Source organism: Serratia sp. CY40230 (assembly GCF_052168835.1).
Taxonomy (GTDB): Bacteria; Pseudomonadota; Gammaproteobacteria; order Enterobacterales; family Enterobacteriaceae; genus Serratia; species Serratia nematodiphila.
Genome location: NZ_JBJNLX010000001.1, coordinates 454,408 through 679,852 on the forward strand (window position 1 = coordinate 454,408; position 225,445 = coordinate 679,852).

The 225,445-nt window shown below is 59.6% G+C and carries 220 protein-coding genes and 5 pseudogenes (2 of these 225 running past the window's edge); 104 read left to right on the forward strand and 121 right to left on the reverse strand.

From position 1 onward, the window contains the following. Positions 1-2, reverse strand: partial view of a phage protein NinX family protein gene (locus tag ACJ8IJ_RS02125; protein ID WP_004927682.1) — a 2-nt sliver only. The gene continues 301 nt to the left of window position 1, outside the view; just 2 of its 303 coding nucleotides fall inside the window; only part of the start codon is in view: it crosses the left edge, with 2 bases visible at positions 1-2; its stop codon lies beyond the left edge, outside the window. Positions 3-172: 170 nt separating this feature from the next. On the opposite strand from ACJ8IJ_RS02125, the gene fos reads away from it, so the two are divergent. After that, positions 173-580 carry a fosfomycin resistance glutathione transferase gene (gene fos, locus ACJ8IJ_RS02130; RefSeq protein WP_049186231.1) on the forward strand — a complete coding sequence of 136 codons (408 nt, stop codon included), beginning with the start codon at positions 173-175 and terminating at the stop codon, positions 578-580. Positions 581-619: 39 nt separating this feature from the next. Here fos and ACJ8IJ_RS02135 read toward each other — a convergent pair whose 3' ends face one another. Next, positions 620-895 (reverse strand): YebO family protein, encoded by a 276-nt coding sequence (locus tag ACJ8IJ_RS02135; RefSeq protein ID WP_033640075.1) that lies wholly within the window; start codon positions 893-895, stop codon positions 620-622. An 81-nt stretch (positions 896-976) separates the two neighbouring features. Continuing rightward, complete coding sequence (locus ACJ8IJ_RS02140; protein ID WP_004927688.1) at positions 977-1,135, reverse strand: PhoP/PhoQ regulator MgrB; 159 nt, start codon at positions 1,133-1,135, stop codon at positions 977-979. Positions 1,136-1,296: 161 nt separating this feature from the next. On the opposite strand from ACJ8IJ_RS02140, the gene ACJ8IJ_RS02145 reads away from it, so the two are divergent. Then, positions 1,297-1,530, forward strand: coding sequence for a YobH family protein (locus ACJ8IJ_RS02145; RefSeq protein ID WP_004927690.1), 234 nt, complete (start codon positions 1,297-1,299; stop codon positions 1,528-1,530). Between the two features lie 40 nt (positions 1,531-1,570). On the opposite strand, the gene ACJ8IJ_RS02150 is transcribed toward ACJ8IJ_RS02145, so the two are convergent. After that, positions 1,571-1,810: a DUF2766 family protein gene (locus tag ACJ8IJ_RS02150; RefSeq protein WP_004927692.1), complete on the reverse strand. Its 240-nt coding sequence runs from the start codon at positions 1,808-1,810 to the stop codon at positions 1,571-1,573. A 184-nt stretch (positions 1,811-1,994) separates the two neighbouring features. Between ACJ8IJ_RS02150 and ACJ8IJ_RS02155 the strand changes: the two genes are divergently transcribed. Continuing rightward, complete coding sequence (locus ACJ8IJ_RS02155) at positions 1,995-2,207, forward strand: YccJ family protein (RefSeq protein WP_004927694.1); 213 nt, start codon at positions 1,995-1,997, stop codon at positions 2,205-2,207. 445 nt (positions 2,208-2,652) lie between these two features. Continuing rightward, a complete protein-coding gene (locus tag ACJ8IJ_RS02160) occupies positions 2,653-3,039 on the forward strand; it encodes a helix-turn-helix domain-containing protein (protein WP_004927697.1) in 387 nt (128 codons plus the stop codon). A 21-nt stretch (positions 3,040-3,060) separates the two neighbouring features. Here ACJ8IJ_RS02160 and ACJ8IJ_RS02165 read toward each other — a convergent pair whose 3' ends face one another. The 5 genes from ACJ8IJ_RS02165 to lysM form a co-directional block, all read right to left on the reverse strand. Next, the gene (locus tag ACJ8IJ_RS02165) at positions 3,061-3,414 is read right to left on the reverse strand and encodes a DUF1304 domain-containing protein (RefSeq protein ID WP_044031053.1); all 354 of its coding nucleotides are present in this window, start codon (positions 3,412-3,414) and stop codon (positions 3,061-3,063) included. Between the two features lie 427 nt (positions 3,415-3,841). Continuing rightward, positions 3,842-4,783 (reverse strand): pirin family protein, encoded by a 942-nt coding sequence (locus ACJ8IJ_RS02170; RefSeq protein WP_286093370.1) that lies wholly within the window; start codon positions 4,781-4,783, stop codon positions 3,842-3,844. Positions 4,784-4,887: 104 nt separating this feature from the next. Continuing rightward, positions 4,888-5,052: a hypothetical protein gene (locus ACJ8IJ_RS02175; RefSeq protein WP_004934557.1), complete on the reverse strand. Its 165-nt coding sequence runs from the start codon at positions 5,050-5,052 to the stop codon at positions 4,888-4,890. 23 nt (positions 5,053-5,075) lie between these two features. Beyond that, positions 5,076-5,231 (reverse strand): hypothetical protein, encoded by a 156-nt coding sequence (locus ACJ8IJ_RS02180; RefSeq protein WP_004934560.1) that lies wholly within the window; start codon positions 5,229-5,231, stop codon positions 5,076-5,078. Between the two features lie 265 nt (positions 5,232-5,496). Continuing rightward, positions 5,497-5,943, reverse strand: coding sequence for a peptidoglycan-binding protein LysM (lysM, locus tag ACJ8IJ_RS02185; RefSeq protein WP_015378169.1), 447 nt, complete (start codon positions 5,941-5,943; stop codon positions 5,497-5,499). Positions 5,944-6,171: 228 nt separating this feature from the next. Here lysM and ACJ8IJ_RS02190 point away from each other — a divergent pair, with 228 nt between their 5' ends. Then, entirely contained in the window at positions 6,172-6,363 is a 192-nt protein-coding gene (locus tag ACJ8IJ_RS02190) for a YebW family protein (protein WP_004934567.1), read from the forward strand. A gap of 123 nt (positions 6,364-6,486) precedes the next feature. Continuing rightward, on the forward strand, positions 6,487-6,711 hold the full coding sequence (locus ACJ8IJ_RS02195) for a biofilm development regulator YmgB/AriR family protein (protein WP_004934572.1): 225 nt from the start codon (positions 6,487-6,489) through the stop codon (positions 6,709-6,711). 81 nt (positions 6,712-6,792) lie between these two features. Here the strand turns inward: ACJ8IJ_RS02195 and ACJ8IJ_RS02200 are convergent, their stop codons facing one another. The 6 genes from ACJ8IJ_RS02200 to ACJ8IJ_RS02225 form a co-directional block, all read right to left on the reverse strand. Further along, on the reverse strand, positions 6,793-7,875 hold the full coding sequence (locus ACJ8IJ_RS02200) for a porin OmpC (protein WP_015378171.1): 1,083 nt from the start codon (positions 7,873-7,875) through the stop codon (positions 6,793-6,795). A 568-nt stretch (positions 7,876-8,443) separates the two neighbouring features. Further along, positions 8,444-9,427, reverse strand: a complete 984-nt coding sequence (gene astE, locus ACJ8IJ_RS02205) for a succinylglutamate desuccinylase (protein WP_160125567.1) — start codon at positions 9,425-9,427, stop codon at positions 8,444-8,446. A 10-nt stretch (positions 9,428-9,437) separates the two neighbouring features. After that, positions 9,438-10,778, reverse strand: a complete 1,341-nt coding sequence (gene astB, locus ACJ8IJ_RS02210; RefSeq protein WP_442518222.1) for an N-succinylarginine dihydrolase — start codon at positions 10,776-10,778, stop codon at positions 9,438-9,440. Between the two features lie 52 nt (positions 10,779-10,830). Continuing rightward, on the reverse strand, positions 10,831-12,303 hold the full coding sequence (astD, locus tag ACJ8IJ_RS02215) for a succinylglutamate-semialdehyde dehydrogenase (RefSeq protein WP_275095984.1): 1,473 nt from the start codon (positions 12,301-12,303) through the stop codon (positions 10,831-10,833). Continuing rightward, positions 12,303-13,337, reverse strand: coding sequence for an arginine N-succinyltransferase (gene astA, locus ACJ8IJ_RS02220; RefSeq protein WP_004934585.1), 1,035 nt, complete (start codon positions 13,335-13,337; stop codon positions 12,303-12,305). The genes astD and astA overlap by 1 nt, the downstream gene beginning before the upstream one ends. Before the next feature lie 52 nt (positions 13,338-13,389). After that, positions 13,390-14,604, reverse strand: a complete 1,215-nt coding sequence (locus ACJ8IJ_RS02225; protein ID WP_015378175.1) for an aspartate aminotransferase family protein — start codon at positions 14,602-14,604, stop codon at positions 13,390-13,392. Between the two features lie 666 nt (positions 14,605-15,270). Between ACJ8IJ_RS02225 and ACJ8IJ_RS02230 the strand changes: the two genes are divergently transcribed. Beyond that, positions 15,271-16,245, forward strand: a complete 975-nt coding sequence (locus tag ACJ8IJ_RS02230; protein WP_442518223.1) for an alpha/beta hydrolase — start codon at positions 15,271-15,273, stop codon at positions 16,243-16,245. A 2-nt stretch (positions 16,246-16,247) separates the two neighbouring features. Here the strand turns inward: ACJ8IJ_RS02230 and ACJ8IJ_RS02235 are convergent, their stop codons facing one another. The 6 genes from ACJ8IJ_RS02235 to ACJ8IJ_RS02260 all read right to left on the reverse strand — a co-directional run bounded on the left by ACJ8IJ_RS02235 (position 16,248) and on the right by ACJ8IJ_RS02260 (position 23,410). Continuing rightward, entirely contained in the window at positions 16,248-17,216 is a 969-nt protein-coding gene (locus tag ACJ8IJ_RS02235) for an ABC transporter ATP-binding protein (RefSeq protein WP_015378177.1), read from the reverse strand. Next, positions 17,206-18,192, reverse strand: coding sequence for an ABC transporter ATP-binding protein (locus tag ACJ8IJ_RS02240; protein WP_197753217.1), 987 nt, complete (start codon positions 18,190-18,192; stop codon positions 17,206-17,208). Before ACJ8IJ_RS02240 ends, ACJ8IJ_RS02235 begins: the two co-directional genes overlap by 11 nt. Continuing rightward, the gene (opp4C, locus tag ACJ8IJ_RS02245) at positions 18,189-19,139 is read right to left on the reverse strand and encodes an oligopeptide ABC transporter permease (protein ID WP_004934600.1); all 951 of its coding nucleotides are present in this window, start codon (positions 19,137-19,139) and stop codon (positions 18,189-18,191) included. Before opp4C ends, ACJ8IJ_RS02240 begins: the two co-directional genes overlap by 4 nt. Before the next feature lie 4 nt (positions 19,140-19,143). Beyond that, the gene (locus ACJ8IJ_RS02250; protein WP_004934604.1) at positions 19,144-20,100 is read right to left on the reverse strand and encodes an ABC transporter permease; all 957 of its coding nucleotides are present in this window, start codon (positions 20,098-20,100) and stop codon (positions 19,144-19,146) included. Positions 20,101-20,148: 48 nt separating this feature from the next. Then, complete coding sequence (locus ACJ8IJ_RS02255; protein ID WP_442518393.1) at positions 20,149-21,804, reverse strand: ABC transporter substrate-binding protein; 1,656 nt, start codon at positions 21,802-21,804, stop codon at positions 20,149-20,151. 187 nt (positions 21,805-21,991) lie between these two features. Continuing rightward, on the reverse strand, positions 21,992-23,410 hold the full coding sequence (locus ACJ8IJ_RS02260) for an aminotransferase-like domain-containing protein (RefSeq protein ID WP_004934613.1): 1,419 nt from the start codon (positions 23,408-23,410) through the stop codon (positions 21,992-21,994). Between the two features lie 144 nt (positions 23,411-23,554). Between ACJ8IJ_RS02260 and ACJ8IJ_RS02265 the strand changes: the two genes are divergently transcribed. Genes ACJ8IJ_RS02265 through ACJ8IJ_RS02275 form a run of 3 tightly spaced genes read left to right on the forward strand, consistent with a single transcriptional unit; the run spans position 23,555 to position 26,132 of the window. Continuing rightward, entirely contained in the window at positions 23,555-24,955 is a 1,401-nt protein-coding gene (locus ACJ8IJ_RS02265) for a cytochrome ubiquinol oxidase subunit I (RefSeq protein WP_004934615.1), read from the forward strand. Positions 24,956-24,957: 2 nt separating this feature from the next. Continuing rightward, positions 24,958-25,965, forward strand: a complete 1,008-nt coding sequence (gene cydB, locus ACJ8IJ_RS02270) for a cytochrome d ubiquinol oxidase subunit II (RefSeq protein ID WP_004934617.1) — start codon at positions 24,958-24,960, stop codon at positions 25,963-25,965. A 14-nt stretch (positions 25,966-25,979) separates the two neighbouring features. Then, the gene (locus ACJ8IJ_RS02275; protein ID WP_004934619.1) at positions 25,980-26,132 is read left to right on the forward strand and encodes a DUF2474 domain-containing protein; all 153 of its coding nucleotides are present in this window, start codon (positions 25,980-25,982) and stop codon (positions 26,130-26,132) included. Between the two features lie 9 nt (positions 26,133-26,141). Here ACJ8IJ_RS02275 and ACJ8IJ_RS02280 read toward each other — a convergent pair whose 3' ends face one another. The 27 genes from ACJ8IJ_RS02280 to ACJ8IJ_RS02410 all read right to left on the reverse strand — a co-directional run bounded on the left by ACJ8IJ_RS02280 (position 26,142) and on the right by ACJ8IJ_RS02410 (position 58,705). Then, on the reverse strand, positions 26,142-26,408 hold the full coding sequence (locus ACJ8IJ_RS02280; protein WP_049186247.1) for a hypothetical protein: 267 nt from the start codon (positions 26,406-26,408) through the stop codon (positions 26,142-26,144). Continuing rightward, positions 26,405-26,629 (reverse strand): hypothetical protein, encoded by a 225-nt coding sequence (locus tag ACJ8IJ_RS02285; protein ID WP_004934623.1) that lies wholly within the window; start codon positions 26,627-26,629, stop codon positions 26,405-26,407. The genes ACJ8IJ_RS02280 and ACJ8IJ_RS02285 overlap by 4 nt, the downstream gene beginning before the upstream one ends. 106 nt (positions 26,630-26,735) lie before the next feature. After that, positions 26,736-27,821: an acyl-CoA desaturase gene (locus ACJ8IJ_RS02290; protein WP_049186248.1), complete on the reverse strand. Its 1,086-nt coding sequence runs from the start codon at positions 27,819-27,821 to the stop codon at positions 26,736-26,738. Beyond that, positions 27,818-28,900 carry a fatty acid desaturase family protein gene (locus ACJ8IJ_RS02295; protein WP_442518224.1) on the reverse strand — a complete coding sequence of 361 codons (1,083 nt, stop codon included), beginning with the start codon at positions 28,898-28,900 and terminating at the stop codon, positions 27,818-27,820. The genes ACJ8IJ_RS02290 and ACJ8IJ_RS02295 overlap by 4 nt, the downstream gene beginning before the upstream one ends. Beyond that, positions 28,893-30,026 (reverse strand): sterol desaturase family protein, encoded by a 1,134-nt coding sequence (locus tag ACJ8IJ_RS02300; RefSeq protein WP_442518225.1) that lies wholly within the window; start codon positions 30,024-30,026, stop codon positions 28,893-28,895. Before ACJ8IJ_RS02300 ends, ACJ8IJ_RS02295 begins: the two co-directional genes overlap by 8 nt. Further along, positions 30,023-30,640, reverse strand: coding sequence for a phosphatase PAP2 family protein (locus tag ACJ8IJ_RS02305; RefSeq protein ID WP_049186252.1), 618 nt, complete (start codon positions 30,638-30,640; stop codon positions 30,023-30,025). Before ACJ8IJ_RS02305 ends, ACJ8IJ_RS02300 begins: the two co-directional genes overlap by 4 nt. After that, a complete protein-coding gene (locus tag ACJ8IJ_RS02310; RefSeq protein ID WP_442518226.1) occupies positions 30,637-31,923 on the reverse strand; it encodes a F390 synthetase-related protein in 1,287 nt (428 codons plus the stop codon). The genes ACJ8IJ_RS02305 and ACJ8IJ_RS02310 overlap by 4 nt, the downstream gene beginning before the upstream one ends. Further along, positions 31,920-32,726 carry an MBL fold metallo-hydrolase gene (locus ACJ8IJ_RS02315; protein ID WP_342577034.1) on the reverse strand — a complete coding sequence of 269 codons (807 nt, stop codon included), beginning with the start codon at positions 32,724-32,726 and terminating at the stop codon, positions 31,920-31,922. The genes ACJ8IJ_RS02310 and ACJ8IJ_RS02315 overlap by 4 nt, the downstream gene beginning before the upstream one ends. Beyond that, the gene (locus ACJ8IJ_RS02320) at positions 32,719-33,735 is read right to left on the reverse strand and encodes an NAD-dependent epimerase/dehydratase family protein (RefSeq protein WP_442518227.1); all 1,017 of its coding nucleotides are present in this window, start codon (positions 33,733-33,735) and stop codon (positions 32,719-32,721) included. The genes ACJ8IJ_RS02315 and ACJ8IJ_RS02320 overlap by 8 nt, the downstream gene beginning before the upstream one ends. Then, the gene (locus tag ACJ8IJ_RS02325) at positions 33,732-34,739 is read right to left on the reverse strand and encodes a 3-oxoacyl-[acyl-carrier-protein] synthase III C-terminal domain-containing protein (protein WP_049186257.1); all 1,008 of its coding nucleotides are present in this window, start codon (positions 34,737-34,739) and stop codon (positions 33,732-33,734) included. Before ACJ8IJ_RS02325 ends, ACJ8IJ_RS02320 begins: the two co-directional genes overlap by 4 nt. A 273-nt stretch (positions 34,740-35,012) precedes the next feature. Then, positions 35,013-35,690, reverse strand: coding sequence for a respiratory nitrate reductase subunit gamma (narI, locus tag ACJ8IJ_RS02330; RefSeq protein WP_442518228.1), 678 nt, complete (start codon positions 35,688-35,690; stop codon positions 35,013-35,015). Between the two features lie 2 nt (positions 35,691-35,692). Then, positions 35,693-36,415 (reverse strand): nitrate reductase molybdenum cofactor assembly chaperone, encoded by a 723-nt coding sequence (narJ, locus tag ACJ8IJ_RS02335; RefSeq protein ID WP_442518229.1) that lies wholly within the window; start codon positions 36,413-36,415, stop codon positions 35,693-35,695. After that, complete coding sequence (gene narH / locus ACJ8IJ_RS02340; protein WP_275094865.1) at positions 36,412-37,956, reverse strand: nitrate reductase subunit beta; 1,545 nt, start codon at positions 37,954-37,956, stop codon at positions 36,412-36,414. The genes narJ and narH overlap by 4 nt, the downstream gene beginning before the upstream one ends. Continuing rightward, complete coding sequence (locus ACJ8IJ_RS02345) at positions 37,953-41,714, reverse strand: nitrate reductase subunit alpha (protein WP_275094866.1); 3,762 nt, start codon at positions 41,712-41,714, stop codon at positions 37,953-37,955. Before ACJ8IJ_RS02345 ends, narH begins: the two co-directional genes overlap by 4 nt. 292 nt (positions 41,715-42,006) lie before the next feature. Next, complete coding sequence (locus ACJ8IJ_RS02350; protein ID WP_442518394.1) at positions 42,007-43,866, reverse strand: carbohydrate binding domain-containing protein; 1,860 nt, start codon at positions 43,864-43,866, stop codon at positions 42,007-42,009. A gap of 11 nt (positions 43,867-43,877) precedes the next feature. Further along, entirely contained in the window at positions 43,878-44,621 is a 744-nt protein-coding gene (locus ACJ8IJ_RS02355; RefSeq protein WP_015378195.1) for a glycosyltransferase family 2 protein, read from the reverse strand. A gap of 7 nt (positions 44,622-44,628) precedes the next feature. Next, entirely contained in the window at positions 44,629-45,684 is a 1,056-nt protein-coding gene (locus ACJ8IJ_RS02360) for a glycosyltransferase family 4 protein (protein ID WP_442518230.1), read from the reverse strand. A 1-nt stretch (position 45,685) separates the two neighbouring features. Then, positions 45,686-46,591: a glycosyltransferase family 2 protein gene (locus ACJ8IJ_RS02365; protein WP_004934661.1), complete on the reverse strand. Its 906-nt coding sequence runs from the start codon at positions 46,589-46,591 to the stop codon at positions 45,686-45,688. A 3-nt stretch (positions 46,592-46,594) separates the two neighbouring features. After that, complete coding sequence (locus ACJ8IJ_RS02370) at positions 46,595-47,749, reverse strand: hypothetical protein (protein WP_033645719.1); 1,155 nt, start codon at positions 47,747-47,749, stop codon at positions 46,595-46,597. Positions 47,750-47,755: 6 nt separating this feature from the next. Then, on the reverse strand, positions 47,756-48,604 hold the full coding sequence (locus ACJ8IJ_RS02375) for an ATP-grasp fold amidoligase family protein (RefSeq protein ID WP_004934663.1): 849 nt from the start codon (positions 48,602-48,604) through the stop codon (positions 47,756-47,758). Further along, a complete protein-coding gene (locus tag ACJ8IJ_RS02380) occupies positions 48,585-49,883 on the reverse strand; it encodes a flippase (RefSeq protein WP_442518231.1) in 1,299 nt (432 codons plus the stop codon). Before ACJ8IJ_RS02380 ends, ACJ8IJ_RS02375 begins: the two co-directional genes overlap by 20 nt. 4 nt (positions 49,884-49,887) lie before the next feature. Continuing rightward, complete coding sequence (locus ACJ8IJ_RS02385) at positions 49,888-52,068, reverse strand: polysaccharide biosynthesis tyrosine autokinase (protein WP_442518232.1); 2,181 nt, start codon at positions 52,066-52,068, stop codon at positions 49,888-49,890. Positions 52,069-52,095: 27 nt separating this feature from the next. Beyond that, complete coding sequence (locus tag ACJ8IJ_RS02390) at positions 52,096-53,229, reverse strand: polysaccharide export protein (protein ID WP_442518233.1); 1,134 nt, start codon at positions 53,227-53,229, stop codon at positions 52,096-52,098. Between the two features lie 45 nt (positions 53,230-53,274). Continuing rightward, the gene (gene wecA, locus ACJ8IJ_RS02395) at positions 53,275-54,324 is read right to left on the reverse strand and encodes a UDP-N-acetylglucosamine--undecaprenyl-phosphate N-acetylglucosaminephosphotransferase (protein ID WP_131164805.1); all 1,050 of its coding nucleotides are present in this window, start codon (positions 54,322-54,324) and stop codon (positions 53,275-53,277) included. 173 nt (positions 54,325-54,497) lie between these two features. Beyond that, on the reverse strand, positions 54,498-55,460 hold the full coding sequence (locus tag ACJ8IJ_RS02400) for an NAD-dependent epimerase/dehydratase family protein (protein ID WP_442518234.1): 963 nt from the start codon (positions 55,458-55,460) through the stop codon (positions 54,498-54,500). A 179-nt stretch (positions 55,461-55,639) separates the two neighbouring features. Beyond that, the gene (locus ACJ8IJ_RS02405; protein WP_342577058.1) at positions 55,640-56,539 is read right to left on the reverse strand and encodes a winged helix-turn-helix domain-containing protein; all 900 of its coding nucleotides are present in this window, start codon (positions 56,537-56,539) and stop codon (positions 55,640-55,642) included. A gap of 771 nt (positions 56,540-57,310) precedes the next feature. Further along, on the reverse strand, positions 57,311-58,705 hold the full coding sequence (locus ACJ8IJ_RS02410) for a NarK family nitrate/nitrite MFS transporter (protein WP_004934679.1): 1,395 nt from the start codon (positions 58,703-58,705) through the stop codon (positions 57,311-57,313). 349 nt (positions 58,706-59,054) lie between these two features. Between ACJ8IJ_RS02410 and narX the strand changes: the two genes are divergently transcribed. Then, positions 59,055-60,839, forward strand: a complete 1,785-nt coding sequence (narX, locus tag ACJ8IJ_RS02415; protein ID WP_004934682.1) for a nitrate/nitrite two-component system sensor histidine kinase NarX — start codon at positions 59,055-59,057, stop codon at positions 60,837-60,839. 10 nt (positions 60,840-60,849) lie between these two features. Further along, positions 60,850-61,500, forward strand: coding sequence for a two-component system response regulator NarL (gene narL / locus ACJ8IJ_RS02420; RefSeq protein ID WP_004934684.1), 651 nt, complete (start codon positions 60,850-60,852; stop codon positions 61,498-61,500). Here narL and ACJ8IJ_RS02425 read toward each other — a convergent pair. Next, a complete protein-coding gene (locus ACJ8IJ_RS02425) occupies positions 61,497-63,008 on the reverse strand; it encodes a YchO/YchP family invasin (protein ID WP_442518235.1) in 1,512 nt (503 codons plus the stop codon). The two genes, narL and ACJ8IJ_RS02425, sit on opposite strands and share 4 nt — an antisense overlap. 429 nt (positions 63,009-63,437) lie before the next feature. Here ACJ8IJ_RS02425 and ACJ8IJ_RS02430 point away from each other — a divergent pair, with 429 nt between their 5' ends. Beyond that, complete coding sequence (locus ACJ8IJ_RS02430) at positions 63,438-64,106, forward strand: prepilin peptidase (RefSeq protein WP_164052454.1); 669 nt, start codon at positions 63,438-63,440, stop codon at positions 64,104-64,106. Here ACJ8IJ_RS02430 and ACJ8IJ_RS02435 read toward each other — a convergent pair. The 7 genes from ACJ8IJ_RS02435 to ACJ8IJ_RS02465 all read right to left on the reverse strand — a co-directional run bounded on the left by ACJ8IJ_RS02435 (position 64,103) and on the right by ACJ8IJ_RS02465 (position 72,641). Continuing rightward, complete coding sequence (locus tag ACJ8IJ_RS02435; protein WP_280598352.1) at positions 64,103-65,713, reverse strand: hypothetical protein; 1,611 nt, start codon at positions 65,711-65,713, stop codon at positions 64,103-64,105. The two genes, ACJ8IJ_RS02430 and ACJ8IJ_RS02435, sit on opposite strands and share 4 nt — an antisense overlap. Positions 65,714-65,944: 231 nt before the next feature. Next, positions 65,945-67,519 carry an ABC transporter substrate-binding protein gene (locus ACJ8IJ_RS02440; RefSeq protein ID WP_442518236.1) on the reverse strand — a complete coding sequence of 525 codons (1,575 nt, stop codon included), beginning with the start codon at positions 67,517-67,519 and terminating at the stop codon, positions 65,945-65,947. A 132-nt stretch (positions 67,520-67,651) separates the two neighbouring features. Then, positions 67,652-68,323, reverse strand: coding sequence for an ABC transporter ATP-binding protein (locus tag ACJ8IJ_RS02445; protein WP_004934700.1), 672 nt, complete (start codon positions 68,321-68,323; stop codon positions 67,652-67,654). Beyond that, positions 68,320-69,162 (reverse strand): ABC transporter ATP-binding protein, encoded by an 843-nt coding sequence (locus ACJ8IJ_RS02450; RefSeq protein ID WP_004934707.1) that lies wholly within the window; start codon positions 69,160-69,162, stop codon positions 68,320-68,322. The genes ACJ8IJ_RS02445 and ACJ8IJ_RS02450 overlap by 4 nt, the downstream gene beginning before the upstream one ends. Further along, entirely contained in the window at positions 69,152-70,021 is an 870-nt protein-coding gene (locus ACJ8IJ_RS02455; RefSeq protein ID WP_004934710.1) for an ABC transporter permease, read from the reverse strand. Before ACJ8IJ_RS02455 ends, ACJ8IJ_RS02450 begins: the two co-directional genes overlap by 11 nt. Beyond that, positions 70,018-71,073, reverse strand: coding sequence for an ABC transporter permease (locus ACJ8IJ_RS02460; protein ID WP_004934713.1), 1,056 nt, complete (start codon positions 71,071-71,073; stop codon positions 70,018-70,020). Before ACJ8IJ_RS02460 ends, ACJ8IJ_RS02455 begins: the two co-directional genes overlap by 4 nt. Continuing rightward, positions 71,073-72,641 carry an ABC transporter substrate-binding protein gene (locus ACJ8IJ_RS02465; protein WP_004934714.1) on the reverse strand — a complete coding sequence of 523 codons (1,569 nt, stop codon included), beginning with the start codon at positions 72,639-72,641 and terminating at the stop codon, positions 71,073-71,075. The genes ACJ8IJ_RS02460 and ACJ8IJ_RS02465 overlap by 1 nt, the downstream gene beginning before the upstream one ends. A 279-nt stretch (positions 72,642-72,920) precedes the next feature. Between ACJ8IJ_RS02465 and ACJ8IJ_RS02470 the strand changes: the two genes are divergently transcribed. Then, entirely contained in the window at positions 72,921-73,568 is a 648-nt protein-coding gene (locus ACJ8IJ_RS02470) for a hypothetical protein (protein WP_049240589.1), read from the forward strand. After that, positions 73,558-73,749, forward strand: coding sequence for a hypothetical protein (locus tag ACJ8IJ_RS02475; protein WP_015378216.1), 192 nt, complete (start codon positions 73,558-73,560; stop codon positions 73,747-73,749). The genes ACJ8IJ_RS02470 and ACJ8IJ_RS02475 overlap by 11 nt, the downstream gene beginning before the upstream one ends. 45 nt (positions 73,750-73,794) lie before the next feature. Here the strand turns inward: ACJ8IJ_RS02475 and cbl are convergent, their stop codons facing one another. The 3 genes from cbl to chaB all read right to left on the reverse strand — a co-directional run bounded on the left by cbl (position 73,795) and on the right by chaB (position 76,225). Next, complete coding sequence (gene cbl, locus ACJ8IJ_RS02480; RefSeq protein ID WP_442518237.1) at positions 73,795-74,748, reverse strand: HTH-type transcriptional regulator Cbl; 954 nt, start codon at positions 74,746-74,748, stop codon at positions 73,795-73,797. 301 nt (positions 74,749-75,049) lie between these two features. Then, positions 75,050-75,745, reverse strand: a complete 696-nt coding sequence (locus ACJ8IJ_RS02485; protein ID WP_021504033.1) for a gamma-glutamylcyclotransferase — start codon at positions 75,743-75,745, stop codon at positions 75,050-75,052. A gap of 252 nt (positions 75,746-75,997) precedes the next feature. Beyond that, positions 75,998-76,225 carry a putative cation transport regulator ChaB gene (gene chaB, locus ACJ8IJ_RS02490; RefSeq protein WP_004934720.1) on the reverse strand — a complete coding sequence of 76 codons (228 nt, stop codon included), beginning with the start codon at positions 76,223-76,225 and terminating at the stop codon, positions 75,998-76,000. Positions 76,226-76,355: 130 nt separating this feature from the next. Between chaB and ACJ8IJ_RS02495 the strand changes: the two genes are divergently transcribed. Both ACJ8IJ_RS02495 and chaA read left to right on the forward strand, forming a co-directional pair. Next, on the forward strand, positions 76,356-77,174 hold the full coding sequence (locus ACJ8IJ_RS02495; protein WP_442518238.1) for a siderophore-interacting protein: 819 nt from the start codon (positions 76,356-76,358) through the stop codon (positions 77,172-77,174). 294 nt (positions 77,175-77,468) lie between these two features. Further along, on the forward strand, positions 77,469-78,572 hold the full coding sequence (gene chaA / locus ACJ8IJ_RS02500) for a sodium-potassium/proton antiporter ChaA (protein WP_004934723.1): 1,104 nt from the start codon (positions 77,469-77,471) through the stop codon (positions 78,570-78,572). Between the two features lie 37 nt (positions 78,573-78,609). Here the strand turns inward: chaA and lpxO are convergent, their stop codons facing one another. The 6 genes from lpxO to putP form a co-directional block, all read right to left on the reverse strand. Further along, positions 78,610-79,512 (reverse strand): lipid A hydroxylase LpxO, encoded by a 903-nt coding sequence (gene lpxO, locus ACJ8IJ_RS02505; RefSeq protein WP_021504035.1) that lies wholly within the window; start codon positions 79,510-79,512, stop codon positions 78,610-78,612. Between the two features lie 235 nt (positions 79,513-79,747). After that, the gene (gene phoH, locus ACJ8IJ_RS02510; protein WP_004934726.1) at positions 79,748-80,536 is read right to left on the reverse strand and encodes a phosphate starvation-inducible protein PhoH; all 789 of its coding nucleotides are present in this window, start codon (positions 80,534-80,536) and stop codon (positions 79,748-79,750) included. A 718-nt stretch (positions 80,537-81,254) separates the two neighbouring features. Next, positions 81,255-82,553, reverse strand: a complete 1,299-nt coding sequence (efeB, locus tag ACJ8IJ_RS02515) for an iron uptake transporter deferrochelatase/peroxidase subunit (RefSeq protein WP_442518239.1) — start codon at positions 82,551-82,553, stop codon at positions 81,255-81,257. Positions 82,554-82,564: 11 nt separating this feature from the next. Further along, positions 82,565-83,701 (reverse strand): iron uptake system protein EfeO, encoded by a 1,137-nt coding sequence (gene efeO, locus ACJ8IJ_RS02520; RefSeq protein ID WP_004934728.1) that lies wholly within the window; start codon positions 83,699-83,701, stop codon positions 82,565-82,567. A 20-nt stretch (positions 83,702-83,721) separates the two neighbouring features. Then, entirely contained in the window at positions 83,722-84,567 is an 846-nt protein-coding gene (gene efeU / locus ACJ8IJ_RS02525) for an iron uptake transporter permease EfeU (protein ID WP_004934730.1), read from the reverse strand. 243 nt (positions 84,568-84,810) lie between these two features. Then, complete coding sequence (gene putP / locus ACJ8IJ_RS02530; protein ID WP_015378228.1) at positions 84,811-86,295, reverse strand: sodium/proline symporter PutP; 1,485 nt, start codon at positions 86,293-86,295, stop codon at positions 84,811-84,813. 570 nt (positions 86,296-86,865) lie between these two features. On the opposite strand from putP, the gene putA reads away from it, so the two are divergent. The 3 genes from putA (at position 86,866) to ACJ8IJ_RS02545 (ending at position 91,629) form a co-directional block, all read left to right on the forward strand. Then, a complete protein-coding gene (gene putA / locus ACJ8IJ_RS02535) occupies positions 86,866-90,837 on the forward strand; it encodes a trifunctional transcriptional regulator/proline dehydrogenase/L-glutamate gamma-semialdehyde dehydrogenase (protein ID WP_234722540.1) in 3,972 nt (1,323 codons plus the stop codon). Between the two features lie 163 nt (positions 90,838-91,000). Beyond that, complete coding sequence (locus ACJ8IJ_RS02540) at positions 91,001-91,204, forward strand: type II toxin-antitoxin system HicA family toxin (protein WP_048323972.1); 204 nt, start codon at positions 91,001-91,003, stop codon at positions 91,202-91,204. A gap of 11 nt (positions 91,205-91,215) precedes the next feature. Next, positions 91,216-91,629 carry a type II toxin-antitoxin system HicB family antitoxin gene (locus tag ACJ8IJ_RS02545; RefSeq protein ID WP_265260819.1) on the forward strand — a complete coding sequence of 138 codons (414 nt, stop codon included), beginning with the start codon at positions 91,216-91,218 and terminating at the stop codon, positions 91,627-91,629. Between the two features lie 29 nt (positions 91,630-91,658). Here ACJ8IJ_RS02545 and tcyN read toward each other — a convergent pair whose 3' ends face one another. The 7 genes from tcyN to ACJ8IJ_RS02580 all read right to left on the reverse strand — a co-directional run bounded on the left by tcyN (position 91,659) and on the right by ACJ8IJ_RS02580 (position 97,631). Further along, a complete protein-coding gene (gene tcyN / locus ACJ8IJ_RS02550; RefSeq protein ID WP_015378232.1) occupies positions 91,659-92,411 on the reverse strand; it encodes an L-cystine ABC transporter ATP-binding protein TcyN in 753 nt (250 codons plus the stop codon). Between the two features lie 3 nt (positions 92,412-92,414). After that, positions 92,415-93,077: a cystine ABC transporter permease gene (tcyL, locus tag ACJ8IJ_RS02555; RefSeq protein ID WP_015378233.1), complete on the reverse strand. Its 663-nt coding sequence runs from the start codon at positions 93,075-93,077 to the stop codon at positions 92,415-92,417. Beyond that, complete coding sequence (gene tcyJ / locus ACJ8IJ_RS02560; RefSeq protein ID WP_004934749.1) at positions 93,077-93,877, reverse strand: cystine ABC transporter substrate-binding protein; 801 nt, start codon at positions 93,875-93,877, stop codon at positions 93,077-93,079. Before tcyJ ends, tcyL begins: the two co-directional genes overlap by 1 nt. Positions 93,878-93,992: 115 nt before the next feature. Beyond that, the gene (locus tag ACJ8IJ_RS02565) at positions 93,993-94,985 is read right to left on the reverse strand and encodes a D-cysteine desulfhydrase (protein WP_004934750.1); all 993 of its coding nucleotides are present in this window, start codon (positions 94,983-94,985) and stop codon (positions 93,993-93,995) included. A gap of 124 nt (positions 94,986-95,109) precedes the next feature. Next, positions 95,110-95,619 (reverse strand): flagella biosynthesis regulatory protein FliZ, encoded by a 510-nt coding sequence (fliZ, locus tag ACJ8IJ_RS02570; RefSeq protein ID WP_004934751.1) that lies wholly within the window; start codon positions 95,617-95,619, stop codon positions 95,110-95,112. A gap of 54 nt (positions 95,620-95,673) precedes the next feature. After that, on the reverse strand, positions 95,674-96,396 hold the full coding sequence (locus ACJ8IJ_RS02575; RefSeq protein WP_004934752.1) for an RNA polymerase sigma factor FliA: 723 nt from the start codon (positions 96,394-96,396) through the stop codon (positions 95,674-95,676). A 182-nt stretch (positions 96,397-96,578) separates the two neighbouring features. After that, positions 96,579-97,631, reverse strand: coding sequence for a flagellin FliC (locus ACJ8IJ_RS02580; RefSeq protein ID WP_004934753.1), 1,053 nt, complete (start codon positions 97,629-97,631; stop codon positions 96,579-96,581). Between the two features lie 281 nt (positions 97,632-97,912). On the opposite strand from ACJ8IJ_RS02580, the gene fliD reads away from it, so the two are divergent. The 4 genes from fliD (at position 97,913) to ACJ8IJ_RS02600 (ending at position 101,287) form a co-directional block, all read left to right on the forward strand. Then, positions 97,913-99,313 carry a flagellar filament capping protein FliD gene (gene fliD, locus ACJ8IJ_RS02585; RefSeq protein WP_033645722.1) on the forward strand — a complete coding sequence of 467 codons (1,401 nt, stop codon included), beginning with the start codon at positions 97,913-97,915 and terminating at the stop codon, positions 99,311-99,313. Between the two features lie 26 nt (positions 99,314-99,339). Continuing rightward, positions 99,340-99,750, forward strand: a complete 411-nt coding sequence (gene fliS, locus ACJ8IJ_RS02590) for a flagellar export chaperone FliS (protein ID WP_004934758.1) — start codon at positions 99,340-99,342, stop codon at positions 99,748-99,750. Further along, positions 99,750-100,118, forward strand: coding sequence for a flagella biosynthesis regulatory protein FliT (gene fliT / locus ACJ8IJ_RS02595; RefSeq protein ID WP_004934765.1), 369 nt, complete (start codon positions 99,750-99,752; stop codon positions 100,116-100,118). The genes fliS and fliT overlap by 1 nt, the downstream gene beginning before the upstream one ends. 308 nt (positions 100,119-100,426) lie before the next feature. Further along, the gene (locus ACJ8IJ_RS02600; protein ID WP_015378238.1) at positions 100,427-101,287 is read left to right on the forward strand and encodes a helix-turn-helix transcriptional regulator; all 861 of its coding nucleotides are present in this window, start codon (positions 100,427-100,429) and stop codon (positions 101,285-101,287) included. A 465-nt stretch (positions 101,288-101,752) separates the two neighbouring features. Here the strand turns inward: ACJ8IJ_RS02600 and ACJ8IJ_RS02605 are convergent, their stop codons facing one another. Next, a complete protein-coding gene (locus ACJ8IJ_RS02605; RefSeq protein ID WP_440484286.1) occupies positions 101,753-102,682 on the reverse strand; it encodes a LysR substrate-binding domain-containing protein in 930 nt (309 codons plus the stop codon). A gap of 128 nt (positions 102,683-102,810) precedes the next feature. On the opposite strand from ACJ8IJ_RS02605, the gene ACJ8IJ_RS02610 reads away from it, so the two are divergent. The 5 genes and pseudogenes from ACJ8IJ_RS02610 to ACJ8IJ_RS02630 all read left to right on the forward strand — a co-directional run. Beyond that, positions 102,811-103,410 carry an FMN-dependent NADH-azoreductase gene (locus ACJ8IJ_RS02610; RefSeq protein ID WP_021504082.1) on the forward strand — a complete coding sequence of 200 codons (600 nt, stop codon included), beginning with the start codon at positions 102,811-102,813 and terminating at the stop codon, positions 103,408-103,410. A gap of 408 nt (positions 103,411-103,818) precedes the next feature. Next, positions 103,819-103,902: pseudogene (locus ACJ8IJ_RS02615) on the forward strand (Arc family DNA-binding protein); the annotation flags it as partial. Continuing rightward, entirely contained in the window at positions 103,902-104,642 is a 741-nt protein-coding gene (locus ACJ8IJ_RS02620) for a HipA family kinase (protein WP_442518240.1), read from the forward strand. The pseudogene ACJ8IJ_RS02615 and the gene ACJ8IJ_RS02620, both read left to right, overlap by 1 nt. Next, complete coding sequence (locus ACJ8IJ_RS02625; protein WP_274864340.1) at positions 104,639-105,475, forward strand: DUF3037 domain-containing protein; 837 nt, start codon at positions 104,639-104,641, stop codon at positions 105,473-105,475. The genes ACJ8IJ_RS02620 and ACJ8IJ_RS02625 overlap by 4 nt, the downstream gene beginning before the upstream one ends. Positions 105,476-105,617: 142 nt before the next feature. Continuing rightward, positions 105,618-105,823, forward strand: a pseudogene (locus ACJ8IJ_RS02630) (integrase); the annotation flags it as partial. A 35-nt stretch (positions 105,824-105,858) separates the two neighbouring features. On the opposite strand, the gene fliE reads toward ACJ8IJ_RS02630, so the two are convergent. Then, complete coding sequence (fliE, locus tag ACJ8IJ_RS02635) at positions 105,859-106,173, reverse strand: flagellar hook-basal body complex protein FliE (protein ID WP_004934773.1); 315 nt, start codon at positions 106,171-106,173, stop codon at positions 105,859-105,861. A 315-nt stretch (positions 106,174-106,488) separates the two neighbouring features. Here fliE and fliF point away from each other — a divergent pair, with 315 nt between their 5' ends. The 15 genes from fliF (at position 106,489) to ACJ8IJ_RS02710 (ending at position 118,353) form a co-directional block, all read left to right on the forward strand. Further along, entirely contained in the window at positions 106,489-108,189 is a 1,701-nt protein-coding gene (gene fliF, locus ACJ8IJ_RS02640) for a flagellar basal-body MS-ring/collar protein FliF (protein WP_049188406.1), read from the forward strand. Further along, entirely contained in the window at positions 108,186-109,178 is a 993-nt protein-coding gene (gene fliG, locus ACJ8IJ_RS02645) for a flagellar motor switch protein FliG (RefSeq protein ID WP_004934775.1), read from the forward strand. The genes fliF and fliG overlap by 4 nt, the downstream gene beginning before the upstream one ends. Further along, positions 109,171-109,875, forward strand: a complete 705-nt coding sequence (gene fliH / locus ACJ8IJ_RS02650; protein WP_044031017.1) for a flagellar assembly protein FliH — start codon at positions 109,171-109,173, stop codon at positions 109,873-109,875. The genes fliG and fliH overlap by 8 nt, the downstream gene beginning before the upstream one ends. Further along, entirely contained in the window at positions 109,875-111,236 is a 1,362-nt protein-coding gene (fliI, locus tag ACJ8IJ_RS02655; RefSeq protein WP_004934781.1) for a flagellar protein export ATPase FliI, read from the forward strand. Before fliH ends, fliI begins: the two co-directional genes overlap by 1 nt. A gap of 20 nt (positions 111,237-111,256) precedes the next feature. Beyond that, positions 111,257-111,703 carry a flagellar export protein FliJ gene (fliJ, locus tag ACJ8IJ_RS02660; RefSeq protein WP_004934783.1) on the forward strand — a complete coding sequence of 149 codons (447 nt, stop codon included), beginning with the start codon at positions 111,257-111,259 and terminating at the stop codon, positions 111,701-111,703. Beyond that, positions 111,700-112,932, forward strand: a complete 1,233-nt coding sequence (locus tag ACJ8IJ_RS02665) for a flagellar hook-length control protein FliK (protein WP_049188404.1) — start codon at positions 111,700-111,702, stop codon at positions 112,930-112,932. Before fliJ ends, ACJ8IJ_RS02665 begins: the two co-directional genes overlap by 4 nt. Before the next feature lie 165 nt (positions 112,933-113,097). Then, positions 113,098-113,583: a flagellar basal body-associated protein FliL gene (gene fliL, locus ACJ8IJ_RS02670; protein WP_004934797.1), complete on the forward strand. Its 486-nt coding sequence runs from the start codon at positions 113,098-113,100 to the stop codon at positions 113,581-113,583. A gap of 5 nt (positions 113,584-113,588) precedes the next feature. After that, positions 113,589-114,593, forward strand: coding sequence for a flagellar motor switch protein FliM (gene fliM / locus ACJ8IJ_RS02675; RefSeq protein WP_004934798.1), 1,005 nt, complete (start codon positions 113,589-113,591; stop codon positions 114,591-114,593). Then, entirely contained in the window at positions 114,586-115,002 is a 417-nt protein-coding gene (fliN, locus tag ACJ8IJ_RS02680) for a flagellar motor switch protein FliN (RefSeq protein ID WP_004934799.1), read from the forward strand. Before fliM ends, fliN begins: the two co-directional genes overlap by 8 nt. Then, the gene (gene fliO, locus ACJ8IJ_RS02685; RefSeq protein WP_004934800.1) at positions 115,002-115,406 is read left to right on the forward strand and encodes a flagellar biosynthetic protein FliO; all 405 of its coding nucleotides are present in this window, start codon (positions 115,002-115,004) and stop codon (positions 115,404-115,406) included. Before fliN ends, fliO begins: the two co-directional genes overlap by 1 nt. Beyond that, positions 115,403-116,164 carry a flagellar type III secretion system pore protein FliP gene (gene fliP / locus ACJ8IJ_RS02690; protein ID WP_004934802.1) on the forward strand — a complete coding sequence of 254 codons (762 nt, stop codon included), beginning with the start codon at positions 115,403-115,405 and terminating at the stop codon, positions 116,162-116,164. The genes fliO and fliP overlap by 4 nt, the downstream gene beginning before the upstream one ends. A gap of 20 nt (positions 116,165-116,184) precedes the next feature. Continuing rightward, positions 116,185-116,454 (forward strand): flagellar biosynthesis protein FliQ, encoded by a 270-nt coding sequence (gene fliQ, locus ACJ8IJ_RS02695; RefSeq protein ID WP_004934803.1) that lies wholly within the window; start codon positions 116,185-116,187, stop codon positions 116,452-116,454. Positions 116,455-116,456: 2 nt separating this feature from the next. Continuing rightward, entirely contained in the window at positions 116,457-117,239 is a 783-nt protein-coding gene (gene fliR, locus ACJ8IJ_RS02700; RefSeq protein ID WP_004934804.1) for a flagellar biosynthetic protein FliR, read from the forward strand. 355 nt (positions 117,240-117,594) lie between these two features. Beyond that, positions 117,595-117,729 carry a stationary-phase-induced ribosome-associated protein gene (gene sra, locus ACJ8IJ_RS02705; RefSeq protein WP_442518241.1) on the forward strand — a complete coding sequence of 45 codons (135 nt, stop codon included), beginning with the start codon at positions 117,595-117,597 and terminating at the stop codon, positions 117,727-117,729. A 357-nt stretch (positions 117,730-118,086) separates the two neighbouring features. After that, positions 118,087-118,353 carry a hypothetical protein gene (locus ACJ8IJ_RS02710; protein ID WP_275094890.1) on the forward strand — a complete coding sequence of 89 codons (267 nt, stop codon included), beginning with the start codon at positions 118,087-118,089 and terminating at the stop codon, positions 118,351-118,353. A 300-nt stretch (positions 118,354-118,653) separates the two neighbouring features. Here ACJ8IJ_RS02710 and flgL read toward each other — a convergent pair whose 3' ends face one another. From flgL to flgB, 11 genes are all read right to left on the reverse strand, one after another. Continuing rightward, the gene (gene flgL, locus ACJ8IJ_RS02715) at positions 118,654-119,613 is read right to left on the reverse strand and encodes a flagellar hook-associated protein FlgL (protein WP_015378250.1); all 960 of its coding nucleotides are present in this window, start codon (positions 119,611-119,613) and stop codon (positions 118,654-118,656) included. Between the two features lie 59 nt (positions 119,614-119,672). After that, complete coding sequence (flgK, locus tag ACJ8IJ_RS02720) at positions 119,673-121,322, reverse strand: flagellar hook-associated protein FlgK (RefSeq protein WP_004934814.1); 1,650 nt, start codon at positions 121,320-121,322, stop codon at positions 119,673-119,675. 206 nt (positions 121,323-121,528) lie between these two features. After that, on the reverse strand, positions 121,529-122,473 hold the full coding sequence (flgJ, locus tag ACJ8IJ_RS02725) for a flagellar assembly peptidoglycan hydrolase FlgJ (RefSeq protein WP_442518242.1): 945 nt from the start codon (positions 122,471-122,473) through the stop codon (positions 121,529-121,531). Next, positions 122,473-123,573, reverse strand: coding sequence for a flagellar basal body P-ring protein FlgI (locus ACJ8IJ_RS02730; RefSeq protein ID WP_004934816.1), 1,101 nt, complete (start codon positions 123,571-123,573; stop codon positions 122,473-122,475). The genes flgJ and ACJ8IJ_RS02730 overlap by 1 nt, the downstream gene beginning before the upstream one ends. Before the next feature lie 10 nt (positions 123,574-123,583). Next, positions 123,584-124,285: a flagellar basal body L-ring protein FlgH gene (gene flgH / locus ACJ8IJ_RS02735; RefSeq protein ID WP_442518395.1), complete on the reverse strand. Its 702-nt coding sequence runs from the start codon at positions 124,283-124,285 to the stop codon at positions 123,584-123,586. Between the two features lie 83 nt (positions 124,286-124,368). Continuing rightward, positions 124,369-125,151, reverse strand: coding sequence for a flagellar basal-body rod protein FlgG (gene flgG, locus ACJ8IJ_RS02740; RefSeq protein WP_004934819.1), 783 nt, complete (start codon positions 125,149-125,151; stop codon positions 124,369-124,371). 18 nt (positions 125,152-125,169) lie between these two features. Beyond that, entirely contained in the window at positions 125,170-125,925 is a 756-nt protein-coding gene (locus tag ACJ8IJ_RS02745) for a flagellar basal body rod protein FlgF (RefSeq protein ID WP_033632747.1), read from the reverse strand. A gap of 12 nt (positions 125,926-125,937) precedes the next feature. Then, the gene (gene flgE / locus ACJ8IJ_RS02750; protein ID WP_004934822.1) at positions 125,938-127,161 is read right to left on the reverse strand and encodes a flagellar hook protein FlgE; all 1,224 of its coding nucleotides are present in this window, start codon (positions 127,159-127,161) and stop codon (positions 125,938-125,940) included. A gap of 54 nt (positions 127,162-127,215) precedes the next feature. Then, complete coding sequence (gene flgD, locus ACJ8IJ_RS02755) at positions 127,216-127,893, reverse strand: flagellar hook assembly protein FlgD (protein ID WP_004934824.1); 678 nt, start codon at positions 127,891-127,893, stop codon at positions 127,216-127,218. 12 nt (positions 127,894-127,905) lie between these two features. After that, positions 127,906-128,310, reverse strand: a complete 405-nt coding sequence (gene flgC / locus ACJ8IJ_RS02760) for a flagellar basal body rod protein FlgC (protein ID WP_004934826.1) — start codon at positions 128,308-128,310, stop codon at positions 127,906-127,908. Positions 128,311-128,315: 5 nt separating this feature from the next. After that, positions 128,316-128,729 carry a flagellar basal body rod protein FlgB gene (gene flgB, locus ACJ8IJ_RS02765; RefSeq protein WP_015378256.1) on the reverse strand — a complete coding sequence of 138 codons (414 nt, stop codon included), beginning with the start codon at positions 128,727-128,729 and terminating at the stop codon, positions 128,316-128,318. Positions 128,730-128,889: 160 nt separating this feature from the next. Here flgB and flgA point away from each other — a divergent pair, with 160 nt between their 5' ends. The 5 genes from flgA to ACJ8IJ_RS02790 all read left to right on the forward strand — a co-directional run bounded on the left by flgA (position 128,890) and on the right by ACJ8IJ_RS02790 (position 131,357). Next, entirely contained in the window at positions 128,890-129,543 is a 654-nt protein-coding gene (flgA, locus tag ACJ8IJ_RS02770) for a flagellar basal body P-ring formation chaperone FlgA (RefSeq protein ID WP_004934829.1), read from the forward strand. A 129-nt stretch (positions 129,544-129,672) separates the two neighbouring features. Beyond that, the gene (gene flgM, locus ACJ8IJ_RS02775) at positions 129,673-129,984 is read left to right on the forward strand and encodes a flagellar biosynthesis anti-sigma factor FlgM (protein ID WP_004934832.1); all 312 of its coding nucleotides are present in this window, start codon (positions 129,673-129,675) and stop codon (positions 129,982-129,984) included. A 39-nt stretch (positions 129,985-130,023) separates the two neighbouring features. Then, positions 130,024-130,458 carry a flagella synthesis protein FlgN gene (locus ACJ8IJ_RS02780; RefSeq protein WP_004934835.1) on the forward strand — a complete coding sequence of 145 codons (435 nt, stop codon included), beginning with the start codon at positions 130,024-130,026 and terminating at the stop codon, positions 130,456-130,458. 229 nt (positions 130,459-130,687) lie between these two features. Then, positions 130,688-131,062 carry a type II toxin-antitoxin system RelE/ParE family toxin gene (locus ACJ8IJ_RS02785; protein ID WP_004934837.1) on the forward strand — a complete coding sequence of 125 codons (375 nt, stop codon included), beginning with the start codon at positions 130,688-130,690 and terminating at the stop codon, positions 131,060-131,062. Next, positions 131,055-131,357: a helix-turn-helix domain-containing protein gene (locus ACJ8IJ_RS02790; RefSeq protein WP_015378258.1), complete on the forward strand. Its 303-nt coding sequence runs from the start codon at positions 131,055-131,057 to the stop codon at positions 131,355-131,357. Before ACJ8IJ_RS02785 ends, ACJ8IJ_RS02790 begins: the two co-directional genes overlap by 8 nt. A 2-nt stretch (positions 131,358-131,359) precedes the next feature. On the opposite strand, the gene ACJ8IJ_RS02795 is transcribed toward ACJ8IJ_RS02790, so the two are convergent. The 15 genes from ACJ8IJ_RS02795 to flhD all read right to left on the reverse strand — a co-directional run bounded on the left by ACJ8IJ_RS02795 (position 131,360) and on the right by flhD (position 147,380). Continuing rightward, positions 131,360-131,764, reverse strand: a complete 405-nt coding sequence (locus ACJ8IJ_RS02795) for a flagellar protein FlhE (RefSeq protein ID WP_015378259.1) — start codon at positions 131,762-131,764, stop codon at positions 131,360-131,362. Next, positions 131,764-133,842: a flagellar biosynthesis protein FlhA gene (flhA, locus tag ACJ8IJ_RS02800; RefSeq protein ID WP_021504090.1), complete on the reverse strand. Its 2,079-nt coding sequence runs from the start codon at positions 133,840-133,842 to the stop codon at positions 131,764-131,766. The genes ACJ8IJ_RS02795 and flhA overlap by 1 nt, the downstream gene beginning before the upstream one ends. Further along, positions 133,835-134,986 (reverse strand): flagellar biosynthesis protein FlhB, encoded by a 1,152-nt coding sequence (flhB, locus tag ACJ8IJ_RS02805; RefSeq protein WP_047730459.1) that lies wholly within the window; start codon positions 134,984-134,986, stop codon positions 133,835-133,837. Before flhB ends, flhA begins: the two co-directional genes overlap by 8 nt. 165 nt (positions 134,987-135,151) lie before the next feature. Beyond that, entirely contained in the window at positions 135,152-135,796 is a 645-nt protein-coding gene (gene cheZ / locus ACJ8IJ_RS02810; protein ID WP_004934858.1) for a protein phosphatase CheZ, read from the reverse strand. Between the two features lie 10 nt (positions 135,797-135,806). Beyond that, positions 135,807-136,196 (reverse strand): chemotaxis response regulator CheY, encoded by a 390-nt coding sequence (cheY, locus tag ACJ8IJ_RS02815; protein ID WP_004934862.1) that lies wholly within the window; start codon positions 136,194-136,196, stop codon positions 135,807-135,809. Between the two features lie 102 nt (positions 136,197-136,298). Next, on the reverse strand, positions 136,299-137,348 hold the full coding sequence (locus ACJ8IJ_RS02820) for a protein-glutamate methylesterase/protein-glutamine glutaminase (RefSeq protein WP_004934865.1): 1,050 nt from the start codon (positions 137,346-137,348) through the stop codon (positions 136,299-136,301). Continuing rightward, the gene (gene cheR, locus ACJ8IJ_RS02825; RefSeq protein ID WP_025159837.1) at positions 137,348-138,220 is read right to left on the reverse strand and encodes a protein-glutamate O-methyltransferase CheR; all 873 of its coding nucleotides are present in this window, start codon (positions 138,218-138,220) and stop codon (positions 137,348-137,350) included. Before cheR ends, ACJ8IJ_RS02820 begins: the two co-directional genes overlap by 1 nt. Positions 138,221-138,248: 28 nt before the next feature. Beyond that, positions 138,249-139,874 carry a methyl-accepting chemotaxis protein gene (locus ACJ8IJ_RS02830; protein ID WP_004934871.1) on the reverse strand — a complete coding sequence of 542 codons (1,626 nt, stop codon included), beginning with the start codon at positions 139,872-139,874 and terminating at the stop codon, positions 138,249-138,251. A 76-nt stretch (positions 139,875-139,950) separates the two neighbouring features. Continuing rightward, positions 139,951-141,621, reverse strand: coding sequence for a methyl-accepting chemotaxis protein (locus tag ACJ8IJ_RS02835; RefSeq protein ID WP_442518243.1), 1,671 nt, complete (start codon positions 141,619-141,621; stop codon positions 139,951-139,953). A 194-nt stretch (positions 141,622-141,815) separates the two neighbouring features. Continuing rightward, complete coding sequence (gene cheW / locus ACJ8IJ_RS02840; protein ID WP_004934876.1) at positions 141,816-142,316, reverse strand: chemotaxis protein CheW; 501 nt, start codon at positions 142,314-142,316, stop codon at positions 141,816-141,818. 32 nt (positions 142,317-142,348) lie between these two features. Further along, the gene (cheA, locus tag ACJ8IJ_RS02845; protein WP_325961732.1) at positions 142,349-144,352 is read right to left on the reverse strand and encodes a chemotaxis protein CheA; all 2,004 of its coding nucleotides are present in this window, start codon (positions 144,350-144,352) and stop codon (positions 142,349-142,351) included. Further along, positions 144,349-145,413 carry a flagellar motor protein MotB gene (gene motB / locus ACJ8IJ_RS02850; protein ID WP_325961731.1) on the reverse strand — a complete coding sequence of 355 codons (1,065 nt, stop codon included), beginning with the start codon at positions 145,411-145,413 and terminating at the stop codon, positions 144,349-144,351. Before motB ends, cheA begins: the two co-directional genes overlap by 4 nt. Next, positions 145,410-146,300, reverse strand: a complete 891-nt coding sequence (gene motA / locus ACJ8IJ_RS02855; protein WP_015378266.1) for a flagellar motor stator protein MotA — start codon at positions 146,298-146,300, stop codon at positions 145,410-145,412. The genes motB and motA overlap by 4 nt, the downstream gene beginning before the upstream one ends. Positions 146,301-146,445: 145 nt before the next feature. After that, a complete protein-coding gene (flhC, locus tag ACJ8IJ_RS02860; RefSeq protein WP_016927281.1) occupies positions 146,446-147,030 on the reverse strand; it encodes a flagellar transcriptional regulator FlhC in 585 nt (194 codons plus the stop codon). Next, a complete protein-coding gene (gene flhD / locus ACJ8IJ_RS02865) occupies positions 147,030-147,380 on the reverse strand; it encodes a flagellar transcriptional regulator FlhD (protein WP_004934891.1) in 351 nt (116 codons plus the stop codon). Before flhD ends, flhC begins: the two co-directional genes overlap by 1 nt. A gap of 1,345 nt (positions 147,381-148,725) precedes the next feature. On the opposite strand from flhD, the gene ydgT reads away from it, so the two are divergent. From ydgT to ACJ8IJ_RS02880, 3 genes are all read left to right on the forward strand, one after another. Continuing rightward, positions 148,726-148,941: a transcription modulator YdgT gene (gene ydgT, locus ACJ8IJ_RS02870; RefSeq protein ID WP_004934895.1), complete on the forward strand. Its 216-nt coding sequence runs from the start codon at positions 148,726-148,728 to the stop codon at positions 148,939-148,941. A 197-nt stretch (positions 148,942-149,138) separates the two neighbouring features. Further along, on the forward strand, positions 149,139-149,558 hold the full coding sequence (gene uspC / locus ACJ8IJ_RS02875) for a universal stress protein UspC (protein ID WP_016927278.1): 420 nt from the start codon (positions 149,139-149,141) through the stop codon (positions 149,556-149,558). Between the two features lie 84 nt (positions 149,559-149,642). Beyond that, complete coding sequence (locus tag ACJ8IJ_RS02880) at positions 149,643-150,674, forward strand: NADP-dependent oxidoreductase (RefSeq protein ID WP_015378268.1); 1,032 nt, start codon at positions 149,643-149,645, stop codon at positions 150,672-150,674. Positions 150,675-150,708: 34 nt separating this feature from the next. On the opposite strand, the gene pcp is transcribed toward ACJ8IJ_RS02880, so the two are convergent. Next, positions 150,709-151,356: a pyroglutamyl-peptidase I gene (gene pcp, locus ACJ8IJ_RS02885; RefSeq protein WP_280598360.1), complete on the reverse strand. Its 648-nt coding sequence runs from the start codon at positions 151,354-151,356 to the stop codon at positions 150,709-150,711. 97 nt (positions 151,357-151,453) lie between these two features. Between pcp and ACJ8IJ_RS02890 the strand changes: the two genes are divergently transcribed. The 32 genes from ACJ8IJ_RS02890 to ACJ8IJ_RS03045 all read left to right on the forward strand — a co-directional run bounded on the left by ACJ8IJ_RS02890 (position 151,454) and on the right by ACJ8IJ_RS03045 (position 189,583). Further along, complete coding sequence (locus ACJ8IJ_RS02890; protein ID WP_004934907.1) at positions 151,454-152,386, forward strand: LysR family transcriptional regulator; 933 nt, start codon at positions 151,454-151,456, stop codon at positions 152,384-152,386. 513 nt (positions 152,387-152,899) lie between these two features. After that, positions 152,900-155,239 (forward strand): type VI secretion system Vgr family protein, encoded by a 2,340-nt coding sequence (locus ACJ8IJ_RS02895; protein WP_442518244.1) that lies wholly within the window; start codon positions 152,900-152,902, stop codon positions 155,237-155,239. Between the two features lie 10 nt (positions 155,240-155,249). Then, the gene (locus ACJ8IJ_RS02900) at positions 155,250-155,639 is read left to right on the forward strand and encodes a DUF3592 domain-containing protein (protein WP_004934914.1); all 390 of its coding nucleotides are present in this window, start codon (positions 155,250-155,252) and stop codon (positions 155,637-155,639) included. 101 nt (positions 155,640-155,740) lie between these two features. Next, positions 155,741-156,241 (forward strand): hypothetical protein, encoded by a 501-nt coding sequence (locus ACJ8IJ_RS02905; protein ID WP_442518245.1) that lies wholly within the window; start codon positions 155,741-155,743, stop codon positions 156,239-156,241. Between the two features lie 171 nt (positions 156,242-156,412). Continuing rightward, the gene (locus tag ACJ8IJ_RS02910) at positions 156,413-158,965 is read left to right on the forward strand and encodes a DUF2169 domain-containing protein (protein ID WP_442518246.1); all 2,553 of its coding nucleotides are present in this window, start codon (positions 156,413-156,415) and stop codon (positions 158,963-158,965) included. Beyond that, positions 158,962-160,029 carry a pentapeptide repeat-containing protein gene (locus ACJ8IJ_RS02915; RefSeq protein ID WP_049188385.1) on the forward strand — a complete coding sequence of 356 codons (1,068 nt, stop codon included), beginning with the start codon at positions 158,962-158,964 and terminating at the stop codon, positions 160,027-160,029. Before ACJ8IJ_RS02910 ends, ACJ8IJ_RS02915 begins: the two co-directional genes overlap by 4 nt. Positions 160,030-160,059: 30 nt before the next feature. Continuing rightward, entirely contained in the window at positions 160,060-160,695 is a 636-nt protein-coding gene (locus ACJ8IJ_RS02920) for a DUF3540 domain-containing protein (protein ID WP_015378275.1), read from the forward strand. A gap of 15 nt (positions 160,696-160,710) precedes the next feature. Then, positions 160,711-161,103, forward strand: coding sequence for a DUF4150 domain-containing protein (locus tag ACJ8IJ_RS02925; protein WP_004934933.1), 393 nt, complete (start codon positions 160,711-160,713; stop codon positions 161,101-161,103). Positions 161,104-161,151: 48 nt separating this feature from the next. Continuing rightward, complete coding sequence (gene tagV / locus ACJ8IJ_RS02930) at positions 161,152-161,652, forward strand: type VI secretion system accessory protein TagV (RefSeq protein ID WP_033632731.1); 501 nt, start codon at positions 161,152-161,154, stop codon at positions 161,650-161,652. A 29-nt stretch (positions 161,653-161,681) separates the two neighbouring features. Then, positions 161,682-162,212, forward strand: a complete 531-nt coding sequence (gene tssJ, locus ACJ8IJ_RS02935; protein WP_015378277.1) for a type VI secretion system lipoprotein TssJ — start codon at positions 161,682-161,684, stop codon at positions 162,210-162,212. 40 nt (positions 162,213-162,252) lie between these two features. Continuing rightward, complete coding sequence (gene tssK, locus ACJ8IJ_RS02940) at positions 162,253-163,599, forward strand: type VI secretion system baseplate subunit TssK (protein WP_094142923.1); 1,347 nt, start codon at positions 162,253-162,255, stop codon at positions 163,597-163,599. A gap of 21 nt (positions 163,600-163,620) precedes the next feature. After that, positions 163,621-164,823, forward strand: a complete 1,203-nt coding sequence (locus tag ACJ8IJ_RS02945) for a DotU family type VI secretion system protein (RefSeq protein WP_004934945.1) — start codon at positions 163,621-163,623, stop codon at positions 164,821-164,823. Then, positions 164,823-168,458 carry a type VI secretion system membrane subunit TssM gene (gene tssM / locus ACJ8IJ_RS02950; protein WP_033632730.1) on the forward strand — a complete coding sequence of 1,212 codons (3,636 nt, stop codon included), beginning with the start codon at positions 164,823-164,825 and terminating at the stop codon, positions 168,456-168,458. Before ACJ8IJ_RS02945 ends, tssM begins: the two co-directional genes overlap by 1 nt. 18 nt (positions 168,459-168,476) lie before the next feature. Next, positions 168,477-169,196, forward strand: coding sequence for a type VI secretion system-associated protein TagF (tagF, locus tag ACJ8IJ_RS02955; RefSeq protein WP_004934950.1), 720 nt, complete (start codon positions 168,477-168,479; stop codon positions 169,194-169,196). A 23-nt stretch (positions 169,197-169,219) separates the two neighbouring features. Next, positions 169,220-170,251 carry a type VI secretion system protein TssA gene (gene tssA, locus ACJ8IJ_RS02960; RefSeq protein ID WP_154871144.1) on the forward strand — a complete coding sequence of 344 codons (1,032 nt, stop codon included), beginning with the start codon at positions 169,220-169,222 and terminating at the stop codon, positions 170,249-170,251. Between the two features lie 122 nt (positions 170,252-170,373). Continuing rightward, entirely contained in the window at positions 170,374-170,910 is a 537-nt protein-coding gene (gene tssB, locus ACJ8IJ_RS02965) for a type VI secretion system contractile sheath small subunit (protein WP_046896570.1), read from the forward strand. A gap of 3 nt (positions 170,911-170,913) precedes the next feature. Continuing rightward, positions 170,914-172,419 (forward strand): type VI secretion system contractile sheath large subunit, encoded by a 1,506-nt coding sequence (gene tssC, locus ACJ8IJ_RS02970; RefSeq protein ID WP_004934958.1) that lies wholly within the window; start codon positions 170,914-170,916, stop codon positions 172,417-172,419. A gap of 304 nt (positions 172,420-172,723) precedes the next feature. After that, the gene (locus ACJ8IJ_RS02975; RefSeq protein WP_004934962.1) at positions 172,724-173,206 is read left to right on the forward strand and encodes an Hcp family type VI secretion system effector; all 483 of its coding nucleotides are present in this window, start codon (positions 172,724-172,726) and stop codon (positions 173,204-173,206) included. 53 nt (positions 173,207-173,259) lie between these two features. Then, positions 173,260-173,763: a type VI secretion system amidase effector protein Tae4 gene (locus ACJ8IJ_RS02980; RefSeq protein ID WP_342577174.1), complete on the forward strand. Its 504-nt coding sequence runs from the start codon at positions 173,260-173,262 to the stop codon at positions 173,761-173,763. Further along, positions 173,760-174,218: a T6SS amidase immunity protein Tai4 family protein gene (locus ACJ8IJ_RS02985; protein WP_004934966.1), complete on the forward strand. Its 459-nt coding sequence runs from the start codon at positions 173,760-173,762 to the stop codon at positions 174,216-174,218. Before ACJ8IJ_RS02980 ends, ACJ8IJ_RS02985 begins: the two co-directional genes overlap by 4 nt. A 12-nt stretch (positions 174,219-174,230) precedes the next feature. Next, positions 174,231-174,584 (forward strand): type VI secretion system amidase immunity protein Tai4, encoded by a 354-nt coding sequence (locus tag ACJ8IJ_RS02990; protein ID WP_257214292.1) that lies wholly within the window; start codon positions 174,231-174,233, stop codon positions 174,582-174,584. Between the two features lie 69 nt (positions 174,585-174,653). Continuing rightward, positions 174,654-174,989 carry a type VI secretion system amidase immunity protein Tai4 gene (locus ACJ8IJ_RS02995; protein WP_257214270.1) on the forward strand — a complete coding sequence of 112 codons (336 nt, stop codon included), beginning with the start codon at positions 174,654-174,656 and terminating at the stop codon, positions 174,987-174,989. 474 nt (positions 174,990-175,463) lie between these two features. Further along, positions 175,464-177,203: a type VI secretion system-associated FHA domain protein TagH gene (gene tagH, locus ACJ8IJ_RS03000; protein ID WP_131164827.1), complete on the forward strand. Its 1,740-nt coding sequence runs from the start codon at positions 175,464-175,466 to the stop codon at positions 177,201-177,203. Further along, positions 177,203-177,976, forward strand: a complete 774-nt coding sequence (locus ACJ8IJ_RS03005; protein WP_004934976.1) for a PP2C family protein-serine/threonine phosphatase — start codon at positions 177,203-177,205, stop codon at positions 177,974-177,976. The genes tagH and ACJ8IJ_RS03005 overlap by 1 nt, the downstream gene beginning before the upstream one ends. 28 nt (positions 177,977-178,004) lie before the next feature. Then, positions 178,005-178,991: a hypothetical protein gene (locus tag ACJ8IJ_RS03010; RefSeq protein ID WP_033645724.1), complete on the forward strand. Its 987-nt coding sequence runs from the start codon at positions 178,005-178,007 to the stop codon at positions 178,989-178,991. A gap of 15 nt (positions 178,992-179,006) precedes the next feature. Next, complete coding sequence (locus tag ACJ8IJ_RS03015; RefSeq protein WP_265261278.1) at positions 179,007-179,828, forward strand: type VI secretion system accessory protein TagJ; 822 nt, start codon at positions 179,007-179,009, stop codon at positions 179,826-179,828. A gap of 2 nt (positions 179,829-179,830) precedes the next feature. Then, positions 179,831-180,406 (forward strand): type VI secretion system baseplate subunit TssE, encoded by a 576-nt coding sequence (locus tag ACJ8IJ_RS03020; protein ID WP_004934985.1) that lies wholly within the window; start codon positions 179,831-179,833, stop codon positions 180,404-180,406. A 4-nt stretch (positions 180,407-180,410) separates the two neighbouring features. Then, entirely contained in the window at positions 180,411-182,297 is a 1,887-nt protein-coding gene (tssF, locus tag ACJ8IJ_RS03025) for a type VI secretion system baseplate subunit TssF (RefSeq protein ID WP_004934987.1), read from the forward strand. Further along, entirely contained in the window at positions 182,294-183,364 is a 1,071-nt protein-coding gene (gene tssG / locus ACJ8IJ_RS03030; RefSeq protein WP_442518247.1) for a type VI secretion system baseplate subunit TssG, read from the forward strand. The genes tssF and tssG overlap by 4 nt, the downstream gene beginning before the upstream one ends. 56 nt (positions 183,365-183,420) lie before the next feature. Then, entirely contained in the window at positions 183,421-186,078 is a 2,658-nt protein-coding gene (gene tssH, locus ACJ8IJ_RS03035; RefSeq protein WP_342577190.1) for a type VI secretion system ATPase TssH, read from the forward strand. Between the two features lie 49 nt (positions 186,079-186,127). After that, a complete protein-coding gene (locus ACJ8IJ_RS03040) occupies positions 186,128-187,573 on the forward strand; it encodes a serine/threonine protein kinase (RefSeq protein ID WP_004934996.1) in 1,446 nt (481 codons plus the stop codon). An 81-nt stretch (positions 187,574-187,654) separates the two neighbouring features. Beyond that, positions 187,655-189,583, forward strand: a complete 1,929-nt coding sequence (locus ACJ8IJ_RS03045; protein ID WP_131164830.1) for a type VI secretion system Vgr family protein — start codon at positions 187,655-187,657, stop codon at positions 189,581-189,583. 188 nt (positions 189,584-189,771) lie between these two features. Here ACJ8IJ_RS03045 and sbmC read toward each other — a convergent pair whose 3' ends face one another. Both sbmC and kynA read right to left on the reverse strand, forming a co-directional pair. Continuing rightward, positions 189,772-190,239 (reverse strand): DNA gyrase inhibitor SbmC, encoded by a 468-nt coding sequence (sbmC, locus tag ACJ8IJ_RS03050; protein ID WP_015378297.1) that lies wholly within the window; start codon positions 190,237-190,239, stop codon positions 189,772-189,774. 22 nt (positions 190,240-190,261) lie between these two features. Continuing rightward, entirely contained in the window at positions 190,262-191,104 is an 843-nt protein-coding gene (gene kynA / locus ACJ8IJ_RS03055) for a tryptophan 2,3-dioxygenase (protein ID WP_004935005.1), read from the reverse strand. A 296-nt stretch (positions 191,105-191,400) separates the two neighbouring features. Here kynA and ACJ8IJ_RS03060 point away from each other — a divergent pair, with 296 nt between their 5' ends. From ACJ8IJ_RS03060 to ACJ8IJ_RS03075, 4 genes are all read left to right on the forward strand, one after another. Next, entirely contained in the window at positions 191,401-192,438 is a 1,038-nt protein-coding gene (locus tag ACJ8IJ_RS03060) for a LacI family DNA-binding transcriptional regulator (RefSeq protein ID WP_154871137.1), read from the forward strand. Between the two features lie 210 nt (positions 192,439-192,648). Next, the gene (locus ACJ8IJ_RS03065) at positions 192,649-193,944 is read left to right on the forward strand and encodes an MFS transporter (RefSeq protein WP_171454276.1); all 1,296 of its coding nucleotides are present in this window, start codon (positions 192,649-192,651) and stop codon (positions 193,942-193,944) included. Between the two features lie 21 nt (positions 193,945-193,965). Continuing rightward, complete coding sequence (locus tag ACJ8IJ_RS03070) at positions 193,966-194,730, forward strand: SDR family NAD(P)-dependent oxidoreductase (protein WP_021505753.1); 765 nt, start codon at positions 193,966-193,968, stop codon at positions 194,728-194,730. A gap of 49 nt (positions 194,731-194,779) precedes the next feature. Continuing rightward, a complete protein-coding gene (locus ACJ8IJ_RS03075; protein ID WP_019453017.1) occupies positions 194,780-195,196 on the forward strand; it encodes an RbsD/FucU domain-containing protein in 417 nt (138 codons plus the stop codon). A 52-nt stretch (positions 195,197-195,248) separates the two neighbouring features. Here the strand turns inward: ACJ8IJ_RS03075 and ACJ8IJ_RS03080 are convergent, their stop codons facing one another. From ACJ8IJ_RS03080 to ACJ8IJ_RS03105, 6 genes and pseudogenes are all read right to left on the reverse strand, one after another. Next, positions 195,249-196,598, reverse strand: coding sequence for a colicin-like pore-forming protein (locus ACJ8IJ_RS03080; RefSeq protein WP_004935030.1), 1,350 nt, complete (start codon positions 196,596-196,598; stop codon positions 195,249-195,251). Positions 196,599-196,979: 381 nt separating this feature from the next. Further along, a complete protein-coding gene (gene umuC, locus ACJ8IJ_RS03085; RefSeq protein ID WP_442518248.1) occupies positions 196,980-198,332 on the reverse strand; it encodes a translesion error-prone DNA polymerase V subunit UmuC in 1,353 nt (450 codons plus the stop codon). A gap of 2 nt (positions 198,333-198,334) precedes the next feature. Beyond that, complete coding sequence (gene umuD / locus ACJ8IJ_RS03090; protein WP_442518249.1) at positions 198,335-198,769, reverse strand: translesion error-prone DNA polymerase V autoproteolytic subunit; 435 nt, start codon at positions 198,767-198,769, stop codon at positions 198,335-198,337. Positions 198,770-198,957: 188 nt separating this feature from the next. Beyond that, a pseudogene (locus ACJ8IJ_RS03095) lies at positions 198,958-199,038 on the reverse strand (SOS response-associated peptidase family protein); the annotation flags it as partial. Between the two features lie 325 nt (positions 199,039-199,363). Then, positions 199,364-199,735, reverse strand: coding sequence for a hypothetical protein (locus ACJ8IJ_RS03100; RefSeq protein WP_157798850.1), 372 nt, complete (start codon positions 199,733-199,735; stop codon positions 199,364-199,366). 75 nt (positions 199,736-199,810) lie between these two features. Continuing rightward, positions 199,811-200,191, reverse strand: a pseudogene (locus tag ACJ8IJ_RS03105) (resolvase); the annotation flags it as partial. Positions 200,192-200,305: 114 nt separating this feature from the next. On the opposite strand from ACJ8IJ_RS03105, the gene ACJ8IJ_RS03110 reads away from it, so the two are divergent. Further along, a complete protein-coding gene (locus tag ACJ8IJ_RS03110; RefSeq protein WP_276324914.1) occupies positions 200,306-200,428 on the forward strand; it encodes a hypothetical protein in 123 nt (40 codons plus the stop codon). Here ACJ8IJ_RS03110 and ACJ8IJ_RS03115 read toward each other — a convergent pair. Together ACJ8IJ_RS03115 and ACJ8IJ_RS03120 are read right to left on the reverse strand one after the other, a co-directional pair. Further along, positions 200,410-200,589: pseudogene (locus ACJ8IJ_RS03115) on the reverse strand (DNA polymerase V); the annotation flags it as partial. The gene ACJ8IJ_RS03110 and the pseudogene ACJ8IJ_RS03115 overlap by 19 nt on opposite strands. Positions 200,590-200,836: 247 nt before the next feature. After that, positions 200,837-201,796 carry a LysR substrate-binding domain-containing protein gene (locus tag ACJ8IJ_RS03120; RefSeq protein WP_100245524.1) on the reverse strand — a complete coding sequence of 320 codons (960 nt, stop codon included), beginning with the start codon at positions 201,794-201,796 and terminating at the stop codon, positions 200,837-200,839. Between the two features lie 88 nt (positions 201,797-201,884). Here ACJ8IJ_RS03120 and ACJ8IJ_RS03125 point away from each other — a divergent pair, with 88 nt between their 5' ends. From ACJ8IJ_RS03125 to ACJ8IJ_RS03140, 4 genes are all read left to right on the forward strand, one after another. Then, positions 201,885-202,850, forward strand: a complete 966-nt coding sequence (locus ACJ8IJ_RS03125) for an MBL fold metallo-hydrolase (protein WP_265261271.1) — start codon at positions 201,885-201,887, stop codon at positions 202,848-202,850. A 402-nt stretch (positions 202,851-203,252) separates the two neighbouring features. Then, entirely contained in the window at positions 203,253-204,095 is an 843-nt protein-coding gene (gene fdhD, locus ACJ8IJ_RS03130; RefSeq protein WP_265261270.1) for a formate dehydrogenase accessory sulfurtransferase FdhD, read from the forward strand. Positions 204,096-204,153: 58 nt separating this feature from the next. Further along, the gene (locus tag ACJ8IJ_RS03135) at positions 204,154-205,071 is read left to right on the forward strand and encodes a bestrophin family protein (RefSeq protein WP_004935069.1); all 918 of its coding nucleotides are present in this window, start codon (positions 204,154-204,156) and stop codon (positions 205,069-205,071) included. A 34-nt stretch (positions 205,072-205,105) separates the two neighbouring features. Then, positions 205,106-206,068 carry a Dyp-type peroxidase gene (locus ACJ8IJ_RS03140; RefSeq protein WP_015378313.1) on the forward strand — a complete coding sequence of 321 codons (963 nt, stop codon included), beginning with the start codon at positions 205,106-205,108 and terminating at the stop codon, positions 206,066-206,068. A 26-nt stretch (positions 206,069-206,094) separates the two neighbouring features. Here ACJ8IJ_RS03140 and arsC read toward each other — a convergent pair whose 3' ends face one another. The 3 genes from arsC to ACJ8IJ_RS03155 form a co-directional block, all read right to left on the reverse strand. Next, entirely contained in the window at positions 206,095-206,526 is a 432-nt protein-coding gene (gene arsC, locus ACJ8IJ_RS03145) for a glutaredoxin-dependent arsenate reductase (RefSeq protein WP_004935075.1), read from the reverse strand. Positions 206,527-206,540: 14 nt separating this feature from the next. Further along, complete coding sequence (locus tag ACJ8IJ_RS03150; protein WP_004935077.1) at positions 206,541-207,830, reverse strand: arsenic transporter; 1,290 nt, start codon at positions 207,828-207,830, stop codon at positions 206,541-206,543. Between the two features lie 69 nt (positions 207,831-207,899). Continuing rightward, complete coding sequence (locus tag ACJ8IJ_RS03155; protein WP_131164840.1) at positions 207,900-208,226, reverse strand: metalloregulator ArsR/SmtB family transcription factor; 327 nt, start codon at positions 208,224-208,226, stop codon at positions 207,900-207,902. A 151-nt stretch (positions 208,227-208,377) separates the two neighbouring features. Here ACJ8IJ_RS03155 and ACJ8IJ_RS03160 point away from each other — a divergent pair, with 151 nt between their 5' ends. The 4 genes from ACJ8IJ_RS03160 (at position 208,378) to ACJ8IJ_RS03175 (ending at position 211,348) form a co-directional block, all read left to right on the forward strand. After that, positions 208,378-209,487 carry a YbdK family carboxylate-amine ligase gene (locus ACJ8IJ_RS03160; RefSeq protein WP_049188347.1) on the forward strand — a complete coding sequence of 370 codons (1,110 nt, stop codon included), beginning with the start codon at positions 208,378-208,380 and terminating at the stop codon, positions 209,485-209,487. 95 nt (positions 209,488-209,582) lie between these two features. Further along, positions 209,583-209,762, forward strand: coding sequence for a hypothetical protein (locus ACJ8IJ_RS03165; RefSeq protein WP_004935085.1), 180 nt, complete (start codon positions 209,583-209,585; stop codon positions 209,760-209,762). A gap of 213 nt (positions 209,763-209,975) precedes the next feature. Further along, positions 209,976-210,572: a hypothetical protein gene (locus ACJ8IJ_RS03170; protein WP_131164841.1), complete on the forward strand. Its 597-nt coding sequence runs from the start codon at positions 209,976-209,978 to the stop codon at positions 210,570-210,572. 2 nt (positions 210,573-210,574) lie between these two features. Further along, entirely contained in the window at positions 210,575-211,348 is a 774-nt protein-coding gene (locus tag ACJ8IJ_RS03175) for a DUF3307 domain-containing protein (protein ID WP_049300282.1), read from the forward strand. A 48-nt stretch (positions 211,349-211,396) separates the two neighbouring features. On the opposite strand, the gene mgtA is transcribed toward ACJ8IJ_RS03175, so the two are convergent. Both mgtA and ACJ8IJ_RS03185 read right to left on the reverse strand, forming a co-directional pair. Further along, on the reverse strand, positions 211,397-214,096 hold the full coding sequence (gene mgtA, locus ACJ8IJ_RS03180; RefSeq protein WP_033632698.1) for a magnesium-translocating P-type ATPase: 2,700 nt from the start codon (positions 214,094-214,096) through the stop codon (positions 211,397-211,399). 244 nt (positions 214,097-214,340) lie between these two features. Beyond that, a complete protein-coding gene (locus ACJ8IJ_RS03185; protein ID WP_004935097.1) occupies positions 214,341-215,039 on the reverse strand; it encodes an MgtC family protein in 699 nt (232 codons plus the stop codon). A gap of 434 nt (positions 215,040-215,473) precedes the next feature. Between ACJ8IJ_RS03185 and ACJ8IJ_RS03190 the strand changes: the two genes are divergently transcribed. Continuing rightward, entirely contained in the window at positions 215,474-215,635 is a 162-nt protein-coding gene (locus ACJ8IJ_RS03190; protein WP_442518250.1) for a hypothetical protein, read from the forward strand. 61 nt (positions 215,636-215,696) lie between these two features. Then, positions 215,697-217,082, forward strand: coding sequence for a CoA transferase (locus tag ACJ8IJ_RS03195; protein ID WP_049188338.1), 1,386 nt, complete (start codon positions 215,697-215,699; stop codon positions 217,080-217,082). Here the strand turns inward: ACJ8IJ_RS03195 and ACJ8IJ_RS03200 are convergent. Then, positions 217,079-217,954: a LysR substrate-binding domain-containing protein gene (locus tag ACJ8IJ_RS03200; RefSeq protein ID WP_049188336.1), complete on the reverse strand. Its 876-nt coding sequence runs from the start codon at positions 217,952-217,954 to the stop codon at positions 217,079-217,081. The genes ACJ8IJ_RS03195 and ACJ8IJ_RS03200 overlap by 4 nt on opposite strands. A 101-nt stretch (positions 217,955-218,055) precedes the next feature. Here ACJ8IJ_RS03200 and ACJ8IJ_RS03205 point away from each other — a divergent pair, with 101 nt between their 5' ends. Further along, positions 218,056-219,471, forward strand: a complete 1,416-nt coding sequence (locus tag ACJ8IJ_RS03205; protein WP_442518251.1) for a pyridoxal phosphate-dependent decarboxylase family protein — start codon at positions 218,056-218,058, stop codon at positions 219,469-219,471. A gap of 13 nt (positions 219,472-219,484) precedes the next feature. Here ACJ8IJ_RS03205 and ACJ8IJ_RS03210 read toward each other — a convergent pair whose 3' ends face one another. Further along, complete coding sequence (locus ACJ8IJ_RS03210) at positions 219,485-220,126, reverse strand: GNAT family N-acetyltransferase (RefSeq protein ID WP_004935112.1); 642 nt, start codon at positions 220,124-220,126, stop codon at positions 219,485-219,487. A 796-nt stretch (positions 220,127-220,922) separates the two neighbouring features. Here ACJ8IJ_RS03210 and rcsA point away from each other — a divergent pair. Continuing rightward, the gene (gene rcsA, locus ACJ8IJ_RS03215; RefSeq protein ID WP_004935115.1) at positions 220,923-221,552 is read left to right on the forward strand and encodes a transcriptional regulator RcsA; all 630 of its coding nucleotides are present in this window, start codon (positions 220,923-220,925) and stop codon (positions 221,550-221,552) included. Positions 221,553-221,769: 217 nt separating this feature from the next. Here rcsA and dsrB read toward each other — a convergent pair whose 3' ends face one another. Next, positions 221,770-221,970, reverse strand: coding sequence for a protein DsrB (gene dsrB / locus ACJ8IJ_RS03220; protein ID WP_004935117.1), 201 nt, complete (start codon positions 221,968-221,970; stop codon positions 221,770-221,772). Positions 221,971-222,290: 320 nt separating this feature from the next. Next, positions 222,291-222,503, reverse strand: a complete 213-nt coding sequence (gene cspE / locus ACJ8IJ_RS03225) for a transcription antiterminator/RNA stability regulator CspE (protein WP_004935122.1) — start codon at positions 222,501-222,503, stop codon at positions 222,291-222,293. Between the two features lie 376 nt (positions 222,504-222,879). On the opposite strand from cspE, the gene ACJ8IJ_RS03230 reads away from it, so the two are divergent. The 3 genes from ACJ8IJ_RS03230 (at position 222,880) to ACJ8IJ_RS03240 (ending at position 225,143) form a co-directional block, all read left to right on the forward strand. Beyond that, positions 222,880-223,257: a hypothetical protein gene (locus tag ACJ8IJ_RS03230; RefSeq protein ID WP_442518252.1), complete on the forward strand. Its 378-nt coding sequence runs from the start codon at positions 222,880-222,882 to the stop codon at positions 223,255-223,257. Positions 223,258-223,769: 512 nt separating this feature from the next. After that, on the forward strand, positions 223,770-223,979 hold the full coding sequence (locus ACJ8IJ_RS03235) for a hypothetical protein (protein WP_004935132.1): 210 nt from the start codon (positions 223,770-223,772) through the stop codon (positions 223,977-223,979). 156 nt (positions 223,980-224,135) lie between these two features. Continuing rightward, a complete protein-coding gene (locus ACJ8IJ_RS03240; protein WP_275094921.1) occupies positions 224,136-225,143 on the forward strand; it encodes an NAD(P)H-quinone oxidoreductase in 1,008 nt (335 codons plus the stop codon). A 44-nt stretch (positions 225,144-225,187) separates the two neighbouring features. Here ACJ8IJ_RS03240 and ACJ8IJ_RS03245 read toward each other — a convergent pair whose 3' ends face one another. After that, on the reverse strand, positions 225,188-225,445 hold the final stretch of the coding sequence (locus ACJ8IJ_RS03245) for an SDR family oxidoreductase (RefSeq protein ID WP_442518253.1). Its footprint extends 795 nt past the window's final position; 258 of the gene's 1,053 nt are visible here — the last part of the coding sequence; its start codon lies off the right edge, out of view — the gene reads right to left on this strand; it ends in the stop codon at positions 225,188-225,190.

Below are 225,445 nucleotides of genomic sequence, written 5' to 3' on the forward strand. Positions count from 1 at the left end.
ATCGGCTTCATCCATCGTTCGTAAGATTCGCGCTACATTACGATGTCTGTACGACAGTTTTATGACAGCGCCGCCGGTTTTCACATTATCTCTACTAATGCTTTGTGCCCTTTATCTTTCCTTAGCGTCTGCGTAAACTTTTCTCCCTGTTCAGCGCCCGGAGTACGCATGCATGTTGACCGGCCTTAACCATCTGACGCTCGCCGTCAGCAATCTCGATCGCAGCTTCGATTTTTATCGGCATCTGTTGGGATTTATCCCGCACGCCCGCTGGCAAGGCGGCGCCTATCTGTCGTTAGGGCCGTTGTGGCTATGCCTGTCGTTGGATGAAGCGCGCATGCAACAACGCGAGCGCGATTACACCCATTACGCCTTCAGCGTCGCGCCGGAACACATTGAGCAGGTCAGCGAGCGGTTGCGCCAGGCCGGCGTCGAAGAGTGGAAAAGCAATCGCAGCGAAGGCGAATCACTCTATTTTCTCGATCCCGATGGGCATCAATTGGAGATCCATGCCGGCGATTTGGCCAGCCGCCTGGCGGCATGCCGGGAAAAGCCGTATCAGGGCATGGTGTTTTACTGAGGCGCCCCGGCGACGCTGCCGTCGGCCGGGGCATCATGCTCAACGTTCGGGGATGAAACCTTTGAAATCCAGCGCGGGGTTGAGATCGTCGTCAGCAGCAGCGGCGCCGTCTGCGCCGGCGCGGTGCGCCATACGCTTCAACAGCGCCGTTTGCTGGCGTTGTTGCTCGGCAATCTCCTGCAGCAGGCGAATCTGCTCATTGGCGCGCACGCTGGCGCGATTCACCAGGAACCAGACCCACAGCCCGGCCAGCAACGCCACGGCGGCGAGGGCCAGCGACAACAGGCCGTTCTGGCCAAAACCTAAATCGTACATGGACAACCCTATCTACTGCGAAATTCAGGCCGCCATCTTAACACTCGCGGCGGCCGTGCGAACATCCCTGCCAAAAATTGCTTACCAGGGCACGAAGCGGGTCACCGAACAGATGCCCAACGCAAAATTTCCACCATCGTCGCAATAGCTGTCCAGCGCCAGCAGGTAGAAAAACAGGCAGGCAGCGACGGCCGTCATTATCACGAGGATTTTTTTTCGCAACAAATTTAGCAGCCTCATTGTTATCTTGGTAATCTATCGCGCATGTTATCACAGCGAAGTTAAACGAAGTTTAACTTTCCGTTTAGATTTCTGGCTATCGCCCGGTTTTCAGACTGTTACCCTTGCCCTCGCATAGGCGCCGTGGCTAGATGAACCCTCAGGGATAACGAGGAAATACGATGAGCAAATTGATTAAGTGGGTATTGGTGTTGGCGGTCATTTACGGCGGCTTTTTGATCTCGGGCTACGGCGTGCTGATCGGCAGCAACAAAAACGTTGGCGGGTTGGGGTTGCAGTGCAAATACCTGACGGCGCGCAACGTGGCGATCGCCCAGTACGTGAATGGCGACAACGGTTTCATCGGCGTAGCCGACTGCCCGCTGTTCAAGAAAATCGAAACGGTGGTGGATTAACCGCCACCGCCCGACGCCGCCGCTTTGCGGCGGCCCCGCCTCAGTTGCGGGTAAACTTCATCTCGATCAGCGCAATCGCCTTGTCAATCGCTCGGCGGGTCACCGGATCGGCGCCGGCAGGATGCGTGGAGAAATCGATGCTTTTGAGCTGACCCGCCATCTTGTCGCGCACTTCGGTCGGCGCAATCACGTCGATAACGTCCAGAATCTGTTTGATGACCAGTTGGCAAGCGACCAGATCAGAAGCCAGTTCCTGCTCGTTGCTCAGCATGTCAGACATAATAAATTTCCTTCTTGATTCAAACGCCGCACAGAATAGCATGGCGTCCGCGCCATTGCCCGCACTCCCCGTCTTTTTCCCCATTCTGCGCACCGGCGGGCAAAAGCCTGCGGCGGATTGGCCTATACTTGCTGCATGGCGGTGGTAAAAACCACCCGCAAGCCACAACCAACAGGAGAAAGTTATGGCGAATCACAATGTGAAATCCTGGGCGACAGTGCGTGAAACTTCGGTGGAAATCGCCGAAGCCATTTTTGAGCTGGCAGGGAACGATGAAGTGTTGGCGCAGAAAATCTGGGAAGAAGGCAGTGATGAGGCGTTGGAAAAGGCCTTTGCCAAAACCACCGCCGACCAGCTTTATTGGGGAGAGGAAACCGTCGAGCGGAAAAACGTTTGAGCGGTTACGCAACAAAAAGCCCGGGTTTCTGACCCAGGCTTTCCCGATTAGCGCTCGCCCCGCTCAGCGGCGTGCATGTCTTCTTGCTCTCACGGTTCTTCACCTCCCACACCTTCCGCATTCTTCATGCTCATCACCGGCGTCGCCATAAAAGCGCCGACGCCCACGATTACAACCAGAGTAATAATCACTGTCATTAACATGCGATCACCCCATCAACGTTGAGTTGTTACGGCTGACTCTGTTTTGGCGGTTCTTGCTGCGGCTTTCTTTGCGTCCCCCACCGCGGCGGCGACAGTCTCAGATTAGCCGTTTTTCCTTTCGGCTGACAAGCGGCGGTCAAACGGTTTTTCCGAATAATTGCCCCCGTCACCGGCGGCATTTTTGTCGACGGCGGCAAGTTGTGTATACTTCACCGCTATGTAGGTCTCACACTGACGCACTGATGATACAAGAACACCACCTCTCGTTGGTCTGCGCCCTCAGCAAATGGGTCGAAACTCACCTCGGACGAGTGATCCATCTCGAAGAGCTGGCCGAGTACTCCGGCTACTCGCTGTGGCACATGCAGAAGCTGTTCAAAGAAGCGACAGGGATTTCGCTCGGTAAATACATTCGCGAACGCCGTCTGGCCGGCGCGGTCTATCAACTGCGCAGCAGTGAAGCGTCGATCTTCGACATCGCCCTGGACTTTGGCTTCGGTTCACAGTCCCACTTCACCTACATGTTCAGAAAGCGTTTTAATATCACACCCTATGATTTCCGCCAGGATTTGAGCGTTGATCTGCACATCGATCCGCCGTTGCACGTCATTCACCAAAAATCCGCCTGAAGCCCGCCGCAAATCGGCGGGTTAACGCGCCCCCCAGACCGCCAGCATCGCGATCGCGGCCGGCAGCGCCTGCACCCACAGAATTTTGCGGCTGGCGCTCAACCCGCCGAACACCCCGGCCGCCAGCACACACCCGAGAAAGAACAGCTGCAGTGCCATATCCCCACGCCAGTAGCTCCATACCAACCCCAACGCCAGAAAGCCGTTGTACAACCCCTGATTGGCGGCCAACACTCGCGTGGCTGCGGCGAACTCCGCCGTTGTGCCGAATGCGCGCCTGCCGAGGGGCGTACGCCACAGGAACATTTCCAGCACCAGGATATAAAGATGGAGCGCTGCGATGAGCAGCAGCAAAATATCGGCAAAGAACTTCATGATGGTTCCAGTCGTTTATTGAAGATGCCATCAATTATAAACGCCTTCGCTCACCTCCCCATCGGCGGAGATAAAAAAACCCGCCGAAGCGGGTTTATGCAGGAGTCATTTTTTGAGGTTAGTTTAATACGGCGACCAACAATGCCGCGACAGAGACCCAAAACAGCGCCGTGGCAACCACGACATGGGACAATCTTGCACGATAAAGTACCTGGCTCATAATGACCTCACTGACATCTGACTAACGGGAGACAACCTGACTTCCTGAGGATTATCCTAAACTTCTTCTCACTGTCGTTATATGCGCCAGATCACTTTTCCGCCGAGAAACCTTATATTGTCGTAAAGCTGGAGCCGCGATCACATTAATTACGCCTTATTAGAGCGAAATAAGCCAAATAATCGCGGCGATTATATCCTAACGCTATCAAACATCGTTCCAGGGCAGGCGCGGTGCGGTCATGCGATCACCAGAATAACCGCTAACCGGCGGGAAACGCGGCGCGCCTTGTTCCCAATCATGCTGAGCCCGAGTAATTTCAGCCTTGGTATGGCCAACGAAATTCCACCAGATAAGGATCTCTTCGTTTAATGGTGCCCCACCGATGAGTAATCCCCGGCTCCCCTTCCGTGCATTTAACCCAATAGAGTTATTCTTTATGCCCAAATAGGCGAATTCATCAGGTGAAAAGGTTTCACCATTAAGTTCAAATGCACCAATAAGGGGCAAAAAGCCGATTTCATAATCATCGCGCAACGGCAATTCGATTCTTGCCGCTTCTTCCCATTCCAGATCAATGGCGATTAATGGCGAAAGAGTGAACACCGGTGAACAATAAGCGCCAAATTCCCCAACCAACAAACGATGATTCACGCCATTATTCTGCCACTGCGGCAAGTCAGGATAATGATCGAAGCGTGGTGCCATGTCGGCATGTTCGGCCGGCAGCGCGATCCATAATTGCGCAGCATGCAATCGCCGTTGCTCACCCACCGACTGTTCCGTATGCGCAATGCCGTGCCCTGCGGTCATCAGGTTAACCTGACCCGGGCGAATCACCTGCTCACTGCCGAGGCTGTCTCGGTGCAGCACCTCACCTTCTATCATCCAGGTGAACGTTTGCAGCCCGGTGTGCGGATGCGGCCCCACATCCATGCCGGGCGAAGTGCCGTTGAATACCGTCGGCCCGGCGTGATCGAGAAAACACCAGGCGCCGACGGTGCGCCGCTCCCGGGTTGGCAACGCGCGGTTGATCGGAATACCCCCCACTTCGGCGTTACGCACGGCAATACGTTGTATCTGGCGCACGCCGTCAACGACGGGGCACTCGCGTGAAGGTGAAGAGAGCGTAGGACGTGGCTGACTCATCGCAAAGACCTCCTGAATGGCGCCGATTCGCCAAGGGTAACCGCCCAAGCTTAACACAGGAAGCTCCCCCGCAGAGCGGCGACGTGCAGGCACGTTCGCGCGGTTCAGGGGGCTTTGATATAGCAGCTCTTGATGTCTATATCGTCATGCGCGTGCCTGAGATCGGAGAAATAGGTCACGCCAAAGAGAATTGATACCACCAGCAGCACGGACACCAACAGGCCGATGATCGCCAGCAGTTTGGTTTCATCATGGAGATTAGGCTCCATTTTATCTCCCCTAGTTAATCGCGTCAGGTCACCCACAGCGTGACCGCCAGCGTAAAGATAATCAGTGAGCAGGACGCCACCGCCAACACGACGATCGCAAATTGCGCATCACCCAAGGTTTCTCGATAATTTTTATCCGTTGAGGCGTTACGCTCTTGTTTCACTAAATCGGTTTTCACTCGTTCAACTGCTGCATTGCTGTTTGACGGGGCAAAACGTCCCCTCAGAATAAGGCGCCAACGTCGCTGACTTGGTCGCTCCGGCCTCAACCGGGGCATGACGCTATCAATTTTCCCCATCAGGGTCAACACCGCGCCTGCCGGCGAGCGAGCAAGTACACAGGGGAGATGTAACTGGCATGGAGAGCGCAAGGAAATAAGAGACGCCGATTGCAGAGGGCAAAAAAAAGCCCGGTACGTGACCGGGCCAGGGTAGACCGACGCGTTATTGCGGGATACGCAACACCTGCCCCGGATAAATCTTGTCCGGGCTCGACAGCATCGGCTTGTTGGCTTCGAAAATCTTGTTGTACAGATTGGCGTTGCCGTACATCTCTTTCGAGATCGCGCTCAGCGTATCGCCCTTCTTCACGGTATAGAAGCGGCTCTCGGCGTCGGATTGCGCTACCGCCACCTTGTCTTCCACACCGCTGATACCCGCCACGTTGCCGATAGCCACCAGGATCTTCTCTTTTAACTCCTGGCTGACGGCGTCGCCGGTCACTACGGCTTTACCATCGACCACCTGCACATTCACTTTGTCGGTGCCCGGCAGGCCGCTCTTATCGAGATGCTCCTTGAGTTTGGCGCTTTGATCTTCGGCGGAGGCATTGCCGGTGACTGTATCCCACAGTTTTTCGCCCGCTTCTTTGACGAAGTTAAACAAGCCCATATTCACTCCTTTTGATGGTTGCAGTAATGCGTTTAAGTAAGGCTTGTTAAGCTTAGCATCGACAAAAGGATATGCCATCCGCTCACGGCGTCAGAAACGGGTAGAGTATTCCGAAAGTGTCGTCAGCGGCGTTTCCATGGCGATTAATCGTGCAATGATGCTGAAAAATCGCGCTTTTCTACCTACACTGTTGCAGACAAGGCAACTCGACGAAGGAGGCGTGCGACGATGTACGCATTGGTGATGTTTGTCTGTTATCTGGATGGCGGCTGCAGTGAAATGGTGGTCGATATATTGCGCGACGAGCCGCAATGCCTGGTCGCGATGAAGGAACAGAACTTGCGACACGCCGGCTGTTATCCCATGGAAGAGTTTATCGACGGCTTCTGGTTGCCAGCCAGCGAATATTCGGATTTTTAACCTGCTCCCCGCGCAATGCTGAGGAATTTCTGATTTCATCGGAAACTTCGTCTTCCTCTGAGGCATAAGGCCGCTGTTTTGCTAAATTGCGGCTCCCGAAGAAGAGAGAGACAGAGAAAGGTCATGCCAGCATCGGCTCATTCCAACGAGCAATATGAAACTCTGCTGCGCGACGTCAGCCTGGCGTTAGGCGACGCAGTGTTGCAGTTAATCCAAAAACATAAAAAGGTATCCGGCGGCAATATTCTTTCACAGCTGGTGGACGAAATAGAGCGTGAGCAGGATCAGCAACGTTTCGTCGCACTGCGTTCCGCCATTGAACTGGTCGGGCTGGCGCCCAAAGGCTGAGATCCCGATAAAACAAAGGCAGGGCTTGCGCCCTGCCTGATTACCAATCCCGACACAGGATGAAGGTAATGAAATTGCAGATTAGAAACGATACGTCAGGCTGACGGCAACGATATCATCGTTGGCCAGTTTCAGTTTGTTATCGTCGCTCAGCTGGTTGATTTGATAATCGACGTAGGTGTACATATTTTTGTTGAAGTAGTAAGTCGCCCCCACTTCCACGTATTTCACCAGGTCGGCATCACCGATCCCTTCGATATCCTTGCCTTTGGACTGCACGTAGGCCACGGAAGGACGCAGGCCGTTCTCGAATTGATACTGAGCCACCACTTCGAAGTTTTGTGTTTTATTGGCGAAGCCGGAAGTGCCGTTGACGCTGATCGGCGTCATGTTACGGGTTTCGGCATACATCGCAGCCAGGTAAACCTGGTTGGCGTCGTATTTCACCGCGGTGGTCCAGGCGGTAGCGCTGTCACCCTTGCCATACTGCAGCGCTTTCTGAGCGCTGGTGCGGTTGGAATCGGAGAACGCCGCCGCTACGCCGATGCCGGAACCGCCGATATCCTGGTAGTCCAGAGACAGGCCGTAACCGTCGCCGTTTTGCTTGGTCACGCTGCGGCCGTCACCGTCGTTTTTACCCTGATACTGCACAGCCAGGTTCAGGCCTTCCACCAAACCGAAGAAATCACGGTTGCGGTAGGTGGCCAAACCGTTGGAACGGGCGGTCATAAAGTTATCGGTATAGCTGTAGGAGTCGCCGCCGAATTCCGGCAGCATGTCGGTGTAAGCCTCGGCGTCATACACCACGCCGTAGTTACGGCCGTAGTCGAAAGAACCGTAGTTGCCGAATTTCAGCCCCGCGAAGCCCAGACGCGTTTTGGTGCCGGCGGTGCCCTGCGCTTCGTCGTGATTGGCCTGGACGTTGTATTCCCACTGGCCGTAGCCGGTCAACTGGTCATTGATTTGCGTTTCGCCTTTGAAGCCCAGGCGAACATAGGTCATATCACCGTCGTTGGACTTACTGTCGCTGAAATAATGCTTGGCGTTAACGCGGCCGTACAGGTCGAGTTTATTGCCATCCTTATTGTAGATTTCAGCCGCGTTGGCAAAGGAGGTGATCGCCCCGAGGGCGACAGCTAAGGCTAATACACTGCGTTTCATCATTTATTTTCCTAGATATTATAATTAGAACCCTGCCCGTCACGCCCAATTTATAATTTGGGCTGTGATTTTATCTTTTGGTATTTTATGAGCTCCCCTAATGCCGGGGTGATGTGACATTAGCATCATGAATCAAAACTTAAAATCAAAAAGTTCATGAAACAACGAGGAGAAAGCATGTTTATGTGTAACTAAATATTACAAAAAAGAAATCACTCAACCCATTGAATATAAGAATTTTTTATCACATAAGTTATAACCAAAACGGTGCAACGCACCATTATAGTGCAATTCAGTTTCGTTTTGCGTGCTTTCTGCGCGATTCAAAAGTAACAACAAGATTAGCATGGTTATTAAAAACGTTACTTATTTCACATTTTTATCTTAACAAACTCACCAGGCAATTAAGGCTTTCAGATAACGACCTGACACTGCCTTCTATTCATTCGCATAAAGACGCGGATTAGTAACGAATAAAATTCGCCTTACGGGAATAAAAATAGCGGGAAATAGCAGATTAAAATAATGAAAGGAATAACGGCGGCGCGCTGACGGCGCCACCGTGGATAAATCAATACAGCGTAGAGCGGGAAACTTCGCTCAACAACATGCCGGCACGCAGGCCCAACGCCACGCTGGGGTTAGGGAACAATATCCACGCCCCCTCCTGGCCCACGCGATAGTCCTCCTGCGGCTGCTCGCACAGCAACATACCCGGTTGCAGTTCGGTGAAGTTGGCCGTGTCATCGTCCAGATGCAGTTTGAAATCTTCGCTGTGCTTGATCAACGAGTGCATCACACGAAAAACCCGAATCTCGGCGCCCGCACGCGCCGGCAGCGCCCCTTCGCTGACCGCCGCCCGCAGAGCGCGATCGATGGCGGCAAACTGCTGCAGATCATTGCTGCCGAACGGCCGCGCCTTACCCAGCTCGAGCGTACAGCTCGCCGCATTGAGATGTTCGCTGGAGTAATGGCTAAAAGTCCCGCCCGGCGCACTGTGTACCACCAACGCATCCAGATCGGCGGCATCCAGCAACTTCAACATCGGCTCACTGTACGGGCGTTTCTGAAAGGGCAAAATGCCGAAACGTGGCAAACGCGATTCACGGATGGCGGTGTGCAAATCGTAATGGAAACGCGCCGCCTGCTCTCCATCGAAAAAGGCGGCGAGCGCACGCTCCAACTGCTGCGCGCGCACGGTTTCGCCACTGGCGGCGAAGTTGCGGTAGCGGCCGCCGAACATGCGGTTCATGTCGCTGTGCAGATAACGCTTGCCGGCCCGCATCGCCGCCGGGTTGCCCAGCACCACCAACAGTCGCACCGTCAGCGGCAACCGGCCGGCAAGGAGATCGCCGACCAGCTGATTGAGCAGTTCAATCGGCGCGGTTTCATTGCCGTGCACGCCCGCCGACATCACCATCGCCTGGCGGTACGGCTGTCGTGGCGTAAGCTCCAGCACCCCTTCCCCCTGCCAGCGCCACCGCAGCTGCGGTGTTTCACCTTGCCATTCGACGGGTTCGGTCCCTTCCAGCGTCAGGGGCAGTAGATCGATCATGCTGCCTCCCTTAGCGTTGGAACGGATAAATGGCGCCGAGACCGAGGATCGACGTCAGCGCATCCAGCGCCTCGCGCCCTTCGCGCAGCAGCAGCGGATCGGCCAGGTCATCCTGCGTCAGGCGGTCGCGGTAATGACGATCGACCCACTCGTTCAACGTTGCGAACAGCCGATCGTTCATCATCACGCGCGGATTGACCGCTCTCAACTCTTGTTCGTTGAGCGCCACCCGCAACCGCAGGCAGGCAGGGCCGCCGCCGTTGCGCATGCTTTCACGCAGGTCGAACACGCGGATTTCATCGATAGGGCCGCCGCTGCCGACCATGTCGTTGAGGTAACGCCACACGCCGGCGTGCTGACGCGACTCCTCCGGCACCACGATCATCATCTTGCCGTTCGGTTTGGTAAGAATTTGGCTGTTGAACAGATAGGTCGCCACCGCGTCCGCTACCGAGACGCGCTCTGTCGGCACTTCGATCGCCACCAGCTCGCTGTCCAGCGTCGCCATCTTGCGGCGCACTTCATCCAGCGCCTGTTGCTGGCGGTAAAACGCCTGCTGATGATGGAACAGCACGTTCTGGTTGCTGACCGCAATCACGTCGTTATGGAACACGCCCTGATCGATCACCGCCGGGTTTTGCTGCACGAAGACCGTATGCTGTTCATCCAACTGGTGCAGGCGAGCGATCGCCTCGCCGGCTTCGCGCGTCTGGCGCGCCGGATAACGCGCCGGCGCCGTTTCGCCGCCGAACTCCTGACGCCCATAGACGAACACCTGCACGCTGCGCCTGGCGTAGTCGCCGCCCAAACGGTTATGGTTGGCCGCCCCTTCGTCGCCGAACAACGCCACCTGCGGCAGCGCCTCGTGGTGGGCGAAATGCCGATCGTCGCTGAACATCGCCCGCAAAACGTCGGTGGTGGTTTCCGCTTCGATGGCGCGGTGGAATTTGTTGTTCAGGTTGGCGGCGGTGAAGTGCACCTTGCCGTCGGCGCTGTCCGCCGAAGGCGAGACGGTGGCCGCATTGGCGGTCCACATGCACGACGCCGAGCTGAGCGCCGACAGCAAGCGCGGCGACTGACGCATCGCCTGCGCCAGCACCGCCTCATCGCTGCCGCTGAAACCCAGGCGACGCAGCATCGGCAAATGCGGCCGATCCTGCGGCGGCAAGACCCCTTGCTGGAAACCGAGATCGGCCAGCGCCTTCATTTTCAGCAGACCCTGCTTCGCCGCCAGCTTCGGGTTCGATACGCTGTTTTGATGCTGCGTCGACGCCTCGTTGCCGAACGACAGCCCGGCATAGTGGTGCGTCGGCCCCACCAAACCGTCGAAATTGACTTCATATCCTGACATGTTCATCCCCTGGGGATAGCGTGCGGCAGCGCCATTGCGCCGCCGCAGACGATTAACGGAACGACAAGCCCGGCGAGAGCGTGGCCGGCAGCGACAGGCTTTCGCTTTCCAGCGAAGCCATCGGCCAGGCACAATAGTCCGCCGCATAGAAGGCGCTTGGGCGATGGTTGCCGGAGGCCCCCACGCCACCGAACGGCGCCGCGCTGGACGCCCCGGTCAGCGGCTTATTCCAGTTGACGATGCCGGCGCGCGCTTCCAGCAACAGCCGCTCGAACAGCTCGCGCTGCGGCGAGACCAGCCCCACCGACAGGCCGTAGCGCGTCTGGTTGGCGAGCCGCAGAGCCTCGTCGAAATCGCGGTAACGCACGATGGTGGTCAACGGCCCGAAGTACTCTTCGTCCGGCACGCCGGCCACGCCGGTCAGCTCGATGATGCCCGGGCTGAGCAGCGAACTGCCCGGCTCCAGCAGACGCATGGCCAGCAGCGATTTGCCGCCCAGCGCCAGCAAGCGCTGCTGCGCTTTCAGCATGTTTTCCGCCGCGGCAGCCGACACCACCCCGCCCATGAACGGCTGCGGTTCGGCATCCCAACGGCCGACGCGCAGTTCGCCCGCCACCTGAACCAAACGCGCGATAAAGGCATCGCCTTCCGCCCCTTGCTTCACCAGAATGCGACGCGAACAGGTACAGCGTTGACCGGCGGAGATAAACGCCGACTGGATAGCCAGGTTGACCGCCGCGTCGCGATCCTCGAAACCGTCGACGATCAGCGCATTGTTGCCGCCCATCTCCAGCGCCAGGATCTTCTCCGGCTGCCCCGCCAATTGGCGATGCAGGTGATAGCCGGTGCCGGCGCTGCCGGTAAACAGCAGACCGTCGATATCCGCACTGGCCGCCAAGGCTTCGCCGGTTTCGCGGCCGCCTTGCACCAGATTGATCACCCCGTCCGGCAGACCGGCCTGCAGCCACAGTTTCAGGGTCTCCTCGGCGGTCAGCGGCGTCAGCTCGCTCGGCTTGAATACCACGCAGTTACCGGCCAACAGCGCCGGCACGATATGGCCGTTCGGCAGATGGCCGGGGAAGTTGTAAGGCCCGAATACCGCCAGCACGCCGTGCGGACGATGGCGCAACACCGAAGCGCCGTCGGCCATCGCCGTCTGGCTAAATCCGGTGCGCGTCTGATAGGCCTGCAGCGAAATGCCCACCTTGCCGATCATCGCCTGAATTTCGGTCAGCGTTTCCCAGCGCGGCTTGCCGGTCTCGCGGCTGATGGTTTCCGCCAGCGACTGTTTGTGTTCTTCCAGCAAGGTGGCGAAGCGTTTCACCAGCTGTTCACGCTGCTCGAACGGCGTGCGCGCCCAGGCGGGGAACGCGGCGCGCGCAGCTTCGCAGGCGGCGGCGACGTCATCGGCGTCAGCGGCGTTGGCGCGCCACAGCGGCTGATTGCTGACCGGGTCGGTCTTGCCAAACTCGGCGCCGCGGCCCTGCCGCCAGACGCCATTAACCAACAGAGCAGGATGGGACATCATGCTTTCTCCTGTGCAATAAGGGGGAGCACCCGCACCGGGCTGCCCTGCTCGACGCCCAGCGCCGCGGCGGTGGCGGCGTTGATATGCAGGCGGTCGTCATACAGATCGGCATTGACCAACAGTGCGCGGTAATTCTGATAGTTGTCGTTGGCCACCAGATGCACCGGCGCATCGGCGCGCATCGGCGTGTCATCCAGCACCACTTTCACCAGGCGGCTCTGCTTCACCGCGCGGATATGGTCGATCTCCGCTTCCAGCGTCGGGCCGCCGTCGAAGATATCGACGTAGCCCTGATAACTCAGGCCTTCCGCCTCCAGTAGGCGGCGCGCCGGCAGGGTTTGCGGGTGCACTTCGCCAATCACTTTCTGCGCATCTTCGGCCAGGAAATCGACATACAACGGGTGTTTCGGCATCAGCTCGGCGATAAACGCCTTTTGCCCGGTGCCGCTCAGGTAGTCCGCCTTGGCGAACTCGATGGAGAAGAAACGGTGACCGACGCTCTCCCAGAACGGCGAACGGCCGTTTTCATCGGAGAAACCGCGCATCTCGGCGATCAGACGCCGGGAGAAGCGTTCACGGAACGCGGCGATAAACAGGAAACGCACCTTCGACAGCAGCTTGCCGTTCTCGCCGTGGCGATAATCCGGATCGAGGAACAACGTACACAGCTCCGAATGGCCGGTATGGTCGTTGCTGAGGAACAGCGTCGGCACCGATTTATAGACGTTCAGCTGTTTGGAGGCGTGCACCTGCGTGCCAACGCGGAAGCTGTACCAGGGTTCCGCCAGGCCGACGGCCACTTCAATTGCGCAGACCCCCACCGCCTGCCGGCGCTCGCTGTCTTCCAACACGAACAAATAACACTGGTCACTTTGCGGAAGTTCGCCTTGCCAGGTTTTTAACGCCCGCTCAATGCGCGCCGACAAGGTATCTTCATTCTGCGGCAGTGAAGTGAGACCGATGCCGGATTTACCGGCAAGCGTCAGTAAATCCGCCAGATCGCGACGCTCTATAGGGCGAATAATCATCATAATGCGAACCTCTTCTGAATCAGGCTGCGCCGGTGAAGGCGCAGCCCGCTGATTAGCTGCAAATGCGCGCCACGGCGCGCGCGAATCGCGCCAGCCCCTCTTTCACATCCTGCTCAGGGATGATCAGCGACGGCGTGAAACGCACCACGTCCGGACCGGCGATCAGCGCGATAACGCCTTCTTCGTTGGCCAGTTGGGTGATCTGCTTCGCTTTGCCGGCATAATCTTTCTTCAATTGGCAGCCGATCAGCAAACCGCCGCCGCGGATCTCGGCGAAGATCGGGTACTGACGGTTGATATCGTTCAACCCGTCGATGAACCACTGGTGACGTTGTTTGACGCCTTCCAGCACTTCCGGCGTGTTGATGATGGAGAACACTTCCCCCGCCACCGCCGTCGCCAGCGGGTTGCCGCCGTAGGTGGTGCCGTGGGTGCCGACGCCCAGCGTTTTCGCCAGCGCATCGGTGGTCAGCATCGCGCCGATCGGGAAGCCGCCGCCCAGCGCTTTGGCGGTGGTCAGCACGTCCGGCACCACGCCGTACTGCATGTAGGCATACAGATGGCCGGTGCGGCCGACGCCGGTCTGCACTTCGTCGAAGATCAGCAGCGCGTTATGACGATCGCACAGTTCACGCAGCCCCTGCAGGAAACTGGCCTCCGCCGGCAGCACGCCGCCCTCGCCCTGAATAGGCTCGACGATCACCGCGCAGGTGCGATCGTTGATAAGCTCGGCCGCTGCGGCCAGATCGTTATACGGCGTATGGGTGATGCCGCCCGGCAGCGGCGCAAAATCCTGCGAATATTTCGGCTGGCCGCCGGCGGAGACGGTGAACAGCGTGCGGCCGTGGAACGCGTTGTTGAACGCCACAATCTGATCTTTACCGGCGCCGTGCTGGTCGTGCGCGTGTTTACGCGCCAGTTTCAGCGCCGCCTCGTTGGCTTCTGCACCCGAGTTACAGAAAAACACCTTGTCGGCGAAGGTGGCGTCGATCAGTTTTTTGGCCAGACGCAGCACCGGTTCGTTGGTATAGCCATTGCCCAGATGCCACAGTTTGCCCGCTTGCTCCACCAGCGCCGCCTTGACCGCCGGGTGCGCATGGCCCAACGCGTTAACCGCGATGCCGCCGGCGAAATCGATATAAGACTTACCCTGTTGATCCCACACCTGCGAGCCTTCGCCACGCACCAGAATAAAATCGGCAGGGGCATAAACCGGGACCATCCAGTCATCGAAAGACTGGCGGGTAACTGCGATTGGCTGTTCCATAGTGACCTCATAATCTCAGCAAAGGCTGAATTTTGACTGTAAGGGCCGCTCAAGCTCGGTTAGACCGCCACAATGCAAAAAAACCGTTGTTCAAAGCCGACTTTCGCGGCGGAGAAAATGCTGTCCCTTACCGCTGATTTAGAAACAAATCTGTTACATAAAATCGGTTTTTCACTATTTATGGCGTATATCCGGTCCCTGAGCGGGGAGTAAATGTTAACGAGCAGTTAAAATACATGTCGTTTGATAAAGAGTGTAGAGCAGCTATCGTGCCAAAACGGGATTTTTGCCGGATTTGGCTATTTTTTACGTTAAAACAACGGCTTATAATGAATATTTATTCATTTTCTATGCATTGGTAATGCATAAATTAAAAAATAAGGCCTAAAATCATCATTGCGTGCGAAATCCTATTCAATTACGAAAAACTTCAGGATTTCTGATCGGGCTCGCAAAAATAATTTCCCCCAATTTGCTCGCTATCACACTTTTTGCCCCCATCGGGTGCAGCGGCGCGCCAGCATGGTGCAACGCGGCAGCGACGCAGAGGCGCCACCCGCCATACTCGCGAAAAAGGAGCCGCGCTGACCGCGGTTCCTGCTTTGTACGCCAGCGACTACACTGTGATCCTGACCGCCCCTTCTCTTCTGCGCACAAGGAGCCACCATGCCCAAGAAAACCGTCGATCTCAGCCAGCCGCACGCCCAACACGACATCCGCGCGTTTCTCGACGCGCTGAATGCCGGTGGCGGTAAACCCATGGAGCAGATGAAGCCCAAAGAGGCGCGCAGGGTTTTGGAGGACGTGCAACGCAGCGTCGAGGTGCCGCTGCGCGAGGTGGAAATCAGCGAGAAAACCATCCACGTTGAGGGCCAGGATATTCTGCTGCAGTTGGTGCGGCCGGCCAGGGTCAAGGAGGCGTTGCCGGTATTCATGTTCTTTCACGGCGGCGGCTGGGTGCTGGGCGATTTCCCCACTCATGAGCGGCTGGTGCGCGATCTGGTTTACAGCTCCGGCGCGGCGGCGGTATTCGTCAACTACCCCCGCTCCCCGGAAGCGCATTACCCTCAGGCGATTAATCTGGCCTACGCCGCCACGGAATGGGTGGCCGAGTACGGCGAAAAAATCAACGTCGACGGTTCACGGCTGGCGGTGGTCGGCAACAGCGTCGGCGGCAATATGGCAGCGGTGGTCAGCCTGATGGCCAAAGAGAAAGGCATACCGGCGCTGCGTTGCCAGATCCTGCTCTGGCCCGTCACGCACGCCCACTTTGATACCGATTCCTATCATCAGTTCGCCGAAGGCCATTTCCTGACCCGCAACATGATGAAGTGGTTTTGGGACAGCTATGCGCCCGATAAGGCGCAGCGCAAAGAGATCTACGCCTCGCCGCTCAACGCCACGCCGGAACAGCTGCGGGGCTTGCCGCCGGCGCTGGTGCAGACCGCCGAGCTGGACGTGTTGCGCGATGAGGGGGAAGCTTACGCGCGTCTGCTTGACGCCGCCGGCGTCGAGGTCACCGCCACCCGCTACAACGGCCTGATCCACGATTACGGCCTGTTGAATCCGCTCGCCCACGTCCCGGCGGTGCATTCGGCGATCCACCAGGCCGGGCGCGCGTTGAAGCACTACCTGTCCTGACGCTAGCCAACCACGTGGCAAGCCACCTGATGGCCGGGCGCCACGCTGCGCAGATGCGGCGCCTGTTCACGGCATTGCGCCGTGGCCAGCGGACAGCGGGGATGGAAACGGCAGCCGCGCGGCGGGTTGGCGGGATTGGGCGCTTCGCCCCCGGCCACCCACGCCGGCGAACGGTGCGCATCCAGCGTCGGCACCGCCGCCAACAAGGCCTGCGTGTAGGGATGCAGCGGTTGGCGAAACAGCGAATCGCGGTCGGCGCTCTCGACGATCTGCCCCAGATACATCACCGCCACGTCCTGGCACAGATGCTCCACCACGCCGAGATCGTGCGAAATAAACAGCAGCGTCACCCCCTGCCTTTCCTGCAAATCGGAAAACAGATTGATGATCTGCGCCTGAATCGACACGTCGAGCGCCGATATCGGTTCATCGGCGACGATAAATTCCGGTTGCAGGATCAGCGCGCGTGCGATGCCGACGCGCTGCCGCTGGCCGCCGGAAAACTCATGTGGAAACCGCCCGTAATGCTGCGGCGACAGCCCGCAGATCGCCAGGGTATCGAGCACCCGTTCGCGCAGTTCTGCCTTGCTTGCCAGGCCATGCTGCAACAGCGCTTCGCCGATGGCGTCACCCACGCGCAGACGCGGATTCAGCGAGCTGTACGGATCCTGAAACACCAGCTGCATTTTCGGCCGCAGGGCGCGCAGCGCGTCTTTGCTGAGGCTGTCCAGCGCCTGCCCTTTGAACATCACCTCGCCGGCGGTTTTATCGTGCAGGCCGAGCAGCGTGCGGCCGACGGTGGTTTTGCCACTGCCGGACTCGCCCACCAGCCCGAAAACGCGGCCCTTGCGAATGCTGAAGCTGACGTCGTCCACCGCCTTCAGCTGGCCGGTGGTTCGCCCGAACAGCCCGTCGCGCAGCGGGAAATATTTCTTTAATCCTTTCACTTCCACCAGGGGTTCAGTCGACATTCAGGCGCCCTCCCGCGTTGAGGAAGCAGGCGGATTGGCGCTGCGGTGTGCCGTACAACGGCGGGATACCGTCGCGGCAGCGCGCGGTGGCCTGCGCGCAGCGCTCGGCAAACGCACAGTGTTCAGGCAGCCGTGCCAGATCCGGCACCTGGCCGGGAATGGAGTACAAACGGCGACGCCGCTGCCCCGGCACCGGCCGCGAGGCGATCAGCCCCTGAGTATAAGGGTGCCGCGGTTCGGCCAGCACTTCCCGCGTCGTTCCCTGCTCGACGACGCGCCCGGCGTACATCACCGCCAGCCGATCCGCCATTTGTGCGATCACCCCAAGATCGTGGGTGATCAAGATCATCGCCATATTGTGTCGCCGGCTCTGCTCGCGCAGCAACGCCAGGATTTGCGCCTGTACCGTGACGTCGAGCGCCGTGGTCGGTTCATCGGCGATCAGCAGCGCCGGACGGCACCCTATCGCCATGGCGATCATCACGCGCTGCAGCATGCCGCCGGAAAGCTGGTGCGGGTAGCAGCGCATCAGCGCCTCCGCGCGCGCCAACCCCACTTCCTCCAGCAGTTGCACCGCCTGACGCCAGGCCGCTTTCGGCGACAGGGCCAGATGACGAATCAGCGGCTCCAGCAGCTGTTCGCCGAGCGTCAGCACCGGATTGAGCGCGCTCATCGGCTCCTGAAAGATCATCGCCAACCGGTTGCCGCGCAAATCAGCCATCTGCGCCGCCCGCAGCGACAGCAGGTTTTGTCCTTCAAAACGAATCTCGCCGCCGTCTACCTGCGCCAGCGGCTGCGGCAACAGCCCCATCAGCGCCATGGCGGTCACGCTTTTGCCGCAGCCCGATTCGCCGACGATCCCCAGCGTTTGCCCGGCCTGCAGTTCCAGGCTGACCTGCTGCACCGCCCGCACCGGCCCCTGCTCGCCCTGAAACGACACCGACAGTCGGTCGAACGCCACCAGCGGTTGACTCATCGTGTTACTCCGTTCATTTTCGGATCGAGCGCGTCCCGCAGGCCGTCGCCCAGGATATTGATCGCCACCACGGTGACGAAGATAGCCAGCCCGGGCGGCATCCACAGCCAGGGCCGGCGCTGAAAGTCGATCAGGCTGTTGGCGGCGTCCATCATGTTGCCCCACGACGGCGTCGGCGGCACCACGCCCAGCCCGAGGTAACTCAGCGCCGATTCGCTGAGGATGGCGTTAGCCACCGCCATGGTGGCCACCACCACCAGAATCGGTACGGTGTTGGGCAACAGATGGCCGAAAAGGCGCCGCCGAGTGGAGAGCCCCAGCACTTCGGTGGCCAGCATGAAATCCCGCTCGCGCAGCGACAGGATCTGGCCGCGCACCAGCCGCGCCAATGACGGCCATCCCAACAGGCTAAGCATGATCATCACCATGTAGATGCGGTAGTCCGGCGACACGTCGAGTTCGGTCAGCATCGCGCCCATGATGATCAACAGCGGCAGGCCGGGAATGGTCATCAGCAGATCGGCGAAGCGCATGATCAGCCGGTCCGCCACGCCGCCCAGATAACCGGAAAGCGCCCCCAGCACGTAGCCTAGCGTCACCGACAGCAACATCGACACCAGGCCGATGGTCAGCGATATCCGCCCCGCCAGCAGCAGCCGGGTGCAGATATCGCGACCGAGAAAGTCGGTGCCCAACCAGTGCGCGCCGCTCGGCGCCTGATTGATATTCAGCACATCGCCGGCATCGTCGCGCCAAGGCGACAACGACGGCCCAATCAGGCACAGCAACGCCAACAGCACCAGCAACGCCAGCGAAATCATCGCCGGCCGGTGGCGGCGCAGCCGTCGCCAGGCCTGCGCCGCGGGCGGTGGCGACAGTTGCGCCAGCGCCGGCAGTTGCGCCTGGCGCCAGCGGCGACGGCGGCCGAAAAACAACGTAGCCAACATCGTGTTACCTCAAGCGAATGCGTGGATCGGCGTAGGCGTACAGAATGTCCGCCAGCAGATTGCCGAGAATGGTCAAGGCGGCCAGAAACAGCGTGAACCCCATCAATACCGGGTAATCACGCGCCGCCAGCGAATCGATATGGATGTGTCCGGCGCCCGGCCAGTTGAAGATTTTTTCGGTGATCAGCGCGCCGGAGAACAATCCCGGCAGCTCGAACCCCAGCAGGGTGATGATCGGCAATAGCGCATTGCGCAGCGCGTGTTTGAGGATCACCGTTTTCTCCCTGAGCCCTTTGGCGCGCGCGGTGCGAATATAGTCCATGCGGATCACCTCCAGCATGCTGGCGCGGAAATAGCGCGTCAGGCTGCCGGCCTGCAGCATCACCAGCGCCAGCACCGGCAACAGCAGGTGCGCCGCCACCTCCAGCGCCCAGGCCAGCCCGCTCGCCTCGCTGCCGGTGCGCAGCATGCCGCCCGCCGGCAGCCAGTGCAGATCGACGGCGAACCATTTGATCAGCAACAGGCACAGGAAGAACGTCGGAAACGACATGGCGGCGAACACCGCCACGGTGATCAGATGATCGAACAGCGAATAGGGTTTCATCGCCGAGATCACTCCCACCGCCAGCGCGATGCCCCAATACAACACCATCGCCACCGCCGCCAGCAGGAACGAGTTCCAGATGTATTGGTTCAGCAGCGTGCTGACCGGGATCTGGTACTGCAGTGAAAAGCCGAGGTCGCCCTGCAGCAGGCGGCCAAGCCAGTGCAGATAGCGGCTGAACAACGGCTGATCCAGCCCGTACAGCGCCCGCAGCTCGGCGGCGCGTTGCGCGGTCAGATTGATGTTGCCGTCGATAAAATCGCCGGGCGCCAGGGCGAAAATGCAAAAAATCAGCAAGGAAGCCAACAGCAGCATCGGGATCGTCTGCAGCAGGCGGCGCAGGATAAAATTTCTCATCGCGGGTTCCATCGCCGCCGCCCGGAATGGCGCGGCGGCGTCAGGGCGTTACGGCGCCGGTTTGACGTTCGGCAGGCTGCCGACCAATCCGTTGTAGATATCCGGTTTAAAGCCGGTGACGCGCGCGCTGCTGGCGCTCAAAATCTCGCGGTTGCCGAGCAGGATCACCGGCGGATCGTCCGCCAGCACCTGATACAGCTGGTGGTACAGCGGCTTGCGCTGCGCGATATCCAGCGTGGCATTGGCTTTGGCGATCAGCGCGTCCACCTGCGGGTTGTGATAGCCGGTCTCGCTCTCGCGGCTGATGAAGTCGCGTACGCCGTCGTGCGGATCGTTCAGCGTGCTGGTGCTGAGAGACGCCAGGTCGTAATTGCCCGCCTTGCGCTGCGCCAGCAGCGCGTTGAAATCCAATACCTGCGGTTTCAGCACCACGCCGAGCCGGCGGTAGTTATCCTTGGCGATCGGCACCAGCGCGTCGTTGATCAGCTTTTTGGTCACCAGCAGCGTCAGCTCCAGCTTTTTACCGTCTTTCTGCCGGATGCCGTCCGCCCCCGCCTGCCAACCGGCCTCGTCCAACAGCTTTTTGGCCTTATCGAGATCGTAAGCGTAAGGATTGATGCCGTTCGCGTCATAGGCCCAGGAGATCGGCGAAATCGGCTGGTTGGCGACTTTGCCGTAACCCTGATACACCACGGCGATCAGCTTTTGCCGATCCAGGCCGTAAATCAGCGCCTGGCGCACCCGCTTGTCCTGCAGCGCCGGGCGCTTGAGGTTGAAGTCAATGCGGCTGTAATCGCTTGAGCTGTAAAGGTTGATATTGGCGAAGCCGAGCAGCTTGAGCTGTTCGATATCGTCCGGCTTGGCGGTAAAGGCGTCGTAGTCGGTCTCACCGGTCTGGAACAGCTGGAAGTTGGTGGCCGGGTTGGTGACGCGGTAGATAAAGCGCGCCATCGGCGGCGTACCGAGGTAGAAGTTCGGGTTGGCGTGGAAGCGGATCTCCTGCCCCGGCACGTACTTGTCGTAAATATAGGGGCCGTTGCCGAGCGGTTTGCCGTTCAAGGCGCGCACGCCGTCGAGCTTGCCCCGCTGATAGTCTTTGCCGTAGTAAGCCCGCGACAGCACCGGGCCGCCGATCAGTTGCAGCGTGGTGGCGCCCGGTTGCGTGGTGACGATCTGAATGGTGCGATCGTCGATCACCTTCAGGCCGCTGATGCCGGCGGCGGTGCCGTTTTTATACTCGGCGCCGCCCTGAATGTGCGCCGGCGTGATGTCAGTGTCGCCGTCATAGGCCGGATCGTGCAACAGCGTCAGGGTAAAGGCGATATCGTCGGCCTTCAGCGGCGAGCCGTCGCTGTAGACCAGATTCGGCCGCAGCTTGATGGTGTAGGTCAGATTATCGGGGCTGACCTGCCAGGACTCCGCCAGGCGTCCTTCCGGCTTGCCCTGGCTGTCCAGGCCGATCAGGCGGCTGAAGATCACGTCGGTGACGTTCTCGTCCCAGCCGTTGGTGAACAGATACGGGTTGAAAATCCCCTGCGGTTCCGAGATGCCCGCCACCACGGTGTCTTTGCGCAGCTTGGCGGCGGCCGGCACCCGGCTGACGTCGCTGGCCGGCGTGATGCCTTCGGCCAGCGTTTCCGCCTGCGCGCCGGCGCTCAATCCCAGCGCGCAGATCAACGCCAGCGGCGTCAACCGATAACGCAACAGTTTGTTTAGCTTGTTTTTTATTCTACTCACCCACTGCCCCTCGTCTACCCGTTGATAAAAATGTGACAAAATTTATCGCAGAGTAATGGGCGGCTGGAGGGCTGTCTAACAACGAAACCGGCATTCCATTGCCGAAAAAAGCATTATGAATTTTTCTGGGGCGAAGCGGCGTGAAAAACGCGGCTCAACCGGCCGCCGCCAGCCCCCGGATAAGTTTGGCTAAGGTTTTGATCGCCTCTTCAAAGCGGTCATTCCATTCAAAAGAGGCGTTGAGACGGAAGCAGTGGTTGAAATGGTCGCCGGTGGTGAACATGCGCCCCGGCGCGATGCTGATACCCCGGGAAAGGGCCCGCCGGTACAGCTCCATCGACGACAGCGCCGGATCCAGCTCCAGCCACAGGAAGTAACCGCCGTCGGGCTGGCTGACCTTTACCGTCGGCGGGAAATGGTGGGCAATCGCCTGACGCATCGCGCTTTGGCGCTGGGCCAGCAGGCGGCGCAACCGCCGCAGGTGGGTGTCGTAGCCGCCGTGCAGCAGATAATCCGCCAGCGCCATCTGGGTCGGCACGCTGGTGGAAACGGTGCTCATCAGCTGCAAACGCTGGATCTGCTGCGCATAACGCCCCGCCGCCACCCAGCCGACGCGAAAGCCCGGCGCCAGGCATTTGGAAAACGACGAGCAGTGCAGGATTTGGCCGCCGCTGTCGAGCGCCTTGGCCGGCAGCGGCCGTTCGGCGCTGAAGTACAGCTCGCCGTAGACATCGTCTTCGATCAGCGAGATCTGCCGCTCGCGCAGCAGCGCCACCAGACGCTGTTTGTTGGCCTCCGGCAGGGTGGCGCCCTGCGGGTTCTGGAAGTGGGTCATCAGCCAGCAGGCTTTGATCGGATACTGCTCCACCGCCTGCTGCAGCGCGTCCAGATCGATGCCGTCCTGCGGATGGGTGGCGATCGCCACCGCCTTCAGCCGCAGCCGTTCCAGCGCCTGCAGCGCACCGTAAAACGCCGGCGACTCGATCGCCACATAGTCGCCCGGTTGGGTCACCGCCTGCAGGCTGAGGCTGAGCGACTCCATCGCCCCGGCGGTGATAACGATTTCGTCCGGCGCGACCTGCATGCCGCTCAGCGCATAGCGTTGGGCAATGTGCCGCCGCAGCGCGTCGTTGCCCGGCGGCAGGTTAGCCAGCGAACTGTGCGGCGTGAATTTGCGCGCTACGCTGCTCAGCGCCCGCGCCAGCTTCGGCTGGGCGAACAGCGTGGCGTCGGGAAAGGCCGAACCGAAAGGCACGATGTCCGGATCCTTGCAGGCCTGCAGCACGTCAAAAATAAAGGCGTTGATGTCCACCTGCTCGCTCAGCAACAGTTTCTCGCCGCGCGAAGGCTGAGGCAGCGGCTGCGGACGCGCCGCCACGTAGTAACCCGACTGCGGCCGGGCGACGATCCACCCCTGGCTCTCCAGCAGTTGGTAAGACTGCACCACCGTCATCAGGCTTAATCCGGCGCGTTTGCCGCTCTCGCGCAGCGAAGGCAGCTTGTCGCCCGCCCGCCACACCCGGTTCTGGATCTGTTCTCTAATCTGCTGCGCAAGCTGCTCGTATCGGGTCATAACCATTAACTGTTATATGAAAAAGTAAAATAACTGTCACTATTATAGTCACTGTACTTCGTGATTAACTTCACGCCAAGCTTTTCACATAAAAATGACAGCTATACTCAAGAGGTTAATTTATGTTCAACCCTAGGAGGCGCCATGCTGGGTCTTGATGCACTGGAACTCGCCAGAATACAGTTCGCCTTCACCGTGTCTTTCCATATCATCTTCCCCGCCATCACCATCGGCTTAGCCAGCTATCTGGCGGTGCTGGAGGGATTATGGTTGAAAACGCACAATGAAGCCTATCGTGAGCTTTACCATTTCTGGTCAAAGATTTTCGCCGTTAACTTCGGCATGGGCGTGGTTTCCGGGTTGGTGATGGCCTACCAGTTCGGCACCAACTGGAGCTTCTTCTCCGAGTTCGCCGGCAGCATTACCGGGCCGCTGCTGACTTATGAAGTGCTGACCGCCTTCTTCCTCGAAGCCGGTTTCCTCGGCGTGATGCTGTTCGGCTGGAACCGCGTCGGCCCAGGGCTGCACTTCTTCGCCACCTGCATGGTGGCGCTCGGCACGCTGATCTCCACCTTCTGGATCCTGGCCTCCAACAGCTGGATGCAGACCCCGCAGGGACACGAAATCATCAACGGTCAGGTGGTGCCGGTCGACTGGCTGAAGGTGATCTTCAACCCGTCCTTCCCGTATCGCCTGCTGCACATGTCCACCGCCGCCTTCCTCTCCTCGGCGTTCTTCGTCGGCGCGTCGGCCGCCTGGCACCTGCTGCGCGGCCGCGATACGCCGGCGATGCGCAAGATGCTGTCGATGGCGATGTGGATGGCGCTGATCGTCGCGCCGGTGCAGGCGCTGATCGGCGATGCGCACGGCCTGAATACGCTGAAACATCAGCCGGCGAAGATCGCCGCCATCGAAGGCCACTGGGAAAACCCACCGGGCGAAGCCACGCCGCTGATCCTGGTCGGTTGGCCGGACATGCAGCGTGAAGAGACCCGCTTCAAGCTGGAGGTGCCCTATCTCGGCAGCCTGATCCTGACGCACAGCCTGACCGAGCAGGTGCCGGCGCTCAAATCCTTCCCGCCGGAAGATCGCCCCAACTCCACCGTGGTGTTCTGGTCGTTCCGCATCATGGTCGGGCTGGGCATGCTGATGATCCTGGCCGGGGTGTGGAGCCTGTGGCTGCGCTGGCGCGGCGGGCTCTATCAGTCGCGCCCGTTCCTGTACTTCATTCTGTGGATGGGCCCATCCGGACTGCTGGCGCTGCTGGCGGGCTGGTTCACCACCGAGATCGGCCGCCAGCCGTGGGTGGTATATGGCCTGCTGCGCACCAAGGATGCGGTCTCCGCGCACGGCGATCTGCACATGAGCATCAGCCTGCTGGCGTTTATCATCGTCTATTGCTCGGTATTCGGCGTGGGCTACTCCTACATGATGCGCCTGATCCGCAAAGGGCCGCAGCCGCATGAGCACCAAGAAGACAATACCGAGGGCCGCCCGGCGCGTCCGCTGTCCGCGGTCAACGACACTCTGGACGACAGGAGCTGAACATGGGTATCGATCTTCCGCTGATTTGGTTTGTGATCATCGTGTTCAGCACCATGATGTATGTGGTGATGGACGGTTTCGATTTGGGCATCGGCATCCTGTTTCCGTGGGTGAAAGAGAGCGGCGATCGCGATCTGATGATGAACACCGTCGCCCCGGTGTGGGACGGCAATGAGACCTGGCTGGTGTTGGGCGGTGCGGCGCTGTTCGGCGCCTTCCCGCTGGCCTACTCGGTGATCCTCGACGCGCTGGCGATCCCGCTGACGCTGATGCTGATCGGGCTGATTTTCCGCGGCGTGGCCTTCGAGTTTCGCTTCAAGGCGACGCCGCAGAAGCGCCATATCTGGGACAAAGCGTTCATCTGGGGCTCTCTCTTCGCCACCTTCAGCCAGGGGGTAGTGGTGGGCGCCGTGATCAACGGTTTCCCGGTCGAAGGCCGCACCTACGCCGGCGGCGCGCTGGACTGGCTGACGCCGTTCGCGCTGTTCTGCGGGCTGGGGCTGGTGGTAACCTACGCCCTGCTCGGTTGCACCTGGTTGGTGATGAAAACCGCCGGCGATCTGCAGGCGCGCATGTATTACCTGGCGACGCCGCTGCTGGCGATCCTGTTGCTGGTGCTGGCCGCAGTCAGTATCTGGACGCCGATCGCGCATCCGGAAATCGCCGCCCGCTGGTTTACGCTGCCGAACCTGTTCTGGCTGCTGCCGGTGCCGCTGCTGGTGCTGCTCAGCGCCTGGGGCATTCAGCGCGGGGTGAAACGCGGCGCGCACTACTCGCCGTTCATGCTGACGCTGTTGCTGGTGTTCCTCGGCCTGAGCGGGCTTGGCATCAGCATCTGGCCGCACCTGATCCCACCGGCCATCAGCCTGTGGGACGCCGCCGCACCGCCGCAAAGCCTCGGCTTTATGCTGGTGGGCGCGCTGTTCATCATCCCGATCATCCTGGTCTACACCTTCTGGAGCTACTACGTGTTCCGCGGCAAGATCAGCCATGAGCACGGCTATCACTGAGGAGGGAGGACGCTATGCAAGATAAAACGGCAGCCGCCGCTCCGGCACCCTGGTGGAAACGCATCGGTTGGCTGGTGATCATCTGGAGCGCCAGCGTGCTGGGGCTGTTCGTGGTCGCCTCGCTGTTCCGCCTGCTGATGACCGCGGCGGGCATGAAGTCGCATTAACGCGGCGCCTTATCTGGCCGCGCTGTTGGGAAAGTAAAAAGAGACCACCAGCGTGACCAGCGGCAAGGCGCCGATCTTCACCAGCTCGAACACTTGACCGAGCGCTTCGTTTTTGTCCCAATACGCGTGGGCGGCGAATACGCCCACGCTGACCGCAAATATCCCGCACAATACCTGGCGCGCCAGGCGCAGCCGCTCCATTTCGTCGAAGACCAGCGAAGGATCCAAATACAACCTTTCAGCATCGAGCTGCAGGCGCTCATGTTGCGGCTTCATGGAAAAATCCCCACCACCACGGCGACTGCCTCCAGCCCCTCGTCGCTTTCACGCACGATACCGAGGCGGGAACCATCCTGTTTCATCCACTCACGGTCGGCAATCGTCATTAAAGCAAACGCCAGGCGTATGACGTCGGTTTTGGCCATCCCGTGACGCCGGGCAATATCGTTCAAACTGTCGTCGATTTCATTGGATAACCGAATCGGTAAACTCCGCATACTCCACCTCCTGTGGCCGTTGATTCACCGGGGGAAAGTCTACTGGAAGGGTAAATATCGTTCAATTAGTGAACTGCGTAACGCCTCGCATAACCCGCATGCAACGCTAGTGCGGCTTGCGCCCCATCGCGCTGAGGAAACGCTGCTGCAGGCGCAACAGCTCCTCCAACTCCAGCAGGCGGTAGTCGATGCCGAAACGCGGCGCCACCTCGCCGATAATGCGGCTCAGCGCCGGGTAATGGCGGTGGCTCCAGTGCGGGAACAGATGATGCGTCAAATGCAGATTCGCCCCGCCGAGCCAGTACCCCAGCCAGCGCGGCCGGGTCAGCCAGTCGAAGGTAGTGGCGAACACATGATGATACCAGCCGTGCGGCATTGCGCCTTGTTCTGGCGCCTGGTAGAAGTTGGCCTTGGCCCAGTGAGTGCCGATGATGAGCATCACGAACAGCAGTGAAGAAAGCATCTGGCTCAGCAAATAGACCAGCAGGATTTGCCCGATGCCGATAGCCGGCGGCAGCAGCCAGCACGGGATCGCCAGCGCCAGCAGCAGGTGCGCCGCCTTCCCCGCCAGAAACCCGATCCAGCCACGCACGCCCTGCTGCGCCATGCGCGCCGCCACGCGGGTGCGGCCCGCCCTGTCCAGCCAGTCGAACAGCCAGATGTAGTACGGAAAAGTCAGCGCCGCCACCAGCGGCCAATAGTAACGCTGCGCGCGCATAAAGGGCCGCCAGCGCTGGAACGGCGTTTGCCGCAGCACGCCGTTGGCGTCGATGTCGGGATCGTAATGTTCGATGTTGTTATGGGCATGGTGGAACAACACATGCCGCACGCGCCAGCAGTCGGGATCCAACCCCAGTGGCACGCTCACCAGGGCGTTCAACCCGCGGTTGGCCCAGGGGCGACGGAAAAATGCGTTGTGCGAGGCATCGTGCACCACGTTCACCGTCAGGAACATGCCGATAAAGATAAAACCGAAATAGCAGGCGAAAAACGCCCAGCCGTTATGCTGCTGCAGGCTCAGCCCGTAACACAGACCGCACAGCGCCAGCAGCAGCGCCACCTTCGCCAGCATGCCGCCGTCGGCGAAACGGTGATCGCCGTTGGCCGCCAGATAATGCTGGGCGGCCTGCATCAGCGCGCGGTGCAACCCGTTGTCGTCGCGCCGATAGGCTAACGGACGCAGCGGTTTCATGGCTGTCCCATAAGGCGCAAGAAGCGCTGTTGCTGCGCCAGCAGTTCGCGATAGCCGATGCAGCGGTACGCCATGCCGTGCCGCTGCGCCACCTCCGCCACCGCAGCAGCCAGAGCCGGGTAGTGGCGATGATTCCAGCCGGGGAACAGGTGATGCGTCAGGTGATAGTTCAGCCCGCCGGTCAGGTGCTCCAGCCAGCGCGGTTCGGGCTGCCAGTCGCAGGCGGTGGCGAAATTGTGCCGATACCAGCCTTGCGGCATGCTGCCGCCCGTCGGCGCCGGGTAAAACTCGGCCTGCGCCCAATGGGTGCCCAGCAGCAAGAACACCACCAGCAGCGAGGCGCACATCTGGCTGAGCGCGTAGGCCAGCAACACCCAGCCCCAGCCGATGCCGTGCAAGTGGCCCACGACCAGCGGCGCCACCAGCACCAGCGCCAGATGCGCGAGCTTGCACAGCACGAACAGCGCCCAACCGCCGCGCCCCGCCAGCACGCGTTTTTCCCGCAGCGGCGTTTTATCGAGCCGATCGGACCAATCGAAAATCCAGGCGATATAGGGCAGCGAGAGCGCAGCGATCAGCGGCCAGTACAGATGCTGATAACGCATATGCGGTCGCCAGCGCTGGAACGGTGTCTGGCGGAAAAAGCCGTTCTCTTCGGTATCCAGATCGTAATGTTCGACGTTGGCGTAAACGTGGTGGTAATCCACATGCCGCGTGCGCCAGTAGTCCGGATCGACGCCCAGCGGCAGCGTCACCAACCGCCCCACCAGCCGATTGGCCCAGGGCGCGCGCAAGAAGGCGTTATGCGAAGCATCATGGTTGACGTTGACATTGAGCAGCATGCCCATGGTCACGAACAGGAAATAGCAGAGGAAAAACGCCCAGGGCTGATGCTGCAGCAGGCTCAGCGCGTAAAACCCGACGCACAACACCAGCAACAGCGCGGCCTTGGCCAACCGCGCGGCATCGGCATAGCGATGGTCGCCCGCCAGGCAGGCATGCGCCGCACGTTTGAGATCGCGGTGGAATGCCTGTTCGCCATCGGCGGGAAAACGCAGCGGCGGCAGTGATTCAGCCATGCGGTTCCTCCACGGCGGCCGGTGCGGCTACTCTTCCCCAGCCCAATGCGACGCACAGGGCATGCAACGCCACGGCGGCCATGGCGATATGCCAATAGCGCTGCGGCCAGCCGAGATAGCCGATAAACAGCAGCGGCATGCCCAACGCGACCAGCAACCAGACGGCGATCGCCCACGGCCGCCCTTCCGTCATGCCGCCCAGCGCCACCGATCCCAACGCCAGCAGCGCCAACAGCGCCATTTGCGGCCAACTGATGTCGCTATAGCCGTAACCGTATTGGTAGACGTAACCGACCACCAGCGAGAACAACAGCATGGCGCCGCTGAAGACGCTGAGCGCCGAACGGCGGTCGCGTGGCCGGCCCGGCGCCGGGCGCCATGCCAGGCGCAAATAGCGCAGGAACGGCAGATTGCTCGCCCAGAACGGGTTGGCGGACGGCGTGTCGCCGCCGACGCCGTAGCTGAACGGCGTGCTCGGCAATGCCGGGCAGAAGGTGCCGAACAGTTTGTCCCAGAAGATAAAGCTGCCGCCGAAGTTCTTATTGGAATAGGCCATGTCCTTGACGTGATGCACCCGGTGATGCGCCGGCGTGACCAGGATTTTTTCCAGCACGCCGAGCTTCGGCGTCAGCGCATTGTGGTTAAACAGCTGAATGCTGTAATGAAAAATAGAGACCGCAACGAACACCGACAGCGGCACCCCCGCCAGCGCCAGCAGCAAAAAGAACGGGATCGACGTCAGCGACGAATACCAGGAGTTGCGCACCCCCAGCGACAGATTAAAGTGCTCGCCCTGATGGTGCACCACGTGCACCGCCCACAGCAGGCGGAAACGATGGTGCAGACGGTGCAGCCAGTAGAAACCGAAGTCCCACGCCAGCAGGGCGAACAGCCACATCAGCAGCGGCGGCCAGGCATCCAGCAGCCCCAGGCTGAAATGCGCGGCCACGTAGCCGTAGCAGGTGATCTCCAACCCGCGGAACAGCCACAGCATGATATGGCCGGAATTCAGGTTGAACACCAGATCGTGCCAGTTGACCGGCTCGCGACGCCCCCACTGCAGCGCCACCGCCTCGGCCACCACGATGAACAGCATGAACACTATCGGCAACGCCAGATCGCTCATCCCATTTCTCCTTTAACCACGCGCCGGCGCAGGGTGTTCATACGCAGGGCCAGCCAGCCGGCGAACAGCGCCAGCAGCGCGCCGCCGGCCAAATCGACAAACAAATGGCGGCGCAGTTGCAGAATCGAGAACGCGATCGCCGCACCCCACAGCATCCACAACGCCGTGCGCACTTTGCGCTCGCCGTCGCTCAGCGCCCACACCGCCAGCACCGTCAGCGCCATATGCAACGAAGGCAGGCAGTTCTGCGGCGAATCCACCTGGGTTAACGCCGCCAGCAGCTGCGCGCTGATCCCGACGCCATCGTTCTGTGGATAGGCCATGGTGGTCGGCCACAGCAGGTAAACCGCCCCGGCGCCCAGCGCGGTGAGCTGCATCGCCCGCGTCAGCCATGTGATCCGCGGCAGCGGCGCCAGCAGATAGCCCGCCGGGACAATGAGGAAGAACGACAGGTAGAGCCAGATGGCCGCCGGGTTGAACGGGATCGCCCGGTCAAGCGCCGACGGCGGCAACAGGGTTCCCGCCCCCTGCAGGCGATCGGTCAGACTATACACCACCCCGACCGTCCCCCAGCCGAGCAACATGTGCCCTAGTCTGAACAGCGTATTTTTCATGCTTCCTCCGCCTGGCGCACGATGCGCCGCCGCTTGCGATCGAACTGCGGCAGCACCGCCTGTGCCGTCAACCGCCATTCGAGGCGCTCGGTGGCGATGCCCTGGCGAGCGAACAGCGCGATCAGCTGCGCCTGACAATGCGCCAACGCCGCCGGGCTGCAATCGGCAATCAATTCCAACCGCCGTTCGCCGCGCTGGATCAGGCGGTAATCGCTGCTCAGCGGCAACGCATTGGCGATCGTTCGGCTGCAGGCATCGGCGAACACCGCCTGCGGTTGCCGCTGCGCATCGGGCAGCATCAGTTGATCGTCGCGCCGCCCCTCGATACGGGCGATCGCCCGCGTCGGCTGCCCGCACGGGCAGGGTTCCTTGCGCAGCACCAATACATCGTCCAGCCGATAACGCACGATCGGCTGCGTGCTGCGGGTAAAGTCGGTGATCAACGGCGTAAAACGCAGTTCGTCGATCCACTGCGGTTCGATATGCAAAAACTCTTCGTTCAGATGCAGCGTACCGTGCGCGCAAGTCGCGGCAAGAAATCCTTCGGTGGCCTGATACACTTCGCCGACCGCCGGAAATACCTGCAGCAGCAGGCGGCGGTCCTGCTCTTCAAGCACCTCGGCCACCGAGATCGCTTTTTTGACCGGCAACTTCACCTGCCCGGCCAGCACCGCCAGCGCCAAGGCGCGCAGCACCTGCGCCGGCGCCACGATGATGCTGGGCGCCTGCCGTTCCAATGCGGGCAAATGCTCGCTGAACGGTGCAAGCAGATCGTAAAACGCCAGGCTCAGCCAACGGTTGTTCACGCTGTGATAGAGATTATTGTCCGCCCGCAGAAACAGCGCAACGCGCTCGCCGGCCAACAGACCGTCCGGCAGCATCTTCGCCAGCATGCCGCCGGCCCACACCTGCTGTTCGCGCGGGCTGACGACAAACACGCCGCGCTGCCCGGAGGTGCCGGACGACAATCCAACGCTGTAGCGCCCAATCTTCGGCGTGAAATCGCGATCCGCCTCGCTGCGCTGCGCGCAGGCCAGCACCGCATCGCGCTGCAGCCCGGCGGTGTTCATCCGGTCGAACTGCGCCATCATCAGCGCCTTGTCCATCTGCGGCCATTCGGCGAACGGCCGGCGACTGAAGCGTTGAAAATAGGGGCTCTTGCTCAGCACCCGACGGGCGAAGCCCGCGAGCTGCCGGGCCTGATGCGCCTCCAGCGCCGCACGATCGCTAAAGCGCAGACGCCGGGCGCGGAAATAGTGCCAAAGGGTCATAAACGGGATCACAGGTCCCCCTCGTGGCACAGCAAAATGTTGACCTGGCCGCCCGCCCACAGCTGGTTGAGCCGCTCCAGCGTGCGGGTGTACGCCACCGAGTCGTCCATCACCAGATTGGCCAGGCGTGAAGGCCCGCGCAGCGTCTGGTAACTCTGCGGCGACCAGGCGGCGTCGCTGGCCAGCAGCGTCCAGCCGGCATCGGTGAGAATAAAGGCGCCGATATGGCCGGCCGCATGCCCCGGCAGCGGCACCAGCACGATCTGCCCTTCGCTGCCCGGCAGCGCATAGCCGCGCTCGAACGGCGCCAGCAGCGCAGGCAACGCCACCGAGGGAAAAGCTTCCATAAACTGCAGGTTGCTCTCGAAATCCGCCGGGATCAGGCCGGGAATAAAGGCGCGCTTCAGCGCCGCGAAACCGCGCAGCCCGCGGGTTTGCTGCCAGCCTTCGCCGGAGCAAATAAAGTCGAGTTGGCTGAAATCCTGCAGCCCGGCGATGTGATCGGCGTGAAAATGCGAGACGATCAGCGTCTGAATATCCCCCTCGGCGTAACCGGCGGCGCGCAGCTGATGCGCCAACGACTCGGCGGGATCGAAATAGACCGGCGTCATGCGGCGATACAGGCTGAACAGCCCCGCCTGCGTGTGCTGCTGAAAATAATGCGCGTAGCCGGTATCCCACAGCCAGCGCCGCTCTCCCACCTCCAGCAGATAGGCACGCGCCGGGAATTTGCACACCCGGAACCCGGCGCCGCGCAGCGCCATGCAGCCGATATGCGTGCAGTAACCCACTTCAAAAACGGTGACCTTAGCCATGCTGTATGCCTCCTTGCCGCCGCAGCCACTCGCCGGTCAGGCGAATGCCCTCTTCCATCGAATAACGCGGCTGATAGCCCAGCTCTTCGATCGCACGGGTCTGGCTCAGCGTCATGTCAAAATGCACCGCCGCCACGCTGTAGCGTGTCAGCAGCGGTTCCTTGCCGCTCAGCGTCGCCCACAGCTCCATGCCGCCGGCCAGCGTATGCAGCAGCGGATAGGGCACGGCCTGCAGCCGGTAGTGCAGCCCCAGTTCCTGACGCAGCAGCGCATCCAGCATCTCCGCCAGCCGCTGCGGCTGGTGATTGGTAATGTTGTAAACGGCGCCGGACGGCAACCCGCGCTGCCGGCTGGCCAGGTCCATCGCGTGCACCACGTTGGGGGCGAAGGTCAGGTCCAGCAGCGCTTGCCCGCCGCCGGGCAGCCGCAGCACGCCGCGATCGCGTTCGAGCTGCTGCAACAGCCGCGGCACGATCACCCGATCGTGCGGGCCAAACAGGCCGCGCGGCCGCAGCATAATGTAGGTGGTTTGCGGGTAGGTCTTCGCCTGCGCCAACAGGCGTTGTTCAGCCGCATACTTGCTGGCGGCATAGTGATTGGCGAAGCGCCGGGCGCGGTAACCTTCGTCAAGATCGTAATGCGGCTGAAAATCGAAGTAGATTGCCGGCGTGGAGATATGCACAAAGCGCCGCACGCCGCAGCGCCCCGCCGCCTCCGCCAGCCTCTCCGTCGCCGCGGCGTTGATGCGGTGAAACTCCGCTTTGCCGCCCCAGGGTGAAGACTTGGCCGCGCAGTGCCAGACCCATTCGCAGCCGGTCACCAGCTCCCGACACTGCTGCGGCGTGGCCTGCGCCAGATCGAGCGCGCAAAACTCGGCGCCCAGCCGACGCAACGCTGCGCCGGCCCGCTCGTCGCGGCCGGTGGCGCGCACCTGATGTCCGGCCTCCAGCAGCCACTGCGCCGCGTTGCGTCCCAGCCCGCTGGTCGCCCCGGTGACCAGCACCCTCATGGCAGCAACACCATGCCGGCCAGCGCCAGCCCGGCGGCGGTGCCGATCAGCATCACCGGCTGGCCGGGATTGAAGCGCCCGGTGGTCACGGCGGCATGCAGCGCCGTCGGAATCGACGCCGCCACCTGATTGCCATGATGGCGGTAGATATCCACCAGCGCCTCGCTGGAGACGTGCAGCCGCTTGCGCATATGTTCGAGCGACAGATGACTGGCCTGATGCGGCACCACGGTGGCGATCTGCGCCAGGGTCAAGCCGCTGGCGCTCAACAGCCGGTCGAGGTAATCCTCAATCAGCGCCGACGCCTGGCGGAACAGCGGCTTGCCCTGCATATGAAACAGGAAGTCTTGCTCGCACATGCCGGCGCGCGGGTTGCGCCGCGTGCCGCCGGCGCGGATTTCGCACAGTTCGCTGCCGGCGGGATAGGTCTCCACCAGGCTGGCGAGGATGCCGCTGGCGCCGTCGCCGCGTTCCACGATGGCGCAGGCCGCGCCGTCGCCGAAGATCAGCGACGACTCTTCGTGCTGCCAGTCGATGCCGCGTGAAGCGAGATCGGCCGAGACGATGGCGATGCGTCGATACGTCCCGGCGTTCAGCAGCCCCGCCGCCACCTGCAGCGCAGAGATAAAGCTGACGCAGCTGCTGTTGATGTCGAAGCCCGGCGTGCCCGGCGCCAGCCCCGCCACCTTGAGAATATGCGCGGCGGTGCACGGCAGCGCCTGCACCGAAATCGCCGAGGCGGAGATCAGCAGGTCAATGGAGGCTGCCGGGAGGGCGCTGCGAGCCAGCGCATCTTGCAGCGCGGCGGCGGCGAGTTCGGCCTGGCTGGCATCGTCGGCGGCGTGATAGCGGTAAACGATGCCCGAGCGTTTTTCAACGTAGCCGGCCGGTTTCCCCAGACGAGCATCGAGCGTAGAAGAAGCCACGCGGTTGGGCGGCAACGCGGCCCCGGTGGCTATGATTTTCAGAGGCAGCGGCTCGGGTGAACGAAATTGAGTGGTCATTATTGTTATTGATTAACCTGACTATCCATAAAGCGATTCTCCCGCACGACGCGAAGGCCACGCGGATCATCCCCGGTTTTTATATCCCAAAATGCCTTTCATCAAGGCGGTATCTCTTGTTATCGGCTACCACGGGCCGACGTCCGTCGGCGCAAGCATAAGCGTAACATGACTGAGATATTCAGTTTACGACAAGGCGGGGAGAATGGGCAGACGGCGGGCAAATTATCGGAATAGCGCCGCCGCTGGCGATCAGCGGCGGCGAGGTCAGGCTCAACGGCGGTTGCGCACCAGCTGGTAACGGCGGGTCAGGTATTCCACCGGCGCACTCCAGATATGCACCAGGCGGCAGAACGGGAACAGCACGAACAGCGTCATGCCCAGCACCATGTGCAGCTTGAAGATAAGCGCCACCCCTTCCAGGTGCGCAGAGGCGCCGGCGTGGAAGGTCACGACCGCCTGCGCCCAGGCCACCAGCTTCATCATTTCGCTGCCGTCCATATGCTGGGCGGAGAACGGAATGGTCAGCAGCCCCAGACACACCTGCACCACCAGCAACGTCAGGATCAGGATGTCGGCGAAGCTGCTGGTGGCGCGCACCCGCGGGTTGGTCAACCGGCGTTTGAGCAACAGCGCGCCGCCGATCAGCGTCATCAGGCCGCAGGCGCCGCCGGCGATCATCGCCAGCTTCTGCTTCACGTCGATCGGCAGAAAGGCCTCATACATCCAGTGCGGCGTCAGCATGCCGAGGAAATGGCCCGCGAGGATGCCGATAATGCCGATGTGGAACAGGTTGGACGCCAGCCGCATGCCTTTTTTATCCAGCATCTGGCTGGAGCCGGCGCGCCAGCTGTATTGCCCGTAGTCGTAGCGCAGCCAGCTGCCGATCAGGAACACCGCACCGGCCAGATAAGGGTAGATGTCGAAGAAGAACTGATTCAAAAATTGCATGATTAGCGTCCTTTGGTTCCGGTTAACGCATCCGTCAGGTCCAGATACTGTGGCGCCACCGCGCCGGCGAAGCGCCGCTGGTGCGCCGTCTGCTGGGCGGAGGCGCAGCCCTGTTCACCAAGAAACTTGACCTGCTCCTCTTCCCACACCGCATCCAGCGCCTGCGGCGTATCGTCGCGCGCCTCTTGCGCCACCTGCGTCTCCAGGGCCTGCGCCTGCGCCTCGCTGCCGGACAACGCCAGCAGCAAATCGAACAGCACCGCATACGGGCTTTCACGCTGCTGCAGGCGCGCGCCCAGCAGCGCCAGGATCGGCGCGATGTCCTGCAGCCCTTCGCGCGCCTGCGCCGCGTTGCGGCTGGCCAAATACTCCAGGTACAGCGGCAGGAAATCCGGCAGCTCGCGGCTGTCGATCTCCAGCCCGGCGGTGCGGTACTGCGCCATCAGGTCAACCATCGCCTGGCCGCGATCGCGCGATTCGCCGTGCACGTGTTCAAACAGCAGCAGCGAGGTGGCGCGGCCGCGATCGAACAGTTCGCAATAATCAGCCTGCGCGTCCAGCAACGGGCGCGCGCACAGGCGGCGGATAAACAGAATCAGCTGCGCGCTGTGGTGCAGATCCAGCTCGCTGGCCGGCTCCAATGCTTCGATCAGCGCCTGCTGATGGTCAAACAGCGCCTGCTCCGGGTAATCCAGCAGGCGGGCGATCACTTTCAGGCTGATCATGAGGCATCCTCCGGCCGCGCGGTTTTCGCGGTCACGTCGATGGCGTCAATGCGGCGGCTGTTGAACAGGTTGAACTTGCCGTCGCTGCCGTGGCAGCCGTCGCCGAAGCTGAAACCGCAGCCTTTGCTTTCCGGGAAGGCTTCACGCGCCAGCTCGCGGTGGCTCGACGGCACCACGAAGCGATCTTCATAGTTGGCGATCGCCAGGTAGCGATACATTTCCTGCGCCTGCGCTTCGCTTAACCCAACCTGCTCCAGCGCGCTGGTGTCGACCACGCCGTCGACGGTTTCCGCCCGTTTGTAATGGCGCATCGCCAGCATGCGCTTCAGCGCCAACAGTACCGGTTCGGTATCGCCGGCGGTCAGCAGGTTCGCCAGATACTGCACCGGGATGCGCAGGCTCTCGACGTCCGGCAATACGCCGCTGTGCGCCAGCTCGCCGGCGTCGGCGGCGGACTGAATCGGCGACAATGGCGGCACGTACCACACCATCGGCAGCGTGCGGTATTCCGGATGCAGCGGCAGCGCCAACTTCCAGTCCATCGCCATTTTGTACACCGGCGACTGCTGAGCGGCTTCAATGACGCCCTGCGGCACGCCGTCCGCCAGCGCCTGAGCGATCACCGCCGGGTCATGCGGATCGAGGAAGATATCGAGCTGGCTCTGGTACAGATCCTTGTCGCTCTCCACCGCCGCCGCCTGCTCGATGCGATCGGCGTCGTACAGCAGCACGCCGAGGTAGCGAATGCGGCCGACGCAGGTTTCCGAACACACCGTCGGCTGCCCGGCTTCGATGCGCGGGTAGCAGAAGATGCACTTCTCGGACTTGCCGCTCTTCCAGTTGAAGTAGATTTTCTTGTACGGGCAGCCGGTCAGACACATGCGCCAACCGCGACACTTGTCCTGATCGATCAGCACGATGCCGTCTTCGCCGCGCTTGTAGATCGCCCCGCTCGGGCAGGTGGCGACGCAGGCCGGGTTGAGGCAGTGCTCGCACAGGCGCGGCAAATACATCATGAAGGTGTTTTCGAACTGGCCGTACATCGCCTTCTGCAGGTTATCGAAGTTCTTGTCCTGCGAGCGCTTTTCAAATTCCCCGCCGAGGATCTCTTCCCAGTTCGGGCCGCTTTCGATCTTGTTCATGCGCTGGCCGGTGATCAGCGAGCGCGGGCGTGCTACCGGCTGGTGCTTGCCCTGTTTGGCGGTGTGCAGATGCTGATAGTCGTAATCGAACGGCTCGTAGTAGTCGTCCAGCGCCGGCACGTCCGGGTTGGCGAAGATTTTCGCCAGCACGCCGACGCGGTTGCCCATGCGCGGCTCCAGCTTGCCGTTGATTTTGCGGATCCAACCGCCCTTCCATTTTTCCTGATCTTCCCAGGCGTGCGGATAGCCGACGCCGGGTTTGCTTTCCACGTTGTTGAACCAGGCGTATTCCATGCCTTCGCGGCTGGTCCAGACGTTCTTGCAGGTGACCGAACAGGTGTGGCAACCGATGCACTTGTCCAGATTCAGCACCATGCCGACTTGCGAACGAATTTTCATTTGTGGTTCTCCTGCTGACTGCCCTGCGCGTAGTCGTTGCCTTCATCGTCCAACCAATCAATGCGGTTCATCTTGCGCACCACCACGAACTCGTCGCGGTTGGAGCCGACGGTGCCGTAGTAGTTGAAGCCGTAGGCCAGCTGCGCATAGCCGCCGATCATGTGGGTCGGCTTCGGACAGGCGCGGGTCACCGAGTTGTGGATGCCGCCGCGTTGGCTGGTGATCTCCGAGCCCGGCAGATTCACGATGCGCTCCTGTGCGTGGTACATCATGGTCATGCCGGCCGGGATACGCTGGCTGACCACCGCGCGCGCCGTCAGCGCGCCGTTGGCGTTGAAGGCCTCGATCCAGTCGTTGTCCGCGATGCCCAGATCTTTGGCGTCGTCTTCGCTCAGCCAGACGATCGGGCCGCCGCGCGACAGCGTCAGCATCAGCAGGTTGTCGCTGTAGGTGGAGTGGATACCCCACTTCTGGTGCGGCGTCAGGAAGTTCAGCGCCTTCTCCTTGTTGCCGTTCGGCTTGCTGTTGAGCAGCGGCTGGGCGGCGCGGGTATCGATCGGTGGCCTGTACGCCAGCAGGCTTTCGCCGAAGGCGCGCATCCACTCGTGATCCTGATACAGCTGCTGGCGGCCGCTGAGCGTGCGCCACGGGATCAGCTCGTGCACGTTGGTGTAGCAAGCGTTATAGGAGACGTGTTCATCCTCCAGGCCAGACCAGGTCGGGCTGGAGATAATTTTGCGCGGCTGCGCCTGAATGTCGCGGAAGCGAATTTTCTCGTCTTCCTTGTTCAGCGCCAGATGCCGGTGATCGCGGCCGGTGACGTTGCTCAGCGCTTCCCAGGCTTTCACCGCCACCTGGCCGTTGGTTTCCGGCGCCAGCGACAGGATCACTTCCGCCGCGTCTATCGCGCTCTCGATCTTCGGCCGCCCCGCCGCCGGGCCGTCGGCCTTGACGTAGTTAAGCTGCTTGAGGAAATCGACCTCGGTCTGGGTGTTCCAGCTGATGCCCTTGCCGCCGTTGCCCAGTTTGTCCAACAGCGGCCCCAGCGAGGTGAAGCGCTCGTAGGTGGCCGGGTAATCGCGTTCCACCGCGATGATGTGCGGCGCGGTTTTGCCCGGGATCAGATCGCATTCGCCTTTCTTCCAGTCCTGCACGCCGTAAGGCTGTGCCAGTTCGGCGGCGGAATCGTGCTGGATAGGCAGCGTCACCACGTCGGTTTCCTGGCCCAGATGGCCGACGCACACCTCGGAGAAGGCCTTGGCGATGCCTTTGTAGATCTCCCAGTCGCTCTTCGAGTCCCAGGCCGGATCGACCGCCGCCGACAGCGGATGAATAAACGGGTGCATGTCGGAGGTGTTCATGTCGTCTTTTTCGTACCAGGTGGCGGTCGGCAGCACCACGTCGGAATACAGGCAGGTGCTCGACATGCGGAAATCGAGCGTCACCACCAGATCCAGCTTGCCTTCGCCGCCCTGCTCGCGCCATTCCACTTCCTGCGGCTTCACGCCGCCCTGCTGGCCGAGATCTTTGCCCTGAATGCCGTTTTCGGTGCCCAACAGGTATTTGAGCATGTACTCATGGCCCTTGCCGGAAGAGCCCAGCAGGTTGGAGCGCCAGACGAACAGGTTGCGCGGGAAGTTCTGCGGATTGTCCGGCTGCTCGGCGGCAAAGCCCAGCGCGCCGTTCTTCAGGCTGTCGACGGTAAATTCGACCGGCGATTGGCCGGCCGCGCGGGCCTGCTCCGCCAGGCGCAGCGGGTTAGTGCCCAGCTGCGGCGCCGACGGCAGCCAGCCCATGCGCTCGGCGCGCACGTTGAAGTCGATCAGGCTGCCGCCGAAGCGCGACTTGTCCGCCAGCGGCGACAGCAGCTCGTCGGTGCCAACGGTTTCATAGCGCCATTGGCTGGAATGGTTGTAGAAGAACGAGGTGCTGTTCATGTGGCGCGGCGGGCGCTGCCAGTCGAGGCCGAACGCCAGCGGCAGCCAGCCGGTTTGCGGCCGCAGTTTTTCCTGGCCGACGTAGTGCGCCCAGCCGCCGCCGCTCTGGCCGACGCAACCGCAGAAGATCAGCATGTTGATCAGGCCGCGGTAGGTCATGTCCATGTGATACCAGTGGTTGACGCCGGCGCCGACGATGATCATCGAACGGCCGTGGGTCTTCTCGGCGTTTTGCGCGAATTCGCGGGCAATGCGGATGATGTTGTGTCGCGACACGCCGGTGATCTGCTCAGCCCAGGCCGGGCTGTAAGCCTTGACCTCGTCATAGTCGGCGGCGCAGTTGGCGTCGCCCAACCCACGCTCCAGGCCGTAGTTAGCCAGCGTCAGATCGTACACGCTGGTCACCAGCGCTTCGCTGCCGTCCGCCAGCTGCAGGCGTTTCACCGGCAGTTTGTGCAGCAGGATCTCGTCCAGCGCCACGCTGTTGAAATGCTCGCTGTCGGCGCCGCCGAAGTACGGGAAACCCACCTCGGCGACGTCGTCATGCCTGCCCAACAGGCTGAGTTGCAGCTCGACTTCCTGTTGCGCCTTGCCTTCGCGCTGTTCCAGGTTCCACTTGCCCTTCTCGCCCCAGCGGAAACCGATGGAGCCCTGCGGCGCCACCAGCTCGCCGCTGCGGCTGTCGATAGCGACAGTTTTCCATTCGGGATTGTTTTCCTGGCCCAATCCGTCCACCAGATCGGCGGCGCGCAGCAGGCGGCCGGCGGCGTAGTGGCCGCCTTCACGCGGCTCGAGCAGCACCAGCATCGGCATATCGGTATAACGACGCACATAGTCGCGGAAGTAACCGACTTCGCGATCGAGATGGAACTCTTTCAGCATCACGTGGCCCATCGCCAGCGCCATCGCGCTGTCGGTGCCCTGCTTCGGATTCAGCCAGTGGTCGCACAGCTTGGCGACTTCAGCATAGTCCGGCGTCACCGCCACGGTTTTGGTGCCCTTGTAACGCACTTCGGTAAAGAAGTGGGCGTCCGGGGTACGCGTTTGCGGCACGTTAGAGCCCCAGGCGATAATGTAAGAAGAGTTATACCAGTCGGCGGACTCCGGCACGTCGGTCTGCTCGCCCCAGGTCATCGGCGAAGCCGGCGGCAGATCGCAATACCAGTCGTAGAAGCTCAGGCAGGCGCCGCCGATCAGCGACAGGTAGCGGGCGCCGGCGGCGTAGGACACCATCGACATCGCCGGGATCGGCGAGAAGCCGATAATGCGGTCCGGGCCGAAGGTTTTGGCGGTGTAGACGTTGGCGGCGGCGATCAGTTCATTGACCTCCTGCCAGCTGGAGCGGACGAAACCGCCGCGGCCGCGCGCCACCTTGTAGCTTTTGGCTTTTTCCGCATCGCCGACGATAGAGCCCCAGGCTTCGACCGGATCGCTGTGCTGCGCTTTCGCTTCGCGCCACAGCTTGAGCAGGCGCTTGCGCATCAGCGGGTATTTCAGCCGGTTGGCGCTGTACAGGTACCAGGAGTAACTGGCGCCGCGCGGGCAGCCGCGCGGTTCATGGTTGGGCAGATCGGGCCGGGTGCGCGGGTAGTCGGTTTGCTGGGTTTCCCAGGTCACCAGGCCATTCTTCACGTAGATCTTCCAACTGCAGGAACCGGTGCAGTTCACGCCGTGGGTGGAACGCACCACTTTGTCGTGCTGCCAACGGCTGCGGTAGCCGTCTTCCCAGTCGCGGTTGGTGTTCAAGGTCTGGCCGTGATCGCCAGAAAAAGGCTCCGCCAACTGCTTGAAATAGCGGAAACGGTCTAAAAATTTGCTCATCCGGAATGCTCCTGAAGGCTCTTGTCGTTATAAGAAGACATGCTCAATCTGCCGCCAGCCTACTGACGGCCAAGCGGCGGCAAATTGATTGCGATCAAGAGAAAGCGGGAGGCGCCGCGCGCGTCGGCTGAGAAATACCACCAAAGTATAGGTGCGAGAGATGATGTTAATCGATTGAATTTAAATGAATAAAACAGGCTGTCATGACAAAGACTGGCGGAAGGGAGGCAAGGCGGGGTATTTGGGGGTAGGACGCGGGAGAGACCTCCCGCGTGACGTTAACTCGACGCATTCAGCGCTGGAGCCACAGCGTCGCGGTGCCCACTGCGGGCAACGCCAGCGTGATCTCCGCACCCGCGCCCTGCTGCCGCCAGCCCGCCGGAAGGCGCAAGCGGGTGCTTCCCTCTCGATAGTAAGGATTGGCTACCAGCAGCAAGGCGCGATCGCCCAGAACAAACATCCGCGCCGGCATTTGCGGGTCGCTTCCCGCCAGCGGCGTTGATTTTCCCGTCAGCAGATAAGGGGTGAAGGCGGCGATTTGCTGCGACACGGCAGCCACACCACGCCAGGCGGCGTCAAACTCCCGTTGGTCGAAGCGGCCGGTTTTACGTTTGTAAAACAGATCGGTATAAGAATAAAACAACAGCCCCTTGGCGCCGCCGATCAGCGCCTGCCAAGCCTGATTGCGGATTTCCGCCTCTGACGGCGGATGTGGCTTGCGGCGGGCGTCATAAGCGGCGTGATCCATGATTTGCATCACCACCCAGGCTCCGCGTGCCTGGCGGGCGGCCTGCACCGTCAGTGCGGTATAACGCATGGTGCGCGTCAGATCGCTATCGTTCCCCACCGGATAAGGGTCGGTCGCCAAAATGTCGCTGCTGTTGAAGTGAGCGTCCAACTCCCCGGTTTTGTTCAGCACCTGGAAAGTCGGATGATCGCCGTCAAGTCGCTTTATTTGCAGGTTTTTTTCCTCGATCTTATCGAGATATTCCGGCCCCAGCTCATCGTTGATGTACCAGGCAAGCAGGTTGGGCTGAGAGCGCAAACGCTGCACGTACCAGGCAGTCAGCGCCGCGTAGTCGCCACCGCGGACGGCCGGCGCGAAGCGGCTGCCGCGGTACTGATCTTTGACGGAGTAAATGACCAACAGCCCGCGCTTGCGTGCGTTGCGGAAAAAGGCGTATGGATCTTTCTTTTCCCCGTAATCATAGTTCAGCACCGTGTTGAATCCCGCCGAGGCGATGCGCGCCAAATGCTCATCGGTAGCCACGTTGGCGTAAATGCCCAACGGGAAAAGCCGTTGACCGTCGCGCAGGGTAAAACCTTCGCTGTCGATCGCCACTTTGGCCGCAGGCTGCCCGACGCGAAAAGACAGCTCGCTGCCCTGAGCCTGGCGGGATTGTTGACCGGTAACCTGCTGACGCAGGCGGTATTCACCCTGGGCCAGGCCGGCCGGCGGTTGGTATTCGATACGGCGTTGTCCTTCAACCTGATAACGGTCGCGGCTACTGTGAACAACCTGCCCCTCGGCATTGAGCAATTCGCTGTCAACCTGCAAATGCTGCGGCTGCGAAGTAACGACCAGCGTGTCAACCTTCCCCTGCGCCGACGCGCCGAGCTGATACAACGCCGGCGTAGGCGCTCGAGCACAGGCATAGGCATCGTCAAACCAGGCGGTACCGGTGCTCCCCTTACGCAGATAAACGCCAAAAGTGATTCGCGCCGCCTGCGGCGGCACGGTATAGCTGGCGTTCACCTGCCGCCAGCCGCTGTCGCCGGTCACCCCAGCCGGATAGCTGCCTTCCAGAAAGCGCCCCTGCGCATCAAAGCTCTGCAGATAAACCCCAGCGCCGCCGTCGCGGCTTTGCCCGCGTACACCGCGAGTCTTGACCCAGACGCCGAAATCTATCGTCTGTCCGGGCACAACCTGCAGCGCCTGGTTGAAGGTACGGTATTGCGCTACATCTGCATTGTCATAACGCAGACTCCCCCTGCCACTGTGCGTATCGCCGTCGGCCTGCGCGCCCTGCGCTCGCCAGCCGCTGAGCCCCTGCTCAAAGCCGGGGTTGGTCAACAGATTGGGTTGGCAGTTCTGCGCCAGAGCCGCTGCGCCCCACAAGGCGCAACAGCCCAGAGCCGCCCGCCGATACATCCCCCTCATGGTCATTTCCTTTTCACCACGGCATTGAACAGATAGGTGGCGAACAAATAGCAGGATTTCTGGTACGACAGCCCCAAATGCTGACGGTAAATCCGCCATTGCCAGTCCGCAGCGCGGATTTTGTTGCCCGACAGCGAATGGGTAGACAATCGGTAACAGGCCAGCGGTTCGGGAATGCAGTAGGCCAGGCCGTTACGCGCCTTCTGCAGCACCGCCAGCCACATCAAATAGTCCTCATGCCCCACTTTTTGCTGATACACCTTACCGATGCGCTTCTGGTTATAGATGCCGGTGAGATTGCCGATCCAGTTGCTTTTCAACATGTCCTGATAGCCGATAAGCTCATCCGCACCACGGGTGTTTTTGATCAACTTCAGATCGTCTTCGAAGGTGTAATAATGGGAACACACCACGTCATAGCGGCGGGTTTGCAAAATGCTCGCCTGGCGCGACAGCTTGTTGGGGAGCCATACGTCATCACTGTCGCAGAAGGCGATATAATCCCCGCTCGCCGCCTCAATGCCGATGTTGCGCGTTTCCGCCACGCCCTGGTTATGCTCATTGCGTATATAGGTGAGGCGATCGTGGATAAACGGCCGCACCACCTCGGCGGTGTTGTCGGTGGACGCATCATCGATCACATACAGGTGATAGTCGGTAAATTGCTGGTTCAGCACACCAAGAATCGATTCTTTGATTGAGTTTGCCGCGTTGTAGGCAGGCATTATCACGGATATCTTTTCCATTCGGTCCTCACTCAATGAGCTGTTGCCACTGGGGATAAATACGTTCGGGAGAAAAACGGCGAGACTTATCAAGCGCGGCGCCAGAAAAGCGATCGCGCAGGGCCGGCTCGCGCATCAGTTCGAGCACGCCTTCGCTGAAGGCGGCGGCATCGTCATCGGGCACCAGATAGCCGTTGACGCCGTTGTCTATCAGCTCGGCCGGGCCGGTCTTGCAGTCGTAGGCCACCAGCGGCAGGCCGAAACTCATGGCTTCGATCAGCACCATCGGCAACCCCTCATAGCGCGACGTCATCACGTACAGGCTGGCCTGGCGATAATAGGCCGCCACGTCGGCGGTGGCCGGCAGCAGGCTCACCTGCTGCTCCAGCCCGGCGCCTTCAATCTGCCGCCGCAGTGCGTCGCGCTCAGGGCCGTCGCCAATAATCAACAGCCGCCAATCCGGCATCTGCGCCGCCACCCCTCGCCACAGCGCGATCAGACGATCGAAGCCTTTCTGATTGCTCAACCGCCCCACCGCCAGCGCCACCTTTTCCTGCAGCGCCGGCGTCGGCGCCTGTACGCCGAACGGCGAAACGTTCTCGATCACCCGGCATTTCCCGGCCCCCACCCAGCGAGCGATGGCGTCGCTATCTTGCCGCGTCAGGAAAATCACGCGATCGCTCAAGCGGTAAACCAACAACTTCAACCATTTAAATACGCGCGGATACTGGTGAAAGCTGACGTGTTCGCTCAATAACAGCCGGCTGCGGGCACAGAACAAACGTAGAAAAGGCGTCATCACCACCGACAGTTTTCCCATGGAAACGGTAATGATCACATCCGCGCGTTCACGCCGCAGTGCCAACGCCAGCCGCCATGGCCAGAACAGCGAATCGCCGCCGCCACAGCGTAGCCGGACGTTGCTCGCCAGCGGAAAGAAGCTCCGTTCGCCACACAGCGAAAACACCGCCACCTCGTAATTCGGCAGACGCGCCAGCGCATTGGCCAAACCGCTGGCAACCCGTTCAGTGCCGCCCTTGCCCGCCATATTTTCAATGACGATGATTACCTTGCGTGCTTGCATATCATCTCCTGAATCCCTGGCGCACATTGCGCAACAGCCGGCCGCCAACCGAGAACAACCCCAGCCGCGTCAGACAATCGCCATACCATTTGATCATCTTGAACTTGCCGCTCAGGCTGTGCCGCACGATGCGCGACGAGTAATAATTGAACGCCTGGGCGTTTTCCGAATACAGCGAGGCCAGCAGGTGCTTGCAGGCGAATCCGCTGATATGGCGATCGCTGGGGCTGAGGAAGGTATTGATAAAGCGGTCGCTGGCCTCCAGATTAAGCTTCGCCGTCATGCGTCCGTAGCGCCCAACGTCGAGAAACACCCCGCCGCCGGCGTCATGCGCCACTTGCGCGCCCAAATTGGTGGCGTTGACCAGAAAGCCCCAATCCTGATGTTTGTTGAGAAACTCGGGAAATAAAAAGCGGCGATCGCTTTTTTTACGCATGCTGATGGTGGATGACCGAATATCGCCCATTTCCAGAAAAAGAAAATCCTCGCCGGAAGAACCGGATTTGTAGTGGAAGTTGAAGTCGCGTACCGAATCGCCGCTTACCTCTGCATAATTACCGAAGATAATATCAATATGGCGATCTTCATGCTTCTTCATGCGGCGAATAATATAGTTGGTAGTGAAGTAATCATCCGAATCGAGAAAAAACACGATCTCCGATTGCGCTAAATTGGCGCCCAGGTTGCGCGATACCGCCGCATTGCTCTTCTGTTTTTTCTCATGCAGCATTACGTTGCTATTAGTCGCCGCTATCTGGCGAATATATTTGATGTCATCCTCGTCAGAGCAATCATCAACCAAAATCACCTGATAGTCGAACCCTTGGCAAGCGTTGAAAATCCGCTTCAGAGTTTTAGGCAGGTAACGCGCACTATTATAAATAGGGATCACGATCGAGAAATCCATTTCTTAACCCTCCAACTTAGAATTTATCATTTCTTTTCCACGGCAAAGCAGCAATAACGACACGTTAAATACCGGGACCAAAAAATAGGTTTCCGTAAAAGTTGTCAGCAGGAAAACCACCACCACCCAGCGCATGAATCGACTCAGCCTGCGCATATTCCCCAACAGGTGAAAATAACAAAAAAGCATGACAACAGAGGCGATCCCACCAGCCGAATAAAACATGGCGATGAAGAAAAAATCGACCGGCTTATAGGGTTCGATATTCATGCCGAACAGCGGATTGGGTAGCCCCACTGCCTGAAACATCTGCCAGGAGAACCAGATGCGCCCGGTCAACGCCTGGTTCAACAGCGCGTCCAATGCCGGATTGTTCCCCCAGCGTATAACGCTGGCGAACTGAAAGCCTATGATGGCCAACGTCAGCGCAATGCAGACTTTTCTATTGGGGGTAAAACGCAGCAGCGGCGCCAGCCAAAACAGCAACAACATCAACAGCGCCAACATAAAACAGGTGCGGGAATAGGAATACATCAGCACCGGGATAATTAACGCCGACACCGCCAGTGAGGCGATATTTTTCATTCCACGCGTTAATTTTGCATGGTCGATCAGGCACAGCAGCATGGCGAATAAGGCAAAAGAATAATACGCCAAGGTGTTCGGGTTATCGAAACCCAGCGTTAATCTGTTGCCATAGCGCTCATCAAGGTAAACAAATCCCTCGGTGTAAAAGGTATAGGGGATAACCATCAATAGCCCGGCAACCACAAAAGCGATAGCGAACATTTCAGCGCCGCGCACCATCTCGATGCGGCGGAATAAAATTATCACCGCCGAGCTGAATACCGCGCCAAAAAGGTAATCACCATGTCCGGTGGCGATATTAACCAGAAACAGCAGAACCAAAAAACCCGCAACCGCTTTTTCCGCCATCGTAGCGATGAAAAATGCATAGCCGACATAGAGCAACATCAGGGCATTAAGCCCCGTCACGGTTTTATTAATCAGCTCGCTGTTGAACGATCCCGAGGTCAGGAAAGTTTTCACGAAAAATAGCAACAGGAAGGTCAATATGATTGATTGATTGACCAAATCCCGCGACTGATTATAACCGACATTGGCATGCATGTGAAAATTGGAGGCGACTCTCTGCATAAGCGTTTACTCAGTAAAATAACTGCCCCATTCCTGCTCGATGTTTTCCGGCTTAAGCTTGCTTAACCCCGCACCAGGCGTAAACGTCAATTCACCGAAATAGACCTTCTCACCGACCTGGTAGAAATCCACGCGGACATAAGAGAACTGCTGCGCAACCTGGCGAGCCAAGCGCGTCATTTCTTCCAGCCGCGTAGGCCGCGGCATCGGTTCGTCGGCATTCGGCAAGCTGATGCGGATTTCGGTGCGGTTCCAGTCGATATCAAAAATGTCGCGCCGATGGGTGCCGAAACGCTGGTAATCCACCTGAATGAACATGCGAATTTCATGGTTGTCGTTGAAACAATGAAACTTGATATCGTTCGGCACCTGCTCACCATCCAGCAACATGCGTTCCACCATGATGCAGGGTTCGATGTCCAGATAATGCTTTTCGCGACTCTGCTCGTAAAAGTTGCTGCGCATCCACGCACTGCTGAGATCGTACAATTCCGCGTAGCTAACCTGTTGCTTGTCGAACACCAACCGGTTATAGCCGCTGCCATGGTTGGCCTTCAGCACGAAGGCGTCGGGCAACTGCCTGAACGTGTCGTAGCTGAGTTCAGTGCCATGCGCATACAGCTCCACCAGATACTCTTCGCCCCACAGGCCGGCAATAAATTCACGGACCTTGTATTTGTCCGACAAGGTGGTGTAGATGCTGCGCGGATAAATTTTGCGGCGCATGATCTTTTCGCTGAAGCCGGTCGGTTTTGACAGGTGCGGCAGTTTTTTGAAATAGAGCGCGTATTTAACCTGATGGTGCCAGGCATCGGGCAGGCGCTTGGAAATGCTTTTAACCAGGGTGTTTAACATGCTCTCTCCTTAATTTGCTGACAAGACGCGGCAGGCAGTAAAAACAGGTCAGCTGCAGTCGGGTAATTTTCCCGCCACGGAATAAACTGTTCAGAACGAAGAATGAAATGAATTCCGCCAGTAGCGTAGACACCGCAGCGCCGGTCAGGCCGTAACGCGGGATCAGCAGCAGATTCATCACCACGTTCATCAGAGCCACCAACGGCATCTTGATGGCGATAAAGCGATAACCGGCGAACAGCACGATGCTGCGGTACGAAACCGTCCCCATCACTGAGAACAGCGAGGTCAGCGTACAAATAGCCAGGATGTCGGCGGCCGGTTGAAAAGCAGCGCCATACAGCAGCGCAATAGCCGGCTGGGCGAACCACCACAGCCCCAGCAGCACCGGCAACGACAGGCCCAATACCACCAGATACAGCACCCGGATGCGGTACTCCTGCTCCAACGGATCGCGACAGTTGGCAATACCCGGCATCAACGAGGTGATCAGCGCCATCGGCACAAAAACCCACCCCTGACTGAGGGTGGTAGCGGCGCTGAACCAGCCCACCGCCTGCTCGCCGACCAGATTGCCCAGCATGATTTGATCGATGCGGGTATAAATCACTATCGCCAGACTGGAGATGGCCAACGGCAGGCCCACTTTCAGCAAATAACGGCCATAGCGCCCGGCCTGGCGCGGCGTAACCCGCGGCGTGGCCGCAGCTTCCCCACGGAATAGCCAGAGGCGCGCCAGATAAGGTACGGCGCTGCTGAGGATGTAGGGTACCGCGAACCACACCAGCGGCAGCGCGGCGCTCACCAGCGCCAGCCGCAGCCCGATCGACAGCAGCAGCGCCAGGTTGTTGATCAGCGTATTGCGTTTCGACTGCAGGCGGGCATCGTAATAAATTTTGTACACGTCCTGAATCGAGAAATAGGCGCTGATAAGCAGCAACAGCGTCATCAGTTGACTGGCTGGCGGCTGGCTGAAATAGCTCCATATCAGCATCGGCAGCGCCACCACCAGGAACAGCCGGCGGCGCAAACGCATCGAAGCCAACATCAGGCGAATGCCGCTCGGCTGGCGGCGGGCGACGCGGTTGAAAATGATGCTGTCGGCGCCCAGCTGCACCAGCGGCACCACGATGGCGATCGTCGCCAATAGATAGTTGAGAGCGCCAAACTGGGCGGGCCCCAGATAGCGCGCAACGTAAATGGAGACGAAGATGCCGGACAGGCTGAGCGAAACGCGTTCCAGCATCAGCCACAGGGCGTTGGTGATAATGGCCTTCACCCGCTTATTCCTCTGCCTGCCGGTGATCTTCCCGATGGCTTGGATAGGCGAAGTTGTAATAGCTCATGTCGGTCGCCGCCCTCTTCACGATGCCGTTGAGGATTACGCCTCTGATCGCCACGCCATTCTGTTCGAAACGGCGCATGCTGGTTTCGATCTGCTTGACGGTGTTCACCTCAAAACGCACCACCAACAGTGACGTACCGGCGTGATTGCCGACGATGGCCGCGTCCGTCACCGCCAGAATCGGCGGCGTATCGATCAGCACCAGATCATAGTTTTGCCCGGCCCAACGCAGGAAATCGGCGAAACGGCGATGCATCAGCAGCTCGGACGGGTTCGGCGGCACCTGGCCACGCGGTACGAAATCCAGATTGGCAATGGAGGTTTTCCGCACCGCCTGTTCCGTCGTCACTTTGCCCACCAGCATGTCGGACAGCCCTTGATGAGCGTCGTCCGATAGCCAACGATGCAAAAATCCTTTACGCATATCCGCGTCGATCAACAGCACCCGCTGCCCGGCCTGCGCCACCACCACCGCCAGGTTGGTGCTGGTAAAACTCTTGCCGCTTTCCGGGCTGGCACCGGAGACCATCAAAATGTTGTTTTTGGCCTCCAGCATGGCGAAATGCAGGCTGGTGCGCAGGCTGCGAATGGCCTCCACCGACAGATCCGCCGGCTCGGCCACCGCCAGGATCGGCAGGCGACGACCGCCGGATTTGGGCAACTGCAGGCGTTGTTCGCGATTGCGTTTCGCCTGCCATGGCGACAGTGGCACGGTGGCGTAGACATTGATGCCTCGCTTCTCCAGCGTATCGATATCATTGATGCCGCGATGGAAGGCCGTGCGCAGCAGCACCACCGCCGCGGTGCCTGCAGCGCCCAATATCAACGCCAACAACACGATTAGCATCTTTTGCGGCTGAATCGGTCGGATAGCGGATTCCGCTTCGTCGACGATGCGAATATTGCCCACCGTGCCGGCCTTGCTGATGCTCAGCTCCTGCTGTTTGTTCATCAGTTGCATGTAAACCTGCTGATCCACCTGCACGTCGCGGGTGAGACGCAGGATCTCCTGCTGCATTTTCGGCAGCGTCTGTACCTGTTTGCCGAGCCGCGCCTTTTCCGCCTCCAGCGTGGCGCGCTTTTCCAGCAGCGCCCGGTAAGCCGGGTGCACGCGGGTATAAAGCTTGGAAATCTCCGCCTCTTTGAAGGTCAGCTCGTTGAGCTGGGCTTCGAGCTGTACCTGCGTGTCCAGCACCGACTTGGCTTCCAGCGACAGATCCACCGAGTCGTTTTGCTGGCGGAACTGGTTGAGCTGGGTTTCGGCGTTGTTGAGCGAGGTTTGCGTTTGCGGCAACTGCTCCTGCAGGAAGGCCAGCATCCGCTGCGCCTCTTCCGTTTTGCGATCCACGTTCTGCTGCAGGTAGTTATCGGTGATGTTCTTCAGCACCGCCTCTGCACGCTGCGGATCTTCGCTCGGCAGCGTAAACGTCATGATGCCGCTGTCTTTGCCGCTCGGCACTACGCCCAGGTATTTACGCAGATCGTCCACCGCTTCTTGACGCGCGACTTTCACCACGGTGAAACTGGTGCCCGGCGCCGCGTCCAGCGCCGAAACGGTCATGCCCCACTCGCCCTGCGCCACCGGTTGCCCAACCACGCCACTGAACAATTTGGCGCCGTCATGGCTCAGCTCATAATGTTGCCCATCGCGCACCGTCAGCGTCAGCGCTTCGCCCTGCATGTCCGCCGGCGTTGTCAGCGTGGCGATGTCCAATACCGGCGCCTTTTCACCGCTCAGTCGGGCAAAGCCTTTACCGAATACCGGGAAATAGTCCGGTTCGACGCGCACCGTCAGGCCGAGGGCATCCACCGTTTTGCCGAGCACGTAGCGCGACTTGACCAGCGTCACCTCATCCTGCGTCGCCGAATTTTGCCCCAGCGAACTGTCCAGCGTTTCACGCAGCAGCGAATCGCCGGACAGCTGATTCTCCACCTGCACCACCGCCGTGGCCTGGTACACCGGGGTAGCCAACAGGGCGTAGGCGACGCCCAGTGCACCCGCCACGCCGGTCACGACGGCGATCCGCCAGCGGTTATCCCACAGCGGCCCTACCAGACGCTCCCACTCCAGCTTTTCATCTTGTTCGGCCACCATCACGGACAGCGCATTGTTTTTCATCTTCTGTTCCTTATTCACCCTGCGGAGTTACCAGTTGCGCACGCGCAAGGTGGCCTCGCTGAGATCGTTAAAACTGCTGATGGTCGGCACCAGCTGGCTGATCAAACGGTTCCAGCGCGCGACAGGCGCCGCGGTGACGTACACGACGTCGTAAGGGTGCAGCTGAAATTCAGCGCCCATCGCCAGCGCGCTGGCGTCGGAGAGATCGAACTGATACAGCGTCGCCAGCCGCTGCGGGGGATTGCCGCCGCTCGGCCGGATCACGAACACCCCGGTCGCATCCGCCACCGTCTGGCTGATCCCTTCGGAAGATCCGAGGGCTTCGGTCAGGGTCATGCCGCTGCGATCCATCTTCAGCGTCGCTTGCTTGCCCACCTCGCCCATCACGAACACTTTCAAGTTGTCATTGCGCGGAATGTAGAGGATGTCGCCCGGCTGCAGCAGCGCGTTCTGGCTGATGTCGCCACGCTGCATCAGCGCCTGCAGCGAGATGGCCCGCTCTCTGCCCTGATGGGTCAGCACCACGTTGCGCCAGTCGGCATTGTCCGTCAGGCCGCCGGCGGCGTTGATCGCATCCAGAATGGTCAGCGGCACGTTGGTGATCGCCTGCTGACCGGAGGTTTTCACCTCACCGGTCACATAAGCCTTCTGCGAGCGGAACGCGGCGATGCTGACATCCACCTGCGGGCTTTCCACATACTGCGCCAGACGGCCGGCGATCAGGCTGCGCACTTCGGTGACGGTTTTACCCACCACCGCCACGCGCCCGATATAGGGGTAAAAGATCGTGCCATCCGCATGCACCCAGTTACCGGTGTCGCTGGCGCTGCGATATTGCCCGGCCGGCGTGGTCAACTCGGGGTGATCCCAGACGGTGACGTTCAACACGTCGCCGACGCCGATACGGTATTGGTAGCTCTGCAACCGCTGATCCAGTGCCGGATTCGGCTGGGCGACCGGTTCAACGCGCCGCATTTTCTGCAGCAGCATCGGTGACATACGGTAGACCTGTACCTGGCTGTTCAAATCGAAATCGTCGTCTTGTTGCACGACGATGGCTTTTCCGCTGGTCGATAAATGTGAGCCGGGAACCACCGTACAACCGCTCAACAACGCGGAGGTGAAGGCCAACGGCATCAAAAGAGGCAAATGAAAATTCATGGAAGTACCGTGATAAACGGGCTGCTGCCGCAGCCCGTGAGAGGATTAACGCCCGACGGTTGGATTATCGCTGAGCATCGTCGCCTGACGCGGTTCGCGCAACAGGGCGAAATAACCGCAAAAACAGAACAGAAACGCCACCAGCATCAGGCTTTCCTGCAGTTGCAACACTTCACTGCAAATGCCGATGCAGGCCAGCGTCACCGCCAGCATGGTGCTCATCGCCAGTGCCTGACGCGCATTGAGCCCGCGACGCATCAGAATATGGTGCAAATGATCGCGGCCCGCTTTGAAGGGGCTTTGGCGGCGCAACAGGCGGCGCACCATCACGGTCACCATGTCCATCAACGGAATGGCGATCAGCCACAGCGCGGTGACCGGGCGCATTACCGCCTGCTGCCCCTGCGTTGCCAGCAACACCAGCCACAGCACGCTGAAGCCGATCACCATGCTGCCGGCGTCCCCCATAAAGATTTTGTTACGCGCGCCGAACAGGCTCAGGTTGAACAGCAGATAAGCCGCCAGCGCGACGATCATGCCCAGGCACCACAGCGCCAGATCTTCCCGGCCACCCAGTCCGAACACGATGGCCAGCGCAACAAAGGTCACGCAGGACAAGGCGCCCAGTTGCCCGTCGATGCCATCCACCATGTTGTAGGCGTTGATCGCCCCCCATACCGCCAGCGGCGTGAGTAGCAACGCGCCATAACCGAGCATCACTTCCTGATGGCCCCAGGCATGGCCCAATGAGGAAAGCTGCATCCCTGCCGCCAGCATCATCGCCAGCGCGATCCCTCCCTGCACCATGACGCGCGGCGCCACGGGCAGATCAAAGCGGTCATCCAGTACGCCCAACACCACCAGCGCCGTGATGCACAGCAGGTAGACGGCGTTGTCGGGCAGCCAGGCGGGTTGCCACAGCGTCATCAGCATCAGCGTCAGGTACACGGCGATGCCGCCGACCAACGGAATATGTCCCAGATGTTGCTTGCGCGCATTAGGCTTATCCACTAATCCCACCGTCAAGGCGACCCGGCGGGCAATAAGGATCCACGCGACCGCCAGCACAAATATCACGCTCAGTTGATATAACATCGTTCCTCCAGCGAATAAGCACGCTACCGCCCTTGAGTTACAGCTCCCAATGCGCTATTAACAAAAACAAAATTGATCCTGCCAGGATATAAGTCAGCATGAATTTATCCTGAAAAATACAGATTTATCCGCTTGTCGGCGGAATAATCAAATAACGTCAGCGTGCGATTAAGTTATCTATCAGAAAACTCATGTTTAATGGTTCTTTCGATTGCCGAATCAAGTTCAACAGGCGCCACAAAATTATTTTGCACATTACTTTTAAACTGCGTTCTGGCGCAGAATTTCTGTACTCTGACGCGACTGATTGGGAATTTCTTGCGACTTATTTTACTCACAACATCCAATGCGGTTGCGCCGCATATGCCTACGGCATAAGGAATGCGAATCGTCTTATTTTCTCTCCCCAATGAAGAGGAAATTACGTCAACCAATTGATTCATCGTAAAGTCCGGTTTATCGACGTAGTTGCTGACCTGATAATTTGACTGTTGATCCAGCGCATATTCCAGCCGCGCGGCAATATTTTCAACGTAGGCCATCGACTTCATATTATTGCCGCTGCCAATCATCACGAAACGTCCGCTGGCGATCTGACGGAACAGGTTATACACGTTGCCACGGTTGCCTTCGCCGAATACCACCGTTGGGCGAATGATAGTCAGCCGATTTGCCTCATCGGCCTTGCGCCAGGCTTCATAAACGTATTCCGCCTCGAGCTTGGACTTGCCGTAATGGTTGAAAGGCTCGAAACGTCCTTCTTCGCCGGTCTCCTGTTTGACGAAGCCGTAAACAGCGACCGAGGAGGTGAAAATGATTTGACGGATATTCAGGGCGGAGGCGGTCATGCAGACATGGCGCGCGCCTTCGACATTGACCTGATAATAGAGCGAAATGGGATCGACATTGTCCTGATGCTCCGCCGCCAGATTAATGATGGCGTCGCAGCCCGCCAGCGGTTCTTGCAACGTCTGGGGTTGCGTCACATCGCCATACTGATAAAGGGATGGAAAATGTGCACTGGGTTGCTTATCGACGATGACCAATGTCAGATCATCGCGCTTACTGAGACGTTTCGCCAGGCGTGTTCCGATAAAACCGGAACCCCCGATAATAGCTACTTTACGCTTATCCATAATTTGTCACTCAGCAGGTTCTCATTATTCCCGTCACCCGATTGGGACAGGACGCTAATACGCGTTAGGTAATGAGTTCCAGACTGGACAAATCGAACCTGGCTTTCAAATAACAAATAATGAAATAAAAGATTTCATCAAATGTAAAATTATCGCTATAGATAAAACCTCATTCAGCGCTAATTTTTAACATCGTAAGCAACTTGATATTGCAAGGTTTTATTCGGCAATATAAGATTAATCTGACCCTTACCGGTGGAAGAAGAGGTCTCATATTTTACCGGCAATTTCAGCTGGCCTTGCTTAGGATCGACACATTCGATGGTCGCCTGCTCCATGCTCTCGCCCTGGTACAGGCAGAACAGCGTTTGCGGGCTGTTGGTATGGGGATTATTCAGCGTCAGCGTCAACACCACACGCGTGTTGTTCTGAATATCATTGATCACCGGGGGGCGGGTTTGGTTGCCAAGCACGTATGAAAAATGTGAAATAACCAGCAAAGAGGCGAATACGGTCAGGTATTTCACTACACGGCTGGCGGGCATGCTGAAAAAGCGACGCGCCGCCGCCGACTTTTTTTCACGCGCCGGTTCTTTGGATGACTCCACCGTTGCAACAGGCGCAGCAACCAGCGTCGATTTATGCGGCTTATCTATTTTTTCATCGTTTGTTTCAGACGACTCACTTTCACTTTCAGAAAGTTCCGCTTGAATATCAACGCCAATATCTTCACCGCCATTTAATATATCATCATCAGCGTAGTCTTCATCCTCGGATATAAAGTGAAAAGCCGCTTGATTTTCCACCTTGTAACCCAAACGAGGAATGGTTCTGATAAGCGTGTGTTCCGTGTCGCTAATCTTTTGGCGAATAGATTTAATTGTTTGATTTATCGTTGAATCTGAGCAATAGGTTCCTTTCCAGATATTTTCTATAATTTCCGTTCGGGTAACCAGCTCTGGCGATCTGGCGACAAGCAGCGAAAGAATTTGATACTCCTTCCAACGCAGACGAAATTTCTCCCCGGCAGGAGTCAGAACATCGAGATTCCTAATCTTTATTCTTTTATCAAGATTCACTTTTAATTTCCTTAGCGTGCCTGTCCTGCACACTTTGTATAGAAATATCAAAAAATGTTCAAGAAATTAAATGTAAACTCAACAGGTTGCATTCATCGGATATTGGCCTTTATAAAAATTTTCTGATTTCATTTTTTACATTAGGCCATATTAAGGATGTTCCGTTTATCCAAATGACTCTTTTTCCCTGTTGGCAACATGGATTTCTTTCATGGTTACCGTAAAATTCAAATGAACACCTCATTGATTTAAAAAGAAAAAACTAACCATGTTGTTCGATTGTTAATCGAATGAAATTGTGAAATTTCATTCTTATCCGTGAATTCATTGTGTTTTCCCACCTAATCTGATTGTCAGATAGACTACAAAAAGCCGAAAAAAACAGAATGAGAGTTATCTGATTTAACCCCGTTGCACATTCCACTCGGTGTGTGCTGCATCTAAGACAAAATCCTATTACTGATTTTATAACAATCGCACTAATTATGCTTTGCCCTCCCGGAAATTTCATTTAATCTGCGAAAAGACATTAACGCCTTAATGTAAGAATACTCTCAATAAAACGAAAAAAACGTGCAAATAATATAATCCGTTTTGGCGAAAACATTCTCACATTGAGAGATAGTGCTATAAAAAAAGAAAAAAACGGCAAGCAAAGATGAGAATTTTACCTAAAGACAGAAAATTTCACTGAGGAGGCGAGGAGAGATGACTCGGAATGAGAGAAATATCCCTCCCCTGGCGGGAGGGATTGAGAAAGCAGTTTGATACTCAGGCCTTTTTCTTGCGGCCATACACCGCCCAGGTGATGACCACACACAAGATATAGAACACCAGGAATACTTTCATTGCCCCCGCCGGTGAGCCGGTCAGCGCCAGCGAGGTACCGAATGCCTGGGGAATAAAGAAGCCGCCTGCGGCGCCGATCGCCGAGATAAAGCCCAATGCGGCGGCGGAGTCCGTCACCGCTTCACGCTGTGCGCTCTCGTCACTGCCGCCGGCCGCTTTCACGCGATCGACAGTGATTTTACGGAAAATGACGGCGATCATTTGGAAAGTCGATCCGCTGCCCAGCCCCGCCGTGAGGAACAGCACCATAAAGATGCCGTAGAAGGCGATGAACGAACCGCCCTCGCCCGCCGTCGGCAAGGTCAGGAACAACAGCGCGGCGAACACGGCCATCACCACAAAGTTGATCAACGTCACCCGCACGCCGCCGAAACGGTCAGACAGCGCGCCGCCGACCGGCCGCGCCAGCGCCCCGAGGAACGGCCCGAAGAAAGCGTAATGCAGGATCACGACCTCCGGAAATTGCGTCTTCGACAGCATGGCGAAACCGGCGGAGAAACCGATGAAAGAACCGAAGGTCGCGAGGTACAGCAAACTCAGCATCCACAAATGCCCACGTTTGAGCACTGGCAGTTGCTGGCGCAGCGATGCCTTGGCCGCCGCCAGATCGTTCATGCCGAACCAGGCCGCCAAGGTGGCAACCAGCAGGAACGGTACCCAGATCCAGGCGGCGTTTTCCAGCCACAGCTGCCCCCCTTCTGCCTGATCTTGCGCCGTGCCGCCAAACAGACCAAACAGGCTGAAAGAGATCGCCAGCGGCGCGACCAGTTGCATGACGCTGACACCCAGATTCCCCAACCCGCCGTTGAGACCCAACGCGCCGCCCTGACGCGCTTTCGGGAAGAAGAAGCTGATATTGGCCATGCTGGAGGCAAAGTTGGCGCCCGCAAAACCGCACAGCAGGGAAATGATGACGAACACGCTGTACGGCGTGCTGCTGTCCTGCACCGCGAATCCCAGCCACAAGCACGGCACCAGCAGGAAGCAGGTGCTGATAGCGGTCCAGCGACGGCCGCCAAACAGCGGGATCACGAAGGAATACGGCACGCGTAAAATAGCGCCCGAGACCGACGGCAGCGCTGTCAACAGGAACAGTTGATCGGTGGAAAAGTTGAAGCCAACCTTGTTCAGGTTGACCGCCACGGCGCTGAACAGCATCCAGACGCAGAAGGCCAGCAGCAGACAGGGAATGGAAATCCACAGGTTGCGGGTGGCGATGCGATGGCCACGCTGCTGCCAAAAGGCGCTGTCTTCAGGATGCCAATCCTGAATCAGCGCACCGGTTTTCTTTGATGAAGGCGTTGCAAGTTGCGACATAAAAACCTCAGACACGGGGGATTATTCCGACACCCTAGGGGGCGGCCCCGGCGGCAAAGTTGATGTATATCAACCCGAATGCAAGTAGTTGGCGGCACAAATAGCGCCTTCATCCCCTTAGGGGTACGTTCCGGATAAAAATTAAATCATTTATAATCAATAAATTACAATAAACCACTTCGTCATCCTCACCGCTTCGCCGCCCCACTGGAAACTAATGGGTACTTCATTCGAGGTATGGGGTTATGCTCAGGGATAATCAAAAATACGGCTGAATCGTTACTTGTTTACCCCGTCGCCGCCTTCGCCCCTGAGCTTCAGCGGCGCCAAATGCCAGGAACCCGCGCTTATGAAACGCCTGTTGGCCCCGCTTTCGATCGTGAATCAGGTCGCCCTGCTGATGTTGCTGTCGGGCATTCTGGGCGTGGCCGGCATGGGGATTTCCGCCTGGATGTCGCAAAGCATTCAGGGCAACGCGCATGCCATCAACAAGGCCGGCTCGCTGCGTATGCAAAGCTATCGTCTGCTGGCGCAGGTGCCGCTGGATGAACGGCATGAAGCGTTGATCCGCGAACTGGAGCGCGACGAAAACAGCCCCGACCTGCAGCGTTCGGTGGAACAGGAAGGGTTGACGCAACCTTTCGACACCTTGCGCGACTACTGGCAACAGACCCTGCAACCTCGCCTGCGTAGCGCGCAGCGCCCGGCCGACGCCGCGCCGCAGGTGGCGCACTTCGTGCAGCTGTTGGATAAACTGGTCTCGGATATCGACAGGCAAACCGAGCGCCGCCTGCTGATGGTGACGCTAGTGCAGGCCGGCTTTATCGCGCTGACCCTGCTGCTGCTGATCGGCACCACCTGCTACCTGCGCCGCCGGTTGCTGCATCCGTGGCGGCAGCTGGTGGAAATGGCGTTGGCGGTGGGCCGCGGCGACTTTAGCCGCCGCTTCGCGCAGCGCGGCCATCAGGATGAAATGGCGTCGCTCGGCGGCGCGTTGAACACCATGTCCGACGAACTGTCGGCCACCTACAGCGGGCTGGAGCAGCGCGTAGCCGAGAAGACCGCGGACCTGCAGCAAAAAAATCAGATGCTGAGCTTCCTCTATCGCGCCAGCCGCCTGCTGCACGCCAGCGAGCCATTGTGCAGCCGCCTGACGCCGCTGCTCAACCAACTGCAAACCCTGACGCCGCTGCGCGCCATTCAGGTGCGGCTGTATGAAAACGACAGCCGGGAGCCGCTGCTGCAGCTGAGCGGCAACCAGCCGTTGCGGCCGGAGCATTGCCATAATCCGGTGTGCAGCGCCTGCCTGCACGACAGCGACCGCCAGCATCCCGACAACCCGTCGCTGAGCTGGAGCCTGAGTGACAAACTTGGCGACTACGGCGTGATCGTGGCGCAACATGCGCCGCAACAGCCGCTGAACGATGAGCACCGCCAGCTGGTCAACACTCTGGTGGAGCAACTGACCAGCGTGCTGGCCATCGAACGTCAGGTAGACCACCAGCAGCAGCTGATGCTGATGGAAGAACGGGCGGCGATCGCCCGCGAGCTGCACGACTCCATCGCCCAATCGCTCTCCTGCCTGAAAATGCAGATCGCCTGCCTGCAGATGCAAGGCGAAACGCTCTCGTCCGCCAGCCAGGCGCTGGTGCAGCAGATGCGCGAAGAGCTGAACGGCGCCTATCGCCAGCTGCGCGAGCTGCTGACCACCTTCCGCCTGCAGCTGACCGAACCGGGCCTGCTGGCGGCGCTGCAATCGACGGTAGCGGAGTTCAATCCCAAACTGGGCCTGAACATCAGCCTCGATTACCAACTGGGGCCGCGCACGGTGCCCGCCTACCAGGCCATTCATCTGCTGCAGATCGCCCGCGAGGCGCTCAGCAACATCCTTAAGCATGCCGCCGCCAGCGAGGTGAGCATTCAGGTCATCAACAAACGGGGCGAAGTGACCCTGAGCGTATGCGACAACGGACGCGGCCTGCCGGCCGAAACATCCCGCCCCGACCATTACGGCCTGATCATCATGCGCGATCGCGCCAAGAGCCTGCACGGCCGTTGCGACATTTTACCGCGCAGCGGCGGCGGCACCGAGGTGCGAGTCAGCTTCACGCCGGATAACCACGCCATCGACTAACGGAGACACCATGACGACAGAAACCGCCGCCACCATCTTACTGATCGACGACCACCCGATGCTGCGCAACGGCGTAAAACAGCTGATTGGCATGGACGCTCGCCTGCAGGTCATCGCCGAAGCCAGCAACGGTGAACAAGGGGTCGCGCTGGCGGAGCAGCACGATCCGGATCTGATCCTGCTCGACCTCAACATGCCCGGCATCAACGGGCTGGAAACGCTGGATCGCCTGCGCCAGACCGACCTGTCGGGGCGCGTCGTGGTGTTCAGCGTGTCCAACCATGAAGACGACGTCGTCAGCGCGCTCAAACGCGGTGCCGACGGTTATTTGTTGAAAGACATGGAGCCGGAGGATCTGCTGAAGGCGCTGCATCAGGCGGCGGCCGGGCAGATGGTGCTCAGCGAAACGCTGACGCCGATCCTCGCCGCCAGCCTGCGGGAAAACCGCCCCAGCGCCGATCGCGATATTCAGCAATTGACGCCGCGCGAACGGGATATTCTGAAGCTGATCGCCCAGGGGCTGCCGAACAAGCTGATCGCCCGCCGCCTGACCATCACCGAAAGCACCGTCAAGGTACACGTCAAACACCTGCTGAAAAAGATGAAGCTAAAATCCCGCGTCGAGGCCGCCGTGTGGGTGCTGCAGGGTAAAAACGGTTAGTCGCCGCCGTACAGCGGCCCGGTTTGCGCCGGGATCGGCGGCGGCGTCAGGGTTTTGATCGGCGGCAGGCCCGCGTCATCACCGGCGGTCGCCGTCAGCGGCGGCGCCACTTTCAGCTCTATCCAGTTGGACGTCACGCGCTGCTGTTTATCGTCCTCCAGCGTGACCGATAGCCGGTAGCTGTTGGCGGCGCCCGGCGCATCGTCCCACGGCGGCACGATCGCCGTCCAGCCCTGCGGATCGTTGGCGTTGTGCGGCGGCGTCAGGCTCAGCGCCTGGGTATCCCCCTGCCAACTGACGTGAGCGATGCCGTTGAGCGCCTTGATTTCCAGCACCAGCGGCACGGTTTCCCCCGCCTGCAGGCTCCACGGCGGCGTGGCCAGGAACACCTGCAGCGTTTTGCGCTGGCGGAACTCCAGCACCGGCACGTTCTTGCGTTCGATAGGATCGTAGCGGCTGCCGCGCAGCGACTTGGCCTGCGCCACATACTCCGGCGAAATCTGCTTCACCAACGGCACCCCGAGCCGATAGCTCAGCGCCAGCTCGATCTGATCCTGGCTCTGCCCGCCCGCGCCAATCTTATGCAGCGCCTTCATCGTCACCAGCGGCACCGGGGTGTAATTGAGCCCCAGCTGCATCGCGCGCGGATCGTTTTGTTTTTTGCCGCTGCCGAACAGATCGACATTATCGCCGAGATACTGCTCATAGCTGAGCGAACCGCCGATCTGGCGATAAAACGGCAGATAGCCTTGCGTCGTAATGTCGTAACCGCGCGCCGGGCGGCTGAAAAACACGCCATCGCCAGGCTGTTGCGCCAGCGCCGACAGCGGGTAGTAATAGTTGGTGGAGAAACGCAGGTAGTCTCCCCAGGCCTCCGCGCCGACGCTGCCGCGATTGCGCTGCCGGGCGAAATCGCTGTCGAGCGCCGTGTTGTACCCCAGCAGCCAGTCACCGGCGATCCAGCGCTGCCCCAGCGCGAAATTACCGAGCGCCCCGGCGCTTTGCTGTAGCCAGCCGATCTGGCTGTAGGTCAGCAATCCGTCGACGTCGTACAGCGGGCTGAATAACTGCCCGTTGCTGCCGGTAAAGTCCCCCTCACCGGTCATCTTCAGCGATAATCGGGCGGTGCCCAGCGGCGACAACAGTTCCTGCGCCTGCTGTTGCAGCGCGCCGGTCGCCTGGCCCAGCAGATAATCCTCGGCGCGGCTGCGCATCTGCTGACGGGAAACGTTATTCAGATCTTTTTCGCCGAACTGCTTGGCCATCTCGGCCCACTGCTTCTCGCGCGCGGCGTCATCGGGCGCGCCGCCCAGTTCGGGCAAATTCGCGGCCGGATCTGCGGCGGCCTGTGCGGAAGAGACAACGCTCTCCGGCGCCGGCGGGGATTCGGCGCAGGCGGGCGCCGCGCCGGCCAGCCACACCAGCGCCCCGGCCAGCCACACCGCCTGGCGGCTGTGCCAGCGTCGTTTTTTGGTTTTGATGAGTCCCGCCTGAATTTCGTCTTTCATGGCACCGTTGGCCCCCCTCCCTCCTGGAGCGGGCCAACCCACTGCTTTGCTGTCGCCTTTCCCGCGGCAGATCTGGAAACCCTACGCCCCGTCCAGGCCGGGGCGCCTCTCCCTTAAAGTCTAACGGCTTGACGAACAGAAACAATAGGATAAACCCCAATCACTCCCCAGTGACGCCGTCACTTACGCCCTTTACCGATCCATTCCGGCCGCCAGGTGAATTCACACCATTTCAGCACCGATTTTGCCGATAAAAAGCGCAACACCCCACTGCTGCGCGCCTCCGCGCATGACATTGCCTCACTCTGCAATACGTGAAGTGGCGATGCGTACAACTGCGCATTCCTCACAGCCCACCGCATTTCACCCCGATGAAATACGCATTTTGCCGTTATTTTAAACATCTATTTCACGACTGACGGAGCCCCGATGTTTCTTTCCTTACTGTGGCCCGCGCTGTTTTTCACCGCGCTGCTGTCGGCAGGTGCGGTCGCCTTCACGCTCATCACCCGATTGGAGCGAACGGCGGCCGTGCGTGCCAGCCCACCGAAATTGCGCCGCCGTAGCCTGCTGCTGACGGCCTTCGGTTTGGCGTTGACGGCGCTGCCCTTCGACCTGCCGGCAGCACACCGGCTGTGGTTGCCGCCGGCCGCGGCGCTGCTGATCGCCCTGGCCTGGCTAGACTGGCGCCACCGGTGGCTGCCGGACCGGTTAACCCAGCCGCTGCTGTGGGGCGGGATGCTGTGCAATCTTGACGCTCGCTGGGCGACGCTGGGCGACGCGGTTATCGGCGCCGCCGCCGGCTACGGGGGGTTGTGGCTGCTCAACGCGCTTTATCGGCAGGTGCGGCGGCGTAACGGCATCGGCCAGGGTGATTTCAAACTGCTGGCGGCGCTGGGCGCCTGGCTCGGTTGGACGATGCTGCCGCTGTTGGTCTGTCTGGCGGCCATGTTCGGATTAGGCATGGCATTGACGCGCGGCCGTCGCAACCGCCGCGCCTGGCGAACGCGACAACCTTTCGGCATCGCCTTGGCGGCCGCCGGCTGGCTGTTGCTCTTGATGGACGCCGGCCAAAACGCGCCGGCGTTATTCGGTTAGTTCTTCAGTGTCTCGATCAGCCGATTGAGCAATCCTGCCACTTCCGCAGTGCTGGCCGTTGTCGGATTAGCCAGTGGCTGGATCACTGCGAGCCTGGTGGTGGATAACACCTCATCGCTGCGGATTTCCAACGCATCGGCGGGTGGCGTGCTCAATGAAACGCCGTCCGGCCGCCAGTAGCTGCCGCGCGTAGTCTGCACCTGATAACTGCCAAAGCCGAAATCTTTCTCGACGCGGTAATATATTTCGCAGCTTAACGGCCCAGTGCGCCGCAACATAAAGGCGCCTTTCGCGCTATAGCTGCCTTTATTGACGACAAAGGCGGTCGCCTGCGAAGACAGATCGAACGTGATATATAAATCGCACGCCAGCACCTTGGTGCTTACGCCCTGTTGAAGAGTAATGCGCGTTGTAGGTTGCCGATCCGGCGCGGTCAGGGTGCCTAAAAAAGTCCACGATTGCTGTTTCGAGATATTGCGCGGCAAATGGTTGCTGGTGGCGGAAGGGGCAATTCCCCGCTCGCCCAGACTGTACATCGCTTCGACCCCGCTTAAAAACGACGTAACGTCGACGGTGCTTTTGCCGGCCACCGGGACGCCGCCGTTGTATACGTTACTGAAGGTTACCTCGGTATTGTTGCTGCAGGCGGCGATCGCCGCCGGGAACGGCGTCTTAGAACCGCTGTAAAGAGTCAACTGACCGATGTCCCAACGAGACTCGTTGATGAATCGGCACAACACGCTCCCGCTCTCCACATTCTGCGCATCCTGGATATTGATATTGCCTATCGTGCCCTGGGCAAAGTTGGTGGACAACACGCTGATATTGGCGGCGCGCTGCGTGTTGCGGTTCTCGCAACCCAACGAATTGATCGTGCCGTTAAAATCTTTGAACGAGTAGATATCGCCGATACAGTCATCCGCAGCCAACGAGCCAATAGTAGAGTAAAACCCTGAAATTCTGAACGCAGTCCCCTTGGCGCGAGCGGCGTAGAGGCCGTCTATAAAATTGGTGGTGCCGGACTTGTCCATCCACAGCACCCCATCGCCCGGCCGATTGGCGTTTGCCTCCATCTGCACATTCACCAGCCAGTTAATGAACATATCGCCCGAGACAAACAGCGAATAACCGCCGACCTTGGTGTAGATATCGCGAATATCAAACTTCGTCATATTGCGATCGCTGAACCACACGCCGTGAGTGTCGTCTACGCCGGTATCATCCCGCAACGTCAAGCCGTGCAGCGTCAGATTGGCGAAGCCTTTCACCACGATCACCGCTTTCTTCGTTTCGCCTTGTTCGTTGGTGTAACTGCTGTCCGCCGTCTTGACAATTTTGGTCGCCCGTCCCAATCCGACCACTCGCAACCCGATGCCGCCGTAGATGTCCGTTGTCGTCTGAATGAGTACGTGTCCGGCGACCGTATACACCCGCTTCCCAAGGGACAGCGTACCGCCGGCTTGCAGCGCCGCCGCCGCCGCTTTGTTGATCGCCGGCCCCCAGTTGCTTCCGTCGCTGTCCTGATAAAACTGTTCCGGCGTAACAACCTCACCGGTGGCGATCAAGGTTGCTGCGCGCGCTCCTGAAGCGTTTTCGTTATTGTCCATAATATCTCCTGACGTGATGTGTCCGCATCATTGCGGACGGCCGCGGTGAAAGGCGTCAACAACGCCGCCTTTCAGTGCCAATCTATCACCGTCATATGAGCGCGTTATGAAATTTCATTTTATTTCACCCTGACACAACATCTCGCGATCCGAGGTAGCAACAGCCAGCGATTTCACTCGCCGTTGGCCTTTGGTGCGACAGAAAGCTCGGACAGGCCCGCGGCATTGCCGCTACTTGTTGACCCGATCCAGATACAGCATGCTGTTGGCGATATCCAGCCGGGCACCTTCGACGTTGTCTCGCAATGCCACCAGCGTTTGCCCCTGCAGCGCCACCACATACGGCGAACTGGCCTGCAGTTCCCGTTGCAACGTGACGTAACGTGCGCTGCGCGCGGCGCTGTTCCCTTCCGCAGCCGCGGCGCGCGTTTCCGCGCTGATGGCGGGAATGTTCCACTGGGTGCGCCAGGCCAGAGTTTTCGGCCCACCGGGCACGTTATAGGCAAAGGCGCTGGCGTTGGTGTTCGGATCCAGGTAGTCGGCGCCCCAGTAGGTGAAGATCGCCTGAAAATCGCGGCCGCGCATCTTGCCCCACAGATCGCTTTCTACCACCGGATGGATATCCAACCGCAGCCCGGCCTGCGCAAAACTGGCCTGCAGCGCCTGCGCGATGTCGGTATACGGCGGTTGGTTGATGACGATAAGATCGATGCGCGTACCTTCAGCGATGCCGGCATCGCGCAAGATCTGTTTGGCTTTGTCCACGTCGAGCTTAAACGGCCGATCGTCGAGTGCCCCGTCCAATCCCTGCGGCAAGAAGGCTTGATGCACGCGATATTGCCCTTTCAGCAGTTGCTCGGCGATGCTCTGATAATCGACCAGCCAGCGCGCCGCCTGCCATAACGCCGGATTGCCCAGCGCCGGATTGTCTTTGCTGCCGGTGTTGAAACCGAGGTAATAGATCCGGGGCGCATCGGCCTGCTCAATGCGCACGCCAGACGCGTTACGCAGTGAGTCGAACTGGTCGGCCCCCAGATCGTAGGCCACGTCGGCATCCCCTTTCAGCAACAGCAAACGGCGGGTACCGGCGTCGCTGACGTTCTTGAACAACACCGTTTTCAACCTTGCCGGCGACGGAGCGTAGTCATTACGGCCAAACAGCAGCGCTTCATGCGGCACATAGTTGTTCACCCGATACGGGCCGCCGCCGGCGGAATGGCTGCGCAGCCAGCCGTTACCGTAGTCCCCCTGCTGCGCGTGCTCGTTCAACAGCTTTTCATCCACGATCGAAGCCACATTCGCCGTCAGCAGCCGCAGCGCCAACTCGCTGCCGATGTTGGCGGGCCAACTGAGTTGCACCTGGTTATCTCCCACCTTCTTCAGCTGTTGCTCAACGTTATCCGGCGTCCAGCCAAACTCGCCGAGAATAAACGACGGCGCCTTGTTCAGCTTCACCGCGCGAACCAGCGAAAAAATCACATCTTCTGGCCGCAGCGGGTTGCCGGAAGCGAAACGCTGCTGCGGTTTCAGGGTAAAGGTCAGGCTGCGGCCATCGGCGCCCGCTTGCCAACTGCCTGCCGCATCCGGCGCCAGCTTTTGCGGCGCGGCGCGATCCGGCGCCACCAGGCGCTGATAGAGGTTGACCAGATTGGCCGAACTGACGGTTTCAAAGCTCTCCGCCGGATCGAGGCTGATAATGCCCTCCAACGAACTGACCACCACCAAGGTATCCTGCGGGGTGGCAGCCTGCGCACCGAAAGCGGCCGCCAGCGCGCCATACAATAAGGTTGGAATTAACCGTTTCATCGATACACTCTCCACAATCACGCGGTTGCGCTGTTTTTCGAGTGTAGGGGGTAAGAATTAACAGAAGAACGACGATAAATTGCTTTATTTATTACCAAGATGGATATGCCCGCCGCGTTGGCGGGCACAGGTTTAAATGCTGATGCGGCCGTGCGCCATTGCCACCGAACGATCGCACATATGGTCAATCACGTCCGCATCGTGGCTGACCAGCACCATGGTCAGCTCGCCCGCCTGCTTCAGCTCGTTGAGCAGATTGAGGATCTCCGCCTGCACCGACATGTCCAACGCCGAAGTCGGTTCATCCAGCAGCAACAACTTAGGCCGCAGCAACAATGCGCGCACGATCGCCACGCGCTGCCGCTGGCCGCCCGACAGCTGATGCGGGTAGCGATCCAGCAGGCGCGGATCCAACCCCACCTGGCGAAAGCCCGCGCTGATCTTGCGTTCGATATCGCTTTCCTGCAGCAGCTTGAGCGGCTCCGACAGCGTACGCAACAGCCGGTGCTTGGGGTGTAGCGAAGCATAGGGATCCTGAAACACCATCTGCACCTCGCGCCTCAGCTCGCCGGTAAATGCCTGCCCCGGTTGCAGCCGCCGCCCAAGCAGCTCAAAACCGCCCTGCCAGCTGCCATTCAGCCCGGCCAGCACCCACAGCAACGAGGACTTGCCGCAGCCGGAAGGCCCCACCAGCCCGAAACACTCACCCGGTTCGATGTGCAGGTTAACCTCATGTACCACGGTGCGCAGCTCGTAGCCCTGGCGGTGACTGACGCTCAGGTTCTCCAGTGCAATTACGCTCATTTCAACGTCTCCAACAGCGCGCGGTCCAGCACCGGCAGCGGTTTGCCGCGCGTCTCGCGGCTCGGCCGGCACGCCCACAGCGTGCGAGTGTAAGGATGCGTGGCCTGCGCCAGCTCTGCTGCCGGCAGTTGATCCAACAGCTCGCCTTTGTACATCACCAGCACCCGCTCGCAGTGGTGCGCCACCTGCTGCAAATCGTGGCTGATCAGGATCAGCCCCATGTTGCGTTGCGCCACCAGATTGTCTATCAGTTGCAGCACCTGATCGCGCATCTGGTGATCCAGCGCCGAAGTCGGTTCATCGGCAATCAACAGCTGCGGATCGTTGATCAACGCAATGGCCAGCATCACCCGCTGCCCCATGCCGCCGGAGAGCTGATGCGGATAACGGCCCCACAGCGCCGCCGGATCGGGCAATCCCACCGCCGCCAGCATCTCCAATACCTTTTCACGCCGCTCGGCGCGGCTCAGTTTGGCATGCAGCACCAGCGGCTCCTCCACCTGACGGCCGATCGGCTGATTGGGATTCAGCGCATGTTTGGGATCTTGCATCACCATCGCCACCCGGTCGCCGCGCAGGCGGCTCCACTGGCGTTCGCTCAGGCGCGTCAAGTCTTCATCGCCCAGCGTCAGGCGCTGCGCCTGCAGCTGCAACGGCGGCGGCAATAGCCCCATCAGCGCACGCGCGGTCAACGACTTGCCGGAACCGGACTCGCCGACCAGCGCCAGCCGCTCCCGCCCCATGCTGAACGAGATATTCTTCACCAGCGCCGCCGGCTGCGGCCCCGGCACGCCGATCGCCAGCCGTTCGACGGTCAATAAAGTGTTATCAGTGCCCATGACGAGGATCCATTTTGTCGCGCAGGCCATCGCCCAGCAGGTTAAACGCCAGGCTGGCGAACAGGATCGCCCCGCCTGGTGCGGCGGCGACCCACCATTGGTCGAAAATCACTTTACTGCCTTCGGCCACCATCGAACCCCATTCGGCGGTCGGCGGCGCGACGCCCATGCCGAGGAACCCCAGACCGGCGGCGGACAGGATGATGCCGCCCAGGCTCAGCGCCGCACGCACCACCGCGCTCGGCAGGCATAAAGGCAAAATGTGGCCGACCATCAGCCGCAACCCGTTGATACCCTGCATGCGCGCCGCCGCCAGGTAGTCACTGCGGCGCAGCGCCAGGGTTTCGGCCCGCGCCTGGCGGGCAAAGGCCGGCCAACTGGTCAATGCCAGCGCCAGCGCGCCGTTCATCAGCCCCGGCCCCATCACCGCCACGAACGCCAGCGCGATCACCAGACTCGGCAGCGACAGGAAAATATCGGTCAGACGCATCAAAATGCGCTCGACCCAGCCGCCGAGGTAACCGGCGCAAATGCCGACCAGCAGGCCGATGGGAATGGTCAACACCAGAATCAGCGACACCAGGATCAGCGTCGGCCGCGCGCCGTAAATCACGCGGGAAAGCAAATCGCGGCCAAAGCCGTCGGTGCCCAGCCAATGTGCAGCCGAAGGCGGCAGTAACCGCAGCTCGATATGCTGCAGATTGGGGTCGAAAGGCGCCAGCCACGGAGCCAGCAGCGCGGTGACGAGCAGGATCGCCACCAGCGCCGCGCCCAGCGTCAGCGTGGTCAGACGCCGACCGCGGCGGTAACCGACGGCTGGCTCGCTTTGCGGTTCGTGTTCAGAGAGATATTGGCTCATCGAGTTCGCGGATCCACTAAATAGGTCAAGGCGTCGGCCAGCGCATTCAACAGCACGAAACAGGTGCCGATCAGCAGCGTGGCGCCGAGGATCGCCGGCGTGTCGGCGGCAAACAGCGCCGAGGTCAGGTAACGCCCGACGCCGGGCCAGGCGAACACCGTTTCGGTCAATACCGCGCCCTCCAGCAGGCTGGCGTAGGAGAGAGACAGTACGGTGATCAGCGTGCCAAGCACATTGGGAAACACATGGCGCAGCAGAATGCGCAGGCGGCCGGCGCCCTTGGAACGCGCCAGCGTCACGTATTCCTTGTTGCACTCTTCCAGCATCGCCGCCCGCAGCAGCCGGGTAATGCCCGCCATCGACAGCAGCGCCAACGCCACCACCGGCAGCCACAGGTGGCCGATGGCGTTGTAGAACATTTCACGATCGCCGGACAGCCAGCTGTCGATCAACACGAAACCGCTGCGCGGCTCCATGCTGTACAAGTAAATGTCGTCCAGCCGCCCCGGCCCCGCCGACCAATGCAGCGTGGCGTAGAACAGCAACAGCCCGAGCAGGCTCAGCCAGAAAATCGGCACCGAATAACCGATCAGCGACAGCAGACGCGCCGCGTTATCCAGCCAACTGCCCGGTTTGAGCACCGCCAGAAACGCCAGCGTAATGCCGCCGAGGGCGCCGAGGATAATGGCGCAGGTGGCCAGCTCCACCGTCGCCGGGAAGGTACGCAACAGATCGCTCAACACCGGCTGCGCGGTAATACGCGAAATGCCCAAATCGCCGTGCGCCAAGTGCACCAGGTAACGCCAAAATTGCACCGGCAGCGGCTGATCCAACCCCAGCTCGTGCCGCACCTGCGCATAGGTGGCTTCGCTGGCGTGATCGCCCGCCACCTGCAGCGCCGGATCGATCGGCGCCAGGTGCGACAGCATGAAGGTGAACAGCAGCAGGCCGAGCAGCGTTAACGCCAGAGACAGCGCGCCGCCGAGCAGCCGCCCGCCCCAGCGCCAATACCGCCGGGCCGCCCCGGCGCCGGCGGACAGGTCAGCGGCCATTACTTGCTGACCTTGCTGTAGAACACCATGTCAGGGTTGATGCCCTGCACATAGCCCTTGAGGTTGTCACGCACCGCAATCAGGCTGCGTGCCTGCAGGCCGATGACAAACGGCGAGCTTTGCTGCACCTGTTTTTGCAGTTGCTGGTAGTCTGCCACCCGTTTGGCGGTGTCGTTTTCCGCAGTGGCGGCCAGCGTCAGCTTGCTCAGCGCCGGGATCTGCCAGTTGGCGCGCCAGGCCAGCGTCTTGCTGCCGTCTTCCGGGTTGTAGGCGAAGGCGGCGGCGTTGGTGTTAGGGTCGAAGTAATCCGGCCCCCAGGAGGTCAGCGTCGCATCGTAGTTAAGCGCTTTCACCTTGGTGGAGACCTGCGAACTGATGCCCGGCACCAGTTCGACCTTCACGCCGCCCTGGGCAAAACTGGCCTGCAGCGCCTGGGCAATATCCAGATACGGCGGCTGATTGTTGACGTCCAGGCGGAAACTGACGTTGCTCAGCCCCGCTTTGGCCAGTATTTCTTTGGCTTTCTGCGGATTGAAGCTGTACGGCTGGTCCTTGAGCGCGCCCAGATAACCGTCCGGCAGGAATGCCTGATGGCTCTGGAACTGCCCTTTCAGCAGATCGTCGGCGATGCCTTGATAATCGAACAGCCAGCGTGCCGCCTCCCAGAACGCCGGATTGCCGAGCGCCGGCGACGCCTTGGCATTGAACTGCAGGAAATAAAGCGAAGCATAAGGAATAGCCAGCGGTTTGACGCCCGGCTTGCCCTTCAGAGCCGCCATCTGGTCTGCCCCCAGGTTGCGTGCGATATCGGCATCGCCCTGCTCGATCAGCAAACGGCGCGCCGCCGGATCGGGCACGTTTTTGATCAGGATGGTTTTCAGCGTCGGCGCCCCTTCCGGTGAGCCGGGATTGGCGTCCAGCACCACCACTTCGTGCGGCACATAGGTGCGGATTTTGTAAGGGCCGCTGCCGGCGGAGTGGCTGTTCAACCATTGATGCCCCAGATCGTCGCCCTGCTGGTGCGCCAGCGCCTCTTTGGCGTCGACGATCGAGGATACCGGCGCCGACAGCAGGCTGAGCACGAAGGCCGGGCTGACGTTCTCACTCCAGCTGATTTTTACCTGGTGCTCGTCCACCTTGCTCAGGTGTTGCTCCACATTCTTCGCGTTCCAGCCCAGCTGCGTCAGGATAAATGACGGCTCCAGATTCAGTTTCACCACCCGTGAAAGCGAGAAGATCACGTCTTCCGGCCGCAGCGGATTGCCGCTGGCGAACCTGGCGTCCGGGCGCAGGCTGAAAGTCAGGCTGCGGCCGTCGGCGCCGGCCTGCCAGCTGCTGGCCAGGGTTGGTTTAAGATCGATGGGATTGTGCGGATCTGACTGGATCAGACGTTGATACAGGCTGTTGAACGACTGCACCGTGGTTAACTCAAATCCCTGGGCCGGGTCAAAGCTGACCACGTCATCGATAGATTGCGCGATCACCAGCGTGTTGGCCGGCGTCGCCGCCTGTACGTTAACGCTGGCCGCCACGGCCAAAAACAGCAAAGAAGGAACGAGCGCTTTCATCTGAAACTCTCCAAGCGGATGGAATTTATAATAATTTTGCGAGTGTATGCGAGCACGATCGGCAGCTGAAGGTACTTAAATCACTATAGATATTCTTTTTATGTATATAGATGGGATTTTGATTATTAGGGCAAGGATTGCGCGGCAGGTCGCACTCTCGCGACACGTCGCGGCAATTGCCTACTGTCTTTGCAGCACGATTCGCAGCGATGAAAGTCGGGGTTTGAGTCTGTTTCATCGGGTGACTAACGTGAGCTCAGTCACCCAAAGGACGGGCAAATGGCAAACCATCCATCAGAAAATGGCTGCTCACTCCTGCATGAGAGAGCGATAGAGCAAACGCTGGCAGACATGAACAGCGTGCTGCTTGAGTCGAATCTGTTTATGACTCGTCTGACGGTACAAGACCGGCGCTGGCAAAAAGGCAGAAAAAACGGCCATACGTTAAATTGGCGCTCTCTGTTTAAATATCATGTCCAAATGCCGATGAGTTTCGCTTTTGTCTACCGGCAAATAGCCAGCCCGCTGAGCCGCGCCGGCTTTTGCCTGTGCCGTTATCTCCAGGCGGAGAACGTTATCGAACTTGTCGCGCTGGAGAATTTCTCCCTGCGCGAAACGCAACATCCCCTGAAAGGCAATATGCTGCGCAACTGCTTGCAGGCGCTATATCTGTATGGGCTGAACCTGCAAGAGCAGGGGCTGACGCCGGCGTATCCGCCGGACATACTTATCAGCCACGCCATTAATCATCGCGTGTTAGCACTGTATACACGTCAGGCCGCCTTTGAAGTAATACCCGGCACCATGACATGTAAAACCAGCTTCAACGCACTGAAAAAGTACATACAATCGCTGGAAAAATACGGTGCCAGATGTGATAAGGTGCGTATAAATAACGAGCAGCAAGGAAGCCAAAATGGAAAATAAGGATCTGACCGACCCCACGCTCTCCATTCAAGAGCAAAAACGCATCGCCATCGAGATTTTACGTCAATACCATCGCTGGGAGATGGCTAACCCACGTCCAGCCGAAGAACTCCCGGAATGGGAAGCCATCGGCCCGTTCAGAAAAAGCAAGCGTCACCTTATCGAACGTACCGATGACTGACCATGCATTAGCCCGCGAGCGATCCTGCAGGGCAATGCCGTGTTGTTAAATCTGGTAGTCAATCACCGCATCCAGCTGCGACGAGAAGACCTTGTCTTTGATTTCGGTCAGCGACAACGTCGGGTTGCACAGCTGAATAAAGCGCCAGGCATAGTTGCGCTGCAGCTGGCTGCGTTTCAGGCCCAGCCAGACCGTATTGGGTTCAAACAAATGCTCGGCGTTGAGGCTGACCAATCCGCGATCGCGCTCTTTTTCATACGACATGTCCGCCAGCACCCCCACGCCCAACCCCAGCTCGACATAGGTTTTAATCACGTCGGAATCTTGCGCGCTGAGCGCGATGTCCGGCGTCAGGCCCGCTGATTTGAACGCCGCATCCAGCTTCGCGCGGCCGGTAATGCCCTGGCGGTAAGTGATCAGCGGCAAGGTGCTGAGCATCTCCAGCGTCACCTGCAGCTGCCGCGTCAACTCGTGCCCTTCCGGCACCAGAATGGTGTGATGCCACCGGTAGTAGGGGAACGCCGCCAGCGACTCGTCGCTCATCAGCCGTTCGCTGGCAATGCCGATATCGGCTTCACCGGCGGCCAGCATAGAAACGATCTCCTCCGGGCTGCCCTGATTGAGCACTACCCGCACCCGTGGATAAAGCGCGCGAAACTCTTTGATCACCCCCGGCAGGCTATAGCGCGCCTGGGTGTGCGTTGTCGCGATATGCAGCTGCCCCGAATCGTTGCTGCTGAAGACGTCCGCCAGGCGACGGATGTTATTGGCATCGTTGAGAATGCGTTCAGCTACCACCAGCAGCTCTTTGCCGGGTTCGGTCATGCCCAACAGCCGCTTGCCGCGGCGAATGAATATTTCAATGCCCAGCTCTTCTTCCAGCTCGCGAATATGCCGACTGACGCCGGACTGCGAAGTAAATAAGGTATTGGCGACCTCGGTCAGGTTGTAGTTGCAGCGCGCCGATTCGCGAATAATTTTTAATTGTTGAAAGTTCATCCCCGTCTCCCTGTTTCTTGCAGTAGCGTCTGCCATATTGATACGGAGTCCTGCGGGGCTGAACAAATAAGAAATAACCTTTACTTATGCAATTTAATACTAAGTGAATTATTTATCGTGGCTCTCGGGGGGTGAGGACGGGGGAAAATGATGAATGGCTTTAAAAATAATGAGATAAATAACCATACAAATAAAGAGCCTTAAGTCATCATGCAGAATAAAGTTATTAAATAGAGGTATTAGATATATGAAAAGGGCTCAGCATGCTGAGCCCTTCAGTGTCTGCTGCCCTGCTAACGCCTCAGGCGGTAGCCTCAGCCCCGAAAGCGCCAGGGCGGTTCTGTTGCAACCACTGCTGTACATAGCGCACCAGATCGCCGATGCAATCATCCTGCATGCCGTGGTGTTTCAGCTCGTTATCCAGCGCAAACAGGTATTGCGCGTTGGTACCCAGCGGGCCGCTGGCGCTGGCGATCAATGGCGCGATCACCTGGTGGCTGGTGTCTGCTTCAAACAGCGGGTGCTGCGCGTTCATCACGAACACCAGCGCCGTGACGGTCTCTCCGCCATCCAACTGCAGTTCACACCAGGTCGGCACGTAGCAGTCGGTCACCATTTCGCGCTTCCAAAGCAGCTCCAGCTCTTCACGCAGCTTACCTTCCGGCAGACGAAACGCCAATCCGGTGGTCTGACCGCCCTCTTTCAGCGCCAGCATGCGCCCCGGCTGATGCAGCGTGCCGCGCCCGGCGGTCAAACGCATGCAGAACGCCCGATGCCAGCCCTGCAGCATGGCGGGCCGCACTTCTTCAGATTCGAAAACCGGATTCCACATCAGCGAACCGTAACCGAATACCCATACCGGGCTGTGATCCGGCCGGCGCGATAACGTGCATTCCAACGAGGCTGCGCGCTGTTCAGGCGTCAGCAGCAGCGACTCCTCAATAGCGCCAAAGGCGGTTTTGCAATCCGCTTTTTGCAGAAAATCTCGCGTTAACACTGTTACAACCTCCCGGGAATACGATTTCTCGTCCTCCCTCGCCACTACTGAACCTTTGCAATTTTATTTTTTGGTGCGGAATTTTATTAATTCAATAACCGCGCCGATTAATAATGACCATATTCTTTTCCCGCCGCGCAATCAAGTTGCAAAGCGGCGTTAACGTGGAAAAGTATTTGTACTGAGCAGCAATAATATTAATTGCCGAGGTCAGCATAACGTCTGCGCGTTTTTTACCGGGGCATAAAGGCGTTACTTTTTATGCCAGCGTTCGTCGTCGCCCTTGCGATAGCTTTGCTTGACCGCCGCCCAGGCCACCTTATGCGCCGTCTCCTCCCGGCTGTCGTCACCGCGCCGATCGTCGGGATCCCGGTATTGTTGCCAGGCGCTGTTGAACGCTTCTTTATAGATCGCCTGCGCATGTTCCGGTAGCACATGCTTTACATTGTCCGGCAAGTCGCTCGTGTCTTGGTATGGCATCACGTCCTCCCGTGCGTATTGCGTGAACCTTAAGCCTAGCTCACACGCGGTTGCGCCTCAATGAGCAAACAATTCTCATTATCAAACGGCATGGTATACTCACCGCCAAACGACCTATAAGGAGATCCTCGTGACTACCGAAGCCCCCCGCTCACGCGCCCCCTACCTGATCGCCGTCAGCGCCGTACAGGACATCACCCCGCATCTGCGCCGCATCACCTTTACCGCTCCCGACCTGCGTTACTACCCGGCCAATGCCGCCGCTGCGCACATCAAAGTCTTTTTGCCGCTCGCCGGCCAGACGCAGCCGGATCTGCCCACGCTGACCGAAAACGGCCCGCGCTGGGCCGCGGACGCCGTGCGCCCGATCGTGCGCACCTATTCCATTCGCGCCGTGCGCCCGGAGCAGGCGGAAGTGGACATCGAGTTCGCCATCCATGACCACCAGGGCCCGGCGGTCGACTTTGCGCGTCAGGCGAAAGCCGGCGATAAAATCGGCATCAGCAATCCAGGCGGCCCCAAACCGATGCTGCCGGCCGCCGACTTCTACTGTCTGGCAGGCGATCCTTCCTCGCTGCCTGCGCTGGCCGCGCTGCTGGAAAACCTGCCGCCGCACGGCGCCGGGCGCGCTTTCATCCGCGTCGACAGCACTGCCGACGTGATTGACCTGAAAAAACCTGCCGGCGTTGAGGTGAATTGGATCGTCGGCGGCACGGAGAAAACCGACGAATTGATCGCTCGGTTCCGCGCGCAGTCCCTCCCGCAAGGCGAGACGCATTTTTGGCTGGCCGGTGAAGATCGTTTGGTGGTAGGGCTGCGCCGTTACCTGCGCCGCGAACGCCAATGCGATCGTAATCGTCTTTATGCCGTACCTTACTGGCGTGAGGGACTAAATGAAGAGGGTTACCACAATAAACGGCATGAAATCATGGACAACATTGACGACTAGCGGTCGTATTTTCCTTGAATAACCACGAACTAAATAAGTAAACACGACTTTTCTCAAATCTAACGTTGTAAATTGACGTTATTGCGTAAAAGTAAGTAAATAAAACCGCACCCCGTGCGGTTTTTTTGTTACTCTGATCACATAAAGCAAGCAATTGCTTTCTCAGATAAAAACAACATCACACCGGCGCCGCGGGTGTATCCTAATATAAAATACCTACTGGAAACGCAGAGTTGCCGCATCACGGCGACCGGCGCTGACGGGCTACGCTGTTTGAGAAGGAGTGCCACCCTCATGAAGTCGCAACACGATCCTGGCCGATCCACCAAATCTCGCCACACCGAATACTCGCTGATCTTCCCCATCGCCGCGCTGGTGGTGTTGAATTTATGGGGCAGCACCGCTAACTTTCCGCTGATCGTCGGCATCAATATTCTCGCGCTGGTGGGGATCCTCAGCAGCGCCTTCAGCGTGGTGCGCCACGCCGACGTGCTCGCCCACCGACTGGGCGAGCCCTATGGCTCGCTGATCCTCAGTCTGTCGGTGGTGATCCTCGAAGTCAGCCTGATCTCGGCGTTGATGGCCACCGGCGACGCCGCGCCGGCGCTGATGCGCGACACGCTGTACTCCATCATCATGATCGTTTCCGCCGGCCTGGTCGGCTTCGCGCTGCTGCTCGGCGGGCGCAAGTTCGCCACCCAGTACGTCAACCTCGGCGGCATAAAGCAGTATCTGATGGCGATTTTCCCGCTGGCGGTGATCGTGCTGGTGTTCCCGAGTGCGCTGCCGGGCGGCAACTTCAGCACCGGGCAAGCGCTGTTGGTGGCGTTGATCTCCGCCGCCATGTATGGCGTGTTCCTGGTGATCCAGACCAAAACCCACCAGAGCCTGTTCGTGTACGAGCATGAAGACGACGATGGCGATCCGCATCACGGCAAGCCTTCTTCGCACAGCAGCGCCTGGCACGCCGCCTGGCTCATCGTGCACCTGATCGCGGTTATCGCCGTCACCAAGTTCAATGCCAATCCGCTCGAAGGCTTGCTGACCAAAATGAACGCGCCGGCGCAGTTCACCGGTTTCCTGGTGGCGCTGCTTATCCTCTCGCCGGAAGGCCTGGGGGCGCTGCGCGCCGTGTTGAACAATCAGGTGCAACGCGCCATGAACCTGTTCTTCGGTTCGGTGCTGGCGACCATCTCCCTGACGGTGCCGGCGGTGACCATCATCGCTACCCTGACCGGGCAGACGCTGATCTTCGGCCTGCAAACGCCGCATATCGTGGTGATGTTGACGGTGTTGCTGCTGTGCCAGCTGTCGTTCTCGACCGGCCGCACCAACGTGCTGAACGGCACCGCCCACCTGGCGCTGTTCGCCGCCTACATGATGACTATCTTCGCCTGATCAAAAAGGGGCGCACTCTGTGCGCCCCTGCCTTCGTTTATACCGAGAAGAATATCGCCGCGGCGATCCCCCCGAACAAAATCCACTTGATGATGTAATAACCGGTGCGGTTCCAGGCCTTCAGCCGTTTCCCCACCCGGCGAATTGCATAGATGTATTTGAACATCTTGTTGACGCCGCCGGTGCGATCGCCCTCTTCATTCGGCGCCGTGGCGGCGCTCATCAGGTTGCGCCCCAGCCAGTGATTTACCGCCTGCGCCCAGCGGTAGCGCATCGGCCGTTCGATGTCGCAGAACAGGATCAGACGATTCTGCCCGCTCTGGTTTTCCGCGTAGTGCAGATAGGTTTCATCGAACATCACCCCTTCACCATCGCGCCAGCTGTAGCGCTCACCGTCCACCTCAATGAAGCAGCGGTCATCATTGGGGGTAATCAGCCCCAGGTGATAACGCAGCGAACCGGCGTAAGGGTCACGGTGGCGCGGCAAACGGCTGCCGTCCGGCAGTTCGGCGAACATCGCCGCCTTGACCGAAGGCAGGCTGCGCAGCAGTTCCGTGGTCTGCGGGCACAGGGTCATGGCGGAGGGATGGCTGTCCTCATACCATTTCAGATAAAAGCGTTTCCAACCGGTCTTGAAGAACGAGTTGAAACCGGCGTCGTTGAATTGATCGGACGCTTTGATCTGCTGGATCTCCATCAGCTTCTGTCCTTCGTCGCGGATGGTTTCCCAGTTCTCCCGCAGTACCGTCAGCTCAGGAAATTGCTCCGGCTTCAGGTACGGCGTAGTCGGCACACGGGAAAACAGATACATGAAGACGTTCAACGGTGCGGTAAAGGTGGAATGGTCAGACAGCTGCCGCCACACGTTGTAGCGCACCCGCCCGCGGTAATGCACATAGACGACGCATAAAATAAGCAAAAGCAGAATGATGTATTTCATGTTTGAATCGCATCAAAGAACCCACACGCTATGCGCCGCGCGGCGCACACCCCAGATAGTGTCCTTTTGGCGCCGCACGCAAATTGCGCGCCAATCTGGAACCCATTAATCATTAACGCTAACTCAACGAAAATCTATACAAATAACCACAATAATTTACACAAAGGTTAAACGAAATGGTAAATAGGCGGCGATAAAAAAGGCCGCCGAAGCGGCCTTTTCAGTAGCGGGTAGGTTAACTGTAAGCGTTGAGCGTGCGCTGGCACAAAGCGGAGCGTACGCAGTCCTGTTTTTCAAAGCGGATAACGCCGATCATCTCGTCCTCTTCGAAGCGCTCCAGGGCATCGCTGAGACCGGATTTCACGCCGCGCGGCAAGTCGCACTGGGTCACGTCGCCGTTAACGATAACCGTCACGTTTTCCCCCAGGCGGGTCAGGAACATTTTCATCTGGCTGGCGGTCACGTTCTGGGCTTCATCCAGGATAACGACCGCATTTTCGAAGGTGCGCCCGCGCATATAAGCGAACGGCGCAATCTCTACCTTGCCGATTTCCGGGCGCAGGCAGTACTGCATAAAGGAAGATCCCAAACGGCGCACCAGAATGTCATACACCGGGCGGAAATAAGGCGCGAATTTCTCGGCGATATCCCCCGGTAAGAAACCGAGGTCCTCATCCGCCTGCAAAACAGGACGGGTAACGATAATCCGGTCCACCTCTTTATGGATCAGCGCCTCCGCCGCCTTGGCGGCGCTGATAAATGTTTTGCCACAGCCGGCTTCGCCGGTGGCGAAGATCAGCTGCTTATTCTCTATGGCTGATAAGTAATGACCCTGAGCTTCGGTTCTAGCCTCGATGGGTGAGCTATCGCGCTTGTCTCGCGCCATGCCGATAGACTCGACTCCCCCCATTTGCACCAGCGAGGTCACAGACTCTTCTTCCAGCTGGCGATGACTACGAGCGTCACGACGAATAACGCGTTTCGCTTCACGACGTGCTTTGATCACTGCTTTCTGTCTACCCATAGTGGCACCTTACAGTTTGTTTCACCTACCGCAACGGCCAGGCCGCGCGATTATGTTTCACACACGTATTAGGTTTTGGCCTCCTCCGAGCCAATAAGAGCCAAGGGACAAAGTGAATCGACGGCAACGCTTAAGCGCCGTGTCTTCACGGGACAACGCGGACTGCATCAATAAACGTGGAGTAAAAAGTGATGAGATTCGGTAGCGATAAGGGTGCGGAGTTGCCGGTAAAAGAGAGTCGGAGAGAGAACCCTCGTTACAACGAGAAATCAGGGGAGATGTGTTATTTTTTCTTTCCAGCCCAACCAAGGACTTTACCATTAGCGATCCCCGCAGTGATATTTACAGCTTCAAGCTGTGCACCGTGTGAAAACTACCGCCAGATGATTACAGTATAATGACATTCAATCCTGTCGCGTTACTAAAATGTAAAAAAATTTTATATGTTTTGTTTTTAGTTATCGCTAAAACACTATATCACGCGCAACACGTCATTCCATAAAAATTTTTAACATATAAATTTCAACTGGTTACAATTAAAAACCGCGAATGACACTTTGGTTTCCCGATTAAATTTTGCGCTATCAAAAGCAGCAGAGATGGGTGTTTTTTTATCTGCTGGCGAAGCATTGAATTGCGTTTCATCGTTAACTGCCCCCCTGCAGCGGGTAAGACAAACGTAAAACGAGGCGGAAGATCCCGCCTCGTTATTCCGGCTTCAGGCCTTGAGCAGGCCGCTGGCCAGATAATCGCTGCCCTCTTTCACGCCCGGCAATACGAAGAAATACCCGCCGCCAATCGGCTTGATGTATTCCTCCAGCGCTTCGCCGTTCAGCCTTTTTTGCACCGTCAGGAAGCCTTTCTCCAGATCGGCCTGATAGCAGACGAACAGCAGCCCCATTTCCAGCTGGCCGGCATTGGAGACGCCAAGGGAATAGCTGTAGCCGCGCCGCAGCATCAAGTTGCTTTGGCTTTCCGGCGTGCGAGGATTAGCCAGCCGGATGTGCGCATCCATCGGGATCACCTTGCCGTCGGGATCGTTCGCGTAGTCCGGCTCGTCATGTTCACGCTTCATGCCCAGCGGCGCCCCGCTGTGCTTCTCGCGGCCGAAGATGGTTTCCTGCTCCTGCAGCGGCGTGCGATCCCAAAACTCGACGCGAAAACGAATAATGCGCGCCGCCTGATAGCTGCCGCCCGCCGTCCACGCCGGCTCACCGACGTTGTCGCCGACCCACACCACCTTATCCATCAGCGGTTTGTCGTCGGTTTTCGGGTTCGCAGTGCCGTCTTTGAAACCCAACAGGTTGATCGGCGTCTCTTTGCCTTTGCTGCGCGCCGCGTGCGCGGAGATGAACCCCTCCCGCTTCCAGCGCACGCTGAGCAGATCCGGCGAATGCTTAATGATGTCGCGCAGCGCGTGAATCACCGTTTCGTTGGTGTTGGCGCAGATCTGCAACAGCAGGTCGCCGTGGCAAAGCGCGGTGTCCAACGCATCGTTGGGGAAGCGGGTCATTTTCTGCAACCGCAGCGGCTTTTGCGCCTGCAGACCAAAGCGTTCATCAAACAGCGATGCGCCGACCGAGACGGTGATGGTCAGGTTGTCCGGGTAAATCTCCGGCCCCATGATGCCGGAATCGAGCGGCGGCAGCTTGGCGTCCACCTCCGGCGCCTTGCCGCCGTGGGTCAGGAAGGCGATGCGATCGGTCAGCAGCCGGAACAGGCGCTCCAGCCCCGCTTTGTCGGTCGCCAGCACATCGAACGCCACCAGCATCATCGCCGCCTGTTGCGGCGTCAGCACCCCGGCCTGATGGCGGCCATAAAACGGCTGTTTCTGCCAGCGCTCATCCTGCGGCGTCGCCAACGGCTCCGCCGCGTTACCCGCCGCCTGCGCCAGGCGGCTGCCGCCCAGCGCCAGCGCGCCCAGCCCCAGCCCTTGCAGCAAACGGCGGCGCGAAGGCGATGCCGCCCCCTGCGATTGCGGATGCGGCCCGTTATTCGGGCCTGCCTTGTTGCTCATAACCGTATGCCTCAGTCCAGACCCAATACGCCGCGCAGCTGGGAAAGATCTTCCGCCAGCGTGGTGATCGGCCCTTTCAACGCATTGCGATCGGCATCGGTCAGCTTCTCATAGGACTCATAACCCTCTTTGGTTTGGTACTTCGCCAAAATGGTGTCCACGGTTTTGAAGTTGGCGTCGATTTTGTCCAGCAGCGGCTTATTGGCCTTAACCAGCAGCGGGCGCAGCAGATTGACTATCTTTTGCGCGCCGTCGACGTTGGCCTGGAAGTCCCACAAATCGGTGCGGCTGTAACGGTCTTCTTCACCGCTGATCTTGCTGGCCGCCACCTCTTCGATCAGCCCGGCTGCGCCGCCCACCACCTTGCTCGGCGGGAAGGTCAGTTCACTCACGCGCTTTTGCAGCTCAACGGTGTCGTGATACAGACGATCGGCATATTGGCCCATGTCTTTGGTGGAGTTGTCGGCAAACAGCGCCTTCTCCAGACGGTGGAAGCCGGTGAAGTTCGGGTCCGCCGCTTTCTTCTCGTAGTCGTCTTCACGGGCGTCGATGCTGCCGTCCAGATCGGAGAACAGCTCGGCGATCGGCTCAATGCGCTCATAGTGCTGGCGGGTCGGCGCATACAGCTTGCGCGCCTGCTCCACGTTGCCGGCCTTTACCGCGTCGGTAAACAGCTTGGTCTGTTTCACCAACCCATCGACTTCTTTGGTGACGTAAACCTTGTATTCAGCGATCGGGCCGACCAGGTCCAGCGCGTTCGGCTTGCCGTCGGTGGCGCCGTTGGCCGCTGCGGTGACAGTCAGTTTGCCTTTCGGATTGCTCAGCAGCCCGCAGGTCATGTCATATTCGCCCGCTTCCAGCGTGGCGGTCATTTTCTGGGTAAAGCCCGGCGCGATGTTCTCGCGCTCTTCCACCACCATCACCCCTTTCAGGATTTCCCATTCGACGTTTTTCTGGCTGGTGTTGTGCACCACAAACTGCGTCTTGCCGGCCGGGACCGTCAGTTGCATCGGTTCGCACTGCTTGTCGTTAACCGTAACCTTGACCTGCGGCACGTCCGCCGCCAAGGCGTCGATGCTCAGCGCAAACGCCGGGATAGCCAGTAATGCTGCGTGCAACGCCTTGCGGCGAAATAACGGAGTAGACATACGAGATTCCCTATTAAACATTAATGATTGATTTTACGTTGCGCCGGGGCCGCTGCCGGCTCCGCGCGCTGCGGCAGGAAAAAGAAAATCAGCGCCGGGATCAGATACAGGAAGTAGACCGCCACTTCGCTGACCGTCGGCGCCTCCTGGTAACCGAGAATGCCTTCCAGCAGGGTGCCGAACAGCGAATGGGTCGACAGGGTGTTGCTGAAATCGAAGGCGATGTCCTGGAAGTGGTTCCACAGACCGGCTTCGTGGAAGGCGCGGATCGCCCCGGCGGCCAGGCCGGCGGCGACGAACAGAATGAACAGGCTGGTCCATTTGAAGAATTTGGCCAGGTGCAGCTTCACCCCGCCCCAGTAAATCATCATGCCCAGCACGATGGCGGCCACCAGGCCGAGCACCGCGCCGATCGGCGCCGCGGCGCCCACGTCTTGCTGGAACGCCGCCAGCAGGAAGAACACCGACTCCAGCCCTTCGCGCGCCACGGCGAAGAACACCATCGCCACCAGCGCCCACCCCTGCCCTTTACCGGCGCTGAGCGCCTGATCGATAGCCCCTTCCAGATGCACCTTGACCGATTTGGACACCTTACGCATCCAGAACACCATATAGGTGAGGATCAGCACCGCCACCGCCGCCACGATGCCTTCGAACAGCTCTTGCTGTTTCTGCGGGAACTCGCCGGTGGTCTCATTGATGAAGATGCCGAGCGCCAGACACAGCGCCGCGGCGACAATCACGCCGATCCACACCGCGCCCAGCCATTGGCTGCGCTGCGTGCGCTTCAGGTAGCTGGCGATCAGGCTGACGATCAGCGCGGCCTCCAGCCCCTCACGGAACATGATAAGAAAGGGAACGAACATAACCAATCACCCCTGAAAAGACCGCGGCGGCAGAGAAAACCGGCTCGAAATGAGCCGCGGCGAGTATGTAAAGAAACGTAAAATACAACGAGAGTGATTATCATTCTGGCAAAAAGAAATACAAGAGGCACAAGCGTGATTTTTTCTAATCAAATGTCGCCAGGTGTTACAGCCGAATGACGGGCAAACAGGCAAAAAGAAGGGGCGCTCTGCGCGCCCCTTGCCGACTGACATCAAACGGCGTTATACCGTTTTGTATTCGGCTTCCGCCTGATCGAAACGTTCGGTCATGGTTGAGGATGGCTGGCGGCCCATCAGGCTCACCACCACAATGGCCAGGCAACCCAGGATGAAGCCAGGGATGATTTCGTACAGGCCCAGCCATTCGTACTGTTTCCAGACGATCACCGTCACCGCACCGACCAGCATGCCGGCCAGCGCACCGTTGCGGGTCATGCGCGACCACATTACCGAGATCAGCACAACCGGGCCGAAGGCGGCACCGAAACCGGCCCAGGCATAACTCACCAGGCCCAGCACGCGGTTCTCCGGGTTGGCCGCCAAGGCGATGGCGATCAACGCCACTACCAGCACCATCACGCGGCCGACCCACACCAGCTCACGCTGGCTGGCGCCCTTGCGCAGGAACGCCTTGTACAGGTCTTCGGTGATCGCGCTGGAGCACACCAGAAGCTGGCAGCTCAGGGTGCTCATGACCGCCGCCAGAATCGCCGACAGCAGCACACCCGCCACCCATGGGTTGAACAGCAACATCGCCAGTTCGATGAACACGCGTTCGCCGTTCTGCGACACGTTACCGGCCTGATCCGGGTTATTGGCGAAGTAAGCGATACCGAAGAAACCGACGGCGATGGTCCCGGCCAGGCACAGGATCATCCAGGTCATGCTGATGCGGCGCGCGCTGCGGATGGTGCGGTGAGAATCCGCTGCCATGAAACGCGCCAGGATGTGCGGCTGGCCGAAGTAGCCCAGGCCCCAACCCAGCAGCGACAGGATGGCGACGAAGTTCAGCCCCTTCAGCATGTCGAGGTTGGCCGGATTCTTCGCCTGGATCACCAGCATCGAGGTATCGATGCCGCCGACGGCGAAGATCACGATCACCGGCGTCAGGATCAGCGCGAAAATCATCAGGCTGGCCTGTACGGTGTCGGTCCAGCTCACCGCCAGGAAACCGCCGATAAAGGTATACAGGATGGTCGCCGCGGCGCCGGCCCACAGGGCGGTTTCGTAGCTCATGCCGAAGGTGCTTTCGAACAGGCGCGCGCCGGCCACGATGCCGGAGGCGCAGTAAATGGTGAAGAACACCAGAATGACGATGGCCGAGATCACCCGCAGCAGCTTGCTGTTGTCTTCAAAACGGCTGGTGAAATAGTCCGGCAGCGTCAGGGCGTTGTTGTTGGCTTCGGTATGCACGCGCAGCCTTCCTGCCACCAGCTTCCAGTTCAGGTAAGCGCCGATGGTCAGACCGATGGCGATCCAGCTTTCGGAGATGCCGGAGAGGAAGATGGCGCCCGGCAGGCCCATCAGCAGCCAGCCGCTCATGTCGGAAGCCCCGGCGGACAGCGCGGTCACCACGCTGCCCAAACTGCGGCCGCCGAGAATATAATCATCAAAGTTGTTGGTTGCCCGGTAGGCAAGCAGGCCGATCAGCACCATCCCGAAAATGTACACCAGGAAGGTCACCAGCATAGGTGTGCTCATTGTCATTTAATTCTCCACTTTCATTATTATTCGCGTTTCGCTCCGGCCAAGCCGGCGCCGGTAAACCCACGCGCAATGCATTTCACTGGCCGCCGCGCCGGAACGTGGCGCAGCCTGCGAGCGAGTGCAGGTAAAATAGTTTCTGCCCGTAATTGTTGACCGTCGGTTATCCTAGATGAGCCTTTCATCAACCAACAAGATATTTAACAACAAAGTTACACAAAGTTTACCCTGCGTCACATTTACCGGGCTCAAAGGTTGCACTCACGACAAGTAAAATGAGTTGCACCTTGCCATTACCCTTATATACCGCAGGGTAAAGCGCCTGCGACGTAATAAACCCCGCCGCATTCGCTCAATAACGCAACATTCATGCCAACTGCCCGTGTTAAAAAATCGATGAAACTCACACTTCGCTCATCAGCCTGATTTAACAAGGTTGCACAAAGTTGCAACATGCAGGATATTGTCTGCATTCTTAACCCACACATCTCACGAACCTATCCCAACAGGCTTTCCGGCCTGCTGTTTGTCTAGCCTGATGGGATAGGTTCTAAACACAGGAGTTGGACAGGCATGGGCACTACCACAATGGGTGTGAAACTCGACGAGGCAACACGCGACCGGATCAAGAGCGCCGCGCAGCGCATCGATCGCACGCCGCACTGGCTCATCAAGCAGGCCATCTTTAATTACCTCGAGCGTCTCGAGAGCGGTACCGATATCCCTGAAATTCCAGCGCTGGCCGCAGCGGGCCAGCCTGAAGCGGACGACATTATGCCGCAAGCGCAGGAAGAGTCACACCAGCCATTCCTCGATTTCGCCGAACAAATTCTGCCGCAGTCGGTGACCCGCGCCGCCATCACCGCCGCCTATCGCCGCCCGGAGACCGAAGCGGTGCCGATGTTGCTCGAACAGGCGCGATTACCCGCCGATCTTGCACAGGCTACTCATAAAATGGCCTATGGCATCGCCGAGAAATTGCGTAACCAAAAAAGTGCAAACGGCCGCGCCGGCATGGTGCAAGGCCTGCTGCAAGAGTTCTCCCTCTCCTCGCAGGAGGGCGTGGCGCTGATGTGCCTGGCGGAAGCGCTGCTGCGCATTCCGGACAAACCGACCCGCGATGCCCTGATCCGCGACAAGATCAGCAACGGCAACTGGCATTCGCACCTGGGGCGCAGCCCGTCGCTGTTCGTCAACGCCGCGACCTGGGGCCTGCTGTTTACCGGCAAGCTGGTGTCCACGCATAACGAAGCCAATCTGTCCCGATCGCTGAACCGCATCATCAGCAAGAGCGGCGAACCGCTGATCCGCAAAGGCGTGGACATGGCGATGCGCCTGATGGGCGAACAGTTCGTGACCGGCGAAACCATCGCCGAAGCGCTGGCCAACGCGCGCAAGCTGGAAGAAAAAGGCTTCCGCTACTCCTACGACATGCTGGGCGAAGCCGCCCTGACCGAAGCCGATGCTCAGGCCTACCTGGTTTCCTACCAGCAGGCGATCCACGCCATCGGCAAAGCCTCCAACGGCCGCGGCATCTATGAAGGCCCCGGCATCTCCATCAAGCTGTCCGCCCTGCACCCGCGCTACAGCCGCGCGCAGTACGAACGCGTCATGGAAGAGCTTTACCCGCGCCTGCTGTCGCTGACCCTGCAGGCACGTCAGTACGATATCGGCATCAATATCGACGCCGAAGAGGCCGATCGCCTGGAGATCTCGCTCGATCTGCTGGAGAAACTGTGCTTCGAGCCGCAGTTGGCCGGCTGGAACGGCATCGGCTTCGTGATCCAGGCCTATCAGAAACGCTGTCCGTTCGCCATCGACGCGGTGATCGACATGGCGCAACGCAGCCGCCGCCGCCTGATGATCCGTCTGGTGAAAGGCGCCTACTGGGACAGCGAAATCAAACGCGCCCAGATGGACGGCCTGGAAGGCTACCCAGTCTACACCCGCAAGGTGTACACCGACGTTTCCTACCTGGCCTGCGCCCGCAAGCTGCTGTCGGTGCCGAACCTGATCTATCCGCAGTTCGCGACCCACAACGCCCATACGTTGAGCGCCATCTATCACCTGGCCGGCAACAACTACTACCCTGGCCAGTATGAATTCCAGTGCCTGCACGGCATGGGTGAGCCGCTGTACGAGCAGGTGGTGGGTAAAGTGGCCGACGGCAAACTGAACCGCCCTTGCCGCATCTACGCGCCGGTCGGCACCCATGAAACGCTGCTGGCTTACCTGGTGCGTCGCCTGCTGGAAAACGGCGCCAACACCTCGTTCGTCAACCGCATCGCCGACGCCACCCTGCCGCTCGACGAGCTGGTGGCCGATCCGGTCAGCGCCGTGGAAGCGCTGGCGGCCAGCGAAGGTCAAATTGGCCTGCCGCATCCGCGCATCCCGCTGCCGCGCGAGCTGTACGGCGAGAAACGCGTTAACTCCAGCGGTCTGGATCTGTCCAACGAACAGCGTCTGGCCTCGCTCTCCAGCGCCCTGCTCACCAGCGCCAGCCATCCGTGGCGCGCGGAACCTATCATCGATGCCGAATTGGATCAGGGCGTGGAGCAGCCGGTGATCAACCCGGCCGAGCCGGGCGATGTGGTCGGCTATGTGCGTGAAGCCACCGAAGGCGAAGTCAGCCGCGCGCTCGACGCCGCCGCGGCCGCCGGCCCAATTTGGTTCGCTACGCCGCCGACGGAACGCGCCGCGATCCTCGAACGCGCCGCCGAACTGATGGAAAGCCAGCTGCAAAGCCTGCTGGGCATTCTGGTGCGCGAAGCGGGTAAAACCTTCAACAACGCCATCGCCGAAGTGCGTGAAGCGGTCGACTTCCTGCACTACTACGCCGGCCAGGTGCGCGACGACTTCGCCAACGACAGCCACCGCCCGCTGGGCCCGGTGGTTTGCATCAGCCCGTGGAACTTCCCGCTGGCGATCTTCACCGGCCAAATCGCCGCCGCGCTGGCTGCGGGCAACAGCGTGCTGGCCAAACCGGCCGAGCAAACGCCGCTGGTGGCCGCGCAGGCGGTGCGCATCCTGCTGGAAGCCGGCATTCCGCAAGGCGTGCTGCAGCTGCTGCCGGGCCAGGGTGAAACCGTCGGCTCGACGCTGGTCAACGACGCCCGCGTCCGCGGCGTGATGTTTACCGGCTCCACTGACGTCGCCGGCATTCTGCAGCGCAGCATCGCCGGTCGTCTGGATCCGCAAGGCCGTCCGACGCCGCTGATCGCCGAAACCGGCGGCCTGAACGCCATGATCGTCGACTCTTCCGCCCTGACCGAGCAGGTGGTGACCGACGTGGTGGCCTCCGCCTTCGACAGCGCCGGCCAGCGTTGCTCCGCACTGCGTATCCTGTGCATTCAGGAAGACGTGGCCGAGCACACGCTGCAAATGCTGCGCGGCGCGATGGCCGAATGCCGCATGGGTAACCCGGAGCGCTTGTCCACCGACGTGGGCCCGGTGATCGACGCCGAAGCCAAAACCGGCATCGAACGCCACATCCAGGCGATGCGCGCCAAAGGCCGCAAGGTGTACCAGGCCGCCAAAGGCAGCGCGCAGGATGAGAAAGAGTGGGCGCGCGGCACCTTCATCAAGCCGACGCTGATCGAGCTCGACAGCTTTGACGAGCTGCAAAAAGAGATCTTCGGCCCGGTGCTGCACGTGGTGCGCTTCCAGCGCAACAATCTGGACGCGCTGGTCGATCAGATCAACGCCGCCGGTTATGGCCTGACGCTGGGCATTCACACCCGTATCGATGAAACCATCGCCCGGGTGACCGAACGCGCCAAGGTCGGCAACCTGTACGTCAACCGCAACATGGTCGGCGCAGTGGTCGGCGTGCAGCCGTTCGGCGGCGAAGGCCTGTCGGGCACCGGCCCGAAAGCCGGCGGCCCGCTGTACCTGTACCGTCTGCTGGCTAACCGTCCGGACGACGCGCTGCAACGCACGCTGCACCGCCAGGACGAAGAGCGCCCGATGGAAGCCACCGCGCGGCCGCAGCTGTTGGGTGCGCTGCAATCGCTGGAGAAATGGGCGGTCACCAGCCAACAAGGCGAACTGGCGGCATTGGCGCAGCGCTATGCGGAACTGGGCCAGGGCGGCACCGTACGTCCGCTGCCGGGCCCGACCGGCGAGCGCAATACCTATGCCCTGCTGCCGCGTGAACGCGTGCTGTGCCTGGCGGATAACGAAGCCGACGCGCTGATCCAGCTGGCCGCCGTGCTGGCGGTTGGCAGCTGTGCGCTGTGGCCGGAAGCGGAACTGCAGCGCAATCTGTTCCGCCGCTTGCCGAACGATGTGCAGGCGCGCATCGCCTTCAGCAAAGACTGGCAGCAGGACAAGGTCGAGTTCGACGCCGCCATCTACCACGGCGATGCCGACCAGCTGCGCACCCTGTGCGAGCAGATCGCCCAGCGCGGCGGCGCCATCGTCTCGGTGCAGGGCTTCGCCCACGGAGAAACCAACATCCTGTTGGAACGCCTGCTGATCGAACGTTCGCTGAGCGTCAACACCGCCGCCGCCGGCGGTAACGCCAGCCTGATGACCATCGGTTAACGCATCCTCAAGGCGGCAATACATTGCCGCCTGATTTGCTAACCGCTACGCAAACCCTGCACTTGTGCAGGGTTTTTTATTGTCCGCAGCCCGGTCAGCCGTTAGCGTATTAATCTTCTTGCCTGAGAGTGTGTATGGTGTGTAGATTAAGGACAATAACATCGTGAAGAGTTCAGAACTGATTGCGCTGCTGGAAAGCCGCGGTTGGGTATTGCGGCGGGTAAAAGGCAGCCACCATCAATTCAAACATCCCGATTTTGCGCTGATCATCACCGTGCCGCATCCAAAGAAAGATCTCAAGCTGGGCACGCTGCGGCAGATACTTAAAGACGCGGAGTTAAGTGCGCTTCACATCGCCACGCGTTAACAGGAGAGACCATGTTTTATCCCGCTTATATCCATACAGAATCAAACGGCAGCGCCAGCGGTTTCTTTCCCGACGTCCCTGGCTGCTACTTCGCCGGCACCAGCCTGGACGACGCTTTTGCCGATGCCCAAAACGCACTGGATGCGCACTTTGAGTTGTTGAGCGAAGACAATCAACCGCTACCGCGCCCACATGCCGTCGCAGCCCATCTTGCCAAAGGTGCGGGATCCTTCGAGGGAGGACAATGGCTATTGGTCGCTATCAATATGGATAAATTTGACGGCCGAGCCGAACGGATTAACATCACGTTGCCCCATCGCCTGTTAAGTCGCATTGACTCTCTGGTTCGGCAACATCCGGGATACGGCAGCCGCAGCGGATTTCTCGCTGCCGCCGCGCGCAATGAATTGTTGAAAGCGGAGTGAATGCAGTCGGGGGAAACGCCCCCGACGCCTTATTGATTCCGGAACTTGTCGAGGAATTGCTGGGTGCGCTGATGCTGCGGATTGGCGAACAGCGCTTTGGCCGGGCCCTGTTCGACGATGCGGCCGTGATCCATAAAGATAACCCGATCGGCCACGTCGCGAGCGAAGCTCATTTCATGGGTGACGATCACCATGGTGCGTTTCTCTTCCGCCAGTGAACGCATGGTATTGAGCACTTCTCCCACCAGCTCGGGATCGAGCGCCGACGTCGGCTCGTCGAACAAAATCACCTCCGGCTGCATCGCCAGCGCGCGCGCGATCGCCACCCGCTGCTGCTGCCCGCCGGACAGCCGACGCGGATAAGCCGCCTCTTTGCCGCTCAGCCCCACCTTGGCCAGCAACGCGCGAGCGCGCTGTTCGGCGCTGGCTTTCGCCTCGCCTTTAACGATAACCGGCCCTTCAATGATGTTTTCGAGCACCGAACGGTGCGGAAACAGGTTGAAGTTCTGGAACACGAAACCGACCTGCTGGCGCAGCGCGCGCACCTGATTTTTCTGTTTGCTCAACGGCTTGCTGCCGTCGATCAGGATATCGCCGACGCGAATGGTGCCGGAATCCGGCTCCTCCAGCAGGTTGATGCAGCGCAACAAGGTGGTTTTCCCTGAGCCGCTCGGGCCGATGATCGCCACCACTTCACCGGCGTCCACCGCCAGATCGATCCCATGCAGCACCGTCTGACCTTTGAACTGCTTGGTCAATTGCTTAACTTCAATGGCACTCATGCGTTACTCCTGATCCTGGCGATTAACGTGGGCTTCCAGACGGTTTTGCAGTGCGGAAAGCAGGGTCGCCATCACCCAGTAAATCAGCGATGCCGCCAGGTACATGGTGAACACTTCCAGCGTGCGCGAGGTGATGAGCTGCGCCTGGCGGAACAGTTCCGGCACCTGAATGGTAGCGGCCAGCGAGGTGTCCTTCACCAGGCCGATAAAACTGTTGCCCAGCGGCGGCAAGGCGGTGCGCGCCGCCTGCGGCAGGATCACCCGGCGCAGGGTTTGCCAACGGGTCATGCCGATGCTGGCGGCGGCTTCCCACTGCCCTTTGTCGATCGACGAAATCGCCGCGCGCAGCGTTTCTGAGGTGTAGGCGGCGGTATTGAGCGACAGGCCAATCAGCGCCGCCGGGAAAGGATCGAATTCGATGCCGAACTGCGGCAGACCGTAGTAGATCATAAACAGCTGGGCGATCAGCGGCGTGCCGCGGAACAGCGATACGTAAATGCGCGACAGCCATGACAGCGGCCAAAGCGGCGATAGGCGCATCAGCGCCAGCAGAAACCCCAGCAACAGGCCGAACGCCATACCGCCCAAGCTAAGCTGCAGCGTCAGTATGGCGCCCTTCAATAAAAATGGCGCTGAATCCAGCGCCAGTTGAATACTTTCGTGCATTATTTAGTTACGTCCGCGCCAAACCATTTCTCGGAGATCTTCGCCAGCGTGCCGTCTTTTTGCATCTCGGCGATCGCCTGGTCAATCGCGGCCAGCAGCTCTGGGTTATTCTTGCGCAGCGCCACGCCGGACTCCTGGCGGGAGAAGGCCGGGCCGGCCACCGCCAGCGTATCGCCGGTTTTCTTCACCAGATCCAGCGCCGCCAGGCGATCCACCAGAATGGCGTTGATGCGGCCGACGCGCAGATCCTGATACTTGGTCGGGTCGTCGTCGTAGGTGCGCACGTCCACGCCCTGCACATTCTCGCGCAGCCATTGCTCATAGTTGGTGCCCAGGCCAACGCCGACCTTTTTGCCCTTCAGGTCATCCGGCTTGGTAATGGTGCCTTCGTTGCCCTTTTTCACCAGCGCCTGAATACCGGAAATGGTGTAAGGGGTGGAGAAATCATATTTCTTCTTGCGCTCATCGGAGAGCGTCACCTGATTGATGACCACGTCGATGCGCTTCGAATCCAGAGAAGCCAGCATGCCGTCCCATTTGGTCGGGTTCAGCTTGGCTTTCACGCCCAGATGTTGCGCCAGCGCGTTGGCGAAATCCACTTCGAAACCGGTCAATTTGCCGTCTTCCCCCTGGAAGCTGAACGGCGGATAGGTGCCTTCCAGCCCAACGATCAGCGTGCCGCGCTGTTTCACCTGCTGCAGCAGGTTATCGGCGGCGTAGGTTTGCGTCGTCACACCGGCGGCCAACGCAATACCCACCACGCCCAACAACCATTGACGACGAACTTTCGCAAACATCATAAACACCCCTGTATGTTGTTTATCTTTTTTGATATCAGCACTTTAACAGTGCAACCGCCCGCATAAAGGAATATAACCTTATAAATATAGTTCAAAATGGAATAACACGCGGTGTTTACACCTGCGGATGGTAGGCGAACAGCGCCGGCGCACCGCCGGTGTGAACGAACAGGATGGGACCTTCGTCGCGGAAACGCCGCTGGGCGATGCCGTCGATCAAACCGGCCATCGCCTTGCCGGTGTATACCGGATCCAGCAACACGCCCTCTTGCTGCGCCAACAGCTGCACCGCCGCCATGCCTTCTTCATTCGGCATGCCGTACTGCGGCGCGAAGTAATCGTCCCACAGCGCGATCGGCGCCAGTTCGTCGATATTCAGCGAACAGGCCAGGGCCTTTTGGATCTGCTCAACCTTCGGCAGCTGATCGATCACGGTGCGCGAAACCGTCACGCCGATCAGCTCGGTTTCCGGCAACAGCTGCTGCAGCCCCACCGCCAGCCCGGCGTGGGTACCGGCGCTGCCGGACGCCACCACCACCGAACTGAACGCCACGTTGCTGCGTTGGCTCTGTTCGGCGATTTCCAATGCGCACTGCACGTATCCCAGCGCGCCCAGCGCATTGGAGCCGCCCACCGGCACCACGTAAGGCCGGAAGCCCTGCGCCTCGAGGCGCGTCGCCAGTTCCGCCAGCTGCTGCTGCGGATCGTGCAGCGCTTCGCACATCACCACTTCGGCGTTGAACAGGCCGAGCAACAGACGGTTGCCGTTGGTCAGGTAGTTTTCCGCGCGGGTATCGATCGGGTTTTCCAGCAACGCGACGCAGTGCAGGCCCAGTTTCGCCGCCACCGCCGCCGTCTGGCGCACGTGGTTGGATTGAATGGCGCCGGCGGTGACCAGCGTATCGGCGCCTTGCCGCAGCGCATCGGCGGCCAAAAACTCAAGCTTTCTCAGCTTGTTGCCGCCCATCGCCATAGGCGTGACATCGTCACGTTTAAGGTAAATTTCACGGCCGAGGTAATCGGAGAGACGGGACAGTTTTTCCAGCGGTGTGGCGACGCCAACCAGATCCAGACGCGGAAATTGCGCCAGTTGTTGTTGCAGGTTCACTACTTCCCCCCAGGGAATCGAATATCAACATCTGATAACCGATAGATTTAGCAGATGTGAACTGAATAATCATCCTTTATCACGGGGGAAACAGCAGACCCCGGCCCAGTGGCCGGGGAAAGTCTCAGTAGCTGCGCTGCCAGGCGAGATACTGATCGTACTTGCGCAGCGCAATGCGGTAGTTGTTGTGTGCCGCGGTAGGCAGATCGTCGATGATGCGCTGATGGCTGGCGCTGTTGGCGAATTTGTCCGCCGGGTAATTCCGCGCCACCAGCATTTCATCCAGCCGGCGCAGCCGCACCACGTACTCGCGAATGGTGCTGTGGCTCATCTCGGTCTGTTCGAACAGATACTGCTTGAACGCCATAATGTCGAAATAACTCGGGTGGCTGTTGCAGGAAATCTCGCTGCAAAAGCGGCACAGCGCGGTCAGCTCGTGCTGCACGTTTTGCCAGACCGCATCGTCGATCGGCTGATCCATGCGCGCGATGGCTTCTTTATTGATTATCTTGCCGCGAAACACCAGCGCCATGCGGTCCAACAGTTTGCCGCACTGGGAGCAATGGGTCTGGCTGTGCTTGTAATCTTTCAGGTAACGGCTAAGCGGCCGTTTCTTCAACAGTATTCCTGGCATAAGGGGCAGTCCGATTGTCGCATGAGTCATCGAGTTGGGGGCGGCGCTCCGCCGTCAGGTATCGTTCGCCAGCCGCGCGCGCAGCCGTTTGATCGCCTGACTGTGCAGTTGGCTGACGCGGGATTCCCCCACGTCCAGCACGGCGCCGATCTCTTTGAGATTCAACTCTTCCTGGTAATACAGCGTCAGCACCATTTTTTCGCGCTCCGGCAACGCCTCGATGGCGTCGATCACCCGCTGGCGCAGGCTGCCTTCCAACAGGTGATGCAGCGGGTTGGCCTCTTCATGCCCTTCCAGCATCGGTTCCGCGTTCTCGCCATGCTCCTCGCGCCATTCGTCGTAGGAGAAAAGCTGGCTGTTATTGGTGTCCAACAGAATTTGACGGTACTCATCCAGCGAGATGTTCAGCGTCTGCGCCACTTCCGTCTCGCTCGCCGGACGGCCGTAACGCTGTTCCAGTTGCCGCATCACCTGCGCGACCTCGCGCGCGTGGCGCCGCACGCTGCGCGGCACCCAGTCGCGGCTGCGCAACTCGTCGAGCATCGCGCCGCGAATGCGCTGCACCGCATAGGTGGTAAAGGCGGTTCCCTGTAGGGCGTCATAACGCTCAACGGCGTTTAATAGCCCGATTCCCCCGGCCTGCAACAGGTCGTCAAGCTCCACGCTGGCGGGCAGCCTGACCTGCAGGCGCAACGCCTCGTGGCGCACTAACGGCACGTAGCGCAACCAGAGAGAATTTTTGTCCATCACGCCTTCGGCGGTATACAGATCGCTCACTATGTCTTAAACCTGCGGATAAGAGAGTCAGCGCTATTATGCGTAGGGGGCAGAATGCCAATCGGCTGAACAGTCGCACAAAACGGGCTTTATTTGCGCCATGTAATAACCGCGCGGTGCGCGAGCATAAAAAAACCCCGCCGAAGCGGGGTTTCTTTGCGACAGTTAATCGGGAGAGACGATTAACGCAGCAGGGACAGGACGTTCTGAGTAGACTGGTTAGCCTGTGCCAGAACAGAGGTGCCAGCCTGTTGCAGGATGTTGGCACGGCTCATGTTGGACACTTCGGTCGCGTAGTCAGCATCCTGGATACGAGACTGAGAAGCAGCCAGGTTGTTCACGGTGCTGTTCAGGTTGTTGATAACAGAATCGAAACGGTTCTGTACCGCACCCAGGGAAGAACGCAGACCGTCAACCTGTGCCAGCGCTTTGTCCAGGGTATCCAGTGGGTTTTTGATGGTAACAGCGGCGCCGGCAGTTACTTTGCCGTCATCAGCAATAGTAGCGGCTTTGTAAGTTTTGGTGCCGTCAGCAGCGGTAGTCTGTACGTAGTTTACTGCTTTACCGTCTTTATCTTTACCGGAGACCAGTACTTCGCCTTTAGAAGCATCCAGACCAGATGCAGCAGCATCATAAGCTACATCTTTAGAGGCACCCTTCACCATGGTACCGTCAGCAACAGCGGCGCCAACAGATGGACCTTTGTCGGTCACGTTGAAGGTGTCCAGGCCCAGTTGCTTAGCGTCGATTTTTTTCAGGTCGATATCGATGGTTTCACCGTCGTTAGCGCCAACCTGGATGGTCAGTTTCTGATCGCTGCTCAGCACTTTCACGCCGTTGAAGTCAGTCTGCTCGGAGATACGGTTGATTTCAGACAGACGCTGAGTGATTTCGTCCTGGATGGATTTCAGGTCGCTGGTGGAGTTAGAACCGTTCTGCGCCTGTACGGTCAGACGACGGATGTTCTGCAGGTTGTCGTTAACTTCGTTCAGTGCGCCTTCAGTGGTCTGCGCCAGAGAGATACCGTCGTTGGCGTTACGGGAAGCCTGAGTCAGGCCTTTGATGTTAGCGGTGAAACGGTTGGAGATCGCCTGACCCGCAGCATCGTCTTTCGCGCTGTTGATACGCAGACCGGAAGACAGACGCTCAATCGCAGTGCCCAGAGAAGACTGAGATTTGTTCAGGTTGTTCTGCGCCATCAGAGACAGGCTGTTAGTGTTGATTACTTGTGCCATTGTTTGCTTTCCTTACGAGTCAGTTGCGTTCTTCGCAACACGGTTAAAAGGTTCGGGCTTGTTTGCCCACGGCGTCAACCACCGTCCCCTCAGGTATCGGCCCTCCCCTAACAACCTTTAGCAATTTTTTAAAATTTTTTGCGCCCGTTGCAATGGCGGAAATAACGCGCTTTTTCCCTCCTCTATTGCGCCATCGTTTTTTTGTTTTTTTCGGTAAACTTTTTCACCACTGGGCCGATAACGCGTAAAGCGAATAAAGTCATAATCAAGGAGAATTACTCATGGCAACGATCAGTTCATTAGGTCTCGGCTCAGGACTCGACCTCAATGGCTTGCTGGATAAGCTGACCAAAGCGGAACAACAGCGTCTGACCCCTTACACCACCAAGCAATCCAGCTACAACGCCCAGCTGACCGGTTACGGCACGTTGAAAGGCGCGCTGGAAAAATTCGACAATCTCAGCAAAGAGATGGCGAAAGAAGATTTCTTCAAGGCCACCACCGCCACCGAACACGACGCCTTCAAGATCACCACCAACGCCAAGGCGGTGCCGGGCAACTACGTGGTGGAAGTGAACAAACTGGCGCAGGCGCAAACCCTGACCACGCAGGCGAAAGTCAGCGACCAGGGCGCTAAGTTGGGCGCTGAAGGCGTGACAGACCGTTCCCTGACCATCACCGCCGGCAACCCGCCGAAAGCCACCAAGATCCCACTGAGCGACGATCAAACCTCGCTGGTTGAGCTGCGCGACGCCATCAACGGCGCCAAAGCCGGCGTCACCGCCAGCATCATGCGCGTCGGCGACAACGACTATCAGTTGGCGGTCAGCTCTTCCACCACCGGCGAAAACAACAAGATTTCTCTGCAGGTCGATAACGACGACCAACTGGGCGATATCCTGAACTACAACGCCACCCGCGGCACCGGCACCGCCATGAAGCAGACGGTCGCGCCGCAGGATGCTGAGCTGACGGTGAACGGCACCGCTATCAAGCGCAGCACCAACTCGATCAGCGATGCCCTGCAAGGCGTCACCATCGATCTGAAAACCAAAACCAAAACCGATGAACCGCAGCACCTGGTGATCAGCACCAACACCGCCGGCACCACCGACAAGATCAAAGAGTGGGTCGACAGCTATAACTCGCTGCTGGACACCTTCAACGCGTTGTCCAAGTTCACCCCGGTGAAAACCGGCGAAGCGCCAAACCCAACCAACGGCCCGCTGCTGGGCGACAACACCCTGCGCGGCATTCAGTCGTCGATCAAAAGCGCGCTGAGCGCAGCCCAGGACAACCCGGAGTTAAAAGGCCTGGGCAACCTCGGCATTTCCACCAACACCAAAACCGGCAAGCTGGAAATCGACAGCGCCAAGCTGAAGAAAGCGATGGATGAGAAGCCGGATCAAGTCAGCAACTTCTTCGTCGGTAACGGCAAAGACACCGGCATGGCCACCGAGATCCACAACGAGATCCAGAACTACATCAAATCCGGCGGCATCATCGAGAACTCGACCAAAAGCATCAACACCAACCTCGATCGCCTGAACAGCCAGATCACGACGGTCACCGCCAGCATTCAGAACACCATCGATCGTTATAAACAACAGTTCGTTCAGCTGGATACCATGATGTCGAAAATGAACGGCACCAGTAACTATTTGGCTCAACAGTTCAAGTAACCCTTTAACAAGGTAAAGAAAACAGCATGTATAACCGTAGCGGCACTCAGGCCTATGCACAGGTCAGTCTGGAAAGCGGCGCCATGAGCGCCAGCCCGCACCAGTTAATCGTGATGTTGTTCGACGGGGCGCTCAGCGCCCTGCTTCGCGCACGCATCCTGATGAACCAGGGCGATATCGCCGGCAAAGGTATGGCGCTGTCCAAAGCCATCAATATCATCGACAACGGCCTGAAAAGTGGCCTCGATCCTCAGCAGGGCGGCGAGATCGCCGAAAATCTGGCGGCATTGTACGACTACATGAAGCGTCGACTGATGCAGGCCAACCTGCACAACGACGAAGCGGCGATCGCCGAAGTGGTTAAACTGCTGGAAAACATCGCCGACGCCTGGCGCCAGATCGGCCCTAACTACCAACCTTCGCAGGACGCCGTGTAATGGAACGTCAACAGCAGCTGTTAGCCGCTTATCAACAAATTTATAGCCTGAGCAGCCAGATGATCGCGCTGGCGCAAACCGGGCGCTGGGAGGAGCTCGTCGAGCTCGAATTCGCTTACGTGACGGCGGTGGAAAAAACCGCCGCCTTTACCGGGCAAGCCGGCCCGTCCATGGCGCTGCAGGAGATGTTGCGCAATAAGTTGCAACAGATCCTCGACAACGAAACCGAGCTCAAGCGTCTGTTACAGCAGCGAATGGATGAGCTGAAGATGCTGATCGAACAGTCCACGCGCCAGAACGTGGTCAACAATACCTACGGCCAGTTTCATGATCGTGCGCTGTTGCTGGGGGAACCACAGGTCCGATAAGATCGACAATACTGACGAAAATGGATTAAATAGCACTATGCGCTATTACCCTCGGGTTACGTTAGGATATTAATCTATGGCATTTGAATTATTCAGTTTATGGGTAATTGGTAAAATGCGCGCTTCGAGCCTGGCTCTCACTTTAATGGATAAACATCATCCCGACACGGACGTTTTCTGTTCAGCAGGAAATTGATTTTTGATAGATAAAACACGCCGCTGTGTTTCACGGCCCATGGAAAAATGTTGCTCCAACGCTGATCAAAGCGTAAAGATATTCTCAGATAATGGCTGCGAAATGAATATCGATGGAACGTACAATTAATCTCTGTCCTGGAATTGGCGCCTCAGCGCACATCATTCAGCATACTGAATTATTATTCCCTTCAGTCTATTTTGAGCAACCACATCTGTATCTGATACAACAAGGCCATAAGCGCGTACGCTGGCAACAACACGAAGTGGTCGCTCATCCCGGCGAGCTGTTGATTATCGACGGCGGGCAAACGGTGGACATTATTAACGGCCCGTCCGAAGACGGCGTATTCAGCTGTCAGTTGCTGACCTGCGATCCCCTGTTGCTCACCGTCCAACCTCCGGCGGAGGAAACGCCGGCGCCGATGCCGTTCGAGGCCGTCCTGGCGCTGCGCAACCTGCCCTGCGCCCTCAAGCACAGTTTTGAAACCACCGGTCTGGCGCTGACGCTGCGGCAACGCTTTCCCACCATCATCGTGCGGCATAAAATGCTGGAAATTCTGCTGTGGCTGGCCCAATTCGGCATTCGCTTTATTCACAACGAAGCCAAGGATCTGACGCAACGCGTGCGCCGCTGCCTGGCGACCGACCCGCACAGCATTTGGACGGCGGCCAAAGTCGCGGAAAGCCTGTCGATGAGTGAAGTGATGTTGCGCCGCAAACTGTCGATGGAAAATACGGCATTGCGCAATCTGATGATCGACGTGCGCATGAGTAGCGCGCTGGCCCTGCTGCAGTCGACCGACTGGCCGATCTCCGCCATCGCGCAACATGTGGGTTATGAAAGCGCATCGCGTTTCGCCGAACGTTTTCGCAAACGCTTCGGTTTCGCGCCTACCGCCATTCGCGGCCATCAAAGGATTATGGAACCCGGTTCTCAGGGCGTTGAGGCGATGGTCGCCGGAGAAACATAAATAGACGCGCAACAAAATGGCTTTATTTAACACAAGTCCCTAACGGTTGTAACACCACGGAGATACGCTAAGCAACGCCCATCCGCCGAACAGCGAATTAAATGATGCGTAATGAAAAGCGATTATTTTCTCTGGCAATAATTTTGTTGGGGTTGTGGCTGTTAGCCTTACTGAATGAAGAAGAGATGATGCGTTTACTGGCCGCACAATAAAACGGCCAGTTTTTTATCGTCTGGTCAGACTTCAGTCCAGTTTAACCAGAACGCCAATTAATACCGCCAGCAGCGCCAACATTAAAATACTGATCAGACGCCATCTGGATTCGCTTTTCGTGCTCATTGACCGGCCTCGAATAATAACCCTACTAATCACGTCATAATAAACGGTCACCTGCGCATTCAATAAACCTGACAGCACCATTTTCTGCCCTCTATTCGGTACATTAGTCGGTTGTGGCACCGGCCATTAGCGATGCGATACCCACGGTGCCGCAAGCGCCAATTTTCCCGGCAGCTCCGCCACCAGCTTGTCTACCGCCAGCCGCACCTTGAGCGGCTGGTAAGGCATATAGGGCCACACGACGTTCACCGGGAAACTGAGGCTGGACTCACCGCGCATGATCTCCACCAACGTCCCCGCCATCAAGCGCTCGCGCACCAGCCACTCCGGCAGCCAGGCAATACCGGCGCCGGCGGACACCGCATCGACGATCCCCTGCATGTCATCCATCATCATCTTGGCCGGTGGCCTGAACGACCGCAGCTCGCCGTTTTCGCCGCGAAGCTGCCAGGGCAGCACGGCGCCGGCGTGCAGATACCCCACCGCCTGATGTCGGCTTAACGCCTCTACCGTTCTCGGTTCACCGCAGCGCTGCAGATAACCGGGCGAGGCGCACAGCAGCATGCCGTGTTCGCCCAAGCGCCGGGCAACCAGGCTGCCGCTGTCCGCCAGTTCGCCAATGCGCACCGCCAGATCGAACCCCTCGTCGACGAGATCGATCCTGCGGTCGCTGAATGAAATCTCCAGCGTCAGTAAGGGATGCTCATTCGCCAGCGCCGTCAACACGGGCGCAATGCACAAATGGCCAAACAGCACCGGCACCGAGACTCTGAGCCGGCCGCTGACCTGCATCTTGCCGCTGTCGAGCTGGTTTTCCGCCGCCTGAATGTTTGCCAACGCCTGCCGGCAGTGCTCATAGTACAGCGCCCCTTCATCCGTCAGGCTCAGGCTGCGCGTGGTGCGCATAAACAACATCACGCCAAGCCGAGCCTCGAGACGCGACACGATTTTGCTGACCGCAGAGCGCGTCAGATGCAGTTTCTCTGCGGCGGCGGCGAAACTGCCGCCTTCCGCCACGGCGACAAACGCCGGCAGCGCACTCAGATCGCTTTTCATCTTAATGTTGCCAATATGGAATCAATTTAGTGAAAACCTATCACCACTGGTGAACCTCAAGCAATGATAACCTGCAGTCATTCCGAATCCCCGGTGAAAACCACAGATGACCGTCAGAGGACAACAGCATGAAAAAAATACTGGTACTCAAATCCAGCATTATGGGAAATGACTCGCAGACCAATAACCTGATTGACCGCTATCTGGCGGCGCGTAAGGCGAAAGGACACGAAGATCGGATCGTCGAACACGATCTGACGGCGTTGGATCTGCCGGTATTGGACGGCGAGCTGTTCGGTGCGTTGCGCGGCGCGGAAAACATCAGCCCACGCGCCAAAGCGGCGGTGGCGCTCTCCAACCAGCTGATTGCCGAACTGAAAGAGAGCGATCTGCTGCTGCTCGGCGCGCCGATGTACAACCTCAACGTCCCGACCCAGTTGAAAAACTGGTTCGATCTGGTGGCTCGCGCCCGGATGACCTTCAACTATACCGCCACCTACCCGGTGGGGTTGGTGGAAGGCGTCAATGCGCTGGTATTCAGTTCACGCGGCGGCATGCACGCCGGGCATCCGACCGATGCCGTAACGCCCTACCTGCGTTCGGTGCTGGGGCTGATGGGGATCGGCGACGTGCAATTTATCTATGCCGAAGGGCTGGACATGAAACCGCACGGCCGCGATCAGGGGCTGGCGAACGCCCACCAGCGGATCGCGGAATTGGCGGGCTGAAGCAAACGTACGGCAGCATTGATTTGTTATAACATAACAAATATGATAATCGCGTTGACGCCACCTCGAGCGGCTGTCGACGCTCCTACATGACATAAATGTTTTATCGCACCTTCAGCCAGCTATTTCGATAGCTGGTTTTTTTTTGTTCCTTATAGCATATTTTTCACACAATGGATTCACAGCGGGCCCATTGTAGCCTCTGGAAACACAATCTATGATAACAACACTTGGTTGAAGATTGCTTTCAATAGCCAGAGACAACGCACACGTCAATTCCCGCATCCCCCCAGAAAGTAAGGGAGAAGCACCTGCAGTAAATGGAATATTAACGAACTCCAAGCTTCTTACTATCGTTCAAGGTAGATTGTCACAACCAGCATCAGTATCTGATGTAGATGCGATGCGGAAAAAATGGCTAATATGCAGGCAGAAAAATTCCGGCGCGTTGTTTTCGATATACTTAACGACCTATATTGCAAGGAAAAGTGATGGTTGATAATGCTGAAGATGACATTCCATGCGTTGTAGAAATAATCCGCAGAATAAATGAAGGATCGACGCAGCCATTCTTGTGCCGGTGTAACGATGATCGGCTCTATGTTGTTAAATCCAGACCATCAATGCCACCAAGGAACCTATTGGCTGAGTTCGTCTCTGGGTGCATTGTTGAAGACATCGGACTCCCTATACCCGACTTCAAGATAGTGAACATTCCCGAGGAAGTCATTGAATACGTTCCGGATCTCGAACAGCAAATATCGCCTGGACCGGCGTTTGCATCACTTTACATAGAAGGAGCTGCATCTCTAACCTTTAGCCAGTCAAGAGATGAATCAGTTATCCCTGTAGATGAGCAAAAATTAATCTATGTAATTGATAAAACTGTATTAAATGCTGACAGAACACTCACTGAAAAAGGTGGCAATGTCAACATTTTGTATGATTTTGGCAATAGTAAATATTATCTAATTGACCATAACCTATCCTTTGATCAGAATGCTTCAGAGGCTGATTTTTCTGTCCATGTTTATGCTCCTAACAGCAGAAACTGGCGTATAGACATGGTCGACAGAGTTGAGTTGCGAGAGAGGGTTCTTGAAACTCTTAGTAGGATGCCACACTTCTTGGATGACATTCCTGATGAGTGGATTGATGACGCATTTTCCCCGGTCATAGACAACACGTTAGACCGGACTGAAACAGATGAGTTTTGGAGCACCTTAGAATGACCACACCGTGTCTTTACAGCATTGTGAGATATGCCCCTTATGCGGAGACTGAAGAGTTTGCCAACGTCGGTGTGGTCTTATGCGCTCCAAAAGCAGGCTTCTTTGACTTCAAAATCACTAAGCGCAATGATGCGAGAGTCAAATGTTTCTTTCATGACGACAAAATCTTCCCCATCGCCAAGACGGCAATCGGTACCGAACTCAAGATTGCTAAATATAAATTAAATCAATTTACGCATTTTGGTGATAAAGATTTCGCTAACTTCTTCAGAAATCTCACCGCAAGAAAGGAGTCAATTTTCCACTTTAGCCAAACTCGCGTAGTCCTTAGTCAAGATCCTGCCACAGAGTTGGTCAGAATCTATGACAAGTATGTCAACCACTCAACTTACACGGAAGAACGCCGAGAAGATGTGTTGGCCAAAGAATTAAAATGCGCTTTTGATCGAGTAAGCGAACTGCGCAATGCTTTCAAACCCACATCTATCAAAGGAAATCTATCGAAGTTTACTATGCCTCTCGTTGCAAAAGTTGAAGGGCAAGTTAAGTGCGCAATCAAACCGTTAGCATTCACACAAGATGAGCCGGGTAAGATGATGGAGCATGGTGATGCGTGGATCATGCGTATAACCAGAGCTTCAGAAGAGGGCTTGCTCTCTGCTGATGATGTCCTATTTACCCTAGACGAGCCAATGTGCGTTACGGCAAGACAGAAGAAGGCTCTCGACAATATCAAGAGAGCTATGGATCTGAAAGGCATCAACCACATTGATGCATCTGATAAAGCAGACACTATAAACTTCGCTAAGCGAATTCTTCACAGCTTTAACTAAGCACTGGCTCACCGTTGTGGGCCAACCTTGCCCTGCACGCACAATGAGTTGGTAATAACGTCAGAAAAGTAACTATTATTCCGAGGGCTCTATGGGGTAGCGCTGGGATGATACCTTACTTCGAGAAGGGTTCTGGCATTGAAAGGCTTACCAATCGCGGCATTCTAGCCCCTGTCTGCCAGCACCGGCTCCCACTTTCTTGCTCAACAGAGGGAACACGTTTCTACCCAGATGGTTTACCAAGTTTATGGATCATGGATGGCAGAAAACAACCATGACCAGATCAACCTGTTGAACCAGAAATTAACGGAGTTTGCCCCATCAGTGCCCCACGCCGCTATTAACTAGTGACATTTCCCTTTTAAATCAAAGAAATTAACCAATCACACCGGCATATTCATGATGTCCTGGTAGGCCGCCACCAGTTTGTTGCGCACCTGCACGCCCAGTTGCAAAGAGACCGACGATTTCTGCAGATCGACCATCACATCGTTCAGGCTGATGCCTGGCGCGCCCAGCTCGAAATCCTGCGCCTGTTTGCGCGCCGTTTGCTGGGTCTCGCTGATCTTGCCGAGCGCCGCGGTCAGTTCGCTGGCGAAGCTGACGCCCTGCGGCGCCGCATTCTGCCCCATCTTGCCGGCCTGAACCGCCATGGTCTGCATCTGCTGCAGTACCCCTTCAATGCCCTGAATCGCCATCTGGTCCTCAATCATCTCGTCTCGCCGGGTGACGTTTTCACCCTGCACTTCTCCAATGATGCACACCCTAGCACAGCGTTTTCGGACCTAAAGCGGTTAATTAACTGCAAAAAACCCGGCTTATCGGGCAATCGGAATTGTCTGATAAGGCGAATAATGGCCTGCCCAGAAATGGGAGCGCCGCTATTTAGAAGATATGTGTATCAGGGAGTCTGTTTTGTCACACAACGCTAACCATACCGTTCATCAGCCTGGCAGGGAGCTGCTCAGCGGCCCGTACGGGATCGTGAGCGCCATTGAAGGACGAGACCTAAAATGAGTGCTTCGATAACCGCCGGCGAAAGCCGCGACAACGGCCTGCAGGCCATCTGGAACCGTCTGCGCGCCAACCCGAAAATTCCGTTGCTGGTCGCCGCTTCCGCCGCGATCGCGATCGTCGTCGCGCTGCTGTTGTGGGTGAAAAGCCCCGACTACCGCGTGCTGTACAGCAATCTGAACGACCGCGACGGCGGCGCCATCGTCACCCAGCTGACGCAGATGAATATCCCTTACCGCTTTGCCGAGAATGGCGCGGCGCTGCTGATCCCGGCGGAAAAGGTGCATGAAACCCGTCTGCGTCTGGCGCAGCAAGGGCTGCCGAAAGGCGGCGCCGTCGGCTTCGAACTGCTGGATCAGGAAAAATTCGGCATCAGCCAGTTCAGCGAGCAGATTAACTATCAGCGCGCCCTCGAGGGCGAGCTGTCGCGCACCATCGAATCGCTGGGGCCGGTGCAAAACGCCCGCGTTCACCTGGCGCTGCCTAAACCCTCGCTGTTCGTGCGCGAACAGAAATCCCCTTCCGCCTCGGTAACGCTCACCCTGCAACCCGGCCGTGCGCTGGACGACGGCCAGATCAACGCCATCGTTTATATGGTGTCGAGCAGCGTCGCCGGCCTGCCGCCGGGCAACGTGACCGTGGTCGATCAGGCCGGCCGCCTGCTGACTCAGTCCGACGGCACCGGGCGCGATCTCAACGCCTCGCAGCTGAAATACGCCAACGAAGTGGAAAACGGCTTCCAGCGCCGCATCGAAGCGATCCTCGCCCCGGTGGTCGGCAGCGCCAACGTGCGTGCGCAGGTCACGGCGCAGATCGATTTCGCCACGCGCGAACAAACCGATGAACAGTACCAGCCGAACCAGCAGCCGGACAAAGCCGCTATCCGCTCCCAGCAAACCAGCCTGAGCGAGCAGATCGGTGGGCCGCAGGTGGGTGGCGTGCCGGGCGCGCTGTCCAACCAACCGAGCGCGCCGGCCACCGCGCCGATTGAAACCGCCAAGCCGGCCACCGCGGCAGGCAACAACGCCAACGCCACCGCGCAAAACGCCGCGGCCACCCGCAGCGCGGCGGCCAGCGGCGTGCCGCAAAATACCCGACGCGACGCGACCACCAACTACGAGCTCGACCGCACCATTCGCCATACCCAGCAAAAAGCCGGCACCGTGCAGCGTCTGTCGGTCGCCGTGGTGGTCAACTACCTCGGCGTAGACAAAGACGGCAAACCGCAGCCGATGAGCAAAGAACAGCTGGCGCAGATCGAAGCGCTGGTGCGCGAAGCGATGGGCTACTCCAGCAGCCGCGGCGATACCCTGAACGTGGTCAACACACCGTTTACCGACAGCCAGGTGACCGGCGGTGAACTGCCGTTCTGGCAAAGCCAGTCGTTTATCGATCGCCTGATCGACGCGGGCCGCTACCTGCTGGTGCTGCTGGTGGCCTGGCTGCTGTGGCGCAAACTGGTGCGGCCGCAGCTGCAACAGCGCCAGGCCGCGCAACAGGCCGCCCTCGCCGCCGCCAACGCCCCTGCCGCCAAAGCGGTCGACAGCAACAAACCGAGCAACGAGGAGCTGGCGCAGCGTCGCAAATCGCAGCAGCGCGTCAGCGCAGAAGTCCAGAGCCAGCGGATCCGCGATCTGGCTGACAAAGACCCGCGCGTGGTCGCTCTGGTAATCCGCCAATGGATGAGTAACGAGATATGAGCCTGACCGGAACCGACAAAAGCGCCATCTTGCTGATGACGCTGGGTGAAGATCGCGCGGCGGAGGTGTTCAAACACCTCTCCTCGCGCGAAGTACAGCTGCTGAGCGGCACCATGGCCGGCATGAGCCAGGTTTCACACAAACAGCTCGGCGAGATACTGACCGAGTTTGAAGACGACGCCGAGCAATACGCGGCGCTGAGCGTCAACGCCAGCGACTACCTGCGCTCGGTGCTGGTCAAGGCGCTGGGCGAAGAGCGCGCCGCCAGCCTGCTGGAAGACATTCTCGAATCGCGCGAGACCACCACCGGCATGGAAACGCTCAACTTTATGGAGCCGCAGAGCGCCGCCGATCTGATCCGCGACGAACACCCGCAGATCATCGCCACCATTCTGGTGCACCTCAAACGCGGCCAGGCGGCGGACATCCTGGCCCTGTTCGACGAACGCCTGCGCAACGACGTGATGCTGCGTATCGCCACCTTCGGCGGCGTGCAGCCGGCGGCGTTGGCGGAGCTGACCGAAGTGCTGAACAACCTGCTCGACGGTCAGAACCTCAAGCGCAGCAAAATGGGCGGGGTGCGCACCGCTGCCGAGATCATCAACCTGATGAAAACCCAGCAGGAAGAAGCGGTCATCGACGCGATGCGCGAATACGACGGCGAGCTGGCGCAGAAGATCATCGACGAGATGTTCCTGTTCGAAAACCTGGTGGAAGTCGACGATCGCAGCATCCAACGCCTGCTGCAGGAAGTGGAAGGCGAGTCGCTGCTGATCGCGTTGAAAGGCGCCGAACAGCCGCTGCGCGAGAAGTTCCTCAAGAACATGTCGCAACGTGCCGCCGACATCCTGCGCGACGACCTGGCCAACCGTGGGCCGGTGCGCATGTCGCAGGTGGAGAACGAGCAGAAAGCCATCCTGCTGGTGGTAAGACGCCTGGCGGAAACCGGCGAAATGATCATCGGCGGCGGCGAGGACACCTATGTCTGATCGCATTAACACCCTGCCCTGGCAGCCCTGGTCGCTCAACGATTTGGGCGAACAGAAACCGGTTCTCGACCTGCCGCCATTGCCGGATCTCGAACTTGACGATCCGTCGCCGGACGCGCAGGCCGAATTGCAGCAGCAGCTGGCGACGCTGCGCCTGCAGGCGGAGCAACAGGGCCAGCAACTGGGCTATGCCGACGGCCAGCAAAAAGGGTACGAGGCCGGTTTTCAGTCCGGTCTGGAGGAAGGCCGCCAGCAGGGGCTGCTGGAAGCGCAGCAGCAGCAACAGCCGCTGACCGCCCACTGGCAGCAGCTGGTCACCGAATTCCAGCACACGCTGGACGCGCTCGACAGCGTGATCGCGTCACGGTTGATGCAGCTGGCGCTGACCGCCGCCAAACAGGTGCTGGGCCAGCCGCCGGTGTGCGACGGCACCGCCCTGCTCGCGCAGATCCAACAGCTGATTCAACAGGAGCCGATGTTCAACGGCAAGCCGCAGCTGCGGGTGCACCCGGACGACTACCCCCGCGTCGAGCAGCAGTTGGGGGTTACCCTCAGCCTGCACGGCTGGCGCCTGCTGGCGGACGGCGAACTGCATCCGGGCGGCTGCAAGGTCAGCGCCGAGGAAGGCGATCTCGACGCCAGCCTGGCGACGCGCTGGCATGAACTGTGCCGCCTGGCGGCACCGGGAGAAGTCTGATGACAGCGCGTCTCGGCCGCTGGCTGAGCTCTCTGGATACGCTGGAAAAGCGCATCGCCCGCGCGCCGACGGTGCGCCGCTACGGTCGCCTGACCCGCGCTACCGGGCTGGTGCTGGAGGCCACCGGCCTGCAGCTGCCGCTCGGCGCGACCTGCCTCATCGAACGGCACGACGCCGGTGAAGTGCAGGAAGTGGAAAGCGAAGTGGTCGGCTTCAACGGCCAGCGGCTGTTCCTGATGCCGCTGGAAGAAGTGGAAGGCATCGTGCCGGGCGCGCGGGTTTACGCCCGCATCGCGCCGGAAGGCCAAAGCGCCGGCAAACAGCTGCCGCTCGGCCCGGCGCTGCTGGGGCGCGTGCTCGACGGCAGCGCCAAACCGCTCGACGGCCTGCCCTCCCCGGAAACCGGTTACCGCGCGCCGCTGATCACCGCGCCGTTCAACCCCTTGCAGCGCACGCCAATTGAGCAGGTGCTGGACGTGGGGGTGCGCACCATCAACGGCCTGCTGACCGTCGGGCGCGGCCAGCGCATGGGCCTGTTCGCCGGCTCCGGCGTCGGTAAGAGCGTGCTGCTCGGCATGATGGCCCGTTATACCCAGGCGGATGTGATCGTCGTTGGTCTGATCGGCGAGCGCGGCCGCGAGGTCAAAGACTTTATCGAGAACATTCTCGGTGCCGAAGGCCGCGCGCGCTCGGTAGTGATCGCCGCGCCGGCGGACGTGTCGCCGCTGCTGCGCATGCAGGGGGCGGCTTACGCCACCCGCATCGCCGAAGATTTCCGCGATCGCGGGCAGCATGTGTTGCTGATCATGGACTCCCTTACCCGCTACGCCATGGCGCAGCGTGAGATCGCCCTGGCCATCGGCGAGCCGCCGGCGACCAAAGGCTATCCGCCTTCGGTCTTCGCCAAGCTGCCTGCGCTGGTGGAACGCGCAGGCAACGGCATCAGCGGCGGCGGTTCCATCACCGCCTTCTACACCGTGTTGACCGAGGGGGACGATCAGCAAGACCCGATAGCTGACTCGGCGCGCGCCATCCTCGATGGCCACGTGGTGCTGTCGCGGCGGCTGGCAGAGGCCGGCCACTACCCGGCTATCGACATCGAAGCGTCAATCAGCCGCGCCATGACGTCGCTGATCGACGAAGAGCATTATCGCCGGGTTCGCACCTTCAAACAGATGCTGGCCAGCTATCAACGCAACCGCGATCTGATCAGCGTCGGCGCCTACGCGGCGGGCAGCGATCCATTGCTGGACAAAGCGATGACGCTGTATCCGCAGATGGAAGCCTACCTGCAGCAGGGTATCTTCGAACGCAGCGGCTATGATGAAGCCTGTCAACAGCTGCAGCAGTTGATTGTTTAACGTCACAGAGGCGCAGAGCGATGAAATCACAGTCACCCCTGATTACCCTGCGCGATCTGGCGCAGGATGCGGTGGAACAAGCCGCGCAACAGCTGGGCCAGGTGCGGCAGGCGCAGCAGGCGGCGGAGCAACAGCTGTCGATGCTGCTCAACTATCAGGACGAATACCGCCAGAAGCTGAATCATACGCTCTGCGACGGCATGGACAGCTCACGCTGGCAAAACTACCAGCAGTTTATCGGCACGCTGGAGCAGGCCATCGACCAGCACCGCCAGCAGCTGCTGCAGTGGGGGCAGAAAGTGGATCACGCGGTGAAGCAATGGCAAGACAAACAACAGCGGCTGAACGCTTTCGAAACCCTGCATACCCGCGCAATGAACGCGGAGCAGCAGCAGGAGAACAAACGGGATCAAAAATTGATGGATGAATTCGCTCAACGCAGCGCACAAAGGAATATCAACCCATGAATCTGAACGCCCTGTCCGGCCTGGCCTTACCCGGCGACGCCGGCGGTCTGACCGAACTGACCTCGGCGCTGGACGAAAGCCAGCTGTCGTCCGCTTTTGCCCAGCTGCTCGGCGCGCGTTTCGCGCCCGCCGCCGATGGCAAACCTCAGCCGGCCACGCTGAGCGCGGACGATGAACGCGCCCCGGCCCTGAGCCGCAACCAGCTCAATCAGCTGCTGGCCACCTTCGGCGAGCGCGGCGGCCTGTTGCCGAACCTGTCAGCCTCAGCCGACGCGCCTTCTTCAGAAGCCGTTGAAGGCGATGCGACCGCCGCCGGCGATAAACCGGCGCAGCCGCCGATCGTCGCCGCCAAAGAGCTGGATGCCGCGACGCTGCAGGCGCTGTACGCCATGCTGCCGGCCGCGATCGTCGCTCAGGCGCAACCGGCCGAAGGCCAACAGTCGCTGCCGATGGAAAACGCTGACGAGACGACTACGCTGCAGCCCGGCAACGGCCTGCTGAACATCGCGGCGGCCGGTGATAACACCGCCGCGCACTCGTCGGCGGCCCCCGCCTCGGCGGTGACGGGCGCGAAAACGCCGGCTACCGATGGCGACAACGCTGCCGCGGCGCTCCCGCAGCCGACCAGCGGTGAACGCGCAAACGCCGCACAGCCGCTGCCGGCGAGCGATGCGCAGCAGCAACCGACGCTCAATCACGCTGTCGCCCTGGCCGCCGCCAGCCCGACGCAAACGGCCGCCCCGGCCAGCGCGCTGGTGACGGCGCCGCCTACGCCGCAGCTCAACGCGCAGCTGGGCAGCCCGGAGTGGCAGCAGGCGTTGAACCAACAGGTGCTGATGTTCCACCGCAACGGCCAGCAGAGCGCCGAGCTGCGCCTGCACCCGCAGGAACTGGGCGCCTTGCAGATCACGCTGAAACTGGACGATCAGCAGGCGCAGCTGCACATCGCCTCTGCGCACGGCCAGGTGCGTGCGGCGGTGGAAGCGGCGATGCCGCAGCTGCGGCACGCGCTGGCGGAGAGCGGTATCAACCTGGGGCAGAGCAGCGTGGGCGGCGAATCCACACCGCAATGGCAGCAGCAGGCGCAACAGCAGGCTTCCAACGGCCAGGGCCGTTCCAGCTATGCTGAACATCATGGCGGCGAGGCTGCGGCAGCCGACAACGTCAGTACGCCGGTTGCGCTGCAGCGCATGGCCAGTGCGGTCAACGGCGTCGATATTTTCGCCTGAGCCGCTGCAAACGCCCAAGCTGGCACCCATTTGCGCGTCTATTCAGGCTATTGCACGCCACAATAGACGCGATAATACCTTTACATGTCATGCGTGCGGCTTTGCCGCGCGCTATGCCCGCCGCCTCGCCGGCCGCGGGTGGAACAACAGGAATTAGATTTCGCTATGTCTCAGAACTCCCTTCCGGCAGCACCGAAACGCCCCCTTCTGGTCATCCTGCTGGTGTTGATCAGCGTCGTCGCCTGTGGCGCCGCGGGCTACAGCTGGTGGCTGCTGCAACAGCATAAAAACGGCGCCGAACCGGCCGCAGCCAAACAGCAACCGCCGGCCGCGCCGGTGTTCATGCCGCTCGACACCTTTACCGTCAACCTGGTGACGCCGGACAACAACCCGGATCGCGTGCTGTACATCGGCCTCACGCTGCGTCTGCCGGACGAAAGTACCCGCCGCCAGCTGAACGATTTTCTGCCGGAAGTGCGCAGCCGTCTGCTGATGCTGCTCTCCCGTCAGGAAGCGAGCCAGCTGGCCAATGAACAAGGGAAGCAACAGTTGGTGGCGCAGATTAAGGACGTGCTCAGCCCGCCGCTGGTTAAGGGACAACCGAAGCAGGTGGTCAGCGACGTGCTGTTCACCGCCTTCATACTGCGGTAATCACTATGGGCGATAGCATTCTTTCACAGGCAGAGATCGACGCCTTGCTCAACGGCGACAGCGCGGGTGATGAACCCGAGGCGGTGGTCGGCAAAGAGAGCGAGGTCAAGCCTTACGATCCGAACACCCAGCGCCGCGTGGTGCGCGAGCGCCTGCACGCGCTGGAAATCATCAACGAACGTTTTGCCCGGCAGTTCCGCATGGGGTTGTTCAACCTGCTGCGCCGCAGCCCGGACATTACCGTCGGCCCGATCAAAATCCAGCCGTATCACGAGTTCGCCCGCAACCTGCCGGTGCCGACCAACCTGAACCTGGTGCATCTGAATCCGCTGCGCGGCACCGCCCTGTTCGTGTTCGCGCCGAGCCTGGTGTTCATCGCCGTCGATAACCTGTTCGGCGGCGACGGCCGCTTCCCGACCAAGGTCGAAGGCCGCGAGTTCACCCCGACCGAACAACGGGTGATCAAGCGCATGCTGCGCCTGGCGCTGGACGCCTACGGCGACGCCTGGAGCGCCATCTACAAGATCGACGTAGAGTACGTGCGCGCCGAAATGCAGGTGAAGTTCACCAACATCACCACCTCGCCAAACGACATCGTGGTCACCACGCCGTTCCAGGTGGAGATCGGCGCGCTGACCGGCGAGTTCAACATCTGCATTCCCTTCGCGATGATTGAGCCGCTGCGCGAGCTGTTGACCAACCCGCCGCTGGAAAATTCGCGGCAGGAAGACAGCCACTGGCGCGAAACGCTGGTGAAGCAGGTGCAGCATTCCGAACTGGAGCTGATCGCCAACTTCGTCGATATCCCGATGCGGCTGTCGAAAGTCCTGAAGCTGCAACCGGGCGATGTATTACCGATAGACAAGCCGGAACGCCTGATCGCCCATGTGGACGGCGTACCGGTTCTGACCAGCCAATACGGCACGTTGAACGGGCAATACGCCCTGCGTGTTGAACATTTGATTAACCCTATTTTGAATGCTCTGAGTGAGGAACAGCCCAATGAGTGATCCTAAGCAACCGTCTGGCGAAGGAAAGGAATCCGTAGACGATCTGTGGGCTGATGCGTTTAACGAGCAGCAGTCTTCAGAGAAATCCGGCGCGAGCACCGAAGGGGTGTTCAAGTCGCTGGAAGCTCAGGATGCGCTCGGCAGCCTGCAGGATATCGACCTGATCCTGGATATTCCGGTCAAGCTGACCGTGGAACTGGGGCGCACCAAGATGACCATCAAAGAGCTGCTGCGCCTGTCGCAAGGCTCGGTGGTGGCGCTGGACGGCCTGGCCGGCGAACCGCTGGATATCCTGATCAACGGTTACCTGATCGCACAAGGTGAAGTGGTGGTGGTGGCCGACAAGTTCGGCGTGCGCATCACCGACATCATCACCCCATCCGAACGCATGCGTCGACTGAGCCGCTGATGACCGCCGCGGCGCCCGTTACCGTGCAAAGCACCCAACACCCCGCCGCGCCGGCCCTGCCGGCCGGTTCGGTGTTGATGCAGGTCAGCAGCGCGCTCGGCGGCATTCTGCTGCTGATCCTGCTGGCCGGTTGGCTGTTCCGTCGGCTGGGGTTCGCCCCGCAGGCGCGCAACAACAAACTGCTCAACCTGCGCGCCAGTTGCCAGGTCGGGCAGCGCGAACGCGTGGTGGTGGTGGAAATCGACGACACCTTGTTGGTATTGGGCGTCACCGCCCAGCAGATCACCCCGCTGCACACCCTGCCCGCCCCGCCGAAAGACGAAGGCGAGTCCAACGCGGCGACACCGGCGGACTTCCGCCAACTGATGCAAAAAGTACTGAAACGCCCGGAAAAATCGGCATGACCTCGACTCTTCATACCCTCGTCCGCCGTCCGGCGGTTTGGCTCCCTGCCGCCCTGCTGCTGATCAGCCCGGCGGCTTTTGCACAACTGCCGGGGCTGATCAGCCAGCCGCTGGCCAACGGCGGCCAAAGCTGGTCGCTGCCGGTGCAGACGCTGGTGCTGTTGACCTCGCTGACCTTCCTGCCCGCCATGCTGCTGATGATGACCAGCTTCACCCGCATCATCATCGTGCTCGGGCTGCTGCGCAATGCGCTGGGCACGCCGTCGGCGCCGCCGAACCAGGTGATGCTGGGGCTGGCGCTGTTCCTGACCTTCTTCATCATGTCGCCGGTGTTCGACAAGGTCTATCAGGACGCCTACCTGCCGTTCAGCCAGGACAAGATCGGACTGGAGGTCGCGCTGGATAAAGGCGCGCAGCCGCTGCGCGAGTTCATGCTGCGCCAAACGCGCGAAACCGATCTCGCGCTGTACGCCAGACTGGCCAATCAGCCGCCGCTGGCCGGCCCGGAAGCGGTGCCGATGCGCATCCTGCTGCCCGCCTACGTCACCAGCGAACTGAAAACCGCCTTCCAGATCGGCTTTACGGTGTTCATTCCGTTCCTGATCATCGACCTGGTGGTCGCCAGCGTGCTGATGGCGCTGGGGATGATGATGGTGCCGCCCGCCACCATCTCGCTGCCGTTCAAGCTGATGCTGTTCGTGCTGGTCGATGGCTGGCAGCTGCTGCTCGGCTCGTTGGCGCAGAGCTTCTATTCGTAACCCCGATCGGAGAACGCGAGATGACACCTGAATCGGTTATGGCGCTCGGCACCGAGGCGATGAAAGTGGCGCTGGCGCTGGCCGCCCCGCTGCTGCTGGCGGCGCTGATCAGCGGCCTGGTGGTCAGCCTGCTGCAGGCCGCCACCCAGATCAACGAAATGACGCTGTCGTTCATCCCCAAAATTCTGGCGGTGGTGGCCACCATCATCATCGCCGGCCCCTGGATGCTGAACCTGTTGCTGGACTACATGCGCACCCTGTTCAGCAACCTGCCTACCCTGATCGGCTGACCGTGCTCACTTTCGACAGCGCCCAGCTCACCGTCTGGCTCAGCCACTATTTTTGGCCGCTGCTGCGCATTCTGGCGCTGATCAGCACCGCGCCGATATTCAGCGAAAAGCAAATCAGCAAAAAGGTCAAAATCGGCCTTGGCGGGCTGATCGTCATCCTGATCGCGCCGACGCTGCCCGCCAGCAATATTCCCATCTTCTCCGCCGCCGGCCTGTGGCTGGCGATTCAGCAAATACTGATCGGCGTGGCGCTGGGGTTGACCATGCAGTTCGCCTTCGCGGCGGTGCGCCTGGCGGGCGAAGTGATCGGCATGCAGATGGGCCTGTCGTTCGCCACCTTCTTCGATCCCAGCGGCGGCCCGAACATGCCGGTGCTGGCGCGCCTGCTTAACCTGCTGGCGATGTTGCTGTTCCTCAGCTTCGACGGCCATCTGTGGCTGATTTCGCTGCTGGCGGACAGCTTCCACACCCTGCCTGTCCAAACGCAGCCGCTGAACGGCAACGGTTTCCTGGTGCTGACTCAGGTCGGCTCGCTGATCTTCATCAATGGCATGATGCTGGCGCTGCCGCTGATCTGCCTGCTGTTAACGCTCAACATGGCGCTCGGCCTGCTCAACCGCATGACGCCGCAGCTGTCGGTGTTCGTGATCGGTTTCCCGGTCACCATGACCTTCGGCATCATGACGCTGGGCATGATGATGCCGATGCTGGCGCCGTTCTGCGAACATCTGTTCGGTGAAATCTTCGATCGACTGGCGGCGGTAATCGGCGGCATGACCTTCTGAGCCCCTGCGGCCCCTTCCTTTCCCCCTCTTCCGCCTGAGACAAAATGGTAATAAAAACGTTTTCTTGGGACAAAAGCCTGAGAAACGTCTTTTATCCGGATTAAGGTTCAAATGTCTCCGGCGGCTTGAATAAATAAAACCCCGACCTAGAATAGACCCGGTAGAAAAAATATCGCCCGCACCCCATCAGTCACCCGCGGCGATAATATAAACTTATTGGTTAGAGAAAAATAAAATAACGCAGCCACGCAGGGTTAAATGCGCGGCAGATAACTTACACCCTGAATAAATGCGTCTGGCAGCCTGCCGGTTGCAGGGCGCAGCATCGACCTTTGCTAACCACAGGAGCGACATCATGATTAAAGCGAAAAGCAACCGCAAAGCACGCCGGTTATTCGGCATGGCCCACTGGAAAAGCAACAAATTTAAAGTTGCCATCAGCGAAACGGCCACTGGTGAAAAATGGAAAGTGGTGAAGAAAAAGAAATAATCCGTACGGCTTTTAGCAAAACATTCCGGGTTGCGCCCGTATCCGGCCTCTGCTGCGCCATTCGACGCTGCACCGGAACGGCAACCCGGCTCCTGCCGTAACCGGCATTGATCACCCGTCGGCAAGCCATGTCGACGTCCTGTGCATTTCATTGTCAGGAATGAAATAATGCAGCACGTCGCCCTCGCTGCCACGCTAAATTTAAAGATAATGCATTAATAATTTGCTTTACTCACATCTCTTATTTATTCACTGACAAGAAAAATCGATTTCCCACCTTATCCCCCCAGCGTTATATTGGAAGCAACCTTGCAGACAGCACGCTGCAAGCCTCACCCAAATATAATCGGTGCAAACATGAAGATAAAATTCCAGCTGAGTGATTTATTCATCAGCGGCATCGCCCTTTTGATCATGAGCACTATTTTAAATACGCTGGGCTTTTCCTGGGGATTATTTGCTCTGCCGCCTGGCGTCGATAGTTTCGTCATCATCCCGTTTACTTTATTTGGCTCATTGAAGTTGGCCGAGTGCCTCTATACGCCAATACGTTGGCTGTTCAATGAGAGCCGCAAGCCTCAAATCGAAAACAGCACCCCTAAAAATAACGCCAAGTCGCGTTAACAGGAGATCGACCTATGTTGAGATAACTGACCAGAGAAGAAATGCAACGGATGGGCGGTGCCGGCGACGGCAATAACGGCGGCGATAGGGATCGCGGCGTGCCTTTCCGCTAAGGCTTAAGGTGAATGGGGAACACGCAGACAAAAAAAGGCGCGTCACTCAGTCAGTAGTGGGAGAACGAGCGACGCGCCAAACGAGTGCGCCCGGTTTCAAGAAGCCGCCCTCCCCGCGGGGCGGAGAGGGCATTTTCTAAGCGCACTAAAGGGAAACCCGTCGCGGTCAGGCAACGGGGTATTGCTCTTAACGATTCATCTGGAACAACGACATGCCCTGCATATCGCTGAAGGTTTTATACGACGCCTGCAGCGCCGCCTGCTGCATGAAATAAGACGAGATAGACTCGGCGAGGTCGGCATCCGTCAGCGCGCTCATCTGGATCTGGTTGGTCATATCGCGCTCTTTGCCGATGCTGTCCAACTGATCCATCTCCTGCAGCTGGCTGCCCAGCTCGGCGCGCACGCTCAGCACGTTGTTGTAGGAGTTGTCCAGGCCGCGGTTGGCTTTCGCCAGCGCATCGTTCACCTGCTGCTTGGTGGCCTCGTCGGCGCCCTGCAGCGGGATTTTCAGCGCGTTCAGCGCGATATCGATGCTCTCGAATACGTTGCTGACCGGCGCGCTGCCGTCCGGCTCGGGCTTCGGGTTGCTGGTCAACGACATGAACACCGCGTTGCCGGTATGGCCGATGGTCATGGTGCGGTTGGCGTCCACTTTCTGCTGAACCGTCTTGTCGCCGCCCTGATAGCTGACGGTGCCGCCGTTGTCGACGAACGGCGCCTTGTCGTTCACATACCCGCCGAACATATAGCGGCCGTTGCCGTCGGTGCTGTTGGCCTGGTTCAGCAGCTGATCTTTCAGCCCCTGCAGCTGAGTGGCCAGCGACTGGCGATCGTTATCGCTTTCCGTACCGCCGGCATTGACAATCAGCGCCTTCATGTCCGCGATGGTGGAGGTCGCGCCGGCCAAGACCGTTTCTTCCATCGACACGTTCTGACGAGCGAAGGTGCGCGCCAGCGTGTACTGGCTGTTTTCCGCCTGCGATTGCGACAACATCACCGCGCGCGACGCCGCCAGCGGATCGTCGGACGGGTTGATCACCCGCTTGCCCGAGGAAAGCTGCTCGGCCGCCTTCATGAACAGCGACTGGTTGCCCGTGATGCCGTTCATGTTCTGTTGGTACATCATGCTGGTGCTCATGCGCATGCTGTGGGTTCCTTACTCTGAGCGACCGGCGCCGTTATCGGCGCCGATTAACAATGAAATCAACGAATATTCAGCAGCGCGTCGAACAGCGAGCTGGCGGTCTGAATCACCTGAGCGTTGGCCATGTAGTACTGCTGGAAACGCAGCAGCTCGCCATACTCTTCGTCAAGGTTGACGCCGGACATCGACTGCTGTTGCGCGCCCAGCTGCGTGACGATCTTGGCCTGCGACGTGGCGATAGCCTTGGCGGCAGCGGTCTGGTTGCCGACGCCGCTGACGATGCCGGCGTAAGCGCCGCTCAGGGTCGCCTTGCCGTCCACCAGGTTTTTGGTTTGCAGATCCAGCAGCTTCTTGGCGTTTTCGTTATCGCCGCGGCCGCTGTCGTCTTTACCGGCGGCGGCGATCTTGGACGAATCGGTGATGGCCACTTTCAGATTGCCCGCTACGTCGCTGACCGGCTTCACGGTGAAGCTGTCTTTGGCCTGCGCATTGCCGTCGATGCTCACTTCCAACCCGTCGAAGTTCAGCGTCGGCTTGCCGTCGGCGCTGGTGCCCGGCGTCGCGTTGACTTTCACGTTGTCCGGCAGGCGGCTGACCTGCCAGTTGCTGCCGTCGAACTCGACGCGATAATCGTTGGCCTTCACCTTGCCGGTATCGGTGTAAGAGACTGACAGCGACGCGTCGCCGGTGTTGCGGGTGTTATCCACTACCCGGCCGCCGCTGAAGCTGAAGAAGTCGCCGCCCGCGTCACCGTTCAGATCGAAGCCGGCGCGATGCTGCTGGTTAAAGCTGTCCGCCATCGCCAGCGCCAACTGGCCCAGCTGATTGCGCACGCCGTCCAGCGTTTCGCTGCGGAATTTCAGCACGCCGCTCAGCGTGCCGCTGGTGATCTGGCCTTCCGGCACTTCGCTGGCGCCGTTGCCGCGGTTATAGCCGATGGTCAGACGGGAAGGATCGCTGCTGGAAGGCACGGCTTCCACCTGATAGGTGTTGCTGCCCTGCACCAGGGTCAAGCCGTTGGCGAAGGAGACGGTATAGGCGTCGCCGTCCTGTTGCGTGACCTGTACGCCCACCAGCTGATTCAATTCGGTGACCAGCTGATCGCGCTGATCCAGCAACGCATTCGGCTCGCCGGCGGCGCTGCCGCGCAAACGGGTGATCTCGTCGTTCAGTTTGGCGATCTGTTGGCCGTAGCTGTTGATCTGCTGCGCCGTATCGCTGATCTGCTGATTAACGCCGTTATCCATGTCGCGCAGGAATTTATCGGTGTTGTTGAACTGGTTCACCAGGCCGTTGGCCTTGCCCAGCACCGTCTGGCGCGCGGCGTCGTCACCGGCGTTGCTCACCAGGTTCTGCAGGTTGGTGAAGAAGTCCTGCATGTTGGTCGACAGCGGGTTGGTCTTGCTCGCCAACAGGTTGTCGATCTGTGAAATCTTCTCGTAATAGGCGTTTTGCGCCCCGAACGCGCTTTGTGCGCCGCGCAGCTGGTTGGTGATGAACTGGTTGTACTCGCGGTTGACGCTGGTGACGGTCACGCCGTTGCCGATAAAGCCGCTCATGGTGGCCATGCCGCCGTTCTGCGCCAGGATCGCGGTCTGGCGGTTGTAGCCCGCCACGTTGTAGTTGGAGATGTTGTTGCTGACGGTACTGAGCGCCACCTGAGCCGCATTCAGCCCGCTCATCGCGGTATTGATTAAGCTATTGGACATCGGAATTCCTTATGCTGCGGCGCCGGTGGCCCACAGGGTTCTTAATTGAGCTGCTGAGCCTGTTCGCTCAGCCTGTTTCGGTTATCGGCAAAAATGAGAAGAACTTGAGGAAAAAAAGCGGCAATGCGGTCAGCATCCAGCCAGCCTCCATTGCCGCCTATCCCCTAAATCATTGGCGCCGCTGCGGCGTCAAGAATGACGGGGATTTAGAACAAATCTTTCAGATCGTGGGTATAGGCTTTCACCGCCTGTTCCCCGGCGTTCTTCATCTGCTGAATCACGCTGACCAGTTTGCTGGCGTACTGCGGGTCGGTGGCATAGCCGGCGCGCTGCAGCGCATGCGCCGCCTGTTCTGGGCTGCGCGCGGCGGCCACGTCGGCGTAGCGCGGGTTGTTGGTCAGCAGTTTGACGTAATCAGCGATCGCTTCGACGTACGAGCCGTAGACGCGGAACTTCGCCTTCACCTTCTTCGCCGCGCCCTGTTCGAACTCGGTGGTGGTGATCTCCGTCACCGGCCCATTCCAGCTGCCGCCGGCCTTGATGCCGAACAGGTTGTAGCTCGGCGTGCCGTCTGAGGTCGGGATCTCGCGCTGCCCCCAGCCGGACTCCAGCGCCGCCTGTGCGACGATCAGCTGATGCGGAATGCCGCTCTGCTGGCTGGCGACCTTCGCCGGTATCGACAGACGAGCGACGAAGTTGCCGTTGTTGAGCGACAGTGGCGCGGCGGCCGGCGGGGCTTTCGGCATCGCGCGGCGCACCATCTGCTCCAGCGCCTGGTTCGGCAGCGTTTGCAGCACCTCGTTGTCCAGCGCCATCGGCGACAGGCCCGCCGTTTCGCTCGGCACCGTGTTGGCGTTGCTCATCTGCTTGACCATCATGTCGGCCAGCCCCAGCCCTTTTTGCGACATCTGCTGGGCGATTTGCTGGTCGTACATCGAGGTATAGAGCCGCGTTTGATCGCTGCTCAATACCCCGTCCTGCGGCAAGGCGGAACGCATGCTTTTCAGCATCATCTGCACGAACATGCCTTCTACCTGCTGGGCCACCTGCTTGAGGTTGCCCTGCGGGTCGGCCACCGCGTCGCGCTTCAGGCCGTTCAGCGCCTGGGCGTCATAGGCCGCGCCCGACATCGCCATCAGATCGCCGGCCATCAGATGATTTCCAGCTTGGCGCGCAGGCAGCCGGCGCTCTGCATCGCCTGCAGGATCGACATCAGATCGATCGGCGTAGCGCCCAGCGCGTTCAGCGCGCGGATCACATTGTTCAGGTTGGCGCTGGCGTTCACCTTCTGCAGCGATCCGCCCTGCTGTTGCACCGAGATCTGGGTGTTTGGCGTCACCACCGTCTGGCCGCCGCCGAACGGGGTCGTTGGCTGGCTGACGGTGTTCTGCCGATCGACCACCACCGACAGGTTGCCCTGGGCGACGGCGCAGGAATCGAGGATCACATCGCGGTTCATCACGACCGACCCGGTGCGCGAGTTGATGATCACCTTGGCGTCCATCGCGCCGACGTTGACGGTGATGTTCTGAATCTCCGCCAGGAAGCGCACCTGAGAGCTGTTGCCCTGCGGCACCAGCACCTGAATGGTGCGGGCGTCGAGCGGCGTCGCGGTGCCGCCGCCGCGTTGGCGGTTGATGGCGTCGCTGATCTGCTGCGCCAGCGTGAAGTCTTCGTCGTTCAGCTGCAGGTTGAGTACGCCGCCGCTGCCGAAGGTGGTCGGCAGCTCGCGCTCGATGGTGGCGCCGTTGCTGATGCGCCCGCCCGCCAGCTGGTTGACCTGCACGCTGCTGCCGCCGGCCGCCGCGCCCGCACCGCCGACCAGCACGTTGCCCTGCGCCAGCGCATAAACCTGGTTATCCACGCCTTTCAGCGGCGTCATCAGCAGGGTGCCGCCACGCAGGCTCTTGGCGTTGCCCATCGAAGAAACCACCACGTCGATATTCTGCCCGGCGCGCGAGAACGGCGGCAGTTTGGCGGTCACCATCACCGCCGCCACGTTTTTCAGCTGCATGTTGGTGCCCGGCGGCACGGTGATGCCCAGCTGCGACAGCATGTTGCTCAGGCTTTGAGTGGTAAACGGCGTCTGCATGGTCTGGTCGCCGGAGCCGTCCAGCCCCACCACCAGGCCGTAGCCGATCAGGGCGTTGTCTCGCACGCCCTGCACCGTCACCAGATCGCGGATGCGCTCCGCCGCCGCCGGCAAGCACACCAGCCCGACGCACAGCGCGATAAACCATTTTTTCAGCATCAGTCAATCCTTAGAACGGTGAAACATTTAAGAAGAAACGCTGCAGCCAGCCCATGGTCTGCGCTTCGTTGATATAGCCATTGCCGACGTATTCGATACGCGCGTCCGCCACCTGCGTCGAGGTCACCGAGTTGTTGCCGCTGATGGTGCGCGGGTTGACGACGCCGGAGAAGCGGATGAATTCGGTGCCCTGGTTGATGGCGATCTGCTTTTCCCCCACCACGTGCAGGTTGCCGTTGGCCAGTACCCGGTTGACCGTCACCGTAATGGTGCCGTTGAAGGTGTTGTTGGCGTTGGCGCCGCCCTTGCCGCCGAAGGTGCTGTCGCCGGAAATGTCCATATCGGCGCGCGCATTGCCCAACAGGCCGTCGAGGTAACGCGGCGAGGTGGCGACGCCGAACTTGCTGGCGCCGTTGCGGCTGGCGTTGGCGGAGGAGCTCTTGCTGGCGCTGACGTTTTCCTGCAGCACGATGGTCAGGGTGTCGCCGACGTTGCGCGGCCGGCGGTCTTCGAACAGCGGCTGATAGCCGTAGTTCATCGGCTGCACCGTCTGGAAGATCGAGCCGTTCGGCATCGGCGCGCTGGCCGGCGCAGGCTGCGCCGTGGTCGCGCCGTCCACCAGCGGTTTGTGCGGGATATAAGCGCAGCCGCTCAGCGTCAGCATCACCATTCCCGCCAGCCAGCGTTGTCCCTGCCGCGGCAGGATTGCCATCGAATATGTGGTTACCACGGGTATCGCCTTTGTTTCACGAAAGAGAATGACGGGCGCGGCATGCCGGGCCCGTCAATGACAGATTACAGTTGCGTCAGCTTTTGCAGCATCTGATCGGAGGTCGATACCGCTTTGCTGTTGATCTCGTAAGCGCGCTGAGTCTGGATCATGTTGACCAGCTCTTCCGCCACGTTAACGTTGGAGGTTTCCACGTAGCCCTGATACAGCAGACCGGCGCCGTTCAGCCCCGGCGTGCTCTCGTTCGGCGCGCCCGAGCTTTCGGTTTCCTGATACAGGTTCTCGCCCACGCTCTCCAGACCGCTGTCGTTGACAAAGGTCGTCAGCGTCAGTTGGCCCACCTGCTGGGCGGCGGTTTGCCCCTGCTGGGTGACGCTGACGATGCCGTCGCGGCCGACGGTGATGGACAGCGCGTTCGCCGGAATGGTGATCGCCGGCTGCACCTGGAAACCGCTGGAGGTGACCAGCTGGCCGTTCTGATCGATCTGGAACGACCCGTCGCGGGTGTAGGCCTGGGTGCCGTCCGGCAGCATCACCTGGAAGAAACCCTGCCCCTTGATGGCGACGTCTTTGCTGTTGTTGGTCTGCGACAGGTTGCCCTGGCTGTGCAGGCGCTCGGTCGCCACCGGACGCACGCCGGTGCCGATCTGCAGACCGGAAGGCAGCGTAGTCTGCTCGGAAGACTGCGCACCCGGCTGACGCATGGTCTGGTACAGCAGATCTTCAAATACCGCACGCTGGCGCTTGAAGCCGTTGGTGCTGACGTTCGCCAGGTTGTTGGCGATCACGTCCATGTTGGTCTGCTGCGCGTCCAGACCGGTTTTGGCAATCCATAAGGATGGAATCATCGGTTATTTCCTTGCTGCTTAGCTCACTGAGAGCAGTGAGTTGGCACGCTGTTCGTTTTCATCCACGCTGTGGATGACCTTCATTTGCATTTCAAAACGGCGGGCGTTGGCGATCATGTCAACCATGGTCTCCATCGGCTTGACGTTGCTGCCCTCCAGCACGCCCGGCATCACCCGCACCTGCGGATCGTTTTGCAACTGATTGCCGCGCTGCTGTTGGGTTTCCGGCGTCAGGCGGAACAGCCCGTCGTCACCACGCATCACTTCGCGCGCATCGGCCTTCACCAGCTTCAGGCGGCCAATCTGCGCGATGGTGTTCGGCGGATCGCCGGCGTTCAGCGCCGAAATGGTGCCGTCGGCCGCGATGGTGATCTCCGCCGACGGCGGCACCTCGATCGGCCCGCCGTCGCCCATCAGCGGCATCCCCTGCACCGTCAACTGCCCGGTGGAGGAAATCTGAATGTTGCCGTTGCGGGTGTAAGCTTCACCGCCGCCCGGCAGGCTCACCGCCAAAAAACCATCCTGCTGCAGCGCCACGTCCAGCGGGCGCGCCGTGTAGTTCAGCGCGCCTTGGCTCATGTCGGCGCCCGGCGTCGACGCGGTCACCAAGGTGCGTGTCGCCAGGCTCGGCCCGTCGACCGGCACCGCGCGCAACGCGGCAAGCTGGGCGCGAAAGCCCGGCGTCGACGCATTGGCCAGGTTGTTGGCGGTAATGGATTGCTGTTCCAGCGTTTGGCGCGCCGCGCCCATCGCGGTATAAATCGCGTGATCCATAACTCGGCCCTATTAGCGCAGGCTAACCAGCGTCTGCAGGATGGAGTCCTGCGTCTTGATGGTCTGGGCGTTGGACTGGTAGTTACGCTGTGCGACGATCATGTTCACCAGCTCCTGGCTCAGATCGACGTTGGAAGATTCCAGCGCACCGCTGGTCAGCTTGCCGAAGCCGCCGCCGCCCGACAGACCAACGCGTGGCTGGCCGGACGCGCCGGTTTCCTGCCAAACGTTATCGCCCTGCGACGCCAGCCCTTCCGGGTTGGAGAAGTTGGCCATGACGATCTGGCCCAGCACCTGGGTCTGCTGGTTGGAGTAGATCCCAACGACGGTGCCGTCGTTGTTAATTTGGAAGTTGGTGTATTCACCGGCGGCATAGCCGTCCTGCGCCACCTTGCTCACCGAGTCGCTGCCTACGTTCTGCTGCATGCTGCCGGCGAAGCTCAGGGTGAAGTTTTGCGCCGGCGCGCCGTCTTTGGCGGTCATCGGGATCACCATGCTGAACTCGCCCGGCGCGCCGTTGGTGCTGGTGGTTTTCACCAGATTACCGCTGGTGCTGAACTCCATGGTGCCGGCGTTCACTGGCGCCGCGCTGCCGTCCTGGGTGTAGACCTGCCATTTGTTGTCTTCGGTCTTCACAAAGTAAGCGTTGATGTTGTGCGCATTACCCAGCGAGTCGTAAGCGGTGATGGTGTTGACGTAGTTGTAGCTGTCCTGCTTGGTCGGATCGAAGGTCTTGTTTTCCGGCACTTTATGGGTGGACTTCAGGTTAGTCACCATCTCGCCGGAGGTGGACGCCTTGGCGTTCATCATGCCTTCAGGAATGCTCAGCGGCACCGGGTTGGCGCCCTGCTGGATGGTCGGCGGGGAACCGGCCGCCGGGTAACCGGTCAGCTGCAGGCCCTGCATGTTGGTCAGGTTGCGGTTCTCGTCCAGTTTGAACTGGCCGTTGCGGGTATAGAAGATGCCGCCGTCTTTATCCTGCATGCGGAAAAAACCGTTGCCGTTGATGGCCACATCCAGCGCGCGGCTGGTGCCGGTGGTGGTGCCGCCCTTGAAGTTCTGGGTGATGCCGGACACTTTGACGCCCAGCCCGACCTGCGAACCGGCGAACATGTCGGCAAAGGAGACGCTGCCGGATTTGAAGCCCGCGGTTGCGGAGTTGGCGATGTTGTTACCGATCACGTCCAGGTTGGTTGCTGCCGCGTTCAAGCCGCTGACTGCCTGAGAAAAGGCCATGTTATTCTCCGAATAGTGGTCAGGCTATCGTCCGATTGAGCCTGATGCTTAGGGTTATAAGATCTGTCGCACGTCTTCCAGGGTGGCGTTGCCCGCCAGGCCGAGATCCAGCTTGGCGCCGTTGCCGTCGCGGATCACGCCGTTCACTAGCCCGAAGTGCAGGCTGCGCGCCACCAGCTGCTCGCCGTTGCCTTTGGCGTTAATCGCCACTTTGTAGGCGCCGTCGGGCGCGGTGGAGCCGTCATCCAGCGAGCCGTCCCAGGTGAAGGCGTGCACGCCGGCGGTCAGGCCGCCAATTTCAATGGTGCGCACCACCTGCCCGCTGGCGTTGGTAATGGTGGCGGTCACCTGATCGGCGGCGCGCTCCAGTTCCACGCCGAACGGCGTGGTGCTGACCTTGCCGTCCTTGCTGCCGACCAGAATATTGTTGCCCGGCACCATCACGCCGTGACCGATCAGCGCGGTGGCCTGCAGCGACTGGTTGCTATTGATCTGGCCGGAGATCGACCCCAGCGTGGTGTTGAGTTTTTCGATGCCCTGAACGGTATTGATCTGCGCCAGCTGCGACGTCAGTTCGTTGTTCTGCATCGGGTTGGTCGGATCCTGGTTTTTCAACTGCGCGACCAGCAGCGTCAGGAAGCTGTTGTGCAGATCCTGGCTGTTGGTGGTCTTGCTGTTGTTACCGATGACGGTGTTGTCCAACGACTCGTTGGTGGTTGCGGCGATAGCCATGGAAATCTCCGGTTACTGACCCAGCGTCAGGGTTTTCATCATCATCGACTTGGTGGTGTTGAGCACCTCGACGTTGGCCTGGTAGCTGCGGGAAGCGGAGATGGTGTTGACCATTTCCCCCACCACGTCGACGTTCGGCATGCGCACATACCCCTTGGCGTCCGCCAGCGGGTTGCCCGGCTGATACACCAGGCGCTCGGGCGCCGGATCGTCCACCACCTGGGCGACGCGCACGCCGCCGGTCGGCTGCCCTGGCGCCGCCGCGACCTGGAACACCACCTGCTTGGCGCGGTAAGGTTCACCGTCCGGGCCGGTCACGCTGTCGGCGTTGGCCATGTTGCTGGCGCTGACGTTCATGCGCTGGGATTGCGCCGATAACGCCGAGCCGGAGATATCAAAAATATTCAGTAAAGACATGCGCCTTATCCTTGTTGCAGCACGGACATCATCCCTTTGATCTGCCCGTTGAGCAGCGTCAGGTCGGTCTGATATTTCAGGCTGTTATCGGCAAAGTTGGTGCGTTCGCGATCCATGTCCACCGTGTTGCCGTCCATCGACGGCTGATCCGGCACTCGGAACAGCAGATCGAGCTGTGGCGGCTGCAGGGTCTGCGCCGGGATGTGGCGCGCCGCCGTCAGGTTCAGCGCCATGCCGTTGCCGCTGACGCGCCCCTGCTCCAGCACCTTGTTCAATTGGCTGGCGAAATCGATATCCCGCGCCTGATAACCCGGCGTGTCTGCGTTGGCGATGTTGGCGGCCAGAATTTCCTGCCGCTGGGCGCGCAAGTTCAGCGCCTCTTGGCCAAAGCGCAGAGCCGCGTCCAGTTTGTCGAGCATGCTCCCTCCGCGAGGTTAGAATTTGGAGTCGACAGCATAAACGCCCCCTGCGCCACCCTATCGCGGGAATAAACGCAAAATGGGGCGCTATTTATCTGCTTAGCCTGCGCGCGCTGCGGGTACACTTACGCGTATCCCGATGAAGCTTGAGAAGATGACGATGAAAGGTAAAATGCTGCTGCTTATCGGCCTGCTGTGCAGTCTGAACGCGCGCGCCGACGATCTGGCGACGCAAATCGAAAGCTTCATCCAAGGCAAGTTCAGCGGCGAACCGGTACAGGTAAAAGTGCGGGTGCGCACGCCGCCGAACCAATGGCCCGCTTGCGAACTGCCGCAGCTGTCGCTGTCGCCCAACGCGCGGATCGGCGGCAACGTCAGCATTTCGGCGCGCTGTGGCCAGGAGCGGCGTTTTATCCAGACGCAGGTGCAGGTGTTCGGCCGCTATCTCGTTTCGGCGCGCGGCATCAGCGCCGGCAGCCGGTTGACGGCGGCGGATCTGACGTTGAAACAGGGCCGGCTCGATACCCTGCCGCCGCGCGCGCTGACCGAAGCGGGCAAAGCGTTAGGTGCCGTCAGCCTGCGCAACATCAGCCCCGGTCAGCCGCTGACCCTCGCCATGCTGCGCCGCGCCTGGATTATCAAGGCTGGGCAACCGGTGCAGGTCAACGCACAGGGCGAAGGATTCAGCATCAGCGGTGCGGGTAAGGCGATGAACAACGCCGCCGCCGAAGACAGCGTGCGGGTACGCATGGCCTCCGGGCAGATCGTCAGCGGCGTGGTCGGGGACGACGGCGCGATCCGCATTACGTTATAAAAAAGTAAAGGTTCCGCCAACCTTGCCGATAAGACAAATCAAGCAGCATTTTATTGGCCACCAGGGCCGCAACACTTTCATTGCAGCGTCGTCGCCCGCGAGCGGTCACGGCGTAAACGGAGATGGACCATGAGTATCGATCGCACCCAGCGGTTACAGCCGGTTTCCACTGTGCAACCGCGTGAAACCCCGGCCGACAACCCGCTCCAACCGCGCAAGGCCGCCGTGGCAGAAACCGCCGTCAGCGGCACGCAGGTCAAACTGAGCGAAGCGCAGGCGCGCCTGATGCAGCCGGGCACCCAGGATATCGATATGGGTCGGGTCGAGGCCATCAAACAGGCGATCCGCAACGGTGAACTGAAGATGGACGCCGGCAAAATCGCCGATGCGCTGCTGCAAGACGCGCAGAGCGATGTTCAATGGATCGCCGGACGCGACTGACAGCGCGCGGCGAATAGCGGTAAAGGATAAGTCATTACTATGGAAAAGCTGGCACAACTGCTGGATAAACTGTTGGAAACGCTGCAGGCGCTCAATGGCGTGCTGGAGGAAGAGCACGACTTGCTGTGCTCCGGCCAGTTGCCGGGCGTGGCCTTGCAGCGCGTCACCGATGCCAAAAGCCAACTGCTGGCGACGGTCGCTTATCTCGAGCAACAGCGCCTGGGGCAGGAAAAAACCTGCGGGCAACGCGCGCCCTATGCCAGCCAAGCGCCCCTGGCCGATCGTTGGCAGCGCGTTCAATTGCTGAGCCAAACGCTGCGCGAAAAGAACCAGCACAACGGTCTTCTGCTCAATCAGCAGATCGACCATAACGCTCAGGCGCTAGCCATCCTCAGCAAAAACAACAAATCGCTGTATGGCCCGGACGGCCAGTCGCACGCCGGCAGCCTGCTCGGCAGAAAAATCGGCGTTTGACCTGACTCATTTGCCCGGTGAGCCTATCACCGGGCATGCGTTTACCGGCTTCTGCGCATCCCGTCGCATTTTCTCCCTATCACTCTTTGAATTCACTTAAGGCTTTGCGTCAGGCTGCGCATGGCGTGAATTTGGCTGTTTCTTTCTCTTTGGCCGCTTGTCACCCTGTGGTTATTTTTAAACCACTTGAAATATACCCTTAGAGGGTATAGATTCGCAGGGAGAGCGAATGGCCGACATTTATCTCACCAAAACCTTTCAGGGTTTTGCCGCACGCGAGCGCATTAGCGACGCCACGATAGTGAAAGCGGCGCGAGAGATGCAACATCAGCTGTACGATGCCAATCTTGGCGGTTGCGTATACAAAAAGCGCATCGCTCGGGCTGGTGCGGGCAAACGTGGCGGCTATCGGGTACTGATCGTTTTTCGTGATGAAGACCGCCTGTTTTTTATGCGCGGCTTTGCCAAAAGTGAGAGAGAAAACATCAGTGCGGATGAGTTACAAGGATTGAAGCATCTGGCTGCGCTGTATCTGGATTATTCGCCATTCAGACTCTACCAGCTGGTCAACAACAAGGAATTACGGAGGCTAAGCGATGAGTAAAATTCTTGCCGAGATCCACCAGGAAGTTCAGGGCCTGCATCGCGCCGGTTTCGTCGATGACGTGACCATGCGCACCTTCGACATGCTGTGCCTGCGGCCGGTGAAACAGTTCGGGCCGGCCGAGATCCGCGCGCTGCGCGAACGGGAAAACGTCAGTCAGCCGGTGTTTGCGCTGTATCTCAACGTCAGCAAAAAAGCGGTGCAGAAATGGGAGCGCGGCGAAGCGCAACCGAACTCCGCCGCGATGAAACTGCTGACTCTGGTGGAACGCAACGGCCTGCAAATTCTGGCCTGATGTTACTGATAATTGACGATCACCTGATTGCCAATCACCCGCAGCGGCGGATTCAGCCCGCCTTGCGACTGCACGTAATAGACAAAGCGCAATTCCGCATTGGCCGGTTCGCCCTGCAGACCATTGCTGCTGCCGCTGCCGCCGCCCAGTGGAATGCAGCGGTTTACCGTGCAGAGCTGGGCCTGCAGCCCCACGGGCTCCGGCCCCAGCAAACGGTAGCGCCAGCTGACGCTGGTGATGCGCGCATGGGCATCCGGCAGCGCGTTCGGCGGCCGCAAAGCGGCGGATTCATCGCGCATCCCGCCCTGTTCCAGCGTGACCCCCGCCCCTTCAGCGACCCAGGAACCGGACACCGCGCCAGCGGCGAGCGGAGCCAGCAAACAAAATACGAACAGACAGCGTTTCATCAGGCCGCTCCGATGGTCGAGGTCATGCGAATCTGGCGATCGTCGTTGATCTCCAGATTGGACAGCACCACGATCTGCGGCAGGCTGCGACGCAGGAAGCGCGCCAGCAAGGCCCGCAGCGCATGGTTGACCAGCAGCACCGGCGGCGCGCTGAGCATTTCTTGCCGCTGCAACGCCTGGCGTGCCTGATCCAACAGACGATCGGCCAGCCCCGGCTCCAGGCCGCCGCCGCCCTGCAACGCCTGCAGCAACAGACGCTCCAACTGGGTATCCAGGCCGATAACCTGAATCTCGCCGTTGCCCGGGAACCACTGCTGCGTGATCGCCCTGCCCAGCGCCACTCGCACCACGGTGGTCAATTCATAAGGATCGCTCTGCGCCGGGGCGTGTTCCGCCAGCGTTTCGACGATGGTGCGCATATCGCGAATGGAAACGCGCTCGGCCAACAGATTTTGCAGCACTTTGTGCAGCGTCGTCAGCGACACCACGCCCGGCACGAAGTCTTCGGTCAGCTTCGGCATCTCCTGCGACACGCGATCCAACAGCTGTTGGGTCTCCTGGCGGCCGAACAGCTCGCTGGCGAACTGGCCGATCAGGTGATTGAGGTGTGTCGCCACCACGGTGCTGGCCTCCACCACGGTAAAGCCCTGGATCTGCGCCTGCTCGCGCAAGGCGCTGTCGATCCATACCGCCTCGAGCCCAAAGGCCGGATCGACGGTTTTGTCTCCCGCCAGCTCGCCTACGGCGTTGCCGGGGTTGATCGCCAGCCAGCGGCCCGGCTGCGCTTCACCGCTGCCGATCTCGACGCCTTTCATCAGGATACGGTAGCTGGCAGGCGGCAGTTCCAGGTTGTCGCGAATGTGCACCACCGGCGGCAGATAGCCCATGTCCTGGGCGAATTTCTTGCGGATGCCGCGGATACGGCCCAGCAGTTCGCCGTTCTGCTGAAAATCGACCATCGGAATCAACCGGTAGCCCACCTCCATCCCCAGCGGATCTTCCAACTGCACGTCGGCCCAGCTGGCTTCGGCGGCCTGCGGATTCTCCGGCATCACCGGATCTTCCACCGTTTTCGGCGCCTGTTGTTCACGGCCGCGCAGCCACCAGGCGAGGCCCAACAGAGCCGCGGTAAACAGCAGGAACACCAGGTTCGGCATGCCCGGCACCAGGCCCAGCAGGCCCAGCACTCCGGCGCTCAGCAACATCACGCGCGGATTGTTGAACAGCTGGCCCACCATCTGCTCGCCGACGTCCTGATCGGTCGCGACGCGGGTGACGATGACGCCGGCGGCAGTGGAGATCACCAATGCCGGGATCTGCGCCACCAGGCCGTCACCGATGGTCAACAGCGTATAGCTTTCCGCCGCCGCCCCCAGCTCCATGCCGTGTTGCACCACGCCGACCAACAGGCCGCCGACTACGTTCAGCACCATGATCATCAGGCCGGCGATGGCGTCGCCGCGCACGAATTTACTGGCGCCGTCCATCGAGCCGTAAAAGTCGGCCTCCTGGGTCACTTCGGCGCGCCGTTTCTTCGCTTCGTCTTCACCGATCAGGCCGGCGTTCAGATCGGCGTCGATCGCCATCTGTTTACCCGGCATACCGTCCAGCACGAAGCGCGCGCCCACTTCGGCGATACGCCCCGCACCTTTGGTGATGACCATAAAGTTAATCAGCACCAGGATGATGAACACCACGATGCCGATGGCGAAGTTGCCCCCCACCAGAAAGTGGCCGAAGGCTTCAACCACGCGGCCGGCGGCGGCGGAGCCGGTGTGCCCCTCCAGCAAGATGATGCGCGTCGACGCGACGTTGAGCGACAAACGCAGCAGCGTGGAGAACAGCAGGATGGTCGGGAAGGCGGCGAATTCGAGCGTGCGCTGGGTGAACATCGCCACCAGCAGCACCATGATCGACAGCGCGATGTTGAAGGTAAACAGCAGGTCGAGGATAAACGCCGGCAACGGCAACACCATCATCGACAGGATCAGCAGGATCAGCACCGGGCCGGCCAGCACCTGCCACTGCGTATCTTTAAAATTGCCCGGCAAACGAAGCAGGGAGGCCAAATTAGCCATCAGAGTCACTCTCTCTTGCAAAATCCAGTGCTTCCGGCACCGGTAAACGTTCAGGTTTTTTCGGGATCAGGCCGCCCTCGCGCCGCCAGCGGCGCAGCTGGTACACCCAGGCCAGCACTTCGGCGACCGCGGCATACAGAGTGGCCGGAATATGCTGGCCGATCTCGCTGTGCCGATACAGCGCGCGCGCCAGCGGCGGCGCCTCCAGCATCGGGATGCGGTGTTCCGCACCGAGTTCGCGAATGCGCAAGGCGATTTCGCCGGCCCCTTTGGCCAGCACTTTCGGCGCACTCATTTTTTTGTCGTTGTACTGCAACGCGACGGCGTAGTGCGTCGGGTTGGTGACGATCACGTCCGCCTTGGGCACGTCGGCCATCATGCGGCGCCGGGCGATCGCCCGCTGCTGCTGACGAATGCGCCCCTTCACGTGCGGGTCCCCTTCCTGGTCTTTGAACTCGTCGCGAATATCCTGCTTGGTCATCTTCAGCTTCTTGAAGTGACTCCACAGCTGATAAAACACGTCGAACGCCACCATCGGCGTCAATCCCAGCACGACCAGAAAGCCACAGAACAGAATCATCTGCAGCGCGTTGCCCAGCGCATCGAGCGGCTGCTGAGTCATCAGATGTAGCATCGCCGCCCAGTTGTGCCACAGATAGAGGCCGGTCACCCAACCGACCAGCGTCGCTTTCAGGATCCCTTTCAGCAGCTCGGCCAGCACCTGGCTGGAAAAGATGCGCTTCAACCCGGATAGCGGGTTCAGCCGCTTCAAATCGAATTTGATCGACTTGCCGCTGAACAAAATGCCCCCCAGCAACATCGGCGCGGCGAGCGCCACCAGCACCAGCCCCGCCATGATCGGCAGCAGCGCCAGCACCGCCTGGCGCAGCAACATGCCCAATTGGCGCAGCATCTGTTTATCGTTGCTGACCATGCCGTGATCGAAGTTCAGACCTTGCGTGAGCATCGCCGCCAGCTGTTGCGCCATGTTGCTGCCGGACATCAGGATAATCGCGAGGCCTGAGAGCAGCATCAGTACCGAGGTCAGCTCGCGCGAGCGCGGGATCTGGCCGTCTTCACGCGCCTTCTCCAGCCTGTGGGGCGTGGGGGCCTCGCTTTTTTCCAGATCGCTGTCTTCAGCCACGAAACGCCGTTCCTGTGTCGGGAGGGTAAAGAATGGCGGTCAGCATGCCAAAAAATTGGCGATGTCATTGGCGGAACAACGGGGAAAAAGGCGGGTTATTTAGGGGATGAGACCAAAACGACGTGGCTTGTTGTCGGGGCGCGCCGTCGCGCGCCCCGAAAGGCCTCAGAAACCGAGGCTGTCGAGCAGATCGTCGACCTGCGCCTGATTGGCGATCACGCCGACGCCGTTCTGGTCGAGCTGCGGGCCGTTCAGCAGGCTGTCGTTCGGCCGTTTTTCCTTCACCGGCTGCTCCGGCATGTTTTCCATCAGCACCATCAGCAGCTGCTTTTCGATCTCCTGCACCACGTCCATCATGCGCTTGATCACCTGACCGGTCAGATCCTGGAAGTCCTGCGCCATCATGATCTCCAGCAGCTGGGCGTTGGTGAAAGCCGTATGGCCCGGCACCTGATCCAGATACTGGCGCGTGTCGTTGACCAGAGAACGCGCGTCGTCCAGTTCGATGGGATTGGCGAACCACTCGTCCCAGCGCCCTTTCAACGCGTTGGCGCCGGATTCCAGCTCCGCCTGGCGCGGTTGCGCCGCCTCCACGCAGTTCAACGCCCGTTCCGCCGCCTGCGCCGTCATGGTTACGACATAGTCAAGACGGTCGCGCGCATCCGGGATCGCCTCTGCCGCCTGGGCGATCGCCTGATCGAGCCCCAGTTCGCGCATGCTGTCGCGCAGCATTCGGGTCAGTTGGCCGATGCGGGAGATGATCTCTCCCGCGGTCGCTGCATCGCTGGCAGGCATTGGAATGTCTCTCATCGCCCTCTCCTTACATGCCCAATTTTTCAAAAATCTTGTTGAGCTTTTCTTCCAGCGTCGCCGCCGTAAATGGTTTTACTACATAACCGCTGGCGCCGGCCTGCGCCGCCGCGATGATATTTTCTTTCTTGGCTTCCGCGGTCACCATCAGTACCGGCATCGCGGCCAGCGCGCTGTCGGCGCGGATGGTTTGCAACAGCTCAAGCCCGTCCATGTTCGGCATGTTCCAGTCGGACACCACGAAGTCGAAACCGCCGGCGCGCAGCTTGTTCAGCGCATCCGCGCCGTCTTCAGCTTCTTCGACGTTGTTGAAGCCCAGCTCTTTGAGCAAATTTCTGACGATGCGGCGCATGGTGGAAAAATCGTCCACAACCAGAAATCTGAGGTTCTTGTCTGCCATTGTTACTCCTGAAATAGTTAACCGTTTAATGATGCAACACCGCAGGCCGCCGCACGGCGAACCTGGGTCATATCGCCGCCGGGAAGACCCTGCGGACTGAAATCAAATGCGCAATGCCTGGCCGCCGGCGATCTGCGCCAGCATGCGCTGGCTCATTCTGTCCAGCTCGACCACTTCGCTGACGCCGCCGCTGGCGATCGCCTCGCGCGGCATGCCGAACACCACGCAGCTCGCCTCGTTCTGCGCCAGGGTATAGGCCCCGGCGCGATGCATCTCCAGCATCCCCGCCGCGCCGTCGTTGCCCATGCCGGTGAGGATCACCCCCACCGCATTGCGGCCGGCGTATTGCGCCACCGAGCGGAACAGCACGTCGACCGAGGGGCGATGGCGGTTGACCGCCGGGCCGTCATGCAGCTTCACCTGATAGTTGGCGCCGCTGCGCGTCAGCTCCAGATGGCGGTCCCCCGGCGCGATATAGGCGTGGCCCGGCAGCACGCGCTCGCCGTCCTCCGCTTCTTTCACCGTGATCTGGCACAGCTTGTTTAGCCGCTCGGCGAACGAACGGGTGAAACCCGGCGGCATGTGCTGGGTGATCAGCAGCGCCGGACTGGTGGCCGGCAGCGGCTGCAGCACCTGGCGGATCGCTTCGGTGCCGCCGGTGGAGGCGCCGATGGCGATCAATTTTTCACTGCTCAGCAGCGGCGCATGGCTGAGGATCGCCGGCGCCGGGCTGCTGGAGCGCTGAGGCAGGCGCGCTCTGGCCGCAGTGCGGATCTTCTCGGCAATCAGCTCGCTGTAGGCCAACATGCCCTCGCGAATGCCGAGTTGCGGTTTGGTGACGAAATCCACCGCGCCCAGTTCCAGCGCGCGCAGCGTGATTTCCGAGCCTTTGCCGGTCAGCGAAGAGACCATCACCACCGGCATCGGCCGCAGGCGCATCAGCTTCTCGAGGAAATCCAGCCCGTCCATGCGCGGCATCTCGACGTCCAGCGTCAGCACCTGAGGATTAAATTTTTTGATCAGATCGCGCGCCACCAGCGGATCCGGCGCGGTCGCCACCATTTCCATGTCGGGATGGCCGTTCACGATTTCCGTCATCAGCTGGCGCATCAGTGCCGAATCGTCTACGCATAACACTCTGATTTTACTCATTACCTCTCCTTGGTCAGCCCATACACGGTCTGCCCACGCAAGTAGAAATCCCGGCTGATCTGGCTGAAATTCTCGGAGTGGCCGGCGAACATCAGCCCCCCCGGCTTAAGCAAGGGAACGAAGCGGCGCAGGATGCGCTCCTGCGTCGCCTTATCGAAATAGATCATGACGTTGCGGCAAAAAATGGCGTCGAATTGCCCCGGCAGCGCCCACTCCGGCGCCAGCAGATTCAGCGGCTGAAAGTTCACTCGCGCCGCCAACTCCGGCCGCACGCGCACCAGCCCCTGATGCGGACCGGTGCCGCGCAGAAAATAGCGCTGCATTTGGGTCGGCGTCAGGGTGCGCAGATCTTCCTGGCGGTAAACGCCCGCCTCCGCTTTTTCCAGCACCTGCGTATCGATGTCGCTGGCCCAGACCTGGCAACTGCCGGCACGCTGCCCCAGGGCATCGCTCAGCGTGATGGCGATCGAATACGGCTCTTCGCCGGTCGAGGCCGCGGTGCTCCAGACGCTGTAGCCGTTCGGCCGCGAGCGCGCATGCTCCGCCAGGATCGGGAAGTGATGCGCCTCGCGGAAAAATGCCGTCAGGTTGGTGGTCAGCGCGTTGATGAACGCCTGCCACTCCGCGCTGTTCGGATCGCTTTCCAGCAGCGCCAGATAATCGCCGAAATCGTGCAATCCCAGCAGCCGCAACCGGCGCACCAGACGGTTGTAAACCATCTCGCGCTTATGCTCCGCCAGCACGATGCCGGCGCGTTGATAAATCAACTGGCTGATACGGCGAAAATGCACGTCCGACAGCGGCAGGCGCTGCACCATTTGCGTCAACATCGACGCAGTATCCCGGTTAGAAGTTGACGGCGCCTGTTTCATGCCGCCTCACCGGAGTAAAACGTGCTGCTTATGCGGTTTGACAATCTTGGGCTTCCTTTACCACGGGTGAAACTGCGTTGTTGCTGTTACCTGGCGCGACGAAGTTATCGTCCGCCAGACGGAATACCGCGACCGCGTCGGCCAGGGTAATAGCCTGCTCTTCCAGCGCGGTGGCGGCAGAGGCGGATTCTTCCACCAGCGCGGCGTTCTGCTGGGTAACCTGATCCATCTGGGTCACCGCCTGCGTCACCTGCTCGATGCCGCGGCTCTGTTCATCCGAAGCCGACGCGATCTCGCCCATGATGTCGGTGACGCGCGTCACCGAACGCACGATGTCCTGCATGGTGGCGCCGGAATTTTCCACCAGCACCGAGCCGTGTTTGACACGGCTGACCGATTCGTCGATCAGCACCTTGATCTCTTTCGCCGCCTGCGCGCTGCGGCTCGCCAGATTGCGCACTTCACCGGCGACCACGGCGAAACCGCGCCCCTGTTCACCGGCGCGCGCCGCTTCCACCGCCGCATTGAGCGCCAGAATGTTGGTCTGGAAGGCGATGCCGTCGATCACGCTGGTGATGGCGCCGATTTTCTGCGAACTGTTGGCGATATCGTGCATGGTGGTGACCACGTCCCCGGCCAGTTCGCCGCCCTTGGCCGCAGTGGCCGAAGCGTCGCGCGCCAGCTGAGAGGCCTGCCGCGCATTGTCGGCGTTCTGTTTCACCGTCGCGGTCAGCTGTTCCATGCTGGCGGCGGTTTCTTCCAGCGAAGCGGCCTGCTGCTCGGTACGGGAAGAGAGATCGTTATTGCCTTCGGCGATCTCCTGCAGGCCGATCAGAATCGACTCCGCACCGTCGCGCACCGCGCCGACGGTACCGATCAGTGACTGCTGCGTGCGTTGCAGGCTGGCGAACAACATGCTGATTTCATTGCGGCCATACACCTGAATCGGCGTCGCCAAATCGCCGGCGGCGATGCGTTCAAAGTGGCTGCGGATTTGGTTCAGCGGCTGTACCAACATGGTGCGCAACCACCACATGGCGCTGCCGGTCACCACGATCAGCATCAAGACCGCCCCCGCCAGCATCAGGCCCGCCAGCGTGAAGGAGAATTGGTTGGCGTCTCGAGCCTCGCTGATGTCACCGTTGACCAACTGCAGGTACTGCACGAAGTCAGCCTCAAACAGGTCCTGGGTTTTCTGCGTCGGCTGATCCATAAACGCCTGCAGCTCGCCCTTTTCCAGGAAACCGATCAGCTCACGCAGCGCGCCGCGCAGCCGCTCGTAGCTGGCCTTGGTGGTAGCCGTCTGCTGGTTCTGCTGTTCACTGCTGCGTTCAACCGCCATAAACTGATTGAAATAGAGATCGGCCTTCTGCAGCGAACTGCGGGCGCTGCTCATCAATTCGTTCACCTGCTCCTGCGGCAGTTTCAGCGCCGCGCGGGTGCCGGCGCGGTTCAGCGTATTGCGCGCCTGCAACAGCGACACCCAGCTCAGGCTGAGCGAATCGCGCTGCTGGCTGCCGAGGGTGATGATGTCGAGGTTGTGGTTATCGGAGCGAAACGCGGAATACGACAGGCCGCTGCTGGCCAACTGCAGAACGCAGAAGGTCATCAACAACAGGAACAAGCTGGTAGAGATACGGATTCGGTTAAACACTGTGAACCTCCTTGCAGCCGGCCGGCGACCGGCCTACGTAGGGAAAAGGGCCTCTGCGAGAGAGGCCCGATACCGGTCAGAACGTTTCCCAGTTATCCTGCAGATCGCTGGCGTTCATTTTCTTATGATTGATTACCGGTGTTACCGGCGCCTTGCTGGTGACAGGCGCTTTAAACTCTTCCTGGCCTTCCGACCTCAGGCGGAATACCGCTACCGACTGGGTCAGCATGCTGGCCTGTTCTTCCAGCGCCGCCGCCGCCGAGGCGGATTCTTCCACCAACGAGGCGTTCTGCTGGGTCACGCGGTCCATTTCCGCCACCGCCTGGCCAACCTGATCGATACCGCGGCTCTGCTCGTCGGAAGCAGAAGCGATTTCGCCCATGATGTCGGTCACGCGGGTGACGGCGTTGACGATGTCGCCCATGGTTTCCCCGGCGCTTTCCACCAGCACGGAGCCCATATCGACGCGGCTGACCGAGTCTTCGATCAGGCCTTTGATCTCTTTCGCCGCCTGCGCGCTGCGCTGCGCCAGGTTGCGCACTTCACCGGCCACCACCGCGAAGCCGCGGCCCTGTTCGCCGGCGCGCGCCGCTTCCACTGCGGCGTTCAACGCCAGGATGTTGGTCTGGAAGGCGATACCGTCGATCACGCCGGTAATATCGGCGATCTTCTGCGAGCTGCCGGCGATGTCGTGCATGGTCTGCACCACGTTGGCCACCACCTTGCCGCCTTTCTGCGCGGTTTCGGAGGCGCTCAGCGCCAGCTGTGAAGCCTGACGGGCGTTTTCGGCGTTCTGTTTCACCGTCGCGGTCAATTGCTCCATGCTGGCGGCGGTCTCTTCCAGCGAAGCGGCCTGCTGCTCGGTGCGGGAGGAGAGATCGTTGTTGCCCGCGGCGATTTCAGACGCGCCGCTGTAGATGGCGTCTGCGCCCTGACGCACGCCGCTGACGGTTTCGATCAGCTCGCTTTGCATGTGTTTCAGGCTGGCTGCCAGCACGCCCATTTCGTTGCGGCTGGTGACGACGATCTGCTGAGTCAGGTCGCCGGCGGCGATCTGTTTGATGTGGTCGATCATGCGATTCAGCGGACGCACCAGGATGTGATGGATACCGGTCCAGGCCAGTACGATCACCGCCAGCACCACCACCAGCACCACGATCAGCGTCCAAATGGCCGAGTTGTAGGAGCTGTTGCTGCCGTCGACCGCGATTTGGTACAGCTTGCCGTTTTGCTCCAGGTAAACGTTGTAGCTCTGCTCAAAGTTGTCCTGGTAACTCTGCGTAGGCTGATCGAAGAAGGCGTTGATCTTGCCTTCGCCCAGCAGTTGGATCAGCTCGGAGAGCGCGCCGTACAGCACATCGTACTGCTGCTTGAGGCGTTCCGCCGACTGAGGATCCTGGCGCGGGTCCTGAGGAATTTTCTCGTACGCGGCGTAGTGTCTTTCCGCTTCACCCAGCTCTTCCTTCGCCTTGGCCAGCAGTTCATCAATGGTGGCGCCGCTGCCGATCTTGTTGGTATCCATCATGTAGCGGATACCGGCGCGGTTCAGGGAGTTGCGCGCCTGCAGCAGGTCAACGCGGCTTTCACTCAGCTGCAGCTGCTGCTGGCGGATCGTTTGCAGGACGGTAAAGTTTTCCTTATCGCTTTTCAGCGAGGAGAAAAAGAGTCCGCCCGAAATCAACTGCAAGGCGCCAAACAGCACCAACACCAGCAACAGGCTGGTGACCACCTTCATACGATTTAACATGATTTCCCTTGTTGAAGCCCGCGCAGACAGGCTCTGATGACGTTGAATGTGAGAGTTATCGGCGCCGTGCGGCAAAACTTTATGCGGGAAAGTAACTATTTTTAGTGGGGGTTCCGAGCGCGGCTGAGGCCATCGCGACAGATCAGGGAAAGTGAAGATTAAAGGAGGCGGCGCCCCGCCCCTTGAGTCTGAAATCAGACGCTTTTCGCCACGCTGTCGACCAGCGACATCTCTTCGCTGCTCAGCAGCTTTTCGATATCCACCAGGATCAGCATGCGTTCGCCCAGCGAACCGAGGCCGGTGAGATATTCGGTCGCCAGGGTCACCGCGAACTCCGGCGCCGGACGGATCTGATCGGCGGTGAGCGACAGCACGTCGGAGACGCCGTCAACCACGATGCCCACCACGCGCTGGCCAAAGTTCAGCACGATCACCACGGTGTTTTCATCGTAGGAAACGCTCTGCTGCGAAAATTTCACCCGCAGATCGATGATAGGAACAATCACGCCGCGCAGGTTGGTGACGCCCTTGATGAACGCCGGGGTGTTGGCGATGCGGGTCACCTGATCGTAGCCGCGAATTTCCTGCACCTTGAGGATGTCGATACCGTACTCCTCGTTGCCCAGGGTAAAAATCAGAAACTCTTGCCCTACCGTTTCGCCAGCCAATTTGCTGACGGCTGCCAATCCTGCCATATCATTCACCTTTTAAATCAATAAACTCATTATTATGCGGCGGCGTCCGTCAGACGCTTTTCACGGTTCAAGGTTTGCAACGCCGAGACATCGACGATCAAGGCCACGCTGCCGTCGCCCAGAATGGTCGCGGCGGAGATGCCCGGCACTTTGCGGTAGTTGCTTTCCAGATTCTTCACCACCACCTGATGCTGGCCAATCAGCTGATCTACCAGCAACGCATAGCGGCGGCCGGCGCTTTGCAGGATAACGACGATGCCCTGCGTGGCGTCGGTTTTGGCGCCGTCCACTTCGAATACCCGATACAGCTCCACCAGCGGCAGGTATTCGCCGCGCACCTGCAGCACGCGTTCGCCGCCGGCCAGCGGATGCAGATCTTCCGCCTGCGGCTGCAGCGATTCCATCACCGCGTTCAGCGGCAGGATAAAGACTTCGTCGTTCACCTTGACCGACATGCCGTCGAGGATCGCCAGCGTCAGCGGCAACAGGATGCGGATGGTGGTGCCTTTACCGGCCTGCGAACGGATCTCGACGTGGCCGCCCATCTCCTGAATATTCCGTTTCACCACGTCCATGCCGACGCCGCGGCCGGAAACGTCGGTCACCTGCTCGGCGGTGGAGAAGCCCGGCGCAAAGATCAGCATGCCGACCTCTTCGTCGCTCATGCTGTCGCTGACCGCCAGCCCTTGCGAAGCCGCCTTGGCGAGAATTTTTTCGCGGTTCAGCCCGGCGCCGTCGTCGATGACTTCAATACAAATGTTGCCGCCCTGGTGTTCGGCCGACAGCACCAGATTGCCCACCGCCGACTTGCCGGCGGCGATACGGGTAGCCGGCTCTTCGATACCGTGATCGAGGCTGTTGCGCACCAGGTGCGTCAACGGATCGATAATGCGTTCGATCAGGCTCTTGTCCAGTTCGGTCGAGCTGCCCTGCAGCGTCAGCTCCACCTGTTTATTCAGCTTGCCGGCCAGATCGCGCACCAGCCGCGGGTAGCGGCTGAAGACGTACTCCATCGGCATCATGCGGATCGACATCACCGATTCCTGCAGATCGCGCGCGTTACGCTCCAGCTGGCTCATGCTGTTCAGCAGATCGCCGTGGTTCACCGGATCGAGCGTGCCGGAGCGTTGCGCCAGCATCGATTGGGTGATCACCAGCTCGCCCACCAGGTTAATCAGCTGATCCACCTTTTCCACCGCCACGCGGATGCTGGTGGATTCGCTCGCCTTGGCGCGCGCTTTTGGCGCTTCGGCCGGTTTCGCGGCAGGCGGCGCGGCGTTCGCGACCGGCGCAGGCTCCGGTAAGGCGGCCACTTCCGGTAAGCTCGCTTCTGCGATGGCCGGTTCGCTCTGGGTCGGCGTCGAGAAGCTGATTTGTTCCGGTTCCAGCACGAAGCACAACACGGCGCTGATGTCGTCTTCACTGGCGGAGGTGAGCAACGTCACGTCCAGACTGTGTTCCGTCTGATGCGGATCTTTAACCTCGCCGAGGTTGCCCAGCTCTTCCAACATCAAGGGGATTTCACTGGCTTTCAGCCCGTTCAGGCTGATGCGCATGCCGCCCTCGCTCGCCGCCGGCGCGGCCGATGGCTTAACGACAGGCTGCTGAACGGCCGGTTGAGCCGCAGGCGCCTCTTGCTGCTGTTGCGCTTCCAACGCCAGCTGGCGCAGCGCCTGACAAATGTATTCAAAGCTTTCAGCGTCAGGCTGTTGCGAGGTTTTATAGGCGTCCAGTTGCTCCTGCATAATGTCTTTGGTTTCCAGAAACAGGTTGATAATTTCGGTGCTCAGGCTCATTTCCTGGCGTCTTGCACCGTCCAGCAGGTTCTCCAGCAGGTGGGTGGTTTCCTGCAGCACCGAAAAACCAAAGGTCGCCGCGCCGCCCTTGATCGAATGCGCCGCACGGAAGATGGCGTTTAACGGCTCGATATCGGGGGCCAGCGGATCCAGCTCCAGCAGGTGTTGCTCCATGTCGGCCAGCAACTCGTCTGCCTCATCAAAGAAGGTCTGATAAAAATCGCTAATGTCCATGCTCACGGGGTCACCTCTGGCTGTGAGTCGCGGTTAGTCGGTGCGGGTGCGGACGCCGGTGGTTCCGGCGCCTGATCGGCCGGTGCTATCGCCGGGGATGCCTGCGGTGGAGCGCCTGGCGTTGTCGCCACCGGTTCCGGGACCGTCGCCGAGGGTTCCGGCGTTTGGCTGGCCGGTGCGGTCGCCGACGGCGCCAGCTGCTTCAGGCTGTCCGGCTGGGCGATATCCATCGCGTTGCTTTCGGCATTTTCGTGCTCGATGCCCTCTTGCGTTTGCTTGTTCAGCACCAACACGGTGATGCGACGGTTAATCGCGTCATCGGCGCCATGCTGTTTCAGGCTCATGGTGGCCGCCATGCCCACCACCCGCAGCACCTTGCCTTCCGCCAGGCCGCCGGCGATCAGCTCGCGCCGGGAGGCGTTGGCGCGATCGGCCGACAGTTCCCAGTTGCTGTAGCCGCGCTCGCCGGTGGCGTAAGGGATGTCATCGGTGTGGCCGGACAGGCTGATTTTGTTCGGCAGGTCGTTAAGGATCGGCGCTATCGCACGCAGAATATCGCGCATGTAGCTCTCGACCTGCGCGCTGCCGGTTTTGAACATCGGCCGGTTTTGGCTATCGATAATCTGGATGCGCAGCCCTTCGTCCATCATGTTGATCAGCAGATGCGGACGCAGCGCCTTCAGGCGCGGATCGGACTCAATCAACTCATCCAGCTTTTCGCGCAGCTTGTTCAGGCGCAGCTCTTCGGCGCGCGAGTCCGGCGAATCGACCTGTTTTTTCACCAGGCCATGCTGCTGCGTGGGATCGTCGCCGCCGCCAGGAATGGGGCTGCTCTCGGAACTGCTCTTGTCGCCGCTGGTCAGGGCAACCTTGAGCGGCGTACGGAAATATTCGGCGATTTGCGTCAGCTCCTGCGGGCTGGCGATCGCCAGCAGCCACATCACCAGGAAAAACGCCATCATCGCCGTCATAAAGTCGGCATAAGCGATCTTCCAGGAGCCGCCGTGATGGGCGGCATGATGCGACTTGCGCTTTCTGACCAGAACGACCGGATGATTCTGTTTCATGCTTCTTCTTCTTCCGTCGCCTGCTGCGCCGGCGCTTTCACGCGGCGCACGTGTTCTTCCAGCTCAACGAAAGAAGGACGTTCGGTGGTATACAGCGTTTTACGGCCGAACTCGACTGCGATCTGCGGCGCGTAACCGTTCAGGCTCGACAACAGCGTGACCTTGATGCACTGCATCATCTTGACGTTTTCGGCGCTCTTCTGGCGCAGCAACGTCGCCAGCGGCGAGATGAAGCCGTAGGCCAGCAAAATGCCGAGGAAAGTACCGACCATGGCGTTAGCGATCAGCGCGCCCAGTTCAGCGGCCGGACGGTCAGCCGAAGCCAGGGCGTGCACCACCCCCATCACCGCCGCGACGATGCCGAACGCCGGCAAGGAGTCGCCCACCATCGCCAGACTGCCGGCGGGCACTTCGCTTTCCTGCTCGTAGGTTTCGATCTCTTCGTCCATCAGCGCTTCGATCTCGAACGCATTCATATTGCCGCTCACCATCAGCCGTAAATAGTCGGTAATGAACTCCACCAGAGTGTTATCGGCAAGGATGCGCGGATAATTAGAGAAAATTTCACTTTCTTGCGGATTATCGATATCGAACTCGAGCGACAGCATGCCCTGCTGGCGCGATTTGGCCAGCAGACGGAACAGCAACGCCATCAGATCCATATACAGATCTTTGTTGTATTTGGAACGGCGCATCAGCCGCGGCAGCGCGCGCAGCGTGGCTTTGATCGCTTTGCCGTTGTTGCCGACGATGAAGGCGCCGACGCCCGCCCCGCCGATAATCAGAAATTCCGCCGGCTGATACAATGCCCCAAGATGACCGCCCACGATCAGGTAGCCGCCAAACACCGCACCCAATACCACGAGATAACCCAAAATAACTAGCACACGCATTCCTTAAATTAACAATGTGGATGGAAGGTGGGGCAAACGCGCCCTGGCTCGACAGACCAGGCTGCATGTCTGGGGGCGGCATGCCGCCCCTGCGTATCACACGTCGGTATTCATTGCCGAGAGCCGGCAACGTGGCGGCTCAGATGGCGCGTTTGACCTGCTCGTCCAGCAGTTGAGGAATAATATCGGCCAGTTGCGGCGAAAGTTTACGTCTTTTTACGGCGCGGGATGGGGGTTGGCATAAACTGCAGATGAAACCATTCAGCGGCTGGTGCGCGTGGGTGATAAATGCGCCGCCGCAGCAGCTGCAGGCGGAAAGCTGCAACATGCCGCTATCGACGAAGCGCACCAGCGTCCAGGCACGGGTCAGCGCCAGCAACGGCGCCTCGCCGGCCTGCTGCGGACACTGCTCGAGATAGAGGCGATAGGCTTTGATCACCGCCTCCACGCCGCTGCACTGCCCGCTTTTCATCAAAAACAGGTAAGCGTTGTAAAACATCGACGAGTGAATATTTTGTTCCCAGGTCATAAACCAGTCGGTTGAGAACGGTAACATTCCTTTTGGCGGCGGGCTGCCGCGTAACTCCTTGTAAAGTTTAATCAAGCGCCCGCGGCTGAGCTGGGTTTCACTCTCCAGCATCTGCAATCGGGCTCCCAGCGAAATCAGCTCCATGGCGAGCTGAATGTCCTTGGCTTCTTGAACGATACTTTTCTCAACCATCATCAGGCTCTTTTCTTCGTCGGGCTAGCGTCTTTACTCGATAGCTCTTGCAGTAAATGGCTTGATAGCAAAATGCCGGTATGGATTTGTTGCAGATCGTCGACGCGCGACTCTTTGGTCAGGCGTTCGATGGTCTGGCTTTCGTTAAAGCGGAAGTGGCAAACCAGCTGGTTGGTCTCGGCCAGTTTAACCATTTGCGGCAAAGTCAGCTGCGCCAGCGCATCGGCCATGGTTTCATCAATACCCAGGCGAAACATTGCGGACGCTTTTTCATCGTTGATCAAACGCTGTGCTAAAAGTAAATATGACAGATTGATGTCATAAATATGCTTAAGTAATTCAGACGTACCCATATTCCCCATCCCGACAGACTATGTTTAAAAACATACGCTGGGTGATAAATTTTATCGCCCGTGACTTGGGTTGTTTCCCAAAGTTGGCAAATTAATCTCTCAAAAACGACTGCTATAATTTTCGACAATCGCTAAATTCGACCACTGTTCAGTATTTGCTACGAGCGTAAACCAACGTGTATGGATGTACAGCATTCTGCTTCGATAGTGTTTAGTCACCATGAAACTATTTTTACAAATTTAATAAGATTATTCCTAAAGCAGCGCAACTCTACCCCCGAACCATTAGCACACACAATGTAAGTGAGAGGCAATTTTAAATACAATGTGATATATATCACAAAAATAAAAAATAATTAAGCCAAATACCCCCAAATACGCTCACTTATTGACCGTCATTTTGCTCATAAAACAGCCATAGGTAAAAAAACGTCTTAAAAACAATGTTTATGCGCCAAAAAATTATCTTTTTTAGATCAATTCGAACAAAAGCATCACCAAACCAAAATAACAGAACAAAAATCTGCATATAGGCAACAAACTCAGTATAAATAACCATTTGAGTTACTAAAAAATATCCAAGCTGAAAAATAACCAATGTAAACTATGAGGTTATTAGCTATCGGATTTGACTTAAGCCTTCAGCCTGAGGCTGTTCTAATTTTCAACATCAGGTGATTATGGCTTATCAATGATTCGCAGGCGTAGTGAACAAGCCAACAGACGTAACGATATGTTTCCGTATTAGCACGATGCAAGAGTGCTTTTTTTGAGTTAAATTCCCCCAAAACGTTATATCGGCAGCAATTCATAAAACTTTAATGCTTTTTATTTCTTTTTCTGACGCCGAGATAATTCCCCCTCCCCCCCAGAGATTATTTACATGGCTTTGGCTTTCATTACTTCATTGTCATAAAATAAAACGCAGTTTTGTTTTACTGTTCATATTTCTTCATCGAAAAAAATGGCTTTTCAACGCAAGCAGCGGCGACAAACATCGCCCAATGCCGCGGCGGCGCCACGGCCGGGTGAAAAAATCACCCAAAAGAGGCCCGGCACGGCACCTTGTGCTTGCCCACAGCACGAACGACGACGCGTCGGCCGTCAACCGCCCTGAGACTTTCCCTATTTCTCCATTAATCAGCAGGCTGAGATTGCTGACGGCGCACTGGCATATTATGATTTACCAAAGCGCCGCTACGGGCGGCGCGACATCATTACCCAGTGCAATTTATCTAATTGAAATGATTTTTGTCAGGTCGTACATCGCTGCCTCGACGGCGTCGCCGTGAGTCGCTATGTGTTATTCACCCGGCTTTAACTATTAACAGGCTATATTTTAATCATGACCGATACGCTCGAATATCTGCTGACATTTCGTAAATGCTCCTCTTTGGACAGCCTGGAGAAGGTGTACGACAAACTGAACTACTCCATTGAAAACGATACGGAAATGAGCAATATGTACCGTGCCGCCGACCACCGTCGCGCCGAGCTGGTTGCCGGTAAATTGTTCGATCTGGGCAAGGTGCCGAAAACGCTGTGGGCACAGGTGCTTTAATTCAGTGAAATTACGTGCGGCAACGGTTTTATCTTTTATTGCTATATAACCGGGGCACATTCAGCTTTTATTGCCGCGCGTGATATGAAACACATTTATTCCCCCCGCCAGGTTCTACCCTTTATCCGACGCAGTACTTCCACCAAGGCCGCCGATGCAGCAGCCTGAAACACGATGGATACAACAAGGAGTCGGATATGGGGTATCAAAACGTTCTGGTCACCGTCGCCGTTGCCCCTGACAGCCACCGCCTGGTGGAAAAGGCCGTCTCCATCGTTCGCCCCTACGGCGGCAGCATCACCCTGTTGAGCACCCTCGCCAATCCGGAAATGTACAATAATTTCGCCGGGCCGATGCTGGGCGATTTGCGCTCGCTGATGGAAGAGGAAACCCGGCTGTTTATGGAAGAACTGCGCCAACGCGCCGGCTACCCTATCGCCGATACGCTGATCGTGCATGGCGAGCTGGGTGACAGCCTGGCATTCGCCAGCCGCCGCCAGCCGTTTGACCTGCTGCTCTGCGGCAATCACCGAGACAGCATGATGAACAAAGTCTCCTGTTCCGCCGCCCGCTTTATCAATATCAGTCATATCGACGTGTTGATCGTTCCGCTCTGAGCTAAGCACATTCGGTCACGTCGCCTCAGCGCTCCTGCACTAGGCTTAACGGACCTTGTTTGCCGCACCACAAAGGAGCTTTCGATGTCCCCTTCTCAACAGAACCGCCGCTTCCTGCTGGCCTCGCGTCCGAACGGCGAACCGACAGCCGCGAACTTCCGTCTCGATACCGTCCCCGCACCGCAACCCGGCGCCGGCCAACTGCTGCTGCGCACCGTATATCTGTCGTTGGATCCTTATATGCGCGGACGCATGAGCGATGCCCCCTCCTATGCGCCGCCGGTGGAGATCGGTCAGGTGATGGTGGGCGGTACGGTATCGCGCGTGGCGGCCTCACAGCATCCCGATTTCAACGTCGGCGATTGGGTATTGGGGTATGACGGCTGGCAGGAATATGCGCTGTCCGACGGCAGCGGCCTGCGCAACCTCGGCCCGCATTTGCCGCACCCTTCCCGCCTGCTGGGCGTGCTCGGCATGCCGGGATTTACCGCATACATGGGGCTGCTCGACATCGGCCAACCGCAGGCGGGTGAAACGTTGGTGGTGGCCGCCGCCAGCGGTGCGGTTGGTTCGGTGGTCGGCCAAATCGGCAAACTGAAAGGCTGCCGCGTCGTCGGCGTCGCCGGCGGTGCGGAAAAATGCCGCTATGTGGTGGAAGAGTTGGGTTTCGACGCCTGTATTGATCACCGCGCCCCAGACTTTGCCGAACGGTTGGCCGCCGCCTGCCCACAGGGTATCGACATCTATTACGAGAATGTCGGCGGGGCGGTGTTCGACGCCGTACTGCCGCTGTTGAACACCAAAGCGCGTATTCCGGTATGCGGCATCATCGCCCATTACAATGCCACCGGGTTACCTGCGGGGCCGGACCGCTTGCCGCTGCTGGAGGGGCTGATCCTGCGCAAACGCATCCGTATGCAGGGCTTTATCATCTTCGACGACTACGGCTCACGCTTTGACGAGTTCTTGCAACAAATGAGCAGTTGGGTCGAACAGGGGAAAATCAAGTTCCGCGAAGACATCGTCGACGGGCTGGAGCAGGCGCCGCAGGCGTTTATCGGCCTGCTGCAGGGTAAAAACTTCGGAAAACTGGTGATCCGCGTCGCCGACGAATAACCCGTAGCAGGGCGTGGTACGCCGCGCTCTGCTTTTAATGTACGGCGCCGTCGCCGAATCGCACATCTTCCTCTACCGTCAGCGTCACCTGAACGACAGTGCGCACCGCTTCCACCATCGTCGCCAGTGCCATGCTCGGCTTGCCCGGGTGCGCTGCCGCCAGTTCATGGCTGTACGGAATATGCACGAACCCGCCCCTGGCCCGCGAATGCTGCGTCTCCAGATAGTGACGCAGACCATAAAAAATGTGGTTGCAGTTGTAGGTGCCCGCCGTATAAGAGACCGCCGCGGGGATCCCCTGCCGGCGCAGTTGCTGCACCGCGGCCTTGACGGGCAGCGTACTGAAATAGCCCACTGGCCCGCCGGCAACCACCGGCACGTCAATCGGCTGTTTACCGGCATTGTCGGGAATGCGGGCATCGATCAGATTGATGGCTACCCGTTCCAGGGATATCTCGGCCCGGCCGCCGGCCAGCCCCAGACAAATCACCGCCAGCGGCTGCAATGCCTCAATCGCCGCGATCAGCTGCTGATTGGCTACGCCCAATACGCAAGGTAGCTCGAGCACCACAATCTCCGCGCCGGCAATATGTTCACCGGCCAACGCCTGCGCAATCTGCCAGGAGGGATTCACCGCATCACCCTCGAACGGCTCAATGCCGGTGATCAAAACTTTGTTCATCATTTCCCCTGATTGAAGGCTAAATTCGTGTACTTCCAGCCTAAAGAACGCAGTATGATTCTGGAAATGGATTATCTGTATATAGAGTATTCATAAAATGAATTTATCCAGCGTCGATCTCAACTTGCTGGTGGTGTTTGAGGCGTTGTATCAGACGCGCAACGTCACCGCCGCAGGCCGGCGTCTTAACCGCGCGCAACCTTCCGTCAGCAATGCATTGGCGCGGCTGCGCATTCTTCTGAACGATCCGCTGTTTGTTCGCAGCGGCGGCGGAATGGCCCCCACGCCGCGCGCCCACCAGTTGATGCCGCAAATACAGCGGGTGCTTGAACAGATCCATCTGGCGTTGGCGCCCCCTGCCCGTTTCGACCCGGCCACCGCCGGGCAGCGGCGTTTTACGCTGGCGGCCGGCGACTATGCCGATATCTTGCTGCTGCCCGCCATCATCAGTCGATTGCGTCAGACCGCACCCGGCATCGATATTCGCGTTTCGCGCCTGGATCGCCACAATATTTACCGGCAACTGGATCGCGGCGAGGTGGATATCGCGCTGGGAGGGCACCTTTCCGGTGCGGAAAGCCACTATGTGCGCACGTTGTTTGAAGAACATCTGGTGTGTATCGCCAGCCGTTCACACCCACAGCTGGCGGATGGCCGCTGGGATCTGGCGCGCTACCTCAGCCTGCCGCATGGGCTGTACGCACCGGCAGACGACGGCTCTGCCAGAGGGTTGGTCGACCGGCGTCTGGCGGAAATTGGCGGTCAACGGCGCGTTGCCGTGACCTTTTCACACATTGCCGCTCTGCCGGCGGTGGTCGCCGACAGCGATCTGATCGCCACGCTGGCCGCCAGCGCGGCCCGGCATTTTTCCGATCCGCAACGCGTACGCATTCTCCCGCTGCCTGACGAGTTGGCCATCGCGCCTTTCCCCATTGAGCTGATCGCCGGCCGGCAGGCGCAACGCGACCCGGCTTTAATCTGGCTCTGCGAGCTTATCGGGCAACTCTCCTTCGCCTTCTCTCCACGCTAACGGCGACATTCGCTGCATTTTCAACCGTTCAAACGCATGTTCCCAGGCCCGTCGGTGGGCCCTGGAATGCCCACCAAATAGGAATCATCCGAATTAACATTCGGTAAATTTATATATTTGATCATCTTTAACTAACGAATGGTAAGGATAAAAAATACTCAGTGACTTTTTTCACGGAAAAAAAGAGTTGTTTTATAAACACGTTGACTTAAGTGTTACAGATTTATTATTTGGTATTACCATTTACCCAATAATTTGGGATAAAAAAAGATCTGCGCGTATCTATATGTTTTAGATAATAAAAAACCAGATCGTGAGCGAGTTAACGAATTGAGCATTGATCCACAAGGCTATTTTGCAAATGCAGAGCTCTATTGTAGACTGCACAAATCGTGCCTTTGTGTAAACTTTGTTAAATCTTTCGTCAGCCCCTGTCTCAATTCGTGACAGATACGCCATCGGGATCGCGCGTCAAATCTCGTGCGGTAGCTATGCCTAAACCGGGGATATAGTATGGATCGCCTTATCATTGCGCACACACCTTTGCCCGCCCATCAGCTGTTGTTCAGAAGCCTTTCCGGTGAGGAAAGACTGGCCGGGCTGTTCGAATTCGACGTCGAGCTGCTCAGCCCTGACAATCGCCTCGATCTGAAATCGCTGCTGGGACAAAAAATCACGCTGGAGCTGCGGGGCAATCCGTTGGCGCCGCGTTATCTCAACGGCAATATCACGCGCATGACCCTCTCCGGACGAGAAGCCGGCGGCAACCGTTACTATATCTACCGCGCCGTGCTGCGCCCCACGCTGTGGTATCTGACGCAAAACCGCGATTTTCGCATCTACCAGGAACAGACCGTTCCCGACATCCTGACTCAGGTGCTGGGGCAGTATCAGGTGAAAATCGATAACCGCCTGAGTTACGACTACCGCATCTGGGGGTACTGCGTGCAGTACCAGGAGAGCGATTTCGATTTCATCAGCCGTCTGATGGAACACGAAGGCATCTATTACTATTTCACGCACCAGCAAGACGGCCATACGCTGGTGCTGGCTGACGCGCCGGCGGCCCATCAGGAACTCGCCGGCTACGCCAGCATTCCCTATCAGCTCGCGGAAGGCGGCCTGGTGGAAAACAAAGACAGCATCAACAGCTGGAGCGTTTCTGACGCCATCACGCCCAGCCTGTATAGCCTGGATGACTACGATTTTCGCAAGCCGCGCGCGCGTTTGCTGGAGGCCCGGCAAAATCCCGCCTCATTCGCGCAGGACAAAGCCGAGGTGTTCGACTGGCCCGGCCGTTATACCGATCACGCCCATGGCCAGTTTTACGTCAAGGTTCGCCAACAGGAGTTCGAAGCGCAGCATGAGCAGATGAGCGGCGAAGGCAATTCGCAGGGCATTGCGCCCGGCTATCGTTTTCAACTGACCCAGGCGCCGCGTATGGAAGACAACCGCACCTACCTGGTGGTCAGCGCACATTACTTCATGCAGGAAAATAGCTACGCCAGCAACGATAACGACGTCGGCGAACAGCGAACCGAATTTCAGGTCGTTCCGGCGGATATCAATTGGCGCCCGGCGCGCACCACGCCCTGGCCGAAAACCCATGGCCCGCAAACTGCCGAAGTGGTGGGCCCGGAAGGCGAAAGCATCTGGACCGATAAATATGGCCGGGTGAAACTCAAATTCCGTTGGGATCGCCACGGCAGCGGCAACGAAACCAGCTCCTGCTGGGTGCGCGTCTCCAGCGCCTGGGCCGGCTGGAAATACGGCGGGATCCAGATCCCGCGCGTCGGTGAGGAAGTGGTGGTCGACTTTATCAACGGCGATCCGGATCGCCCCATCATCACCGGCCGCGTTTACAACGAAGACAGCATGCCTCCGTGGGATCTGCCCGGCGACGCCACCAAAATGGGCTTTATGAGCCGCAGCAAAGGCGGCGGCGTCGACAACGCCAGCTTCCTGTTCCTGGAAGACTCGCCCGGCAACGAATCTTTCGACATGCACGCCGAACGCAACATGAACATGACGGTGGAAAACGACAAGAACGTCAATATTGACGGCAGTCGCACCACCACCATCGGTCGCCAGCAGGACGACACCGTCACCGGCGACGCCACGTTCCTGTACAAAGCGAAACGCACCACAACGGTCAATGGGCTGGAAACCGCCAACCTGAACGCTCACCAAACGGTGAACATCAAAGGCGGCCGCGACCTGACGATTATCGACGGCGGCGATAAAATCGACATCACCGGCAATCAGTCCTTCAAGCTCGACGGCGCGCAGACGCAAAACATTACGCAAACCCAGCATGTCACGGTGAAAGGCAACCAGACCCTCGACATTACCGAGGGGCAACAGACCAGCACCATCAAGCAAGGGCAGACGGTCAACATCACCTCCGGCGGGCAGCACACCACCATCACCGCCGGCGGGCAGGAATTGACGATTGAAGGCGGCGGCCAAACCGCCACCGTAACCGGGGATGTCACCGAGACCTACAAAAACGATCAGAGCACCACGATCACCGGCACGCTGACCATCAAGGCGAAAACGATCAATATCACCAGCGCGGACGGCGTATCGGTGCAGACACCGAGCTGGAAAGATAACTGCCACGGCTTGAAATGGGTGGCGACCGGGGCCAACTTCGCCTTTTACGGTTCAAATCTTGCGTTGACAGGAGCCAGCCTGAAACACACGATGCTGGATATCTCGCACAACCCGCTGTCGATCAGCAAAACCAATTTCAAGCTCAGTAATGATCCCATGACGTTCACGCAGCTTGGCGCGCTGGTGACCAACGGTGCCTTACGATTGAGCACCAAGGCGCTGGCGATCTTCTTGTAAAGGGACTCCCATGTCGAAGGCCAAAAATGTTTTCACCGTTATCGGTTTGATTTTATTGGCTCCCATTCTCAGCCTGGTGGGCTTTTTCAAATTCATCACGGTCGATATCTGGGGTTATTTCAAACATATCGGTTCTTCCCTCAGCGTGATGGAGAACGGTATTTCCGCCTCAGGGCAAATCGTCAGCATTCGCCAGACCAACCTGTGGGACGGGAATCGGCCGGTCTGCGAAGTCGAAGTCAAGTACATCGCCCAAGACGGGAAAAACCATACGGCCGTGGCGAAAGGCCCGATCAGCGTCGTGGATCTGCCGCGTTATCAGCCGGGTCATTTCATCGCGATAAAGTACGATCCGAAGAATCCCAAAAAAGCGGTGATCGAAGAGCTTTCCCGGCTTTGAGCGAAAAGCATCCCTTCAATCACGCGATCCGATTTCAACGTTCCGTAAACGGCTTACCGTTCATCAGTTCGCGAAATCACCTTGCATAAGGAAGTGTCACGATGGGCACGTTCATTGCCTTTTCGACGCAGGACAGCCTCTGGGGACAAGTCCTGTTTACCTTCTTTGGCATCCTGGTTGGCTGCGTATTGCTCGCTGCGATCGGCAAAACCTTTTTGTCGGCCAACCGAGCGGCCACGTTGCCTGTGCGGCTGCCGATCTTTGTCGCGCTGATGCTGGCGCTCCTGAAATACAACCAGCAGGTGATGTCTGCGGTAAATGCCCCCGCAGAACTGATCGGATTGCTGATTTTTCCCGGCTTTTTGATGAGTTACCTGAGTGCGGCGCCCACCGGCAGACTGGCGCTGGCGATAGAGCTGCCCTGTTTTGCGGCGCTCGCCGCGCTGCTGATCCTGGGCACCAATGACATCGGCTTCTTTGCGCCCTATCACCTGGAGAGCGCCGGCCAATTGATCGCCAAGGCGATCGCCGCGGCGTTGTCCGTGGCCGCCGTGCTGCTGGCTCGTGGAATAAGCGGAAAGGACAACGCACTGTCCTCTTGATCATCCATTTCGAAGCGGGGCGCTCCCCGCATTGGCGATCGGCTCTGAACGCCGCATCGTTTTCTTCATCTGTTGTGACATAGCCTGATATCTATTAAACCGAAAAACGGATTGTTTTTGAGCAAGCAGCCTGGCTGCCGGCTGATATCCACAGGAAGCTTTACACACACAATGAAAGTCGTAAAACCTCTGCGCCTCAGCGCGCTTCATCGTCCCTTCTCTTGGCAAGGGCAAAACCATCTGGGCGTTTCCGTTTTGGCCTTGGCCGACATGGGGGCCGCCCCGCGCCTGCGTCCCGAACCGGAGTTGTGGCAGTTGGCCGCCGACGAACTCACGTTGAGCGGCGGCGTGCTCGATTTGGCTATCCCAAAAGCCTGCGCGGAGTTTCTCGCCACCGGCAATGCCTACACCCATCATCAACAAGACAAAACCGCTTGCGCCGTGAAGATCCAGCTTGATTCGCTGGAAAAAACGCTGGTGGTTTTCGGCGATCGCCATTGGATCAACGATCGTCCCTCTACTCCCCTCCCTTTTGCAGAAATGCGTCTGGACTGGCGCCGGGCTTACGGCGGCGCGCAGTTCGCCGATAATCCGCACGGCATCGGCGCCACCCCAGAAACATTTCCGCAAGGCCGCATCCACCGCCTACCCAATGTTGAACCCCTGCAGGGGCGCCTTGCGTCTTCTCGGCAAAGCGCGCAACCGGCAAGCTTTGACGCGTTGGATATCACCTGGCCGCGCCGCTTCTCCCGCATCGGCAAAAACTACGACGCCGACTGGTTGAAAAACGGCTTTCCCGGCTTCGCCAACGATATCGACTGGCGCCTGTTCAACATGGCGGAAAGCGATCAGCAGTTTCCTCAACGCGACAGCTTGCCGCCCCGGGCCGCCTATCGGATTTGGAACATGCACCCTTCAGAACCGGTGCAGCAAGGGCATTTGCCGCCGTGGCGCGCGCGCTGCTTCATCAACCGGCTGCGCGGCGGCGAAACGCATTTCGAAGAGATCGCGATGCGCCACACCACCGTCTGGTTCTTCCCCCATCGGGAACAGATGCTGCTGATTTATCAGGGCAGCGCACGCATCAATGAAGACGATGCCGCCGACGTGATGCAGCTGATGCCGGCCCTGGAAACCGAAGGCGAGCCCCGCTCCACCGCGCATTATCGGCAGGTATTGGCCCAGCGGCTGGATAAAGAACGGGGTGCTCTGCACGCTTTTCGTGAGCAAGAGTTGTTGCCGGAGGCGTGCATCGGCGCCTGGCTGGATACGGAAACGCCGACGCAGCAAAGCCCGATGGCGGAAAATATCGCCGCCTACGAGCATCAGCAACGCGAAGAGCATCGCCAGCGTCTGCTGCGCGAGGGACAAGACATTGATGAACTTTTCCCGCGCCCGTCGCAAGAGGCGCCGCCGAAGCTGGACCAGCTCGCCGAATTCGTCGAGCGTCTGGAAAGCCAGGCCGAGGCGCAGTATCAGGACATGCTCAAGCTGACACAAGCCGAGGGTATCGATCCGCTCAATCCCGGTGGGGACCATGTGCCGCCATCCGGTGCGGAAAGCTACCAGCAGCAACGCGATCTGCTGTTCCAGGAGGCACGCCGGCATCCTGACGCATTTAGCGATAAACAGCGTGGGGAAAGCGAACGCGCGCTGCACCAAATGTATTTAATGTCGGCACAGGCGCAAAGCCCTGCACTGCGCCTGCGTGGCGATCTGGCGCAAATCATTCGCCAACGCGTCGCCGCCGCCATGCTGCGCGATAAGGATCTCAGCGGCCTGGATCTCACCGGCGCCGATCTGTCCGGCATGGATCTCTGCCAGGCTAACTTGCGCGGCGCTTTGCTGGAAAACGCCGATCTGCGCCAAACCCAATTGGTGGGTTGCGATCTTCGCGAGGCGATGTTGGCGCGCGCCGATCTCAGCGGCGCCGTCTTACAGCAGGCCGATTTGAGCCACGCCTCCTTGGCCCTGGCGAAATGTGAAGCGACGGATTTCGGCGGCGCGCAGTTGCACGAAACCAACATCCAGCAAACGTTGTTTCAACGCTGCGATTTCACTATGGCGTCGTTACGCGACTTGCTGGGGTACGAAACCCTGCTCGGGCAGTGTGACTTCAACCGCGCCACGCTGGCCAACATTACGCTGATGGAGCTGCAACTGGAGCAGCTGACATTCAGCCACGCCCGGCTCGACAAAGTCAGCTTCGTCAAATGCCGGCTGCTGGCGGTGAACTTCGATCGGGCGCGGCTAGAGAGCTGCGCCTGGGTTGATACCGAGACGCAAAGCCTCAGCTTCCGCGCCGCACGCCTCACCGCCTGCGCCTTCGCGGCAAAGACGCTGTTGCCGCAGGCGGATTTCGGCGACGCGACGCTGAACCAGTGCAATTTGCGCCAGATGCCGTTGCAGCGGGCTAATTTCAGCCGTGCGCGCCTCGACAACTGCGACCTGTCGGAAGCCCGGCTGAACGAGGCCGATTTCCGTCAGGCCAACGGCAGCGGCAGCCTGTTCATTCGCTGCGATCTGTCCCAGGCCAACCTGCGCGACGCCAATTTCATCGCGGCGATCCTGCAAAAATGCGTGCTGTCAGGCGCTGACCTGCAGGGCACCAATCTGTTCCGGGCCGATTTGTCGCAGTCGCAAGTGGATCAGGCGACCCGGCTCGACGGTGCCTATACCGCCAGGGTGAAAACATTGCCTCGCCACAACGGGAAGGAAGTATGACGTCAAAACCTGAGCAGATACGCCAGCGCGTGAAACGCGGCGAGCTGATTGCCGGTGAGGATTTGCACGGCCTGTCATTCGCCGGTATGGATTTGGCCGGCGGCATGTTCAACGAACTGAACCTGAACGGCGTGAACTTCTCCGATTGCGATCTGCGCGACAGCGTCTTCAGCGATTGCCGGCTCGAACACGCTCAATTTGCGCGGGCGAACCTGAAGCAAACGGCCTTCAATCAGTGCGCCATGGCGGGCGGCCGCTTCAGCGAGAGCCATATCGAACTGACGATGTTCAACGACTGCCGGCTTGAACAGAGCGACTTTAGCCGGCTGCCGCTCAACCAAAGCCACTGGATGTCATGCCAATTGGCCGGCGCGAATTTTTCCGCCACTCAGCACGATCGCACCACCTTTTACGAAAGCCCGCTCGACGGCGCAGATTTAAGTCATACAAGGCTGTCACTTGTCACGTTCTTTCGATTAAATCTCTGTGAAACAAGGTTTGAAGGGGTTGATTTCGACCGCGTCACGTTTTTCGAATGTGACCACCGCGGCAAAAGTTACGCCGGGCAGCGCCTCATCGCCTGCCAGTTTACCGATAACCAACTGGACGACGTCGATTTCAGCCAGGCGACGTTGCGTCAAAGCAACTTCAAGGGCGCTTCGCTGCTGCGCGCCAACCTGACGGGCGTGCAAGCGCAGCAGTCACTGTGGCTGGAGGCCAATCTGACCCACGCGCAGTGCCGCAGCGGGCAGTTCGATCAGGCGATCTTCAGCGAAGCGACGCTGGACGCCGCCAACTTTAGCCAGGCGCGCCTGTATCAATGCGTGTTCCAGCGCAGCCGCGCGGCGCGCTGTGATTTCAGCGACAGCGACCTGACCTACGCCGACTTCTGTTACGCCGACATCGGCGCCGCCGATTTCCGGCGCGCGCGTTTTATGCGCACCCGCATGCACCGCGCCCACCAGCAGCAAACGCGCTGGGGCGATCGCAGCGGTATCCTCGAGCGCGACGAAGAACTGTACGCCGCCGAAACCTGGAGCGCACAGCGCCAGAGCCGAATCTGAATGCATTGACCACTTCACGAGGGGATCACCATGAGCGTTGCCAACACAACTCGCGCCGTCAACATCGCACCGCCCCAGCAGGCCGCCGGCCAGGTCGTCAACCTGTTGCCGGACGGCAGCCTGGTGGTGGAGTGCGAAGGCCGCGGCTGGCATTGCCGCCGGGCGGCGAGCTGCCTGCTGACGCCGGCCCTCGGCGATAACGTGCTGGTCGCCGGCTGCGGCCACCAGCTGTGGGCGATCGCCGTCCTTGAGCGCGCAGAGCCGCAAAGCGCGGCGCGGCTCTGCGTCGCAGGCGATCTGCACATTGAAACGCCGAACGGCTCGCTGTCGTTGCACGGCGCGCAGGCGCTGAACCTGAGCGGCGACGCCATGACGCTACAAGCGAACAGCGGCGACTGCCACGTCGACAAGATGAAATACAGCGGCGAAGAGCTGTCGGCCTTCGTCAGCCTCAGCCGCCTGGTCGGCAAACGCTGCGAGTCGCTGTGGCATTCGGTCAGCCAGATCAGCCATTCGCTGTTCCGCAAAGTGCGCCAGACCGAGCACGTGCGCGCCGGGCAGCTGGATTACCAGGCGGAAGATTACGCCCGCATTCATGCGCGCAACACGCTGATTACCTCGAAAGACATCACCAAGCTGGATTCGGAACAAATCCACGTCGGATAACCTGCGGAGGCCTTTATGTTTGCCAACAGCCAAATGATCGGCGTGGACCTGGCGTTTCCCGACGTCTGTCTGACGCCAAGCCCGGCACCGGTGCCCGTGCCTTACCCGGATATCGCCCTGGCGCCGACCGCCATCCCGAATGCGTTCAACATTCTGTTCGTCGGCACCCCGGCGCACAACATGGCGACGGTGACGCCCCTGACCAATGGCGACAACCCCGGCGTGGCCACCGGCGTCGCTTCCGGCACGGTGATGGGGCCGTCCCGCCACCTGACCGGCGCCTTTACCGTGCTGCTCAAAGGCACCCCGGCCACCCGGTTGACCAGCCTCAGCCTGCAGAATTCCACCAACGCGCTCGGCATGCGCATCGTGCCGAGCCAATTAAAAGTGTTGCTGCTTGCGCCCTGATGACGGCGCCTTATTACACAGCCATTCAATCAAGAAAAAGAGGACATTGTGAAAACACGGATTACCCTGACGCTGCTGACCGCCCTGACGCTTGCCGGTTGCTCCACCCCGCCGCCACCGCCGCCGGCGCTCAATAACGACGCCATCGTCAGCAGTGAAGTCAATGGCGTCACGCTAAAACACCGCGCCGCGGTGAGCGCGCCGAAACAGTTCAAGCCGATCGGTGAGGAATACCGCAGCCTGTACGCCGCCAGCATCATGAGCAGCCCCGATTATACCGGCACCGCCGTCGGCAGCCTGGACAACGCCGCCGCGTTCTACGCGCTGGGCGAAGTGGAAAACAACTGGCTGGCGATCTCGGCCATTCGCGGCGGCGACCTGGTGGGTTATATCCAGGCCAACGCCGGCGTGCCGGAAGCGCGCTACAAATCAACGCTGCGCAAAGATCTGCCGCGCCGCGCGCGCGCCGCCAAACAGGACTGCGTCAAAGTCGGCGGCGACAGCAAGGCGTGTAAAAACGCCGGCTCAGCCACCTGGATCCTCCAGTAGTCAGTACGCCTGCGGGCGACGAGATTCCCATGATGACGACCCCTATCGCTTCCCGCTGGTGCGGGATGCTGTTTCTGCTGCTGGGCGCGTTGGCGCTCGGCGGTTGCATGTCTTCCGCCAAAAGCGTGCCGTCGCGCTACAGCCTGGTGTTCGATGCCGATCGCCAGGTCAACGCCGCCGCCGGCGCGCAACCGGCGCCGATAAAAATTCGCGTGCTGCTGCTGCGTTCGGATGCGGAATTCATGGATGCCGACTTCTTCAGTCTGCAAAACGACGCCAAAAGCGTGCTCGGCAATAGCCTGCTGGACAGCGATCAGTTCTTCCTGACGCCGGGCCAGACCGGCAAGACGCTCGGCGGGCAAAGCGCATTGGACGCACGTTACATCGGCGTGATCGCCGAGTATCAAAACCTGGACGGCAAGGCCTGGCGCATTTCGCTGCCGCTGCCGGAGCCCACCGAAACCAATTTCTACAAGGTATGGCAATTCTCGCCGGATGAGCTGGAAGCGCATATCGTCGCGGGCGTGAATGGCCTGCGCCCCGTAAAAAAGGTCGACTGATCTACCGCTGCGCTGAAGCGAAGTAACTATAGGTGTGATGATGAAAGATGCTCATAAGGTTGTCTGGACTGAGGGGATGTTTTTACGCCCTCACCATTTCCAGCAGGCGGAAAACTATCTCGAAGGCTATATGCGCAACTGGGGCCAGGCCCACAGCGGCTGTTTCTGGGGGTTCCTGACCCTGGATCTGGACCAAACGCTGCTGCGCCAGGGCAAGATTGCGCTCAACGCCGCCAGCGGCATCATGCCGGACGGCACGCCGTTTCGCTTCTCCGGCGCCCAGCAGGCGCCCGCGCCGCTGGCCATCGCCGACAACAAGACCGGTGAAAACGTGGTGCTGGCTCTGCCGACCTATCGCGCGGGGCGTGAAGACGTGATCTTTCAGGAAAGCCCGGAAGCGCTGGCGCGCTATCTGGCCTACGAGAACGAAGTCGACGATCTCAACGCCGTCTCGGTGGGCAGCGCGGCGCTGCAGTTCGGCCGCCTGCGCCTGCGGCTGATGCTGGAGAGCGAGCTGAACGCCGAATGGACGGCGCTCGGCGTCACCCGCGTGCTGGAAAAGCGCGGCGACAACAGCCTGCGTCTCGATACGGCGCAAATCCCGCCGATGCTGAACTGTCAGGGCAACCCGGTACTGAAGACCTTCATCAACGATCTGCAGGGCCTGCTGCAACAGCGCAGCCAGCAGATGAGTCAACGCCTGCTGCAACCGGGCCGCGGCGGCAGTTCCGAAATGGTCGATTTCATGCTGCTGCAGCTGATCAACCGCCATCTCGGTCAGGTGAGCCATGCCTACCACCTCGACCATCTGCACCCGGAGCGCCTGTTCGCCGATTGGCTGCAGTTCGCCACCGAACTCGCCAGCTTCTCGGCGCAGCGCACCCCGGAAGGCCGCCTGCCGGTGTATGACCACGACAACCTGGCGCTGTGCTTCGGCAAGCTGATGCTGTTGCTGCGTCAGGGCCTGTCGGTGGTGCTGGAGGACAATGCCATTCAGCTGACGCTGGTCGAGCGCTCCCACGGCCTGAACGTCGCCACCGTTCAAGACGCCAAAATGATGCGCGACTTCGGTTTCGTCTTGGCAGTGCGCGCCGACGTGGCCGCCGAGGTGTTGCTGACCCACTTCCCGGCGCAGATGAAGATCGCCCCGGTCACGCGCATCCGCGATCTGGTGCAGCTGCAGCTGCCGGGCATCGGTCTGCGCACCATGCCCGTCGCGCCGCGCCAGATCCCTTATCACGCCGGCTATACCTATTTCGAGCTGGAAAAAGGCGGCGACCTGTGGAAACAGATGGAAAAATCCAGCGCCTTCGCCCTGCACCTGGCCGGCGAATTCCCGGGGCTGGACATGGAATTTTGGGCGATTCGCAGCCATACGGACCGGTAACCTATGACTCAGGAAAATAGCATGGCGCCGGCGGCCAATCCGCTGGTGGACGCCGCCAACCCGCTGCTGAACGCCATTTCGCAGATCCGCCAGTCGGCCACGCACGCCAACCCGGCGCAGCTGCGCCAACAGCTGATCGACGAAATGCGCCGCTTCGAGATCCGCGGCCAACGCGCCAATCTGCCGTACGAAGTGATCATCGGCGCGCGTTATTGCCTGTGCACCGCGCTGGATGAAGCGGCGGCGCTGACCCCGTGGGGCAGCAACAGCGTGTGGTCCGGCAGCGGGCTGCTGGTGACCTTCCATAACGAAACCTGGGGCGGCGAAAAGTTTTTCCAGCTGCTGGCCAAGCTGTCGCAGAGTCCGCGTGAGCACATCAACCTGCTGGAACTGATCAATTATTGCCTGCTGCTGGGCTTTGAAGGCCGCTATCGGGTGATGGAAAACGGCCGTTCTCAGCTGGAAACCATGAAGCAGCGCCTGCTGCAGCTGATCCGGACGGTGCGCGGCGGCTATGCCCCGCCGCTGTCGCCTCATGCGCTGGATCTGCCAGTACAGCAGAAACTGTGGCGCCCGCTGGTGCCGCTGTGGGCCTGCGTGGCGCTGACCGGCTTCCTGGCTTCGCTGCTGTTCATCGCCCTCAACTGGCGGCTGGGCGACAACACCAGCCCGGTGCTGGCGGCGATTTACCAAACCAATCTGCCGCAGGTGGCGATCGGTAACCCGGCGCCGGCCGCGCCGCCGACGCTGAGCCTGAAAAGCTTCCTGCGCAAAGAGATCGCCGAAGGGCTGGTGGTGGTGCGCGACGAAGCGCAGCAAAGCGTAGTGATCCTGAAAGGCGACGGGCTGTTCGACTCCGCCGCCACCACGGTGCGCGCCAACTATATCCCGGTCATCGACCGCATCGCCGCCGCCATGAACGGCGTCAGCGGCAAGATCCTGGTCACCGGCTACAGCGACAACCTGCCGATCCGCAGCGCCCGTTTCGCCTCCAACTGGGAGCTGTCGCTGGCGCGCGCCGAAGCGGTCAGTGCCCGCTTGCAAAAACACCTCGCCAACCCGCAGCGGGTCAAGGCCGAGGGCCGCGGCGAGAGCAACCCCGTCGCGCCGAACGATAACAAAGTGAACCGCGCGTTGAACCGCCGGGTAGAAATTACGCTGTTGGTCGCCCCGGAAAACACCCAGGCGGAAATCAACGGCTTGCCGCAAGGAACCGGAAAGTAATGCTCAGTACGTTATTCTCCATCATCACCAGCCGCCTGCTGTGGGGCTTTGTCGGCATTACCGCGCTGGCGTTCATCATCTGGATGATCGGCCCGCTGGTGGCCATCGGCGACTATCGCCCGCTGGAGCCGGAACTCAACCGCCAGATCGCCATCGGCGTCATCTACCTGATCTGGTTCCTGTGCCGCCTGATCCCGCGCCTCTACAGCGCCTGGTTCAACAGCCGCCTGCTGAGCAACCTGCGCGCCGCCGAAACGGTGCCGGCGGAAGACGGCAAGCCCGAGGTTAAACAAGACGATCAGCTGGCGCAGCGCTTCGACGAAGCGGCGCAGCTGCTGAAAAAGGCGCGCTTCGCACCGGGCCAGGGCGACGGCAAACACCGCTGGATGACCCGTTTTAGCCGCCAATACCTGTACCAACTGCCGTGGTATGTGATCATCGGCGCGCCCGGCGCCGGCAAGACCACCGCGCTGGTCAATTCCGGCCTGCACTTCCCGCTGGCGGATCGCTTCGGCAAATCCGCGCTGCGCGGCGTGGGCGGCACCCGCAACTGCGACTGGTGGTTTACCAACGACGCCGTGTTGCTCGACACCGCCGGCCGCTACACCACCCAGGAAAGCCAGCGCGAAGAAGACGCCGGCGAATGGCAAAGCTTCGTCGCGCTGCTGAAAAAATATCGCACCCGCCAGCCAATCAACGGCGTGATGGTCACCATCAGCGTCGCCGATCTGCTGAGCGACAGCGCCGAAGCGCGCGCCGCCCAGGCCAGCGCGCTGCGCAAACGCCTGATCGAACTGCACGAACAGTTGGGCATTCACTTCCCGGTCTATGTGCTGGTGACCAAAACCGACCTGCTCAACGGCTTTATGGCCTATTTCGGCAGCTTCGACAAAGCGCAGCGCGACCAGATCTGGGGATTCACCTTCCCTTACGAACGCTCGCGGCAGCCGGACTTCAACCTGAATGCCGCCTTCGAACAGCAATACGCCCTGCTGCAACAACGGCTGGATGCGGCGCTGCCGGATACGCTGCTGATGGAGCACGACGCGCGCCAACGCGCCGAAAGCTATCTGTTCCCGCAGGAATTCGCCGCGCTGCGCCCGCTGCTCGGCCACTATCTGGAACAGGTGTTCGCCACCTCCAGTTTTGAAACCCGCTTTACCCCGCGCGGCATCTATTTCACCAGCGGCACCCAAGAGGGGCTGCCGTTCGACCGGGTGATGGGCGAACTGAACCGCTACCTGCAGCTGCCGACGGCCAACTCAGGGGCGCAGGCCAACGCGGCCTGGGACAGCGTGGGCCAGGAAACGCCGATCCCGGCGGCCAAGGGCCAGAGCTTCTTCCTGAAAGAGACGCTGGAATCGGTGATCTTCCAGGAGTCCGGGCTGGCAGGCAGCAACCGCTGGTGGGAATACCGCAACCGCGCCCTGCACTGGGCGGGTTACATCGCACTGGCGGTGATCCTAGCGGTGCTGGCGATGCTCTGGTTCACCAGCTACGGCAACAACAAGGCCTACCTGGCGGAAGTGGCCGCCAAGGTGCCCGGCGTCGAGCGCCAGGGGCAAAACCTGACGCAGGTGGGCAACGGCGACATGTTCTCGCTGCTGCCGTTCCTCAACAGCCTGCTGCACCTGCCGGACAGCCAGAACTTTTCGCTGGACGATCCGCCGTTCACTTACCGCATGGGGCTGTTCCGCGGCGATCAGGTCGGTGACGCCGGCAATGCCCTGTACCAAAAAGCGCTGAAAGAGCTGCTGCTGCCGCAGGTGGCGCAACAGATCGCCACCACGCTGCGCAACGATAACCACGGCGACGCGGACTTCAGCTATGAAGCTTTGAAGGCCTACCAGATGCTGTATCTGCCGAAGCAGTACGACGGCAAATTCCTGCGCGCCTGGGTGATGCTCAACCTGCAGCGCAACCTGCCGCAGGGCAGCACCCAAAAACAGCTGCAGCAGATCGAATGGCACCTGAGCCAACTGCTGGATGCGCAGATCCAGGCCTCGCCCTACGCCAAAGATGAACAGCTGGTGGCGCAGGCGCAGGCCGCCATCAATCGGGCGCCGCTGTCGCAGCGCGTCTATGGCCGCCTCAAGCGCTTGCTGCTGAAACAGACCGACATCAAGCCGGTCAGCCTGGTCGATTTGGCCGGCCCGCAGACCGAGCTGGCGTTCAGCCGCAAAAGCGGCAAACCGGTCACCGACGGCGTGCCGGGCCTGTTCACCTCGCAAGGGTACTGGAAAGCGTTCAACGACAACATCGATCCGGTGACCGATACCCTGCGCAAGGAAGACGTCTGGGTGTTGAACAGCCAGACGCCGGAGCAGAAAAGCGCCGATCTGACCAAGACCATCCGCCAGCTGTACATGCAGGACTTTATCAGCGCCTGGGATGAGCTGCTGGGCGATATCCAACTGGCCAACATCGGCAACCTGACCCAGCGCATCAGCAGCGCGCGCCTGCTGTCAGGCAACCCGTCGCCGATGCGCAACCTGCTGGTCAACGTCAGCAAAAACGTCACCCTGCGCGACGAGAAAAGCGACGCCGATTCCCGCTCGCTGCTGGCCAAAACCGAAGACAGGCTGAATCAAAACGCCAACCGCACACTGGAGGCGCTGTTCACCAACCGGCCGGCCAACGCCGACGGCGACGTGTCGGCCCAGCCGGAACAGCTGGTGATGGCGCACTTCGCGCCGCTGCTGGAGCTGGCGCAAAGCCAGGGCGAAGGCAATAAGGCGATCCCTTTCGACAGCGTGCTGAAACAGGTCGATGAGCTGTACAGCTACCTGACGGCGGTGCAAGGCGCGGCCAACAGCGGCATGTCGGCGCCGCCGAGCGACATCATCCCGCGCCTGCAAGCCGAGTCCGGCCGCTTGCCGGTGCCGTTCAAACAGATGCTGCTGTCGCTGGCGATCGGCGCCAGCAGCGACACCCAGCGCAAAGAGATGGAGAACGTGAAAAAACGCATCAGCTTCGAGGTCGGCAGCTTCTGTCGCCAGGCGATTGCCGGGCGTTATCCGCTGGTGGCCCGGGCGCGCCAGGAAGTGACGCCGGACGATTTGGCGCGCATGTTCGCGCCGAACAGCGGGCTGATGGACAGCTTCTTCCGCGACAACCTGCAGGGCAAGGTCGACACTACTCGCGCCAACTGGCGCTTTACCCCCGGCGTGGACGGCAAGACGCTGCCCGGCGGCGAAGGCATCCTGCGTTCGTTCCAGCAGGCGCAGCGCATCCGCGACGCCTTCTTCGCCAACGGTACCGCGACGCCCTCGTACCGCGTGACCGTGCGGCCGGTGCGGATGGATAACGACATCCTCAACCTGACGCTGGATATCGACGGGCAGCTGTTCAAATACAGCCACGGCCCGCAGGTGCCGCTGGTGGTCAGCTGGCCGGGCACCCGTAATACCAACCAGGTGCATCTGCAGCTGGCGCTGGCCAACGGCACCACCGCCAGCCTGGTGACCAGCGGGCCGTGGGCGCTGAACCGCCTGGTGGATATGGCGCAGTCTTCGGGCACCGGCGGCCTCGGCCGTCAGGCGACGTTCAATCTCGACGGCCACCGCGTCACGCTGGAGTTCACGCCCAACAGCATTCGCAATCCGTTCCAACTGCCGGCCTTCTCGTGCCCGTAGCCCCGAAAGGACATGACCATGAGCACTGATTCAAGCGCCCCGACGAGCATCGGCTGGTACGGCAAACTTCCTTCCGCCGGTGACTTCCTGCAACGCCGTTTGCCTGACCCGGTGATCAACAACTGGGCCCACTGGTTCCATAACGGGCTGGTGAATTTGCAGCGCGATGCGCAGGGGCCAAACGATCACCCGTTCAGCAACGCGCCGGTGTGGAACTTCGTGATCCCCGCCACGCTCGGCAGCCAGTACGTGCAGATGGGCTGCCTGTTGCCGGCGCGCGACCGCGTCGGGCGGCGTTACCCCATCTGCGCGCTGCGCCTGTTCAGCCAACAGGATTGGCGCCCGCAACAGCTGAACATGGCGGCGAGCTGGTACCAACAGCTCGGCCATACCCTGCTGAACGGCGTGCGCAACGGCTTCTCCGCCGAACAGATCGACCGCACGCTGCAGGCGATCCCGGCGCTGCCCAGCCCGCCGGCGGAAGCGGACTCCGAGATATTGTCGATTATCGGGTTCCAGCATCCGGACGTACCGGGCCTCGGCTGGCAACAGGCCGCCGACTGTTTCGATCCGGCGCAGTACACCAGCTTCTGGTGGACCAATCAGGCCGACGGACACCCGCTCTACACCCACGTGCACAGCGGCAACCTCACCGTGCAGCTGTTTTCACTGCTGTTCGAGCCCAACGGCTGGGCACGCCCCGGCCGCGGCGGCCAGTACCCGCAAATGTTTGATTAACATCGCTCGTTGAAGGAAATTTTATGGCTATCGACACCGATACCCTGCTGGCCCCGGTTGACGCGGACAATCCCTGCGGCGACAACCTGGAATACGACGCCGACTTTCTGGCCATGGCGCGCGCTGCCACCGGCAAAGCCGAACAGCAATTCGGCAGCACCATCATTCCGGAAGAAGCGCCGGACTGGGTGCAGGTCGAGCGCCTCGCAAGCTCGCTGCTGGCGCGCACCAAAGACCTGCGCGTCATGCTGTATCTCACCCGCGCCTGGACCCAGCTGCGCGGATTGCCTGGCTATGCCGACGGGCTGACGCTGATCCACCAGGCGATACTCCGCTACTGGGATGCCCTGCAGCCGCCGCTGGAGTTCGACGGCGAGGCCGACCCGCTGTTTCGCATCAACGCGCTGGCCGACCTTGGCGACAAGGCCGCGCTGGCCGCCAGCGTGCGCGCCGCGCCGCTGCTGAAAAGCGCCGCCGGTGAAATCTCGCTGCGCGATGCGGGCGCCCTGCTCGACGGCAGCAAGCAAGAGTGCCCCAACTTTCCCGGCGGCCGTGCGCGGCTGCAGGATGAGCTGGCGCAACAGGATCGCCCCGAAGGCGCGCTGGTGATGCACATCGCCAACACCCTGGCCGCCATCCGCAGCGAAGTGACCCGCCATCTGGGTGAAAGCGCGCTGCCGGAAATGAGCGCGCTGACCAAGGTCTTTTCGCTGGTGGCGCTCGCCGGCCAGAGCGAGGCCCCGGCCGCCACCGAAGCGGACGCCACACAGGAAACCGCCGCTGAGCAACCACCGGCCGCCGTGCAGAGCGCCTCTGCCCCACTCAACTGGCGCAGCGCGCAGATCCAGTCGCGCGACGATGCCCAGCTGATGCTGGACAAGGTGAAAAACTATTTTCGTCTTCATGAGCCAAGCCACCCGGCGCCGCTGATGATCGATCGGGTACAGCGACTGATTACGCTGGACTTTATGCAAATCGTCCGCGATTTGGCGCCCGATGGGCTTAACCAACTGGAGACCATTCTCGGTCGCCCCGACCACGAGGAGAACAGCTAGCCGCCGACTTTTGTTCTCTTGACGACACCCGATACCGTCTGCCCCTGCGCAGACCCGAATCAGAACCTGACTCTCCCAGCCGGACGAGGCGCGTTCCCAATCGCCATTAGATGGAGTAAATCATGTCAAACTCGAAATCCCGCAGCGGGCAGAAATTCATCGCCCGAAACCGCGCGCCGCGCGTACAGATTGAATACGATGTCGAAATTTATGGCGCAGAGCGCAAAATCCAGCTGCCGTTCGTGATGGGCGTGATGGCGGATCTGGTGGGGAAAACGGTCGATCCGCAAGCCAGCGTGGAAGAGCGCAAGTTCATGGAAATCGACGTCGACAACTTCGACGAGCGCATGAAATCGCTGAAGCCGCGCGTCGCTTATCAGGTTGACAATACCCTGACCGGCGAAGGCAAGCTGAACATCGATCTGACCTTCGAAAGCATGGAAGACTTCTCCCCCGCCGCTATCGCCCGCAAGGTCGACGCGCTGGACAATCTGCTGGACGCCCGCACCCAGCTTTCCAACCTGCTGTCCTACATGGACGGTAAAAACGGCGCCGAGGAGCTGATCTCCAAGATCCTGCAAAACCCGGCGCTGCTGAAATCCCTGACCGACGCGCCGAAGCCGGCGGTTAACGATGACAACAACGAGCGTGAGGATTAATCGATGAGCAACTCGCCTCAGCAACAGAATGCGTTGCAAACCACCGAGACTTTTTCCAGCGATGAGTTCAGCGCGCTGTTGAACAAAGAGTTCCGGCCGAAGACCGATCAGGCCAAAGAAGCGGTCGAGAACGCGGTGAAAACTCTGGCGCAGCAGGCGCTGGAAAATACCGTCACCGTTTCTTCCGACGCCTACCGCACCATCCAGGCGCTGATCGCGGAAATCGACGAAAAGCTGTCGCAGCAGATCAACCAGATCATTCACCACGACGATTTCCAGAAGCTGGAAGGCGCGTGGCACGGCCTGCACTACCTGGTCAACAACTCTGAAACCGACGAGATGCTGAAGATCCGTTTCATGAGCATTTCCAAGCAGGAGCTGGGCCGCACGCTGAAGCGTTATAAAGGCGTGGGCTGGGATCAGAGCCCGATCTTCAAGAAAATCTACGAAGAAGAGTATGGCCAGTTCGGCGGCGAGCCGTTCGGCTGCCTGGTGGGCGACTACTACTTCGATCACAGCCCGCAGGACGTGGAGCTGCTGGGCGAAATGGCCAAGATCGGCGCCGCCTCGCACTGCCCGTTCATCGCCGGCACCGCGCCAAGCGTGATGCAGATGGAGTCCTGGCAGGAGCTCTCCAACCCGCGCGATCTGACCAAGATTTTCCAGAACACCGAATACGCCGCCTGGCGCAGCCTGCGCGAATCGGAAGATGCGCGCTACCTGGGCCTGGTGATGCCGCGCTTCCTGGCGCGCCTGCCGTATGGCATCCGCACCAATCCGGTGGACGAGTTTGACTTCGAAGAAGATACCGACGGCGCGACCCACGGCAACTACACCTGGACCAACGCCGCCTACGCCATGGCCGCCAACATCAACCGTTCGTTCAAAGAGTTCGGTTGGTGCACCGCCATTCGCGGGGTGGAATCCGGCGGCGCGGTGGAAAACCTGCCGTGCCACACCTTCCCGAGCGACGACGGCGGCGTGGACATGAAGTGCCCGACCGAGATCGCCATCAGCGACCGCCGCGAAGCCGAGCTGGCCAAAAACGGCTTTATGCCGCTGGTGCACCGCAAAAACTCCGACTTCGCCGCCTTTATCGGCGCGCAGTCGCTGCAGAAGCCGGCGGAATACTACGACGCCGACGCCTCCGCCAACGCCCAGCTTTCCGCGCGCCTGCCGTACCTGTTCGCCTGCTGCCGCTTCGCGCACTATCTGAAGTGCATCGTGCGCGACAAAATTGGCTCCTTCCGCGAGCGCGACGACATGGAGCGCTGGCTGAACGACTGGATCATGAACTACGTGGACGGCGATCCGGCCAACTCCTCGCAGGAAACCAAGTCTCGCAAACCGCTGGCCGCAGCGGAAGTGCAGGTGGAAGAGATCGAAGACAACCCGGGCTACTACAGCGCCAAGTTCTTCCTGCGCCCGCACTACCAGCTGGAAGGCCTGACCGTCTCCCTGCGCCTGGTGTCGAAGCTGCCTTCGCTGAAACAAAACGACGCGTCCTGATGGACTGGAGTCAGGCCGCGATCACGTGGCCTGGCTGATGTATCAACCTCATCGTCAGCCTATCGCAGAAAACCCGGATCGCATGTGGAACCAAGATAACGCGAAATAATTAAGCATTGAGCCATTAGCACTTAATAGTGGCTCGGTAACCCGTACCGATAGTTTTCGGTATTTAAGAAGGTGCATGGCACAAGGATATAAATTGGTAATGCATTACCACACTTGCAATTCCTGCTGCTATTACCTGAGTTTTTCAACGTAACGTTAATACTACTGTTAACCCTTAATAAAGAGTGAAGAAACTATGGCTATTGATATGTTCCTGAAAGTTGAAGGTGCCAGCGGCGAATCCAAAGATTCGAATCACAAAGGCTGGACCGACATTACTTCTTTCTCCTGGGGCGCTTCTCAACCGGGCAATATGGGCGTTGGCGGCGGCGGTGGCGCCGGCAAAGTGTGCTTCAACGATCTGCACGTCAACGCGCTGATCGACAAGTCAACCCCGGCCTTGCTGAAACACTGCTCAAGCGGCAAACACCTGACCAAGATTGAGCTGTCGGTTTGCAAGGCGGGCGGCACCCAGGTTGAATACGCAAAAATCACCCTGGAAGACGTGCTGGTCACCGCCGTGCAGTACACCGGTGCAGGCGGCGAAGACACCGTGGGCGTCACCTACTCCTTCCAGGCGGCGAAAGTGAAACAGCAGTACTGGGAGCAGAGCGACAAAGGCGGCAAAGGCGCCGAAAGCAGCGCAGGTTGGAACATCAAGGAAAACCGCGAAGCTTAATCTGCATGCCCCCCCCCGGTTACGGCCGGGGGGATTAATATAGGGAAATAACAATGAATAATAATCGCCCCATTTTTTCAGCAGCATGGGTTGCAAGCACTAAAATATATAACGCGCAATATTCAAGTCAAAATGTTGCCAAGATTATCGGCGGGCGTGTCGCCATGAATATTGCGCCCAATGGAAAGTGGGAAAACACCTGCGCTGTGCGTATGAGCTACATCTTGAATAAATCTGGCTTCCCCATTCCTTATGTAAAAGATCAGACCGTATCAGGCGCCGATCGTCAATGGTATTTTTTTAGAGTTAAAGATCTTATCGCTTATCTGACAAAGATCTGGGGCAAACCCGACCTTCGAGTCAAATTCCCTCCTCCAGGTGGTGGTGAATTAGCCGGGAAGAAAGGGATCATACTGTTTGAAATTGCAGGTTGGAGCGATGCTGGAGGACATGCTACGCTTTGGAATGGGAACGGCGATTGTTATGATCATTGTTATTTCAATGAACCAGAAGCTCGCTATACAACAAATTACGCTAACTTTTGGGTATTGAGATGAAAAAAATCCTTATCTCTTTTCTTTGTCTATATGCTACTTGTGCTATAGCACAGAAAAACCAAGAAGAACCCATTGAAAAGTGGCCACCGCAAGCGGCGTACCGAAACTATTTGCAAAACTACAAGGATATTGCTCTGACCTACTGCATTTCCGTCGCTTATAAGACATCACCAGAGGCTAGCAAAGATGCAATTGCCTCATCGAATGGTATCGATGCTTGGTCATACTATGCAATTCGTGATGAAGAATCCCCTATCATCAAGCTGACAAAGCAGTATTTGCAAAAGAATTACAATGCTAAGGACGGGAAAAGCCGCTTAGACTTAATGAAGTGCATGGATATGTACCATAGTGAAGAACTAGACAAACTTGCGAAAGATTATGTACAGCGCCCTAATGATAATTGGGTGAAAGACAATCCGGACAGAGTAAATGAAAATCCTCCTCGGAAATAACCAGTGAAAAAAATCTCACTGACTGTGGCCATCGCCGCAACGTTGAACGTCAATGCAGCGACAGAAATTGACTATTCCCCTGCCGAGTACCTCAAAAACTACGTGCTTAGCGTTTGCATCGCCGAGGGGTACTCAGCAAAAGAAGTCAAAAACGATGCCGCCGCCGCTGCTCGGGGTTATATGGAGTTCGGCGATTATTCTCTGGAGGCGCATACCGCCGTCAGGGCGCTGGCAAAAGAATTTCTGGCAAAGCCCTATGACAGTATGTCAGGGGAGCCGATGACAATGGCCAAGTGCATCGATCTTGTACATAGCCAAGCGTTGCAAGCCATCATCAAGAAGTACCAAGGGAAAGACGACAACTGATATCAGAGTTGCTCAAACGACGGCTCATATCAAAGGTTATCTCGGATGAGAAGATACACGTACTTTTTAATGTCTCTGCTGCTCGGAAGCCATGTAGCCCTTGCTGAAAACTCACTCAATATTTTATCGCAAGAGACACTATATAAAAATTGGTTAGTCAGCCGCTGCATTGGGAAGTCCACTGACTCAGAAAAAACCAAGCAAGACGCCTTCCGTTCCGCTTCCGCCTATTTAGAATTGAGTAAACTGCCGATGGATGCATTCGAACAAGGCGAAAAGCTGGCTGAACAGTACGCCAATAAAAATAGCCAAGGCTCAGTCAAAGGAAGTTATCATATTTTAGATTGCCTTTCACTGCAGAACGCCAGTGAAGCTGAAGCCATTTTTAAACGTTACTCAAAGTAATAGTCAGGATTATCGAACCCAATTTCATAAAGCTTTCAAATCAAGTAAATTTATTGATTATTAACATGACGCCAGACGTCACGCTATCAACTTACTCATATGGATTCTTACTTTCCTATCTTTCATTGTCACTCATAACTTTAGTGGCATTATATTACTTAAAAAAATTATCGGCTCACAAACACAATTATCCATTTTTTGTTTTCAACTGTCTCACTGTGGTTTTTATGGGTGTCATACAGCTCTCAATTTTTGCATACGGGAATGATTTTCTTAATCTCTTCTACCCACTAGGCAACAATGACTATGACTCTATACATTATGGCAGTTTGATATTTACCTTTATCTACTTAACTCAACTGCCAAAAAAAACCTATTACAAAAAAGAAAAGAATCGAAGTTAGCCATCTGATTAGATGACTAAATCAACATACGCCCAAAGCAGTCTAAAATCCCCATCAGCAGGAATGCCTTATGCGATTTTCCATTGTAAAAAATAAAAGCGGCCAGGTTCCGCCGCAGAGCAGTTGCGATTTTCTGCCGCCGGGCGGCACCATCGGCCGCAGCGTGGACAACAACCTGGTGCTGCCGGACGAAGAGCGCGCCATTTCCCGTCTGCAGGCGATCGTGCACATTTCCTCTGACGGCGAATGCCGCATCACCAATCGCGGCAACGTCACCCGCGTGCTGCTGAACGATATTCCGCTGGAGCGTGGCCGCCAGGTTGAACTGCAGGATGGCGACGTACTCGGCATCGACGATTACCAGATTGAAGTCAGCGCGCTGCAGCAACACGCCGCGCCACAGGCTCAACCGGTGGCCAAGGCTGCTGCCGTTGCCGCTGCTGCGGCCCCAGCAGCCGCCGCCACCGAAAAATCCGCCGCGCCAATTCCCAACGAAATCTGGGACAGCCTGGTGGAAGAATTCACGCCGAACGCGCCGGCCGCCGTCACACCGCCGCCGATCGCCAATCCGGACAATCATCCGCTGCTGGATACCCCCGCTCGCGAGCTGAACCCGGCCGACCCGCTGGCGCAGCTGGCGGGCGATGTCGATCTGCGCCAACTGCAGCAGCAGCAAACCGATCCGGCGGCGCTGTTCAACACCGACACCACCTTTGAGCGCGAACACATCCTGGCCGACACCACCCCCAGCGCGCTGCTGGCGGAGCAGGCTGCGCCACCGCGCCCGGCTCCCCCCGTCCGGAATGCGCAGCAACCGGAACAAGAACTGGATCCGCTGGCGCTGTTCGGCGGCTCATCCGCGCCCGCTTCGCCAGAGACGCTGAACAGCAACGATCCGCTGGGGCTGCTGATGGGCGGCGCCGTGCCGCTGGCTCAGCCGGAGGAAGCGGTACAGCCGCCGTCCCCGCCGCCAGCACCGGCGCCGGTCGCCGCCCAGCCGGTAGCGCCGCGCCCTCAACCGACGCCGCCGCCCGTGCAGAGACCCGAGCCGCAACCCCAACCCGCGCCGCAGTTCAGCCAGCAGGAACCGCCTGCGCAGCCGCCGCGCCCGCGCCAGGGCAACCGCCTGGGCATCGATCCGGTCGCCTACCAGTCCGCCCAGCGGCAGCAGGCCGCCGCGCCGAATGGCGACACCTTGGAAGGACCGTTGCTGGCGGCGCTGCTGCAAGGCGTCGGTCTTGACGATCTGCAGCCGCAGCCGCATTTCGACGAACAACAGATCCGCCTGGCCGGCCGCCTGCTGAGCCTGTTCTCGCAAGGCACCGTCGCCCTGCTCTCATCCCGCTCGATCCTCAAGCGCGGCGTGAAGGCCGAGATGACCATGATCCTCGACGAGGCCAACAATCCGTTCAAGCTGCTGCCTTCGGGCAAAACGGTGCTGATGCAGATGTTCGGCAGCCAGATGCCGGGCTTTATGCCGCCGGAGCAGGCGGTGCGCGACGCGCTGATCGACCTGCAGGCGCACCAGCTGGGGATGATCGCCGGTATTCGCGCCATCATCGCCGCCATGCTGCAGTCGTTTAACCCGGAGCGTCTCGAAGAAGAAGCGCGCAAGGAAGGCGTGGCGCCGCGTCTGTCGCTGCCCGCCAACCGCAAGGCCGCGCTGTGGGACTACTTCGTGAAGAACTATCAGCAAACCTCCGGCGAAATCGAGGACGATTTCCACACCCTGTTCGGCGAAGCCTTCCTGCACGCCTATGACGTTGAAGTGAATCAATACAAAGACTCACAGACCAAACCGGACGCGTAATGAATATCACCATAGCCTCTACCTCCAACCAGGGCGGCCGCGCCTCCAACCAGGATCAGACCGGCGAGGTGCTCGGCAACCGCGCCGCCTGCTTCGTGGTGTGCGACGGCATCGCCGGTTTTCCGGGCGGCGATATCGCCGCCAAACTGGCACGCGACACCATTTTGCAAAACTTCGACGGCGAAAAGCACCTGAACGCCCAGAGCATTCGTCAGCACATCACCAGCGCCAACGCCGCCATCCACCAGCAGCAGCGGCAGTCGGACGAATACAGCAAGATGGGCACCACGCTGGTCAGTCTGTTTATCGATCGCGATTACCAGTTGGCCTACTGGGCGCACGCCGGCGACAGCCGCCTGTACCTGTTCCGCCGCGGCTACCTGCATGCCGTCACCACCGACCACAGCCTGATCCAACAGATGCAGGACGCCGGCTACCAGACCAACGGCATCAACAGCAACCTGCTGTATTTCGCGCTGGGGCTCAACGAAGAGCGCGACGCCACCTACAGTGACGTGCTGCAGCTGGAAGACGGCGACGTTTTCCTGCTGTGCACCGACGGCTTCTGGCACAGCTTCAGCCAGGCCGAACTGGAACAGTCGCTGCACATGGTCAACTCCCCCAGCGAGTGGATCGCCCTGATGCAGCAGGCATGGAAGAAAAACAATAACAGCGATAACTACAGCGCTATCGCCGTCTGGATTGGCTCACCGCAGGAAACCACCCTGCTGCATTCGCTGGCGGATGCGGAGCGGTTTCTGAGCCGCGACTGAGCAGCGCACATTCACAGCAAGGTTCACTATGAAATATTGGATGCCGGGGCTCGTCGCCCTGATGGCGGTGCCGACCGCGCAGGCGATGAACTATCGCCTGGTTTACTCCCCCAGCCAGAAGCTGGAAGTGTTTATCGATGACGTCAAAAACAGCAATCCAGCAAGCTGGTGCGGCAAAAGCATCCCGCTGCGTATCGTCTCGGCGCAAAGCCAGGATCCGGCGGTGCTGAACGACTTTCTGCCGCGCGTCGGCAATCTGTTGGAAAAGCAGTGCCCAAAAGCCGGCCACCTGCCCTGGACGCTGACCGACAAGCGCGGAGAGAAACTGGCCAGCGGCGAAGCCGCCAAAGCGCGCGGTTGGAAACCGGTGGTCAAACAAGAGGCCTCCGAGCCGCCGGAAACCCCGCCGCAACCGGCGATCCCTGCGGCGGTGGCCGTGACTTCTCCGCAGGCGGACAGCGCGCCGGCTCAGCGTTTCAGCCTGCCGCAGGGCTGCCACTTCCGCACCTTCTGGCGTGACGAGGCCAACGGCGGCTCGCTGTTCATTCCCGCCGGCGCCGCGCTGCGCTGCGGCGAGGACGGCTGGCTGCAGGGCAGCGGCGCGGTCACGCTGCAACAGGGCGGCCAAACCCTCTCGCCGACGCTGTGGTTCCTGCAAGGTTACCCGCTGGCGCAGGTTAACGGCGGCGATCGCGCGCTGACCGTCGTCAGCGCCAACGCCCAACGGCTCATTTTGGGCGGCAACCCGCAGGCGCCGGGCAGCTTCCTGCTGCTGAACTTCGAACCGAAGCTGCACGCCTGGGCGTTCAACGGTGAAGCGATCGTTGAAATGCCGCGCGTCGACGCAGCCGACGAAAACAAGATCAAACAGCGCGTGCAGCAGGCGCAAACCGCCTGGCAGCCGCTGCTGAGCGCCCCCGCCCCGCTGACTTTCAAACTGGTGGAAAAGCTGGCCGCAGACCGCGTTGATCCTGCCAGCGGCAGCTACCTGTCGGTTAACGGCGCCACTCACTGATTATAAGGAAAGCCTGTGAAATCATTAGCAAGCATGCTGCAAGGCCAGTCGATCGGCGCGGCCATCACCGCCGTCGAAAACGATATCAAGGCGAAACCGGCGGATGCCGACCTGCGCGCCGCGCTGGTGCAACTGCTGTGTCTGAGCGGCAACTGGACGCGCGCCAACGCGCAGCTGAAATCCTGGCAGGCGCTGAAACCGATCGCCCAACCGACCACGCTGCTGCTGATGCAGTCAGTCAACGCCGAGCTGCAACGCCAGGCGGTGTTTGCCGGCACGGCCGCGCCGGCGCTGCTGCGGCAGGATCAGCCTTGGCTGAAACTGATGGTGCAGGCGCTGCATCAGGATGCGCAAGGGGCGGCCGAACAGGCCCAGGGGCTGCGTGATGAAGCGCTGGAGGCCGCTCCGGCCGGCGCTGGGCGGTTAACGCTGGCCGAAGGCGAACAAGAACGGCAACTGCATTTCGACTGGCTGACCGACGGTGACGGCCGCCTCGGGCCGGTATGCGAACTGGCGCTGAACGGCATTTACTACTGGCTGCCGTTTGCCGACATCGCCGCGATCCAGTTCCAGGCGCCGCAGAGCGCCATCGACCTGGTGTGGAGCCATGCGCTGGTGCGCCTGACCGATGGCCGCGAACAGGTATGCCAACTGCCCGCCCGTTATCCGCTGGCCGAAGGCAGCGACGACGCGCTGCTGCTCGGCAAGCGCACCGAATGGCAACCGCTGGGCGACGGCACCCACTATGCGGGGCAGGGCCTGAAAACCTGGCTCAGCGAAAGCGATGAATTCCCACTGCACAGCCTGCGGCAGCTGAACTTCGACGCGAGCGCCTGACCATGAACGATAAGCGCCCACCCCACTACGACGGCGGCGATCTGCGCCACCAGGGCTATCGCTATCGTCAGGACAGCGAACGCCTGACCTCGCGCGACAAAATGCAGCCGGTGCTGCTCGATATGCTGACCGACGACGAACCGCAGAAAAAGCAGGAGGCGCAGGTGCGCAACCTGGTGTCGCACAGCGAGCTGCGCCGCCGGGTATTGCGCGATCTGCAGTGGCTGTTCAACTGCGTCAACAGCGAATCCAATCTGGATCTCGGCGATTTTCCGCAGGTGCGGCGCTCCACCCTGAATTACGGCATCGCCTCGCTGGCGGGCAAGCGCATGTCGGACATCGAATGGCTCGACATTCAGCGCGCGCTGACCGAATCCATTCTCCATTTCGAGCCGCGCATTTTGCCCGAGGGGCTGCAGGTGCGCTGCATCTCGGATACCGGCTCGCTGGAGCTGCACAACGTGCTGTCGATCGAAATCAAGGGCCGCCTGTGGTGCGTGCCCTATCCGCTGGAGTTTCTGTTCCGTACCGACGTGGATCTGGAAAACGGCCACTTCGATCTGAAAGACATAGGGTAAGGCGATGGACAGTAAACTGTTAGATTATTACAACCGCGAGCTGGCCTATCTGCGTGAGATGGGCGCCGAGTTCGCCGAACAGTACCCGAAGGTCGCGGGCCGCCTCGGCATGCGCGGCATCGACGTGGCGGACCCTTATATCGAGCGCCTGATGGAAGGCTTTGCCTTCCTCACCTCGCGCGTGCAGTTGAAAATGGACGCCGAGTTCCCGCGCTTTTCTCAGCGCTTGCTGGAGATCATCTACCCCAACTACCTGTCGCCGACGCCGTCGATGGCGATCGCCGAGCTGCAGCCGGACAGCAGCAAGGGCGATATCAGCAACGGCTTCGTGGTGCCGCGCGGCACCATGATGGACAGCCAGACGCTGAAGAAAAGCGGCATCACCTGCAGTTACACCACGGCGCATGACGTCACGCTGCAGCCGGTGCGCATCGCCGGCGTCGAGCTGGGCGGCATTCCGGCCGATATCCCGCTGGCCTCGCTGGGGCTGCAGCACAGCGGCTGCGTCAGCGCGCTGCGCATTCGTCTTGAGTGCTACGAAAGCGTGACGCTCAACAACCTGCAGCTGGATCAATTGATGTTTTACCTGGCCGGGCCGGACATGCAGGCGCAGCAGCTGCTGGAGTTGCTGATGCAGCACAGCGTCGGGCTTGTCTGCCAAACGGTGGAGGCTCAGCCGCAGCGGCGGGCGCTGGCGTTGGACGGGCTGCGACAGGAGGGCTTCGCCGCCGATCAGGCGCTGCTGCCCAACGATCTGCGCAACTTCGAAGGCTACCGGCTGCTGCAAGAATATTTCGCCTTCCCGGCGCGCTTCCAGTTCTTCAGCGTCAACGGCCTGCGTCCGCTGCTGCAGAGCGTGCGCGAAGGGAAAAAGGGGCTGCGCCAGTTCGAGATCGTGGTGCTGCTGGATCGGCACGACGCCGCGCTGGAACGGGTGGTTGACGTTGCTCACCTGGCGCTGCACTGCACGCCGGTGATCAACCTGTTTCCGAAAGTGGCCGAACGCATCGCGATCAACGAAAAGAACCACGAATACCATCTGGTGGTCGACAATATCCGGCCGCTGGATTACGAAGTGTTTTCGGTGCAGCGGCTCGGCGGCAGCGCCAGCGAAAAACGCTACGAGCAAGAGTTTCGGCCGTTTTACAGCACCCTGAGCGCGGACGACGGCAACTATGGCGCCTACTTTTCGCTGCGGCGCGAACAGCGCACGCTGTCGGAGCACGCCCGCCGCTACGGCACCCGCACCGGCTACGCCGGTTCGGAAGTGTTCGTGTCGCTGGTGGACGAACGGCAATCGCCGTGGCACAGCGATCTGAAATACCTCACCGCCGACGTGCTGTGCACCAGCCGCGATCTGCCGTTGATGCTGTTGCAACAGGATCAGGGCAATTTCGTGATGCCCGATTCGATCCCGATCAAGCAGGTCTCGCTGCGCAAAGGCCCCACCCCGCCGCGCCCGGCGCTGGCCGAAGGGATGATCACCTGGCGGCTGATCAGCCAGCTGCAGCTGAACTACCTCAGCATGATGGACGGCGATCCGGAACAGGGCGCCGCCAGCCTGCGCCAGCTGCTGGGGCTGTACGGCAACCTGAGCGAACCGGCGATCGCCAAGCAGATCCAGGGCGTGCGCCACTGCAACCTGCGGCCGGTCTATCGGCGTGTACCGGAGCCCGGCCCCATCGTATTCGCGCGCGGCATCGCCATCGATCTGACGGTCGATGAGCAGGCGTTCTCCGGCAACAGCCCTTACCTGCTCGGCAGCGTGCTGGAGCGTCTGTTCTCGCGCCTGGTGGCGATGAACACCTTCACCGAAATGACGCTCTCCAGCCAGCAGCGCGGCGAAATCGCCCACTGGCAGGCGCGCATGGGCAAAAGGACGCTGATATGAGCGCGGAAATGATCGCCACCGAACTGGCGCCGCCGCAGATCAACTCGCTGTATCGCCTGCCGGACGACTTCTGGCCGCGGCTGCGCAGCGCGCCTTACCAGCACGATCTGTTTCAGCTGCTGCGGCGCATCGACGCCCAGGGCGGCCAGCCCTACCTGCTGGGGCGCGCGCCGCTGCCGCGCCACGAGATGCTGCGCCTGGGCCAGGAGCCGTCGCTGTCGTTCGCGCCCTCCACGCTGGCGCAGGTGACGCCGCGCGCCAACGGCCCGCTGCACGACGTTTCGATCTTCAGTTTCGGCCTGTTCGGCCCCAACGGGCCGCTGCCGCTGCACCTGACCGAATACGTGCGCGAACGGGTATACCACCATCAGGACACTACCCTGCTGGCGTTCACCAACCTGTTCCATCACCGCCTGACGCTGCTGTTTTACCGCGCCTGGGCCGACGCGCAGCCGACGGTATCGCTGGATCGCCCGGACAACCGGCGCTTCGACGAGTACCTGTCGAGCCTGATCGGCATCGGCCAGCCGGCGCAGCAGGAACGCGACAGCATCAACGCCCACGCCAAGCATTTTATGGCCGGTCATCTGATTCGCCACAGCCGCGATCCGGAAGGCCTGAGCAAGATTTTACAGCAGTATTTCAAGGTGCCGGTGCGCATCGTCGAAAACGTGCCGCACTGGCTGCGGGTGGAGCCGCGCGAGCAGGCGCGGCTCAAGGCCGGCCGCGGCGCGCCGCGGCTCGGCGAGTCGGCCTTTCTCGGCATCGCGGTGCGCGATATCCAGCACAAGTTCCGCATCGAGCTGGGGCCGATGCCGCAGCAGGACTATGACCGTTTCTTGCCGGGCGCCGATCTGTGCCGGCAACTGCGCGACTGGGTGCGCCAATATCTGGGCATCGAGTTCGTCTGGGAAGTCCGCCTGATCCTGGCGAAGGAACAGGCGCACGGCATCCAGCTCGGCGGCGCGCAGCGATTGGGCCTGAGCAGTTGGCTGGCCGACCATCGGCGACAGCGCGATCTCGACGATCTGATCTTCAGTCCTGAACCGCTGGAAAACCCGTTCTGACCCTATTTCGGCCGGCGCCCTGCGGCGCCAGGCCACCCTGAGACCTGAGGAAAACCATGTCTGAAATCAGCCGCTCGGTATTATTTGGCAAACTGGATAGCCTGTTATTCACCTCTCTGGAAAGTGCGACGGCGTTTTGCAAGCTGCGCGGTAACCCCTACGTCGAACTGGCGCACTGGCTGCATCAGCTGATGCAATCGCCGGACGGCGATCTGCAGCAGATCGTCCGCCACTTCGCGTTGGACGAGGCGCAGCTGGCGCGCGACATCGTCGAGGCGCTCGATCGCCTGCCGCGCGGCGCCAGCGCCATCTCCGATCTGTCCGAGCACATCGACAGCGCGGTAGAACGCGCCTGGGTCTATGGCTCATTGAAATTCGGCGCGGCGCGCATCCGCGGCGGCCACCTGCTGCTCGGCATTCTGAAAACCTACAGCCTGCGCCATCTGCTGAAGGCCATTTCCCCGCAGTTCGAGCGCATCAACGCCGATCTGTTGATGGAGCAGTTCGCCGCCATTACCGCTCACTCGGCGGAAAACGCCCAGGATGCGCCGGCGGAAAGCCGCGCCGAGAACGCATCCGGCGCGGCGCGCAGCGGTGAAAGCGTGCTGGCGCAGTATGCCCAGGATCTGACCGCCCGAGCGCGCGACGGAGAGATCGACCCGGTGGCCGGCCGCGATGAAGAGATCCGGCAAATCATCGATATCCTGATGCGCCGCCGCCAGAACAACCCGCTGCTGACCGGCGAGGCCGGCGTCGGCAAAACCGCGGTGGTGGAGGGCCTGGCGCTGCGCATCGTGGCCGGCGACGTGCCGCCGCAGCTGCGCGACGTGAAACTGTGCCTGCTGGACATCGGCATGCTGCAGGCCGGCGCCGGCGTTAAGGGCGAGTTTGAAAAACGGCTGCAGGCGGTGATCGACGAAGTGCAGTCCAGCCCGACGCCGATCATCCTGTTTATCGACGAAATTCACACCCTGATCGGCGCCGGCGGCGCCCAGGGCACCGGCGACGCCGCCAACCTGCTGAAACCGGCGCTGGCGCGCGGCCAACTGCGCACCATTGGCGCCACCACCTGGTCGGAATACAAGAAATACATCGAGAAAGACCCGGCGCTCACCCGCCGTTTCCAGGTGGTGCAGGTGCACGAACCGAGCGAAGACAAGGCGCTGCTGATGCTGCGCAGCACCGTCAGCCCGCTGGAGCAACACCACCGCGTGCTGCTGCTGGATGAAGCGGTGGACGCCGCGGTGCGGCTGTCCCATCGCTATATTCCGGCCCGCCAGCTGCCGGACAAGGCGGTGGCGCTGCTGGATACCGCCTGCGCGCGCGTGGCGGTCAGCCAACACGCCGAGCCCGCCCAGGTTGAAGACTGCCGCCATCGCATCGATGCGCTGCAGATCGAATTGGATATCGCCCGCCGCGAGGCCAAGGTCGGCATCGGCGATCCCCTGCGCCCGCAGGAGATTGAAGCTCAGCTGACCGCGCTGCGCCTTGAGCTCGAACAGCTGACCGATCGCTGGCAGCAAGAGCTGGCGCTGATCCAAGAGATCATCACGCTGCGCGCCCAGCTGCACCGGCAGGAAGCGGAAGAACCTGCCGGCGAAGAGACGGAGGCGGGCCCTGACGCCGACGCGCTGCGCGCCCAACTGGGCGAGCTGCAGCAGCAGCTGAGCACGCTGCAGGGCGAAGCGCCGCTGATCTTCGCCGCCGTCGACGCCAACATCGTGGCGGCGGTGGTGGCCGACTGGACCGGCATCCCGCTGGGCCGCATGGTGAAAAACGAGATTGAAGCGGTGCTGCAACTCTCCGATACCCTGAACCAGCGCGTGATCGGCCAACGCCATGCGCTGGATCTGATCGCCCGCCGGGTGCGCACCTCACGGGCGCGGCTGGACGATCCGAACAAACCGGTCGGGGTATTCCTGCTGGCCGGGCCCTCCGGCGTCGGCAAAACCGAAACCGCGCTGGCGCTGGCGGAAACCCTGTACGGCGGCGAGCAGAACGTCATCACCATCAACATGAGCGAATTCCAGGAGTCGCACACCGTTTCGACGCTGAAAGGCGCGCCCCCGGGCTATGTCGGCTACGGCGAAGGCGGCGTGCTGACCGAGGCGGTGCGCCGCCGCCCATACAGCGTGGTGCTGTTGGACGAGATCGAAAAGGCGCACCCGGACGTCCATGAAATCTTCTTCCAGGTGTTCGACAAGGGCTGGATGGAGGACGGCGAAGGCCGTCATATCGATTTCCGCAACACCATCATCATCCTGACCTCCAACGTCGGCACCGATCTGATCGCCGGGTTGTGCAGCGATCCGGAGCTGCTGCCGGAGCCGGAGGCGCTGAGCGGCGCGCTGCGCCAACCGCTGCTGTCGGTGTTCCCGGCCGCCTTGCTTGGCCGTCTGCTGGTGGTGCCGTATTACCCGCTGACCGACGCCACGCTGGGCAACATCGTGCGCCTGCAGTTGGGCCGCATTCAGCGCCGCCTGGCGGAGAATCACGACATCGTCTGCACCTTCGACGACGCGGTCATCGAGCAGATCGTCAGCCGCTGTACCGAGGTGGAGTCCGGCGGCCGCATGGTTGACGCCATCCTGACCAACACCCTGCTGCCGCAGATCAGCCACACCCTGCTGACCGGCAGCGCCAACGACCAGCGCTATCGCCAGCTGCATATCGCGCTGCAGAACCACGAATTCATTTGTCAATTTCAGGCATAACGCCGCGGCCGCCGAGACGGCGGCCCTTTGAACACAGAGAGTCATCACTATGTCGGGAACCGGGATAACCAAACCGAATTCGAACAGCCTGCCGAGCGGCTATCGATTCAACGAATTCGAGATCCAGGAAGCGATCGGCGAAGGCGGCTTCGGCATCGTCTACCGCGCCTACGATCACCAACTGGAACGCACCATCGCCATCAAGGAGTACATGCCGACCTCGCTGGCGAAACGCAACGACGATCTCAGTATCGGGCTGCGCGGCGAGCGCTTCGGCAAAACTTTCCAGGCCGGGCTGAACAGCTTTATTCAGGAGGCGCGTCTGCTGGCGCGCTTCTCGCACCCCGGCCTGCTGCACGTGTTGCGCTTCTGGGAAGAGAACGGCACCGCCTATATGGGCACCCAGTTTTACAGCGGCACCACGCTGAAAAACCTGCAGGCACAGCAGCCGGAGAAAATCGACGAGGCGTGGATCCGTCGGCTGCTGCCGCCGCTGTTCAGCGCCATCAACACCATCCATCAGGAAGGCTATCTGCACCGCGACATTTCGCTGGATAACATCCAGATCCAGGAGAGCCAGCTGCCGGTGTTGCTGGACTTTGGATCGGCGCGCAAAGAGATCGGCAACCTGTCGGACGAAACGGAGATCATGCTCAAACCGGGCTTCGCGCCGATCGAGCAGTACACCGAGAACAGCGACGGCGAACAGGGGCCGTGGACCGATATCTACGCGCTGGGCGCCGTGCTGCACACGCTGATCGTCGGTTCGCCGCCGCCGGTCAGCGTGGTGCGCAGCATCGAAGACAGCTACCAGCCGCTGGCCGAGCGCCGCCCCGCCGGCTACTCGCCGGAGCTGTTGCGCACCGTCGATCGCGCGCTGGCGCTGAAGCCGGAAGACCGCCCGCAGACCATCGATGAAATGGCCGAGCTGTTGCATCTGCCGATCGCCGATGAAAACGAAATCATCAGCACCCCGGCCGCCGCGCCGGAGAACTTGCTGGTCGCCGCCAACCCGGCCGCCGCTGCGGCCGCCGCCGGCGCCGTTACCGCGCGCGGCACCCAATTCTCACGCCCGATGATGGCCGGCGCCGGCGTCGCCGCGTTGCTGGTGATCGGCGCCGTCGCCTGGCTGAGCGGCGGCAAGGATGATGCCCAGGCCGTCGCCCAAAACACCGTGGCGTCACCGGCGCAGAAAACCCTGACGGAGCAGCCGAGCGCGCCGCAAACCGCGCAGCCTGCAGCGGCGGAACCTGAAAAAGCGGCGCCACCACCGCAGCCGGTGGCGCTGGTGTACTTCAAACTGCAGCCGGGTGAGCAGGTCAGCCTCGACGGCAAACCGCAGCAGGTGACGCCGGGCGAAAACGGCTTCGCCAGCCTGAACCTGGCGCCGGGCCGTTATCAGTTGGAGATCCGCCACAACGATCGGCTGCGTCGCCAACAGCTCAGCATCGACACCGCCGGCACCTGGCTGGTCAATCCGGCCACCGCCGGCTGATGCCGGATTTGAAGCCCGCCGTGGCGGGTTTCTCCCTATTTCATGAGACTGACGCATGCGTCAATCACAGAGGACGTTCTCATGTTGGATCGCATTATTGCGCACACGCCGCTGGGCCAGGAGCAACTGCTGTTCCGCTCGCTGGACGGTATCGAAGCGCTTTCCACTCCTTTCGACTTCTCTATTGAATTGCTGAGCACCGACGCGCGGCTCGATCGCAAAGCGCTGCTCGGCCAACCGCTGACGCTGGAGATCCCGACCCAGGGCTTTCTCAGCGCCCCGCGCTACCTGAACGGCAAGATCACCGCCATCGCCGTCAGCAGCGAAGAGATCGGCGGCACGCGCTACGCGGTGTATAACCTGCACGTGCAGCCGGATCTGTGGCCGATGACCAAAGACCGCAACTTCCGCATCTTCCAGGAACAGACGGTTCCGCAGATCGTCAAGACCCTGCTGGCGGAGCACAACGTGCAGCTGGAAGATCAGCTGACCGGCGACTATCGCCTGTGGGGCTACTGCGTGCAGTACAACGAAAGCAGCTTCAACTTCATCAGCCGCCTGATGGAGCTGGAGGGCATCTATTACTATTTCAAACACGAGATGGGCAAACACACGCTGGTGCTCGGGGATGCGCCCCACCACCACCAGCCTTATCCCGGCTACGAGATGATCCCCTACCACCTGACGCCGTCCGGCGGCAGCACCAGCGAGGAAGGCATCAGCCAGTGGACATTGTCCGATCGCGTCACGCCGGGCATCTACAGCCTGGACGACTACGATTTTCGCAAACCGAACGCCTGGCTGTTCCAGGCGCGGCAAAACCCGGTCTCCCCCACGCCGGGGCAGATCGACGTTTACGACTGGCCAGGCCGCTACACCGAGCATCAGCAGGGCGAGTTCTACGCCCGCGTGCGCCAGGAAGCCTGGCAGGCCGAGCATCAGCAGATCCGCGGTACCGCCACTGCGTTGGGCATCGCCCCCGGCAGCACCTTTACGTTGTATAACGCCCCGCATGCCGACGACAATCGCGAATATCTGACGCTGCAGGCCAGCTACCATCTGAAAGAGAATCGCTACGCCAGCGGCGACGATCAGAGCAGCGAACACCGCATCGACTTCACCGTGCTGCCGGCGGACGTGCCCTGGCACCCGCCGCAGCAGGCCAGCTGGCCGAAAACCCACGGGCCGCAGACCGCCCGGGTAGTCGGCCCGGCCGGCGAATCGATTTGGACCGACAAATACGGCCGTATCAAGGTGAAGTTCCACTGGGATCGCTTCGGGCCGAAAGACGACGGCAGTTCCTGCTGGGTGCGCGTCTCCAGCGCCTGGGCCGGCCAAGGCTACGGCGGCGTGCAGATCCCGCGCGTCAACGACGAAGTGGTGGTGGACTTTATCAACGGCGATCCGGATCGGCCGATCGTCACCGGGCGCGTCTATAACGAAGCCAGCATGCCGCCGTGGGCGCTGCCGGCCGCCGCAACCCAGATGGGCTTTATGAGCCGCACCAAGGACGGCACCGCCGACAACGCCAACGCCCTGCGTTTCGAAGACAAGGCCGGCGCCGAACAGGTGTGGATCCAGGCGGAGCGCAACATGGACACCCAGGTGAAAAACGATGAAAGCCACACCATCGCTAACGACCACACGCATCTGGTGGGCGGTAACCAGATCAAACGGGTGGTGCTCAATCAGGCGACCGGTGTCAAAGGTGAATCCTCCGCGCTGACCGGCAAAACGCGCAGCGACGCCGTGGTCAATGCCTTTACCCTCGGCTCCGGCGAATCGCTGCGGCTCGAGTGCGGCGAAAGCGTGATCGAACTGCTGGCGGACGGCCAAATCAACATCACCGGCACCAGTTTCAATATCACGGTGAAAGAGGATGGCGCGATCAACACCGGCGGCCAGCTGGATCTCAACCAGCCCGGCGGCGCCGCACGCACCGCCGCACCAGGCGGCGGCCATCAGGCGGCGATCCAGAGCGCCGTCGATCAGCTGTTCCCTAAAGAGTAGGTAATTGGTACGCCGGGAAAGCCGGTTAACGCCGCCCCTCGGGCGGCAGTACCGGCAAAAACGCCGTCCGCTCTAACCCCTTTTGGCAAGGAGATGAATAGGCTGGCGGCAAAATCACCGACGTTAAGCCAACACAACGGGCTGAATCTGTACCGCCCATCGATTCAGCCCTCTTTATCATTTCCCCCTCACCACTTCTTCACCGTCTGGTAAATCTCGAGGTCGAAATAGCCGTCGGCTTCGCAGTCGTTGAGATAGTGTTCATAGCTCACCCCCTCAACCGGCTGATAGCCGCTGGCCGGCAGCAGCTTCTGGTAAAACTCGCCCCATACCCGCTCGAAATCGCCATCGCTGATGCGCACGTGGTAGACCGCATACTGCCCGGCGGGCAGCGTCTGCACGGTGACGCCCTCGCTGCCCGCCGGCAGCGCGAAATCGTCCGCCACGCTCATCACCACGTCGGCGCGCAGCTTTTCCGGCGCCACTTCCGCCGGATCGTCCCAATACAGCACCAGCCATTTGCCGAACGGCACGTCGTGGCGCTGCCGCCATGCCAACAGTTGCTGCGAGCCCTGCGGGATGGTCTGCGGATACGGCCCCACGACTCTTACCCCCACCACCTTCTCCGCCGCCTTATCGATAATCCTCACGCTCATCGCCCTTCCCCCTCACAATGTCTCAGGCACCGATTTCGGTACGCACGTCCAGCAACTCGGGGAAAAAGGTCAGATCCAACGCCTTTTTCAGGAAGCTGACGCCGCTGGAGCCGCCGGTGCCCGACTTAAAGCCGATGATCCGCTCCACCGTTTTCATATGGCGGAAGCGCCACAGATGGAAACTCTCTTCGATATCCACCAGCTTCTCCGCCATTTCATAGGCTTCCCAGTAGGTTTGCGGGTTGTCGTAGATCACTTTAAACGCCGGCAGCAGATCCGGGTTGCGCTGGTAGGGCTGCGTCCAGTCGCGCTCGAGACACTCCTGCGGGATCGGCAAGCCGTGGCGCGCCAGGTACAGCAAGTATTCGTCGTACAGGCTCGGCGCTTCGAGGATCGCCTTCAGCGCGGCGTGCCTTTCCGCGTCGTTGCTGAACACCGCCAGCATGGCGGCGTTCTTGTTGCCGAGCAGGAATTCGATCGACCGGTACTGGTGCGACTGGAAGCCCGACGAACTGCCCAACACATCGCGAAACTCGACGTATTCCGACGGCGTCAGCGTTTCCAGCACCGCCCACTGCTCGAACAGCAGACGCTGGATCTGTTTGACGCGCGCGAGGATTTTAAAACAGTGGCTGAGTTTGTCCTGCTGCACCAGCCGCAGCGCCGCCTGCAGCTCGTGCAACATCAGTTTCATCCACAGTTCGGAGGTTTGGTGCTGTATCACGAACAGCATTTCATCATGATGCGGCGGGTTGGAGAGCGGGTGCTGGCAGTCCAGCAGTTGGTCCAGGCACAGGTAGTCGCCATAGCTCATGCGTTTGGAAAAATCGGTGACAATCGCGCTTTCTAATTCCCGTTTGTTCATCTGTGATCTCCGTTGCGCCCAGCGCCCCATCGGCCTGGAACGTGCCGCAAAGAGAAAACAATAGTACAGAACCCGCCGCCCCGAAGGGCGATAAACGAGAGATGCTTCGCAGATCTCACTCATCTGCGTTAACACAGTGCCCCCGCCCCCGCTGTTGTTTAGTAAACAACACGGCTGCCGCCTGACGACTCTCACAAATGCGCGATCCCATGCACGCGGCGCCCCGGTTGCAGCTTGCCTGCGGCCGGCTTCCCTTATAGATTGCAGGCTAACGGCAGGCAGCAAGGTAGCGGCAAATGGCAAATATTCGTGATGTGGCGCGGTTGGCCGGCGTGTCCATCAGCAGCGTGTCGAACCTGCTGAATAATCGCAGTCACCAGATGAGCGCGCAGACCCGTGAGCGCATCGAACGGGCGATGGCGACCCTGGGCTACCGGCCGGCTCAATCGGCGGCGGCACCCGCGCCGCAGGCGAAAATCATCGGCCTGCTGCTGCCGTCGATCGTTAACCCGAGCTTTTCGGCGCTGGCGCATGCGGTCGACGGCGCGGCGCGGGCTCACCGCTACCGGGTCTTGCTCGGCAACGCCTACCGCCAGGAGCAGGAGGAGGCCGCGTTTATCGACGATATGTTTCTGCATGGCGTGCGCGGCATCATCGTGGCGGCGAGCGACATTCGCCAGACCCATTTTGTTCGGGCCGCCGAGCGAGGCATGAAGATTGTCAGCTACGACAGCCCGTTTGCCGAGCAGATGGCCACCGATAGCCGGCTGTTCGACAGCGTGTCGATGGACAATATCGCCGCCGGGCGCCTGGCCGCACAGCACCTGCTCGAACGCGGCTGCCGACACATCGTGTTCGCCACCGAAGCGACGCTGACCGTCGGGCGCAGCCACAAGATCGACGGTTTTCTGAGCGCCCTGGGGCACAGCCTGAGCGAACGCCAACGGGTGATCGAAGGCAAGGCCACCAGCGCCTACGGCGACACGGAAATGTTCGAATTGGGGCTGACGCTGGCGCTGCGCGTTCTCACGCTGGCGCCGCGCCCGGACGGCATCGTGGCGATTAACGATGCGTTGGGCATCGGGCTGATGGTGGGCCTGCGCGCCGCCGGCGTCCAGGTGCCCGCAGACATCTCGCTGATCGGCATCGACAATATCGCGCTGGCCGGCCTGGCCGAACCGGGGCTGACGTCCGTGCGGCCGCCGCTGGCGGAGATGGCGCAGCTGATGGTCGAACGCCTGATCGGCCGCATCAACAATGATTCGCAACCGCCCGGCGAGTTTCTCTTCCCACCGACGGTCATCAGCCGGCGCTCGGTCAAAACCGCCGGTTAATACGGTAAAAACGACTTTCCCAGACGATGCGCAGTCGGCATCGTCCGGATCGTCACAGCTAAAAGCAGAAAAAATAGAATCGTCGCAATAAATAAACGGCGCGACGCTTTTATGTACGCAACGTCGTTATTCAGCTCTCCGCTCATTGCTTTGGGCCGGACCGCTATTATTCCGATTAACCACATGGGAAAAACCATGATGAAAAAAATAATGCCAAAGGATATTGAACGCAGCGCCATCAGGAAATTGACGCTGCATATCGTCCCCCTCATGATTTTATTGTATTTCCTGGCCTTTCTCGACCGTAACAATATGGCCTACGCCGCCAAAGCGCTGGAAGATAATTTGGGATTGACCGCCTCGGCCTTCGGCTTCGCCTCCGGAATTTTCTTTATCGGCTATTTCCTGTTTGAAATACCCAGCAACGCCGGCACCATAAAATTCGGCCCGCGCATCTGGTTCGCCAGAATATTAATTTCCTGGGGCATCTTCGCGACCCTGCTCGGTTTTGTGCGCACGCCGCTGGAGCTGTATATTTGCCGTTTTATGCTGGGCGTGTGCGAAGCCGGTTTCTTTCCCTCGGTGGTGTATTACTTCACGGTGTTCTTCCCGGAAAAGTACCGCACTAAAATTCTCGGCATGTTCATCATCGTCCAACCGCTGTCCAACGCGGTCGGCTCGCCGATTTCCGGCTTTATTCTCAATATTCAGCATGACTGGTTCGGGTTCGCCCCCTGGCAGCTGCTGTTCATCCTCGAAGGGCTGCCGCCGATCGTCATCGGCCTGTTGATCCCGTTCCTGATCAAGAACTCGCCCAAGGATGTCGGCTATCTGAACGTGGAGGAAAAAGCCTGGCTGATGAGCAACGCCGGCCGCTCCAAATCCGGCTCTAAAATCACGCTGAGCGACTTCCTGAAAGGGATTAAAAACAAGAAATACCTGCTCTACGCGCTGCTCAACTTCGGCATGGTGTGCGGCATTTACGGCTTCGGCACCTGGCTGCCGTCGATCATCAGCGCCATTTCCGGCGGCGATATCTTCCGCGTCAGCCTGCTGGCGCTCATTCCCTACGGCCTGGCCGCGCTGCTGGTCTATCCGTGGAGTCTGTGGGCCAGCAAAACCAAAAAACTCGGCGTGTTCGCCGGCCTCAGCATGGTGATCGCCGCCATCGGCCTGATGGGCGCGGTGACATTTTTTAAATACGACCCGTTCGTCGCACTGTCATTCCTGTGCATCGCCGCCATCGGCATCTATACCGCCGTGCCGCCGTTCCTATCCATGCCCGCCAACATTTCCACCGGCGCGGCCGCAGCAGCCGGGCTGGCGGTGGTGAGCTGCATCGGCAATATCGGCGGTTTCGTCGCTCCCTATGCGGTGGGCGTGCTGAACGATCTGACCGGCAGCAGCGCGCCGGGGCTGTTTTTCCTGGCTTCGTGCCTGCTGGCCACCGGGTTGATCTGCATTTTCTACTGCGCCAAACAGCGTGAAGGCGTCATCAATTCTTAACGAACCAATAAGGAGTCAATCATGGGCGATCTTGCGGGCAAAAAGGTCTTTATCACCGGGGCGGAACAGGGCATCGGCCGCGCCACCGCGGAGCGGCTGATCAAGGCCGGTTGCGACATCTATTTTCACTATCACAGCGACGAAAGCGGCCCCAAAGCGCTGGTGGCGCTGGCCCATTCATTGGGGCAAAAGGCCGCCTACGGCTACGCCGATCTCATCGATACCGACGAAACGCTGCGCTGCGTCTCGGCCGGCGCCGAGTTGCTCGGCGGCATCGATATCCTGATCAATAACGTCGGCGGCATCGTCGGGCGCAAATGGCTGGGCGAGATCGACCGCGCCTTCTGGCAAACCGTGATCGACGTGAACATGACCACCATGCTGAACGTCACCCAGAGCGCGCTGCCGCACCTGAAAGCGGCGCCGGACGGCGCCAGCATCGTTAACCTGGCCTCACAGGCGGGCCGCGCCGGCGGGCACGCCGGCTCGCTGGTCTATTCCGCCACCAAGGGCGCGGTACTCACCTGGACGCGCTCGCTGGCGGCGGAGCTCGGCGAGCACGGCATCCGGGTGAATGCGGTGGCGCCCGGCCTGATCCTCGGCACCCGTTTCCACAATCGCCACACCACCCAGGCATCGGCGGAGGAAACCGTTCGCGCCATCCCGCTGGGCCGCGCAGGCACACCGGACGACGTGGCGCGCGCCATCGCCTTCCTGGCGGCGGAATACGACGGCTTCATCTCCGGCGCGACTCTCGACATCAACGGCGGCATCTACCGCATGTAATTCAGCTGCGGGCGGCGCGCTTGCCGCCCGCCCATTCAGGAATCGCTTTATGATCAAATCCGCCATCACTCACCCGCCGCTGCTCGCCGCACTGGCGCAATGCGGGCATAAAACCCAGGTGTTGATTGCCGACGGCAACTACGCCTGCGTGACCCACGCGCCGAAAGACGCCACCGTGGTCTATCTGAACCTGGCGCCCGGCACGCTCGCCGCCCCGCCGATCCTGGAAAAACTGCTGGCCTGCATCAACGTGGAAAGCGCGGCGCTGATGGCCTGCCCGCCGGACTTCACCAACACCATCGAAGCCGAATACCGGCAGCTGCTGCCGGCACATTGCCCGGTCGAACACCTGCCGCGCGAGGCGTTTTACGCCGCGGTCAAATCGGATCGAACGCTGCTGGTGATCGCCTCCGGCGAACAGCGCCGTTTCGCCAATCTGCTGCTGACGGTGGCGCCGGTGGTGTGAAAGAGGTAGAGGGTGTGAGGGGTAAAATGAGGGGGCCAGCCCCCTCATGCCGTTACAGGTCAGCGACCCACTTCTCCAGCTCCCCCGCACGTTCCGCATCGATATAGCTGGTGGCCCAGCCAAACAGGTAAGCGAAGGCGAAAATGCCCACCGTCGACGACACCAGCGTCGGCGCGAAAAACGCTGCGATAGCGGAGAGCGTATACCCTGCGCCGATCGACAACCCGAGCGCTTCGAGCTGGTTGCGGAACGCTTTCCAGTTGCCGGTTGAGAAACCTTCAATCGCGGCGTTTACCAGATCCGCGCCCTTGATCGCCCAATCCACCCCGGTGAAGACCTTGCCCAATACCCGCGCATTGCGGGCATACTGTTCCGCATCGATCATTTTCAGCCAGGCGACAATCGCCGCTTTGTCCTGCGCCTTGAGTTTTTTGTTCAGGCCCTTCGTCAATTGCTCGTAGGTTTTCTCCGCATCTTGCACGTTGCGGATATATTTCCCTTGAATTCCCGCCTCCAAATCCTTGGCGAGTTTGGCGTATTTCGCGCCGATCTTTTCCGCGATATCTTTATTGATACCTGCGGCCAGGCTGACGCCATCCTTGATGGCTTTTAATTCCGCATTTTGATATTCGACGAATTCCTTAACGATCGTTTTTACCGAGCCGGGCGATTTTACCGGTTTGCCGTTGGCATATTTCACCTCCATGGCATTCAGGTTATCCCCTCTCACCACGGCGATAAACGCGGGCCGGTTCTTATTGGCCTTATAGTAGAGGTTGTAGGTCGCCACTCCGTCTTGCTTTTCCACCTTCAAATGATGAAAACCGTAGTAACTCCCGGTCGTGCGGGTCGTCGAGAATTCGCCGGTTTTGCCGTTGCCATGCCAGCCGCTGACGGGCCGATCGCGATGCGAGTCTGTCACGAAACTGCCTAACGAAGAGGCGCCGATCTGCCCGGCATTCAGGCCATTGTTGCCGCCTTTGCCAGGGGTTGAGGGCTTGCGCGCATGGCCGGTTTCGATATCCCCGATCGCCACTGTCACCCCCTTGGCGTTGACCCCCATCACCAGCCCCCCCAGGCCAATGTGCTTCGCCTGATCGGCCGTCAAACCGGTGGCGGAAAGGCTCAGCGTGCCGGATGGGCTGACGCTTTCAATATGCAATTTCGCATCCGGGTTAATTCTGCGCGCCGCCTTAATCACCGCCTCCAGCTTCATGCGCAGCGCCGGATCGTTTTGGATCGCCGCTATCTGTTGCTGTTCCGGGCTGTTGCCAACGCCGGCGCCGCCGCGATCGCGATCGCCGGAATGGCCTTTATCGCCGCCCCCCGGCTCAGGGCCCGTACCACGTTCAGAACTCCAGTTAGTCCCATCTCCTTTACCACCATAATTAAATCCAGGCATATGCTTTCATCCTTATTTCGTTTTATTTTTAAGATGCCGATATTCTCGTTTAACGCGGATTGACACGCGCATTATCCCTATCGGCAAACCGTTTTTAGCTGCCCGTCATTTATAAAAAACTGCAGAAATAAGGACAACGGATGGCGGCTGTCTGGTCGGTGAAACAATCAACGAGCCAACGCTTGCGTGCCTTTTGCAATACAGGCGTTAGAGACTGAAATATCCAAGGAACCTATGTAATCAGATGGCGCAAAACGGTGAATGGCGAATAATAAAGAGAGGCCATACGCGCCCTGCCGCCAGGCAGCCAGCGACGCATCCGGGTTTTGAACTCGGGGGGTGGACGCGGTGAAGATCGTCGGCGCACAGATCGTGCCATGCTTATCCTGCCTTATTATCGCCTATTCCCTTAGGTCTCGACGGATTGGGCTGCACAGCAGCCCGTGGGGCATCACGCGGCTCCCGCTCCCCCAGCCGCACCAGCGGGATATCCGCCAGCCGGGTGGTGTAAGCCGGCGACAGCATTTCGCGCTTCATTTGCCACGGTTTGACGATCCCCTGCCCGGCGAACCATACGCGCCCGCGCCCTTCCTGATTCAGGCGATCGAGGGTCGCCATCAGCCGCTCGCTGTTGCGGCGCGGCGGGCAGTCGTCGAACAGGTCGATCTGCGCCATGGCGGCGGCGCTGAAATCCCCCAACATCACGCCGCCCTTCAGATAACGCCGCCCCTCCTGCCAGATGCTCTCCAGCGCGCGCACCGCCATGGCGATGATGTCGCGGCTGTCGTTGCTCGGGGTTTGCAGCCGGGCGGTGCCCATATTGCTGTAATAGCCTTCGCCCGCCGAATGCGGGCTGGTTTTGATAAACACCGACACGTTGCGGCAATAGCGCTTTTCCTGCCGCAGCTTTTCGGCGGCGCGTTCGGCGTAGCTGCAGATCGCCTCGCGCATGTGCGGGTAATGCGTCAAACGCTGGCCGAACGAGCGGGAACAGATGATCTGCTCTTTCGCCGCCGCCTCATCTTCCCACCGCAGGCACGATTCGCCGCGCAGTTCACGTATCGTGCGCTCCAGCACTACGCTGAAGGTTTTACGCGCCAGCCGGGTATCGCAATCCGCCAGTTGCAGCGCGGTATGGATCCCCATCGCCTGCAGCTGGCGTGTCAGGCGGCGCCCCACGCCCCACACCTCTTCCACCGGGATCAACGCCAGCAGCTTGCGCTGGCGCACCGGATCGGATAAATCCACCACGCCGCCGGTGCCGCGCCATTTCTTGGCCGCGAAGTTGGCCAGTTTGGCCAGTGTCTTGCTCGGCGCAATGCCGACCCCGACCGTCAAATGCAGCTCGCGCCGGATGCGATCGCGCACCCGCCGGCCGAACGGTTCCAGCGCCTCGCAGCGCGCCACGCCGTCCAGCCGCAGAAAGGCTTCGTCCAGCGAATAAATCTCCACCGCCGGCGCCATCTCCTCCAGCGTGTCCATCACCCGGCGGGACATATCGGCGTACAGCGCGTAGTTGGAGGAAAACACCGCGACGTTGCGGCGGCGCATCTCCTCTTTGATTTTGAAATAAGGCGCGCCCATCGGCACGCCCAACGCTTTCGCCTCGGCGCTGCGGGCGATCACACAGCCGTCGTTGTTGGACAGCACGATCACCGGCCGCCCCCGCAGATCGGGCCGAAAGATGGTTTCGCAGGAGGCATAGAAGCTGTTGACGTCTACCAGGGCAAACATGGTTACAGCGCCGCGTAGACGATAAAGGTCACCACGCCGAAGATCTCCAGCTGCGCCTCGTCGTTGAACACGATTGGCGCATAGGCGGGGTTCATCGGCAACAGCCGCACGTCGGGGTAGCGCTGCAGTTTTTTGACGGTGAATTCACCGTCCACGGCGGCGATCACAATATTGCCGTGTTCCGGCGTCAGGGCACTGTCGACAATCAGCAGATCGCCGTCCTGAATATTGCCGTCGATCATCGACTCGCCGCTGGCGCGCACGAAGTAGGTGGCGTTGGGATGCCGCACCAGCAGCTTGCCGATATCCAGCCGGCTCTCGACATAGTCCTGCGCCGGGGAAGGAAAGCCGCAGGCCACGCGATCGGCAAACAGCGGTAACGTCAGAGACTCACCTGGTGAAAAAGCATACGACCTTGAATTGCTCAGCATAATCATAACCAAACTGTATATTTATACAGTAAAGCATAAACAAAACGCGAACGCGCGCAACCCCAAATTCCCCTGCGGATCGCGCTTTGCCGCGTAATATAATAATTTTCTGAGTGATTTTTCCTGCAGATTTTGGCGTTCTTCACGTGTGTTTGCACACATGATACCCACCAAAACTGTGGATAATTCGGCACTCAGACCGTTGGCGTATCGATGGGCAGGATGAGTGAGGGATTGTCATTGCGAACGGCGCCGACGGCGGGCGATACCGGACGCGCGGCCGTCGGTCTCTGCTGCGTACAGCGCCGCAAAAAACAGCAGCAGGCCTTGCCTCAGCAAGATCCCACGGGAGGAACGGCGGACGGCCTTACAAAATGACGCCAATAAAATTGCGACTGGCAATGGCATCGATGGGACGGCCAGAGACGAAAGTCAGTACGTTATGCCAGGAGCTTGGGATCACCCGACAAACGCTGTACCGCCACATTTCCCCTGATGGTCCACTGCGAGCTGACGGTATAAAGCTGCTCAACCGGGGATAATTTTAGCGGACGGAAAAATCTGGGGTTCCGGCGTAGAACCCCGAATAAGGAATAATCCTTAATTCATTTCAGGATTATTAATTCCATCTAAAACCTCTCGGCAATATTCTTTTTTATAGGCTTCATCATTACTTAATGACTTAACCAAAAAATCAGCATTTTTCCAACCATTATCCCAATGCGTATCGAATCCTGACTGTTCATACTTTAATGTTCTAGTTAATGAGTCTTTTATTTGTTTTTTATACTTATCAATCTTCTCATTGGTTGCCCCACAAACATCATGTGCAACACGAGCATTTGAGCCAGAAAAACCTATTGCTGAAATTGCCATCGCTTCATTTGATTTGTCGAAATCATTCGCATATGCCACAGCATTAGATAAAGTGAATATGACAAGAGCAGGTATGGTTTTTTTGTATGAAATCATCTTTCACCTCTCACTCATTGATTGTTCATGGGGTCAGCTTGGATATCGAAAATTATTGTACATTAAGGCTGCTTTTTAATCAGTCTCAACTTCTTTATAGAAGGCCTGAATGCGACAAACTTGGGAAGTACTGTAGCCTGTCGCGTCTGCTGTTTCTCGGATGCTCAGTTTCTTAATCTGTCGGTAGTACAGGACTTTCTGATGTCGTTCCTGATCTGCCTGCTTTCCCCGGTATCTACCCAACGTATGCGCCCGTTCAATTCCCTGCTTTTGCCGTTGGCGGCGACTCAACCAGTCCTTATGTAACATCGCGGCCATCAGGTCGATTAGCATGTTATTGATGGCGGTTATTACTGCACGGGTGAGCGGGTCCGCCTGTGAAGGATCTTTCTCTGACAACGCCTGCCATGAGGTAGGGACATCCAGACTGACAATCCGTAACTCATGCTGCTCAACCAGCAAAATATCAGTTACCGTTTGGGGGCGGCATACTTCCGCATCAGTCTCCAGCAAAGCGCCGATGAGGACAGGCTCCAACCCCAGCGTCTATTCCTTTGCCCGGATACGGCCGTGATTCATCTGGATCTGCACCGGCAGTCCGGCATCATACGCGGCCTGATACCCGCCGGCGACCTGCAGCGCGTCACCTTCCAGCTTTATGATCGTTCCGTCCGCGCGCCACGCACGAAATAAGTGGCATTAGGATGCCGCACCAACAACTTGCCAATGTCCAGCCGGCTCTCGACATAGTTCTGTGCGGGAGAAGGGAAACCGCAGGCCACGCGATCGGCAAACAGCGGTAACGCCAGAGACTCACCTGGTGAAAAAGCATACAACCTTGAATTGCTCAGCATAATCACAACCAAACTGTATATCCATACAGTAATGCATAAACAAAACGCGAACGCGCGCAACCCCAAATCCCCCTGCGGATCGCGCTTTGCCGCGTAATATAATAATTTTCTGAGCGATTTTTTTTTACGCCTGCTAACGGTTTCACTCTGCCTTGCGCACACGTTATCCACTAAAACTGTGGATAACCTGGTGGGGCCGCAAACGATTCACTCAAACAGCCCGCCGCCGCCCCATTGATGCAGCGTGTTAACGATGGGGGGAACAGGCCCCTTCTTCTGACAAGCAGAGATGCTGCGAGACTTCCCTGACTTGCGCCAACAGCCATTGCAATGTCGATTCCTGACTACAACGCTGGTGCCATAACATTTCCACGTTAACGCTAGGGGGATTAGCCAGGGGCAACTTGCTATATTTCAGGCCGTAATCCCGGCTCCAAACGGCGGCTTGACATGTCGGCACGCTCGCCAATACAGGCGTGCTTTGCAGAATTAACGGTAAAGCCGCAAAGTTGGTCGTAGTATAGAGCGCGGTACGCTTTAGCCCATATTCGCCCAATTGATGATTAATAACGCAAGCGTTAATGCCGCGGTAAGGAATTAGCAGATGCTCTTGTGCAACATAATCCGCCAACGATAATACGTCAGGCAGATCTAATTGATCCGGATGCCACAGGGTGCGAAAACTCATATTGATTAGAGACTCACGCTGGAGCCAGCGCGGGCCATGAGGAGCAACCGTCAAAGCTAAATCAATATGGTCGCTTTCCAGCATCTCTTCCGTCTGAGAAGGCGCAATTCTTATCACATTCAACGCGACTCGCGGCGCTCGTTGCTTTATTAAAGCCAACAGAGAGGGCATTAGCCACATTTCAACCCAATCGGCCATGCCCAAACGGAATATGTGCTTGTCGTGGCTTGGGCTGAAAACAGGCTGCTGGAATAAAGCTTGCTGCATTTCCACCATCAGGGGAGCCAGTGCTTGCACAAGTGCCTCTGCGCGCGGCGTAGGTTCCATTCCTTGCGCGGTTCGGACAAAGAGTTGATCGTTGAACATTTCGCGCAGCCGGGCCAATATCCCGCTCACCGCAGGCTGCCCCAAGTGTAATTTTTCAGCAGCCCGTGAAACACTGCGCTCACGGAATAACACCATTAGCACCTTAATCAGGTTCAAATCGAAGCGGTTAAAATCATTTTCTCTGATAGCCATAATCATTTAATTCAATTTGAATGATGTTCCATCGTTCCAAGATAATACTATTGAGATCTGAATGCGATTTTTTATTCCAGGAGAGTTTATGAAACAGAGTTTAGCGCAGAGAAAAACATGTTGGTTGCTTGCTGCAGCCGGCTTGTTGATTACCTCTGCCGCACTTGCGGAGACGAACAGTCAGGCTCCCGGTTACTATCGAATGCCGCTGGGGAAAATGACGGTGACTGCCGTTTCAGACGGTACCGTTACACTCCCACTAGAGCAGCTGTTGACAAATATTTCCCCAGAAACACTGCAAAAACGCCTGGCTGACGATGGAATATCGTCATTAGCAGAAACCTCAATCAACACCTTTGTTATTGATACTGGTAAACAAAAAATCCTTATTGATGCCGGCGCCGGTTCGCTGATTGGCAAGACAGGAGGTCATCTGTTGGATAACTTGCGGGAAGCGGGTTATCCGCCAGAAAGCATTGATGCAGTACTCATTACCCATATTCACAGCGACCACTCAGGCGGGATCTCATTAAATGGGAAGCCGGCATTCCCAAATGCGCAAGTATACGTTGAGCAAAAAGACGCCGAATTTTGGTTAAACCCTGCCGCCAACCTTAATAAAGTATCGGAAGATAAAAAAGGCATGTTCAATGAATCAGTAAATGCGTTTAACCCTATAAAAACGGCTGGCAAGTTGCGAACATTTAATGCCCCGGCAACGCTGGTGGGAGGCATTCGTGCATTCCCAGCCCCCGGCCATACGCCAGGAAGTGTTATCTATCGCGTGGAAAGCGAAGGCCAGTCATTGATTTTCTGGGGTGATTTGGTTCATGTCAAGGCAGTGCAAATGCCCGATCCTAAAGTTGCCATTCATTTTGATTTTGACCAGCCGCAGGCGATAAAAACGCGCGAGCGTATTTTGGCGCAAATAGCGAAAGAAGGGAGTTGGGTTGGAGCAGCTCATTTTTCATTCCCTGGATTCGGCCACGTAAAAACCGATGGCAATGGCTATCGCTGGATCCCTGCCAATTACACTATTAAGGTAGCGCAGTGACAGCATAACCCCTTCGCTCGGACGCCGGGCGAAGAACCAACTTATCAATCGTATATCTGCATGACTTGCTTTCCATTAGCAGGTCATCGTCGTTACGCACGCCAGGCAACATGCTTTTGCAGGTTCACCTTTGGGGCAATACCAATCGGGTTAAGGATCGATTGAGCGATCCATATTTAAGACGCAATAACCGCGCCACGGCATAGAGCCATTTTCTTATTCCTCCCACCAATACTCCGCTTGGTTTCAGCGAGATCTACAGATTCCCCCCTCTGATCAGCCGCCTGATTAACGTCGCCCCGTTTCGCCCTGTTCAAGCACGCCATCTATGATAAAATCAGCTATCACTCATCAGACTCTATCTGACGCCGGCGCTGTATCCGCCGGCGCCGCGAAACCATCATGAACAAGCATTTGATTCTCGACGAACCCGGCGATGCCGACTCGGCCTGCCTGTCGCGCCACGCGGTCTGGCAGCGCAACGATCTGGCTCAGGCGCAGCAGGATTGGCTGGCGGAAGAAGTGCCGGTTGCCCTGGTGTACAACGGCATTTCCCACGTGGTGATGATGGCGACGCCGAAAGACCTGGCGGCCTTCGCCATCGGTTTTTCGCTGTCCGAAGGCATCATCGCCTCACCCGACGATATCTACGACATCCGCCAGCAACCGGCCTGCAATGGCATTGAAGTGCATGTGGAACTCTCGAGCCGCCGCTTTATGCAGCTGAAAGAGAAGCGCCGCAGCCTGGCCGGCCGCACCGGCTGCGGCGTCTGCGGGGTCGAGCAACTGCAGGAGGTCGCTCAGCCCATCGCGCCGCTGCCTTTCACGCAGCGTTTCGATTTGGCGCTGCTCGATCGGGCGCTGGCGCAGCTGCAGGAAGTGCAAACGGTGGGGAAACTGACCGGCTGCACCCACGCGGCGGCCTGGATCCAGCCGGACGGCGCGCTCAGCGGCGGATGTGAAGACGTCGGCCGCCATGTGGCGCTCGACAAACTGCTGGGTTATCGCAGCCAACAGGCGTGGTCGCAAGGGGCGGCGCTGGTGTCGAGCCGCGCCAGCTATGAAATGGTGCAAAAATCCGCCATGTGCGGCGTCGAGATCCTGTTCGCCGTTTCCGCCGCCACCCGCCTGGCGGTGGAGGTGGCCGAGCGCAGCAACCTCACGCTGGTGGGCTTCAGCAAGCCGGGGCGCGCCACCGTCTATACGCACCCGCAGCGGCTCTGGCAATCGACAACGGCGGCCTAACGCCGCCGGATAAGAATCGACTATTCTCAATAGCAGGACACCAGGAAGCGCCCACGTTATGATAATCCGCCCGCACCAGAACTGGTTTTTTCGCCTGTTCGCCTGGCACGGTTCCGTGCTGTCAAAGATCACCTTTCGCCTGTCGCTGAACGTGCTGATGTCGATAGTGGCGGTGATCAGCTACCAATGGTACGAACAGCTCGGCGTGCATTTGACTATCGCGCCGTTCAGCCTGCTGGGCATCGCCATCGCGATTTTTCTCGGCTTTCGCAATAATGCCGGCTATAGCCGCTTTGTCGAGGCGCGCAACCTGTGGGGCTCGCTGCTGATTACCGAGCGATCCCTGCTGCGCCAGATCAAAAGCCTGCTGCCGGACGAACCGGCGGTGCAGCAAAAGGTCGCCAAGCTGCTGATCGCCTTCAGCTGGAGCCTGAAGCATCAGCTGCGCGCCACCGATCCCACCGCCGATCTGTACCACAATCTCAGCAGCAAAGAGCTGGCCGAAGTGATCGCCAGCCCGATGCCGACCAACCGCATCCTGCTGATGCTGGGCCAGGAGATCGGCAAGCTGCGCCGACGGGGGCTATTGAGCGACATCACTTTCGAGCTGCTCGACAACAAGCTGAGCGAGCTGTCCCACGCCCTCGGCGGCTGCGAACGGCTCGCCAGCACCCCGGTACCGTTCGCCTATACCCTGATCCTGCAGCGCACCGTTTACCTGTTCTGCAGCCTGTTGCCTTTTGCCCTGGTGACCGATCTGCATTACATGACACCGTTTGTTTCGGTGTTCATTTCCTATACCTTCTTATCCTGGGACTCACTGGCCGAAGAGCTGGAGGATCCGTTCGGCGTGTCGGCCAACCATCTGCCGTTAAACGCCATTTGCAACACCATTGAGCGCAACCTGCTGGAAATGAATGACCAAAGCCCGCTGCCACCGCCGATGAAACCCGACGAGCACTTTAATTTGATCTGAGCTATTTCACCCGAACACACTGGAGCCGAATGCAATGAATGCAAATACCCCCCTGCCGCAAGCCGTATTCACGCCGGTGACGCGCCATGCCATCTTTATCGTCGCCACCCTGTCGCCCGTTCCCGCCCATCTGGCGGCGGTTCGCGCCTGGTGCGGCGACATCGCCGCCGTGGTGCGTTCGGTCGGCAAACGCGCGCCGGCGGGCAACCTCACCTGCGTCTGCGGCTTCGGCTCCGAGGCCTGGGATACGCTGTTCGGCGCGCCGCGCCCTCGCCAGCTGCATCCGTTCAGCCCGATCGGCAGCGGGGAACGCGTCGCCGTTGCCACGCCCGGCGATATCCTGCTGCATATCCGCGCCGATGAAATGGATCTGTGTTTTGAACTGGCCTCTCAGCTGATCGGCAAGCTAGGCGACGCCGTGACGGTGATCGAGGAGGTGCACGGCTTCCGTTACTTCGATCAGCGCGCCATGATCGGCTTCGTCGACGGTACGGAGAACCCGGAAGGGCATGAAGCCTTCGATTACACGGTGATCGGCGACGAAGACGCGGCGTTCAGCGGCGGCAGCTATGTGCTGGTGCAGAAATACCTGCACGACATGCAGGGCTGGAATTCGCTCAGCGTGGAAACGCAGGAGAAGATCATCGGCCGCCATAAGCAGTCCAACATCGAGCTGGATGAAGCGGTCAAACCGTCGTCGTCGCACAGTTCGCTGACCACCATCACCGACGAGCAAGGCAACGAGGTGAAAATTCTGCGCGATAACATGCCGTTCGGTCGCCCCGGCCTGCGCGAGTTCGGCACCTACTTTATCGGCTATGCGCGCTCCCCGCAGCCGATCGAGCAGATGCTGGAAAACATGTTTATCGGCCGCCCGGCCGGCAACTACGATCGGCTGCTCGATTTTAGCCACGCGGTGACCGGCACCCTGTTCTTCGTGCCTTCCGCCCCGCTGCTGGAAGCGCTGGCCGATCGCAGCGGCGCCGAACTGCACTGATTGGCCGAAATGCAGGGCCGCAGCGATCAGCCTTTGGTTATCCTGCGGCCCTGCGCGTCGATCACCGGCTCGCCGTCCTCTTTGCTGAAGGCGCCGCGCTGCGGATCCGGCAGAATCTCCAACACCGCCTCCGACGGACGGCACAGGCGCGTGCCAAGCGGCGTCACCACGATGGGGCGATTGATCAGGATCGGCTGTTGCACCATGAAGTCGATCAGTTGATCGTCGCTCCAGCCGGCTTCGTCCAGCCGCAGTTCGGCGTAAGGCTCGACGTTTTTACGCAACAACGCGCGTGGCGTCATGTTCATGTCGGCCAGCAACGCAATCAACCGTTCGCGGCTGGGGGGCGTTTCCAGATACAGAATCACCTCCGGCTCAGCGCCGCTGTTGCGGATCAGCGCCAACGTATTGCGCGACGTGCCGCAGGCGGGGTTGTGATAAATTTTGATGTCGCTCATGTCAGTTGCTCCGGTTATGGCAAAACGGACAGCCGCAGCACCAGCGCGGCCAGGGTGACGAACAGAATTGGCAGCGTCATCACCAGTCCCACGCGGAAATAATAGCCCCAGGTAATGACGATGTTTTTCCTTGCCAACACATGCAGCCACAGCAGCGTAGCCAGGCTGCCGATCGGGGTGATTTTGGGGCCGAGATCGCTGCCGATGACGTTAGCGTAAATCATCGCCTGCCTGATGACGCCTTCCGCGCTGCTGCCGTCGATAGACAACGCCCCTACCAGCACCGTCGGCATGTTATTCATGACGGAAGAGAGAAACGCGCTCAGGAAGCCGGTGCCGAGCGTCGCCGCCCACAGCCCCTGCCGCGCCAGCGCATCCAGCACGCCGGACAGCAGATCGGTCAAGCCGGCATTGCGCAGCCCATAGACCACCAGATACATACCCAGCGAGAAAATCACGATCTGCCAGGGCGCCCCGCGCAGCACTTTGCCGGTATCGATCGCCCGCCCGCGTTTCGCTACCGCCAGCAGCACCAGCGCGCCGCAGGCGGCGACCAAACTCACCGGCACGCCGAGCGGTTCCAGGGCGAAAAAGCCGATCAGCAACAGCGCCAATACCGCCCAACCGGCTCGAAACGTCGCGCGATCGCGGATCGCTTCCCGCGGTACCGGTAAACGCGTCAACGCGTAGCCCGGCGGAATATCCTTGCGGAAGAACAAATGCAACATCACCAGCGTCGCCGCCACGGCGACGAGGTTGACCGGCACCATCACCGCCGCATACTCCGTAAAGCCCAAGTGGAAGAAATCCGCCGAAACGATATTCACCAGGTTGGACACCACCAGCGGCAGGCTGGCGGTATCGGCGATAAAGCCCGCCGCCATGACGAAAGCCAGCACCGCCGCAGGACGAAAACCGAGCGCCGACAGCATGGCGATCACGATCGGCGTGAGGATTAACGCGGCGCCGTCATTGGCGAACAGCGCCGCCACCGCCGCGCCCAACAGGAGCATATAGGTAAACAGCCAGCGGCCCTTGCCGTTGCCCCAGCGCGCGACGTGCAAGGCGGCCCAGGCAAAAAAGCCGCTTTCATCCAGCAACAGGCTGATGATGATGACGGCGATAAAGGTCGCAGTCGCATTCCAGACTATCTGCCATACCACGGGGATGTCGCCGACGTGCACCACGCCGCTCAATAATGCCAATCCCGCCCCGATCGACGCACTCCAGCCAATACCCAACCCCTTCGGTTGCCAGATGACCAAGATCAACGTCAGAATAAAGATCGCCCCTGCCACTATCATCGCTGTCCTTCCGCCCCTTTAAGTTTACATATTCGATTTTTCATATGTGTTTGTGTAAATTTTTTACCGTTACGGGCAACCTTTCGCCACGCGTTGCGCTAACTCCGTCATCCGTTCTGGCCGGCACTGATAAGCCTGCTCAATAATCGCCGCCGCCCAGGCCGGCATATGCGGCGACAGGCGATAATGTATCCATTTACCCTCGCGCCGATCGAGCAGCAGCCCGCTTTCACGCAGCATCGCCAGATGCCTTGAAATCTTGGGTTGCGGCAGCGCCAGTGCGCCCGACAGCTCGCACACGCACAGTTCACCGGCGTGGCGCAACAGCAGCACCAAGGTCAGACGCGTCTCGTCAGACAGGTTTTTAAACAGCTTCAGCGGCGTCAATGACGGCATGTCACACTCCCGTTAACCTTTCTCTTCACCACAACTCGCTCGTGAAGATACCAGCTTCACATGCGAAAAAACAAATATAAAATGCAAAACGTTGCCCCCCTCACCGAGACATATACTTATCTTTATGCCGTTCTTGCAGGAAGGAGGTAGCATGCCGCTCACATTCAAACGTTCGGAAAGGCTCTCCATCGGCACCGAAATAGAGTTACAGCTGGTCGATGCCGAGCACTACGATCTTACGGATCGAGCCGATCGGGTAGTCAGCGCGGTCGGCGACCGCCGGCGCGTCAAGCATGAGCTCACCAAATCGATGGTGGAGCTGAACAGCTCGGTGCACCGCGATCTCGATGAGCTGCACACCGAGCTGCGCGCCCTGACCCATACCGTCCGGCGCAGCGCGCAACACCTGGGCTGTGACGTCTGCGGCGGTGGCCGCCACCTGAGCAACGACTGGCGCAAGCAGGTCATCAGCGACAACGCGCGCTACAGGCAGCTGGCCAGCCGTTTTGGCTATCTCTCCAAGCTGGCCTGCGTGTTCGGCCAACACATTCACCTCGGCGTCAACGACGGGGACGAAGCGATGTACCTGTGCCATGCGCTGACGCCCTACTTTCCGCAGTTGATCGCGCTCAGCGCCTCGTCGCCGCTGTATCAGGGGGTCGACACGTGCTTTGCCAGTTCCCGCTTCAGCGCCCAGAACTCCTTCCCCAACTACGGATGCCTGGAACACATCTACAGCTGGCATGAATTCAACGCCTACTACGAACGGTTGAATGCCGCAGGCGTGATTGAAAGCGTCAAGGATATTTACTGGGATGCGCGGCCAAAACCGGAGCTGGGCACGGTAGAGATCCGCATCTGCGATACGCCGCTGCGCCTCACCCACGCCGTGCTGCTGGTCGGTTACTGCCGCCTGCTGGCCGATTTTCTGTTGCAGCACCGCTCACCGATCGCGCCGGAATACGATGCCTTCACCAATTACAACAAGATCAACGCCTATCGCAGCGGCTTTGCCGCCGAATACGTCGATCCCGCGACGCTGCGCCGCAGCAGCCTGACCGCCCACATCCTGCACACTCTCGAAGCGCTGAGCGGTTTTGCCGAGCGACGGGAGGATCGTGCCCTGCTGCAGGCCGTCGAGCGCCATGTCCGCCAGGGCATCAGCGATTCGGAGCATATCCGCCAGATGTTGCACAACGGCCTGCCGCAAGCTCAGGTGATCAAGCGCCTGTGCGATGAGCTGTTGCAGCCTGCAAGTTAAGTTTCGGCTATCGATTCCATACGCCAAAGCCGCTGTTCATTATGTGCTCTTTCGCTACAATCGTGAGCACTGACATTCACCGTATCGAGGACACCATGTACAACTTCTCCCGCTATCAGGCAAAAGAACTGGCGCTGGCTTACATGAGCGGCAAAAAACACGATCTGTCGCCGCAGGAATTTTTGCAGCAGCTGAAAAGCAGCGAGCGATCGTTTGAGCATCTGCTGAAACACGGCAGCGAAATGCCGCGTGACGTGCTGGTTAAAAGCTTCTGAACAACCGGTTGCCGGCCATTTTCCCTCTACGCCGCCGGTGGCGAGCCTGCCAGGCCCGCGCATTCCCGGCCGTTCATCCCACGTTCCTCATCCTGCCTCGTTTCGCCTTCACAGGCGAAAACCCCATAAATTCGCACCTAGAGGCGAATTATTGACATATTCGTATCCAGGTGCGAATTTATAGTCATCCCTCCGCAAATAATGGAACACGCCATGCCGACGCCAATCAGCGTAATCAGCGGCGATCTGGTCGATTCCCGCCGATCAGACACCGTCAACTACCTCAATGGGCTGCATAACCTGCTCGATCGGCTGCTGCGTGACGGGCGGCTGCATCAGGTGGAAATCTTTCGCGGCGATGCCTTCCAGGCGCAGGCCGCCCCGGAGGACGGGCTGTTTCTGGCGGTGTACATACGCCTCGCGCTGCGGGCGATAGGCGCCGCGCACTGGGATGCGCGCATCGCCGTCGGGCTGGGTAGCCAACGGCCCGACGCCGCCGGTTACGGCAGCGCCTTTATCAACTCCGGCAGCGCGCTGGACGCCATGGCAAAAAATTGCCGGCTGGCTCTGAAAACCGACAACGATCGGACAAACGCCATTGTCAGCGATCTGCTGCCGATGTTAGATCATGTGATTGGCCGCCTGTCACAGGCCGAAGCGCGCATCGTTCAGGCGAGAATGTTCGCCGACAGCGGCGCCGCCGTGGCGGACCAGCTGCAAAAAGCCGCCTCCACGGTCTCCGCCGCGCTGAAACGCGCGGCCTACGAGGAAATCATGCGGTTTATTCACGCCATTAACAGGATCGTCTGACCATGGATCTGACCTATGCGCCTTTGCTGGCCTGGCTGTTGCTCGTCCATCTGCTGGCGGATTTTCCGCTGCAGCCGCTGAGTTGGGTGGAAGATAAAATCCAACATCGCGCGCGTTCGCGTTTTCTGCTGTTGCACGCGTTGCTGCACGGGGTGCTGGCCGCCTGGGTAGTGGCCGGTTTCGGCCTGCTGCACGGCGGACTGTCTTCACTGCAGGTGCTGGCCAGCCTGCTGGCCATCGCCGTCAGCCACTACCTGATCGATTTGCTGAAAGTCACCGCGATGAACCGCCTGAGCCCGGCCCGCAGCTTTCTGCTCGATCAGGGATTGCATCTGGCGGTGATCGCCTTACTGTGGCTGGGGCTGACGCCGAATGCCGGTGAACTGCTCGCCGCGCTGGGGCGGCAGCTGGGGCGTTGGCAAACCGGCCTGGTGCTGGTGGCCTACAGCCTGATTTATCTGCCGATGAGCCTGCTGATAGGGCAACTGCTGGCGCACTGGACGCCGCAAATGCCGCCTTCGGCCAAGGCCGACAACGACTCGCTGCTGCGCGCGGGCAAACAGATTGGCTACCTGGAAAGAACGCTGATCCTGACCTTCGTGCTGCTGGGGCAAATTCCGGCGATCGGTTTTTTACTGGCGGCCAAATCTATCTTCCGTTTCGGCGATCTGCGCCAAAGTGACGATAAGATGCGTACCGAGTATGTGCTGCTCGGCACGCTGTTTTCCTTCACGCTGACCATCATGCTCGGCCTGCTGGTCAACAAACTGCTGTAGCGGTGCGGGGGCGAAAAATTTCGCCCCCGAAGTGAACGCCGAGGCGGCTTACAGCCACTCGCCAAAGCGGCGGATATAGAAACGCTTCATCAACTGCGCGACCACGCAGTAGCTGACCAGCGTTGCGGCCAACCACGGGAAGTATTCCCACGGCAGCGGCTGCAGGCCAACCAGGGCGCCGAGCGGCGAGAACGGAATGTAGATGCCGAGCGCCATCACCAACCCGGTGGTCAGCAACACCGGCAGCGCCGCGGTGCTCTGAATGAACGGGATCTTCTGGGTGCGCAGCATATGCACCACCAGCGTTTGCGACAGCAGCCCCTCAATGAACCAGCCGGACTGGAACAGCGCCTGGTGTTCTACGCTGTTGGCGGCGAACACGTACCACATCAGCGCATAGGTCGTAATATCGAAGATCGACGAGGTCGGCCCAATCCACAGCATAAAGCGCCCGATGTTTTTGGAATCCCACTTGCGCGGCTTGCGCAGGAACTCTTTGTCCATCTTGTCCCACGGCAGCGACAGCTGGGAAATGTCGTACATCAGATTTTGAATCAACAGGTGGATCGCCAACATCGGCAGGAACGGGATGAAGGCGCTGGCCACCAGCACCGAAAACACGTTGCCGAAGTTGGAGCTGGCGGTCATGTTCAGGTACTTGATGATATTGCCGAAGGTCTCGCGCCCTTTGATCACCCCCTCTTCCAGCACCATCAGATTCTTTTCCAACAGGATGATGTCCGCCGACTCCTTGGCGATGTCAGTGCCGGTGTCGACCGAAATGCCGACGTCGGCATCGCGCAGCGCCGGCGCATCGTTGATGCCGTCGCCGAGGAAGCCGACGGTATGGCCGTTGCTCTGCAGCATTTTCAGCACCCGCGATTTTTGCAGCGGCGTCAGCTTGGTGAAGACCGTGCGTTGTTCCACTTCGCGCGCCAACTCTTCGTCATCCATCTGTTCAATCTGCAGCCCGGAGAGCGGCTCACCCGGCTCCAGCCCGACATCGCGGCAAATCTTGCAGGTGATCACCGGGTTGTCGCCGGTCAGCACCTTCACCGTCACGCCGTTTTCCTGCAGTGCGGCGATCGCCTGCTGCGCGCTCTCCTTCGGCGGATCGAGGAAAGTCAGCAGCCCTTGCACCACCATGTCGCGTTCGTCGGCCACGCTCAGCGGTTCGGCTGGGCGCTGCGCATCCAGCTCACGCGTCGCCAGCACCAGCACGCGGAAACCGTCTTCGTTATACTCGCGGGCCAGCGCCTGCAGCGCCGCACGGCGCGCGTCGTCCAGTTCCAGCGTTTTGTCGCCTTCGCGCACGTGGGTGGCGATCTCGAGCATCTCCTCTACCGCGCCCTTACAGATCAGCTGCTGCGTGCCATTTTCGTCCGCCACCACGATCGACAAACGGCGGCGCACGAAATCGAACGGCAGCTCATCCACCTTGCTGAAACGGCCCAGGGCTTCGATCCCCGGTTTGCCGCGCCCGAAACGGATCACCGCCTGGTCCATCAGGTTCTTCATGCCGCTCTGATGGAAGCTGTTCAGCCAGGCCAGGTGCAGCACCTCGTTATCCCTGGCGCCAGTGACGTCGATGTGGTGCTCGAGAATGATGCGATCCTGGGTCAGGGTGCCGGTCTTGTCGGTGCAGAGCACGTCCATGGCGCCGAAGTTCTGAATGGCGTTCAGGCGCTTCACCACCACCTTGCGGCGCGACATGGCGATCGCCCCTTTCGCCAGGTTGGAGCTGACGATCATCGGCAGCATTTCCGGCGTCAGGCCGACCGCCACCGCCAATGCGAACAGCGCCGCCTCGCTCCAGTCGCCTTTGGTGAAGCCGTTGATCAGCAGCACCACCGGCACCATCACCAGCATGAAGCGAATCAGCAGCCAGCTGACGCTGTTCACCCCGCGATCGAACGCGGTTTGCGCCCGCGAACCGACGATCGACTTGGCCAGCGAGCCGAAGTAAGTGCGCCCGCCGGTTGCCACCACCACCGCCGTGGCGGTGCCGCTGGCGACGTTGGTGCCCATCAGGCAGATATTGGACAGCTCAAGCAGCGCGTTCTCGCTGGACACTTCCCCTTCGCTCGACTTCTGCGCCACGTTGCCCATGGCATCGTATTTCTCGATCGGGATCGCTTCGCCGGTCAAAATCGCCTGGCTGATGAACAGATCGCGCGAGGCGATAAGACGCACGTCGGCCGGCACCATGTCACCGGCGGAGAGCTGAATGATATCCCCCGGCACCAGTTCGCGGATCGGCACTTCCAGCGTCAGCGGATGCGCGCTGTAGCTGCTGCGGCGCAGCACAGTAGCGGTGGTGCGCACCATCGACTTCAACGCTTCCGCCGCTTTGTTGGTGCGGTATTCCTGCCAAAAACGCAGCAGCCCGCTCAACGTGACCATGGTCAGGATGATGATGACGCCGGTGAGTTCAGTTTCTTCACCGCTCTGGAGCGGCAGCCAATAATCGGTAAAGAAACTGATCGCAGCCAGCACCATCAGCACGAAGATAAACGGGTTGTTGAAGGCCTTGATCAACTGAATCAAGGCATGCGGCGCCTTGTCGTGGGCGACCTGGTTGGCGCCGAACTGCTCCAGCCGCTCATCGGCATCGTCCTGGGTCAAGCCGTTGCGGTTGCACTTCAGGTTCGCCAGCGTTTGGGCGATGCTGTTGGTCGCCTCTTGCGCAATGGCGTAGGTCACCGCGTCTTTATCACGGCGACGCATTCTTTCATTAATCTGAGTCATAACGCTATTCTCTTATTTTCGTTCTGCGCACAGGGAGATCCCGCCCGATAAACAGGTGACTCTGCGCAGAGTGGAATTTTTTAATTAGCGTGACTGAATAGCGTGATTACCCTGTCAGCCACGCAAGAATCATTTCCCTTCCGGGGTCATCGTCCATAACGCCTCCTTAATGCTCCGCGTTATTCAAGGCACTCATGAATAAAACCGAACATATAATCAAGTTAATCAATATTTATATTATTACTCAGACCGGTAATTCGGACGCGACGCGCCAACGCACGGCACTCACGCTTTTTTCCAGACTGACGCGGCAAACAATACCCTCAATTTCTTTTTGCGCGGCCGGCGTAGCGGTAATTTCCGCGCACACTTCCAATTGCCCAGGGCTGGCAATATCGGCGCTGCGCAAGGATTGCAGCCGCAAGGCGACGCCGTTCAGCGCCTGCAGAATCAGGGTGCGCACCAGAATTTCATCCTGCTCGCCGCAGGTCACCTGAATGCGATAGCACAGTTCCAGATCGGTCGCCTGCTGGTGCGGCTGCAGGTTGATGCGCTGCGCGGCCTCGCGCAGCAGGATATTGGCGCACAGGATCACCAGCGTGGCAACCACCGCATCCCAATGCTGGCCCAGGCCGCACAGGACGCCGATCCCCGCCGAACACCACAGCGTGGCGGCGGTGTTGAGGCCGCGAATGTTCAGCCCTTCACGCATGATTACGCCGGCGCCGAGGAAGCCGATACCCGAGACGATCTGCGCGGCCACCCGGCCGGCGCTGGCCGGATCGGTGGACATGGAGCTGAGAATGAAGACCGCCGCACCGGTCGCCACCAGCGCATTGGTGCGCAGGCCGGCCATGCGTTGGCGCCACTGACGCTCGGCGCCAATCACCGCGCCCAGGCACATCGCCAGCAATAAATTTAAAACGAAAGGAGTCATAGCCATGACTTTCCCCTTAATTAACCACAGGAGATAAAATCATGTGCTGTTTAGCACACGCGAAAACGCGCTGAAAATAAATCAGCGAATCAGCGTGTCATGCCTGGAGGGAAAAGGCTGTGGCTGCAGAATACCATAATAACGTCCAACTCAATTCGCCTGAAGCCACCTGGCATCAGGAAACGTTTTCTTATTCGGGTATGCACAGCTCAGAAATAACTGGAGAGGGGTGCTGCCCGCCGATAACGGCAAGCAACAAATCAGAAGAGAATTGGTCAGCTTGCCTTATTTATTTTATTACAACTACAACTGTCCAATTGGGTTTCTCCACCGAAATTTTGGCTGAGTATAGTGACGTCGGGTAATGAAGTAAAGGCCAATTTATTAAACGAAAAATAAACTGGAATACCGCAATGATATTCCAATGTCACAAATAGAAGATGGCGACATTGGGTGCCGACGCCGCCTTCCGGCCGCTGCATCAGGCCCTGTGGGACAAAGCGCTGACCGCCAACTTCAGCGCGCAGCCATTCGTCGGCGTAGCGGCCCACAGCCTGTGCGCCAAACTGGCCGATGGCCGCACGTTCGACGTTGCGCCTTAGCAAGGTCACCGGCGGTGGGCTACGCTAGGCTATATTTCCGACGACCCGCAAGGAGTGGCCGATGACGCCTCTGATCCACACTCTGCTCGACGAAATTTGGCAAAGCCTGGGGCAGCGCCCCGCTCCCGCCGGCCGGCTAACCGTAAGCGGCACCGGCGCATTGCCTTCGGCTTTTCCCGTAACCGAATTGGCTACCGCCGCCTGGAGCGCCGCCGGTCTGGCCTGCGCCGAGTTGCTTCGCCGCGAGGCAGCCGACGCGCCGCAGGTCTGGGTCGATCAACGCCTGGCCTCGCTCTGGTTCGGCTGGACGCTGCGTCCGCTGGGGTGGACGCTGCCCGCGGCCTGGGACGCGCTGGCCGGCGACTATGCGACGACGGATGGCTGGATACGCCTGCATACCAATGCGCCGCACCATCGGCGAGCGGTGGAGCAGGTGCTGGGTTCGGCATCGGATAAAGGCACGCTGGCGGAACGCGTGCTGGGCTGGAAAAAAAGTGAGCTGGAGGAAGCGGTGATCGAAGCCGGCGGCTGCGCGGCCCAAATGCGCTCGGCGGCCGCGTGGCGACAACATATTCAGGGCAAAAGCGTAGCGCTCGAACCGCTGATCCACGCCTCGCTGCAGCCGGAAGCGCCACCGCCGGGCTGGGCGCTTCCCGTCGCCCGGCCGCTGCACGGCGTACGGGTGCTGGATCTGACGCGCATTCTCGCCGGGCCGATCGCCACGCGTTTTCTTGCCGGTTTGGGTGCCGACGTGCTGCGCATCGATCCCTACGGTTGGGATGAGCCCGGCGTTGAACACGAAGTCATGCTGGGCAAGCGCAGCGCGCGCCTCAACCTGACCAATGCGCACGATCGCCATACGTTTGAACATCTGCTGAGAAACACCGACGTGATCGTGCACGGCTACCGTGCCGGTGCGCTGGAGAAGTTGGGTTATGGCGCGGAGGAAAGGCGCGCGCTGGCGCCGGGCCTGATAGACGTCTGCCTGAATGCCTACGGCTGGAGCGGGCCGTGGCGCACCCGGCGTGGTTTCGACAGCCTGGTACAGATGAGCTGCGGGTTGGCGGAGGCGGGCATGGTTTGGCGCAGCGCCAGTTTGCCGGTGCCGTTGCCGGTACAGGCTCTGGATCACGCCACCGGCTATTTGATGGCTGCGGCGGTGCTGACCGGTATGGCGCAGCGCCTGAGCCGCGGCACCGGCTACCACGCGCGGCTGTCGCTGGCGCGCACGGCGCAGCTGCTGCTGGCGCATCCCTGTTCGGCAGATTATCGGCCGGAACCGCTGGCGCCGGCCGGCCCCGCCGACGAGAACCCGGAAACGGAATTGACTTACTGGGGGGCCGCGCAACGCCTGCGCGCCCCGTTAAGCCTGCAGGGCACGGCGCTGCAATGGGCGCTGCCGGCGACTACGCTCGGCACCTCGCAACCGGAATGGCTACGCCGCTAAATCGCCGCCAACTGTTGCTGCAGCCACTGCAGCAAGCGGGTGACCGCCGGCGTCAACCCGGCGGTCTGCGGCCACACCAGATAAACGTCGTCATCGCTCAGGCGACAGGGCGCGGCCAACGCCACCAGTCTCCCGGCGTCGAGGGCATCCTGCACCAGCAGCTTTTTCGCCAGCGCGATGCCAAACCCTTGCTCCGCCGCGCGAATCAACAATCCGGCATCGTTGAACAACGCCTGTTGCCGCCCGCACAGCGAGCGCCCTTGCGCATTGAACCAATCGCGCCAGGGACTGACGTCGTGCTCGAGCAACGGAATATCGCCACCGTTCTCGAACGCCGCCCCCCATTCTCGCGCCATATCCGGCGAAGCGACAGGCAGCACGTCACCCGACGCGATGCGCTGCGCCTGCAGCCCCGCCCATTGACCGCTGCCGATGCGGATCGCCGCATCGAACCCTCGCTGCGACAGATCCTGCAGCGCCAGCGACGCATCGATATCCAGCGCAATATCGGCGCAGGCCTCATGAAAAGCAGGCAGACGCGGCAACAGCCAATAGTGGGCAAAAGACGGCAACACGCTGATGCGCAGCGTCTGGCTTGTAGCCGCACGCCGGGCGCGGGCGATACCCTGCTGCAGCGCCTGCAGCGCCGGTTCCACCGCCGCCAGCAACTCTCGCCCGGCGGCATTCAGGCGCACACCGCGCCCGCACCGTTCAAACAGCGGATAGCCGACCGCCTGCTCCAGCAGCTGAATTTGCTGGCTGACCGCACCGTGCGTCAAATGCACCTGCTGCGCCGTGGCGCGCAAATTTTCCAACCTGGCGGCGATCGCAAAGGTCGGCAAGACATGCAGGGGAATGCGTTCATTCATCATTGGTTAACCAGGCTATCCAAAAAGGTTATTTTTCATCGATTTTGACCGGCAGGCAAATGTTCTATGTTTACCCCATCATCCCTGACGCTTTCGGAGCCACCATGCACCCACGTTTACAACAGGATCTCGCGCAGTTTCCGCAGATCCTCGACCACACCCGCCAGTTGGCGGAAGATTTTCTGACCGGGCTGCAGCAACGCTCGGTCTGCCCGCCGCTCGAGCATCAGCAGCTGCAACCGGGCGACGATCGACTAGATGAAAACGGCGAAGGCGCCCTGGCGGCGCTGGAGCGCTTTTGGCAACGTTATCAGGCCGGCATTTCCGCCAGCGCCGGCCCGCGTTATTTCGGCTTCGTCACCGGCGGCGGCACCCCGGCGGCGGTCGCAGCGGACTGGCTGGTTAGCGTGACAGACCAAAATAGCTTGCTCAGCCATGATACCATCGCAGCCACGATCGAGCTGGCGGCCGTGACGCAGTTGAAATCCCTGCTGGGCCTGCCGGAAACGTTCAGCGGCAGCCTGGTCAGCGGCGCGACCATGGCCAATTTCACCGGGCTGGCCATTGGCCGGCAGTGGCTGGGACAACAGCACGGCGTGGATATCGCCCAACAAGGCCTGGCGGCGCTGGGTTCCATCCGGGTATTGTCGGCCAATCCACATTCCAGCACCGTGAAGGCGCTCAGCATGCTCGGTATCGGCCGCGAAGCGCTGACGACCGTCGCCAGCCTGCCGGACTCGGAAGCCATGGATATGGAAGCACTGGAACGGCAGCTCGCCGCCGGCGCCGGCCAGCCAACGTTGGTGCTGGCCAGCGCCGGTACGGTCAACACCGTCGCGTTCGACGACCTGCCGCGTCTGCTGACGCTGCGGGAGCGTTATCCATTTTGGCTGCATGTCGATGCTGCATTTGGCGGCGTAGCGGCCTGCTCACCGCTATACGCTCCAAGGCTTGAGGGCTGGCAGCATGCCGATTCCATCACTGTCGACGCACACAAATGGCTGAACGTGCCTTATGACAGCGCGATCCAATTTACCCGCCATTTGGATCTGCAAATGCAGGTATTTCAGAACCATTCGGCCTACCTGGAAGCACCGACATTACGGCCAGACAACTATCTGCATCTGACGCCGGAGAATTCGCGCCGCTTCCGCGCCCTGCCGCTCTGGCTGACGCTGAAAGCCTATGGCCGCAGCGGCATACGGGATATCGTCGAGCGCAACGTCCGATTGGCGCAGGCGCTGGGGGCGGCGCTGGCAGCCGATGACGGTTTCCAGCTGCTGGCGCCGGTGAATTTGAACGTGGTCTGCTTCGCACTCAGCCATCCACAGGGCGACAGCGAGGCGGCGCGCGATCGCTTTCTCGAGCGCCTGAGCCGGCACGGCGTGGTGTGCTGCACCCCTACGCGTTATAACGGTCAGCCGGGGATCCGCGCCGCACTGGTCAACTGGATGACGGAGGAACAGGACATCCGGCTGGCGTTGGACTCGCTGCGCCATTGCCTGGCGGAAACGGCCTAACGCGCGCGGCGTATTACCCGAGTTGGAAGGTCTGCAAACGCCGTTCTTGCCGCCCGTCATCGCCGATATTATCCGGCGACAGCCAGGCGGCAAACGCCGCGCGCCGCGCCGGCCATTCCCCGTCGACGATCGAGAGCCAGTCGGTGTCGCGCGTGCGTCCTTTGACGACGACGGCCTGGCGGAAGGTGCCTTCATAGCGGAAACCCAAGCGCTCGGCGGCCTGGCGTGAAGGAAGATTGAGGCTATCGCATTTCCATTCGCAGCGCCGGTAGCCAAGATCGTCGAACAGATGCCGCAGCATCAGGAAAATCGCCTCGCTGCCCAGCGCGCTGCGCTTCATCAGCGGCGACCAGTTGATGGTGCCCAGTTCGGCCACGCCGTTGGCAGGATCGATGCGCAAAAAAGCGCAGCTTCCCACCGCACGCCCGTTTGACTGATCGATCACTACCATCGTGTTTCTGTCAGCGCTGGACGCCTGAGCCTGAAGGTAACGCTGGAAATCTGCGCGCGACTGCGGCCGTTCCCAAAACAGATAAGTCCAGTCGCGATCGTCCTCGGCGGACTGATAAGCCTGATAAAGCGCCTCCCCCCAGCGCTCGAGGTTAAGCGGTTCGAGGCGGCAAAACCGCCCTTGCAGTGGCGAGTGCCCGGGCATACCTGCCGGCTGCCAATGAGGGAGGGCTTCGCCTATCGGCTGCCCATACTGATTCCGTCTCACCGCGACATCCTGTTTTTGAAAGGTGGAGAGGCAAGTTAAAACCAACGCGGGCCAGAGACAACTCCGACCTGCCATTCCTCCCCTGCGGATCGGGCAGCAGGATGATAGTTTAGAGAAATCACTCAATCACCGTTAAGCATTCACGAAAACTATTTCATGTAAAATAAATATCCAGATAACTCATTGTAAAACGGTGATTTATAGCAACAAATAAGCTACACATTCCGGCCATAATGTTAACTTTCGTTTGCCGTTATGATAAAAAAAGAAGTGCTAACCATTAGCACGGAAAGCAGAAAAACACCATAATTTAATGATTTTTAAATAAAAAAAACAAAAACCTCAGAGAGGGTATTTTTTAATCACTCAAAAAATGCGCTGAAATACTTCAAAAAAACGACACATGAATTTTTTTTAAGACTTTTCCTAGCAAACTAAAATTTTGTTTCGTGACATGATGAACAGATTCGCGGCAAGCAATGCAGACAGGCACGGGCGCCAAGCGCAGATCAGGCTCAACATGCCGAAGCTGGACGAGCAGCAGATCGCTCTGACTTAAGCCAAACTTATAGATTCATGCAATTAATAAGTTTAGTATGAAAATATCATTGAGTGATGCCGTGTTTATTGATAGAACACTCGCTACACTGAATTATTGCTCCATTTTGCCTTTCGGCTTTTTAGGCTTTTTCTCATATTACCGCAGTAAAACGGATTTAAGTGGGGGTGCGATATGCCAACGATTATCATGGATTCATGTAGCTATACCAGATTGGGGTTAACCGACTATCTGACTTCGCATGGCGTGAAGAAGCGCCATATTAATGCCATCGAGGACATTGACAGCCTGCATGAAAAATGCAGCAAGTTGAATCCGAGCCTGGTGTTTATTAACGAGGACTGCTTCATCCACGAAGCAAACGCCACCGAGCGAATAAAACGGGTGATTTCACTGCACCCGGATACGTTATTCTTCATCTTCATGGCCATTACCAACGTACATTTCGACGATTATTTATATGTTCGCAAGAACGTCATCATATCGTCAAAATCCATCAAGCCAGAGACTATGAATCAGCTACTTAGCCACTATCTCGAGAGAACGTCCCTCCGTACGGAGAAATCCTCTCTGGATCAAACGCCGGTAACGCTGAGCCAGACTGAATCAAACATGTTACGCATGTGGATGTCCGGTCAAGGCACCATCCAGATATCAGACCAGATGCAAATAAAGGCCAAAACGGTCTCTTCCCACAAGGGAAACATCAAGCGGAAAATAAAAACGCACAACAAGCAGATCATTTATCACGTTGTTCGTTTGACCGATACATTGACCAGTGGAATATTCGTCAATAGCCGCTGAACCACAGAGAACGCCCCCGCTCTGTTTTACCAGCCGTTAAATACCCGGTGATAATGTCATCTGGATAGCAGCCGCTGGAACCACAAAAAAATACCTGTTGCGTTATCCCCCGCTAGCGCAACGGGTATTTTTTTGCCGTCGATAAAAAAAATCTTACCGCAATGAAATAATCTCAAAATGGACAATTTCATTAGCAAATTAATGAGATTAGCCTAAGTTACTGCCCGTGCTCGCGACAGGGCTCCACAAACGTGCCGTCACGGCTGTCGATCTCATTAAAAAACCATACGCCCGCCGGGTAGTCGTCAAGAGAAACCAGGTACATGGTGCCTTCGTTGAACACCTCTACGGCCAGAATGACGCCTTCACGCCGCGGGCCGCCGTCTGTTTTTACCGTCACTCGATCGTTAACTTGCATACCCTTCTCCCTTATTTGCGATTGCCGTCAGTGTATTACAAAACCGGAGGCGATGGACACCGCTCCAGCCCTGCCGGCCTCTGCTATCAGCGTAGCAGCCGCCTGGATTTTCACTTTCTTAACGGTTTGGCCGCAGAATCTTAAGCCGGTCTCGCGTAGCCTGTCTTCAGGCGTTTCCCCCCCAGAGAAGCGCTCGCAAATGAAGAAGTAACAAGGAACTTTTGCCCGCTGACTTGCGGGCTTTTTTTTGCGCACCGCTGAATTGCAGGCATAAAAAAACCCGCCGCAGCGGGTTTTTTTCAATCAGCGCCAGGCGCCAATTAGATAGCGGTAACGTTAGCCGCAGATGGACCTTTCGCACCGTTCTCGATAGAGAACTGTACGTTCTGGCCTTCAGCCAGGGTCTTGAAGCCTTGATCCTGGATAGCAGAGAAGTGTACGAATACGTCTTTGCTGCCGTCTGCTGGGGTGATGAAACCAAAACCTTTAGCTTCGTTGAACCACTTCACTTGACCTTTGATCATGTTAGACATGTCTAATTTCCTTCAATAATAAATGTAAGCCGCCATGGGCGAGGTAGCCGGTCATCAGTTACTTATGGAGGCACTGGAAAGGAAATTCGTCAGAGAAGGGCTATCCGGGATAACGCTTTAAATTTGAACTACTTTACTCAAAATGTCGTGCATAAATAGGTCTGTACCACAGGCCGACATCATTAACTCATGAGCGAGCGGCAATAGCAACCTTTTTCGCCGCGATGGGACGCTAATCTCGGCTAAACGCACAGGATTTGACCCTGTCTGCCGATAGGGCCGCTGCCTGGCTCGCCCGTAACGCCCAGGCAAATGATAGTAATTCTCGTTCTGCTGTTTTATAGTTGCCTGACGAAATCATTCAGGGAGATTCACCATGCCGAGATGGCTTACATTACCGGCTGTCAGTGCCGCCGCCCTGCTGGCCTTTGCCGCTTACAGTGCTCCGCAGAGTGCACTGGAGCTCAATTATCAAGCCCCCGACCCCAGCATGGATCCCGCGCCCAAGCCGCCTGCCCCTTCAGGGCCGGCCCCCAAAACGGGAAAGCCGCCGATTGCCTGGACAGAGGCGAGAGATAAAAGCGGTTTTCGCGTCGATATTGAGTGCGATCATCCTGGCTGCAGCAAACCGCGCGCCAAACCTTATCCCGCGTACGAAGGCCCGGTGAAGAAAACCGATCGCCGCCGCCAGTCTGATCCCTATTCCACCAATAAGGATCCCGATTACAACATTCAGTTAGGCTATGAGTGGTAATGACGCTTTCGGAGTAATGCCTATATCAGCCTCCTTTGCCGCTGCATAGAATATGCCTCAGTTCACCACTCCTCCTGGTGTTGAACACAACAAGCTGTGTTGCAAATCTTTATGCGCCTCCCTATAGGCGCTTTTTTTTTTTGCCTATCCCTCAAAGCGTCTTCCGATTACAGATTGCTCTCATTGCCCCACAAAGTGATGAATGTCACAAATATGCCTCCTTGCCATTCTTATTCGGAGGTAACGTTCATGGCCACAGGATCCCTTGCCCTCCTGGCCGTCTTGGCCGGCATTGCGGGCTTCGCCCTCTACAAGCATTTAAAATCTCAGAAAAAAAGCACACTCGTCCGCCCGCACGATCGGTAACCGACAACGCGCTTTCACCGCGAAGGCCCGGCACATCGCGCGCCGCGCCTTCGCGGGCTGTCATGCTTTCATCACAAAATTGTCACATTATGGCCATATGATGATTCGCGTTTATCCGCTCTGGCTTAACACCAAGGATTTCGCCCATGACCATAATTAAAGCTGCAAACCATCAGGAAGCAGAAAAACTCATCCGCGCCGGCACCGCCAAGAAAATCGAACTGGCTTACGATATCGGCAGCGACGACTTCTTCCAGCTTGCCAGCCTGTGGTGCGACAAAGGCGCCAAGATCTCCAAAGGAAAAGAACACTTTATCGTTTCATTGAAAGGGTTCCGCATCCCCCCTAACGATTGATGCCCAGCCGCCCATCGCGGCGGCGTCTCCTCCTCTTCCTCGCAAAACCGCTCTATTCGACCACGCGCACCTCATTCGATTTCGCTAAGCTAACAGCAGACTTTATTGTGGACGCGCCACCTGATAACCGCGTCCGCCACGATGAGGAGTGTAACCATGTCAACAAATGCACCGCTGCCCGACACGATGAAAGCGATTGAAATCAGCCAACCCGGCGCCCCCGAGGTTCTGGTCGTCGCCGAACGTCCGGTGCCGGTTCCGCAAGCGGGCCAACTTCTGGTGAAAATCGCCGCCGCCGGCGTTAACCGCCCCGACGTGCTGCAGCGCCAGGGGAACTATGCGCCACCGCCCGGCGCCTCGGATATTCCCGGCCTGGAAATTGCCGGCGAAGTGGTGGCCATCGGTGAAGGCGTGACCCACTTCGCGCTCGGCGATCGGGTTTGCGCCCTTATCGCCGGCGGTGGCTATGCGGAATACTGCACCGTGCATGAAAGCAATGCGTTGCCGGTGCCGGCGGGGCTGAGCCTGACCGAGGCCGCCGCGCTGCCGGAAACCTTCTTTACCGTCTGGGTCAACGTGTTCCAGCGCGGTCATCTCAAAGCCGGCGAAACCGTGTTGATCCATGGCGGCACCTCCGGTATCGGCACGGTCGCCACCATGCTGGCGAAGGCCTTCTGCGCCCAGGTGATCACCACCGTCGGCTCCGAAGAGAAACGTCAGGCCAGCCTGGCGCTGGGCGCCGACGTGGCGATTAATTACCGCAGCGAAGACTTTGTCGCACGCACCAAAGACGCCACCAACGGTAAAGGCGCCGACGTCATCGTCGACCTGATCGCCGGCGATTATGTCGCCAAAAACTATCAGGCCGCAGCGATGGAAGGCCGCATCGTGCAAATCGGCACGCAAAACGGCGTGGTGAAAGAGCTCAATCTGATGCCGCTGCTGTTGAAACGCCTGACCCATACCGGGTCGACGCTACGCTCGCGCAGCGTGGCGGACAAAGCACAGATTGCCGCCGATCTGCGCGAAAAGGTTTGGCCGCTGCTGGAGCGCGGCGTGCTGAAACCGCAAATTTTTAAAACCTTCCCGCTTGAGCAAGCCGCCGCCGCGCATACGCTGATGGAGTCCAGCGAGCACATCGGCAAGATCATGCTGACGTTCTGAGCCCATTCCCCGCGGCCGGTGCTGCGGGGAAACCAATGCCACGTTCAGGGAATGATGCCGCGGCGACGGAACTCATCGAACAGTGAGAAAAACATGGCTTCGGTTTCGACAAACTGGTGGAAACCGAAGCGCCGCGCCTTGCTGCCATCCGCGAACATGTCATAGTCCCAGGAAAAGACGAAATCGACGAAACGCCAGCCGGCCACCGCGCGATAGTCCGGTTCGGCCAATTGGTGCCGCTGCGCCAGCTCCCGCCACAGCGACGCTTTGTCCGTCATCATGATCTCCAGCGACATCGGCAG

Excerpts from the sequence above, each read along its gene's own strand:
- chaA (WP_004934723.1), top strand. The coding sequence starts at position 77,469 with ATGAAGTCGCAACACGATCCTGGCCGATCCACCAAATCTCGCCACACC.
- flhD (WP_004934891.1), bottom strand. The coding sequence starts at position 147,380 with ATGGGTACGTCTGAATTACTTAAGCATATTTATGACATCAATCTGTCA.
- narL (WP_004934684.1), top strand. The coding sequence starts at position 60,850 with ATGACGACAGAAACCGCCGCCACCATCTTACTGATCGACGACCACCCG.
- ACJ8IJ_RS02665 (WP_049188404.1), top strand. The coding sequence starts at position 111,700 with ATGAATCTGAACGCCCTGTCCGGCCTGGCCTTACCCGGCGACGCCGGC.
- ACJ8IJ_RS02390 (WP_442518233.1), bottom strand. The coding sequence starts at position 53,229 with ATGAATTTTCATTTGCCTCTTTTGATGCCGTTGGCCTTCACCTCCGCG.
- ACJ8IJ_RS02285 (WP_004934623.1), bottom strand. The coding sequence starts at position 26,629 with ATGCGGAGTTTACCGATTCGGTTATCCAATGAAATCGACGACAGTTTG.
- ACJ8IJ_RS02165 (WP_044031053.1), bottom strand. The coding sequence starts at position 3,414 with ATGAAGTTCTTTGCCGATATTTTGCTGCTGCTCATCGCAGCGCTCCAT.
- ACJ8IJ_RS02790 (WP_015378258.1), top strand. The coding sequence starts at position 131,055 with ATGAGTAAAATTCTTGCCGAGATCCACCAGGAAGTTCAGGGCCTGCAT.
- fliJ (WP_004934783.1), top strand. The coding sequence starts at position 111,257 with ATGAAATCACAGTCACCCCTGATTACCCTGCGCGATCTGGCGCAGGAT.
- ydgT (WP_004934895.1), top strand. The coding sequence starts at position 148,726 with ATGACCGATACGCTCGAATATCTGCTGACATTTCGTAAATGCTCCTCT.
- fdhD (WP_265261270.1), top strand. The coding sequence starts at position 203,253 with ATGAACAAGCATTTGATTCTCGACGAACCCGGCGATGCCGACTCGGCC.
- ACJ8IJ_RS03230 (WP_442518252.1), top strand. The coding sequence starts at position 222,880 with ATGCCGAGATGGCTTACATTACCGGCTGTCAGTGCCGCCGCCCTGCTG.
- fliP (WP_004934802.1), top strand. The coding sequence starts at position 115,403 with ATGACCTCGACTCTTCATACCCTCGTCCGCCGTCCGGCGGTTTGGCTC.
- flgB (WP_015378256.1), bottom strand. The coding sequence starts at position 128,729 with ATGCTCGACAAACTGGACGCGGCTCTGCGCTTTGGCCAAGAGGCGCTG.
- motB (WP_325961731.1), bottom strand. The coding sequence starts at position 145,413 with ATGAAACAGAATCATCCGGTCGTTCTGGTCAGAAAGCGCAAGTCGCAT.
- flgA (WP_004934829.1), top strand. The coding sequence starts at position 128,890 with ATGAAAGGTAAAATGCTGCTGCTTATCGGCCTGCTGTGCAGTCTGAAC.
- ACJ8IJ_RS02975 (WP_004934962.1), top strand. The coding sequence starts at position 172,724 with ATGGCTATTGATATGTTCCTGAAAGTTGAAGGTGCCAGCGGCGAATCC.
- ACJ8IJ_RS03045 (WP_131164830.1), top strand. The coding sequence starts at position 187,655 with ATGTTGGATCGCATTATTGCGCACACGCCGCTGGGCCAGGAGCAACTG.
- fliZ (WP_004934751.1), bottom strand. The coding sequence starts at position 95,619 with ATGCCAGGAATACTGTTGAAGAAACGGCCGCTTAGCCGTTACCTGAAA.
- tssG (WP_442518247.1), top strand. The coding sequence starts at position 182,294 with ATGAGCGCGGAAATGATCGCCACCGAACTGGCGCCGCCGCAGATCAAC.
- ACJ8IJ_RS03005 (WP_004934976.1), top strand. The coding sequence starts at position 177,203 with ATGAATATCACCATAGCCTCTACCTCCAACCAGGGCGGCCGCGCCTCC.
- tssK (WP_094142923.1), top strand. The coding sequence starts at position 162,253 with ATGAAAGATGCTCATAAGGTTGTCTGGACTGAGGGGATGTTTTTACGC.
- ACJ8IJ_RS02455 (WP_004934710.1), bottom strand. The coding sequence starts at position 70,021 with ATGAGCCAATATCTCTCTGAACACGAACCGCAAAGCGAGCCAGCCGTC.
- ACJ8IJ_RS02900 (WP_004934914.1), top strand. The coding sequence starts at position 155,250 with ATGTCGAAGGCCAAAAATGTTTTCACCGTTATCGGTTTGATTTTATTG.
- ACJ8IJ_RS03170 (WP_131164841.1), top strand. The coding sequence starts at position 209,976 with ATGCCGACGCCAATCAGCGTAATCAGCGGCGATCTGGTCGATTCCCGC.
- ACJ8IJ_RS02265 (WP_004934615.1), top strand. The coding sequence starts at position 23,555 with ATGCTGGGTCTTGATGCACTGGAACTCGCCAGAATACAGTTCGCCTTC.
- ACJ8IJ_RS03020 (WP_004934985.1), top strand. The coding sequence starts at position 179,831 with ATGAACGATAAGCGCCCACCCCACTACGACGGCGGCGATCTGCGCCAC.
- ACJ8IJ_RS03080 (WP_004935030.1), bottom strand. The coding sequence starts at position 196,598 with ATGCCTGGATTTAATTATGGTGGTAAAGGAGATGGGACTAACTGGAGT.
- cheY (WP_004934862.1), bottom strand. The coding sequence starts at position 136,196 with ATGGCAGACAAGAACCTCAGATTTCTGGTTGTGGACGATTTTTCCACC.
- astA (WP_004934585.1), bottom strand. The coding sequence starts at position 13,337 with ATGATGATTATTCGCCCTATAGAGCGTCGCGATCTGGCGGATTTACTG.
- fliM (WP_004934798.1), top strand. The coding sequence starts at position 113,589 with ATGGGCGATAGCATTCTTTCACAGGCAGAGATCGACGCCTTGCTCAAC.
- ACJ8IJ_RS02445 (WP_004934700.1), bottom strand. The coding sequence starts at position 68,323 with ATGAGCGTAATTGCACTGGAGAACCTGAGCGTCAGTCACCGCCAGGGC.
- cspE (WP_004935122.1), bottom strand. The coding sequence starts at position 222,503 with ATGTCTAACATGATCAAAGGTCAAGTGAAGTGGTTCAACGAAGCTAAA.
- putA (WP_234722540.1), top strand. The coding sequence starts at position 86,866 with ATGGGCACTACCACAATGGGTGTGAAACTCGACGAGGCAACACGCGAC.
- ACJ8IJ_RS03155 (WP_131164840.1), bottom strand. The coding sequence starts at position 208,226 with ATGCCGTCATTGACGCCGCTGAAGCTGTTTAAAAACCTGTCTGACGAG.
- ACJ8IJ_RS02470 (WP_049240589.1), top strand. The coding sequence starts at position 72,921 with ATGGCAAACCATCCATCAGAAAATGGCTGCTCACTCCTGCATGAGAGA.
- flgG (WP_004934819.1), bottom strand. The coding sequence starts at position 125,151 with ATGATTCCATCCTTATGGATTGCCAAAACCGGTCTGGACGCGCAGCAG.
- flgM (WP_004934832.1), top strand. The coding sequence starts at position 129,673 with ATGAGTATCGATCGCACCCAGCGGTTACAGCCGGTTTCCACTGTGCAA.
- ACJ8IJ_RS02910 (WP_442518246.1), top strand. The coding sequence starts at position 156,413 with ATGAAAGTCGTAAAACCTCTGCGCCTCAGCGCGCTTCATCGTCCCTTC.
- ACJ8IJ_RS03040 (WP_004934996.1), top strand. The coding sequence starts at position 186,128 with ATGTCGGGAACCGGGATAACCAAACCGAATTCGAACAGCCTGCCGAGC.
- ACJ8IJ_RS02835 (WP_442518243.1), bottom strand. The coding sequence starts at position 141,621 with ATGTTAAATCGTATGAAGGTGGTCACCAGCCTGTTGCTGGTGTTGGTG.
- ACJ8IJ_RS03200 (WP_049188336.1), bottom strand. The coding sequence starts at position 217,954 with ATGATGAATGAACGCATTCCCCTGCATGTCTTGCCGACCTTTGCGATC.
- ACJ8IJ_RS02155 (WP_004927694.1), top strand. The coding sequence starts at position 1,995 with ATGGCGAATCACAATGTGAAATCCTGGGCGACAGTGCGTGAAACTTCG.
- ACJ8IJ_RS02905 (WP_442518245.1), top strand. The coding sequence starts at position 155,741 with ATGGGCACGTTCATTGCCTTTTCGACGCAGGACAGCCTCTGGGGACAA.
- ACJ8IJ_RS02890 (WP_004934907.1), top strand. The coding sequence starts at position 151,454 with ATGAATTTATCCAGCGTCGATCTCAACTTGCTGGTGGTGTTTGAGGCG.
- ACJ8IJ_RS02360 (WP_442518230.1), bottom strand. The coding sequence starts at position 45,684 with ATGCAAGCACGCAAGGTAATCATCGTCATTGAAAATATGGCGGGCAAG.
- cheR (WP_025159837.1), bottom strand. The coding sequence starts at position 138,220 with ATGAAACAGGCGCCGTCAACTTCTAACCGGGATACTGCGTCGATGTTG.
- ACJ8IJ_RS02785 (WP_004934837.1), top strand. The coding sequence starts at position 130,688 with ATGGCCGACATTTATCTCACCAAAACCTTTCAGGGTTTTGCCGCACGC.
- ACJ8IJ_RS02620 (WP_442518240.1), top strand. The coding sequence starts at position 103,902 with ATGGTTGATAATGCTGAAGATGACATTCCATGCGTTGTAGAAATAATC.
- ACJ8IJ_RS02985 (WP_004934966.1), top strand. The coding sequence starts at position 173,760 with ATGAAAAAAATCCTTATCTCTTTTCTTTGTCTATATGCTACTTGTGCT.
- kynA (WP_004935005.1), bottom strand. The coding sequence starts at position 191,104 with ATGAACAAACGGGAATTAGAAAGCGCGATTGTCACCGATTTTTCCAAA.
- tagH (WP_131164827.1), top strand. The coding sequence starts at position 175,464 with ATGCGATTTTCCATTGTAAAAAATAAAAGCGGCCAGGTTCCGCCGCAG.
- mgtA (WP_033632698.1), bottom strand. The coding sequence starts at position 214,096 with ATGACTCAGATTAATGAAAGAATGCGTCGCCGTGATAAAGACGCGGTG.
- ACJ8IJ_RS02240 (WP_197753217.1), bottom strand. The coding sequence starts at position 18,192 with ATGAGTCAACCGCTGGTGGCGTTCGACCGACTGTCGGTGTCGTTTCAG.
- ACJ8IJ_RS02175 (WP_004934557.1), bottom strand. The coding sequence starts at position 5,052 with ATGGAGCCTAATCTCCATGATGAAACCAAACTGCTGGCGATCATCGGC.
- flhA (WP_021504090.1), bottom strand. The coding sequence starts at position 133,842 with ATGGCTAATTTGGCCTCCCTGCTTCGTTTGCCGGGCAATTTTAAAGAT.
- tssC (WP_004934958.1), top strand. The coding sequence starts at position 170,914 with ATGAGCAACTCGCCTCAGCAACAGAATGCGTTGCAAACCACCGAGACT.
- tcyJ (WP_004934749.1), bottom strand. The coding sequence starts at position 93,877 with ATGATGTTTGCGAAAGTTCGTCGTCAATGGTTGTTGGGCGTGGTGGGT.
- ACJ8IJ_RS02920 (WP_015378275.1), top strand. The coding sequence starts at position 160,060 with ATGAGCGTTGCCAACACAACTCGCGCCGTCAACATCGCACCGCCCCAG.
- ACJ8IJ_RS02365 (WP_004934661.1), bottom strand. The coding sequence starts at position 46,591 with ATGGATTTCTCGATCGTGATCCCTATTTATAATAGTGCGCGTTACCTG.
- astE (WP_160125567.1), bottom strand. The coding sequence starts at position 9,427 with ATGATCGATCTACTGCCCCTGACGCTGGAAGGGACCGAACCCGTCGAA.
- ACJ8IJ_RS02450 (WP_004934707.1), bottom strand. The coding sequence starts at position 69,162 with ATGGGCACTGATAACACTTTATTGACCGTCGAACGGCTGGCGATCGGC.
- flgD (WP_004934824.1), bottom strand. The coding sequence starts at position 127,893 with ATGGCTATCGCCGCAACCACCAACGAGTCGTTGGACAACACCGTCATC.
- ACJ8IJ_RS02465 (WP_004934714.1), bottom strand. The coding sequence starts at position 72,641 with ATGAAAGCGCTCGTTCCTTCTTTGCTGTTTTTGGCCGTGGCGGCCAGC.
- tagF (WP_004934950.1), top strand. The coding sequence starts at position 168,477 with ATGAGCACTGATTCAAGCGCCCCGACGAGCATCGGCTGGTACGGCAAA.
- ACJ8IJ_RS03205 (WP_442518251.1), top strand. The coding sequence starts at position 218,056 with ATGCACCCACGTTTACAACAGGATCTCGCGCAGTTTCCGCAGATCCTC.
- ACJ8IJ_RS02275 (WP_004934619.1), top strand. The coding sequence starts at position 25,980 with ATGCAAGATAAAACGGCAGCCGCCGCTCCGGCACCCTGGTGGAAACGC.
- ACJ8IJ_RS02345 (WP_275094866.1), bottom strand. The coding sequence starts at position 41,714 with ATGAGCAAATTTTTAGACCGTTTCCGCTATTTCAAGCAGTTGGCGGAG.
- ACJ8IJ_RS02350 (WP_442518394.1), bottom strand. The coding sequence starts at position 43,866 with ATGTATCGGCGGGCGGCTCTGGGCTGTTGCGCCTTGTGGGGCGCAGCG.
- ACJ8IJ_RS02605 (WP_440484286.1), bottom strand. The coding sequence starts at position 102,682 with ATGAAAAGCGATCTGAGTGCGCTGCCGGCGTTTGTCGCCGTGGCGGAA.
- ACJ8IJ_RS03065 (WP_171454276.1), top strand. The coding sequence starts at position 192,649 with ATGCCAAAGGATATTGAACGCAGCGCCATCAGGAAATTGACGCTGCAT.
- ACJ8IJ_RS02730 (WP_004934816.1), bottom strand. The coding sequence starts at position 123,573 with ATGCTGAAAAAATGGTTTATCGCGCTGTGCGTCGGGCTGGTGTGCTTG.
- ACJ8IJ_RS03165 (WP_004935085.1), top strand. The coding sequence starts at position 209,583 with ATGTACAACTTCTCCCGCTATCAGGCAAAAGAACTGGCGCTGGCTTAC.
- sbmC (WP_015378297.1), bottom strand. The coding sequence starts at position 190,239 with ATGAGCGTGAGGATTATCGATAAGGCGGCGGAGAAGGTGGTGGGGGTA.
- fos (WP_049186231.1), top strand. The coding sequence starts at position 173 with ATGTTGACCGGCCTTAACCATCTGACGCTCGCCGTCAGCAATCTCGAT.
- ACJ8IJ_RS02170 (WP_286093370.1), bottom strand. The coding sequence starts at position 4,783 with ATGAGTCAGCCACGTCCTACGCTCTCTTCACCTTCACGCGAGTGCCCC.
- fliL (WP_004934797.1), top strand. The coding sequence starts at position 113,098 with ATGTCTCAGAACTCCCTTCCGGCAGCACCGAAACGCCCCCTTCTGGTC.
- opp4C (WP_004934600.1), bottom strand. The coding sequence starts at position 19,139 with ATGTTGGCTACGTTGTTTTTCGGCCGCCGTCGCCGCTGGCGCCAGGCG.
- fliD (WP_033645722.1), top strand. The coding sequence starts at position 97,913 with ATGGCAACGATCAGTTCATTAGGTCTCGGCTCAGGACTCGACCTCAAT.
- ACJ8IJ_RS03195 (WP_049188338.1), top strand. The coding sequence starts at position 215,697 with ATGACGCCTCTGATCCACACTCTGCTCGACGAAATTTGGCAAAGCCTG.
- narX (WP_004934682.1), top strand. The coding sequence starts at position 59,055 with ATGAAACGCCTGTTGGCCCCGCTTTCGATCGTGAATCAGGTCGCCCTG.
- astB (WP_442518222.1), bottom strand. The coding sequence starts at position 10,778 with ATGTCAGGATATGAAGTCAATTTCGACGGTTTGGTGGGGCCGACGCAC.
- ACJ8IJ_RS02385 (WP_442518232.1), bottom strand. The coding sequence starts at position 52,068 with ATGAAAAACAATGCGCTGTCCGTGATGGTGGCCGAACAAGATGAAAAG.
- fliT (WP_004934765.1), top strand. The coding sequence starts at position 99,750 with ATGGAACGTCAACAGCAGCTGTTAGCCGCTTATCAACAAATTTATAGC.
- ACJ8IJ_RS02300 (WP_442518225.1), bottom strand. The coding sequence starts at position 30,026 with ATGAGCGATCTGGCGTTGCCGATAGTGTTCATGCTGTTCATCGTGGTG.
- ACJ8IJ_RS02320 (WP_442518227.1), bottom strand. The coding sequence starts at position 33,735 with ATGAGGGTGCTGGTCACCGGGGCGACCAGCGGGCTGGGACGCAACGCG.
- ACJ8IJ_RS02150 (WP_004927692.1), bottom strand. The coding sequence starts at position 1,810 with ATGTCTGACATGCTGAGCAACGAGCAGGAACTGGCTTCTGATCTGGTC.
- wecA (WP_131164805.1), bottom strand. The coding sequence starts at position 54,324 with ATGTTATATCAACTGAGCGTGATATTTGTGCTGGCGGTCGCGTGGATC.
- ACJ8IJ_RS02325 (WP_049186257.1), bottom strand. The coding sequence starts at position 34,739 with ATGACCACTCAATTTCGTTCACCCGAGCCGCTGCCTCTGAAAATCATA.
- efeU (WP_004934730.1), bottom strand. The coding sequence starts at position 84,567 with ATGTTCGTTCCCTTTCTTATCATGTTCCGTGAGGGGCTGGAGGCCGCG.
- ACJ8IJ_RS02160 (WP_004927697.1), top strand. The coding sequence starts at position 2,653 with ATGATACAAGAACACCACCTCTCGTTGGTCTGCGCCCTCAGCAAATGG.
- ACJ8IJ_RS02625 (WP_274864340.1), top strand. The coding sequence starts at position 104,639 with ATGACCACACCGTGTCTTTACAGCATTGTGAGATATGCCCCTTATGCG.
- ACJ8IJ_RS03190 (WP_442518250.1), top strand. The coding sequence starts at position 215,474 with ATGGCGACATTGGGTGCCGACGCCGCCTTCCGGCCGCTGCATCAGGCC.
- astD (WP_275095984.1), bottom strand. The coding sequence starts at position 12,303 with ATGTCCCATCCTGCTCTGTTGGTTAATGGCGTCTGGCGGCAGGGCCGC.
- ACJ8IJ_RS03060 (WP_154871137.1), top strand. The coding sequence starts at position 191,401 with ATGGCAAATATTCGTGATGTGGCGCGGTTGGCCGGCGTGTCCATCAGC.
- ACJ8IJ_RS02925 (WP_004934933.1), top strand. The coding sequence starts at position 160,711 with ATGTTTGCCAACAGCCAAATGATCGGCGTGGACCTGGCGTTTCCCGAC.
- ACJ8IJ_RS02580 (WP_004934753.1), bottom strand. The coding sequence starts at position 97,631 with ATGGCACAAGTAATCAACACTAACAGCCTGTCTCTGATGGCGCAGAAC.
- tssB (WP_046896570.1), top strand. The coding sequence starts at position 170,374 with ATGTCAAACTCGAAATCCCGCAGCGGGCAGAAATTCATCGCCCGAAAC.
- umuC (WP_442518248.1), bottom strand. The coding sequence starts at position 198,332 with ATGTTTGCCCTGGTAGACGTCAACAGCTTCTATGCCTCCTGCGAAACC.
- ACJ8IJ_RS03140 (WP_015378313.1), top strand. The coding sequence starts at position 205,106 with ATGAATGCAAATACCCCCCTGCCGCAAGCCGTATTCACGCCGGTGACG.
- fliQ (WP_004934803.1), top strand. The coding sequence starts at position 116,185 with ATGACACCTGAATCGGTTATGGCGCTCGGCACCGAGGCGATGAAAGTG.
- cheW (WP_004934876.1), bottom strand. The coding sequence starts at position 142,316 with ATGGCAGGATTGGCAGCCGTCAGCAAATTGGCTGGCGAAACGGTAGGG.
- narH (WP_275094865.1), bottom strand. The coding sequence starts at position 37,956 with ATGAAAATTCGTTCGCAAGTCGGCATGGTGCTGAATCTGGACAAGTGC.
- ACJ8IJ_RS02425 (WP_442518235.1), bottom strand. The coding sequence starts at position 63,008 with ATGAAAGACGAAATTCAGGCGGGACTCATCAAAACCAAAAAACGACGC.
- ACJ8IJ_RS03135 (WP_004935069.1), top strand. The coding sequence starts at position 204,154 with ATGATAATCCGCCCGCACCAGAACTGGTTTTTTCGCCTGTTCGCCTGG.
- arsC (WP_004935075.1), bottom strand. The coding sequence starts at position 206,526 with ATGAGCGACATCAAAATTTATCACAACCCCGCCTGCGGCACGTCGCGC.
- fliF (WP_049188406.1), top strand. The coding sequence starts at position 106,489 with ATGAGTGCTTCGATAACCGCCGGCGAAAGCCGCGACAACGGCCTGCAG.
- ACJ8IJ_RS02315 (WP_342577034.1), bottom strand. The coding sequence starts at position 32,726 with ATGGCTAAGGTCACCGTTTTTGAAGTGGGTTACTGCACGCATATCGGC.
- ACJ8IJ_RS02145 (WP_004927690.1), top strand. The coding sequence starts at position 1,297 with ATGAGCAAATTGATTAAGTGGGTATTGGTGTTGGCGGTCATTTACGGC.
- fliN (WP_004934799.1), top strand. The coding sequence starts at position 114,586 with ATGAGTGATCCTAAGCAACCGTCTGGCGAAGGAAAGGAATCCGTAGAC.
- tssH (WP_342577190.1), top strand. The coding sequence starts at position 183,421 with ATGTCTGAAATCAGCCGCTCGGTATTATTTGGCAAACTGGATAGCCTG.
- ACJ8IJ_RS03100 (WP_157798850.1), bottom strand. The coding sequence starts at position 199,735 with ATGATTTCATACAAAAAAACCATACCTGCTCTTGTCATATTCACTTTA.
- ACJ8IJ_RS02460 (WP_004934713.1), bottom strand. The coding sequence starts at position 71,073 with ATGGCCGCTGACCTGTCCGCCGGCGCCGGGGCGGCCCGGCGGTATTGG.
- fliI (WP_004934781.1), top strand. The coding sequence starts at position 109,875 with ATGACAGCGCGTCTCGGCCGCTGGCTGAGCTCTCTGGATACGCTGGAA.
- ACJ8IJ_RS03150 (WP_004935077.1), bottom strand. The coding sequence starts at position 207,830 with ATGATAGTGGCAGGGGCGATCTTTATTCTGACGTTGATCTTGGTCATC.
- ACJ8IJ_RS02370 (WP_033645719.1), bottom strand. The coding sequence starts at position 47,749 with ATGCAGAGAGTCGCCTCCAATTTTCACATGCATGCCAATGTCGGTTAT.
- fliO (WP_004934800.1), top strand. The coding sequence starts at position 115,002 with ATGACCGCCGCGGCGCCCGTTACCGTGCAAAGCACCCAACACCCCGCC.
- flhC (WP_016927281.1), bottom strand. The coding sequence starts at position 147,030 with ATGATGGTTGAGAAAAGTATCGTTCAAGAAGCCAAGGACATTCAGCTC.
- fliG (WP_004934775.1), top strand. The coding sequence starts at position 108,186 with ATGAGCCTGACCGGAACCGACAAAAGCGCCATCTTGCTGATGACGCTG.
- ACJ8IJ_RS02195 (WP_004934572.1), top strand. The coding sequence starts at position 6,487 with ATGCCAGCATCGGCTCATTCCAACGAGCAATATGAAACTCTGCTGCGC.
- ACJ8IJ_RS02610 (WP_021504082.1), top strand. The coding sequence starts at position 102,811 with ATGAAAAAAATACTGGTACTCAAATCCAGCATTATGGGAAATGACTCG.
- ACJ8IJ_RS02260 (WP_004934613.1), bottom strand. The coding sequence starts at position 23,410 with ATGACCCGATACGAGCAGCTTGCGCAGCAGATTAGAGAACAGATCCAG.
- ACJ8IJ_RS02235 (WP_015378177.1), bottom strand. The coding sequence starts at position 17,216 with ATGTCGACTGAACCCCTGGTGGAAGTGAAAGGATTAAAGAAATATTTC.
- ACJ8IJ_RS03075 (WP_019453017.1), top strand. The coding sequence starts at position 194,780 with ATGATCAAATCCGCCATCACTCACCCGCCGCTGCTCGCCGCACTGGCG.
- flgK (WP_004934814.1), bottom strand. The coding sequence starts at position 121,322 with ATGTCCAATAGCTTAATCAATACCGCGATGAGCGGGCTGAATGCGGCT.
- ACJ8IJ_RS02880 (WP_015378268.1), top strand. The coding sequence starts at position 149,643 with ATGTCCCCTTCTCAACAGAACCGCCGCTTCCTGCTGGCCTCGCGTCCG.
- fliH (WP_044031017.1), top strand. The coding sequence starts at position 109,171 with ATGTCTGATCGCATTAACACCCTGCCCTGGCAGCCCTGGTCGCTCAAC.
- ACJ8IJ_RS03240 (WP_275094921.1), top strand. The coding sequence starts at position 224,136 with ATGTCAACAAATGCACCGCTGCCCGACACGATGAAAGCGATTGAAATC.
- ACJ8IJ_RS02780 (WP_004934835.1), top strand. The coding sequence starts at position 130,024 with ATGGAAAAGCTGGCACAACTGCTGGATAAACTGTTGGAAACGCTGCAG.
- rcsA (WP_004935115.1), top strand. The coding sequence starts at position 220,923 with ATGCCAACGATTATCATGGATTCATGTAGCTATACCAGATTGGGGTTA.
- ACJ8IJ_RS03185 (WP_004935097.1), bottom strand. The coding sequence starts at position 215,039 with ATGGCTATGACTCCTTTCGTTTTAAATTTATTGCTGGCGATGTGCCTG.
- ACJ8IJ_RS02915 (WP_049188385.1), top strand. The coding sequence starts at position 158,962 with ATGACGTCAAAACCTGAGCAGATACGCCAGCGCGTGAAACGCGGCGAG.
- ACJ8IJ_RS02435 (WP_280598352.1), bottom strand. The coding sequence starts at position 65,713 with ATGGACAATAACGAAAACGCTTCAGGAGCGCGCGCAGCAACCTTGATC.
- ACJ8IJ_RS03175 (WP_049300282.1), top strand. The coding sequence starts at position 210,575 with ATGGATCTGACCTATGCGCCTTTGCTGGCCTGGCTGTTGCTCGTCCAT.
- ACJ8IJ_RS02190 (WP_004934567.1), top strand. The coding sequence starts at position 6,172 with ATGTACGCATTGGTGATGTTTGTCTGTTATCTGGATGGCGGCTGCAGT.
- ACJ8IJ_RS02820 (WP_004934865.1), bottom strand. The coding sequence starts at position 137,348 with ATGAGTAAAATCAGAGTGTTATGCGTAGACGATTCGGCACTGATGCGC.
- ACJ8IJ_RS02795 (WP_015378259.1), bottom strand. The coding sequence starts at position 131,764 with ATGAAACGCTGTCTGTTCGTATTTTGTTTGCTGGCTCCGCTCGCCGCT.
- tcyL (WP_015378233.1), bottom strand. The coding sequence starts at position 93,077 with ATGCACGAAAGTATTCAACTGGCGCTGGATTCAGCGCCATTTTTATTG.
- cbl (WP_442518237.1), bottom strand. The coding sequence starts at position 74,748 with ATGAACTTTCAACAATTAAAAATTATTCGCGAATCGGCGCGCTGCAAC.
- fliE (WP_004934773.1), bottom strand. The coding sequence starts at position 106,173 with ATGGCGATTCAGGGCATTGAAGGGGTACTGCAGCAGATGCAGACCATG.
- ACJ8IJ_RS02545 (WP_265260819.1), top strand. The coding sequence starts at position 91,216 with ATGTTTTATCCCGCTTATATCCATACAGAATCAAACGGCAGCGCCAGC.
- pcp (WP_280598360.1), bottom strand. The coding sequence starts at position 151,356 with ATGAACAAAGTTTTGATCACCGGCATTGAGCCGTTCGAGGGTGATGCG.
- narJ (WP_442518229.1), bottom strand. The coding sequence starts at position 36,415 with ATGATCAGCCTGAAAGTGATCGCCCGCCTGCTGGATTACCCGGAGCAG.
- ACJ8IJ_RS03120 (WP_100245524.1), bottom strand. The coding sequence starts at position 201,796 with ATGGCTATCAGAGAAAATGATTTTAACCGCTTCGATTTGAACCTGATT.
- fliS (WP_004934758.1), top strand. The coding sequence starts at position 99,340 with ATGTATAACCGTAGCGGCACTCAGGCCTATGCACAGGTCAGTCTGGAA.
- ACJ8IJ_RS02225 (WP_015378175.1), bottom strand. The coding sequence starts at position 14,604 with ATGGAACAGCCAATCGCAGTTACCCGCCAGTCTTTCGATGACTGGATG.
- cydB (WP_004934617.1), top strand. The coding sequence starts at position 24,958 with ATGGGTATCGATCTTCCGCTGATTTGGTTTGTGATCATCGTGTTCAGC.
- flgC (WP_004934826.1), bottom strand. The coding sequence starts at position 128,310 with ATGTCTTTACTGAATATTTTTGATATCTCCGGCTCGGCGTTATCGGCG.
- lpxO (WP_021504035.1), bottom strand. The coding sequence starts at position 79,512 with ATGAAATACATCATTCTGCTTTTGCTTATTTTATGCGTCGTCTATGTG.
- ACJ8IJ_RS02895 (WP_442518244.1), top strand. The coding sequence starts at position 152,900 with ATGGATCGCCTTATCATTGCGCACACACCTTTGCCCGCCCATCAGCTG.
- ACJ8IJ_RS02745 (WP_033632747.1), bottom strand. The coding sequence starts at position 125,925 with ATGGATCACGCGATTTATACCGCGATGGGCGCGGCGCGCCAAACGCTG.
- ACJ8IJ_RS03010 (WP_033645724.1), top strand. The coding sequence starts at position 178,005 with ATGAAATATTGGATGCCGGGGCTCGTCGCCCTGATGGCGGTGCCGACC.
- flgL (WP_015378250.1), bottom strand. The coding sequence starts at position 119,613 with ATGCGCATGAGCACCAGCATGATGTACCAACAGAACATGAACGGCATC.
- ACJ8IJ_RS02355 (WP_015378195.1), bottom strand. The coding sequence starts at position 44,621 with ATGGAAAAGATATCCGTGATAATGCCTGCCTACAACGCGGCAAACTCA.
- ACJ8IJ_RS02375 (WP_004934663.1), bottom strand. The coding sequence starts at position 48,604 with ATGTTAAACACCCTGGTTAAAAGCATTTCCAAGCGCCTGCCCGATGCC.
- ACJ8IJ_RS02600 (WP_015378238.1), top strand. The coding sequence starts at position 100,427 with ATGGAACGTACAATTAATCTCTGTCCTGGAATTGGCGCCTCAGCGCAC.
- cheZ (WP_004934858.1), bottom strand. The coding sequence starts at position 135,796 with ATGAGAGACATTCCAATGCCTGCCAGCGATGCAGCGACCGCGGGAGAG.
- ACJ8IJ_RS02945 (WP_004934945.1), top strand. The coding sequence starts at position 163,621 with ATGGCGCCGGCGGCCAATCCGCTGGTGGACGCCGCCAACCCGCTGCTG.
- tssA (WP_154871144.1), top strand. The coding sequence starts at position 169,220 with ATGGCTATCGACACCGATACCCTGCTGGCCCCGGTTGACGCGGACAAT.
- ACJ8IJ_RS02295 (WP_442518224.1), bottom strand. The coding sequence starts at position 28,900 with ATGGCTGAATCACTGCCGCCGCTGCGTTTTCCCGCCGATGGCGAACAG.
- narI (WP_442518228.1), bottom strand. The coding sequence starts at position 35,690 with ATGCAATTTTTGAATCAGTTCTTCTTCGACATCTACCCTTATCTGGCC.
- dsrB (WP_004935117.1), bottom strand. The coding sequence starts at position 221,970 with ATGCAAGTTAACGATCGAGTGACGGTAAAAACAGACGGCGGCCCGCGG.
- ACJ8IJ_RS02200 (WP_015378171.1), bottom strand. The coding sequence starts at position 7,875 with ATGATGAAACGCAGTGTATTAGCCTTAGCTGTCGCCCTCGGGGCGATC.
- ACJ8IJ_RS02250 (WP_004934604.1), bottom strand. The coding sequence starts at position 20,100 with ATGAGAAATTTTATCCTGCGCCGCCTGCTGCAGACGATCCCGATGCTG.
- lysM (WP_015378169.1), bottom strand. The coding sequence starts at position 5,943 with ATGGGCTTGTTTAACTTCGTCAAAGAAGCGGGCGAAAAACTGTGGGAT.
- ACJ8IJ_RS02980 (WP_342577174.1), top strand. The coding sequence starts at position 173,260 with ATGAATAATAATCGCCCCATTTTTTCAGCAGCATGGGTTGCAAGCACT.
- ACJ8IJ_RS02400 (WP_442518234.1), bottom strand. The coding sequence starts at position 55,460 with ATGGATAAGCGTAAAGTAGCTATTATCGGGGGTTCCGGTTTTATCGGA.
- efeO (WP_004934728.1), bottom strand. The coding sequence starts at position 83,701 with ATGTCTACTCCGTTATTTCGCCGCAAGGCGTTGCACGCAGCATTACTG.
- tssF (WP_004934987.1), top strand. The coding sequence starts at position 180,411 with ATGGACAGTAAACTGTTAGATTATTACAACCGCGAGCTGGCCTATCTG.
- ACJ8IJ_RS02440 (WP_442518236.1), bottom strand. The coding sequence starts at position 67,519 with ATGAAACGGTTAATTCCAACCTTATTGTATGGCGCGCTGGCGGCCGCT.
- ACJ8IJ_RS02230 (WP_442518223.1), top strand. The coding sequence starts at position 15,271 with ATGCCCAAGAAAACCGTCGATCTCAGCCAGCCGCACGCCCAACACGAC.
- ACJ8IJ_RS02710 (WP_275094890.1), top strand. The coding sequence starts at position 118,087 with ATGAAGATAAAATTCCAGCTGAGTGATTTATTCATCAGCGGCATCGCC.
- sra (WP_442518241.1), top strand. The coding sequence starts at position 117,595 with ATGATTAAAGCGAAAAGCAACCGCAAAGCACGCCGGTTATTCGGCATG.
- umuD (WP_442518249.1), bottom strand. The coding sequence starts at position 198,769 with ATGATTATGCTGAGCAATTCAAGGTCGTATGCTTTTTCACCAGGTGAG.
- efeB (WP_442518239.1), bottom strand. The coding sequence starts at position 82,553 with ATGAGCAACAAGGCAGGCCCGAATAACGGGCCGCATCCGCAATCGCAG.
- phoH (WP_004934726.1), bottom strand. The coding sequence starts at position 80,536 with ATGGGTAGACAGAAAGCAGTGATCAAAGCACGTCGTGAAGCGAAACGC.
- ACJ8IJ_RS02410 (WP_004934679.1), bottom strand. The coding sequence starts at position 58,705 with ATGTCGCAACTTGCAACGCCTTCATCAAAGAAAACCGGTGCGCTGATT.
- uspC (WP_016927278.1), top strand. The coding sequence starts at position 149,139 with ATGGGGTATCAAAACGTTCTGGTCACCGTCGCCGTTGCCCCTGACAGC.
- flgH (WP_442518395.1), bottom strand. The coding sequence starts at position 124,285 with ATGGCAATCCTGCCGCGGCAGGGACAACGCTGGCTGGCGGGAATGGTG.
- ACJ8IJ_RS02280 (WP_049186247.1), bottom strand. The coding sequence starts at position 26,408 with ATGAAGCCGCAACATGAGCGCCTGCAGCTCGATGCTGAAAGGTTGTAT.
- ACJ8IJ_RS02290 (WP_049186248.1), bottom strand. The coding sequence starts at position 27,821 with ATGAAACCGCTGCGTCCGTTAGCCTATCGGCGCGACGACAACGGGTTG.
- ACJ8IJ_RS03125 (WP_265261271.1), top strand. The coding sequence starts at position 201,885 with ATGAAACAGAGTTTAGCGCAGAGAAAAACATGTTGGTTGCTTGCTGCA.
- tssM (WP_033632730.1), top strand. The coding sequence starts at position 164,823 with ATGCTCAGTACGTTATTCTCCATCATCACCAGCCGCCTGCTGTGGGGC.
- flgE (WP_004934822.1), bottom strand. The coding sequence starts at position 127,161 with ATGGCCTTTTCTCAGGCAGTCAGCGGCTTGAACGCGGCAGCAACCAAC.
- ACJ8IJ_RS03160 (WP_049188347.1), top strand. The coding sequence starts at position 208,378 with ATGCCGCTCACATTCAAACGTTCGGAAAGGCTCTCCATCGGCACCGAA.
- ACJ8IJ_RS03070 (WP_021505753.1), top strand. The coding sequence starts at position 193,966 with ATGGGCGATCTTGCGGGCAAAAAGGTCTTTATCACCGGGGCGGAACAG.
- chaB (WP_004934720.1), bottom strand. The coding sequence starts at position 76,225 with ATGCCATACCAAGACACGAGCGACTTGCCGGACAATGTAAAGCATGTG.
- tssJ (WP_015378277.1), top strand. The coding sequence starts at position 161,682 with ATGATGACGACCCCTATCGCTTCCCGCTGGTGCGGGATGCTGTTTCTG.
- putP (WP_015378228.1), bottom strand. The coding sequence starts at position 86,295 with ATGACAATGAGCACACCTATGCTGGTGACCTTCCTGGTGTACATTTTC.
- ACJ8IJ_RS02475 (WP_015378216.1), top strand. The coding sequence starts at position 73,558 with ATGGAAAATAAGGATCTGACCGACCCCACGCTCTCCATTCAAGAGCAA.
- ACJ8IJ_RS03235 (WP_004935132.1), top strand. The coding sequence starts at position 223,770 with ATGACCATAATTAAAGCTGCAAACCATCAGGAAGCAGAAAAACTCATC.
- ACJ8IJ_RS02995 (WP_257214270.1), top strand. The coding sequence starts at position 174,654 with ATGTCTCTGCTGCTCGGAAGCCATGTAGCCCTTGCTGAAAACTCACTC.
- ACJ8IJ_RS02305 (WP_049186252.1), bottom strand. The coding sequence starts at position 30,640 with ATGAAAAATACGCTGTTCAGACTAGGGCACATGTTGCTCGGCTGGGGG.
- tcyN (WP_015378232.1), bottom strand. The coding sequence starts at position 92,411 with ATGAGTGCCATTGAAGTTAAGCAATTGACCAAGCAGTTCAAAGGTCAG.
- flgJ (WP_442518242.1), bottom strand. The coding sequence starts at position 122,473 with ATGGCCGGCGATCTGATGGCGATGTCGGGCGCGGCCTATGACGCCCAG.
- ACJ8IJ_RS02135 (WP_033640075.1), bottom strand. The coding sequence starts at position 895 with ATGTACGATTTAGGTTTTGGCCAGAACGGCCTGTTGTCGCTGGCCCTC.
- ACJ8IJ_RS02430 (WP_164052454.1), top strand. The coding sequence starts at position 63,438 with ATGTTTCTTTCCTTACTGTGGCCCGCGCTGTTTTTCACCGCGCTGCTG.
- ACJ8IJ_RS03210 (WP_004935112.1), bottom strand. The coding sequence starts at position 220,126 with ATGCCCGGGCACTCGCCACTGCAAGGGCGGTTTTGCCGCCTCGAACCG.
- ACJ8IJ_RS02140 (WP_004927688.1), bottom strand. The coding sequence starts at position 1,135 with ATGAGGCTGCTAAATTTGTTGCGAAAAAAAATCCTCGTGATAATGACG.